The sequence below is a fragment of the Gemmatimonadaceae bacterium genome, assembly GCA_036504815.1.
GTDB lineage: Bacteria > Gemmatimonadota > Gemmatimonadetes > Gemmatimonadales > Gemmatimonadaceae > PNKL01.
Genome location: DASXUN010000012.1, coordinates 1 through 230686 on the forward strand (window position 1 = coordinate 1; position 230686 = coordinate 230686).

Genomic DNA, 230686 nt, shown 5'->3' on the forward strand with positions numbered 1-230686 from the left:
CCGACCGCGGGGCGGCGCGCCCCCCCGGGGCGCGCCGCCGCTCAGTGCATGGCCGCAGTGCGGACCTACTCGCCGCGCTTCACCTCGTCCCACATGGCGTCGAGCACGGAGAGCCCCGCGGTGCGCACGTCGATACCGCGCGCGGCCGCGAGCACCTCGATCGCCTCAAAACGGCGCTGGAACTTGGCATTGGCGCTGTCGAGCGCGAGGGCCGGGTGCACGCCGCATTTCCGGCACAGGTTCACCACGGCAAAGAGCAGGTCGCCCAGTTCGCCCTCGAGCGCCGCGTGCCGAGGGTCGCCGCTCGGCACGCCATGCGTCGGGAACTCGTGGCCCTCCCGCTCGATCAGTTCCGCCACCTCCTGCAGCTCCTCGCGCACCTTGTCCGACGGTCCCTTCGCATCAGGCCAGTCGAACCCGACGCCGGCCGCCCGCTCCTGCAGGCGATGCGCACGATGCAGGCTGGGCAGTCCCTGCGGCAGCCCCTCCGCCAGCGACTTGCGCCCCCGCGCCTTCATCTGCTCCCACGGTTCGCGCTTCGAGTCGTCCGCGAGGTCCCTGTTGTCTCTCTGTTGTCTCTCTGTTGTCTCTCTGTTGTCTCTCTGCCCGTACAGCCACGGATGCCGCTTCACCATCTTCGCCACTAAAGAGCCCGCGACGTCGCCCACGTCAAACGCGCCCCGCTCCTCGGCGATGATCGAGTGGAAGAGCACCTGCAGCAGCACGTCGCCCAGTTCGCTGCACGTCGCCGCGTCGTCGCCGGCCATCAGCGCGTCGTCGAGTTCGTGCATCTCCTCGTTGAGGTAAGGGCGCAGCGAGGCGTGCGTCTGCGCCCGGTCCCAGGCGTCGCGGGTGCGCAGGTCCCGCATGATGGCCAGCGCGTCGTCGAGCGTCTTCTTTTCTTGCATCGCCACCCTCACGGCCGCTAACTTTTCAGGTTCCAATGAACACGCAATCTACAGCGGCGGAAACGACGCGCGCCTGGGTCGACGTCGACCTCGGGGCGCTGGTGCGCAACGGGACCGCATTGCAGCGGCATGCCGGCGTCCCGCTCGTCCCCATGGTAAAAGCGGACGCCTACGGCCTCGGCGCCGTGGCCTGCGCCCGGGCCCTCGAGCGCCTCGACCCCCACGGGTTCGGCGTGGCGACCGTGCGCGAGGTCGAGGAGCTGCGCGACGCCGGGATTGACCGCCCGATCTACGTCTTCTCGCCCTTGCTGCCGTCGGACTTCGCGGCGGCGCGCGCCGCGCGGGCCACCGTCACGCTGGGTGATCCCGCGGCGATCTCCGCCTGGGTGGAGAGCGGCGGCGGGACGTGGCACCTGGCCATCGAGACCGGCATGCACCGCGCCGGCATTCGCTGGGACCAGGTGGGCCAGGTGACGGATCTCGTCCGGGCGCATCCGCCCGCCGGCGCCTTCACGCATTTCCATTCGGCCGAGCGGAATGACGGATCGTGGGAGCGCCAGGAGGCGCGATTCCGCGAGGCGCTCGCCGCGCTCCCGGCACCGCCAGCGCTGCTGCACGCACAGAACAGCGCCGGTATCGTGCGCCGCGGCACGTCACCCTGGTCGTTCGCGCGCCCGGGGGTCTTCCTGTACGGCGTCGGATCGGGTGACGGCGCGCCACTCTATCCCGAACCCGTGGCGCACGTGCGCGCCCGCGTCCTCGAGACGCACGACCTGCAGGATGGCGATACGGTGAGCTATCTCGCGACCTGGCGGTCCGTCGGACCTCGCCGCGTGGCGACGCTCGGCATCGGGTACGCCGACGGCTATCGGCGGGCGCTGGGGAACAAGGGACCGGCGCTCCTCAACGGCGCGCGCACCTGCATTGCCGGCGTCGTGACGATGGACATGACCATGATTGACGTCAGCGACATCGCGTGCCGAACCGGTGACATCGTCACGCTCGTCGGCCGGGACGGTGACGACGTCATCACGGTGGAGCAGGTGGCCGAGTTCGCCGATTTCATGTCGCCCTACGAGGTGCTGACCGGACTGCGGCAGCGCCTGCCGCGCCGCTATCACGAGCAGGTGCCGTGAGCCGCCGCGCCTGCATTCTCGTGCTGGACGGTGTCGGCATCGGCGAGGCGGCCGATGCCGATGAGTATGGAGACGAGGGATCGCATACCCTCGCCAACACCGCGCGCGCCGTGGGCGGGTTCGACCTGCCGAACCTCGAGCGCGCGGGGCTTGGCAACCTCGCCCCGATTGCCGGGCTGTCGGTCGTTGCCGCGCCCACTGCGGCGCACGGCGTTCTGTGCCCGATGTCCAAGGGCAAGGACAGCACCACCGGACACTGGGAGCTGGCGGGGGTGCATCTGGCCAGGCCGTTTCCCACGTACCCGCAAGGCTTCCCGCAGGACGTCATCGACGAGTTCTCGCGGCGCACCGGCCGCCCCTGCCTCGGAAATGTCGTGGGCAGCGGAACGGCCATGCTCGACCAGTTTGGCGCCGAACATGTGCGCACCGGGGCCTGGATCGTCTACACTTCCGCCGACTCCGTCTTCCAGGTGGCGGCGCACGAGCACATCGTGCCGCTCGCGGAGTTGCACGAGGCCTGTGCCCGCGCCCGGGCCATGCTGGTCCCGCCACATAACGTGTCGCGGGTGATCGCGCGCCCCTTTGTCGGCCGGGACGGCGCCTGGGAGCGCACCAGGAACCGGCGCGACTTCTCCGTGGAGTCGCCCGACCCCACGCTCCTCGATGCCCTGGCCGTCGCCGGCATTTCGCGCACCGGGGTCGGGAAGGTGGACGATCTCTTCGCCCGGCGGGGGCTGGAGGGGGGGCATACGGCCTCCAATGCCGAGGGCATCCGGCGGATTCTCGACTGGTTGGGCCATAGCGATGGGTTCTGCTTCGCCAACCTAGTAGATTTCGACCAGTCCTTCGGGCACCGAAACGACGCTCCGGGGTTCTATGGAGCGTTGCGGGAATTTGATGCCGCCTTGCCCGACTTGACGCACGCCCTTCGTGAGGATGACCTGCTGTTCATAACCGCTGACCATGGCAACGATCCGACGACTCCGTCGACCGACCATGCCCGGGAGAATGTTCCCGTGCTGGTGTTCGGTCCGCGGGTGCGTCCCGTCGCGCTCGGCTTGCGACCGACCTTCTCCGACCTCGGCGCGACGGTGGCCGACTGGATGGGTCTTGAATTCCGCGGGCGCGGCACGTCGTTCCTTCCGGTGATGCTCGGCTGATGCCAGACGCCCGCACGCTCGCCGCGCTGCGCGCGGCTGCCCTGGCCGCCATGGAGCAGGCGTACGCGCCGTACTCGAAGTTCCGGGTCGGGGCCGCGCTGCTCACGCCGGAGGGCGACATCATCGTCGGGTGCAACGTCGAGAACGCGTCGTACCCGGCCGGCACCTGCGCCGAGCGCGCGGCGATCGGCGCTGCGGTGGTGCGCGGGGTGCGCGCATTCACGCACGTCGTGGTGGCCACCGAGGCGAGCACGCCCACGCCGCCGTGCGGGATCTGCCGCCAGGTGTTGCATGAATTCGCGCCGACCTGCCAGGTCATCAGCGTGACCCGCGGCGGCGCCGAGGCCGAATGGCCCCTGGCGGATCTGCTGCCGTATGCCTTTGAGTCTTCGTCGCTGCGAGACGCATGATCAGACTTTCCCCCCGTCGCGCGTTCCTGACGCTCGCCGCCGTGCTGTTCGCGGCGACGGCCGGCGCGTGCTCTGAACAACTCGACGCCGGCAGCGCCTGTCCGTCGCTCTGTCCCGGATTGGCCGTGCCGCTCAAGGACACGGTGCTCTCGCCGGTGGTGGCGTACGACACGACGCTCGTCGGCTATCCCTCCGTCGGCTCCGAGGAAGGGATCCCGCTGGCGTGGCGCGGCGACACCCTCGATGTGCGCGGCGTCCTGCGCTTCGACACGCTGGCGCAGCGCTACACGCCGCCCAACGACACCTCGCGTCCGGTCACGCGCGTCGACACCGCGGTCCTGCGCATGCGGCTCAACCTGACGCAGAGCCGGTTGCCGTCCTGGGTGCGGTTCGAGGTGTACGACGTGGACGACACCACGGCCAGCGACAACGATACGCCGGCGCTGCTGGCGCTGTTCACGCCGGGCCGGCTGGTCACGTCGCGCACGCTGACGCGCGCCGAGATCACCGACTCGCTGCGCTTCCCGCTGTCGGGGGCCTGGCTGCTGCAGAAGATGCACAGCTTCTCCCGCGTGCGCTTCGGGCTGCGACTCGTGGCGTCGGGGCCGGTCTCGCTGCGCGTGCACACGGTCGAGACGGGACTCCCCGCCGAGATCCGCTACTACGTGTCGCCGGACACCGCCGTGCATCAGGTGGTGACCGCGCTGTATTCCAAGACGCCGCCCGAGCCGGCTTCACTGGCGTCGGACTATCGGGATTACAGCGTGGTGGCGCGCAACGCGCTGCCCGGCTGGGGGCCGCTGGCGCTTTCCACCGGTGGGGTGCCGGCGCGGCGCTCGTATCTGCGGTTCGTCATTCCCAAGTGGCTGCTCGATTCCACGACCATCGTGCGGGCGACGCTCGAGCTGACGCAGTCGCCGCAGCGGAACTTCGATCCGACCGACTCGGTGACGGTCTTCGGCCAGGCCGTGGCGGCCACCGGGCTCATCACCGACGTGCGTCGTTCTACGCAGATCCTGATTCCGGCGGGCATGTTCGTCACCGACTCGATTCGTGTCGCGCCGGCCGACAGCGGCGTGCGCACGCTGGAGATGAATGGGCTCCTGCGGGTCTGGAAGTCGGCGACGGACACGTCGCGGACGGCGCCCCAGCGCGCGATCGTGCTCCTGCAGCGCGAAGAAGGGCTGCACGGCGGCGAGGTGCGCTTCTTCAACTCCCGCGCGTCCGCGGCGGTGCGTCCGCGCCTGCGCGTCAGCTACATCCCCCGCGTCGACTTCGGAGTGCCATGATGCGCCGCCTCTTCCTGACGGCATTCCTGGCCGCCGCCTGCTCGACGCCATTGCTGGCGCAGGGCGCGCTCAGCCTGCAAGGCTTCGGCTATCCGACTGGTCAGCTCGGCACGCGCGCGGCCGGCATGGCGGGCGCCACTGCCGAAACCGATGCGACGTCGCCCATCAATCCAGGCGCCCTCCCCGGCGCCGGGCGCTCCAACTTCAGTTTCCAGATTGACCCCGAGTTCCGGCAGATCACGGTCGGCGGGCGGACGGTCAACACGAAGACGACGCGCTTCCCGGTGATCAGCATGGGGACGAAGGCCGGGACGCGCGGCTTCCTGGGCGTTTCGTTCTCGACGCTGCTGGATCGCACGTGGGACGCGTCGTATCGCGATACGGTGCTGGTGGCGGGCGATGCGGTGGGCTCGCGGGTGTCGACGACGGTGCGCGGCGCGATCAACGACGCCCGCGTCGCCTACGCCTGGCAGTTCAGCGAGCGGCTGCAGGCCGGCCTCGCGTTCAGCGCCTACACCGGCGCCAATCGCATGAGCCTCTCCCGCACGTTCGACGATACGTCGACCTTCGGCTCGCTCTCCCAGAACATGACGCTCTCGTACGGCGGATCGGCCGTCTCGGCCGGCCTGCTCTCGCGACCGGCCGCGCACGTCTACGTGGCGGCCTCGCTGCGCCTCGGCGGCGCGATGAAGACGCGCTCTGACGACTCGGTGGCGACGAAGGGGAACGCCCCCAACCGGTATGGCCTGTCCGTGACGTATGATGGCATTCCCGGCTCGCAGCTGGTGGCGCGCTTCAGTCACGAGGGGTGGTCGCGCATGCGGTCGCTGGGCAGTGCGGCGCTCGACGTCCGCGACGCCAACGACATCTCCTTCGGCGCCGAGGTGGCTGGGCCAAAGTGGCAGGGGATGCCCACGCAGGTGCGGCTCGGGGCGCGCACGCGCGGACTGCCCTTCGGATGGAACGGCCACGCCGTCTCGGAGCGCACCTTGGCGATCGGCGGCGGCGCGACGTTTGCCCGCGGCTGGGCGTCGCTCGACGTCAGCCTCCAGCGCAACGACCGGAAGGCCGGCGGAATGACCGAGAAGGGGACGATTCTCAGCGTCGGGCTCACCGTCCGTCCGTAACGCGATGCCGCCGGCCGGTGCGGAACTCCCCCCGCTCGTCCTCGTTGCCGACGATGTCGACGCCAACGTCGAACTGCTGGCCGACCAGCTGGCGGCCTTCGGGGTTCGCACGGTCGCCGCGCACGACGGACCGAGCGCGCTGGCGGCCTGCTTCGAGCAGTCGCCCGACCTGTGCATTCTCGACGTGTCGATGCCCGCCGGTGAACTCGGCGTGGACGATCGCGACACCGGCTTTGAAGTCTGCCGCCGCCTGAAGAAGGATCCGCGCACGGCGCGAATCCCGGTCATCTTCGTCACCGCGCTGAACGACACCGCCGATCGCGTGAAGGCCATTGAGGCCGGCGGGGACGATTTCCTGCTGAAGCCGCACAACCGACTCGTGCTCGGCGCGCGGGTGCGGTCCCTCCTCAAGCTCAAGAGCGCCACCGATGCGCTGGAGCAGAGCTATCGGACGCTGCGCGAGCTGGCCAAGGTGCGCGACGACCTGATGAAGATGATCGTGCACGACCTCAAGACGCCGCTCACGAGCGTGCTGGCCACCCTCGAGATGCTCCGTGAGGGCGACTACGGCCCGATGACCGAACGGCAGTACAAGGCCGTGTCGGAAGCCGAGGGCAAGGCTGAGGACCTACTGGGCCTCATCCAGGACCTGCTGGAAGTGTCACGCGTCGAGGAGACGCGCATTGCCGTGTCGCCGGAGCCCATCGCGCCGGCCGCCTTCCTGTCGGAACTGCTCATCGACTGGACGCCGCGCTTCACCGCCGAAGGGGCGACGATGGCCTACGAGGCGGCGGATGACGCGCCCGTCTTCAGTGCCGACAAGGCGCTGCTGCGCCGCGTCTTCGCCAACCTCGTGCAGAACGCGCTGTCGCACTCGGCCACGGCCGTGCACGTGGAGCTGGCCGCCGTGCGCGATCCGCAGGGGATTCTCTTCACCGTCACCGACAACGGCCCTGGCATCCCCGCCGAGTTCCAGGAAGTCATCTTCCGCAAGTTCGAGCAGGTGCGTGCGGCCAACGCGCCCAAGACCCGCAGCTCGGGACTCGGGCTCGCCTTCTGCCGCCTCGCCGTGGAGGCGCACGGCGGCCGCATCTGGGTGCGGTCGAAGGAGGCGGAGGGGAGCACGTTCTATATTCAGTTGCCGGTAGAGCCGAAGACGGCTGATTGAGGATTGGGCATCCGGATCCGGAACTCGGATCGCGACCGAGGACGGCGACCCGCGATAGAAACCGCCCGGCGTCGTTGCGCCACACCCGCTCCAATCGCCAATCGCTATCCTCCATCGCAGTCCACAATCCCGTTCCGAATTCCAAGTCCTAAGTCTCCCCTCCATGCCAAGCGTCTTCATCGAAACCTACGGCTGCCAGATGAACGTCAGCGATTCCGAGCTCATGCTCGGCAAGCTGGCGGCCGAAGGCTACGTGTCGGTGGCGGGTCCGGAGGGGGCGGATGTGGTGCTGCTGAACACCTGCGCCATCCGCGAGCATGCGGAGACGCGCGTCATCGGCCGGCTGACGGAACTGCGACGGTACCTCAAGCCCGATGCGGTGCTTGGCGTCACCGGATGCATGGCCCAGCGCCTCGGGCCGCGCCTGCTCGAGACCGATTCGCGGGTCTCGCTGGTGATCGGCCCCGACGGGTATCGCGCGCTCCCCGCGCTCATCGAGGGCGCGCGCAAGGGCGAGCGGATGATCGCCACCGACTTCGACCTCGAGGAACATTACGAGGACGTGCAGGCCAGCCGGTTCGACGGGGTGAAGGCGTGGATTCCGGTGCAGCGCGGCTGCGACTACCGCTGCACCTACTGCATCGTCCCGTACACGCGCGGCAGCGAGCGCAGCCGGCAGCTCGAGGACGTGGTGCGCGAAACGGAGGCGGTGGTGGCGCAGGGCCTCACCGAAGTGGTGCTGCTCGGGCAGACGGTGAACTCGTACCACGAGGACACCCGCGACTTCGCCGACCTGCTGCGCGCCGTGGGCGCCGTGCCGGGTCTCCGCCGCCTGCGCTTCACGAGCCCGCATCCCAACGACTTCAGCGATCGCGTGATCGCCGCGATGGCCGAGGTCGGCACGGTGTGCGAGCACGTGCACCTGCCCATGCAGAGCGGCTCGAGCCGCACGCTCAAGCGGATGTTGCGCCGCTATTCCCGCGAGGAGTACCTGGACTGCGTGGCGCGCCTGCGGGCGGCCATCCCCGGGCTCGGGCTCACGACCGACATCATTGTCGGGTTCCCCGGCGAGACCGACGAGGATTTCCACGACACGCTGAGCGCCGTCCGCGCCGTCGGCTTCGATGACGCGTTCATGTTCAAGTTCTCGGCGCGCGAGGGGACGCCGGCGACGCGGCTGCCGGCCGAGATGACCGTGCCGGACGAGGTGGTGGACGCGCGCTTCAACGAGCTGCTCACCACCGTGCGCGGCATCAGTCGCGACCGGAATTTCCGTCGCGTCGGCGAGCGGTGCGAAGTGCTCGTGGAGAAGGAAGCGCGCAAGGGCGAACTGCTGCAGGCGCGGTCGCGTGACTTCAAGACCGTGCTCATCCCGGGCGACCTGTCGATGATCGGCCAGTACTTCCACGTCGAGCTCACCGGCACCACCGGGTCGACGTTCACCGGTCAGGTCGTGCGCGAGCGCTCGCCGCTGCCGACGGCGGGGTAGGCGGCGCGGGACGCGCGGCGATGAACTGACCCCGCGCGCACTCCTTGGATGACGTGCCGCGAGGCATCCGGCACGATGGTGGACGCCACCCACCCGAAGGTGCCGCGTTCCCCTCATCGCCTGGTCGGCGGCGGCGTATGCCGCCGGACTCATTACCGGCCTCTCCACCGGTGCGATCGCCGCCGCGGCCATTCTCGGCGGGCTTCTCGCGTTCGTCGCCACGGCCGCGCTGCTCACACGCCGCGCGGCGGCGGGGGCGGTGCTGCTCATCGCGGCCATTGGCCTGGGCGTGGGCGGCAATGCGGCGCGTGCGGACCGTGAATGCATGGCGCGCGAACGGCAGCCCTTCCGGTGTCGCGCGCGTTACGAGCCACCGAGCGCGCTGGCCCCGTGGCGCGCGCGCGCCGGCGAGTCGATCGACCGGTACTTCACGCGCGACGCGGGTCTCGTGCGGGCGCTGCTCATCGCGGACACCAAGGACCTCGACCCGCAGGTGCGCGATCGGTACGCCGACGCGGGCATCGTCCACATGCTCTCGATCTCCGGCCTGCATGTCGCCATCGTCTCGGGCGCGATGCTCCTGATGCTTCAGGCGGCGCGCCTCCCTGCGGCCGCGGCGCGCTGGGCGGGGCTCTTCCTCGTCGGCCTCTATGTGTTGGTGATCGGCGCGCCGCCCCCCGCGGTGCGCAGCGCCGTGATGATCGGCGCCCAGGCGGTGTCCATGGCGCTGCAGCGCAACACCTCGCCGTGGGCCGCCCTCGCGTGGGGAGGCGGCGTGCCGCTCCTCTACCAGCCGCGCACCGCGGTGGACCTCGGCTGGCAATTGAGCGTCAGCGGCTTCGCCGCCCTCATCGCCGGGCGCGCGGTGGCCGAGCGGGTGCTCCCCGGCAGGCTCGAGGGCTGGCGTCGCAAGATCGCGAGTGAGCTCGTGGTCAGCGTGGTGGCGTCGTTCGCCACGGCGCCGCTCGTCGCCTGGCATTTCGGGCGGGTCAGCCTGGTGGCGCCGTTCGCGAACATCGCGGCGGGGCCGGTGATCGCGGTGCTGCAGCCGACGCTCTTTCTCGCGCTGGCGCTGGCGTGGTGGCCGGCGGCCGCGTCCCTGATCGCCGCCGCGTCGACGCCGATGATCCGTGCCTTTGATCTCGTGGCGTATGTCGGCGCCGCATTGCCGTGGGCCACGCTGCATGCGGCGCCATCGTTGCTCACCGCGGTTGCGCTTGGCGTGGCCTGCCTCGCCGTGCTGGCGGCCTGCGTCAGCCATTTCTGGGAGCGGTCAGCCATCGCCGCGCTGGCGGCCATCAGCGTCGCGGCCTTCGCGCCGGCGCCGACCACCGGCGCGCTCGAAGTGCACATGATCGACGTCGGACAGGGTGATGCGATCGCGGTGCGCACGCCGCGCGGACGATGGGTGCTGTTCGATGCGGGGCGCGGTGACGCCACGCGCGACGCCGGCCGGACCACCGTCGTTCCGTACCTGCGCGCGCGCGGCGGCGCGCTGGCCCTGTTGGTGGTCACGCACCCGGATGCCGACCACGCGGGCGGGGCGGCGTCGGTGCTTGCCTCGATGCGCCCGGCCGCGATGCTCGAGCCGGGCTTTCCCAGCGGCACCGACACGTACCGTCGGGCGCTCACCACCGCACGGACGATCGGCGTCGCGTGGCGCGTCCCCAGCGCCGGCGAGGTCATCGACATCGACGGCGTCACTTTCCGCGTGCTCGCCCCGGACTCCGCGTGGACCGCGGCGCAGCAGAATCCCAACACGGCCTGCGTCGTGGTGCGCGTGGAGTATGCCGGACGGACGATCCTCTTCACGGGGGACGCCGACGACGCGGAGGAGCATTGGATGCTGGCCCGCGCGCCCGATCTGCTGCGCGCCGACGTGCTCAAGGTCGCCCACCACGGGAGCCACACCGGCACCTCGGACGCGTTCCTCTCGGCGGTGCGCCCGCGACTGGCCATGGTTTCCGTGGCGGCCCGCAACGTGTACGGACACCCGGACCCGGCGGTGATGCGGCGGCTCACGGCGGCGGGGGCCACGGTGCTGCGCACCGATCAGCTCGGGCCGGTGGTGGCGCGGACCGACGGCGCCGGCTGGACCATCGAAGCCGCCGGGGTCCGCTGGCGCGTGCCGTGAGCGGGGGCGAGTTTACACCGTCACCTCTGCGGATGAGATCGTGATCCAGCATTCCGACACGTCGATCGTCACCATCGACCGCTTCATCATCGAACAGGAAGGGCGGTTCCCCGAGGCCACGGGCGAGCTGTCGGGCATCCTGTACGACCTCGCGGTCGCCGCCAAGATGATCAGCAGCAAGGTGCGCCGCGCCGGGCTCATCGACATCCTGGGCGCCGCCGGCTCCGACAACGTGCAGGGCGAGCACCAGCAGAAGCTGGACGTGATCGCGAACGCGATCATCAGCAAGGCCATGGACCACGGCGGCCGACTGTGCGCGATGGCGTCGGAGGAAGAGGAGGGGATCATCCCGATTCCCCCGCAGTTCAAGTGCGGCAAGTATGTACTGCTGTTCGACCCGCTCGACGGCTCGTCGAACATCGACGTGAACGTGCCGGTCGGGACCATCTTCTCCGTCATGCGCCGGGTGACGCCGGGCACCGGCCCGGGGACGACGGCCGATATGTTGCAGCCCGGCGTGCAGCAGGTGGCCGCCGGTTACGTGATCTACGGGTCGAGCACGATGATGGTGTACACCACGGGGCACGGGGCGCACGGTTTCACGCTCGATCCGTCCATCGGCGAGTTCCTGCTCTCGCATCCGAACATCCGGATTCCCGAGGTGGGCAAGTACCTGTCGGTCAACGACTCGTACGAGCGGTACTGGAGCGAGCCGGTGCGCGCGCTGATGCGGCGATATCGCGGTCTCGACACCCAGCGCGAGCCGATGAACGTCCGGTACGTCGGTTCGCTCGTCGCCGACTTCCATCGCAACCTGCTCGGCGGCGGCGTCTTCGCGTATCCGGCGAACACCAGGAGTCCCTCCGGCAAGCTGCGCCTGCTCTACGAGTGCAATCCGCTGGCGTTCATCTGCGAACAGGCCGGGGGCGCCGCCACGAACGGCCGCCAGCGGCTCATGGACGTTGTCCCCACGGAGCTGCACCAGCGCGCGCCGCTGTATATCGGGAGCAAGCGCGATGTCGATTGCGCGACGAAGCTCCTGGAGGCGGAGCAGTAGTGGCGGACGCCCACTCGCCGTCCGGCATACCGGTCGCGACCGTTTACGGCGCGGCGGACGTGCCCGCCGGCACCGCCGAGGCGCTCGGCGCTCCGGGGGAGTTCCCGTTCACGCGCGGCATCCAGCCGACGATGTACCGGGGTCGTCTGTGGACGATGCGGCAATATGCCGGCTTCGGAACCGCCGCCGAGACCAATCGACGGTTCAAGCTGCTGCTTGATGCCGGCCAGACCGGATTGTCGGTCGCCTTCGACTTGCCGACCCAGATGGGAATCGACAGCGACAGTCCGCGCGCGCTTGGCGAGGTCGGCCGCGTGGGCGTGGCCATCGACACCGTGGAGGACATGCACCTCCTGCTCGCGGACCTGCCGCTGGACAAGGTCAGCACGTCGATGACCATCAACGCCACGGCGTCGACGCTGCTGGCGATGTACATCGTGGTCGCGGAGGAGCGGGGGATCGCGCGCCATCAGCTCGGCGGGACCATCCAGAACGACATCCTCAAGGAGTATGTGGCGCGCGGCACGTACGTGTATCCGCCGGCGCCGTCGCTCGCGCTCATCGCCGAGACGTTCCGGTTCTGCGCGGCGGAAGTGCCGCAGTGGAACCCGATTTCCATCTCGGGCTACCACATGCGCGAGGCGGGAGCGACCGCGGTGCAGGAGATCGCCTTCACCTTCGCCAATGCCCTGGCCTACGTGCGCGCCGCATTGGACGCCGGCCTCGCGGTGGACCAGTTCGCGCCGCGCCTGTCGTTCTTCTTCGCCTGCCACAACGACCTGTTCGAGGAAGTGGCCAAGTTCCGCGCGGCGCGCCGGCTCTGGGCGCGCCTCATGCGGGAGCGGTACGCCGCGGATGACGCGAGTTGCCGCATGCGCTTCCACACCCAGACCGGCGGCGTGACGCTCACCGCGCAGCAGCCCCTGAACAACGTGGTCCGCGTGGCGGTGCAGACACTGGCGGCGACGCTTGGCGGCACGCAGTCGCTGCACACCAACGGCTACGACGAGGCGCTGGCGCTTCCCACGGCGGCGGCGGCCACGCTCGCGCTGCGCACGCAGCAGATCGTCGCCCACGAGAGCGGCGTCGCGCAGACCGTGGACCCGCTGGCGGGATCGTACTACGTGGAATCGCTGACGAACGAACTCGAGACGCGCGCCCTTGCGCTCCTCGACCAGGTCGAGTCGCTCGGCGGGGCGGCGAGCGCCATCGAGGCCGGCTTCATGCAGGACGAGATCGGCAAGAGCGCGTACGCCTTCCAGCTGGGCGTCGAATCGGGACAGACGGTGGTTGTCGGCGTGAACCGGTTCAGCGACGGCACCGCGCCTCCGGTGATTCCGGCCCCGGACTTCACGCAGCTGGCCGCGGAACAGACGGCGCGACTGGCGTCGGTGAAGCAGTCGCGGGACGGCGGCGCCGTGGCGCGGTGCCTGCAGTCCCTCGAGACCACCGTGCGCGCCGGCGAGCGGCGGCTGATGCCGCTGATCATCGATGCGGTGCGCGCCCGCGCCAGCGTCGGCGAGATCAGCGATGCACTGGAACGCGTGTGGGGGCGGTACAGGTAAGATTGAGGACCTGGATTCCGGATTTCGATCGAGGATCGAGAATTCGGAATCCGATCGGCGATGACTGCAACGGCGTGCTGGCGCCGGCGTGCTTATGCCGGCGGGCGTGCGCCGGTGGGCTTGCGCCGGCGCGCCTGCGCCTCAATCGCCATTCGCTGTCCTCAGTCGCAATCCTCGATCGCAGTCCGAATTCCAAATCCAAAATCGTCGTGTACTCAGCTTGCCTCTTCTGCCACGCCGATCTCGGTCGCAACGAAGTCGTGGAGCACTTTCCGGTCGGCCGCCGCCTCGCCTACGACCTGGCCAATGGTCGGCTCTGGGTGATCTGCGCGGCGTGCAAGCGCTGGAACCTCACGCCGGTCGAGGAACGCTGGGAGGCGATCGAGGAGTGCGAGCGGCTTTTCGAGGGGACGCGCCTGCGGATGAGCACCGACCACATCGGCCTGGCGCGCATCGCCGAAGGAACGGAGCTCGTGCGCGTCGGCGCGGCGCTGCGGCCCGAGATGGCGGCGTGGCGGTTCGGGGCGCAGCTGGCGGCGCGACGGCGGCAGTACCGGTGGCTGGTGGCCGGGAGCGTCGTCGCAATCGGGGGCGTCTACGCGGGCGCCGCCGCGGCAGGCCTCGGGGTGGGCGCGTTCCAGGGGCTGTGGCAGCTGGGCAAGCGGGCCTACGAGCGTGCCACGCGGCTGGTGCTGCCGCCGCCCGCTTCGAGCACCGAGAGTCCGGTCACCCCCGGCCGATGGCTGTCGAGGGGATCCGCCCGGCCACAGACCGCGGAGCAGATCGAGCGCGCGGTGCGTCACCCGCGCGTCGAGACGGCGCACGTGCGCAAGGCGAGGCTCTGGGTCGACCCGGAGAGCGATCTGCTTGAGGTGAGGGTGCCGGTGATCGGTCGCCGTATCGCGGTCTACGCCGGCCAGGGGACCGACTCGGTGCTCCCGAAAATCGTCGCAAAGTTCAACCGATTTGGCGGGCGGGTGACCGACGAGCGCATGGCGGTCGAACTGCTGAACACCGTGGCGGGTGAGGGGGTGCCGGATCTCGCCACGGGGCTGCTCCGGCGATACATCGGCCGCGGGCTCGAGACGAAGAAGTTGAGCGAGTATGGCGCCGCGACCGCCCTCGCCCTCGAAATGGCCCTTCAGGAGCGGCGCGAGCGCGAACTGCTGGCTGGCGAGTTGCTCGATCTCGAATTCGCCTGGCGCGAAGCCGAGGAGCTCGCTCGCATCGCCGACACGCTGACCAGTTCAGCCATCGACCAGGCCCTCGCGCGACTCAAGGGACGTTTGCAGGGCTGATCGAGCGCCCCAGTTCGCGCTGGACGGCGCGACGGCAATCGCAAGCGTCGAACGCCATCGCCGAGCGCCATCTCCGAGCTCCATTGTCGCCGTCATCCTGCGGCGCAATCACGAATCGTAGTCGCCAATCGCAATCATAAATCGCAATCCCAAATCCCAATCCGGATTCCAAATCCTCAATCGTAGTGCTAAACTAAATGTCTGTCGCATCTTAGCCCCCTCGAGCACCATGCCCACGTACGAGTATCGCTGCGCTAATGGCCACGACTTCGAGGATTTCGTCCTGAAGATCAGCGCCGCCAAGCCTGAACTGCCTTGTCCCACCTGTGGTGTGCCTGCCGAACGGCGCGTCTCGGCGGGTGGCGGCCTGCTGTTCAAGGGGTCGGGGTTCTACATCACCGATTACGGCAAGGACGGCAAGAAGGCAGCGAAGCCGGCGACGGCGGGGACGTCGAAGGAGGGCGGCGATGCGGCGTCTTCGGCGGGCGCGAAGTCTGACGCGCCGAAGCCGGACTCCGCGAAGGCCGACGCCAAGCCGGCCGCCGCGCCGGCCGCCACGCCCGCGAAGGGCGGCGAATGACGCCTGAACAGCTGCTGCGAGACGAGCTCACCCGTGCGGCGGTCGCCATTGGCGCGCCGGCCGGTGTGATGCCCGTGCTCGAGCGTCCGCGCGACCCGGCGCACGGCGATTGGGCCACCAATCTGGCGATGACGCTCGCCAAGCCGCTCGGCAAGAAGCCGCGCGACATCGCCGAATTGCTGGTCGCCAAGCTCGACCTTGCCGCGGCGGGCGTGTCAGCCACCGAGATCGCCGGCCCCGGCTTCATCAACTTCCGCCTCGGCGCCGGCGCCAACGCGCGCGGAATCGCCGATATCCTCGCGTTGGGGACGGCATTTGGCCGCAACGACACGGGGCAGGGACGGCCGGTCAACGTCGAATTCGTCTCGGCCAACCCGACGGGACCGCTGCACGTCGGTCACGGACGCCAGGCCGCGCTGGGTGACGCCATCTCCGCGCTGCTCGAAGGGGCAGGGTACCGGGTGACTCGTGAGTTCTACTACAACGACGCGGGCGTGCAGATCGAGAACCTCGCCAAGTCGCTGTGGGTGCGCGTAGCGCAGGCGGCGGGAATTGACGCCGCCATTCCCGAGGGCGGATACAACGGCGAGTACATCAGGGAAATTGCTGAACGGTACCTGTCCGAACACGAGGCACCCCCGCACCCCGTACTCCTCTCCGGCGCGCAAGCCATCCTGGGTGGCGCGCGCCCCGACGACGCGACGCTCTTCGACGCGATGCGCCGCTTCGCCGTGGCGGCGCTGCGCGCCGAGCAGGATCTCGACCTGAAGGCCTTTGGCGTGAAGTTCGACGTCTACTTCCTCGAGTCGTCGCTCTACACCGACGGACTCGTCGAGGAGACGGTCGGACTCCTGCAGCAGGGCGGGCACACGTTCGAGGACGACGGCGCGCTGTGGCTGCGCACCACCGACTTCGGCGATGACAAGGATCGCGTGATGCGCAAGCGCGACGGCACATACACCTATTTCGTGCCGGACGTTGCGTATCACGTCACGAAGTGGCGTCGCGGCTTCACGCGGGCGATCAACGTGCAGGGGTCTGACCACCACGGCACGACGGCGCGCGTGCGCGCCGGCCTGCAGGCGCTCGAGGTGGGGGTACCGAAGGGCTATCCCGAGTATGTGCTCCACCAGATGGTGACCGTGACGCGCGGCGGCGAGGAGGTGAAGATCTCCAAGCGGGCCGGCAGCTACGTGACCGTGCGCGACCTCATTGACGACGTGGGGCGCGACGCCGTGCGGTATTTTCTCCTCATGCGCAAGGGCGACAGCCAGCTGGTCTTCGACGTCGACCTCGCGCGGTCGCAGTCGGAGGAGAACCCGGTCTACTACATCCAGATGGCGCACGCGCGACTCAGCGGGATCTTCCGCGTCGGCGAAATCGATCCGGCGACGATCACCGCGGACGGCGTGCACTGGGAGGCGCTGAACGAGGATGCCGAGCGCGAGCTGGTGAAGTCGCTGCTCGACTACCCGCGACTCGTGGCTGGCGCCGCCGACGCGCTCGAGCCGCATCGCGTGGCCGCCTACCTGCTGGAGACGGCGCGTCAGGTCCACCTCTGGTATCACAAGCATCACGTGCTTGGGGAACCTGAGCAGATCCTGCGCGCGCGTCTCGTGCTGGCCAAGGCCGCGCGCCAGGTGCTGGCGAACGGCCTCGCGCTGCTGGGTATCACGGCCCCCGAGCGCATGTAGCGCTCTCGCCCCCGTTCCTGCACTCGTTCCCCGTCCCTTCGCCTCCATCTCCTCCCCGTTCCGATGTCACTCCTAGTCGTAGGCTCCGTCGCGCTGGACTCGGTCGAAACGCCGTTTGGCAAGGCCGACGAAGTGCTCGGCGGTTCCGCCACCTACTTCTCCGCCGCGGCCAGCCACCAGTGCCCCGTGCAGATGGTAGGCGTCGTCGGCGACGACTACCCGGTCGAGCGCCTCGAAGCGCTGCGCGAGCGGGGCATCGATCTCACGGGCCTCGAGCAGGCGGAGGGCGAGTCGTTCCGCTGGCGCGGACGCTACCGGCACGACCTCAACTCGGCCGAGACACTCGAGACGCGCCTCGGCGTCTTCTCGCATTTCCGCCCCAAGCTTCCCGAGCAGTTCAAGTCGGCGCAGTACGTCTTCCTCGCCAACATCGATCCGCGCCTGCAACTGCAGGTGCTCGAGCAGGTGGAGAAGCCCAAGTTCGTCGCCTGCGACACGATGAACTTCTGGATCGAGTCGCGGCGCGGCGACCTGCTCGACCTGCTCAAGCGCGTGGATCTCATCACGCTGAACGACGGCGAGGCGCGCCAGCTGACCGAGCAGGCGAATCTCGTGCAGGCGGCGCGGTGGATCCTCGCGCGTGGCCCCAAGACGGTGCTCATCAAGAAGGGCGAGCATGGCGCGTTCATGTTCACGCCCGAGTCCATCTTCTACGCGCCGGCGTTCCCGCTCGAGGCGGTCTTCGATCCCACGGGCGCGGGCGATTCGTTCGCCGGCGGCTTCATGGGCTACCTCGCGCGCACCAACGACCTCAGCGAGGCCAACCTGCGTCGCGCCGTCGTCATCGGCTCGGCCATGGGTTCGTTCGTGGTCGAGGCATTCTCGATCACCCGCCTGCTATCGGTCACGCGCAACGACATCGATCGCCGCGTCGCCGAGTTCCACCGCCTCGTCTCCTTCGACCAGGACATGCCGTCGTGAGTGACTCCGCGCTGACGTACGCCGGCGCCGGCGTCGACATCGCCGCCGCCGAGTCGTCCAAGCATCGCATCAAGGCGCTCGTCGAGAGCACCTTCACCGCCGGGGCGCGCGGCGCCTTTGGCGGATTTGGCGGGATGTTCCGCGTGCCGGCGGGGGCCAAGGCGCCCCTGCTCGTGTCGAGCGCCGACGGCGTGGGGACCAAGATCAAGGTCGCCATCGAGGCCGGCCGGCACGACACCATCGGCCACTGCCTTGTGAACCACTGCGTCAACGACATCCTGGTGCAGGGGGCGGAGCCGCTCTTCTTCCTGGACTATGTGGCGTTCGGCAAGCTCGTGCCGCAGGTGGTCGAGCAAGTCGTGGCCGGCGTCGCCGCCGGGTGCCGCGAGAACGGCTGTTCGCTCGTCGGTGGGGAGACCGCCGAGATGCCGGGTCTCTACACGCCGCCCGACTACGATCTGGCGGGGTTCATCGTCGGATGGGTCGAGGAGGAGCAGGTCATCACGCGCGACCGCGTGCGTGCAGGCGACGTGCTCGTCGCGCTGGCCTCGAGCGGGCTGCACACCAACGGCTATTCGCTGGCTCGGCGCATCGTGGACGAGCGGCTGAAGCTGAAAGCCGACGACGTTTTTCCTGGCGACACACGCTCGACGGCCGATGTGCTGCTCGCGGTGCATCGCTCGTACCTCAGGGCGCTCGCTCCCGTGCGCGGCGCCATCCACGCGATGGCGCACATCACGGGGGGCGGGCTGCCAGGGAATCTCGACCGTTCGCTGCCCCAAGATCTCGACGCGGAAGTCGACACGGCATCGTGGGAGGTGCCGAACGTCTTCCGGGTGCTCGGTGAGGCCGGCGGCGTGGCCCGCGACGAAATGTTCCGCGCCTTCAACATGGGCGTGGGGATGGTGGTCATTACCGACGAGGCGGGGGCGGCGACGGTGCGCGCGAGCGCGACGGCCGCCGGGGTAGACAATTGGATGCTGGGTCGCGTCATTCGCGGCACCGGCCGCGTCATTCTCAAGTGAGGACAATGGCAATGCGAATCCGGCATGCGATGCTCGTGGCAGGCGCGGCGATGGTTGTCGGTGTTTCGCCGGTGCAGGCGCAGTGCGCCTCGGGGAACACTCAGGACGCCTGCCAGAAGGCCGTCGACCTGTTCCACTTCCTCACGCCGCAGATTTCCACGGCGCTTGCCGGTGGCGCGGCGACGATCGGGCAGGGCGGGGTGCTGGGTGGGTTTCCGCACTGGGCGATCGCGCTGCGCGCCAGCGCCGTCAACGGCGCCTTCCCGAAGATGGACAATGTCGGATTCAAGACGACGGGACAATTCAAGTCGGACTTTGCGGTCGACAAGCAGTTCATTCCGATGGCCACCATCGACGGATCGGTTGGCATCTTCAAGGGCATTCCCGTTGGCGTGACGAGAGTCGGCGGCATCGACGCGATCCTCACGGCGACGTATATCCCGTCGGCGCCCGAGGGTGGCGACGTCACCGTGTCGCTGCCCGGAGGCTCGACCAAATTCGGCGGCGGCGTACGCGTGGGACTGCTGCAGGAATCGATCCTCGTGCCGGGCGTCGCGTTCTCCTACGTGCAACGCGCGCTGCCGACCATCAACGTGATGGCGCAGAGCACCGTGACCGAAAGCGGGACCACGGTGCCGGGGACCATCGCCATCGACGACCTGTCACTGAAGACGAAGGGATGGCGCCTGAGCGCGTCCAAGTCGTTCATGGCCTTTGGCCTGCAGGCCGGGGTGGGACAGGACAAGTACGACAACTCCGCGATCTACGCCGTCGCCGTGGGCGCCGTCCAGCCGGCCATGACCCCAACGACGCATGCGGTCAGCAACAGCATGACGCGCACGAACATCTACGCCGGCCTCAGTTTCAACTTCATCATCGGACGCCTGGTGGCCGAAGTGGGACAGGCCAGCGGCGGTTCGATGGGCGCGTTGTACAACACGTTTGGCGGAAGCGCCGACGCGGCAAAGAGCCGCAGCTACTTCTCGCTGGGCCTGCGCACGGGCTTCTGATGACCGGTCCGGCCGCGGCGTGGGGCAGCCGGGAGCGCGCGTGGATGCGGCGCGCGCTCGCGCTGGCGGCGCGCGGCTGGGGGCAGACGGCGCCGAACCCGATGGTTGGCGCCGTCATCGTCCGCGACGGCGCCATCGTTGGCGCCGGACATCACGCGCGCTTCGGCGAACGGCACGCCGAGGTCGTCGCGCTGGCGCAGGCCGGTGATCTTGCCCGCGGCGCCGATGTCTACTGCACGCTCGAGCCGTGCAATGCGCACGGCAAGCAGCCGCCGTGTAGCCAGGCCCTCATTGCCGCCGGTGTGCGGCGCGTGGTCTGCGCCGTCGCGGACCCGAATCCGGCCAAGGCCCACGGTGCCGACGCGCTGCGGGCCGCCGGCATTGCCGTCGAGTTTGGCCTCGAGGCCGACGCAGCGCGTGAACTCAGCGCGCCGTTTCTGCACTGGGCCAGCGGCGCGTCGCGTCCGTGGATCACGCTGAAGCTCGCGGTCTCGCTCGACGGCGCCATCGCGGCCGCCGATCGCCAGCGCGGCTGGCTCACGGGGGAAGCGGCGCGAAGGCAGGTGCACCGCCTGCGCGCGAGCGCCGATGCCATCGCGGTGGGGATCGGCACGGCCTTGGCCGATGACCCGGCCCTCACGGTGCGCGGCGTCAGGAAGCCGCGGGTGGCGCCATTGCGCGTCGTGTTCGATCGCCACGCCCGGTTGCCGCTCGACGGCCAATTGGCGCGCACGGCAAAGCGGCTCGCCACGGTCATCCTGACCGAGGAGCCGGCGGCGCCAGCGGCGGCCGCCCTGCAGCGCAAGGGCGTGGAACCAATCGAAGCACACGACCTGCCTTCGGCCCTCCACGCCCTGCACGCGCGCGGCGTACAACACCTGCTTGTCGAGGGTGGAGCCACCCTCGCTGGCGCGCTGTTGGCCAGCAATCTCGTCGACCGGATGGTTATCTTTCAGGCGCCGGTAGTGCTTGGCGCAGGTTCCCTGGGCGCCTTCTCGGCGGTCCCCGCCGTCGCGACGAGTGCGTTCGCCCGCTGGCGGGTTATCGAGCGAAGGCCGTTCGACGATGACCTTATGACCGTACTTGCCCCACCGTAGTCGAAGGCCGTATGACGATGATCTGATGATCCTCCTCGCCCCTCCGTTGTAGTCTGTTGTCTCTCTGTTGTTTCTCTGTTTTCTCTCTGTTGTCTCTCTATGTTCACCGGCATCATCTCCGACATCGGCACTATCGTCCGCGCCATTCCCACGCCCGCGGGCCGGGAGTTCGTCGTGCGCACGGCCTACGAGGGGATCACCGATGGCGAGAGCATTGCCTGTGACGGCGTCTGCCTCACGGTGCGCGAGGCGGCGGCGGGGACGTTCACCGTGGCGGCGGTCGTCACCACGCTCGAGCGCACGACGCTCGCCGGCTGGGCCGAGGGGCGCCGCATCAACACCGAGCGAGCGATGGCGCTGGGCGATCGCCTGGGCGGCCATCTCGTCTCCGGGCATGTGGACACCGTCGCGGATGTCGCCGGCGTCACCACCAGGGGTGATGCGTTGCTCGTCGACCTGGTGATCGAACCGGAGTGGATGCCGCTGATGGTTCCGCATGGATCCATCGCCGTGAACGGCACCAGCCTCACCGTCAACGAGCTGCTCCCCGACGGGGTGCAGATCTCGCTGATCGAGTACACCCTGCGACACACCGTGCTCGGCGCGCTCTCCCGCGGCGACCGTGTGAACGTCGAGGCGGACATGATCGGCAAGTTCGTCCAGCAACTCGCCGCCCCGCATCTGCCATCGGCCCTCCGCCATCTGCCATCCCTCTGATGCCCTTTGCAACCATAGACCAGGCGCTCCACGACCTCCGCACCGGCAAGTTCATCGTGGTTGCCGACGACGAGGATCGCGAGAACGAGGGCGATCTCATCCTGGCGGCCGAGTTCGTGACGCCGGAGAAGGTGAACTTCCTCATGCAGGCCAAGGGGATGATCTGCGTGGCGCTCAGCCACGAGCGGGTCGCCCAGCTCGAGCTGCCAATGATGGGGAGCGAGAACACCGACGCCCTGCGCACGGCGTACACCGTGACGGTCGACGCGGTGCCGCGCTACGGGGTCACGACCGGCATCAGTGCGCGCGACCAGGCCGCGACGATTCGCCGCCTCGCCGACCCGCTCGCGGTGCCGTCGGAGCTTCGGCGCCCCGGGCACGTGCATCCGTTGCGGGCGCGCGAAGGCGGAGTGCTGGAGCGCGTGGGACACACCGAGGCCGCCGTGGACCTGATGCGGCTGGCGGGGCTGCAGCCGGCCGGGGTCATCTGCGAGATTCTCAACGAGGACGGATCGACCGCCAAGCGTCCGCACCTGGAGGAGTTCTGCGACCGGCACGGCCTGACGTTCATCACCGTCGCGCAGCTCGTCGCGCATCGCCTGCAAACGGAGCGCCTGGTGCATCGCGTCGCCGAGGCGCGGCTCCCAACGGAGTTCGGCCAGTTCCGGGTCATCGGCTATCGCAATGACGTCGACGAGCATGAGCACGTGGCGCTCGTGATGGGGGAGGTGGAGGGTGGGGAGGATGTGCTGGTGCGCATGCACAGCAAGTGCCTCACCGGCGACACGTTCCACTCGCTCCGCTGCGACTGTCGCTGGCAGCTGCACGAGGCGATGCGCCTGGTCGCCGACGCGGGGCAAGGCGTCATCGTCTACCTCGACCAGGAAGGGCGGGGGATCGGCCTGCTGAACAAGCTCAAGGCGTACGAGTTGCAGGACATGGGGGCCGACACGGTCGAGGCGAACGAGCGGCTCGGCTTCGCCCCGGACCTGCGGAACTACGGCATCGGCGCGCAGATCCTCCTCGACCTGGGCCTGAAGTCGATTCGCCCGATCACCAACAACCCGAAGAAGCTCGTTGGCCTCGAAGGGTACGGGCTTCGCCTCGGCGAGCGCGTTCCCGTCATCTCGCCGGCGACCAGCGAGAACGCAGCGTACCTCGAAACCAAGGTGCGGAAGCTCGGGCACCTGCGGGCGCTCTGATGGCGGAGTTCGAAGGCACTCCCAATGGCGCCGGACGGCGGTTTGTCGTCGTCGGCAGCCGCTTCAATGAAATCATCACGCAGCCCCTGGTGGATGGCGCGCTCGACTGCCTGGTTCGCCACGGTGCGCGGGCCGATGACATCGACGTCGTCTGGGTGCCCGGCGCCTGGGAGCTGCCGGCGGCGGTTGCCCGCGTGCTGATGAGCGAACGGTACGATGCGGTCGTCGCGTGCGGCGCGGTCATTCGCGGCGAGACGCCGCATTTCGACTTCGTCGCGGGCGAGGCCTCGCGCGGGCTCTCGCTGTTGCAGGGCGAGTACGGCGTGCCCGTCGGCTTCGCCCTGCTCACCACCGATACGCTCGACCAGGCCAAGGCGCGCGCCGGCGGCGATCACGGCAACAAGGGCTGGGATGCGGCGCTCGCGGCGATGGCGATGGCCGACCTGTACAGCCAGCTGGATCTGGGCGAAGACGCTGAGGATGACGACTGATGGCGCGACTTGAGACGCGCGGCCGAGCGCGTGCGCTGCAGGCACTCTACGCCTGGGACCTGCGTGCCGGGCTGTCGCTGGACCGCGTGGCAACGCTGCTCTGGGACGATCTCCTCGTCGCCCCCGAGGAACGCGCTTTCGCCGACGCGCTCTTGCGCGTCATCCAGGCGCAGGGGGCCGAGTTGGATGCGGACCTGGGCGAGGTCACGACCAACTGGCGGCTCGATCGCCTCGGCGCCATCGAGCGCTGCGTGCTGCGCCTTGCGGCGGCGGAGCTGGTGCAGGGCGTCACGCCGCCGCGCGTCGTCCTGCAGGAAGCGGTGCGCCTCGCCGAGCGCTTCGGGAGCGCGCAGAGCGCGCGCTTCGTGAACGGGGTGCTCGACGCGCTTGCCCGGCGCCTGGGGCGTCTCTAGTGCGGCTCCTGGTGGTGAACTGGCAGGACCGTGAGAATCCGCTGGCGGGTGGGGCTGAAATCCACCTCCACGAGATCTTCGAGCGCCTGGCGGCCAAGGGGCACGAGGTCACGATGCTCTGCGGGGGCTGGCCCGGCTGTCCGCCGCGCGCGGTCCTCGGCGGCATCGAGGTGCATCGCACGGGCATTCGGCAGACCTTTGCGCTCAAGGCATGGGCCTACTATCGCCGGCACCTCGCCGGGCTCGGCTTCGATGTGCTGGTTGAGGACATCAACAAGATGCCCCTCTACACGCCGCTTTGGGGGGCGCGGCGCGTGGTCGCCTGCGTTCCGCACCTCTTTGGCGGCACGGCGTTTCAGGAGCTGTCGGTGCCGCTCGCCTCGGCGGTCTGGCTGTCGGAGCGCCCCATTCCCGCGATCTACCGGCACACGCCGTTCGAGGCCATCAGCGAGAGCACGGCCGACGACCTCGTGGCGCGCGGCATCGCGCGGTCGCAGGTGCGTGTCATCTATCCGGGCGCGTCCTGCGAGTACTACACGCCCGATCCGGCCCAGCGATCGCCATCGCCGGTCTTTGCCTACCTCGGCCGGCTCAAGAAGTACAAGGGTGTGGACCTGGTGATCCGGGCCTTCGCGCGCGTGGCCGATCAGCGCTCCGTGCTGGAGATCGCGGGTGAAGGCGACTTCCGGCCGGCGCTCGAACGCCTGGTGGCCTCGCTTGACCTGGGCGCTCGCGTGCGGTTTCTTGGCTTTGTGAGCGAAGTCGAGAAGCTAGCCCTGCTGCGCCGCTCGTGGGCGACCGCCTTTGCCTCGCCCAAGGAAGGGTGGGGGCTCACCAATATCGAGGCCTCGGCGTGCGGCACGCCGGTGGTTGCGTCGAACTCCCCGGGCATTCGCGAATCGGTGCGCGATGGTGAGACGGGCTTCCTGGTGCCCCACGGCGACATCCAGGCCATGGCGGACGCGATGCAGCGACTGTGCGAGTCGGCACCCCTCGTGACGCGGCTCGGGGAGAACGGTCGGCGGTTTGCCGAGTCTTTCACGTGGGAGCGCGCCGCCGATCAGACGGCGGTGCATCTTCAGCAGGTGATCCAGACCGGAGGATAGATCGTGCAACTGGTCTTCAAGCACAGTGGCGTCGCGCTGACGCAGTCCATGCTCAAGAAAGCCGAACGCGCCGTCCTGAAGGCGGCGGAGCGCATTCCCCGGGCGACCGGGGCCACCGTTCGCTTTGACGAGGACGGCCCCGAGCGCCGCGTCGAGATCACCTTCGTGGCGCCGCGCGCGATGCGCCTCGTCGCGAGCGCGGCCGGGCGGTACTGGGGACCGGCGCTGAACGCGGCGCTCGTGAAGCTGGTGCGGCAGGCGTCCAAGGAGCGTCGCACGCCGGAGCGGCGCGCCGGCGCGAAGGACTGAGCCGGCATGGCGCTGACTGTCCGCGGACTGGTGGAGCGCATGGGCGATGCCATGGCGCTCACCGTGCTGGGCAGCCCGGACGGGCTGTCGCGCGAGATCCCGACGTCGGATGCGTCGGGGCCCGGCCTCGTGCTGGCGGGTTACACCGGGCGGTTCGTGCACCGGCGCGTGCAGGTGCTCGGCGAGACCGAGATCACCTACCTCGCGTCGCTCGACGAGGACACCCGGCGGCGCAACCTGCGCACGTATTTCAGCTATCCGATTCCGTGCGTGATGGTCACCAAGGGGCAGTCGTTGCCCGACGGGATGGACGAGGAGGCGCGGCGCGCCGGCGTGGCGGTGCTCGTGTCCGGGCTCAACACCCGCGAGTTCTATCGCGTGATGACGCCCTTCCTCGAGAACGAGTTCTCCCCCTCCATCTCGCTGCACGGCTCGCTGGCCGACGTCTTCGGCGTCGGCCTGCTCTTCACCGGCGAGAGCGGCATCGGCAAGTCGGAGTGCGTGCTCGACCTGGTCGAACGCGGCCATCGCCTCGTCGCGGACGACCTGGTGCTCGCGCGGCGCAAGGGCGCGGACATCGTGATCGGCCGCGGGCACGAGCTGCAGCGCCATTTCATGGAGATCCGCGGCGTCGGGCTGATTGACGTCAGCGCGATCTTCGGCATCCACTCCGTGCGGCAGCAGAAGCGCATCGAGGTGGTCGTGGACCTGGTCGTCTGGGACAAGACGCTGCAGGTCGATCGCACCGGCCTCGACGGGCAGTCGGTGAACATCCTCGGGGTTGACCTGCCCAAGATCACGGTGCCGCTGAACCCCGGCAAGAACATCACCGTGATCTCGGAAGTGATTGCGATGAACCACCTGCTGCGATACACCGGCGTGGACGCGGCGCATCAGTTCAACGAGCGCCTGAAGGCGAAGATGGTCCAGCGCAGCGGGGACGTGCGCAAGTACCTGCTCGACGACGATGAGTGACGCGCCGCGCGCCATCGTCGCCGCGCACGGCGACCTCGCCGAAGGGCTGGTGAGCGCCGTCTCGCGCGTGGCCGGCGCCGCGGCCGCGGCGCGCCTGCTGCCGTTCAGCAACGCGACCCTTGGGGGCGCCGAAATCGCGGACGCCCTGCGGCAGGCCATCGCCTCGTCGGGCGCGCAGGTGGTCTTCACCGACCTTCCGGCCGGCAGCTGCACCATCGCCGCGCGGCGACTCGCGCGCGACGTCCCCGGATTGGCCGTCGTCTGCGGCGCCAACCTCCCGATGCTCCTGTCGTTCGTGATGGCGTCGTCGGCCGGCCCCGAGACGTGGCAGCTCGTCGCCGAGAAGGGCAAGGCCGGAATCGTCGTGGCTGAGGAGGGCGGGCGTGGCAATTGAGGTCTACCGCATCGACGACCGGCTCGTGCACGGGCAAGTCGTGGTGGGGTGGGGCCAGCCGCTGGCTCTCGGCTTCATCGTGCTCGTGGACGATCAGGTGGCCGAGAGCGACTGGGAGCAGGACCTGTATCGCATGGGCGTGCCGCCCGAGATGACCGTCCACTTCGAGTCGGTCGCGACGGCGCTGGCGCACCTTCCCGAGTATCGGGCGCTTCCCGAGCCCGGGCTCCTGCTCGCCGGCGGAACGGCGACGATGCGCGCCCTGGTCGAGGGCGATGCCGGCATTCGGCAGGTCAACGTGGGCGGGCTGCACCATCGGGCGGGGCGCTCACCGCGTTTGCGCTATGTCTTCCTCGACGAGTCCGAGGAGGCCGACCTGCGCGCCGTGGCGGCGCGCGGCGTCGAGGTTTCCGCGCAGGACGTCCCCGGCGCCGTGCCCGTTCCGCTCTCCGAATTGCTCGCGCGGAGCGGCGGATGATCGATCCCGGCACCCTCGTGCTGCTGACGATCGTCGGGGCCGTGGTCGGGCTCGACTTCGTGTCGTTCCCGCAGGCCATGCTCTCGCGACCGCTCGTCTCGGCCACGCTGGGCGGCTTCATCTGCGGCGACATTGCGAGCGGCCTCCTCGTCGGGGTGCTCCTGGAGTGCTTCGCCCTGGAGACGATGCCGTTTGGTGCGTCGCGCTACCCTGAGTGGGGGCCGGCGTCGGTGGCCGCGGGGGCGATGGCGGTCGTTCCCGGCAATCCCGAGCTGGCCGCCCGCACGCTGCCGCTCGCCGTGCTCGCCGGCCTGTGCGCGGCCATGCTCGGCGGCCAGACGCTGGTCTGGCTGCGCCGGTTCAACCTGTCCGTGGCCGGCCGGTACCGTGACGAGGTCGCCGCCGGTGACGCCACGGCCCTGATCGCCGTGCACTGGACGGGACTCGTCCTCGACTTCGGTCGCGCCGGGGCCGTCACGGCCATCTTCGTCACGGCGCTGATTCCCCTGCGCAACCAGTTGCAGGACGCGCTGCACACGGTCAGCGGCGTCGACTCGGTGGCCGTGTCCGCGGTGATCGCCGTCGGCGTGGCGGGAGCCGCGGTGTGGAAGGTGGTGCACGGCGCCAAGGACTACGCGCGCTACGTGGTGGCCGGGCTGCTGGTCGGCCTGCTGGCGGCGGTGATGCGATGAAAGCCGCGTCGTCGCTGCCGATGGTCACGTGGCTGCGCGTTTTCGTGCGGCTGTTTGCCGTGCAGGGGAGCTACAACTACGAGGCGATGATCGGCAACGGCATCGCCTTTGCGGCCGAGCCGGCCTTTCGGCTGCTGCCGGGAGGACGCGACGGCGACGCGTATCGCGCCGCAATGGCCCGCCACAGTCGCTACTTCAACGCGCACCCGTATCTCGCGGCCCTGGCGGTCGGCGCGCTCGTGCGCGCCGAGCTGGACGGGGAAGACCCGGATCGCGTCGAGCGCTTCCGCACGGCGTGCTGTGGGCCGCTGGGAGCCGCCGGCGACCGGCTGGTCTGGGCGGGGTGGCTGCCGTTCTGCTCCGCGCTCGCGCTGCTGGCGTATGGCCTCGGGGCCACCGCGGCTGGCGTGCTTCTCGTGTTTGTGGGAACTTACAACGTCGGTCACGTCTCCCTGCGGGCCTGGGGGTTGCGTGCGGGGTACCGAGAGGGGCTCAAGGTCGCTGCGGCGCTCGGGAGCCCCGTGTTGCGCAAGGGGCCTTTGTACGTGGCGCGGGCGCTGGCCGCCGTCGCCGGCGTGGCCCTGCCGCTCGTGCTCCTGCGGGCCCACCGCGTGCCGGTCCCGTCCTTCGGATTGGCGCTGGGTGTCGCGGCCCTGCTGGGCGTTGCCCTCGCCCGGTGGCAGGCTCGCATCGATGGATGGCGGGTCGGCGTGGCCCTCTTGCTGCTATTCTTCATCTACACGGTGGTGCGCTGATGGTTGAACGCTCGGTCGAGGTGCAGAACAGCCACGGCATCCACGCGCGCCCCGCGGCGGAGATCGTGAAGGTCGCCGCGCGCTTCCGCTCGTCGATCACGATCATCCGCGATGACCTCGAGGTGAACGGCAAGAGCATCATGGGCGTGATGATGCTGGCGGCGGAGTGCGGCGCGACGATCGTGATTCGCGCGATTGGCGATGATGAAGCAGCGGCCGCGGAGGCGCTGGTGGCGGTCGTCAACTCCAAGTTCGGTGAGGCCTGAGTGAGCATCACGCTCGTCGGCGTACCCGCGTCCCCGGGCATCATCATCGGTCCGGTGCACCTCCTCCGCTGGGAGGTACCCGAAGTGCCGGCGCGCACGGTGGAGCCGGCTAACGCCGAGCGGGAAGTGACCCGCCTGCACGAGGCCTGCGACCTCGCCATCGTGCGGCTGCGGAAGGTGCGTGACCGCGTCGAGCAGCACGCCGGCCCCGAGGAGGCGGCCATCTTCGACGTGCAGATCTCCATCTGCGACGATGCCGACCTGCGCGCGAGCGCCGAGACGCTCATTCGCCAGGGCTTCTCGGCGGAGAAGGCCTTCGACCTGGTGCTGCTCGAGTGGCGCGAGCACTTCGGGCGTTCCACCAACGCCCTCATGCGCGAGCGCGTGAGCGACCTGCTCGACGTGCAGATCCGGGTGCTCTCGCTCCTTCTCGACCTCCCCGACCGCGATCCGGTGGATCTCCCCAAGGGGAGCAACGCCATCCTCATCACGCACGACCTGACGCCGTCGCTCACCGTGCAGTTCGACCGCGAGGCGATCAGCGCGATCGCGACCGACGCCGGCACCGGCACGTCGCACGTCGCCATCCTCGCCCGCTCGCTCGGGCTGCCGGCCGTGGTCGGCCTGCGCGACGCGACCGCCAAGCTGACGTCCGGCATGACGGCGGTGGTGGATGGCACGCACGGCCTGCTCGTGCTCGATCCGACGCCGGAACGCATTGCCGACTACCGAGAGCGCGCCCGCATCGAGCAGGAAGAGACGCGCGAACTCCAGCAGTACGCCCGCGCCGAGGCAGTGACCGTCGATGGCGTGCGCATCACGCTGCGGGCCAACGTCGACATGCCCGACGAGGCGGCGGCGGGGGCGAACAGCGGCGCCGAGGGCGTGGGGCTGATGCGCACCGAGTTCCTCGTCGTCGGGCGCGCCGCGATGCCCGACGAGGACGAGCAGTACGAGGCGTACAGCCGCGTCCTGCGCGCCTTCGCGCCGCATCCGGTCGTCATCCGCACCTACGACATCGGCGGCGACAAGCTGCCGGTGGGCGGCTTCCCGCACGAGGCCAATCCGTTCCTCGGCTGGCGCGCCATCCGCATGTGCCTCGACGAGCCGGAGCTGTTCAAGGTGCAGTTGCGCGCGCTGCTGCGGGCGGCGGAGCACGGTGACCTGCGCATCATGCTGCCGCTCATCGTCTCGGTGGCCGAAGTGCGGCAGGCCCGCGTCCTGCTGGCCGAGGCCTCCGCCGAACTCGACGCGCGCGGCGTGCCGCATCGCAAGGACGTGCCCCTCGGCGTGATGATCGAGACGCCGGCCGCCGTCATCACGGCCGACGCCCTCGCCAGGGAAACCGCGTTCTTCTCGATCGGCACCAACGACCTGGTGCAGTACACCCTGGCGGTTGACCGCGGCAACATCCAGCTGGTCGATCGCTTCACGGCGCTGCATCCGGCGGTGCTGCGGCTCATCGCGCGCACGCAGTCCGAAGGGACGCGGGCCGGCATCGAGGTGTCGGTGTGCGGCGAGATGGCCTCGCAGCCGCTGATGGCCTTTGCGCTGCTCGGCCTCGGCATCCGCACGCTGAGTGTCGCGCCCCGGTCGGTCGCGGCGGTCAAGCACCTGGTCCGCTGCATTCGCGTCTCGGCGGCGGCCGAGGCGATGGCCGTGGCGGTCGACGCGGGCACGGCGCAGGCCGTCGAAGGGACGCTGCGTGAGCGCCTGCTGGCGGAACTCGCGTTGCGGGGTGATGCGGCCGACGGGTTGCTCGCCCTTGTCGACACCCATATTCTTACTGACAAAGCGGACATTCACTAGAGCGGCCGGCTTTCTGCCGGCCGCTCGTGCCTTCAACGGAACGATCCCGTGCTTCATCGCCATCTCTTCACTTCCGAATCCGTCACCGAAGGCCACCCCGACAAGGTGGCCGACCAGATCTCTGACGCGGTGCTTGATGCGCTGCTGGCGCACGACCCCAGGTCGCGGGTTGCGTGCGAGACGATGGTCACCACGGGCCTCGCGACGATCTTCGGCGAGGTGACCACGCACGCCTGGGTCGATCTGCGCGCCCTCGTGCGCGAGACCATCAAGGACATCGGCTACACCGAGGCCGGCATCGGGTTTGACGCCGACTCGTGCGCGGTGCTCAATGCGCTGGGCACGCAGTCGCACGATATCGCGCAGGGCGTGGACACCGGCGGCGCCGGCGACCAGGGGATGATGTTCGGCTACGCCTGCGATGAGACCGAGGAGCTGATGCCGCTCCCCATCCAGCTGGCGCACAAGCTCACGCATGCCCTGGCCGACCGCCGCAAGGATGGCACCCTCGCCTGGCTGCGTCCCGACGGCAAGTCGCAGGTGTCGGTGGTGTACGAGGACGGCCGCCCCGTCGAGGTGGACACGGTGGTCATCTCGACGCAGCACGCCGATACCGTGAAGAACAAGGCGATCCACGAGGCGGTGCGCCACGACATCATCGAAGCGGTCATTCCGCCGGAACTGCGCGCGCGTCGCATGAAGGTGCACATCAACCCGACCGGACGATTTGTCGTCGGCGGCCCGCAGGGCGACGCCGGCCTCACCGGCCGCAAGATCATCGTCGACACCTACGGTGGCATGGGCCGCCACGGCGGCGGCGCCTTCTCGGGCAAGGATCCGTCCAAGGTGGATCGCTCGGCCGCGTACGCCGCGCGCTGGGTGGCCAAGAACATCGTCGCCGCCAAGCTCGCCTCGAAGTGCGAGGTGCAGCTCGCCTACGCCATCGGCGTGGCCAAGCCGGTGTCGGTGATGGTCGACACGTTCGGCACGGCCGCGGTTCCCGAGACGGCGATCATGCGCGCGGTCGACGCGGTCTTCGACCTGACGCCGCGCGGCATCATCGAGGCGCTCGACCTGCGCAAGCCGATCTACGGCCCCACTGCCGCCTACGGGCATTTCGGTCGCACACCGGCCAAGGTGGAGCGCTTCGGCAAGAAGGTGTCGCTCTTCAACTGGGAGCGCACCGACAAGGTCGCTGAACTCCGGCGCGCCGCGCGCGCGCGCTAGCGCGCTCGGCGGGGAGGACCCGTGATCCCGGTGAAGGTGGCCAAGCTCGGCCTCGACAGCGTGTCCAACGCGTATGTCGTGGTGCTGCAGGAGGAGAATGGCGACCGGGTCCTCCCCATCTGGATCGGGCGGCCGGAGGCGGAGTCCATCGCGATGCAGATGAACGGCGTGAAGCGCGAGCGTCCCCTCACGCACGATCTCTGCCACGCCCTCATCAACGGGCTGGGCGCCACGCTGCGCCGCGTCCAGGTGACGCGCCTCGAGAACTCGACGTTCTTCGCGGAACTGCATCTCGCCCGTGGCGGCGCGCCGGTCATCGTCGATGCGCGGCCGAGCGATGCGATTGCCATCGCCCTCCGCCTCGACGCCCCGATCTACGTGGCCGAGGTCCTGTTCGCGGGTGACGGCGAATCCGAGTCCGCGCCGGCGGGGCGCGATGACGACGCCATGTCGGCCGAGGAGCTGCAGCGTCACCTCGAACACATGCGGCCCGAGGACTTCGGCCGCTTCTCGTTCTAGATGCGCCGTCGAGCGCCGGGCAGTCGCGATGACTCGGTAGTTCGCGGGTGCGCCCGGCGCGCGGCGGCGCTCGCGCTGTCGATCACCGCAATCGCGGCTGGCGGCACACCGTCCACCGCGCGCGCGCAGGGTGCCACATCGCAACCGCCGGTGCTCGGCCGGCCGCATGGAGTGACGAGCGGCGAGGCCCGGTCGGTGAACGGTCGCGTGGTCCTCGGCTCGCGGACCGCGATGAAGCCGCTCGTTGGGGCCTGGGTCGTGTTGCACCGCGTGGGGACTGATCGCGCCGCGCCGCTCGACTCGGTGCGAACCGACGGCGACGGACGATATACCTTCCGCTACCATACATCGGGTGAACCGAACGCCGTCTACTTCGTGTCGAACCTGTACGGTGGCGTCGCCTACTTCACGTCGCCGCTGACCGCGCGGGCCGTGAGCGGGGACGACGCGCGCTTGGTGGTGCACGACACCACGAGCGCGCCGATTCCCATTCTCGTGCGCGGCCGGCACATCGTCTTCGCGACGCCGGGCGAACACCAGCGGCGCACCGTGCTCGAGGTCTACGAACTGTCCAATGATTCCACGCTGACCCGCGTGGCGGGCGGCGCCGGGGGAATGGTCTGGCAGGCGCGGCTGCTCGACCGGGCGGACAGTGGGCGCGTGGCGCAGTCGGACTTTTCCGACGGGGCCGCGCGCTTCGAGGCGGGACGTGTGCGCCTGGCCGCGCCCTTCGCGCCGGGGCTCAAGCAGTTCTCCTTCTCGTACGACGTCCCCACGCAAACCGAGTATTCGCTGGTCGTCGAGGAGCCGGCTGACGTGCTCGAAGTCCTGGTGGAGGATGCGCTGGCGCGCGCCGAGGGCGGCGGCCTGGCGTCGATGGGCGCCACCACGACCGGCGGTCGGACGTTCGCCCGGTTCCTCGCGCAGGATGTGCCGACCGGCGCCGTGATTCGCGTCAGCGCGCCCGGAACCAGCGCCATGTCGGGTAATCAACTGCGCGTCCTGGCGCTGATGGCGGCGCTTGGCGCGGTCTTGCTGGTGGGCCTCGCCCGCGCGATGTATCGACGGCAGCGCGCGGGCGGTGGACACGCCGGCGACGCGAGCGCCGCGACGTGGCGCGCGCAGATCGCCGCGCTCGACGACGCGTTCGCGAAAATCGAGCGGCCCACCGAGGCGCAGCGCGCGGATCACTGGCAGGCGCGCGCGCACCTCGACAAGCAGCTCAGCGACGCGGTTGCGCGTGAACAGGGCCTGACATAGGTTCACCGACACAATCGATTCAACAACGGATGCGGGTCACGGAAGCCGGTGCAAGTCCGGCGCGGCCCCGCCACTGTAACGGGCGCAGTTCGCCCCGCTCGACAACCACTGGCCGGAAGGCTGGGAAGGGGAGCGGGGGCCCGGAGCCAGGAGACGCCCTGCGTCCGTGCCACATCAGATGCCTCGGGGGAGGCCGCGTGGCGACGGGCGCTTGAGTGCGTCCGCCGTTGTGGGCTCGCTCCCGGGGTGGAGCGAGCCCTTCGTGCATTCGGTCGATCGTCGTCCGCGTTTCCATCGCTTGGCGTGCCTCACCGCGCTGGTGGTGAGTGCCTGCGCCGCTCCGGCCGATCGGGCCGCGCCGGGACGCGCTGCCATCGCACCACTCGTGGATGACTTTGGCGACACGCTGCGGCTCGCCCGCGCCGCCACGCGCGTGGTCTCGCTCAATCCCGTCGTTTCCGAAGCGATCTTCGCTCTCGGGGCGCAGGCGCGGCTCGTGGGCCGCACGCGATGGGACGACTCGCCGCCCGGCATGCGGCAGGTCCCCGACCTGGGTGATGGCCTCCAGCCGAATGTCGAGGCGGTGATCGCGGCGCGCCCCGATCTCGTGGTGCTCTACGCGACGGATGCGAATCGCGCCGCCGCCAGCGCCTTCCGCCGCGCGGGGGTCGCCACGCTTGCGCTGCGCACCGACCGTATCGCCGACTTCGCGCGCATCGTGCGCGCCCTCGGCGTTGCGCTCGACGACTCGGTCGCGGCGCGCCAGGTGTCGGACTCGGTGGCGCGTTCCATCCAGTTGGTGGCCGCGCTGCCGGCGTTTCAGCCGCCTGTTTCGGTCTTCTGGCATGCGTGGGACGCGCCGCTCATCACGATTGGCGCCGGAAGTTACCTCGGCGAGCTCGTCACGATTGCCGGTGCGCGCAACGTATTCGCGGACCTGCCGCAACCGTCGCCGCAGGTGACGCTCGAAAGCGTCGCGGCGCGCCGGCCCGACTTCGTGCTCGCCGGCCCGCGCGCCGCCGAACGGCTGCGCGCGAATCCTCGTTGGCAGGCAGTCGAGGCGGTGCGCGCGGGGCGCGTGCTGGTGGTCGACACGGCGCTCATCGGGCGTCCGGGCGTGCGCATGGGCGAGGCGGCGCGATCATTGCGTGCGCTGCTCGACTCTGCACGGCGCGCGCAGCCATGACCCCCACGCGCTGGGTGCTGCTGTTCATCGCGCTCGCGGCGGCGTGTGCGGGCGGGCTTGCCATCGGACCGGTCCCGCTGACGCTCGTGGATGTGGCGCGTGCGGTCGCCGGACAGGGTGATCCGCAGTCTGTGGCGATCGTCCGCGACCTGCGCCTCGCGCGCGTCTGCCTCGCGATGATCGCCGGTGCCGGGCTCGGCATGAGCGGCGCCGCCCTGCAGGGGACGCTGCGCAACGCGCTCGCCGAGCCGTACCTGCTCGGCGTCTCCGGTGGCGCGGCCGTGGGCGCAGTGCTCGCCGTCGTCGCGGGATTGACCGCCGCCGTGACGCTGCCGGTCGCCGCCTTTGCGGGGGCGGCGGTCGCCGTCGCACTCGTGCTCCTAGTCGCGCGCGCCGCGAGTGGCCGCGCCGACCCGCGTGTCCTGCTGATGGCCGGCGTCGTGGTCGGCGCCTTCGCCAACGCTGCGATCATGATTCTCCTGGCGGGCGCCGGCGAAGGAGCGGTGCGCAACGCCCTCTGGTGGATGATGGGTTCCGTCGCGGGCGCCGAATGGTCGGCCGTGCGCTGGCTCGCGCTCTACGCCGCGATCGCGGGCGTGACGCTCGTCGCCGTCGCGCGCGACATCGACTTGCTCGCGCTGGGCGAGGACGCGGCGGCGGGGCTCGGCGTGCAGGTCGCTCGCGCGACGCGGCGCATCTTCCTGCTCGCGGCGCTGCTGGCCGCCATTACCGTGGCCGGCGCCGGTCTCATCGGGTTCGTGGGGCTCGTCGTGCCCGCGATGGCGCGCGCGCTCGGTATGCGACGCGCGCGCGAGGTGCTTCTTGCCTCCGCCGTGCTCGGCGCCACGCTGCTCGTCGCCGCCGACGTGGTCGCGCGCACGGTGCGGTCGCCGGCCGAACTTCCCCTCGGGGCGGTGACGGCCCTCGTTGGCGTGCCATTCTTCCTCGTGCGACTGCGGAGGGCCACATGATCCGCGTGCAGGACGCGGTCGTGCGCTATCCCGGCGCGCGGGTGAACGCGCTCGACGGCGCGACGTTCGAGGCGCCGCCCGGACGGGTGACGGCCGTGGTGGGTCCGAACGGCAGCGGCAAGAGCACCGTCGTGCGCGCGCTCATCGGGCAAGTTCCGTTGACGTCGGGCAGCTTGCAGGTCGGCCACCTCGACGCGGCGACCGCCGACCGGCGCGCCCTCGCTCGCCTGATGGCGGTGGTGACCCAGCGTGAAGAACCGGCCTTCCCGCTACCGGTGCGCGACTACGTGATGCTGGGACGTTATCCGCACCACGGCGCCTGGACGGCGCTCGGCCCCGGCGACGTCGCGGCGTCGGTAGCTGCGGCGGCCCGCGCGGGCGCCGCCGAGTTGATGAGTCGCCGCACCGACGAGTTGTCGGGCGGCGAGTGGCAGCGGGTGCGCCTCGCCCGCGCGCTCGCGCAGGGCGGGGAAGTGCTCGTCCTCGACGAACCCGGCACCTTCCTCGACGTCGGCCACGAGATGGGGGCCTTCGAATTGCTCGATGCACTCGCGCGCGAAGGGCGCACGGTCCTGCTCGTCAGCCACCAGCTGAACCTGGTCGCCCGATTCGCGGCGCACATCGTCGTGCTCCACCGCGGCCGGGTGGTCGCCGCCGGTACGCCGTCGGAGGTGATGCGCGGTGAGGTGCTCGAGCCCGTCTACGACTGGCCACTCGTCGTCGCGCGCGACCCCGCCGTCGGCGCCCCCGTGCTCATTCCCCTGCGCAAGCGCTGAAGCAGCCTCGTCCGCCATCCGCCATCCGCCATCCGCCATCACCCGTCGCCCACACCAATCCATCCCTCGCACAGCATGCGCCCACTCCTCCTGCTCGCGCTCCCCGTCGCTCTCGGCGCGCAAGGCTCCAATACATCGCTCGCTCCCGTCGTCGTCACCGCAACGCGCATCGAGACCAGTGTGCGCGCCCCGGCGACGGTCGCCGTGCTGAGCGGCGATTCACTCCGCGCCCGCGGCATCACCCATCTGCGCGACGCGCTCGGCCTCATCCCCGGCGTCACCGTCGTGCAGAGTTCGTCGTTCGGCTCGCAGGCGTCGCTTTTCGTGCGCGGCGGCCAGGGCAACTACGTGCGCGTGCTCCTCGATGGGGTCCCACTCAATGAGCCGGGAGGTGCCGTCGATCTGGGCGCGCTGACCCTCGACAACATCGAGCGCGTGGAGGTGGTGCGCGGTCCGGCCAGCGTGCTCTATGGCGCCGACGCGGTCACCGGGGTGATCCAGCTCGTGTCACGCACGGGAGCCGGTGGATCGCGCGCCGCGCTCGCGCTGGACGGCGGGTCATTCGGCCAGCGCGATGCCGCCCTCTCCGCCGCCCGGGCGCTCGGGCGCGCGTCGTTGAGCGCCAGCGTTGCCGACCGTTCCGCGCAGGGGATTCTGCCGTTCAACAACGATTATCGGAACCAGTCGGCCAATGCCACGCTGCGCTGGGCGCCCGACGTGCGCACCGAGGCGACGATCGCCGCGCGCTGGCTGGCGTCCGTGTATCACTATCCCAACGAGTCGGATGGCTCGATCGGCGATCGCAATGCGGAGAGCACGTCGCACCGGCTTGCCCTGGCGTTCTCGGGGCATCGCGCCGTGGGGTCGCGCGTCGTCACCGCGTGGACCCTCACCTCCAGCGAGTACGCGCCGCGCAACAACGACGGGCCCGATTCCGCCGCGGACACCCTTGGGTTCTACGGGTTCTACTCCCGCGGCACCGTGACGCGACGGTCGGCGGACGTGCGTGTCACGGCACGCGTCGGCGCCGCCCAATCGCTGACGGTTGGCGCCGAGGCGTCGCGCGATCACGAACGCTCGTCGTCGCTGTCGCTCAGCCAGTACGGCCGCGACACCGGCACCTTCGTGGCCGCGCGCAATGATCGGTCGCTGTATGTCCAGGCGATCGGCGCGCGCGGGCGCGCCAGCTATCAGCTGGGCGGTCGGCTCGACGATAACAGCGCCTTCGGCACCTTCCGCACGGCCCGTCTTGGCGCCGCCTGGCAGCTGGCGCGAGGGTGGCGCGTGCGCGCGGCGGCGGGTTCCGCCTTTCGCGCGCCGAGCTTCTTCGAGAACTTCGCCACGGGCTACGTGCGCGGGAATCCGGCGCTCGCGCCGGAGCGCACGCACAGTCGCGAAGTGGCGCTGGAAGGCGCCGTCGGCCGCGTCACGCTTGGCGTGACCGGGTATCAGCAGCGCTTCCGCGACCTGATTCAGTACAATGCGCGCACCCTGAGCCCGCTCGCCCCGAACTATGTGAACGTGGCCGGCGCCAACGCCGACGGCGTCGAGGGGGAAGCGGCGTTCGCGCTCGGCGCGGCCCTGCGGGCGCGGCTGACGTATGCCTACTCGCACACGCGGGTCACGAATGCGGGGTTTGATTCAGGCGCGGGGGCGACCTTCGTGCTGGGCCAGCCGCTGGTGCGGCGTCCCGCGCGGACGGCGCGCGTGGAGCTGTCGCGCCCGCTGGCGAGGCGCGGCGACGTCGCGCTGGGCGCGGCATACACCGGCGCAACGCCGGACCGCGACTTCTCCGGCTGGCCCGCCAAGCCGGTCATGCTCCCTGCGCGCACGCTGGTGGATCTGTCGGCCAACGTGCGGCTGTCAGGGGCGCGCGCGCCGGTCCCGGTCTTCGCGCGCCTGCGGGGCGACAACCTGACGGGCGTGGATTATCAGGCGATCTTCGGTTACCGCGCCCCGGGACGCTCGCTGCGCCTCGGCGTGACCGTCGGCCACCCGTAGCGCGCGGTATCTTAGGAGATGGAATGCGTGGCGGCAGCCGCCAGCTGCCGCCCGCCTTGGCGCCGCAATGATCGCGAATCGCCGTCGCGAATCGCAATCGAAAATCGCAATCCGAATTCCATATCCTCAATCTCCCGCGATGTCGCTCATAACGACACAAGCCATCGTCCTCCACGCCTTCGACTATCGCGAGACGTCGCGCATCGTGCGGCTGATCACGCGGGAGCTGGGGATCGTGTCGGCGATCGCGCGCGGGGCGCGGCGGCCGCGCAACAAGTACGGGGCGGCGCTCGATCTGTACGCCGGCGGGGAAGCGCAGCTGATGACGACCATGGGGCGTGACCTCCACACGCTGACCGCCTTCGAGGCGACGCAGTCGCGCCCGCTGCTGGCCGCTTCGCTCGACCGTTTCGCCGCCGCCGCGGCCATCGCCGAGTTGCTGCTGCGATTTGCGCCCGAGCAGGAAGACCCGGGGCTGCTCGACGCGATGACCGACGCACTCGACGCGCTCGAGGCGGCACCCCCCGGCGGCGCGGCGCCGGTGGCGCTCGGCGGGGCCTGGAGCCTGGTGGCGGAGCTGGGCTTTGCGCCGTCGCTCGATGAATGTGTGTCGTGCCATGCGCCAATCGATGCCGACGCGTCGGTGTCGTTCAATCACCGCGCGGGCGGCGCCGTCTGCGCCAACTGCACCCGGCACACGCCCGGGGCGCGCACGCTCCCGCCCGAGGCGCGCGCCGCCATTCGCTCGTGGCTGGGCCGCCTGCCGTCGCCGTCGCTCGACGAACCCAGCATTCGCGCCCATCAGCGCCTGCTGCGTGAGTTTCTCGAGGAGCATCTCACCGACGGCGGCCGTCCGCTGCGCGCGCTGCTCGCGTGGGAGCGTCACGAGGTGGACGCGTGATCCTCGGCACCGCGGGGCACATCGACCACGGCAAGACGGCGCTCGTGCACGCCCTGACCGGCGTGGACACCGACCGTCTCCCCGAGGAGAAGCGCCGTGGCATCACCATCGACCTCGGCTTCGCGCCCCTCGAACTCGAGGGGGTCGGCACGATTGGCGTCGTCGACGTGCCGGGCCATGAGGCGTTCGTGCGCACGATGCTCGCCGGGGCCGCGGGCATCGATCTCGCCCTGCTGGTCGTCGCGGCGGACGAGGGCGTCATGCCCCAGACGCGCGAACACCTCGCCATCCTCGGCGCGCTTGGCATTCGCGGAGGCGTGGTGGCGCTCACCAAGGCGGACCTCGTGGACGACGAAATGCGCGCACTCGCGGCGGACGACGTCACGGCCGCACTGCGGGGCTCGCCGCTCGAGGGCGCCGCGGTCATCACGGTTTCTGCGCGCACGGGCGAAGGACTCGACGCGCTGCGTCGTGCCCTGGTGCAGGCCGCGGCCGCGGTGCCGGCGCGCGACGCGGGCGACCTGTTCCGGATGCCGGTGGACCGCGCCTTCACGGTGAAGGGCACCGGCACCGTCGTCACCGGCACCGTCTGGAGCGGCCGCGTCGGGCGCGACGATGCGCTTCGCGCCTTTCCCGGTGGCGTCGCGCTGCGGGTGCGCGGCGTCGAGACGCACGGGCACGCGGTCGCGGCTGGCCAGGCGGGCCAGCGCGCGGCGCTCGCCCTCGCCGGCGCGGAGCGCGACGCGTTGGCCCGCGGTGGCGTACTGGTGGCTGCTGGCGACGCGTGGGTAGAACGCGATCGTCTCCGGGCGGACGTGGCGCTGTTCGACGACGCGGGAATTACGCTGACGGCGCGGACGCGCGTGCGCCTCCACCTGGGCACGACCGAAGTCGGCGCGCGGGTCGTGGCGCGTGGTGGCCCCGTGCAGCCGGGCGCGACGGTCGCCGTGCGCCTGGTGCTCGATCATCCGGTCGTGGCACGTGGCGGTGATCGATTCGTCCTGCGCGCCGCGTCGCCCGCGGCGACCATCGGTGGCGGGGTCATCACCGATCCGGCGCCGCCGTTCCGGCGAACGCCGCCCTTCGCCGGGGCGGGGGCCTCTCCCGCGCAGCGCTTGACGTGGATGCTGGACGAAGAGCGTCACCGCGGAATCGCCGCCAACTCGCTCCCCTTGCGCCTCGGACTGACCCGGCAGGAAAGCGATCGCCTCGTGGCCAGCCTGGCGGGCGACCTGGTTCGCGTCGGCGATCGGATCACGCGGCGCGCGGTGCTCGACGGCGCGCAGGCTGCGTTGCTCGAAGCCATTGACGCCGCACACGCGGCGCGGCCCCTTGATCGCGGCGCGCCGCTGCAGTCGCTGCGCGCCAAGCTCGCACTCGGGCCCGAACTGTGCGACGAGGTGGTGCGCGCGGCCGTGCAGCAGGGGCTCGTCGTGATCACCGAGGGGCTTGTCGCACGGGCGGGATGGCAGCCCAGGCTGTCCGCGGCGGACCGCGCCGCCATCGATGCCATCGAACAGGTGCTGGCGGCGGCCGGCCGTGAGCCGCCGACGATCGACGAGATCGGCAGCAAGGTTGGCGCACGCGCTCCGGCGCTGCTGCGATTGCTCGAGCGCGAGGGGCGGGTGGTGGCGGTCGGGGAGCAGCGCTTCCTCAGCCCGGCCGCCTGGCGCGCCGCGTTGCGCGATCTTCGCCACGGTACCCGCGAGGCCCGCGTCTACTCGGCCGGTGAGATTCGGGAAATCTTCGGTATCAGCCGCAAGTACTCCATCCCGCTGATCGAAGGGTGCGATCGTCTCGGCATCAGCTCTCGGGTCGAGGATGGACGGCGGTTCCACTGGGACCACCTGAACCCAGCCGTTGCCTCGTTCCTTGACAGTGCCGAAAACGGCCCCTAGTTTGGCTATTGGCCAATCACATCCACACTCATTCCTAGAGGAGACACACCAACCGAACCTGCATTGTCAGAAAAGGAGTTACGATGAGGTATCGTTGGGCAGCACTCCTAGCGGTGCTGACCCTCGCCCTCACGCCACAGCTTGGGACGGCTCAGACGGGATCGAGCCAGGCTAAGCGACCCGTAGTAACGCTGAAGCAGAACTACCCGAACCCGTTCAATCCGCAGACTTGGATTCCGTTCGAGATCGGCTGTGATGAGAATCCGAGTCATCAGTTCAAGGTGTCGGTCCGCGTCTACAACCTGCTCGCGCAGTTTGTCGCGGTGCCGGTGCTGCAGGGCGGAACGGGAAATGTGGCAGGGGGTCAACCGCTGGAGAACGTATTGCTGACGTGCGGCCAGTACACGGCGTACTGGAATGGCAACTACCGCAATACGAGCAACGAAGTGGCCTCGGGCATCTACATGTATGTCATCGAGGTGGACGGTCAGCGAACCGTCAAGAAGATGTTGATTACCAAGTAGCGAATACCGGCCGCGCTCGAGACCATCCACCTCGAGCGCGGTCTTTTTGCGCCCCTCCCACATTGCCGCGGCCCGGCGCGACCTGCACCTTCATCGCGACCTCTTCGCGCGGGGCTGATGCTTACGGACAGGGTGGTCTTCATCACGGGGGTCGGCTCGGGCATCGGCCGCGCGCTGTCGCTGGGCGCCGCTGCGCGCCGTGCTCGCGTCTGGGTGACCGACATCGACGGCGCGGCGGCGGAGGTTGTGGCAGAGGCGTGCCGCGCGGCGGGTGGACGCGCCCAGGCACGCACGCTGGATGTCACCGATGCGTCGGCGGTGGAGCGCGCGATCGCCGAGATGGTTGCCGCCGAGGGTCGCCTCGACGTCTGCTTCAACAACGCAGGCATCGGCTTCGCCGGCGAGTTTCGCGACTCCACCATCGAGCACTGGCACCGGGTGCTGGACGTGAATCTCTTTGGTGTCATCAACGTGGCGCACGCGGCCTACCGCCAGATGGTCGCGCAGCGCAGCGGTCACCTCGTCAACACGGCCTCGCTCGCTGGACTCATTCCGACGCCCGGATTGAGCGCCTACGGGGCGGGGAAGTGGGCCGTGGTCAGTCTCACGCACGCGCTGCGGCTCGAGGGGCGCGGGCTCGGCGTGAGGGTGAGCGCCATCTGTCCCGGATTCATCGAGAGCAACATCTACAGCCGCACACTGGTTGCCGGCCTGAAGGCCGATGCGATGCGCACGATGGCGCCGTTCCCCATCGTGCCGGTGGAGGGGCTCGTCGAGCGCGTCTTCGCCGGACTCGCGCGCAACGAGGCGCTGATCGTCTATCCGGGGTATGCCCGTCTGCTGTGGTGGCTCTGGCGCCTCGTGCCGTGGGCCACGACCTGGAAGGGCCTGGCCCAGGTGGAGAAAATTCGCGCCGAATTCCGTATTGTGAGGTAGGGGACTGCCGCCGCGGCGCACCCGTCGTGCGTTGCGGCCGGACGCGATGCCGGAACGGCGGAGAATACGCGGCACCGCGGTTGCACCACCGTGTCGCAGTCTCGTCCCCCGTTCCTGCACCCGTCCCCCGTCCCTTCGCCTCAATCCCCTCCTCGTTCCGACCGAAGCATGCTGAGCCCCGACCGCCTGACCGTAAAGAGTGCCGATGCCCTCAACGACGCGCTGTCCCTCGCGCGCCGCAACGGCAATCCGCTCGTCTACGACGCGCATCTCCTCGCCGCCCTGCTCGCGCAGGACGAGAGCATCGTCGTGCCGGTGCTGCAGAAGCTCGGGGTCAACGTGCCGACGCTGCAGGAAGCGCTCGAGCGCGAGATCGCCCGATATCCGAAGCAGAGCGCGGCCAAACCGTCGCTGGCCCGTGAACTCAGCGCCGTGCTCGACCGGGCCGAGAAGGATGCGAAGGCACTCGGCGACGAGTACGTCTCCACCGAGCACCTGCTTCTCGCCCTGAGCGACGTGAAGGGAACGGAAACGAAGACGGTTCTCGCCGCGGCCGGCGCCACGCGCGCCGCGCTGCTCGAGGCCATTGAGGCCATTCGCGGCGCGCACCGCGTCACCGACCAGAGTCCCGAGAATCAGTATCAGGCGCTGCAGAAGTTCACGCGCGACCTCACCGATGCCGCGCGCCAGGGGAAACTTGATCCGGTGATCGGCCGCGACGAGGAGATCCGCCGCGTCATGCAGGTGCTGTCGCGCCGCACCAAGAACAACCCCGTCCTCATCGGCGAACCCGGCGTCGGCAAGACGGCCATCGCCGAGGGCCTCGCCCAGCGCATCGTCAACGGTGACGTCCCTGAGTCGCTCAAGAACAAGCGCCTGGTCGCGCTCGACATGGGCGCGCTGATTGCCGGCGCCAAGTTCCGCGGCGAGTTCGAGGAGCGGCTCAAGGCCGTGCTCAAGGAGATCACCGCCAGCGAGGGGCAGTTCGTCGTCTTCATCGACGAGATGCACACCATCGTGGGCGCCGGCAAGGCCGAAGGGTCGATGGACGCCGGCAACATGCTCAAGCCGATGCTGGCGCGCGGCGAGCTGCGCGTCGTCGGCGCGACCACGCTCGACGAGTATCGCAAGCACGTGGAGAAGGATCCGGCCCTCGAGCGGCGCTTCCAGCCGGTGTACGTCGGCGAGCCGACGGTGGAGAGCACCATCGCCATTCTGCGCGGCCTCAAGGAACGCTACGAGAGCCATCACGGCGTGCGGATCACCGACGGCGCCATCGTCGCCGCCGCCACGCTGAGCCACCGCTACATCGGCGACCGTTTCCTGCCGGACAAGGCCATCGACCTTGTCGACGAGGCCGCGTCGCGCCTGCGCATCGAGATCGACTCGCTGCCGCAGGAGATTGACGAGGTGGAGCGCCGCATCGTGCAGCTGGAGATCGAGCGGCAGGCGCTCGCCAAGGAGAAGGACCCGGCGTCGGTGGAGCGCCGCACGGCGCTGGAGAAGACGCTTGCCGATCAGCGCGAGCAGAGCGGGTCGATGAAGGCGCAATGGCAGCAGGAGAAGGACGCGCTGGGCGGCGTCGGCAAGCTCAAGCAGCAGATCGAGGAGGCGCGTGGCGAGGCCGACCGCGCCACGCGCGCCGGCGACCTGGGCAAGGCCGCCGAGATCACGTACGGCCGCATCCCGCAGCTCGAGCAGCAGCTGAAGACCATCGAGGCGCAGATCGCCGATCAGAAGCAGGGCGGCGCGCGCTTCCTGCACGAGGAAGTCGCCGCCGACGACATCGCCGAAATCGTCGCCAAGTGGACCGGTATTCCGGTCACGCGGATGATGGAAAGCGAGAAGGAACGGCTCACCAAGCTCGACCAGGAGCTGGCGCGGCGCGTCGTCGGCCAGACGCAGGCAGTGCGCGCCGTCGCCGACGCCGTGCGTCGGTCGCGCGCCGGCCTCCAGGATCCCAACCGGCCCATCGGGTCGTTCATCTTCCTCGGCCCCACCGGTGTCGGCAAGACCGAGACCGCGCGCGCCCTCGCCGAGTTCCTGTTCGACGATGAAACCGCGATGGTGCGCATCGACATGTCGGAGTACATGGAGAAGCACGCCGTGGCGCGCCTGATCGGCGCGCCGCCGGGCTACGTGGGCTACGAGGAGGGCGGCCAGCTCACCGAGGCGGTGCGGCGCCGTCCGTATGCCGTGATCCTGTTCGACGAGATCGAGAAGGCGCACGCGGACGTCTTCAACGTGCTGCTCCAGATTCTCGATGACGGGCGGCTCACCGACTCACAGGGCCGCACGGTCGACTTCCGCAACACCGTCGTCATCATGACCTCGAACCTCGGCTCGCAGTGGATCCTCGAGCAGGGGACGGCCGACTGGGCGCTGGTGGAGACGCAGGTGACGCAGGCGCTGCGCGGCCATTTCAAGCCCGAGTTCCTGAACCGCGTGGACGACATCATCATCTTCCGCCCGCTCGGCCGCGGCGAGATCGGCCACATCGTGGACCTCCAGCTGAAGCGCTTCGACAAGCTGCTTGCCGAGAAGAAGCTGGCGCTCGACGTCACGCCGGCGGCGCGCGAGCTGATCGCGCACGAAGGGTACGATCCCGCCTTCGGCGCGCGTCCGCTCAAGCGCGCGCTGCAACGGCTGCTGCAGAATCCGCTCGCGCTCGCGCTGCTCCAGGGCGAGTACGCCGAGGGCGACACGGTGCGCGTGGACGCCCAGCATGACGCGCTGACCTTCGCCAAGGGGTAGCGCGGGTCCAGCCCGCCGGCAGGCCCAGCCGGCGACTTGAGCGTCAGGTGCCCGCCACCGAGATTTCAACCATGACGCAACCTGGTCCCGTGGTCTTCGCCTCACGCGAAGCGCAAGACGAGTACTGGATGGGCCTGGCCATCGCCGAAGCGCAGCGGGCGGCGGCGAACGGCGAGGTCCCGGTGGGCGCCATCCTGCTCGTGGCCGGCGCGATGGTGGCGCGCGGCGGCAATGCGATGGTCGCCACGGAGGACGCCACGCAGCACGCCGAGATGCGCGTGCTCAAGGCGGGCGCCTATGCCAGCGGCGAGTCGCGAATGCCCTCGGCCACGCTGTATGTGACGCTCGAGCCGTGCGCGATGTGCGCCGGAGCCATCGTGCTGTCACGTGTCGGGCGCGTGGTGTTCGGGGCGTGGGACGACAAGGCCGGGATGGCCGGATCGGTGCACGATCTGCTGCGGCACCCCAAGCTCAATCACCGCCCGGAGGTGCAGGGGGGCGTGCGGGAAGCGGAGTGCGCCGCGCTGCTGCGCGATTTCTTCGAGGGCAGACGGTAGCCGAAAGCCGGGAGACGGAAGACAAGAAGAGCCCGCGACTTTCGCGGGCTCTCCCGTTTCCCCAGAGGACTGAAGACTTCCGTCTTCCGGCTTCCGTCTCCCGTCTTCCGTCTGCCCTCTACTTATAAATCCAGAACTTCTTCGACTCCGTCAGGAATTTCTCGGACTCGGCCTGGAAGACCGGGAGCAGGGCTTCGATGCCGCCGTCCTTCTCCACCGCCTCACGCAGGCGCGCGCTGCCGGAGAGGCGGTCGATCGAACCCTTGCGCCACTCCCATTTGTCCTTGTGGCGCACGTAGATCTCGCGCAGCATGTGCGCGCCGACGTTCACCGGCACCACGGCATCGCGGTCCGTCACGGTGGCGCGGACCATCGGAATGGTCTGCCCGCCGAACTCGTAGCCCGCTTCCACCGGCTTCAGCACGGAGTCGAACCAGACGCCCGGGATCTTCTTGTCGTTCAACGCCTTCACGATTGCGCCGGCGTCGGTCAGCCAGCTCGCGCCGGCCTGGGCGAACGGATTGTCAGTACCGCGCCCTTCACTGACGTTGACACCCTCGAAGAAGACGGTGCCGGTGTAGAGGAGGTTCGCGTCGTTGTTGCGCAGGTTCGGCGACGGATTCACCCACGGCAGGCCCGTCTGCTCGTAGTACATCGCGCGCTTGTACCCCTGCATCGGCACCACCTTGACGTCCGCTTTCACGCGGCCGCTTCCCACAAGCCAGCGCCCGAGTTCGCCGGGCGTGAAGCCGTAGCGCAGCGCCACCGGGTGCAGCCCGACGAGCGACGAGAAGGCCGTGTCGAGCATCCCGCCGTCCACCTTGTCGCCCCGAATGGGATTCGGGCGGTCGAGGATGATGAAGGGGACGCCGGCCTTGCCGGCCGCCTCGAGCGCCAGCGCCATCGTCCACTGATAGGTATAGACGCGTGCGCCGACATCCTGGATGTCATAGAGGAGCACGTCAACCGTCTTCAGCATCTCGGGCGTTGGGGCGCGCACGTCGCCATAGAGCGAGTAGGCCGTAACGCCCGTCGCGGAATCGACCGCGGTGGCGATCTTCTCGCCGGCCTTGGCCACGCCGCGAATGCCGTGTTCGGGGCCGAACAGCGCCGTGAGCTTGACGCCCGGCGCCCGGAAGAGCGCGTCCACCGTGCTCGTGCCGTCCGGCAGGCGGCCGCTGTGGTTGGTGAGCAGCCCCACGCGCTTGCCGGCGATGAGGTGGAGCGAGTCCTTGAGGAGCACCTCGACGCCCGTCTTGACCTTGGGCTGGGCGAGGGCAGGCGTGGCCGCCACGGCGACCGTGGCGGCGGCGATGACGAATCGGCGAAGAGTAATCATGGCGAAAAAATGGCACCGGGTGGACGGCGCGGCAACAGATGCCGGGAAAGACGACTGAGGATTGGGAATTCGGAGCGGGATCACGGAATTTCGAATGTGGACGTCGACCGGCGACCCCTCGCCGGACCAGTATTCGTTGGTCGTTGTCCTGAATCGCGATCCTCTATTCCGTTCCGGATTCCCCATCCTCAATCGTCGTCCGGTCCAACTTTCCAGCACGAGCCCGTTGACCCACCGTCGTCGTTCGGATAATTTTCAAGACTCGTTTGGACAGGTGGCCGAGTGGTTGAAGGCACCGGTCTCGAAAACCGGCATACCGGCAACGGTATCGTGAGTTCGAATCTCACCCTGTCCGCTCCTGCGTGACGCCCAACGCGTCGGTGCCCGCACGCACCGGCGCGTTGTCGTTGGCGCTGCGGCGTCTGTTGTCTTTCTGTTGTTTCTCTGTTGTCTCTCTGTTGTTTTTCTGTTTCTCGGACAGGTGGCCGAGTGGTTTAAGGCGCACGCCTGGAAAGTGTGTGTACGTCAAAAGCGTACCGTGGGTTCGAATCCCACCCTGTCCGTTTCGCAGTTTCTCTACCTCCTCCTCGTCCCCTCCTCGTCCCCGCGTCGCCACCGACGCGGGGCTTCGTACTTTCCGGACCCATTGGCGGAAATCGGCGCGCCGAAGGAAATTGCGTGGCCGGTCCACGACCTCGCTCGCGACCGCGCGCTGTCCCACCCGTCCGGGAGATCCGCATGACCGCCGTCCGACGCGCCGCGAGGCTTCTGAGCAGCGTTCTCCTTGTCGGCCTGATGTCGCCCGTCGGCGCGGCGCGCGCGCAATCGCGGCCGGTCCCGACGCCAGAGTCCGCGCTTGGCTTCGCCGTCGGCGCCGACTTCAAGCTCGCCACGTACGACGAGTCCATCCGCTACTTCCGGCAGCTCGCGGCGGCCAGCGATCACATCAAGCTGCTGACCGTCGGCAAGACGTCGCAGGGCCGCGACTGGACGCTCGCGATCATCTCGTCGCCGGAGAACCTGGCCAATCTCGAGGCATTGCGTGCCATCGCCCAGAGGCTGGCGCATCCGGCCGGGCTCACCGATGCGCAGGCCCGCGCGCTGGCCAAGGACGGGAAGGCGTTCGTCGACATCAGCGGGGGGCTCCACGCCTCGGAGATCGCCGGCTCGCAGCACACCATCCAGCTGGCCTACGACCTGCTGTCGCGCAACGACGCGCGCACGAAGGCCATCCTCGACAACACCGTGCTGCTGCTCTGGCCGTCGCTCAACCCGGACGGGCAGGACATCGTCGTGAACTGGTACCGGCGGAATGTCGGCACGCCGTACGAGATCGCCCCGCTCGACGAGCTCTACCAGAAGTACATCGGCCACGACAACAACCGCGACGCGTACATGCTCAACGTCGTCGAGTCGCGCGTCGTGGCGCGCACGTGGCGTCACTGGGAGCCGCAGGTCATCTACGTGCAGCACCAGACCGCGCCGTTTCCCACGCGCATCTGGCTGCCGCCCTTCGCCGAGCCCATCGCGCCGCGCGTCGCGGGCCTGATGTCGCGCGAGGTGAACACCATCGGCATGACCATCGCGCAGGCGCTCGAAACCGAGGGCAAGGTGGGCGCCACGCACATGGGGCAGGGCTTCGACGCCTGGTATCCGGGCTACATCGACTACATGCCGATGCTCCAGAACATCGTCTCCTACTGGACGGAGACGGCGCTCTACAACTACGCGACGCCCAAGTTCTATACGGTCGACGACTTCCCGGCGGAGTATCGCGACCTGCGTCCGCAGTCGCTGTACGCGAGCCCGTGGCCGGGCGGCTGGTGGCGCCTGCGCGACGCCGTCGACTACATGGAAACCGCGTCCATCGCGACGCTCGACTACGCCGCCAAGTACCGCGAGGACCTCCTCTGGAATCGCTATCAGGCGGGCCGCAACGCCATCGCGCGCTACGCGAAGGAGCCGCCGTACGCGTACCTCGTGCCGCAGGCGCAGCGTGACCCGGCCGCCGCCGCCGCGCTGCTCCGGCGCCTCGCCTTCCTTGGCGTGCGCGTCGGTGAACTGACGCGCGACGCCGCGCACGCCGGCGTGCGCTATGCGAAGGGAACCTGGGTCATCGCCATGGACCAGGAGTACGCGGAACTGGTGCGGCAACTCTTCGACGTGCAGGTCTATCCCGACCTGCGCGAGAGCGAGGGCGGGGCTCCCGAGCCGCCATACGACGCCGCGGGATGGACGCTGCCATTCCTCACCGATGTGCGGGTCGCCGAGGCGCGCGTCCCGCTCTCCGCGGAGTTCCGCGCGGCCCTGCAGCCGGTGCAGGGCAAGGCGGCCGACGCCGCGCTGGCCGACGCGCCGTTCACCACCAACGCGATGGCGGCGGGCATCGTGCCGCCGCCTGCCCGGATTACGGGCACTGGCGCGGCGCTCGCGGTTGACCCCGCGCAGAACGATGCCTTCCGCCTCATCAATCGCGCGCTGGCCGATGGCGGCACCGTGCACGCGGAGGCGGGTCGCTACGTGATCGCCGGCGTAGCACCGGCGAAACTCGAATCGTGGGCCAACGAACTCTCGTTGCGCGCCGAGCGCCGCGCCGGTCCCACCGCGGCGGGCGCACCGGTGCGCGGCCGCATCGCGCTCTACAAGTCGCTCGCGCCAAGCATGGACGAAGGGTGGACGGAGTGGCTGCTCGACCAGTTCGAGTTCAAGTACACCATCATCGGCAACGCCGACGTCCAGGCCGGCGACCTCGGCCAGCGCTTCGACGTGATCCTCTTCGCGTCGGACCAGGGGCGGACGCTGCGCGATGGCTTCGGCAAGGGACGAGTGCCACCGAGCATCGAAGGCGGGCTCGGCGACCTGGGCGTCCGCGCGCTCGATGCCTTCGTGCGGGGCGGGGGCACCATGGTGGCCATCAACCAGAGCGCGCCGTTTGCCATCGACCAGCTGCACCTGCCCGTCAGGAACGTGGTGCAGGGCCTGTCATCCAAGGACTTCTTCGCGAGCGGCTCCATTCTCGAGGTCGTTGCCGACGCGGGTCAGCCCGTGATGGCGGGCATGCCCGAACGCGCCCGGATCTTCTTCGACCGGGGTCCTGCCTTTACGCCAACCGAAGGCTTCGACGGCGCGGTGCTCGCGCGCTACGCCAAGGAAGGATCGCCGCTGCTGTCCGGCTATCTGCTCGGCGCGAAGCACCTGTCGGGGGCGGCCGCCGCGCTCGATGTGAGGCATGAGCGCGGGCACGTGGTGCTGATCGGATTCCGGCCGCAGTGGCGTGGGCAGACCATCGGCACCTTCCGTGTGGTCTTCAACGCCGCGCTCTACGGGCGCGACGTGGCCGAGAGTGCCCGTCCGCCCAAGCGGCCCTAGCGCGACGCACCGTCGCTCCCGAGCGGCGTGACGCACGCCGCGTCGTCGTTGGCGACGGCGTTCACGTGCATGCTCACGCGGTGCGCGATCCACGCCGCGGGATCCCACGCCGCCATCAACGCGCTGACCCGCGCCGACGGCGTGTTGGGCGCGAGCCATTCGGCGTAGTCCTCGGCGCCGATGATCACCGGCATGCGCGAGTGGATGGTTCGCAGTAACTCGTTCGGCTCGGTGGTGAGAACAGCGCAGGTCTCGAGGGCGGAGTCTGAGCCCGCGCCCGTGCCCGTGCCCGTGCCTTTAGCCGGGATCCACCGCTCCCAGAGCCCGGCCAGCGCAAACACGCGCTCGTCGGCGCGCCGCACGAACCACGGCTGCTTGCGCGTGCTGCCGGCCACCACTTGCCACTCGTAGAAGCCGTCGGCGAGGATCAGGCAGCGCCGCTGCCGGACGGCGGCGCGAAATGCGGGCTTGTCGGCGACCGATTCGCTGCGCGCGTTGCTCAGCCGATTGCCGATGCTTGGATCCTTCGCCCAAAATGGCACAAGGCCCCAGCGCAGCATCGCGACCTCCGGACCGTTTCCGGCATCGCGCACCGCCGCAATCTCGCGTCCCGGCCCGAGGTTCCAGTGCGGCGGCAGCGCCGGCCCGCGGCGCACGCCGAACTGCGCCCAGTCAATGCGATCGCTCTTCGAGAGCGCGAAGCGGCCGCACATGGTTCAGGCCTGGCTGGCCGCGCCGGCCGCGCCGGCCGGATGGCAGATCGCGTCCAGCTGATCGATGAGCGCGCGCAGGTCGAGCGGCTTGAGCAGCACATCGTGCACGCCGAGCATGCGGAGGCGCGCCATTTCGTCCTCGCGCACGAAGCCGGTGCAGAGCAGCACCGGCAGGGCGGCGTCGCGGGCGCGCAGGCGCTCGAGGGTCTCGACGCCGCTCACGGTGCCGGGGAGCTGCACGTCCAGCAGCACCACGCACACCCGCGCGCGGTGCGTCTCGTACAGGTCGAGCGCCTGTGAGCCGTCGGCCGCCTCGACCACCGTGTAGCCGGAAAGGTCGAGCACGATGCGCAGCATCTCGCGCAGCGTCGTCTCATCGTCCACCAGCAGCACCGTCGGCCGGTCGCCGTTCGCCGCCGGCCGGCGCCGCGTCGCGTCGCGCGAGAAGTCGGTCGCCGCGAGAAACGGTCGCGGTGGCGTGACGGGACGACGGTCGCGCTCGGCAAGGGCGGGGAGGAGCAGCTGCACGCGCGTCCCTTCGCCGAGCTGGCTCTGCACCGAGATGGCGCCGCCGAGTTGGCGCACCAGGCCGTAGGCGATGGGCAATCCGAGCCCGGTCCCCTTGCCGGGCTCCTTCGTCGTGAAGAACGGCTCGAAGATCCGCGACTTCACGTCCTCGGTCATCCCCGTCCCGGTGTCGCTCACGACGAGTTCCACATACGTGCCGGCCGTCAGCACGCCGGCCTCGGACATCTCGCCGACACCGATCACGCGACGGCGCACCGCGATCTCCAGTGTTCCGCCGCTCGGCATCGCATCGCGCGCGTTGATGCACAGGTTGAGCAGGGCCTGTTCGATCTCGCCGGCATCGCCGAGCACCGGCGGCACGTCCGCGTCGGCCTTGACCTCGATCGCAATCTGTCGGTGGAAGGTGCGCGCGCAGATGGCCCGAACGGTCTCGGCGGCACGTCCGATCTCCACCGGCGCCACGCGCAACGGGTCGTGGCGGCTGAAGCTCAGCAGCTGCCGCGTGAGCTCGGCGGCGCGCGTGCCCGCGTGCTCGATGCCGTCGAGCGCCGCATGGGCGGGATGTCCGGCGGCGGTCAGTGCGCGCGCGGCGGTGATGCCGGTCAGCACGGCGCCCAACAGGTTGTTGAAGTCGTGCGCGATGCCGCCGGCCAGCAGTCCGACCGCCTCCATCTTCTGCGTGTGCGCGAGGGCCTCCCGTCCGGTGAGGTCGCGGTACGAGGCGAGCGTCCACGCGGCGCCGGGGAGCGCGATGTCTCGCAACGAGACGCTCCATGTTAGCGAGGCGCCGTCGGGGCGACGCCAGCGGACGACCTGCTGCCGGGCGCTCCCCGGCAGCAGGGCGGCGGGGAGCACGCGACCGAGCATCTCGGAAGCCGGCATTCCGGTGAGCATCGCCGTCGCCGGGTTGGCGTCGATCACCTGCAGCGTGTCCCGCGCGATGAGGAAGAGCGGATCGGGGTTCTGGTCGAAGACGTCGCGATACCGGCGCTGGAACTCCTCGAGCGCGCGCACGGTGTCGTTGAACGCGGCGCGCAGAACCTCCCACTCCTCGATGGGCAGGTCGAGGGAAAGTTCCTGCACCTGGCGGGAGTCGCGCATCGCCTCCACGTCGCGCACGGTCTGCGCCAACGGGTCGAGCAGCAGGCGACGCCCGTAGAACCAGACCGTCCACGACGTGAGCGCGCCGCCGGCCAGGACGAGCGCCAGCAGCACCAGGCCAAGCGTGAATCGGCGTTGCTCCGCCTGCCGGTCCACGGGCGCGCGCACGGTGGCCAGGGGTGCGCCCAGCACGTCCTGCAACGGGACGAAGATGACCATCGAGTCGCCCGCGAGCCGCCGCGCCGGCGTCGGCGATTGCGGCGGCTCAAGCGACATCCGCATCGGCAGCGCGATGCTCGACAGCAGTCGGGTCAGGTAGGCCGTGTCCGCCGGCGCGCCGACCACCGCGTAGCCGAGCGGGACGGCGCCCCGGCTGGCGCGGAGTTGCGCGCCGCCAAGGCGATAGATCCCGGATCCCCAGCGCAGATAGCCGCCGAACGACGCGGAGTCGTCCATCCGCTGGATCAGCGCTGGGGTCAACGTCGAGGGCGGCGGCGCCACACCGGCGCGCGTCCAGCGGAACACCTCGCGGCCCGACCGATCGTAGATCACCAACAGCGAGTAGTCTCGGCGCTCGACCACTGCCACGTGTTCCACGTCGAACCGTCGCCGCGCCTCGGCCTCCGTTGGCCTGAGCGCGAGGGCGATCGCGGCTTCACTGTACGCGCGCCCCTCAGCCGTCGACCGGGCATCGCGCGACCGCTCCGCGAACGTCGAGCGCACCCAGACCGCGACGCGCTCCGCCAGGCTTTCTTCCAGGCTGCGGAACGTGTCGCGCACGACGAGCGCCCCCGCCAGGACGCTGCCGGCCAGCAGCACGAAGGCGAGAATCGAGACGCGGTCCAGCAGCGTCTTCAGTGAGCGGGGACGGATGGAGAGCACGGGAGGGTCGGATGGTACCGGCGCGGTACCCGCACGTTACCGCCGCGTGACGCCGACGGCAAACCTTTTCCTCATGCTGAGTGTCAGAGAAAGTGACCCCCCTCCGGTGGCGACGTGCCGGCCGGACCGCCTGATGGAGGACCCCCCAGTGGAAGCCAGAATGCTGATGACAACCGGCGGTTCCTATCTCTGCCTGTGCGATGACCGGGGCACGATCATCGGGTGGATTCCGTTTCCGCTCCGTCGTGATGCCGTAGGGCCGGGGCGCGAGAAGGTCTATCTCGCCCGTCCGGAGTCCTCGCGCCTCCCGGCCTCCCCGCGTCGCGCCGCCTGACGCGCCGACCAGAGGCCGCCCCGCCCCCTGCAACTTGCGGGGGGTTTTTCGTTGGCGCCGGTTGTCCAACGCCCCGTCCCGGTCGCATATTACCGGGCGAATGGCCACCGCTCCCACGACCGTCCTCAACGCCCGTGCGCTCGAGCGCACCGTGGCGCGCATGGCGGACGAAATTGTCGAGCGGGCGGACGGCACCGATTCCCTGGTGCTGGTCGGCATCCAGCGCCGCGGCGTCCAGCTGGCGGACCGCGTGGCGCGGGTGATCGCGGAGCGCGAGGGGGCGAGCGTGCCGCGCGGCGCCCTCGACATCACGCTCTACCGCGATGACCTGCAGACGGTCGGGCCGCGCCCGATCGTCGGCAAGACGGAAATCCCGTGTGACATCGACGGCATGACGGTCTGCATCGTGGACGACGTGCTGTACACCGGGCGCACCATTCGCGCCGCGCTCGACGAGCTCGCCGACTTCGGCCGCCCCGCGCGCATCATGCTCGCCGTGCTCGTGGATCGTGGCGGGCGCGAGCTCCCCATCCACGCCGACGTGGTGGGCCGCGTCATCGACGTCCCCCGCGGCGGCCGGGTCGACGTCTGCGTCACGGAGCTCGACGGCCGCGACGAAGTCACCATGGTCATCGCCGGGGAGGGAACATGAGCACTCCGCTCGGCAAGGACCTGCTCGGGCTCGAGCATTTGTCCGCCGAGCAGATCACGCTCATTCTGGACACCGCCGAACCGCTTCGCGAAATCAGCGAGCGCGCCATCAAGAAGGTGCCGACGCTGCGCGGCGCCACGGTGGTGAACCTGTTCTTCGAGGCGTCCACCCGCACGCGCATCTCGTTCGAGTTCGCCGAGAAGCGCCTGTCGGCCGACACGGTGAATGTCGCCACCGCCGCCAGTTCGGTGACCAAGGGCGAGACGCTCGTGGACACCGCCAAGAACCTCGAGGCGATGAAGATCGACATGGTGGTCATTCGCCATGCGTCCTCGGGCGCGGCGCAGTTCCTGGCCGAGCGCATCGAGAGCAATGTCATCAACGCCGGCGACGGCATGCACGAGCACCCCACGCAGGGGCTGCTCGACCTGCTCACGCTCCGCCGTCGCTTCGGCTCGCTGAAGGGGCGGCGCGTCTGCATCGTGGGCGACGTGCTGCACTCGCGGGTCGCCCGCTCCAACATCTGGGGGCTCACGAAGCTCGGGGCGGAGGTCGCGGTCTGCGGCCCGCGCTCGCTGCTCCCCCCGGCGATCGGCGAGTTCGGCGTGCAGGTCTTCGATCGCGTCGAACAGGCCATCGAATGGGCCGACGCGCTCAACGTGCTGCGCCTTCAGCTCGAGCGGATGACGGCGGGCTACATTCCGTCGCTGCGCGAGTACAACCGCGTCTTCGGCATCTCGCGCGAACGGCTGGACCGCGCGCCGCGCGAAATCGTGATCATGCATCCGGGGCCGATCAACCGCGGCGTGGAGCTCGACAGCGAGGTGGCGGACGGTCCGCACTCCGTGATTCTCGACCAGGTAACCAACGGCGTGGCCGTGCGCATGGCCGTGCTCTATCTCCTTGCCGGCAACGCGCCGGCGCTAGCCGAGGCCGCCAAGGGCGGCGATCGCTGATGACCGAACTTCGTGACGTACTGCTCAGGGGCGGGCGACTCCTCGACCCGTCGTGCCAGCTGGATGGCGTCGGCGACCTCCTCATCCGTGACGGCAAGGTGGAGGTCTTCGGCGGCACCATCGGCGTCCCCGACGGCGCCGAGGTGATCGACTGCGCCGGGCAGGTGGTCTCGCCGGGCTTCATCGACGTGCACTGCCACCTGCGCGAGCCGGGGCGGGAAGACGTCGAGACCATTCTCACGGGGGCGCGCGCCGCCGCGGCCGGCGGCTTCACCGCCGTCTGCGCGATGCCGAACACCGATCCCGTGACCGACAACCAGGCGGCCGTCGGCTTCGTGCTCAAGCAGGGACGCGCGGCCGGCGCGGCGCGCGTCTACCCGATCGGCGCGATCTCCATCGGCCAGCAGGGCGAGCGCCTGGCCGAGTTCGGCGAGATGGTGCACGCCGGCGCCGTCGCCGTCAGCGATGACGGCAAGCCGGTGGTCAGCGCCCAGCTGATGCGCACGGCGCTCGAGTATGCGCGCACCTTCGGCATCCCGGTGGCCGATCACTGCGAAGAGCCGACGCTCGCTGCGGGCGGCGCGATGCACGAGGGCTTCGTCTCGGCCCGGCTCGGGCTCAAGGGAATTCCCGCGGAGGCCGAGGAGATCATGGCCATCCGCGACATCCTGCTGGCGCGGCTCACCGGCGGGCACGTGCACCTGTGCCACATGAGCACCAAGGGCTCGGTGGAGTTGATCCGCTGGGGCAAGGAGCGGGGGATCTCGGTGACCGCCGAGGCCTGCCCGCACCACCTGTCGCTCACCGACGCGATGGTGGAGAACTACAACACGAACGCCAAGATGAACCCGCCGCTGCGCACGGCCGCCGACGTGGAGGCGGTGCAGCAGGCGGTGAAGGACGGCACCATCGACGTCATCGCGACGGATCACGCGCCGCACCACAACGACGACAAGCAGCGCGAGTTCAGCGACGCCCCCAACGGCATCATCGGGCTCGAGACCGCGCTCGCCGTCAACGTGACGTGGCTCGTGAAGTCGAAGATCATCTCGCTGGCCACGCTCATCGAGCGCATGTCCTGCGCCCCGGCCCGGCTTTTCAACCTCCCCGGCGGGTCACTCCGCCGCGGCTCGGCCGCCGACATCACCGTCTTCGATCCCGACCAGGCCTGGACCGTTGATCCCGCCGCCTTCCTCACCAAGGGGCGCAACACCCCGTACGGCGGGCGGATCCTCCACGGCCGCGTCGGATGTACCCTCGTGGGCGGTCAAATCGTCCATAACAGGATGGGGTAGTCACCACGCACCGGACCGAGGAGGTCCGGCAGATGATTTGCACCGTCTGCCGCCGCCTCTACGAACGCGGACTCATCGCGGGCCAGGACGGGAATGTCTCCGTCCGGGTTGGCGATGATTCAGTGTTGGTGACGCCGGCGGGGCTCTCGAAAGTGGACCTTTGCCCGGAGGATCTCGTGGAACTCGGCCTGGACGGCACCGTGCGCCACGGCGCCCGGCGCCCGACTTCCGAGTTGGCCGTGCATCTGCGCGCCTACGCGCGGCGCGCCGACGTGCGCGCCGTCGTCCACGCCCATCCGCCCATGGCCACCGCCTTCACGCTGGCGGGCGAGTCCATCGACACGAGTTCGCTCGCCGAGGTTCGTTACGGGGTAGGGCCGGTGGCCCTCGTTCCCTACGGAACGCCGAGCACCGAGGCGGCCGCCGATGTCTTCGATCCGTTCTGGACGTCACACGACGCGTTCCTGATGGCGCATCACGGGGCGCTGACGGTGGCTCCCACATTGACGCAGGCGCACCAGCGCATGGAAAGCCTGGAAAATGGCGCCCGCATCCTGTGGGCCGCCCGCGCCCTCGGCCCGGTGCGGTCCCTGCCGGACGACGCGCTCGCCGCGCTCGATGCTTTGCGCATGGCGTCACGCCACGATATGAGGTAACCCGGATGAGCACCCCTGATCGCGACACGGTGGAGACGGTCACCAAGCTGCTGGCCGAGCGACGCAAGGTCACGGACTGGCTGTCCGCGCTGGTGGCGCGTCGTGACAGCACGCCGCCTGCCGTCTTCCAGAAGGTGCACGACGACTACACGGCCAAGCTCGACAAGGTGCAGGCCAAGCTGGTGGCCGCCTCCGACTCGGTACAGGCGGCGGCGGCGGACGTCGCCGCGCGTCTCACGGACAAGGAAGAAGTGCTCGCCCGCAAGCAGGACGAACGGGCCGAAGCCGAACTGCGCTTCTCGGTGGGCGAATACGGCGAGCGCGAGTGGGAAAAGCGGCGCGCGAGGCTGGACGATGACCTGAACGCCGCAACCGCGGAGCGTGACACCCTGCGCGACGAGTTGCACAAGTTGCGCGACGTCCTAGATGACGTGAGCGGCGTGCGCACGGCGGCGACCGCCATGGACGAGGAGCCCGCGTCCGCCGAACCGTCCGCGGAATTGACGGATGCGGCCGCCGCGCCGGAGTTCGAGCCGGACGCACCGATGTCGGCGCCGGGCGCGCAGTCGGGCGTCGAACCCGAGCTGCCAGCCGCGCCGTCCATCCCCATTCACGAGCAGGCGGTCACGGCACCCAGTGCGCCAGCGAGCATCGCGCCGGTCGAGCCGACGCAGCCACTCGCGCCCAGTTTCGACGAGTTGGCCTTCCTGAAGGCGGTGGTCGGGCGCCCGACGCCGGCGGGGGCACGTCACCCCGCCGAACCGGCGCTGGTGAGCAAGCGGCCGACGCCAGAGTCCAAGCGGCCGATCCCAGAACCCAAGCGGCCGACGCCCGCCCCGAAGCGTGACGAACCGGAACCATCGGCGCCGGCTGGTCGCGCGGCGGCGCCGACGCCCCCCGAGCCCAATCCTTACGCACTACCCGAACCGCCGACGCCATTTCCGGATCCCGTTCCGGAACCGCGGGTGAGCCAGGAGATGACGCCGCCGCGCGAGAGCTTCTTCGGTCGTCCGACGCCGCGAACCAGCGAGGCGGTCAAGTCGCTGCGCTGCCAGGAGTGCGGCACGCTCAACTATCCCACCGAGTGGTACTGCGAGCGGTGCGGGGGGGAGTTAGCGGCCTTCTGAGAGAAACAACAGAGAGACAACAGAGAGACAACAGAGAAACAACAGACAGACCTTCGTGGGATAGGGGAACGGCCGAGGGGGCGACAATTCGTCGCCCCCTCTGTTGTTTCTCTGTTGCTTCTCTGTTGTCTCTCTGTTGTCTCTCTGAAGAACGCTACGCTTTCTTCGCAATCTGACTCTTATGCCGCGCGGCCGCGTTCTTGTGCACGAGGCCCTTGCGGGCGGCGCGGTCGACGAGCTGGACGGCGGCCTTCTTCTCGGCGGGCGTGGCGGCGGCCGTCTTGGCCTTCTTCAGGGCAGTCCGCAGGGCGGCACGCTGCGCACGGTTGCGCACGGTAGCCGCGCGGGCCTTGCGCATGTTCTTCTTGGCGGACGCGATTCTTGGCACTCTTGGGACTCTCCGTAATGGTTCAGGGCGCGACATTTGCGCCAAGCATAGAAAAATGGACGCTCAGGAGTGCCAAGTCAAGGTGCAACAGGAAGTTGACAGCAAGTTAGGATGAAGAATCCGGAGTTGGAACGCGGACTGCGAGAGGGGACGACGACTCGCGATTCGCCCGGCCCGCACGATGCCATCGCGAATCGCGGTCCTGAATCGGAATCCTTAATCCAAATCCGGATTCCCTATCCTCAATCGTCTCCCGTCATCTACCGTCCCTCGCTCCGCCCCAATACTTTAGAGTCCGACTGCCCGCGATGGGCCTCTTCTTCCCCCCGGCGACGACCGCGTGACCCCCAAGGCCATTCAGCTCCTCCTCGGTGCGCCGGTGTTGCTCTTCGCGATGGTCGCGCATGAGTACGCGCATGGGTACGCCGCCCACAAGCAGGGGGACGACACCGCGAAGCTGCTGGGCCGCCTGAGCTGGAACCCGCTGCGGCACATCGATCCCTGGATGACGGTCATCCTTCCCGCGGTCATGTTCTACACCACCGGCATGGCGCTCGGCGGCGCCAAGCCCGTGCCGGTCGATCCGCGCAACTACCGCAACTATCGCAGCGGGGACATCATCGTCTCGCTGGCCGGCATCGTCACGAATCTCGCCATCGCGCTGCTGCTGGTGCCGGCCATCATCGGGCTCGGCCTGCTCGGGCGCGCCGTGCCGGTGGCGAGCGACACGCTGTCGCTCGTGCAGGTGATGTTCCGGCTGGGGATCTTCATCAACCTGCTGCTCGCCGTCTTCAACCTGATGCCGCTCCCGCCGCTCGACGGGTCGCATGTCGTCAAGCACTTCCTGCCGCTGCGCTGGGCGTGGCACTATCAGCGCGTGGCGCGTTTCGGTTTTCTCATCCTGATGCTGCTCCTGATGTTCGGCGGCCCGGTGCTGCGCGCCTGGATGGCGCCGGCCCTCTGGCTGGACCGGCTCGCCGTGGACGCGGTGACTCCTTACATCCTGCTGACCCCATGGACGACGTGACGTCCGATTCCTCCGCACTCCCGATGTCCGGCCCCGCGCACGCGCCGCCGGCCGCGAGCGAGACGGGCTTCGTCGTGGACCTCCCGCATTACAGCGGTCCGCTCGACCTCCTGCTCTCGCTCATTCGCGACGAGAAGGTGGACATCTACGACATTCCCGTGGCGCGCATCTGCCAGCAGTTCATCGTGCGCATGCATTCGCTGAAGCTCGACGAGGCGGCCGACTACCTCGAGATGGCGGCACGGCTGCTGCGCATCAAGGCGCAGATGCTGCTGCCGCGCCCCGACGGCGAGGAGGCGTGGGAGGATCCGCGCGCCGAGCTGGTGCGGCGCCTGCTCGAGTACCAGCAGATGCGGGAAGTGGTGGACGTGCTCGAGCGCCTCGGGGAGGACCGGCGGAACCGTTTTGCGCGATCGTACGTTCCCTCAACGCTCTCGCCCGTCGTGCAGGCCCCGCTGTCGCTCTCGCTGGGCGAGCTGCTCGCGGCGGTGGATCGGGTGCTGCGCCACGCGCAGCAGCCGGACGTGCACGATGTCATTTCGCGCCCCATCGATGTGGACGGCTTCATCGCCGTCGTCCGTGCGGTCATTGCGCTGCGGGCGGTTGCCCGCTTCCGCGACGTGGTGCCGCCGGGGGCCGAGCCGTGGGAGGTGCTCTCGGGCCTGCTGGCCCTGCTGGAGCTCGCCCGGCGCGGTGAACTGCGCCTGAACCAGCCCCGACCTTTTGCCTCCGTGGAGATCCGCCGTGAATTCGCTGGCGAAGCTGCTTGAGGCCGCGCTCTTCGCGAGCCCGCGCCCCATACCCACCGAAGAGTTGGCCGCGCTCGACGCCGAGGCGTCGCCGGCGGCCGTGCAGGCCGCGCTCGACGAACTGCGCGAGCACTACGACGTGGACGGGCATGCCGTGGAACTGGTGGACGCCGGCGGTGGCTGGCAGATCCTGACCCGGCCGGAATACACCGAGGCCATCGAGCGCGCGCAGATGGCCCTGCGTCCGCGGCGGCTCTCGCCGGCGGCGCTCGAGACGCTCGCCATCGTCGCCTACCGGCAGCCCATCGGTCGCGCCGAGATCGAGGAGATCCGCGGCGTCGACGTGGGGAGTGTGCTCAAGTCGCTGCACGAGCGCGGCCTCATCGATGTCGTCGGCCGTTCGGAGGCCCTGGGACGCCCGCTGATGTACGGCACCACCGACGCCTTCCTGGAACAGTTCGCGCTCCGTCACCTCGAGGAGCTGCCGCGCACCGACGAGCTGGCCGTCGCCCTGCGCGCGCGCGAGCCCGAGACGCTCGAACAGGTCATCCATCACCAAGAGGTCTCGTGACCGACGGCGCGATGCGCATTCATCGGGCGCTCGCCCGCGCCGGAATCGCGTCGCGCCGCAAGGCGGAAGAGCTCGTCGCGGCCGGCCGCGTGCGGGTGAACGGCGCGGTGGCCCGCACCGGACAGAGCGTCGACCCCGCACAGGATGTCATCACCGTCGACGGGAAGACGCTCGCCCGGCCCGAGCGTCCCACCTGGCTCGTGCTGCACAAGCCGGCCGGGGTGCTCACCTCGCGCCCCGATGGCACGGACCGCCGCACCGTCTTTGAATTGGTGCCGGACGTTCCGGGCCTCACCTACGTGGGCCGGCTCGATTACCTCACCGAGGGCGTGCTCCTCCTGACCACCGATGGCGAGGCGGCGCATCGCCTGACGCATCCGTCGAGCGAGATCGAGCGCACGTACCTGGTCACCGTGCGCGGCGACGTCGCCACGGCCGTGCGCGAGGCGCGCCGCGGCGTGACGCTCGACGACGGCTTCGTGCGCCCGGTGGCGGTCGAGGCCATGCAGGGTCCCGACGGCCAGTGGCAGATCGCGCTCACCATTCGCGAGGGGCGCAATCGCGAAGTGCGACGTCTCTGCGAAGCGCTCGCGCTCGAGGTGCGGCGCCTGGTGCGCACGCAGTTCGGTCCGGTCAAGCTGGGCTCGCTCCCGCCGGGGGCCTCGCGTGCGCTGACCGCCCGGGAACTCGGCGTCATCGCGACGCTGGGACAGACCCACGACGCGCCTGCGGGGTAATACGACGCTGGCCGCGCGCCGTCGCTGCGCGCCCCGCCATCTGCCATCCGCCCTCCGCCATCGCTCTCACCCCACTCTGAGCCTTCCGTGCCATCTTCTCTTGCCCGCGCCATTTCCACCGAAGTCGCCAAGCGCGTCGTCGGTCAGGACGCGATGATCGACCGGTTGCTCATCGCGATCCTCACCGGCGGACATGTCCTGCTCGAGGGCGTCCCCGGGCTCGCCAAGACGCTCACGGTGCGCACGCTGGCCGAAGCCATCAGCACGACGTTCAGCCGCATCCAGTTCACCCCCGACCTGCTCCCGGCCGATGTCGTCGGCACGCAGGTCTTCGACCAGGGCACCTCCACGTTCTCGGTGAAGCCGGGTCCGATCTTCGCCAACATCGTGCTCGCCGACGAGATCAACCGCGCCCCGGCCAAGGTGCAGGCGGCGCTGCTGGAGGCGATGCAGGAGAAGCAGGTGACCATCGGCGGGCAGTCGTTCCTGCTCGAGGAGCCGTTCCTCGTGCTCGCCACCCAGAACCCGATCGAGCAGGAAGGGACCTATCCGCTCCCCGAGGCGCAGGTGGACCGCTTCATGCTCAAGCTGCGCGTCGACTACCCCACGCGCGACGAGGAGAAGGAGATCATGCGGCGCATGGCGTCGGGCGACGCCATTCCGGTGAACGACGTGGCCACGCCGGCGCAGATCCTCGCCACCCGGCACGAGATCGCCAGCCTCCGCCTCGACGAACGGCTGGTGGACTACATCGTCGACCTCGTGCACGCCACGCGGGTGCCGGCCGACGCCGGCCTCGCGGCGCTGCAGCCGCTGATCGAATTCGGTGCCTCACCGCGCGCCACCATCGCGCTCGCGCAGGCGTCGCGCGCCCACGCCTACCTGCGCGGCCGCGACTACGTCTCGCCGGACGACGTGAAGGCGCTTGCCCCGGACGTGCTGCGGCACCGCGTGCTGCTCACGTACGAGGCCGAGGCGGAGAGCGTGGCCCCGGACGAGGTGATCGCCCGCATCCTCGACGCCGTTCCCGCGCCGTGACCGCCGCCGTGCCCGCCCGGGCGACCGCGCACGGGACGGACGACGGCACCCTGAGCGTCCCGCCCGAGATCCTGCGCCAGGTGAAGCGCATCGAGCTCCGCACGCGCGGGCTCGTGAACTCGCATTTCGCCGGCGAATACCACTCGGTGTTCAAGGGGCAGGGGATGGAGTTCGCCGAGGTGCGCGAGTACCAGACCGGCGACGAGGTGCGGACCATCGACTGGAATGTCTCGGCGCGCATGCGCCGCCTCTTCGTGAAGCGCTACGTCGAGGAACGCGAGCTCACCGTGCTGCTGCTCGTGGACTGTTCGGGCTCCGCGCGATTCGGCACGGCCGACCGTGACAAGCGCGCGCTCGCGGCGGAACTCGCGGCGGTGCTCGCGCTGACGGCCACCCGCAACAACGACCGCGTGGGGATGGTGCTCTTTTCCGATGGCATCGAGCATGTGGTGCCGCCGCGCAAGGGACGCCGCCACGCGCTGCGCCTCGTGCGCGACGTCCTCGCCTGGCCGGCGCGCCAGCGCACCACCGATCTGGCGGGCGCGCTCGACCACGCGGCGCGCCTGCTCTCGCACCACGCGATCGTCTTCGTGATCTCCGACTGGGTCGCGCCGAATCCCGAGCGCGCGCTGCGACGGCTGCGCCAGCGGCACGATGTGGTGGGCGTGGTGCTCGACGATCCGGGCGAGCGCACGCTGCCGTCGCTGGGCGTGGCGCGACTGGTTGATCCGGAAACGGGGGCGTACCTCGAGGTGGACACCAGCGACGCGGCCGTGCGGCGCGCCTACGCGGAGGCGCTCACGGTCGAGCAGGCCGAGCGGACGGGCCGCTTTCGCCGGCTCGCCATCGATGAGGTGCGCGTGCACACCGAGTCGGGCTACGTGGACGCGCTGATGCGCTTCTTCGCGACGCGCGAGACGCGGGCGCGCCGGCGGGCGCGCCGATGATCGCCGGGTTCGCCGTCGCGGTCGCGCTCGCGCTGCAGGGCGCGAGCCCGCGCCCGGTCATCGGCGTGGATGTGCGTCCCACCACCGTGGCGGTGGGCGAGCCGTTCACGGTGCGCATCCGGGTGCAGGCGCCGGCGGGCACGGTCATTCGCTTCCCCGACGTGCCCGACTCGGCGGGGGCGATCGAGGCGGTCGATCCGCGCGCCCTCGAGGATCACTCCACGAGCACCGTCTTCGATCGCACGGCGTCGTACCGCTTCATCGCGTGGGAATCGGGACGCCGGGTGGTGCCGCTCGGCGACGTGCGGTGGGAACTGACGCGCGGCGTGGAATCCGTGCCGGTCGGACCGGTCCACATCGAAGTCACGACGATGCTCCCCGCCGACACGGCCGCGCTGGTGCCGCGCGCGGCGCGCGCCCCGTTCGAGCCGCCGCCGCAGTGGTGGCGCTGGGGGCTCGGCGCCCTGGGCGCGCTCGCCATTGCCTGGATGCTGCGGCGTGCGCTGCGGCGCCGACGCGCGCCGGCGCCGCCCACCGATGCCTTCGTGGAGGCGCAGGCGGACTTCGCGGCCGTCGATGCGCAGGCGCTGCCGGACGCGGGCGAGCCGGGACGCGCCATCCTCGCGTACGCGGAGGTGACGCGGGCGTATCTCACGCGGCGCTTCCCGCAGGCGACCGAGGGATTGACGACGCCCGAGTACGTGCAGGCGCTCGCGGCCCATCACCTGCCGATCCTCCCCGAGGAGGTGGCGGCGGTGCTGCAGGCGGCGGACGGCGTGAAATTCGCGGGCGAGCCCGCCGACGCCGCGCGCGTGGCGCTGGTCGCGCGCGCGGCGCGCGGCGTGGTGCGCGACGTGCAGACCGCGTACGAAGCGCGCCTCGCCGCCGCCGACAAGGGGAAGGGGCCGCGCGGCCGTCGGAGGGGCGCATGATGGCGATGCTGCGCGGCTGGGAGCTGGCGTCGCCGTGGTGGCTGCTGCTCCTCCCGTTCCTGCTGCTCTGGCTGCGGTGGCGCCGCCGCCGGCGTCCCGACGCGATTCTCTTCTCGCGGGTGGATGTGCTGCAGGCGGGTCCCGGTCGCGGACGCTGGGCCGCGCGCGCCCTGCTCATCCTGCGGGTCACCGCGCTGGTCGCCGGCACGGTGGCCCTCGCGCGCCCGCGCACGGGGGCGCGCACGGAGCAGGTGACGGGTGAAGGCATCAGCATCATGCTGGTGGTCGACCTCTCGAGCTCGATGCTCGCCGAGGACTTCCAGCCGCAGAATCGCCTGGAGGTGGCCAAGGAGAAGATCAAGCAGTTCGTGCTCGCGCGTTCCTCCGACGCGATCGGGCTCGTGTCATTCTCCGGTGAGGCCCTCACGCAGGTCCCGCTCACCATCGACTATCCGGTGGTGCTCGCGGCCGTCGACAATCTGCAGTCGGGCCAGCTGGAAGACGGCACGGCCATCGGCACCGCCATCGCCACGGCGGCGAATCGGCTGCGCGACGCGCCGGGGCGCTCGAAGGTGATGATCCTGCTGACCGACGGCGTCAACAACCGCGGCGCCATCGATCCGCGCACGGCCGCGCAGGCGGCGGCCTCGCTCGGCATTCGCATTTACACCATCGGCGTCGGCAGCGAGGGCATGGCGCCGGTGCCGGTGGGACGCGGGGTCTTCGGCCTGCGCTATGAGAACCGCAAGGTCGAAATCGACGAACCGCTGCTGACCGACATCGCGCGGGGGACGTCGGGCCGCTACTTCCGGGCGCGCGACGGCGCCGCGCTGCAGCGCATCTACGAGCAGATCGACCAGCTGGAGCGCGTGCCGGTGCGCGCCTCGCGCTACGTGCGGTACAACGAACTGTACGTCTATCCGCTCGGGCTCGCGCTCGCCGCGCTCGTGCTCGAGTTGGCATTGCTCGCGTGGCGGGGTCCGCTGCCATGATCGCGTGGGAGCGCCCCGTCCTGCTCGCCTTCTCGCTACTCGTCGCCGTGCTGGGAGCGACAGCGGCCTGGCTGTGGCAGCGCCGGCGCGCCGAGCGGCTCGCAGCGCTCGGCAGCGACGCGGCGTTGCGACGGCTCGCCCCCTCGGCCCGGTCGGCCGCCGGGCTGCGCCGCGCCATCCGGCTGGGGACGGCCGCGGTGCTCACCTCCATTGCGTTCGCCGGCCCGCGATGGGGGACGTCGCGCGAAGTCATTCGCACGCGCGGGGGCGACGTGGTGCTCGCGATGGACGCCTCGCTCTCGATGCTCGCCGACGATGAGCGGCCGACGCGCCTCGAGCGCATGAAACAGGAAGTGCGCCGCTTCCGCGCCGCCTCGCCGGGCGACCGGGTGGCGCTCATCGCCTTCGCCGGCCGGGCGTATGTGCTGTCGCCGCTCACGGCCGATGACGGCGCGCTCGAACTCTTCCTCGACAACCTCGACCCGTCCATCGTGGGCCAGCCGGGGACGGCGCTCGCGCCGGCCATCACGGGCGGCCTCGACCTGCTGGCCGCGGCGCAGGGCGGTGCGGGGAAGGCCATCGTGCTCCTGACCGACGGCGAAGGGTTCGACGATCGCGCGGACGCGATTCGCGCGGCCCAGCGCGCGCGAAAGGAGAATGTGCGCCTCGTCACGGTCGGCTTCGGGACGGAGGGTGGCACGTCGATTCCGGTGCGCGGACCGAGCGGCGTGGAAGCGAAGCGCGACGAGCGTGGCGACATCGTCATCACGCGGTATGCACCCGAGACACTCGCCGAGGTGGCGCGCGTCGCCGACGGCGAGTTCATTCCCGCCGGCGTCAATGACAAGGGAACGCGCATCGCGCGCGCCCTGTCGTCACTCGAGGCGCGACGCCGCGCCTCGGAAGCAGGGCTCGCGATGCCCGCGCGGTACCAATGGCTGCTCGCCGTGGCCGTCCTCCTGCTGCTCTTCGATGCCTGGCATTCCGACGGCGGACGGCTCCCGGTGCGGTGGCTCCCGCTGCGCCTGCGCCGGCGGTTCGGCGCTGCGATGGTGGCTGGCGTCGCCGTCGCGGCGCCCGGTGCGGCGCGCGCGCAGGGGGCCGGCGATCGCGCGCTGCAGGAGTTCAGGGAAGGGCGCACCCTCGAGTCGGTGCGCAGCTATCGGGACGCGATCAATCGCGGCGACCGCACGCCGCGCACGCTCTACAACTTCGGCACGGTGCTGCTCGCCGCCGACTCGCTCGACGCGGCCATCGACGCGCTCGAACGGGCCAGCTTCGGTGCCGCTCCCGCGCTGCGCGACCGCGCGCTCTACAACCTGGGACTCGCCCAGTTGCTCCGCGCCCGGCGCGCGGAGGCGGAGGAACGCTCCGCGTCGGTCCGCGGCGCGCTGGCGGCCTTCCGCACGCTCCTGCTCGCGAGGCCGAAGGATGCGGATGCGCGCTGGAACTACGAGCTGGCACTGCGCCTGAGGAAGACGCCGCCGCTGCGGGCGGGGGGCGGCGGCGCGCGCGAGGACGAGCTGTCGTTGCCGCAGCAGCCGCGCGATCCCTCGGGAATGTCCGAACAGCAGGCGCAGCAGCTGCTCGACGCCGCCGCCCGCGACGAACGCGACACGCAGACGCGCCGCCGCCGTTCGCCGCAGCGCGACCGCCCCCCGGGAGGAAAGGACTGGTGAAAATCCTCCCCATCGCCCCGCACCACACCCTGCTCCCTGTACGCTGCACCGCGGGGCGGAGGGCGCTGGCGTGCCTGGTCTTGCTGTCGCTCGTGCCCGTGGCTGCGCCGGCCCAGTATCCCCCGGTCGTCACGCGCTCGCGCCTCGACCCGGCGCGCGACGTCAACTTCCACGCGATCCTCATTCCCGACACGGTGTACGTGGGGCAGCAGTCCACGTACCAGATCGGTGTCTTCCTCAACCAGACGGTGCGGCAGCGCCTGCGCCGCAATCCCGAGTTCGTTCCGCCCGAAACGCGATCGCTGCTCGTCTACGACCTCCCCGAAGCGAAGTCGCCGCTGGTTGGCACCGTGGACGGTCGGTCGTATGAAGTGCACGTCTTTCAGCGCGCCTTCTTCGCGCTGTCGCCCGGGCGCTACGACGTGCCGCCGGCGAAGCTGACCTACGCCTTGCCGCAGAGCGCGTCGTTCTTCAGCCGGGAAGAATCGCACGCCATGCGCAGCGAGGCGCTCTCGCTCGTCGTGCTGCCGGTTCCCACGGCGGGCCGGCCGGAGGACTGGGCGGGGGCCGTGGGGGAGTGGCGCGCGCGGCTGCGCGTCGATTCCTCCTCCGGGCGCGTGGGCAATCCAATCGTCGTGACCATGCGCATCGAGGGACGCGGCAACGTGACGCTGTTGCCTCGTCCGCGCCTCACCATCGCGTGGGCCTCGGTGGTCGCCGCTGACGAGCGCGTGGAGCTCGACTCCACGCCGACGACGCTGCGCGGCGCCAAGGAGTTCGACTGGCTCATCACCCCGCGCCAGCCGGGACGCCGGGTGATCCCGTCGCAGCGCTTCGCCTATTTCAATCCGACCGCGCGGCGCTTCGAGCTCGCCTTCAGTCCGGCCGTCACCGTGGCCGTCGGCGAAGGCGACACCGTCGCCGCCGATTCGACCACCAGCGCCGCCGCGCCGTTCACCTACGCACCGCCGGCGCCCACCGACCTCACGATACGTTCCGCGATGGGACCGGCCGCCGGTTTCTCCTGGTTGCGCTCGCCCTGGTTCGTGGCGCTCATGGCGCTCGCTCCGTGGCCCGCCGCGATCGGCGCGTTCCGTCACCGGCGGCGCCGGCCGCGCCCCGCGCCGAGCAAGGCGCGCCAGCTCAAGGACGCCGCCGGCACCGCATCCTCCGCACCGGACGTGCTGCGCCGCCTCACGCATGACGCCCTGCGCGAGCGGCTTGGTCTCGACGTGGGACTCGCGCTGGCCAACGGCACACTCGTCAATGATCTCCGCCACGAAGGAGTGACGGGTGACACCGCCGCCCGACTGGACCTCGCGCTTCGCCAGCTCGACATGTCGACGTTCGGCGCCGCCACGTCGATGCGCGCACCGAGCGCCTCGGCGCTGGTGGCCCTGGTCGCTGCGGTCGACGGTGAAGCACGGCGCGGACGCGGGCGCCGCGCCCAGTCGCGCGCGGCGCTCGGCGTGATCGCCCTGCTGGCCCTCGGCGCCGCGGCGCCGCTGCTGGCCCGCCAGGGTGACACCGTCGAGCGCAGTTGGGCCCAGGGGCAGACCGCGTACTCCGGACGCGACTTCGAACGGGCCGAACGGCACTTCCTCGATGTCGCGCGCCTGCGGGCCGACCATCCCGACGTCTGGGCCAACGTCGGCACCGCGGCGTGGATGGCCGCCGACACGGCGCGCGCGGTGCAGGGGTGGCAGCGCGCGCTGCGACGGTCGCCGCTCGACCTCGAGTTGCGCAACCGCCTCGCGCTGGTGCGCGCGGTGCAGGATCGCGGCGCGGCGCGCGTGCCGCCGGTCCCGGTGCAGTTGCCGCCGCTCCTCTTCGCGGTGCTGTGGGGCGTCGGCTGGTGGTTGCTCGCGCGGCGCGCGTGGTCCGGGCGTGCCATCGCGCGGCGCAGTCTCTGGCTGGTGGTCGTCAGCGTGGCGGTGCTCGCCGGCGCGGTCGTGCTCGACCAGGTGCAGCGCGCCGCCGATCTCGCCGTCGTCGTCCGGCCCGAGCCACTGCGCACGATTCCCGCGCTCGGCGCCGACCAGGGACCCGCACCGCTCACCGGCGAGGTCGCGGTGGTGGTGGAACGGCTTGGCGCGTGGGCGCACGTGCGTCTCGATGGCCGGCGGCAGGGATGGATCGCGTCCGAGCTCCTGCTGCCGCTTGGCGATGATTGACCCGCCCGCCGCACGCCCGGAGATTTCGTCGTGCCCTTGATTGCCGTCCTCCCCAGCACCGTCGCCGACCAGATCGCGGCGGGCGAAGTCGTCGAACGTCCCGCGTCCGTCGTGAAGGAGCTGGTGGAGAATGCGCTCGATGCGGGCGCCACCAGCATCGACCTCGCGGCGCAGGAAGGCGGACGCGCGCTCGTGCGCATCAGCGACGACGGCGTCGGCATGGTGCGCGACGACGCCGTGCTCGCCATCGAGCGCCACGCCACGTCGAAGATCCGCACCGCCGCCGATCTGGTGGGCGTCGCCTCGTTCGGGTTTCGCGGCGAGGCGCTCCCCGCCATCGGCTCGGTGGCGCGCCTCGAAATTGACACCGCCACGGACGACGGGGCGGGGACGCGCGTGCGGGTCGAGGGCGGCACGCTCGTGGCCGTGAGCGAGGTGGCCCGGCGGCGCGGGACCACCGTCACCGTCAGCGATCTCTTCTTCAACGTGCCGGCGCGACTCAAGTTCCTGCGCGGCGCACGCAGCGAGTGGCGCGCCATCATGGAGGTGCTCACCACGATGGCGCTGACGCGGCGTGACGTGCGCTTCTCCGTCACGCACGATGCCAAGGCGCTGCTTACGCTGCCGCCCGCCTCGGGGCTCCGCGACCGCGTCGCGGCCCTCTGGAGCGTGACGCTCGCCGACGCGCTCGTTGCCGTGGATGACGTGAGCGGGCCGTTTCGCGTCAGCGGACTCGTGGAGCGTCCCTCGGACGTCGGCACGGCGGCGCGCCGCGTCTTCGTCTCCGTCAACGGGCGCGCCGTGCGCGACGCGGGCATCGTGCGGGCGGCCGAGGCCGCGTATCGCTCCACCATCCCCGCCGGTGTGCGCCCGACGGTTCTGCTCGAGCTCGAGCTGCCCGGCGGCGACGTGGACGTCAACGTGCACCCGGCCAAGGCCGAGGTGCGATTCCGCGACCGCTGGCCGATCGAGCGCGCCGTGGAACGCGCCGTGCGCCGCGCCCTGGGCACGGAGGACGCCGCCGTCTGGTTCGGCGCCGCGCCCGCGGCGGGCGCGGCCATTCAGTACTTCCCGCGCGACGTCGACGTGGAGCTGCTGCGCGCCCCCACGCACGCGGCCGGGGACGTTCCGCTGTTCGTGGACCAGGACGCCGATGCGAATGCCGCATCGGCGTCAGGTGACGACGCGACTGCCGCGTCGACACCTGCTGCGGCGGACTTCGCCGTTCCGCGCACCGAGCACCCCACCGTGCCCGTGCCCCCGCACCCGGCGGAAGCCGCGGTGCCCCCGCTATTCCAGCTCCGCCGCACCTTCATCGCCTTCGAGCGCGCCGACGGCCTCGTGCTCATCGATCAGCACAGCGCGCACGAGCGCGTGCTGTACGAACGCTTCCTCGGCGCCATGGAGCGCGGCGATGCGCCCGCGCAGCGGCTCCTCTTTCCGCTCACGCTGCACCTGTCGCCGGCCGAAGCGGATGCCTTCGATGCCAACCGCGATCTGCTGGCGCGGTTGGGCTTCGAGGCCGAGGCGTTCGGCGGCGCGTCGGTGCTCGTCCAGGCCACGCCCAACCCGCACCCGCGTTTCGATGCCGAACGCTGCCTGCGCGAGACGCTGCAGGCGCTGACGGGCGACCGCACCGCCAGCACGCACGCGCGGCATGAGCACCTCGCCGCGACGGTGGCGTGCAAGGCCGCCATCAAGGCGGGCGACGTGCTGGCGGGTGGGGAAATGCGCGCGCTGTACCTGGCGCTGGTTGGCACGTCGCTTCCCGCGCACGACGTGCACGGGCGCGCCACCATCGTTCACCTGTCATGGGACGAGCTTGAGCGGCGCTTCGGACGACGCTGAGCTCCGCATCATCTGCGGACCCACGGGCGCGGGCAAGTCGGCGCTCGCCCTCGCGCTCGCGGAGCGCCTCGGCCTCACCATCCTCGCCGCCGATTCGCGGCAGGTGTATCGCGATTTCGACATCGGCACGGCCAAGCCGACCGCCGCCGAGCGGGCGCGGGTTCCGCACGAGGGCATCGATCTCGCCGAGCCCGCCGAGCGTTACAGTGCGGCCGCGTGGGCGGCGCACGCCGATGCCGTCTTGCGTCGCGTCGGTCCCGCGCGCGTTCTCGTGGTGGGCGGCACCGGACTCTACCTGCGCGCGCTCGCGACGCCGCTGTTCGAGGAGCCGCCGCTCGATCCCGAACGCCGCGCCGCGCTCGCCCGCGAACTCGACGGGCTCGACACGGCGACGCTGCGCCGCTGGGTGATGCACTGCGATCCGGCGCGCGCCGCCCTGGGTCGCACGCAGCTGTTGCGCGCGCTCGAAGTCGCGCTCCTCACCGGACGGCGCATTTCCGACTTGCACCGCGACGCCGCCCGTGCGCCGCGCTGGCGCGCGCGCTGGCTCGTGGTCGATCCCGGGGCCGCGCTGCAGTCGCAGCTCCAGCAGCGGCTCGGCGCGATGCTCGCGGCCGGCTGGCTCGACGAGGTGCGGGGCCTCACGACCCGCGTGCCGCCCGACGCGCCAGCGTGGAAGGCGTGCGGCTATCAGGCCCTCCGCGCATTCGCGAGCGGCAGCGGCACCCTCGACGAGGCGCGCGGGGCTATACTTGTGGCGACGCGGCAGTACGCCAAGCGGCAGCGCACCTGGTTCCGGCATCAGCTCGGCGACGCGGCCGTGACACACATTGATCCACGCAGCGCCGACGCGGCCGGGCAGTGCGCGCGCTGGTGGCACGAGGGACGTTCGGCGTGAAGATCGGCATCACCTGCTATCCCACGTATGGCGGTTCGGGCGCCGTCGCGACGGAACTGGGCATTGCGCTCGCCGCGCGCGGGCACGAAGTGCACTTCATCACCTACGCGCACCCGTTCCGGCTTCCCATCTTCTCCCCGCGCATCTACTACCACGAAGTCGCCATCGGGTCGTATCCGCTCTTTCAGTATCCGCCGTACGACCTGGCGCTGGCGGTGCGGATGCACGAGGTGGCCACCCAGCAGAAGCTCGACCTGCTGCACGTGCACTACGCCATCCCGCACGCCACGAGCGCCTGGCTCGCCAAGCAGATGCTGCGCGAAGTGGGACACGACCTTCCCGTCGTGACGACGCTGCACGGCACCGACATCACGATCGTCGGCCAGGACCACTCGTACCACGCCATCACCCGATTCTCCATCGACAAGTCGGATCGCGTGACGGCGGTCTCGCAGCACCTGAAGGACGAGACGGTGCGCGCCTTCGGCTGCGAGCAGCAGCGGGTCGAGGTCATTCCCAACTTCGTCGACCCGGCCGTCTTCAGGCGCACTGCGTCCGACGCCGCCCTCCGCCAGCAGCTCGGCGACGGGCGCAAGGTGCTGATGCACATCTCCAACATGCGTCCCGTGAAGCGCGTCACCGACGTGGTGCAGATCTTCGCCGCCGTCCGTCGCGAGATTCCGTCGGTGCTGGTGATGGTCGGCGACGGCCCCGACCGGCCGGCCGCGGAGGAGGAGGCGCGCCGCCTCGACGTCGAGGGCGACGTGCGGTTCCTGGGCAAGATCGACGGTGTCGCCCCGCTCATCGCGAGCGCCGACCTGTACCTGCTCACCACCGACAGCGAGAGCTTCGGCCTCTCCGCACTCGAGGCGCAGGCCTGTGGCGTGCCGGTGCTCGGGTACGCCGTCGGCGGTCTTCCCGAAGTCGTCGAGAGCGGAAGCACCGGCCACCTCGGCGCGGTGGGCGACATCGTCGGGATGTCGCGCGCCGCCCTCGACATCCTGGGCAGCGATGCCCACTGGCAGTCCATGAGCGCCGCCGCCGTGACCCGCGCCGTCGGCCGCTTCTCTACCGATCGGGTCCTCCCCCTGTACGAAGCACTCTATGCCGGCGCCGTGCGCTAGCGGCGCCTCACCCACGGAACGACGCGCATGCATGATCTGACCCTCTGGCAGGCGGCGGTGATGGGCACCCTCCAGGGCCTCGCCGAATTTCTCCCGATCAGCAGCTCGGCCCACCTGTCGCTCACGCCGTGGGCGTTCGGCTGGAACGAACCGGGGCTCGCCTTCGACGTGGCGCTCCACGTCGGGACGCTCGTCGCCCTGGTGGCCTACTTCTGGTCGGAGTGGATTGCGCTGGCGCGCGCCGGGGTGAACGTGGTCACCACCTGGAAGGTCGAGACGATCGCCGAGCATCGGGTCGTCTTCATCGTCGTCGCGACGATCCCTGCGGCCATCTTCGGGCTGCTGCTCGAGGATTATGCCGAGACGGTCTTTCGGGCGCCGACGCTTACGGCCACCATGCTCATCATCATGGGCGCGCTCCTGTGGTGGGCCGACCACAGCGCACCCGCCGAGCGAACGCTGGCCGCGATGACGTGGAAGCAGGCCCTGCTCATCGGCATTGCGCAGGTCTTTGCGCTCATTCCCGGGGTCTCCCGTTCCGGCTCGACGATGACGGCGGCGCGCGCGCTGAAGTTCGACCGTCAGTCGGCCGCCGTCTTCAGCTTCCTGATGTCGATGCCGGTCATTGCCGCGGCAGCCGTGCTGAAGGTGCCCAAGCTGCTCAGCGCCGGGGCGGACCTGACGGTGCTCGTCGGCATCGCCGCGGCGGCCGTCAGCAGCTGGCTGGCCATCGCCGTGCTGCTGCGCTTCATCCAGCGCAACGGGTTTGCCGTCTTCGCCATCTATCGATTCGTGCTCGGCGCGGCCATCTACGCCCTCGCCTACGCCCGTGGGTGATGCGGTCGTCGATGGACTGGACGGTCCGGCGCTCGCTGGGCGGTTCGGCCTTCCCGCCTGCGAGGTGCACGCGCGCGTCGAGTCCACGATGGACGTCGCGCACGCCGCCGCCGACCGCGGGGCACCGGCCGGCACGCTGATCATTGCCGACGAGCAGTCGACGGGGCGGGGACGCGGTGGACGACGCTGGTCGTCACGCCCCGGCGACGGCCTCTGGATGACGCTGATCGAGCGGCCGCGCTCGCCGCAGGGGCTCGAAGTGCTCTCGCTGCGCATCGGCCTGCATCTCGCCGAGGCGCTCGATTCCCTCGCCGGAGAGCCGGTGCGCCTGAAGTGGCCCAACGACCTGCACCTCGCGGGCGGCAAGCTGGCCGGCATCCTCATCGAGGCGCGTTGGCGCGACCAGCGCGTCGAGTGGGTGGCCATCGGGGTCGGACTGAATGTGCTGCCGGCGGCCGACGTGCCGCTCTCCGCCGGACTCGCGCCGGGGACAACGCGGCTGCAGGCGCTCGCCGCGGCCGTCCCCGCCATGCGCGCCGCCGCGGCCGTCGAGCATTCGCTGACCGCGGAGGAACTGGCGCGCTATCGCCGCCGCGACCTGGGTGTGGGGCGGCGGATCATTGAGCCCGCCGTTGGGGTTGTGGTGGGTGTCGGCGCGACGGGAGATTTGATCGTGGATACCGCGGCTGGGTCCGTCTCGTGCCGCGCCGGTTCGCTCGTCTTCGCGGAGGATCGCTGATGCTGCTCGTTTTCGACGTAGGCAATACCGAGACCACCATCGGACTTTGCGATGGCGAGGCCGTGGTGCGGCGTTGGCGCGTGACCACCGACACCAGCCGGACGCCCGACGAGGTCTACCTGCTGCTGCGATCGTTGCTGCAGTCGTCCGACATCCGCGAGGCGTCAGTCAGCGGGGCGGCGATTGGATCGGTGGTTCCCGCGGTGACGCAGCCGATGGCCGAGGCCTGCCTGCGACTGGTCGGGAAGCCCGCCGTGGTGGTGGATGCGCGGTCCCCGCTTCCCATCACGCTCGACGTGGACGAGCCCCTGACGGTCGGAGCCGACCGCATCATCAACACCCTCGCCGCGAGCCGCATTCACTGCTGCGACTGCATTGTGGTGGACCTCGGCACGGCCACGACGTTCGACTGCATCACCGGCGACGGGAAGTTCATCGGCGGAGTCATCTCGCCCGGCGTGCAGGTCTCGGCGGAATCGCTCTTCCGCAAGACGGCCAAGCTCACCGCGACCGAACTCGTTCCACCGGTGCACGTGATCGGCCGGCGGACGGAGGAGTGCATTCGCTCGGGCGTGGTGCTGGGCGCGGCCGATGCGATCGACGGCATCGTCCGTCGGATCAAGGCCGAGTGGCCCGGTGGGCAGGAACCGCTGGTGATCGCCACGGGCGGGTTGGCGGCGGCTTTCAAGCCGCTGTGCGAGGAACTCGACCTGCTCGAGCCGGACCTGACCTTGAAGGGGCTGGCCATGGCGCACGCACTGTTGCCGTAGGCCGGGTCGAAATGACAGCAGGCGAGGGCCGACGTGGCAGTCGGCCCTCTGCAATTATGGCATATCTAAACCGCTGTCATGCTTGAAGTTATGCGATTTAGCCTCTCCCGTGGCTCCCTTGCGTTGGCATGACTCTCGCATATACTTCATCCAGTTGTTAGCACTCACGTATGACGAGTGCCAACTGATGTGACATCACAAAACTTACCCCCTAGCACGAGGAGTCGTGAACATGGCAGCCAAGACCCCAGGGTCGAAGGTCGCGCCGCTCGCCGATCGCGTCGTCATCAAGGCGATCGAGGAAGCCGAGACGATGCGCGGTGGCCTGTACATCCCGGATACCGCCAAGGAGAAGCCGCAGCAGGGCGAGATCATCGCCGTGGGCCCGGGCCGGTACGAGGACGGCAAGCTCATCCCGATGGGCGTGAAGGTCGGCGACAAGGTCCTGTACGGGAAGTACAGCGGCACCGAGGTGACGGTCGATGGTGAGAACTACCTGATCCTGCGCGAGTCGGACGTCCTCGCGGTCATCAACTAAGCCCCCACATCCAGCACCACGGAGCAGATACCCATGGCAGCGAAGGAACTGCATTTCAACGTTGATGCGCGCGCGGCGCTCAAGCGCGGCGTCGACCAGCTGGCGGAAGCGGTGAAGGTCACGCTTGGCCCGAAGGGCCGGAACGTCGTGATCGAGAAGAAGTTCGGCGCCCCCACGGTCACCAAGGACGGCGTGACGGTGGCCAAGGAAGTCGAGCTCAGCGATCCGATCGAGAACCTCGGCGCCCAGATGGTGAAGGAAGTCGCCACCAAGACGTCGGACAACGCCGGCGACGGCACGACGACGGCGACGGTGCTCGCCCAGGCGATCTTCCGCGAAGGCCTCAAGAACGTGACGGCCGGCGCGAACCCGATGGCGATCAAGCGCGGCATCGACAAGGCCGTGACGGCCATCACCGAGGAGCTCAAGAAGATCTCGGTGCCGACGGCCGGCAAGAAGGAGATCGCGCAGGTCGGTTCGATCTCGGCCAACAACGACAAGGAAATCGGCGACCTCATCGCCGAGGCGATGGAGAAGGTGGGCAAGGACGGCGTGATCACGGTCGAGGAGGCCAAGGGCCTCGAGACCACGCTGGAGACGGTGGACGGCATGCAGTTCGACCGCGGCTACCTCTCGCCCTACTTCATCACCGATCCGGACAAGATGGAGGCCGCGCTCGAGGACGCCTACATCCTGATCCACGACAAGAAGATCTCGTCGATGAAGGACCTGCTTCCGGTGCTCGAGAAGGTCGCGCAGACCGGCAAGCCGCTCCTGATCATCGCCGAGGACATCGAGGGCGAGGCGCTGGCCACGCTCGTCGTGAACAAGCTGCGTGGCACGCTGAAGGTCGCCGCCGTCAAGGCGCCGGGCTTCGGTGACCGCCGCAAGGCGATGCTCGAGGACATCGCGGTCCTCACCAAGGGCAACGTCATCAGCGAGGAAGTCGGCTTCAAGCTCGAGAACGCCGTGCTGGCCGACATGGGCCGCGCCAAGCGCCTGGTGATCGACAAGGACAACACGACGATCATCGACGGCTACGGCGACGAGGACAAGATCAAGGGGCGCATCAAGGAGATCGAGGTCGCCATCGACAAGTCGACGAGCGACTACGACAAGGAGAAGCTCCAGGAGCGCAAGGCGAAGCTCGCCGGCGGCGTGGCGGTGATCAACGTCGGCGCCGCGACCGAGGCCGAGATGAAGGAGAAGAAGGCCCGCGTCGAGGACGCGCTGCACGCCACGCGCGCCGCGGTGGAGGAAGGCATCGTCCCGGGCGGCGGCGTCGCGCTCATCCGCTCGCAGGCCGCGCTCAAGGGCGTCAAGCTCGACGCGGACGAGCAGATTGGCGTCGACATCGTGCGCCGCGCCATCGAGGAGCCGCTCCGCATGATCGTCTACAATGCGGGTGGCGAAGGCTCGATCGTGGTGGAGAAGGTCCGCGCGTCGAAGGACAAGAACTTCGGCTACAACGCGCTGACCGACACGTACGAGGACCTCGTGGTCGCCGGCGTCATCGACCCGACCAAGGTGACGCGCACGGCGCTGCAGAACGCCGCGTCCATCGCCTCGCTCCTCCTCACCACGGAAGCGCTCATCGTGGAGAAGAAGGAAGACAAGCCCGCCATGCCGGCCGCGCCGGGTGGTGGAATGGGCGGGATGTACTAGGACTGAGGATTGGGAATTCGGATTGGGATTCAGGATTCCGATCAAGGATCACGATCAACGATGGGGCCGGGCGAGCAATCGCCCGGCCCCATTCGCTCGCGATGATCCCCGGGTTATTTCGGCCCCGAAATCCCCTTTTGAGGCACCGGGCGACGTAGATTGCAGGTAGCCAGTTTCTCCGGCTGATCGCGACGCCGATCAGTCCCCCCTGGAGCCGAATGACGGCTTCGTCGCCCTGGCGAGCATCGGGCCGCACGGCCGAGCTCCCCCCGTTCGCGCCAGCAGGCGGCCTCGTGATACTCGCTTCCCTCCGCGCCCCGTCCCCGGCGCCCCGCGTCCATTCCAACGCTCCGACGGCCGGCCACGTGCCGTACCCGCGGGCGCTCCAGCGCGTCGCCCTGCTGGGCAACCACCTGCCGCGGCAGTGCGGCATCGCCACCTTCACGACCGACCTCGCCGGCGCGATCGTCGGCGCCTTTCCGGCGCTCGACACGCTGGTCGTCGCGATGAACGACGGCGGTGTGCGGCATGCCTACCCGGCAGCCGTGCGCTTCGAGGTGGAGCAGGACGACGTCGCCTCGTATCGGCGCGCCGTGGATTTCCTGAATGTCTCCAACGTGGACGCCGTCTCGCTGCAGCACGAGTTCGGGATCTTCGGGGGCAAGGCGGGCGCGCTCCTCCTCCCGCTCCTCGCCGAGTTGCGCATGCCGATCGTCACCACGCTGCATACGATCCTCGCGCGCCCCGATGCCGCCCAGCGGCGCGTGATGGACGAAATCGTCCGGCACTCCGAACGGCTGGTCGTGATGAGCGGGCACGGCGCCACGCTGTTGCACGACGTCTACGGCGTGGATCCGGCGCGGGTGGACCAGATCCCGCACGGGATTCCCGAGGTGATGTTCGCGACCGGCGACAAGGACCGCCTGGGCGTGGCGGGGAAGCAGGTGATCCTCACGTTCGGCCTGCTCTCTCCCGACAAGGGGATCGAGCACGTCATCGACGCGCTGCCGGCGATCCTCGCGCGACATCCCGACGTCGTCTACATCGTGCTCGGTGCCACGCATCCGCACGTGCTGTCGCAGGCGGGCGAGTCGTACCGCCTCATGCTCGAGGCCCGCGCGCAGACGCTGGGCGTGGACGGCAGCATCATCTTCCACAACCGCTTCGTCAGCCAGGACGAGCTGGGGGAATTCCTCACCGCCGCCGACCTGTACGTCACGCCCTATCACAACCTCGAGCAGAGCACCTCCGGGACGCTGGCGTACGCGGTGGGGGCGGGGAAGGCGGTCATCTCGACGCCGTATCGCTACGCCACGGAACTGCTCGGCGAGGGACGCGGGCTGCTCGTGCCGCCGCGCGACGCCGCCTCCATCGCGCGGGCGGTCATCAGCCTGTTCGGTGACGACGTGCGCATGACCGCGCTGCGCGAGAATGCCGCGAACTACGGGCGCGCGATGTCGTGGCCCGCGGTGGCGCAGCGGCACGTGGCGTCGCTCGAGCACGCCGTGGCGAGCCACGCGCATCGCCGGCGCACGGTCTTCCGCGCGCGTACGCTCGCCGAGCGGCCGCCGTCGCTGCCGGCGCTCCAACTCGACCATCTCCAGTGCCTCACCGACGATACGGGAGTGCTGCAGCATGCCTCCTTCGTCGTCCCCCGCTACGCCGACGGCTACTGTCTCGACGACAACGCCCGGGCGCTGCTGCTGATGGTGCGGCTCGAGGAGACGGGGCAGGCCGACCGGAGCCTCGTGCGCGCCCTGGCGTCGCGATACCTCGCCTTCGTCGACAACGCGTTCGACCAGCCGTCCGGGCGGTTCCGCAATTTCATGTCGTACGCCCGCATCTGGGGCGAGCGCGTCGGGTCGGAGGACAGCCAGGGGCGCGGCCTCTGGGCCCTCGGCGCGGTTGTCGGGCGCGCGCCCGATCCGGGACGGCGCAGCCTGAGCGGTGACCTGTTCCATAAGGCGCTCCCGGCCATGGCCGGCCTCGCGAGCCCGCGGGCGTGGGCCTACGCCCTGCTCGGGATTGACGAGTACCTGCGTGCCTTCGGGGGCGACCGCGTCGTGCAGGCGATGCGCGCGCTCCTCGTGAATCGACTGGTCGACATCCGCGCGCGCGCCGGCTCGCAGGAGTGGCCCTGGTTCGAGGAGTCGCTGACGTACGCCAACGCCCGGCTGCCGCAGGCCCTCATGCTGTCGGGGGCCGCGATGGGCCGCGCCGACCTGGTCGCCACCGGCGTGCAGTCGTTGGAGTGGCTGGCGAAGCTGCAGCACACGCCCGATGGCTACTTCTCACCCATCGGCTCGAATGGCTTCTACGTGCGAGGCGCGGCGCGCGCGCGCTTCGACCAGCAGCCCGTGGAAGCGTGCGGCATGGTCTCGGCGTCGCTGGATGCGCTGCGCGTCACCGGCGACGTACGCTGGCTGAGCGAGGCGCACGCGGCCTTCGGCTGGTTCACTGGGCAGAATCATCTCCAGCTGGCCGTCCACGATGTCTCCAGCGGCGGCTGCCGCGACGGACTGCACGCCGAACGCCTGAACGAGAACCAGGGGGCCGAATCGACGCTCAGCTTCCTGAGCGCCCTCTGCGACATGCGCGCCGCGGCGCACGCGGAGCCGGTTTGACCACCCATCGCGAGGCGACGTCATGACGACGCGGCAGCACTACGAGGTGCTCTTTGACCGGCATCCGGCGAACCCGATTCTCACGGCGGCCGACTGGCCGTATCCGGCGCATACGGTCTTCAACGCGGGTGCCACGAAGCTGGCGGACGGCACGACGCTGCTCCTGTGCCGCGTGGAGGACCGCCGCGGCCACTCGCATCTCTGCGCGGCGCGCTCCGCGAACGGCGTGGACCGATGGGTGATCGACCAGACGCCGACGCTGCAGGCCGATCCCGAGCGCTATCCCGAGGAACTCTGGGGGATCGAGGATCCGCGGATCACCTTCGTACCGGAACTCGGCAAGTACGCGGTAGCGTACACCGCCTTCAGTAAGAGCGGTCCCGGCGTGGCCCTGGCGATGACGACCGACTTCACGTCGTTCGAGCGCTTCGGCCTCGTGATGCAGCCGGATGACAAGGATGCCGCGCTGCTGCCGCGCCGCGTGGACGGCAACTTCGCCATGCTGCATCGGCCGATGACCGATGTCGCGGCGCACGTCTGGATCTCGTACTCGCCGGACCTGACCAACTGGGGCGGGCACAAGCTGGTGCTGCAGGCACGGCGCGGGTCGTGGTGGGACGCCAACAAGGTGGGGCTCTCGCCGCCGCTCATCGAAACCTCGCGCGGCTGGCTGATGATCTACCACGGCGTGCGGCAGACCGCGTCCGGGGCGCTTTACCGTCTCGGGTTGGCCCTGCTCGACCTCGAGCACCCCGAGCAGGTGCTGCGACGCGGCGACATGTGGGTCTTCGGTCCCGAGGCGCCGTACGAGTGCAGCGGCGACGTGGGCAACGTCGCCTTCCCGTGCGGGACCACGCTCGGCGCCGACGGCGATACGGTCTACATGTACTACGGGGCGGCCGACACAAGCATCGCGCTGGCGACGGGGAGCATCGCGCAGATGCTGCGCTGGCTGGATGAGCATGGGAAGGAGACAGGTCGATGAGTCGAGACTGAGGACCTGGAATCCGGATTGGGATTCAGGATTCCGATCAAGGATTACGATCGACGATGGGGCCGGGCGAGCAATCGCCCGGCCCCATTCATTATCCCCCTTCCCCCGCACCACACCCCGCACCCCACCCCCCGCACCACACCCGGCTCCCTGCACCCTGCACCCCACCGTGTCCGTCCCCCTGCACCCCGTCTAAAGCCCGAGTTCGTACTGCGACTGCCCCCCTCCCGGCAGCGTCACCTCATCCTGTGCCGCGCACGCCAACGCGCCCCTGAACACGGTCTTCCTGAGCGCGTCTTTCGCCGCGCGCAGCGCCACCGCCGGCAGGTTGTTCTTCTGGCTGAGATGCGCGAGCAGCACCTGCCGCAGCCCCTTGTGCACCACGCGCTGGAGCAGGTCGCCCGTCTGCCGGTTGCTCAAGTGCCCCGTGTCACATGCAATCCGTTCCTGCAGGAACGGCGGATACGGCCCGTTGCGCAGCATCTCCTCGTCGTGATTGCTCTCGAAGACCAGGTAGTCGAGCCGCGCGAAGGCGACGGCGAGTTCATCCGGCACGTGGCCAAGGTCCGTCGCGACGCCGAGGCGTGCGCCCGAGCGCGTCGCCGTGATCACCACCGCCGCCGGCTGCGCCGCGTCGTGCGGCACGCGCACCAGTTCCACGGTGCAGTCGCCGACGGTCCTCGGCCTGCCGTACGCCAGGGCATGCAGCCGGTCCGGCGGCACGTCGCGAACGCCAGTGAGCGTCCCGCGCGTCGCGAAGACGGGCCAGCCCCACTTGGCCACGGCCTGCGCGATCCCCTTCACGTGGTCGATGTGTTCGTGGGTGACCACGATCGCGCTGACGGATTGCGGCGCGACGCCGGCGTCGGCGAGCCGCTTCGCAAGGATGCGAGGGCCGAGCCCGTTGTCCACGAGCAGTCGCGTCTCGCCCACTTCCACCAGCGTCGCGTTCGCCTTGCTCCCGCTGGCCAGCGTGCAGAATCTCAACGGTGGTTCCGCAGCGCGTCCGGCAGCGACTCGAGGAGCGGCTTGAGGTTGCGCGCCTTCTCCTCGGTGGTGACGAGCACCACGCCGTGGTGCTCCACGACGACGAGATCCTGCACGCCAAACAGCACGACGTCGGCGCCGGCGGCGTACACGACATTTCCCGACGATTCGCGCAGGTGGACGCGACCGTGCGCCACGTTGCCGTCGGCGTCCTGCCGGTGCACGCCGCGCAGCGCCGACCAGTTGCCCACGTCGTTCCACCCAAATCGTCCGGGCAGCACGAAGACTTTCGCGCTCCGCTCCAGCACGCCGATGTCCACCGCGATGGGATCCTTCACCCCGCCAAAGAAGGCGGACGCGTCGTCCCCCGCCGCGGCCAATGGCTGCGCCACGGGTGGACAGTGCGCGGCGAGTTCGTCGAGGAAGACCCCCACCGGCCACGCGAAGATGCCAGAGTTCCACAGCGCGCCCGCCTTCACCAGCGCTTCGGCGCGCGGCAGGCCGGGTTTCTCGGCGAAGCGCGCCACCCGGTGCGCCGCGCCGGCCGTGGGCTCGCCGACCTCGATGTACCCGAGCCCCGTGTCGGCGTGCGTCGGCACGATTCCCACCGTGACCAGTCCCTGCGTGCGCACCGCCTCGGCGGCGGCGAAGGTCAGCGTCTCGCGAAACCGCGGCACGTCGCCGATGGCCCAGTCGGCATGCACCGAGAGCATGACGGCGTCCGGGCCGGCCAGTTTCGCGATGCGCGATGCCGCCCACGCCAGCGCGGCCGCGGTGCCGGCGGGGCGGGGCTCCGCGAGCACGTGCGCCGCCGGCAATTCCGGCGCGATGGCGCGCACGCCGTCGGCCAGCTCGGCGTTGGTCAGCACCATGGTGCGCTCGGCGGGGGCCACGGGGGCCAGCCGGTCGAGCGTGTCGCGCAGCATCGGCCGGTCGGTGATGAGCGGGAGGAACTGCTTCGGCTGCTCGGATGTGCTGAGCGGCCAGAAACGCGATCCGACGCCACCGGCGAGAATCACCACCCACGTCGGCGCGCTCATGCGCCCACCGTCGGCGCGTCGGCGCCGTCATCCATGCCGGTCAATTCCATGACGCGGGCGTACAGCCGCTTTGGGCTGAACGGCTTGGTGATGAAGTCGGACGCGCCCAGGCGCATCGCCTCGTCATAGCGCTGGTCCTGCCCGGCGGCCGTGAGAATCACGCAGGGGAGGGCGGACCAGCGCGCGTCGCTGCGCATGCGCGCAAGAACTTCGAGCCCCGTGAGGTTGGGCATCATGAGGTCGAGCAGCACGAGGCGGATGTCGGGGTGCGCGGCCAGCGCGGCCAGCGCCTCGGTGCCGTCGAAGACGAGCGTCACCTGAAAGGGACCCTGCTCGAGCTTCGTCTTGACGATGCGGCCGATGTGCGGTTCGTCGTCGGCCACGAGCACGTGGCACGTCATGCGAGGGCGCCGGTCAGACGAGGGACGCGATGTTCGCGCGGTTGCGCCGCAGCTCGTAGAGCAACTGGGCGAGGTTCACCGTCGGGAGCGCCAGCACCAGGAGCACGGCATCCGGCGACAGGGCCGAGACGATGGCGACGCCGCGTTCGTACTCCAGGACGGCGGTCTGCAGGCCGCCCTGGGTGCTGGCGTGCCCCATTTCTTCGGCGGCGATCAGCACCGGGGGGACGTGGGCGGCCACATTCTCGGTGTCGACGGCGGGCACGCCCTGACCGTCGATCACGAGGCCGTCGCGGCCGAGCACGATGGCCGCCTGCACCCCCTCCCGCTCCCGAATCGCAGCCACGAGGTCGCGAATGGTCGGCATCGCCCGCTCCGGTGTAGAAAGGTTGCCGAAGTGTACGCGCCGTGGGGGCGAAGTCAAGCGGAATTCGCTTCCCCTGCCGTCGCCCGACCGCTACTTTCACCAGCAACCCATGCTCACCACGAAATTCGCACTTCGCCGCGGTCGCCGCGCGGTCCTTGGCTCGTTGCTCCTGATCGTGGCCGCGCTCGCGTCGGCGGCCTGCAGCGATCCGTTCAAGCTCAAGGCGTCCTACGCCAACGAACCGTTCACGTATTCCGTGTACGGGATGTCGGGTTCGGGGCCGTCCAACGCGCCAGCCGCGCTCGATCTCATCGGCCGGTCGCCGGTGAAGGTGGATGGCACGCTCGCCTTCGACATCGCCTTCGACTTCGACGGCACCGGGAAGATTCTCGTCATTCCGCAGAAGCTGGTCGGTACGCCGATGAACGGCGGACGCGCGGTCGCGTTGCAGCGCATCAGCGGCGCCTACGAATCCGTCCTGCTCGCGCCGCAGCACAACTGGGTCACCGATTCCATCGTGGCGCTGGCGCCGGGCGAGACGGTGGGCGTGCGGATGATCTCGGCGAGCTGCATCTATCAGATGTCCAGCGAGATGTACGCCAAGGTCGTCATCGATTCGGTGAAGGCGGGCGGGCTCATCTTTGGCCGCGGGGTCATCAATCCGAACTGCGGCTTCCGCTCCTTCGCGACCGGGATCCCGGACAAATAGGCCATGCACGACATCCGGATGGTGCGTGAGCAGGCGGCCGCGCTGCGCGACGGCATGCGCCGCCGCCTCATGCTCGACCAGCTCGAACCGGTGATTGCGCGCCTCGAGAGGCTCGACCGGGAGCGCCGCCAGGCGATCCAGCTGGTCGAGGAGAAGAAGGCCGCCCGCAACGCGGCGAGCCAGGACGTCGGGCGCAAGAAGAAGGCGGGCGAGGACACGGCCGAGTTGCAGGCGCAGACGCGCGCGCTCGGCGAGGAGATCGCGCGCCTGGAGGCCTCGCTCGCCGAGACGGAGGCCGCCATCCAGCAGGGGCTCTACGAGGTCCCGAACGTCACCCTTCCGGAAGTCCCCGCTGGGGATGAGACGCACAACACGGTGGTGCGCAGCTGGGGCACGCCCCGTGCGACCGACGGGGTGAAGCCGCATTGGGAGGTGGGCGAGGCGCTCAGGCTGCTCGACCTGCCGCGCGGCGCCAAGATCAGCGGCTCGGGCTTCATCGTCTTCCGCGGGGCGGGCGCGCGGCTCGTGCGCTCCCTGATGAGCTTCATGCTCGACCTGCACACGCGCGAGCACGGCTACGAGGAGCTGTGGGTGCCCGTGGTCGTGAACCGCGCGGCGATGACGGGGACGGGCCAGCTGCCGAAGTTCGAGGAGGACATGTACGCCCTCACCGGCGATCAGGGTTTCCTCATTCCCACCGCCGAGGTGCCGGTCACCAACCTCTATGGCGGGGAGATTCTCGACGCGTCGCAGCTTCCGATGGCGTTCACGGCGTACAGCCCGTGCTTCCGTCGCGAGGCGGGCGCGGCCGGCAAGGACACCCGCGGCCTCTTGCGCGTGCACGAGTTCGACAAGGTGGAACTCGTGCGCTACTGCCGCCCGGAGGATGGCGCCGCGCAGCTCGAACTGCTCACGGGGCACGCCGAGCAGGTGCTGCAGCGGCTCGGGCTCCCGTATCGCGTGGTGCTGCTCGCCGCGGGCGACACCGGCTTCAGCAGCGCCAAGACCTACGATCTCGAGGTTTTCGCGCCGGGCGTGGGCAAGTGGCTCGAGGTCTCGTCGTGCTCCGTCTTCACGGATTATCAGGCGCGCCGCGCGAATATCCGTTTCCGCGCCGCCCCGGGCGAGAAGCCGCAGCACGTCTACACCCTGAACGGCTCGGCGCTCGCCTTCCCGCGCGTCATCGCGGCGCTCCTCGAGCACTATCAGCAGCCGGACGGTTCGGTGCTCATCCCCGAGGCGCTGCGACCGTACGCCGGCGCCGACGTGCTGCGGTAGCGCATGCGACGCCGGGTGCCGGTGATCCTGGTCGCGCTCGGTCTCCTGGTGCTGCTGGGGTCGTACGTGTGGTACGCCCAGCGCGTGGTCGATGAACTGCGCGGCGAGTCCGAGCGGACCAGCCGCATGTTCGCGCGGGTGTACGGCGCGCTCGCCGACACGACCACCGGCGCCGAGACCGCGGCGCTCATGGGGCTGTCGCAGGAAATCCGCGAGCTTGGCGTGCCGGTCATCGTCACCGACGCGCAGGGCAGGCCGACGGCGTTCGTGAACATCCCCGGTTTGGGCAACGGGCTGGTCAGTCCTGCCGATCCGCGCTTCGCCACGCTGTCCGACCTGGTGCGAACGCTCGACCGGCAGAACCAGCCCGTGGTGGAGCCGGGGGTGGGACAGATCCACTTCGGCAACACGCCGCTGGTGCGCGGACTCCGCATCATCCCGCTGCTCCAGGTGGCGATGCTCAGCCTCCTGATCGTCGCCGGCATCCTGGCGCTGGGCGTGCGGGCGCGGGCGGAGCGGGAGCGCGTGTGGGCGGGGATGGCGCGCGAGGCGGCACACCAGTTGGGCACGCCGCTCTCGTCGCTGCAAGGCTGGCTCGAGCTGCTGGCCGAGCGGGGCGACGGCGACCCGGCCGCCGAGTCGGCGCGGCAGCATATGCAGGGCGACGTCGACCGGCTGGAGCGCGTGGCGCACCGCTTCGAGCGCATCGGGCGGCCGCCGAAGCTCGTCCCGACAGACGTGGGCGAGGCGACCGAGGCCGTCGTGAACTATTTCCGGGCGCGCGTCCCGACGCTGGCCAACACCGTCGTCGTCCAGTTCGAGCGTGGCGAGGGACCGCTGGTGGTGCCCGTGGATCGCGTGCTGCTCGAATGGGCGGTGGAGTCGCTCGTCAAGAACGCGGTCGATGCGCTGGCGGGGCGGGGCGGCACGATCTCGGTGCGCGTGGATCGCGCGGCGGGCGGCGGCGCGCGGGTGCGCGTGGCCGATGACGGACCGGGGATCCCGCCCAAGCTTCGGCGCAAGATCTTCGCCGCCGGTTTCACCACCAAGGAGCGCGGCTGGGGCATCGGTCTGCCGCTGGCGCGCCGCATCGTCGAGGAGTCGCACGACGGCCGGCTGGTGCTCGTCCCGTCTGATCGCGGGGCGGTGTTCGACCTCGTCTTCCCCGGATGACGCCGTCGCCCCCGCTGGGTGATGTCACCCTGAACGCGGCGCAGCGCGCCGCCGTCGAGCACGGCACTGGGCCGCTGCTCGTGCTCGCGGGCGCCGGTTCGGGCAAGACGCGCGTCCTCACCGCGCGGGTGGCGCGCATCGTCGAGGAGCTGGGCGTCGCGCCGCATCGCGTGCTCGCCGTCACCTTCACCAACAAGGCGGCCGGCGAGATGCGCGAGCGCATCGGCCGCCTGCTCGGCGCCGAACCGCGCGGCATGTGGATCGGCACCTTTCACGGCATCGGTGCGCGGCTGCTGCGGCTGCACGCCGACCAGGTGGGGCGCACGCCCGAGTACACCATCTACGACGAGGACGACACGCTCACCGTCGTGCGCCGCCTGATGGATCGCGAGAAGGTCTCCGCGAAGGACTTCGCCCCCAAGGCGGTGGTCGCGGCGATCAGCGACGCCAAGAATGCGCTCGTCTCCTCCGACGAATACGCGCGGCTCGCGCTGACACCGCTCGCCAAGGCCGTGGCCCCCGTCTACGCCGCGCTGGAACCCACGCTGCGCGCGCAGAACGCGGTGAGCTTCGATGACCTCCTGGTGCTCCCCGTGCAGATCCTGCGCGCGAATGCCGAATTGCACGCGCACTACGCCGCGCGCTTCGAGCACGTGCTCGTGGACGAGTATCAGGACACCAACCACGCGCAGTACGAATTCGTGCGGCTCCTTTCGGGGCCGGAGGGGAATGTCGCCGTCGTTGGCGACGATGATCAATCCATCTACGGATGGCGCGGCGCCGATGTGCGGAACATCCTCGACTTCGAGCGCGACTATCCCGGCGCGCGCGTCGTGCGGCTCGAGGAGAACTACCGCTCCACGCCGGGCATCCTCGCCATGGCGAACGTGGTGATCGCGCAGAACGCCGAGCGGCGCGGGAAGACGCTGCGCGCGACGCGCCCCGGCGGCGAGCCGGTGACCGTGCTCAAGGCGCTCGACGACCGCGACGAGGCCGACGCCATCGCCGATGCCATCGAGCATCGCCGGCTGAACCTGCGCGAGCGCCCCTCCGAGGTGGCGGTGCTGTACCGCACCAACGCGCAGAGCCGCGCCATCGAGGAGTCGCTCCGCCGGCGCAGCATCCCGTATCGGCTCGTGGGCGCGGTCCGCTTCTACGACCGGCGCGAGGTGCGTGACCTGCTCGCCTGGCTGCGGCTCGCCGCCAACCCGGCGGACGACGAGGCGTTCCGCCGGGCGATCACCGCGCCGCGGCGCGGCATCGGCGACGCCACCGTCGAGCTGCTGGCCGCCACGGCGCGCGCGCAAGGCGCGACGCTGCTCGACATGGCGCGTCGCTCCGGCGAACTCGACGGCGTGCGCCCGGCCACGCGCGCCGCACTCGGCGAGATCACGCAGCTCGCCGATCGCTTCCGCGCGAGCGCCGCCGACGCCAGCGTCGACCAGCTGATCCTCGAGATCCTCCAGGCCACCGGCTACGACGAGGCGTTGCGCGCCGAAGGGCCGGAGGGGCTCGACCGGCTCGACAATGTGCGCGCGATGGTGGAAGGGGCGGCGGAAACCGTGGTCGACGACGGCGGCGAGCTGGGGCTGCGCCCCCTCGATCACTTCCTGCAGAAGGCCATGCTCGTGACCGCGGCGGACCAGCTCGGCGCGGATGCGGAGGCGGTGACGCTCATGACCGTGCACACCGCCAAGGGGCTCGAATTTCCGGTCGTCTTCATCGCGGGCCTCGAGGACGGGCTCTTCCCGCTGGCCCGCGCCTTCGACGATCCGGCGATGCTCGAGGAGGAACGCCGCCTCCTGTACGTCGGCATCACGCGCGCCGAACGGAAGCTGACACTCACCTACGCAATGTCGCGGCGCCGCAACGGCGAACTGATGCCCGGCATCCTGTCATCGTTCCTGTCGCCCGTGCCGCGCGAGCTGTACGACGCCCAGATGACGGCGAAGCTGCGCGGCAGTGCGAACGCGTTTGCCTATGGGTCGCCGGCGCTGCGCCGTCCGGGAGTGCCGATGTCCCGTCCGGCGGCGTGGGAAGCGCCTTCCGAGGAGGAGTCGCAGGTGGCGCCGCGCTACATCAAGGGGGCGCGGGTGCGGCACAAGGCGTTCGGCAGCGGGACGATCGTCGAGCTCGGCGGGGCAGGGCGCGATACGAAGGTCACCATCGAGTTCGATGACGAAGCCGTGGGGCGCAAGCGCCTCGTCGTCGCCTTCGCCGGGCTGGAGCGCGAAGACGACTAGCTCACCTCTCCCCGCGCGGGCACGTACAGCGGCTCCGCGAGCCGGCTCGTGAAGCCCAGCGACGTGGCCGGGAGACCGAAATGCCGCAGCGCCGCCTCGCGCGCCGTGTCGCCGTCGCCGCGCCGCAGTGCCGTGCGCCGCACCGCCTTGGCGGCGCGCAGCGGTTCTTCCCCCGACGGATCGTGCGCATACGGCTCGCTGCCGTCCGCGCGCCGCAGGAAGTCCACCACGTAGTCGAACGAACGCGTCAGGTACGCGCCGACCTCGCGCTCCTCGAGATCCCAGCGGCTGCGCTCGGCCATCAGGTTGAAGACCCGCTGCCAGCTGTCCGCGTCCGTCACCCGCACCATGCCGCGGAAGATCCGGCGGTTGGTGTGGGTGCTGAAGATCGTCGGGCTCAGGATGCGATCGAGATGGTCGTCGGCGCGGCCGTGGTCGAGCAGGATGATCTCGTGCGCACGCCGGCTGTGGCGCGCGCCCAGGTGCCACTCGAAGCGGCTCTCCCAGTACGAGTGCCCGATGGCGCTCGTGCTCGAGGTGGCCGCGAGCTGATGCGGGACGAACCAGTTGTGGGCCACGACATCGGCGGCGAGATGCGCCAGGTAGCCATACGCAAAGGCCTGCAGCGTCTCGTCGCGCGCGCGGTCGAGGATCTCGAGGCCCACGTACCAGTGATGGCAGTGGCGTCCGAAGCGCGCGTACTTCTTGGCCAGGCTCGTGTCGGCGGCGATCGATCCGTACAGAAAGTCGTACGGGAAGGCGAGCAGCAGGTCGGCCAGTTTCGGCGGGAGCAGGAAGGCCGAGCGCAGCACCGCCTCGCCCAGCAGGATGTGCGTGCCCGGGGTCCAGGCGTGGGCGACGGCCGGGGTCAGCACCAGCAACACGACGATCAACGCGAAGCCGCGCCCAACCGTCGCGAGTCCCCGATGGGAGCGCGCGAATCGTGCCAGGGTCACGGGCCTACGGCGCGGGAGCGTCGCCGGCTGCAGGTCCGGGCGCGCCGCCACCCCCGCGGCGACGGCGATTCCGGCGCCGGCGCGAACGCGGGCGCTCCGTCGACGCCTCATCCGCATAGGGGGACTCCTGCCCCTCGCCGTCGTCCGCCAGGTGCCTCGGTTCATCCAGCTCCGCCGCATGAACCTCGCGTGGCTCCTCGAACAGGTCGGGCGCCGGCTGGGTGTCGAGGCGGCGGGGCGCGTCGTCCCGTCCGGCCGCCCGCTCGTGGCGTCGCGGTGCCGGCTCGCCGCGGCGGTGCGGTGGCGCCGCCTGCGGCCGGAAGAGCTGGCGCCCCGCCTTGAAGGTGCTCACCGCCGCTTCTGCAATGTCGGCGACGGCCTCGGCCTTGCTCGTCACGCGTCCCAGCAGCTCACCGAAGTCATCGATGCGATCCGCAATCCCGCTCACCGAATCGCGCACGCGTTCGGTCGCGTTGGAGAGCGCCTCGGCGGCGGCCATGGCGTCCTGCTTCACGGCGTCCGTCAGGTCACGGACGTTCTCCGCGGCGGCGGTCGCACTCGCCACCATCGGGTCGATCTTCGACGCCAGCCGGCTCAGCTGCTCCTGCATCGCCTGCTGCGCCTTCCACATGCGGAAGAAGATCACCAGCAGCAGGATGAGCGCGACAAGCGTGACGATCTGCGCGAGTCCCGCGGCAACGAACACGACCTGTTCGAACCCGCCGCGATCGGGCGGAACCTGGCGCACCAGCAGCGTGTCGGCGGCAGCCTGAAGGAGAGAGTGCATATCCGTAGCTTCCGCCGTTGCGGTGGCAAACGCAAGGGCGGGCGGTCCGCGCCTCCAATTCCCGAACCCGTCTCGCAGGCGTAAGTTTTTGTCCATGAAATTTCTCGTCGAAGGCGGCCGGCCGCTCAGCGGCACCATCCGTCCCTCCGGTAACAAGAACGCAGCCCTGCCCATCGTGGCCGCCACGCTCCTCACCGAGCAGCCGGTCACGCTGCAGAACGTGCCGCGCATCAAGGACATCGAGATCCTGGTCGAGCTCCTGGCCACGACCGGCGCCGAGGCGAGATGGAGCGGACCCAACACGCTGAGCGTCCACGCCAAGTCCGTGTCGGCGCGCGCCCTCGACCTCGAGAGGTGCAAGCGCATTCGCGGCTCCATCCTGCTGGCCGCGCCGCTCCTGGCGCGCTGCGGCGAGGTGACGCTCTCGCCGCCCGGCGGTGACGTCATCGGCCGCCGCCGGCTCGACACGCATTTCCTCGCGCTGCAGCAACTCGGCGCCGACCACGTGCTCTCCGACCAGATCCGCTTCACGACGAAGGGCCTGGTGGGGGCGGATGTCTTCCTCGACGAGCCCAGTGTCACGGGCACCGAGAATGCGGTGATGGCGGCGGTGGCGGCGCGCGGCACGACCATCCTGCGCAACGCCGCCAGCGAGCCGCACGTGCAGGACCTCTGCGAATTCCTCGTCGCGCTCGGCGCGCGCATCGAGGGGATCGGCACCAACACCCTCACGGTGTACGGCGGCGCGACGCTGGGCGGCGCCACGCATGCGATCGGTCCCGACCACATCGAGGTCGGCTCCTTCATCGGGCTCGCGGCGGTCACGCGCAGCGAACTGCGCATCGCCGGGGCCGGCGTGCGCCACCTGCGCTCGATCCTCATGGGCTTCGAGCGGCTCGGCATCACCGGCCGCACCGAGGGCGATGACCTCATCATTCCCGCCAAGCAGTCGATGGTCATCCAGAACGACCTGGGCGGGCACGTGCCCAAGCTCGAGGATCAGCCGTGGCCGGCGTTCCCGGCGGACGTGATGTCCATCGCCATCGTCACGGCGACGCAGTGCCACGGGCTCATCCTGATGTTCGAGAAGATGTTCGAGTCGCGCATGTTCTTCGTCGACAAGCTCGTGTCGATGGGCGCGCGCATCGTGCTCTGCGATCCGCACCGGGCGCTCGTGGCGGGCCCGTCCGAACTGCGCGCCGGGACGGTCGAGAGTCCCGACATCCGCGCCGGCATGGCGATGCTCCTCGCGGCGCTCTGCGCCAAGGGGACGAGCACCATCAAGAACGTCGGACAGATCGATCGCGGGTACGAGCGGATCGACGAGCGGCTCAACGCCCTCGGCGCGAAGATCACGCGGGTGCCGGAGGACCGGTGAGCGGCGCGCTCCCGCCGCGGGAGCGCGTCCCTTCGTTCGCCGTGCTCGGACTGACCGCCTTCACGACCACGCGTGAGGCCGGGACGTACGGCTTCACGGATGACGCGCCCGTGCAGGCGGTGAGCGACCGTTGGTTCGCGCTGATGCGCGGCACCGGCGGCCGCCTGGCGTCGGCGCATCAGGTGCACGGCGCCAAGGTGATCACGCACCGCCCCGGCTGGGACGGCTGGCTGCGGGTGGACTCGGCCGACGGTCACGCCACCGCGCACCACGACACGGCGCTGGTCGTGACGATCGCCGACTGCGTCCCCGTCTTCATCGGACATCCGAACGGCGCGTCGGCGCTGCTGCACGCCGGGTGGCGCGGCGTCGCCGGCGGCATTCTCGACGCCGGGCTTCGCGCCCTGCAGGCGATGGGGTGCCACCATCGCGACCTCGTGGTGCATCTCGGTCCGGCCATCTGCGGGGCGTGCTACGAAGTGGGCCCCGACGTCTACGCGCAGCTGATGCGGCGGTCCGCGGAGCGCGCGGCGCCAGTGGACTTGCGCGCGCTGCTCGCCGACCAGGCGCGCCTTGCCGGCGTGAAGCAGGTGGAAACGAGCGCGTGCTGCACGCGCTGCCACCGCGATCGTTTCTTCTCGCACCGCGGTGGCGACACGGGCCGGCAGGTGGCCGTGATCGCGCCGGCATCTTAGACTTTTCCCGCAACGGACGCGATGGCGCGCGGAATTCGGCAGCGGTGGTCCCCCTCGCTGCATTCAACTAGCAGGCTAGGGCCGACGAAGGTCTGGAGAGGGATGTGACGGGACTGTACGGCGACAACACGGAATCGGGACCCCGGTGGACGGGCGCGGGGCAGGGCGATCGTATCGCGCCAATGAGGTCCGAGGCCGATTCGTCGGCGCAGTTCAAGTCGGCCGCGCTCCTCGCGTCACGCGAACGGCTCATCACGTTCACCGGTCGGGTCTTCGCCTTCGTCTGGGGTCCGGCGCTCGTGGTCGGCGCGCTGCAGTATCTCGCCGTCGACCAGGCGCGCGCCGTCTCCGGTTTTGTGCAGGCCGGTTCCGCGTTCGTTGGCGCCGCGCTGCTCTGGCGGCCCTGGAAGCGCCGACTCGCGCAGCAGGCGATGGTGGGCATCGCGCTGCTGGTCCTGGGCGTCGCGATCGGCGTCTTCGCGGCCGGACTGACCGCGGGCAACGTGTCGGCATCGGCGCTCGCCGTGGTCTGGGCAACGCTCTTCTTCGGCGAGCGCGGACTGTGGAGCGTTTCGGGCGCCCTGCTGGTGCTCTACGTCGCGGCGGCGACGACGTTCATCGGCAACGACGCGTCCGCGCAGCTGATGATTCAGCCCAACGAGTGGGGCTACTGGCTGCGCTACACGCTCGTCGCGCTCATCGGCGCGGTGCTGTCGGGATTCGTGGTCCTCGCCGCGCGGCGGGCGTACGAGTCGATGCGCGTGCGCGAGTTCGACGCGCTGCAGGCGCGAAGCGCCGCGGAAACCGCGCGCATCGCCGCGGAGGCGCAGGCCGACACGCTGCAGCGCCGTCAGTTGGTCATCTCGCTCGTGACCGGCCTCGCCAAGGACATGCACGCGTTGCTCTCGCAGGACTTCGCCCGGATGCGATTGCTGCGCGACACCGCAACGGGGCGGGAGGAACGGCAGGCGGCGATCACGCTGCTCGCGAATGCCGAGCGGGCGCATCAGATGATGGCGGACCTGCTGACGCTCGGCCAGCAGACGCCGGACGGCGTCGAGGGATTCGATGGGGCGGGCGTCGTGAAGCGGATGTCGCTGCTACTGCGCGGCGCGATGCCGTCGCGGGTGGTCCTCACCGTGTCCAGCGAACGCTCGTGTCCGCTGTCGGGCGACGAACTGAAGTTCGAGCACGTCGTCACCGCGCTCGCGCTCTCCGCACGCACGGCGCTGTCGTCGGGCGGGGAGGTGCGCGTGCGTCTCTCGCGCGGCGCGGCCTCGATGGGACGCCTCGACGTGCGCCATTGCCCCAGCGGCGGCAACCCGGAATCCCCCGCGACCGACTGGACGACACTCAGGGCGGATGGCGAGCCGGTGACGCGCGAGTCGGAACTCGACACGGCGGTGCGCATCGTGGGCGAGGCGGGTGGGCGCGTGGAGGTGGGCCTGCACGACGACGGCGGCAAGACGGTGAGCGTCTTCTGGCCGTGGCAGGGCGCAGCGAGATACGTCGTGTCTTGACGCTGACTGGCCGGGCATCTATAATACTCAGGCTGGGCGGGTTCCATCCGCCCTGGAGATGTGGGGTAGCCCCCCACATCTTTTTTTCTCTTTTTCGGATTGAAATCAAGTGAAGCAGGCGCTGGAACCCATTGTTATTGCTGCACTTGACTCACTAGGGTTCGACCTCGTCGAGTTACGGATCGGTGGCACTCGCCAGCGTCCGTTGCTCGACGTGCGCATCGATCGCCGGGACCTGCAAAAAGTCACGGTGGACGATTGCGCCGGGGCGTCACGGGCCATCGAGGCGCGGCTGGATGCAGATCCGTCGCTCTTCGGGGATCGTTACGTGCTCGAGGTGTCGTCACCGGGAATGGAACGGCCGGTGCGCACGGAGGGCGACTGGCGTCGCTTCACCGGGCGCCGGGCGAGTGTCAAGAGTGCGGCCCTCGGCGGACGCCTCGAGGTGGAGATCGTGGGCGTGACGGAGGACGCCGGCGCGCCGCGCCTGCACCTGCGCGACGCCAAGGGAGTTGAGCACGTGCTCGGGCTGGCCGACGTCGAAGAGGCCCGCCTGGTGTTTCACTGGAAACCGTAACGAGGTCGTGGATGTCTGGATCGGCTGAAATCCTTGCTGCCTTCCGAGAGCTGTCGAACTCCAAGCAGATCGACCGCGCGGAGCTGCACGCGCTGCTGCAGGACGGCATTCATGCCGCCCTGGCCAAGAAGCACGGGCCCAACGTTCAGGCCGACATCACGATCGACGAGGGGCGCGGCGAGATTCGCATCGTCCTGCTGAAGACGGTGGTGGCGTCGGTCGAGGACCCGAGCCGCGAGATCAGCCTCGAGGAAGCGCAGTTCGAGGATCCCGAGTTCGCGGTGGGCGACATCATGGAAGAGCCCGTCGAGTTCGCCGAGTTCGGGCGCTCCGCGGTGCAGGCGGCGAAGCAGCGCATCATCCAGCGGGTGCGCGAGGGTGAGCGCACCAAGATCCGCGACGAGTTCTCCGGGCGCGTCGGCGACCTGCTCTCGGGCGAGATCCAGCAGATCGAGCGCGGCAAGATCGTCGTGATGCTCAACAAGTTCCGCGAGGCGGAAGCGATCATTCCATACCGCGAGCAGAATCACCGCGAGGATTACAAGCAGGGCGAGCCCATCCGCTCGGTGCTCAAGAAGATCGAGGAGACGCCCAAGGGGCCGCGCCTCGTCCTCTCGCGCGCCGATCCGATGTTCGTGCAGGCGCTCTTCAAGCTCGAGGTGCCCGAGATCCAGCAGGGGATCGTCGAGATCAAGGCGGCATCGCGCGAGTGCGGCAGCCGCACGAAGATCGCCGTGGTGTCCAAGGACGATGCCATCGATCCGGTGGGCGCGTGCGTGGGCCTCAAGGGCGCGCGCGTGCAGGCCGTCGTGCAGGAACTCGGCGGCGAGCGCATCGACATCGTGCCGTGGTCGCCCGATCCCGAGCGGTTCGCCAAGCTCGCGCTGGCGCCGGCCAAGGTGGCGCGCGTCTTCAGCGACGCGGCGACCAAGACCATCCAGGCCGTCGTGGACGAGGACCAGCTTTCGCTGGCGATCGGCCGCAACGGGCAGAACGTGCGCCTCGCCTCGGAGATCACGGGGTGGAAGATCGACCTGTACTCGAGCCGCGAGTGGCTCGAGCGCGGGGGCGACATGCCGCTCTTCCAGCCGCTGCCGGACGACGACACCGCTGCCGACGTGCATCTGTCGTCCATCGAGGGTCTGCCGCCGGCGACGGTCGCGGTGCTCGAGGCGGGCGGCTATCGCACGCTGAACGACATTCTCGATCTCGAGCGCGACGACTTCCTCCGCCTGCCGGGCATCGCGCCCGAGGAAGCGGATCGGATCATCGCGCTGATCAACGAGCTGACCACCGACGATGCGGGCGGCGAATCCGCGGGCGGCGATGCGGACGCTCCGGAGCCGGTGTGAGCAGGGGCAGATGATGGACGCCGCGCTGCGCCGACGACTGCTGGGGCTTGCCGGCCTGGGGGTGCGCGCGCGCAACGCGGTGGTGGGCGTCGATCAGGTGCGGGCCGCGGCCCAGAGTGGCGAGCTGCGGGTGGCGTTGGTGGCGGAGGACGTGTCGCGGCACAGCCGCGACAAGGTGGTGCCGCTGCTGGCGGCGAAGGGTATTGCAGTGCTGGACGGGTTCACGGCGGCCGAGTTGGGCGCCGTGGCCGGGCGGGACGCGACGGCGGTGATCGGCATTGTCGACGCACAGTTGGCGAAAGGAATTCGCGGGGCGCTCCGCCCCGCGGGCGAGTAGCAGCACGAGGGAGGCGGTTTGACGAAGCTTCGGGTGAGTGACCTGGCGGCCGAATTCGGCATCTCGAGCGACGAAGTGTTGTCCATGCTTCGCGCGATGGATGTCGTTGTGCGCAGCCACCTGACGCCCTTGACGGATGATCAGATTTCGCGCGCGCGGGCCCGCTGGGAACGCGAGAAGCGCGTGCGTGCGCACAAGTCGGTCGAGACGCCGACGGGATCGGCGAAGAGCCGCAAGCGCGGCAGCGCGGCCGCCGAAGCCACCGCCGCGCCGGCGGCGAAGAAACCGTCCGCCAAGGCGAAGGCCCCCAAGAAGGCCGAGGAGCCGGCGCCCGAGCGCGAACCGGCCGATGCCCACAAGGTTCGCCGCCGTCGCGCGGCCCCGCCGGCGCCCGCTGTGCCCGAGCCGGCTCCCGCTCCCGAGGTCATCGAGACTCCGGTCGTGGAGCCGCCCGTCATCGCGCGGGCTGCCGAAGCCGCCGTCACGCCCCCGACGCCCGAACCGGTTCCAGCGCTCGAAGCACCGGCGCCTGCTCCCGTCGCACCGGCGCCGCCGGCTGCCGAGGCGGTAGCGCCGTCCGCTCCGTCCGCGCCGCCTGCTCCGTCCGCGCCTCGGGTGCCTTCCGCCCCCGCCGCACCGCGTCCGGCGCGGCCGCTGTCGCCCCCGACGCCTCCCTCGGTGCCGTCGTCCGCGCAGTCGGCGGCCGATCGTCCGCGTCCACGTCCGGTGGTGCCGGGCGCCCCGCGCGGCCGCCCGGCGCAAGCCGGCGGTCGCATGTCGAACGCGCCGCGTCCCATCGCCTCCGCCGCCCCGGGCGGCGGACTGAGCGGGGGCCGGCGCGAGGATCGCGGCCGCCCGGCCATGGGCGGTGGCAGTGCCGCGCCGCAGACGCCGTCCAGCGGCCCGCGCCGCAAGAAGGGAAAGCGCGGCCAGGTCGACCAGGAAGCGGTGTCGTCGAACATCTCGCGCACGATGCGCGAGATGCGCGGCGCGCCGGGCAAGCGCCGCCGCGACGATTCCGGCCGCGAGGAGCTGGAGGCAATGCGCGCCGCCGTCGCCGAGCAGGAGAAGAAGACGGTGCACGTCAACGAGTTCATCACGGTCAACGAACTCGCCGACATCCTCAAGATCCCGGCCACGCAGATCGTCTCGTTCGCGTTCAAGCACCTCGGGCTGATGGTCACCATCAACCAGCGCCTGGACTTCGACCAGATCGAGCTCATCGCCGGCGAGTTCGGCTTCATCGCGGTGAAGGAGGCCGAGTACGCGGCCGCCCCCACCGAGGCGAAGGTGGAGGATACGCCGGAGCAGCTGTCGTTCCGTCCGCCCGTCGTCACCATCATGGGCCACGTCGATCACGGCAAGACGTCGCTCCTCGACTACATCCGCAAGGCCAACGTCGTGGCCGGCGAAGCCGGCGGCATCACGCAGCACATCGGCGCCTACCACGTCACGCTGGCCAACGGCAAGCACATCACCTTCCTCGACACCCCGGGTCACCAGGCGTTCACCGCCATGCGCGCCCGCGGCGCGCAGGTGACGGACATCGTCGTGCTCGTCGTGGCCGCGGATGACTCGGTGATGCCGCAGACCATCGAGGCGATTTCGCACGCCCGGAACGCCGGCGTCCCGATCATCGTCGCCATCAACAAGATCGACCTCCCGGCGGCCAATGCGCTGAAGGTCAAGCAGGAACTGCTCAACCACAGCGTCGTGCTCGAGGAGTTCGGCGGCCAGACGCTGCACACCGAGGTGTCGGCCAAGAAGGGGACCGGCGTCCAGGCCCTGCTGGAGCAGCTGCTCCTCCAGGCGGAGATCCTCGACCTCAAGGCCAACCCGAACCGCAAGGCGACGGGCACCGTGGTCGAGGCGCAGCTCGACGCGGGCAAGGGGCCGGTGGCCACCGTGCTCGTGCAGAACGGCACGCTGCGCGTGGGCGACGATTTCATCTGCGGGCTCTACTCGGGCCGCGTCCGCGCCCTGCTCGACGAGCGCGGCAAGGCCGTCAAGGAAGCCGGCCCGGCCATCCCGGTGCAGGTGCTGGGCCTCACCGGCGTCCCGATGGCGGGCGACCAGTTCATCGCCGTGGCCGATGCGTCCGAGGCGCGCGAGATCGCGCAGCGGCGCGAGCGGCTCGACCGCGAAGCCAAGAGCCGCCGCACCGCCAAGGGCGCCGTCTCGCTCGAGGACTTCATGTCGCAGTCCGGGGCGGGCGAGAAGCGCTCGCTCAAGCTCCTCATCAAGGCCGACCAGGGCGGTCCGGCGGAAGCGCTCGCCGACGCCCTGCAGCAGCTCTCCAACGAGGAAGTGCAGGTGGAGGTCGTGCAGCGCAGTGTCGGCGCCATCACGGAGAGCGACATCCTGCTCGCCAAGGCGTCGGGGGCCATCATCATCGGCTTCCACGTGCGCCCGGACAACAAGGCGCGCCAGATGGCCGAGCGCGAGGGCGTGGACATCAAGTTGTACAAGATCATTTACGAGGCGGTGGCCGACGTGAAGCTGGCCCTTGAGGGCCTGCTGCGTCCCGAGGAAAAGGAAACGGTCCTCGGCGAGGCGGAAGTGCGCGAGGTCTTCAAGGTGTCGAAGGTCGGCGTCATTGCCGGCTGCTCGGTGCGCCATGGCGTCATCAATCGCCAGGGCAAGGTGCGCGTCGTCCGCAACGGCGTGGAGGTCTACAGCGGCAACATCGGCTCGCTGCGCCGCTTCAAGGACGACGTGAAGGAAGTGAAGGAAGGGTTCGAGTGCGGCATCGGCGTCGAGAGCTTCAACGACATCAAGGTCGGCGACGTGCTCGAGTGCTTCCGGATGGACAGCGTGGCGCGCACGCTGCAGCCGGCGCACGCCGGCTGAGCGCGCACGGGGAGGTGCACTGATGCCGCCGCGTGACACGCGCCGCCCCGACCGGGTGGCCGAGGGCATTCGGATGGAGGTCGCCACGTTCCTCGCCGGCGACGTCAAGGATCCGCGCGTCCGCGGCGCGCTCGTGACCGTCACCGCCGTCGAGGTGACGCGCGATCTCGGGCACGCCACGGTCTTCGTCTCCATCATGGGCAGCGACGCCGAGCGGGACTCCGCGCTGGAGGGGCTCGCGAGCACCACCACGCACCTGCGCGCCCGCGTCGGGCGCGCGCTGCGCTTGCGCGTCGCGCCCGAGATCACCTTCCGGTACGACGAGAGCGTGGCGCGCGCGGCGCGCATCGAGACGCTGCTGGCTTCCGTCCGCCCGACGGACGCACCCGGCGATGGCTCCCCGTCCGGCGCCTGACGGCCTGCTGCTGGTGGACAAGCCGGCGGACGTCACCTCGCACGACGTCGTGAATGCCGCGCGCCGTGCCCTGGGCGAGAAGCGCGTGGGGCACGGCGGCACGCTCGATCCCTTCGCGACGGGACTGCTGGTGCTGCTCGTCGGGCGCGCGACGCGCCTGCTGCAGTGGCTGCACGCCGAGCCCAAGGTCTATGAAGCGACGGTGCGCTTCGGTGCGGAGACCGACACCGAGGACCTCGGCGGCGCGGTGACGCGCGAAGCGCCGCTCCCGACGCGTGCCGCGCTCGAGGCAGCCGTGCCATCGCTGCTCGGCGAGATCGATCAGGTGCCGCCGGCCTATTCCGCCAAGCGCGTGGATGGGCGCCGCGCCTATGAACTCGCGCGCGCCGGGCGTGACGTGGAGCTGGCGCCGTCGCGCGTGCGCATTGACGACATCCTTCTCGGGAGCTTCGAGGGGAGTGACGACGCGGTGTCGGCGTGCCGCATGCGCGTCACCTGCGGGGGCGGCACGTATGTGCGCTCGCTCGCGCGCGACCTGGCGCGCGCCGCGGGCTCGGCGGCGCACCTCACCGCGCTGCGGCGGGAGCGCGCCGGCGTCTTCTCGCTGGCGCGCGCCATTCCGCTCGAACTCCTGCGCTCCGGCGCGCCGGTCAATCTCGCTCCGGCCATTGATGCGCTCGAGGGCTACCCCTTCCAGGTCCTGTCGGAGGAGGAAGTGGGGCAGGTGGTGCGGGGAATAGATGTCGAGGCGAGGGTAGAAGGCGCCTACGCTGCCCTAATCAGCGGGCGCGCCTCATCCGATGCAGCCGTCCCTGCCGCCCTCGGTCGTCCTCTGTCGAATTCTGTCGGAGTCTGCCTCATTGCCTTCGCCGAGCGCCGGCCCTCGGAGCGCGGCGAACGCTGGCAGCCGCGCGTGGTGATGCGCGATGCCTGAGCGCATGGACTGGCATGTCGAATCGGGGCTCCCGCCCGATGTGGAAGGGACGGTGGTCACCGTGGGCACCTTCGACGGCGTGCACGCCGGTCATCGCCTCGTCCTCCAGCGGCTCGCGGCCCGCGCCGCCGAGACGGGACTGCGCAGCGTGCTCGTCACGTTCGAGCCGCACCCGCTCGAGGTGGTGAACCCCGCCAACGCGCCGCACCTGCTCACGGTCGGGGATGAGAAGCTCGAAGTGCTCGCCGAAAGCGAGCTCGACTACCTCGCGGTGCTGCCGTTTACCCCGGCGCTCGCGCAGTACGACGCGCCCACCTTCGTGGACGCCGTCCTGCGCGAGCGCTTCGGCATGCGCGAACTGCTCATCGGCTACGACCACGGCTTCGGGCGCGGACGCTCGGGCGACGCCACGGTGCTGCAGCAACTGGGAGCGGCGCGCGGCTTCGGGGTCGAAGTCGTGCCTCCGGTCATCGCGCCGGATGGCCGTCCGGTCTCTTCGACGTCGATTCGGCGGGCGATCGCCGGTGGCGATCTCGAGCGCGCCGAAGGGGGGCTCGGCCGCCACTACGGCATCTCCGGCGTCGTCATCGAGGGCGTGGGGCGGGGGAGGACCCTTGGCTTCCGCACGATCAATCTGTCGTTCCCCCCGCCACGCAAGCTGCTGCCGCCCGACGGCGTCTATGCAGTGCGCGTCTGCACCCCGCTCGGGTCGTTCGGCGGGATGATGAACCTCGGCGGTCGCCCGACGTTCGGAGATCCGGCCCGCACCATCGAGACCCACCTCTTCGACACCGCACCGGAATTGTACGGCCGCCGCGTGCGCGTCGACCTCGTGCGGCGGTTGCGGGAAACCCGTGCGTTCGAGAGTGCGGCCTCACTGGTGGAGCAGTTGGCGCGCGACGAACAGGCCGCGCGGACCGCCCTGGCGCAGGATTGAGGCAACTCGTTGTCAGTACGCAAGATGATTGACTAGACCGCGTCCCAACACTACTCTTCAAGGTTTCGCATAAACCCTTTGCCAGTCCGGGCAATGACCAACCTGAAGTACCGGCTGATTACCATCGCGCTGCTTATCCTCGCCTCGGTGTGGGCGCTGTACCCCCGCACGGTGGTTGAGCGCGTCAAGCGCAACGGCCAATTCGTCTTCGATACTGTCCAGCGAGTGCCGCTCAAACTCGGCCTCGACCTGCAGGGCGGCATGCACCTGACGCTCGAGGTCGATGAGTCCAAGGGGACCATCACCAACAAGGCGGAAGCCCTGGATCGGGCCCTCACGGTCGTGCGCACCCGCATCGACGAGTTCGGCGTTGCCGAACCGGTCGTCCAGAAGATCGGGAACGACCGCATCGCGGTGGAACTCCCGGGCATCGACGATCCGCAGCGCGCCACGGAAGTGGTGCAGAAATCGGCGTACCTCCAGTTCCAGATCACCGACAAGACGCAGGCGTTCGAGAAGAGCGTGGCGCGTTTGGATGCGATCCTGAAGGAGAAGGGGATCGTCGCCAAGACGTCGGGGGCGGCGGCCGCGGCTGGCGCCTCGAAGTCGGCGCTGCCGAACCTCTTCGCCGCGGGCGACAGTGCGAAGAATCTGGCCAAGGACAGCACCAAGGCCGACAGCGCCAAGTCGTCGGACGGTCCGTTCGCGACCAAGGTGGCCAAGGCGCCGGGCGGTGATCCGGGGATGTACATGGTGGCCGAGTCGGATCGCGAAGAGATCGACTCGTACCTCCAGCATCCCGACATCAAGGCCGCGCTCCCGCCGGGCAAGCAGCTCAAGTGGGGCGCCGACACGATCGTCGCCGGGCAGAAGGCGTATCGCGGGCTGTACGTGCTGGATGCGCGCCCGATCATCACCGGCGAGTACCTCACCGACGCCAAGCCCAACACGGTGCCGGTGGAAGGGACGATCGTCGAGTTCCAGCTGAATAACGAGGGCGGCCGTCGCTTCAAGAGCGAGACCGGCAAGCATGTGCGCGACTACATGGCCATCGTGCTCGACGATCGCGTGATGTCGGCGCCCATCATCCAGAGCGCCATCGGCACGCGCGGCCAGATCACGATGGGCGGGTCGGGGCTGCAGGCGGCGCAGGACCTCGCGCTCGTGCTTCGCGCCGGCGCGCTGCCGGTGCCGCTGAAGGTGGCCGACACGCGCACCATCGGCGCCTCGCTCGGCCAGGACTCCATCAACAAGGGGATGCTGGCGGGCCTCGTGGCCATCGCGCTCGTCTGCGTGATCATGGTGGTCTACTACCGCTTCTCCGGGCTGATGGCGCTGGGCGGCCTCGTGCTCTACGTGCTGTACACGCTGGCCGCGCTGGCCGGCTTCCACGCTACGCTGACGCTGCCCGGACTGGCCGGCTTCGTGCTCGGCATCGGCATCGCGGTCGACGCCAACGTGCTGATCTTCGAGCGCATCCGGGAGGAGCTCGATCACGGCAAGAGCGTGCGCACCGCCATCGAGGAGGGCTTCAAGCACGCGATGACGGCCATCATCGACACCAACGTGTCGACGGCGCTGACGGCGCTGGTGCTGTACCAGTACGGCACCGGCCCGGTGAAGGGCTTCGCGGTGACCCTCATCGCGGGCCTCGTCTCCACGCTCGTGGCGTGCGTCTTCTCGGTTCGCACGTTCTATCTCGTTTGGCTCAACCGTAACCGCGGCGTCGAGTCGCTGAGCATCTGATGCTGCGCATCCTACACGGCACCTCGATCGACTTCATCAAGTACTGGCGCACCGCCGCCGTACTGACCATCGCCTTCATCCTGCTGGGCGTGGGCTCCGCCCTCTTCAAGGGGGGCTTCCCGTACTCCATCGAGTTCACGGGCGGCACCCTGATGCAGGTCGAGTTCACGGCGCCGCCCGATGTGGCGAAGATCCGGTCCTCGCTCGACGCCGCCGGCATCACCGGCGCGGAGATCACCTCGTTCGGCTCGAACCGCGAGTACACCATCCGTGCGCAGGAAGCGGCGCAGGTGGAAGAGCAGGCGGCCGGCGCCGAGAAGGTCGCCAACAAGATCGAGGCGACGCTGCGGCAGGCCTTCGGCGACAACTCGTTCAAGGTGGGCCGCGTCGAGTCGGTCGGCCCGCGCGTCGGCGGCGAACTGCGCCGCGGCGCGGTTCTCGCCATCCTGATCTCGTTCCTCGTGACCCTCGCCTACCTGGCGTGGCGATTCGAGTGGCGCTTTGGCCTGGCCGCGGTGCTCGCCACCGCGCACGACATCCTGACGACGATCGCGTTCATCAAGCTGCTGCACCTCGAGATCTCGCTGACGGTCATCGCGGCGATCCTGACGGTGATCGGCTACTCGCTGAACGACACGATCATCATCTTCGACCGCGTGCGCGAGAACCTGCACAAGAACCGCAAGATGCCGTTCTACGACCTGCTCAACATCTCGGTCAACGAGACGCTGCCGCGGTCCATCCTGACGCACGCCACGACGCTGGCCGCGACGCTGTCGCTGCTCGTGCTGGCGGGTGAGGTCATCCGCCCGTTCGCCTGGGTGATGTCGTTCGGCATCTTCACCGGCACGTTCAGCTCCATCTACGTGGCGTCGCCGATCCTGATGTGGGTGGAGAACAAGTACCCGCGCAAGAACGAGGCGCGCTCGGGAACGCGCGCCGTGGCGGCACGGCCGTAAGATCCCGCGGTTGAAACGAGAGGGCGCCTCGCGGTTGGGGCGCCCTCTTTGCTGTAGGTCACACCCTGACGTCGTGTACGGGCGCAGGCCGTGGGCTTGTGGACGGTCCGTCCCCTAGATTCATCCCGATGCCGGCCTTCATCGATTCGCACTGTCATCTGGCGGATCCGGCGTTCGACGCCGACCGCGACGACGCGATCGCCCGCGCCCGCGCGGCGGGGGCGACGGCGCTGGTCTGCATTGGCGAATCACCCGAGATGGCGCGGCGCGCGCGCGCGGTCGCGGCGCAGCATCCGGGGTTCATCGTGCACACGGCGGGCGTGCATCCGCACGACGCGGCCTCGTTTGACCCGGTGCGCGACCTCGCGGCCCTGCGCGACGAATTGGCGCACGGCGCCGTGGCGCTCGGCGAATGCGGCCTCGACTACCACTACGACCACTCGCCGCGCGACCAGCAGCGCCGGGCCTTTGCCGCGCAGCTGGCGCTGGCCTCGGAGCTCCGCCTCCCGGTGGTGGTGCACTCCCGCGAGGCGGCCGATGACACCGCCGCGATGGTGCAGGAAGCAGGCGAAGCGGGGGTGGTGGGCATCATGCACTGCTTTGCCGGGCCGGGCGCGCTCGCCGAGGTGGCGGTTGCCGCCGGGTGGTACATCTCGTTTGCCGGCATCATCACCTTCAAGAAGTGGGCGGATGAGGCGCTCGTGCGCCTTCCCCCCGCCGACCGGCTGCTGGTCGAGTCGGATGCCCCGTACCTCGCGCCCGTTCCCCATCGCGGCCAGCGCAACGAGCCCGCGTTCGTGCTCCAGACCGTCACGCGCCTCGCCGAGGTGCGCGGCCTCAGCGTCGAACGCATGGGCGCCGTAGTCACGGAGAACGCGCGAAGATGCTTCGGCCTCGCCGCGCCGTCATAGAAGCAGTGTTGTCCTCCGCCATCCGCCCTCTGCCATCCGCCATCCCTGTCCGCCCACTCCTTTCTCCGCTTTCGTAAACCATGCCCCACGATCCGCATATCGTCGTCCCCACGGACATTGAGATTGCCCAGCGCGCGAAGCTGCGCCCCATCGTTGAAGTTGCCGCCGACCTGGGCCTCGGCGAAGACGACCTCGACCTGTACGGCAAGTACAAGGCGAAGATTTCCCTCGAAGTGACACAGCGTCCGCCCAAGGGGCGGCTGGTGCTCGTCACCGCCATCAATCCGACGGCGGCGGGGGAAGGGAAGACGACGACCTCCGTCGGGCTGGCGCAGGCGCTGCGCCGCCTCGGCACCAACGCCGTGCTCGCCATTCGCGAACCGTCGCTGGGACCGGTCTTTGGCGTGAAGGGCGGCGCGGCCGGCGGCGGCTACTCGCAGGTGCTGCCGATGGACGACATCAACCTGCACTTCACCGGCGACTTCCACGCGATCAGCAGCGCGCACGGCCTGCTGAGCGCGATGCTCGACAATCACCTGCAGCAGGGCAACCTGCTGGGCATCGACCACCGCCGCATCACCTGGCCGCGCACGATCGACATGAACGACCGGGCGCTGCGGAAGTGCATCATCGGCCTGGGCGGCCCGATGGATGGCGTGCCGCGCGAAGAGCGCTTCGTGATCATTCCGGCGAGCGAGATCATGGCGATCGTCGCGCTGGCCACCAGCCCCGCCGACCTCGAGCGGCGCCTCGGCGACATCGTCGTCGGCAGCACCGCGGGCCCGCTGCGTCATCCGGTGCGCGCCCGCGAACTCAAGGCGGCCGGCGCGATGGCGCTGCTGCTGAAGGACGCCATCCGTCCGAACCTCGTGCAGACGCTCGAGGGCGGCCCCGCCTTCGTGCACGCCGGCCCCTTCGGCAACATCGCCCACGGCTGCAATTCCATCCTCGCCACGCGCGCGGCACTGGCGCTCGGCGACGTGGTGGTGACGGAGGCCGGCTTCGGCTCGGATCTCGGCGCCGAGAAGTTCCTCGACATCAAGTGCCGCTTCGGCGGGCTGAATCCCGAGGTCGCGGTCGTCGTGGCCACCATTCGCGCGCTCAAGATGAACGGCGGCGCGAACAAGAAGGACTTGTCGAAGGAAGACCTGAAGGCGCTCGAGAAGGGGCTGCCGAACCTGGAGCACCACATCGCCAACATGCAGCAGTACGGACTCCCGGTGGTGGTGGCGATGAACCGGTTCGCCACCGACACCGACGCCGAGCTGCAGATGGTCATGGAGTGCGCGAAGCGCGCCAAGGTGCGCGTCGCCATGAACGAGGTCTTCGCCCGCGGCGGCGCCGGGGGCGAGGAGCTGGCGAAGGAAGTGCTCGAGGTGCTGGCGGAAGGGAAGTCGAAGTTTGCCCCCATCTACGACGCCGACAAGCCGATCAAGCACAAGATCCACGAGATCGTGACCAAGGTGTACGGCGCCGACGGCGCCGACTACTCGCCCAAGGCCGACAAGGCCATCGAGTACCTCGAGGCGAACGGCCTGGGTCGCACGCCGATGTGCATGGCCAAGACGCAGTACTCGCTCACCGACGACGCGAGCAAGCTCGGCCGTCCGACGGGGTTCCGCATGACGATCAACGAGGTGTACCCGGCGGCCGGCGCCGGCTTCGTGGTCGCGCAGTGCGGCGACATCATGACGATGCCCGGCCTGCCCAAGGAGCCGGCGGCGGAGCGCATGAGCGTCGCGGCGGATGGGACGATTGCTGGTCTGTTCTAGGACTGCAGAGTACGACAGAGTACGACAGAGTACGACGGAGTAAGACAGAGTACGACAGGGCACGGCAGGGCGGGCGGTGGTGCGAGGCACTATCGTCTGCCCGTTGCCGCGCGATACAATCCAAGTCGCAATCCTGTTTCGTGATCCTTGATCCAATTCCGGATTCCATATCCTCAATCGTTGGTATCATGACCAAGATTCATCACACCGAGCTTGCCCCCGCCGCCATTGGCCCGTACTCGCAGGCGATTGCCGCGGGCGGCTTCCTTTTCTGCGCCGGCCAGACGCCGCTCGACCCGAAGACGATGGCGCTCGTCGAGGGCGATGTCGGCGTGCAGGCTGCGCAGGTGCTCAAGAACCTCCACGCCGTGCTGCAATCGGCCGGCTGCACGTGGAAGGACGTCGTGAAGACCACGATCTTCCTGCGCAGCATGGGCGATTTCGCGAAGGTCAACGAGGTCTACGCGGCCACGCTGGGCGAGAGCCGCCCCGCGCGCTCCACGGTCGCGGTGGCCGGCCTGCCGAAGGATGCGCAGGTCGAAATCGAGCTGATCGCCAAGCTCCCGTAAGCCGGCAACCAATCGTCAACCGTATCGCCGATCGAGTGCCGTAGTCCCAATCCGAGTCCCCCATCCCGAAACCGTCATGACGCGCGACCAGATCTTCCGCCTGACCCAGTTCGCCCGCTGCGCCGGTTGAGCGTCGAAGATGGGTCCGGCGGACCTATCCGAAGCGCTCGCGCCGCTCGCGCGACACGTGGATCCGCGGCTGCTCGTCGGTCCTGACACCTTCGACGACGCTGCGGTCTTCCGGCTGCGCGACGACCTCGCGCTCGTGCAGACGGTGGACTTCTTCGCGCCCATCGTCGACGATGCGTACGACTTCGGGCGTATCGCGGCGGCGAACGCGCTGTCCGACGTCTACGCGATGGGCGGGACGCCGTTGACGGCGCTTGCGCTCGCGGCATTCCCCGAGAACAAGCTGCCGCTCACGCTGCTCAGCGAGATCCTGCGCGGCGGCGAGGACGTGGTGCGCGCGGCCGGCGCCATCGTGGTCGGCGGACACACGATCAGTGATGAAGAGGTCAAGTACGGGCTGGCCGTCACTGGCACCGTGCACCCGGACCAGGTGATGTCGAATGCCGGCGCCCGCGCCGGCGATGTGCTGGTGCTCACCAAGCCGCTCGGCACCGGCGTGCTCGCGACGGAGATGAAGGCCGGCGCGCTGACGACCGAGCGTGCGCACGCGCTCATCGCCTCCATGTCGCGCCTGAACGACGTCGCCTCGCACGCCGCCGTGCAGCTGGGCGTGCGCTGCGCCACGGATATCTCGGGCTTCGGCCTGATGGGGCACGCGTCGCACGTGGCCAAGGCGAGCGGCGTGACGCTGCGCTTCGAGGCGGCGTCCATTCCCGCGCTCCCCGGCGCCGAGGAGGCGCTGCGGCTCGGCATCACCACGGGGGGCGCCAAGCGCAACGAACGCTTCGTCCTGTCGCAGATCTACTGCGCGCCGTCGGTGTCGGCCGTCGTCAGCGCGCTCGTCGTGGATCCGCAGACCTCCGGCGGACTGCTGCTCGCAGTCCCGCCCGATCGCATCGACGAGTATCTTGCGCTGGTCGCCGATGCCGTCCGCATCGGGGACGTGCTGCCGCGAGGCGAACACGCGCTCATGCTGGTCTGATCGCGCTGCGCCGCGGGGGTGGAGGGGGCCTGGTGGTCCTCCTGGTCTTCAAAACCAGTGCGGCCTGACTTGGTCAGGCTGGGTGGGTTCGACTCCTACACACTCCCGCCAGCGCGCGGGCGCCTCGAAGCGGCGTGGCACCGCCGCACGCGGTGCGCCCTGGGGCGCGGTGTTATCTTTGCCCCGCGGCACTCGCGCCGCGACACAGGGTATAGTCTCGATACGTGATGCGTCCCCTCCTCTCGTTCGTGCTGCTCATCGCCGCTCTCGCGATTCCGTCGCGCGAGCGGCTCGCCGCGCAGGGGGGAGGAGCGCCGGTCGCTACCCCGGGCAGCGCGCCGCGCGCCGAACGGCCGGCGGGGGCGGCGCGCAACCCGCGGGCCGCCGGCACACCAACCCTCGACGTGGACTCGCTGCGCCTGAAGCCGCCGGTGACGCCACGGCGCGCGTTCCTCTACTCGCTCGCAATTCCCGGCGCGGGACAGGCCGCGCTCGAGCGGCACTTCTGGGGCGGCGCCTTCTTCCTCGCCGAGGGCCTCTCGCTGGCGTTGGTCTATCGCAGCGCCGAGGACCTGCGGCTCGCCCGGCACTTTCGCGCCGACTCGGTCCCCGAGACGTATCAGGTGGACGCCAGCGGCCTGCCCATCGTCGGCGGTGACGGACGCCCCGCCGTGGCCACGTGGACCGTCAGCCGCTACTCGGCGGCGCGGGTGCGCGCCCGCCGGACGCACTACGAAGACTGGCTCGCGGTGCTGGTCTTCAACCACCTGATCGCCGGCGCCGACGCGTACGTCGCGGCGCAGTTGTGGGACCTGCCGGCGCGCGTCGGGGTGCGCACGGCGCCCGACGGCCAGCCCGCCGTGGTCGCGTCACTCAGGTTTCGCTAACGCGCGCTGCGGTCGAGCTCCACCTCGGCGCATTCACGCGTCCCGTCCCAGCGGCCCAGCGAGACGCGCTCGGGCGTGAACTTCAGGAAGGTCGGCTCGTTGAGCCACGCCCCGGGGTTCGCGTAGAGCCCCGCTTCGCGCGAGTGGTGTTCGAGCATCGCGATATGCGTATGGCCGTAAATGACGACGTCGAGCGACGCGTCGCCCGCCAGCGTCTGGTGCGCGACGGCGCGCAGTCCTTCGCCGCCGTCGCGCGGCCGGACGTTGCGGCTGGTGTGCGACGTCGCGCGCGCGATCGCCGCGCCCCAGTCGGGGTGCAGCAGGCGGAAGGCGCGCACCGCCCACCGGTGCCGGATCACCGCGCGCAGGGCGCGATATCCCTTGTCGAGTTCCGGCCGCAGTCCGTCGCCGTGCGCAACATGCGCTCGCCAGCCGGCCAACGTCCCCGTCCACGGCCCGTCGAGATACGCGGCGCCGCTCTCCCGGCGCAGCACGTCGCCGCCCCAACAGTCGTGGTTGCCGATGATCCAGAGCACGGGCAGCGCCTGCTCGGCGAACTGCGCGCACTCGGCCAGCAGGCGCACCCCCACGTGCGGGACGACGTGGCCCCACTCGAACCAGAACTCGAACATGTCGCCGTTCATCACCAGCGACCCGCGTTCCCGGCGCACGTGCGCGAGGAAGCTCCACAGCAGGCGCTCCTGCTCGGGCAACGCCACGCCGAGATGGGCGTCGGCGAGGACGTAGACGGGGGTGGGGAGGGAATCCGGGACGGCTGCAGGCATCGCCAGATTCTATCGCGCGGACGCGGCCTTTACAAACGTCGCGCGGGCCGGGAGACTTCCTTGGACACACGGCACACAGCTGGAGCGCGATGAACGCGATGCTACGGGAGACGGTTTCGGAACTGCGCGTACGGTACGCCGAGACCGACCAGATGGGCGTGGTGTACCACGGCAACTACCTGGTCTGGTGCGAGGTCGGTCGCACGGACTTCATCCGGCAGTGCGGCATGTCGTATGCGGACATGGAGCGCGAAGGGGTGCGGCTGGCCGTCGTCGAGGCGACGCTGCGCCTGCACGCCTCGGCGCGCTACGAGGAGATCGTGCACGTCACGACGCGCCTGGCCGGACTCCGCTCGCGGGCCGTCGAGTTTGCGTATGAGATCACGCGGGCGGCCGACGGGGCGCGCATCGCGTCGGCCACCACCACCCTGATGTCGGTCTCGGCCGACGGGCGCACCGTGTCGCTGCGACCCGACATTCGCGCGTTGCTGGAACGCGGGCCAGTCGTCGATTAACAAATGTCCCAGTCACTCCCCTTGCGCCGGCTGACCGTCGCCCTCGCGGCGGCCGCGTCGGCGTGCGCCTACGGGCTGAGCGGCGGCGGACTGCCCTCGCACGTGCGCACCGTGGCGGTGATCCCGTTCTCCAACGAGACGGCGTCGCCGGAGATCACGCGCGAGGTGACGGACGCGCTGCGCGAGGGGCTGTCCAAGCGCCTCGGCCTGCGCGACGCGAGCGAGGAGAAGGCCAGTGCGATTGCGCGCGGCGCCATCGTGCGCTACGAGATTGACGTTCCGGTGGCGTACAGCGCGGACCGCCAGCAGGCCAGCGCGACGCGCCGGAAGCTGCAGATTGTGGTGGACGTCGAGCTCTTTGACCAGGTGACCGGACGCACGATCTGGCAGAAAAAGGGGATCATCGGCGAAGGCGAGTATTCGGAGCGCTTCGAGGCCGAGGGACGCAAGCAGGCGATCAATCGAATTGTGAACGAGGTCATCGAGGGGGCACAGTCACAATGGTGACGCGCGCGCGGCGGGGCTCCGGGCGGGCAGGATGCCTGGTGATGCTCTTGGTGGTGGCGGCGGTGGGGTACTTCGGCCTCGGCGTCGGGAACGTGTACTGGAACTACTACCAGTATCGCGACCGCATGCTGCAGGAGGCGCGGTTCGCCGGCAGCCGCACCGACGGCGTGATCAAGCGGCGCATCTCGATGTTCGCCGACTCGCTCGGCCTGCCGGAAGGGGCCAAGCAGGTGCGCATCCGCCGCGCCCAGAAGCGCATCCACATCTGGGCGGAGTACTACGAGTTGATCGAACTCCCGTTCCTCTCGCGGGAACTCCTGCTGTCGCCGCGCGTCGAGTGGACGTACTGAGTCCCCGGGCGCCCGCCGACAAGATCCTCACGTGGGAGGCGGCCGCCGCGTGGCGGCGCACCCTGCGCGGGACGCTGGTCTTCACCAATGGCGTCTTCGACCTGCTGCATCCCGGGCACGTGGACGTGCTCACCGGTGCGCGCGCGCAGGGGACGCACCTCGTGGTCGGCCTCAACAGCGATGACTCGGTGCGCCGGCTCAAGGGGCCGGAGCGGCCGGTGCGCGGCGAGGCGGAGCGCGCCTACGTGCTCGCCGCGCTCGAGTGCGTCGACGCGGTGGTGATCTTCGCCGAGGACACGCCGCGCGACCTCGTGCGGCACCTCGCGCCCGACGTCATCGTGAAGGGCGGCGACTACGCGCCGGAGACGGTGGTGGGCGCCAGCGACGTGATGGCGCGCGGCGGGCGCGTGGTGATCATTCCGCTCACGCCGGGCCAGTCGACGTCCGGCATCATCGAGAAACTGCGAGGCACGGGTGGCTGAGACTCGACCGGATGGGCGCGCGCCGTCGGCGCTGCGCCCCGTGACACTGCAGCGCGAGGCCGTCGCCTACGCGGAGGGGAGCTGCCTGAGCGTCTTCGGCAACACGCGCGTGCTGTGCGCGGCGTCGGTGGAGCAGGGCGTGCCCTCGTGGAAGAAGGGGCGCGGCGAGGGGTGGCTGACGGCCGAGTACGCGATGCTGCCGCGCGCCACGCACACGCGCACGTCGCGCGAGCGCGGCCAGGTGGGCGGGCGCACGCAGGAAATCCAGCGCCTGATCGGACGCTCGGTGCGCGCCATGCTCGACGGCTTCGCCTGGGGCGAGTGGACCATCAAGGTGGACTGCGACGTGCTGCAGGCCGACGGCGGGACGCGCACCGCGGCCATCACCGGCGCCTGCGTGGCGGTGGTGGACGCCTTCGACTGGATGGTCCTGCACGGACATCTCGCGGCGACGCCGGTGCAGCGGCGCGTGGCGGCGGTGAGCGTGGGCGTGATCGACGGCCGGCCGTGCACCGACCTGTGCTACGCGGAAGACGTGCGCGCCGAGGTGGACATGAATGTCGTGATGGCGAGCAACGGCCAGTTCGTGGAAGTGCAGGGGACCGGCGAGCACGGCACGTTCGACCGCGCGCAGCTCGACGCGCTGCTGGCGCTGGCGACGGCGTCGATCACGGAACTGGACGCGCACCAGCGGCGCGCGCTGGGACTCGTGTGAGCGAACCAGGAGGGCATCACGGCGGCGCGGGGTGCGGTCGCGTGCTGCTGGCGACGCGCAGTGCGGGGAAGCGGCGCGAACTCGAGGCGATGCTGCGCGCGCACGGCTGGGACGTGATCGATCTCGAGCGTGCTGGCGTGGCGCTGGAAGCGTTGGCGGAAGACGCGCTGGAGACGGCGGCGACGTTCGAGGAGAATGCCCTGGCGAAGGCGCGGTATTTCTTTGCGCGCAGCGGCCTCCCGACGATCGCCGATGACAGCGGGTTGGCGTGCGACGCGCTGGGCGGCGCGCCGGGCGTGCACAGCAAGCGGTGGAGTGCGCGTCCCGACTTGCACGGAGTGGCGCTCGACGACGAGAACAACGCGCGGCTGTTGCGAGAGCTGGCGGCCGCGGCGCGCGCGGGGGTGACGACGCGCGTCGCGCGCTATGTGTGCGCGGCGGCGTATGTGGATGCGGCGCGCGCGCTCGTCGCGCGCGGCGAGACGGCGGGGCGCATTCTCGAGCGCGCGGAGGGGACGGAGGGGTTCGGGTACGATCCGTTGTTCTTCAGCGATGACCTCGGCGCCCCCTTTGGGCGGGTGTCGGCGGCGGCGAAGGCGACGGTGAGCCATCGGGCGCGTGCGGTGGCGCTTTTGCTCGAGAAAGTGCAGCAAGGGAGTTGATCTTGTGGTGACGTCCGGATATTTTGCGAGTCTTCGCGGGGCGTAGCGTAGCCCGGTATCGCGCCTGCTTTGGGAGCAGGAGGTCGCCGGTTCGAATCCGGCCGCCCCGATGGTGTGCTCCAAGTGGAATGCGAGACGGCGGGGGAAGCATGCCGGGTGCGGTGAAGGGGAGGAGCTCAGCGCCAGTAGCTCAGGTGGATAGAGCAACAGCCTTCTAAGCTGTGGGTCGGGGGTTCGACTCCCTCCTGGCGCGCTTCGCGGAAGTGGTGATGGCGGTTGTTGTTGTCTGTTTTTTCTCTGTTGTCTTTCTGTTGTTTGTCTGTAGTTTTCTGTAGTATCCGCACCCATAGCTCAACTGGCAGAGCAACAGACTCTTAATCTGCAGGTTGTAGGTTCGACTCCTACTGGGTGCACTGAGGCCGTCGCGGATGGTTGCGACGGCCTTTGTTTTTGGGGTTGGCGGGGTGGGGCGGCGTGGCGGATGAAAATCGGTATCAGAGTTCCGCAATTGATTCGTATGACGGGGCTTGCGCGGCCGACTCTAGTATGCTACTATACCCCTCCTCACGAGAACGGCGTTCTTGTGGAGGGTGGTGCCGCGGGCCCGCGAGGGCCCGTTCGTGTCGGCGGGAAGAAGTGGCGCGGAAGTTACGCGACAACAGTTGACACGGGGCACACATCGCAGTATAGTTAAAGGCTGTCGCGGAAAGCGCGACGATGAGCTGATTGATAATCGAGATGAGATCACTGTAGGGTGTGCGAGGCGATCGCTTTGATCCGGGCCCGTTCGGGGACCCGGGGAGCGATCAACCCGAACCTAAATACAAGTGATTCCGAACACGCTGTCACGCGACAGCGTGACAGCGTTTCGGAAGAGAGCTGACAAACACTCATTGGAGAGTTTGATCCTGGCTCAGGACGAACGCTGGCGGCGTGCCTAACACATGCAAGTCACGGGGGCCCGCAAGGGCAACCGGCGAACGGGTGCGTAACACGTGAGCAATCTGCCGATTTCTGGGGGATAGCCGGTCCAACGACCGGGTAATACCGCATACGCTCATTGGGGGACATCCCCTGATGAGGAAACCTCCGGGGGAAATCGAGGAGCTCGCGGCCTATCAGCTAGTTGGTGCGGTAACGGCGCACCAAGGCGACGACGGGTAGCTGGTCTGAGAGGATGGCCAGCCACATTGGGACTGCGACACGGCCCAGACTCCTACGGGAGGCAGCAGTGGGGAATATTGCGCAATGGACGAAAGTCTGACGCAGCGACGCCGCGTGTGGGATGAAGCTCTTCGGGGTGTAAACCACTGTTGCCCGGGACGAACCTCCCCTTTCGAGGGGACTGACGGTACCGGGTGAGGAAGCACCGGCTAACTCTGTGCCAGCAGCCGCGGTAATACAGAGGGTGCGAGCGTTGTCCGGAATCACTGGGCGTAAAGGGCGCGTAGGTGGCTTGGTAAGCGTGTGGTGAAAGCTCGGGGCTCAACCCCGAGTCGGCCATGCGAACTGCCGAGCTCGAGCATGGTAGAGGCAGGTGGAATTCCGGGTGTAGCGGTGGAATGCGTAGATATCCGGAAGAACACCGGTGGCGAAGGCGGCCTGCTGGGCCATTGCTGACACTGAGGCGCGACAGCGTGGGGAGCAAACAGGATTAGATACCCTGGTAGTCCACGCCGTAAACGATGGGCACTAGGTGCTTGGGGGAGCGACCCCCTGAGTGCCGGCGCTAACGCATGAAGTGCCCCGCCTGGGGAGTACGGCCGCAAGGCTGAAACTCAAAGGAATTGACGGGGGCCCGCACAAGCGGTGGAGCATGTGGTTCAATTCGACGCAACGCGAAGAACCTTACCTGGGTTTGACATGCAGGAGAAAGCTCGCAGAAACGTGAGCCCCTCTTCGGAGTTCCTGCACAGATGCTGCATGGCTGTCGTCAGCTCGTGTCGTGAGATGTTGGGTTAAGTCCCGCAACGAGCGCAACCCTCATCTCCAGTTACCAGCGGGTAATGCCGGGGACTCTGGAGGGACTGCCGGTGCCAAACCGGAGGAAGGTGGGGATGACGTCAAGTCATCATGGCTCTTACATCCAGGGCTACACACGTGCTACAATGGCCGAGACAGAGGGCTGCGAACTCGCGAGAGGGAGCCAATCCCCAAACTCGGCCTCAGTTCGGATTGTAGTCTGCAACTCGACTACATGAAGCTGGAATCGCTAGTAATCGTGGATCAGCTACGCCACGGTGAATACGTTCCCGGGCCTTGTACACACCGCCCGTCACGCCATGGAAGCTGTGAGTGCCCGAAGTCGGTGCCGGAACCCGCAAGGGGCCAAGCCGCCGAAGGCAAGCGCAGTGACTGGGGCGAAGTCGTAACAAGGTAGCCGTAGGGGAACCTGCGGCTGGATCACCTCCTTAACGGAGCAGCGAGTAGGCCGGGTCTTCGGACCGCGGGCACGAAAGCTCTTCCTGGAAGTCGCCGCCTCGCATCACCCTGATCTCATCTCGATTTTCATATTGTGGGTTGGCGCCGCCCCTCGGGGCGGCGCGCAGCACCCCCGCTGTTTGACAATGGAACGAGAAGTGTTCGTGGGAAAATGAATCTCACTGAAGTGAATCGCTGAAGCGCCTCGCAAGAGGCAAAGCAGTATTCACTCGTTGTAGATCGCGCGTGCTCTGCTTGACAGATATGTGGTCAAGCGAGTGAATGCAGATGGAGGATGCCTGGGCACACGAAGGCGATGAAGGACGCGGTAAGCTGCGATAAGCTTGGGGGAGCGGCACACACGCATCGATCCCAAGATCTCCGAATGGGGCAACCCAGCTGGTGGCAACACCGGTTACGGCGCAAGCCGAGCAAACCAAGGGAACTGAAACATCTAAGTACCTTGAGGAAGAGAAATCAAACGAGATGCCCTCAGTAGTGGCGAGCGAACGGGGCAGAGCCCAAACCGGGGTCCGCAAGGGCGCCGGGGTTGTAGGACCCACGCACGCAGCAGGCGAAGTCAGCCGAAGTCCCCTGGAACGGGGCGCCAGAGACGGTGACAGCCCGGTACGCAAAGACGATGCACTTGCTGTAGTGGAGTTCCTGAGTAACGCCCGACCCGAGTAATCGGGCGTGAAACCGGGGGGACCACCCTCCAAGGCTAAAGACTCTCGTGTGACCGATAGTGAACGAGTACCGTGAGGGAAAGGTGAAAAGCACCCCTGTGCGGGGAGTGAAAGAGATCCTGAAACCATCTGCATACAAGCGGTAGGAGGGCGGTGCAGTCTTCGGATTGTACGCGCCTGACTGCGTGCCTTTTGCATTATGAACCGGCGAGTTACTCCTCAGATGCGAGGCTAAGCCGTTTAGCGGCGGAGCCATAGCGAAAGCGAGTCCTGTAACGAGGGCGATACAGTATCTGGGGGTAGACCCGAAGCCAGGGCGATCTACCCATGAGCAGGGTGAAGCTGAGGTAACACTTAGTGGAGGCCCGAACCGGTGTGGGTTGAAAACCGCTCGGATGACTTGTGGGTAGGGGTGAAAGGTCAATCAAGCCTGGAGATAGCTGGTTCTCCCCGAAATCTATTGAGGTAGAGCCTCGAGGCGTGTTAGCAGGGGGTAGAGCGACTGGATGGGCGCGGGCTGGCGTAGCCGGTACCAACCCCAACCAAACTCCGAATACCTGACTAATGGACCTCGGGAGGCAGTCGCCGAGCGATAATGTCCGGCGGCGAGAGGGAAAGAACCCAGAACCACAGCTAAGGCCCCAAAGTGGCCGCTGAGTATAGCGAAGGATGTGTTCGTGCCGTGACAACTGGGAGGTTGGCTTAGAAGCAGCCATTCCTTTAAAGAGTGCGTAATAGCTCACCAGTCCAGCGTGAATGCGCCGAGAATGGTCGGGATTAAGCGGCCCGCCGAAGCTTGGTCTTGCAACTTAGTTGCAGGGGTAGGGGAGCGTTCTGTATGCCGTGAAGCCGGGGTGGAAACCACCGGTGGAGCGTACAGAAGTGAGGATGCCGGTTTGAGTACGCGCAAATGCGGGTGAAAACCCCGCACACCGTAAGCCCAAGGATTCCTGCGCCATGGCAATCAGCGCAGGGTGAGGCGGACCCTAAGGCGAGGCCCCAGAGGCGTAGCCGATGGACAGCCGGTTAAAATTCCGGCCCCGTCTGTAGTGTGTTGATCTTCGGAGGGACCCTGAAACGAAGCGCGGGCGGTTTTGTGGATGACCGTTCAAGGGTGTAGAGGGCGTAAGCCATCGAGACCTGAGTACGAGAGGGCGGGGCAACCCAACCTCGAGTCGCGTAGAGTCGGCAGGCAAGAAAAGCTCCGGAGGGAATGCTGCAGATGTCCGTACCGCAAACCGACACAGGTGGGCAAGGCGAGTAGCCTAAGGTGAACGAGTGAAACTGGGTCAAGGAACTCGGCATAATGATCCCGTAACTTCGGAAGAAGGGATGCCCGTTCTGGTTGTCGGCTTCGCGCCGGCTGCTGGTACGGGTCGCAGAGAATCGGGCCAAGCGACTGTTTAGCAAAAACACAGGTGTGTGCCAAGCCGCACAAGGCGCCGTATACACACTGACGCCTGCCCGGTGCCGGAAGGTTAAGGGGAGATGTTAGGGGCAACCCGAAGCATTGAGCCGAAGCCCCGGTAAACGGCGGCCGTAACTATAACGGTCCTAAGGTAGCGAAATTCCTTGTCGGGTAAGTTCCGACCTGCACGAATGGCGTAACGACTTGGTCACTGTCTCGACCCAGTGCTCGGCGAAATAGCAGTATCGGTGAGGATTCCGATTACCCGCAGCAGGACAAAAAGACCCCATGCACCTTTACTGTAGCTTGCCATTGGACGTCGCACGTGACTGTGTAGCATAGGTGGGAGACTTTGAGGCCCAGGCGCTAGCTTGGGCGGAGTCATCAGTGAAATACCACCCTGGCTCGTGTAACGTCCTCACCACGCTCTAGCAAACCTAGGCTGGGACCGTGGCAGGTGGGCAGTTTGACTGGGGCGGTCGCCTCCGAAAGAGTAACGGAGGCGCGCGCAAGGTCCCCTCAGCGCGGTCGGTACTCGCGCTTTTGAGTGTAACGGCATAAGGGGGCCTGACGGTGAGACCGACGGGTCGAGCCGCCACGAAAGTGGGCCGTAGTGATCCGGTAGACCGGTGTGGATCGGCTATCGCGCAACGGATAAAAGGTACGCTGGGGATAACAGGCTTATCGCGCCCGAGAGTTCACATCGACGGCGCGGTTTGGCACCTCGATGTCGGCTTATCACATCCTGGGGCTGGAGAAGGTCCCAAGGGTCCGGCTGTTCGCCGGTTAAAGTGGTACATGAGCTGGGTTCAGAACGTCGTGAGACAGTTCGGTCTGTATCCGCTGTGGGCGTTGGAGAGTTGAGGGGCGCGGACTCTAGTACGAGAGGACCGAGTCGGACGATCCGCTCGTGTCCCGGCTGTGACGCCAGTTGCAACGCCGGGTAGCGATGATCGGTACAGATAACCGCTGAAAGCATCTAAGTGGGAAGCTGTCCCCAAGATGAACTCTCCCTGGTGCCTTGAGCACCCTGAAGGGCCGTCGGAGACTACGACGTCGATAGGTCGCCCGTGGAAGCGCAGCAATGCGTTCCGAGCGTAGCGATCCTAATCGCCCGTGAGGCTTGACTACTCCCAATCGCCCTCGAAAGAGGGCCTTCGCAGAGCATTCGCGACACAACGCGTAAACAGTCAGATTCACCACACACGAACACTTCTCCTCCATTGTCTCCAATTCGCTGGCGATTAGAGCGTCAGGGCCACACCCGTTCCCATTCCGAACACGGTCGTTAAGCCTGACAGCGCCGATGGTACTCCGCCCGAGAGGGCGCGGGAGAGTAGGCCGTCGCCGGCACCCCTTTGAACCCCCCAGTCGATTCGCTCGGCTGGGGGGTTCAATCTTTTCCACCCCGTCCGTTTCTCCCCTTCTCCCCGGATCGTCTGTCAGAGATGACCACACACGCCGGAATCGTCACCGTGGCGGGGAAGCCCAACGCCGGCAAGAGCACGCTGCTCAACCGCCTGGTCGGGCAGCACCTGGCCATCACCAGCCCCAAGCCGCAGTCGACGCGCGACCGGATCGTGGGACTGCGCACCGAGCAGGGCGTGCAGATGGTCATTCTCGACACCCCGGGACTCCTCGCGCCCAAGCATCACCTGCACCGGTCGATGCTCGGCGCCGCCCTGGCGGCGCTGCGCGAGGCCGATGTGATCGTGCACGTGGTGGACGCCACCAGCGATCCCGTGGAGCCGCTGGCGACGGTGGCCGGGCTCGACGCGGCGCCGAAGGCGCCGGTGGTCGTCGCCCTCAACAAGTGCGACCTGGTGAACCAGGTCGTGCGGCGCGACCTCGCGCGTGCGCATCCGGGCGCGATCGTGATGTCGGCGCGCACGGGCGACGGGATGCCCGAACTGCTCGCGGCGATCGCCGCGCACCTGCCGGAGAGCCCGTTCCTGTATCCGGAGGACGATCTCTCGACGCAGCACCTGCGGTTCTTCGCGCGCGAGGCCGTGCGGGAGGCGGCCCTCGAGCAGCTCGACGAGGAGGTGCCGCACGCGGTGGCCTGCGAGATCGAGGAGTTTCGTGAGGGGAGTGCGCCGGTGTACATTCGTGCCGTGCTCCACGTGGAGCGCGACAGCCAGAAGCGCATCCTGATCGGCAGCGGCGGCCAGCGCATCAAGAGCATCGGCCAGTCCGCGCGCCAACGCATTGAGGCGCTCGTCGGCGGTGCGGTGTATCTGGACTTGTGGGTGAAGGTGCTTCCCAACTGGCGGCGGAATCCGGCGGCGCTCGCGCGGCTCGGATACACGCTGCCCCCGGACGACTCGAAATGACGATCTCTCCGCAACTGCTGGCGATCCTGGTCTGCCCCAAGTGCAAGGGGGCCCTCGCCTATCGCGAGGCCGAGCAGGCCCTCGACTGCCCCGCGTGCAAACTGCGGTACCCCGTGCGCGACGACATCCCCGTCATGCTCGTCGATGAGGCGTTGCCGCTCTAATCCGTTCGGCGCGCTTGTCGCGGCGCTCGGTGCGTCGCTGGCCCTTGCGGCCGGCGCCGGTCCGTTGCGCGCCCAGGGCGGGCTCTCGACCGAAGGCTCGCTGGTGCTGCTCGTTCCCGTGGGCGCACGGGCCGTCGGCGTCGGCCAGACGGGGGTGACCGCGGAGGCCGGCTCGGCTTCCCTCTGGAGCAATCCCGCCGGCATCGCGCGCGCCACGACGCGGGAAGTGGCGTTGCACTACTCGAAGTCCGTGGTGGCCAACGGATCCGCCCTCGGCGTCGTGTATCCCGCGGGGCGGGCGGGGGTCATCGGCGTCGGGGCGCAGCTCTATGACTACGGCGAGCAGGAGCTGACGGACGATGTCGGCAACTCGGTGGGGCAGCTGCTGACGCGCGAAGTCGTGGCCATGTTCACCTATGCGGCGACTCTCGGCCCATCGCTGCGGGCCGGCGTGACCTACAAGCTCCTGCAGCGCCGCAACGACTGCACGGGACCGTGTTCGACCAACATGTCCTACGTGGCCACGACGAGCGGTTTCGACGGCGGCTTCCAGTGGCAGCGTGCGCACGCCGACAGCCTGGTCGTTGGTTTTGCGGTGCGGCAGATGGGCCTCAGGCTCCAGGTGAATGACGCGTACCAGTCCGACGCGCTGCCCACCCGCCTGCATCTGGGCATCGGCGCGCGCGTGCCGCGCGTGGAGAAGGCGCTGCCCGGGGCCGAACTGCGGTGGGCCGTCGAAATCGTGAACCGGACGTCCCTCGATGATCCCGCCTTCCGGCTCGGGGGCGAACTCGGATTTCAGAAGCAACTGTACCTGCGCGCGGGCTATGCCTCAGGCGTCGGCGATGCCACGGGGCCGGCCATGGGATTCGGCTTCGTGCGCGGCGCGATGCGCATCGACTTTGCGCGCGTCTTCGGCGGCCTGTCCTCCGACGCCGGCGTGCCGCCGACGTTCCTCACGCTGCGGGTGAGCTGGTGAGCGTGCGGTTCGCCCTGCAGGGCGCGATGGCGCTCGCCTGCCTGGCCGTGAACGTGCGCCCGGCGACCGCACAGTGGGCGGCGCCGTGGCGCACGGGGGCCGTGCGCGACGTCGCCGACATTGCGCCGGCGTCCGGGGCGGCACTCCGCGGCCTGGGCGCGCACGACGCAGCGCACGCGCTCGCGCGACGTGCGGGCGGCCTCGGACGGGATGACGCGGAGCGCCGCCGCTGGGCCCCGGTGGCGTCGCTGATCGTTCCGGGAGCGGGCCAGGCGCTGCTGCACCAGGATCGGTTTGTGGCGTACCTCGCCGTGGAGGCGTGGGCCGTGGTCGAGTTCGCGAACCAGCGGACCGAGGCTCGCCGGCAGCAGAATCGGTACCGGGGCCTGGCGCGCGATGTCGCCCGCTCGTTGTACGGGCCGACGTTCCCGGTGGGCACCGGCGAGTACTACGAGTGGATGGAGAAGTTCCTGGAGAGCGGTGTCTTCGACCGGCTCCCGGGCGGCGAGGTGGACCCGGACATCAATTCGGGTACGTACAACGGGGCAATCTGGCTGCTCGCGCGCACCACGTACTGGAACGACCCGAACGTGTCGCCGTCGACCGGCAGCCCCGAGTATCGCCGCGCGATGAATTTCTATCTGGATCGCGCGATCCGCCCGGAATTCCGGTGGTCATGGCGCAGCGCGCAGCTCGAGCAGGATCTCTTCATTCGGACGATTCGCCGCAGCAACACGTCGTTCCGCGAGGCGCGCTCAGCGCTGGGCATCGTGCTCGCGAACCACCTGCTGTCGTCGGTGGACGCATTTGTGACGCTGAGGGTTGAAGGGCTCGCAGGGAGCGCCGGTCGCGGGTTCGCCGTGCGAGGTTCGCTTCCCATCCGCTGAACAAGGGTTGTACAGCGACCACGACATGGCGGTGCGCAAGTCGTGTCCTTGCTTGTGTTTGACACCCTCGTTCACAGCGGGTACGTTACGACTTCCAGAGAGGAGTTGAGCGGGCCGCGTGACGCACACGACTGCAATAGTCTTCGCGCCAGACGGGCAAGCCGTGCCGGATTCCATCCGTGCCTGGCTTGACAAGCATCGTCTGCCGACGGCGCGCGTCGCGACGGCTGACGATTTGATGTCGGCGGCGCTGCGGTCGCGTCCGCGTCTGGCGATCATCGACGCGCGCACGCATCCGGTGGCGGGACTCAAGGGATGTCAACGCCTGAAGGCCGACTCCTTCACCGGCATCGTGCCGGCGCTCGTGCTCGTGCGCAACGATCCCACGTCGTTCGCGGCCGCCTTCGACGTGCTGGCCGATGAGGTGATTCGCGAGGGCACCGATGTCGCCGAAGTCGCGCTGCGCGCGGAGGCGCTGCTGCGGCGTTCGGACCGCGACACGTACGTGCACCCCTCGACGCGCCTGCCCGGCGGCATCGAAATCGAGACGGAGATCCTGCGGCGCCTCGAGGCCGACGAGTTGTTCGCGGCGTGCTACGCCGACCTGGATCACTTCAAGGAATACAACGATCGCTACAGCTACTACGACGGCGATCGCGTGATCCGCATCCTGTCGAAGATCCTGCACGACGTCGTGAAGGGCACGGTGGCCGAACGCGGCTTCGTCGGGCACATCGGGGGCGACGACTTCCTGTTCGTCATCCCGGTGGAGGCGGTGTCGGAAGTCTGCACCGAGGTGGTGTCGGTGTTCGACGCGATCGTGCCGTACCAGTATTCGGAGCAGGACCGACGCGCGGGGTATTACTTTGGAAAGGACCGGCGCGGCCAGTTGCACAAGGTGCCGCTGATGACGGTTTCCATCGGCGTCGTGACCAACGAGCGCCGGAAGTTCTCGCACCCGTCGCAGGTCAGCGAACTGGCGACGGAAATGAAGAGTTACGCCAAGAGCCTGCCGGGCTCTGTGTTCACGATCGACCGCCGCGGCGACGTCGCTGCGGATGAGGGCGCGCCGCGGTCGTCGACGGCGGACGCTGCTTCCGGGGTGGAGGAGAAGTGAACGTATCGTGTCCTGAATGCCGGTCCGTCTTCCGTGTCGACCCGTCGAAGGTGCCGACGGTGGGCGTGCGCGCGCGCTGTTCGGTGTGCGGCGGCGTGATCACGATCGCCCCGCCCGGTGCCGTCGCCGCCGGTGGATCGCCGGCGGCCGGGCGCGCGCCGGCGCCCGCGATGCCGCGATCGGCGGAGCCGGTGGTAGAGCCCGCGACTCAGCCCCGCGTGTCGGGGCGCGTGTCGCGCGCGGCAGTGATGTCCGAGGCCGAGGCCGCGCCGAGTCCCGCGTTCGAGATGCCGGCGCCGCCGCCGGTGACCGCGATTCCGCGCCCCACCATGCCGCCATTGCCACCGCCGATGCCGGCGGGCGCCACGCCGCCGCCACCGCGCCCCGGTGCGCCGGGGCCGTTTACGCCACCACGCACGGCCACACCGGCCGCGACGGGTGGCGGGCCGCCGTCGCCGTTTGCGACACCCATGACGCCGGCGGCTCCGGCACGTCGTCCGTCGTCGGCGGTGCCGCCGACGTCGACACCGATGGTTGGCGTGCCCGGTCTGCGCCCCACGATGGTCACGCCGCCGATCACGCCGTCGATGCCGAGCGTACCGCCGCCGGCAGCGCCGCCTCCAGCGCCGCCTCCAGCGCCGCCTCCAGCGCCGCCGCCAGCGCCGCCGCCAATCGTGACGCCACCGCGCGGCGGTTTCATGCCGCCGATGCCGCCCATGGGCGCCCCGCGCGCCGCGGCGCCAACGCCCATGATGCCGCTGGCCCCGGCGGTGCCACCGTCGCCGGCGCCACGCACGACGATGCCGCGGATGATGCCGCCGATGACGGCCGCACCGGCGGCCCCGCCGACACCGGTGCGCGTCGACGATCCTGGCCGGACGCAGCCGATTCCCACCGTGCCGCGTTCCACCCTGCCGCCGATCACGCGGCCCATCACGCCGCCCGTTGCCGCACCGCCGCCCGCGCCGAGGCCGGCGCCGCCAGTGCCGGCGCCAGTGCCGGCGCCAGTGCCGGCAGCTCCCGCGGCAGCGTCCCCCGCCGCGCTCGGGGCGACGCCCACGTCGCAGCGGCGCGTGATCAATCCGTTCCTCAACAATGATCCGAACCAAAAGGCGAAGCGCCTGGCGCGCGCCCTCGTGTCGGACATGGTGGCCTACCTCCCGCAGAAGCGCGAGGAAGGGCTGAAGAACGGGACGCTCAAGGAACTCTTCCGCGAAGAGATCAAGAAGAGCTACGAGGAGTACTGCGACCAGATCGGCAAGGAATTCGCCGAGACGACCACGCACTTCCAGGAAGCGCTGAACGACATTCTGGCGAGCGGGAAGAAGATTTTCTAGAGAGAAACAACAGAGAGACAACAGACAAACAACAGAGAGACAACAGACGGCCGCCGCGACGGGGCGCTGTTGTCTCTCTGTTTTCTCTCTGTTGTCTCTCTGTTGTTTGTCTGCTGCGCTATTAGCTTTCCATAGACCGGCACTCCCTGAGCATTCCCAAACACACTTCGAGCAGATGGCCGAAAGCGAGCGCAGCAAGTCCCTGCGGCAGGATGAGGAACGGCTCATCGAGCTGCGGAGGTTCCTTTGACCTAGAGAGCAAGCGCGCCCGGCTGGCGGCCCTGGAGACCGAGATGGCCGCCCCGGGGTTCTGGGACGCCCAGGAGCGCGCGCAGGGGCTCGTGCAGGAAATGAAGCTGCTAAAGGGGTGGACGGACCCGTTCGAGAAGCTCTGGGGGCGGGTGCAGTCGGCGCTGGAGCTCGACCAGATGCTGGAGAGCGAACCCGACCCCGAGATGATCGCCGAGGTCGAGCGCGAATCGACCGCGCTGGGCGAGGAGGTGGAGGCGTTCAAGCTGCGGTCGCTGCTGCAGGGGCGCGACGATTACCGCGACGCGCAGGTCGAGATCAGCGCCGGCGCCGGCGGCACCGAGGCGCAGGATTGGGCCCAGATGCTGATGCGCATGTACACGCGCTGGGCCGAGCGCCGGGGCTACAGTGTGGAGATTCTCGACCTGAGCGAGGGGGAAGAGGCCGGCATCAAGGGCGCGGTGCTCGAAATCAAGGGCATGTACGCGTACGGCTTCCTCCGCCCGGAGGCCGGCGTGCACCGGCTGGTGCGCATCTCGCCGTTCGATTCGCAGGCGCGGCGGCACACGAGCTTCGCGTCGATTTTCATCTATCCGGTGGTCGACACCGAGATCAACATCGAGATTCGGGAAGAAGACATCAAGATGGACGTCTACCGGGCGAGCGGCGCCGGCGGCCAGCACGTGAACAAGACGAGCTCGGCGGTGCGGCTGACGCACATCCCGTCGGGCATCATCGTGGCCTGCCAGCAGGAGCGCAGCCAGGGCAAGAACAAGGCGCAGGCGATGAAGCAGCTGAAGAACAAGCTCTACCAGCTGGAGCTCGACAAGCAGGCCGCCGTGAAGGCCAAGCTGGACGCGAACAAGCAGGACGTCACCTTCGGCAGCCAGATTCGCAGTTATGTGTTCCAGCCGTACACGATGGTCAACGATCACCGGACCGAACTGAAGATTCCCGACGTGCAGAAGATCATGGACGGCGCCATCGACCCGTTCATCGAGGCCTACCTCAAGATGGCCGGCAACGCCGGAGCGGCGCGATGAGCGATGAACTGAACTACGTGCTGCAGGCACGCCACGAGAAGCTGGCGGCGCTGGAAGCCATGGGGGTCGCGCCGTTCGCCTACGGCTTCGACCGGCGGCACCAGGCGGCGCAGTGCCCCGCGCTGCTCGGCGATGCGGAAGAGGGGCCGGAGGTGCAGCTCGCCGGGCGCGTGGTGGCGCTGCGCACGCACGGCAAGACGACCTTTGCGCACCTGGGCGACCCCTCGGGCCGCGTGCAGTTGTACTTCAAGAAGGATGTGGTGGGCGAGGCCGCGTACGCGGTGTGCGACCTGCTCGACCTGGGCGACGTGATCGGCGTGCGCGGGCCGCTCTTCCGCACGCGCACGGGTGAAGTGACGGTGAAGGTGCTGCACCTCGAACTGCTCGCCAAGTCACTGCGTCCGCTCCCATTCGGCAAGGAAGAGGTGGTGGATGGCAAGGTGGTGCGGCACTCGGCGTTCGCCGACGGCGAACAGCGGTCGCGCCAACGCTACGCCGACCTCGCGGTGCATCCCGAGGTGCGGGCGCTGTTCACGGCGCGCTCGCGGATGACCGCCGCGGTGCGCGGGTTCATGGACGGTCTCGGCTATCTCGAGGTGGAGACGCCGGTGCTGCAGCCGCTGTACGGCGGCGCGGCGGCCAAGCCGTTCGTGACGCACCACAACGCGCTCGACATGCCGCTCTACCTGCGCATCGCCGACGAGCTGTACCTGAAGCGCCTCGTCATCGGCGGCTTCGACCGCGTATACGAGATCGGGCACGACTTCCGCAACGAGGGCATCGACCGGACGCACAATCCGGAGTTCACGATGCTCGAGTTCTACGAGGCGTATGCCGACTACACGGTGATGATGGGGCGGGTGGAGGCGCTGATCATCGCCGCGGCGACGGCGGTGCGCGACACGCTGACCGCGGCGGGGCTGGCGACCGATGCGCCGGCGTTCGATGCCGCGGTGCTGCAGGGGCCGTTCCCGCGCATCGACTGGCTCCCGGCGCTGTCGTCCGCGCTGCACGTCGACGACGTGACGCAGATGACGGACGCGGCCCTTCGCACGGCGGCGGAACAGGCCGGCGTGCACGGCGTCGCGTCGCTGTCGCGTCCCAAGCTGATGGATGAACTCTTCCAGCACCACGTGGAGAGCAAGATCGACCGCCCGACCTTCGTCGTCGACTATCCCAAGGAGCTCTCGCCGCTTGCCAAGCCGAAGCGGGGGAATCCGGCGCTGACCGAGCGATTCGAGTTGTTCGCCCGCGGCCGGGAACTCGCCAATGCGTTCTCCGAGCTGAACGATCCCATCGACCAGCGTCAGCGGTTCGAGGCGCAGGCGCGGCTGAAGGCCGCGGGCGACGAGGAGGCCTCGGGGGTGGACGAGGATTACCTGCGCGCCATGGAATACGGCATGCCGCCGATGGGCGGCGTCGGCGTGGGGATCGACCGGCTCTTCATGTACCTGACGGGGACGGCGCACATTCGGGATGTGATCCTGTTCCCGACGATGCGTCCGGAATAGCGCGGGTGAAAGGCACGGTACACGGTGTGGTGCAGGGGAACGGTGCGGGGTGGGGTGCGGAAGGATGGGGTTACTCGCGGGGTGCCGATGGTGAACCGGCTGGAACTTGAGATCGCCTGGCGCTACCTCCGCTCGCGCGGCCGCACGCGCTGGCTCTCCTTCATCTCGCTCATCGCCATCGGCGGCATCGTGGTGGGCGTCAGCGCGCTGATCCTCATCATCGGCGTGATGAACGGCCTGCAGACCGACCTGCGCGAGAAGATCCTCGTCGGCAGTCCCGACTTTCGCGTCCTCGCGTTCGGTGACGACCTGAAGATCACGGCGTGGCGCGCGCTGCAGGCGAAGGTGGCCAAGGTGGATGGCGTGGTGGCCGTCGCGCCCTTCGTGCTCACGCAGGCGCTGGTCAATGCCGGGCACGATTACACCGAGGGGGCCTCGGTCTCGGGCATCGAACCGGCCGGCGCGACCCGGCGCGGCGTGACGACCATTCGCGACCACGCCATCATGGGCGACTTCTCGTTCAAGACGGCGGACGGCCAGCGGCGCGGCGCGGTGGTGGGCAAGCTGCTCGCGGAGCGTTTGGCCGCCTATCCCGGTAATCCGGGGACACGCCTCACGATGGTCTCCGCCGCTGGGCTCAAGCCCGACGCGGTGCTGGGGGCGCTCATTCCGCGCGTGGCGGAGTTCGAGGTGACGGGCGTCTTCGAAACGGGGATGTACGAATACGACAACGCCTTCGTCTTCGTGGACCTGCAGGCCGCGCAGGAGTTTGCCGGGCTCGACAGCGCGGTGACCGGGCTCGAGGTCGCCACGGCGGACCGCTGGTCGGCCCCCGTCGTGGCGGAGCGCACGATGACCGCGCTCGGCTTCCCGTACCACACCGTGGACTGGCAGGAGCAGAACAGCTCGCTCTTCAAGGCGCTGAAGCTCGAGAAGATGGGAATGGGCGTGATACTGCTGCTGATCATCGTCGTCGCCGCATTCAACATCGTGAGCACGCTCACGATGGTCGTGCGCGACAAGACGCGGGAGATCGGCATCCTCAAGGCGATGGGCGCCACCGAGGCATCCATTCGCCGGATCTTCCTGATCCAGGGGACGGTGATCGGGTGCGTGGGGACGCTCGCCGGCACGCTGCTGGGCGCGGTGCTCGGCGTCATCGTCGATCGCTACCGCCTGATCACACTCGACCCGACCGTCTATTTCATCGATCACCTGCCGGTGAAGCTCGAGGTCGGCGACACCCTCCTGATGGCATTGCTCGGCTTTGCCGTCGCGGCGCTGGCGACGCTCTATCCGGCGCGTCAGGCGTCGCGCCTCTTCCCGATCGAGGCCATCCGCGACGAATGACACCCATCCTCCAAGCGCGGGGCGTGCGGAAGGTCTTCACCGGCGGCGACGGCGGCGCGATTGTCGTGCTCGACGGCGTGGACCTGCAGGTGGCACGGGGGGAGATGGTGGCGATCGTCGGCGCCAGCGGCGCCGGCAAGAGCACGCTGCTGCAGGTCCTGGGCGCGCTGGAGCGTCCCACCGGCGGCGACGTCGAGCTGGCGGGGACGGCGGTGAGCCAGGTGGCCGACGCCCAGCTGGCCGCGCTTCGCAACACGTCGGTGGGCTTCGTCTTCCAGTTCCATCATCTGCTCAAGGAATTCACGGCGCTCGAGAACGTGATGATGCCCCTTCGAATTGGGGGCAAGTCCTCGGGCGAGGCGCGGGCACGGGCGCGGGAGCTACTCGAGCGGGTAGGGCTGGGGGCGCGCATGCAGCACCGCCCGGCCGAGCTCTCCGGGGGCGAGCAGCAGCGGACGGCGGTGGCGCGGGCGCTGGCGGCGTCGCCGCCGCTCATCCTCGCCGACGAACCCTCCGGCAACCTCGATCATGCGAACGCCGAGTCGCTGCACGCGCTGTTCGCCACCTTGGCGTCGGAGATGGGCGTGGGACTCGTGGTCGTGACGCACAACCGATCGCTCGCGTCGCGCGCGCAGCGCATCCTGCTGCTCGAGGATGGCGTGCTGCACGCCTCGCACGGCGAGGGGCTGGTCTGATGCTCTGCGACCAGTGCAAGGAGCGCGACGCGGTGGTGCACCTCACGCAGATCGTGAACGCGGAGGTGACGCAGCTCCACCTGTGCGAGAAATGCGCCGCCGCGAAGGGCATCGAGACGACGGTCGCGATGCCGAAGCATCCGCTGGGCGACTTTCTGCACGCGGTGCAGCAGCAGTCGGCGCCGTCCGTCGGGGACCAGGCCCGCTGCGCCTACTGCCAGACGTCGCTGCGCGACTTCCGGGCGTCGGGCCGGCTGGGCTGCGCCCAGTGCTACACGGCATTCGAGGGGGCCTTGCGGGAGCTCCTGCGCCGGGTGCACGGGGCGGCGCGCCATCGCGGGCGCGAGTACGACGCCCCGGTGGCCGCGGGCATCGTCGGCTCGGAGCTCGACTCGCTGCGCGAACGGCTCCAGCGGGCCGTCGCCGCCGAGGAGTTCGAGCTCGCGGCCGCGCTGCGCGACCAGATCCGGGCCCTCGAGTGACACTCGACCTGTCCCTCCTCCCCGACGGCGGGATGCCGTGGATCACGGCCTCGGGGCCGCACGCGGACATCGTGCTGTCCTCGCGGGTCCGCCTGGCGCGGAACGTCGCCGGGTTCCCGTTCAGTCCCCGGGCCGGCGACAGCGACCGGCTGCGCGTGCTGCAGCAGGTGCGCGATGCCGCGTCGCATTCGGCGCTGCTGGCACAGTCCGTCCTGGTTCGGGTGGACGAGATGACGGCCAACGAACGCCGCTTGCTGCACGAGCGGCATCTGGTGAGCCGCGAGCTCGCGGAGCTCGATGCGGCGACGGCGCGGCTCGGGGCGGCGGTGCTGGTGGGGGACGAGGCGGCGCTGATGGTGAACGAGGAAGACCATTTGCGACTGCAGGTCTTCCGGTCGGGGTTCGACATCAGCGGGGCGTGGGAACGGGCCGCCCGGCTGGAACGTGAACTGGGCGAGCGGCTGCCGCTGGCCTTCCACCATGAGTTCGGCTTCCTGACGTCGTGCCCGACGAACGTGGGGACGGGACTTCGCGCCTCGGTCCTGGTGCACCTGCCCGGCCTGGTGTTGACGCAGGAGATCGGCAAGGTCCTCACCGGCCTCCAGCAGATGGGACTGACCTACCGCGGGCTGTACGGCGAGGGGAGCGAGGTCGTGGGGAACTTCTTCCAGATCTCCAACCAGACGACCCTGGGACGGACCGAGGACGAGCTCTGTGACCACCTGTCGCGGGTGGTGGCCCACGTGATTTCGCGCGAGTCGGAGGCCCGCCGTGTCCTGACTCGGGACGCCGGTTATATTATCGAAGACAAGCTGTGGCGGGCCTACGGGACGCTGCGGTACGCGCGCAGCCTGGGCGCCGACGAGGCGATGAACCTCCTCAGCGGTGTTCGGCTGGCCGTCGGCATGTTCCTGCTGGGCGGACTGAGTGTGTACACGCTGAACAAGCTGCTGGTGTTCAGCCAGACGGCGCACCTCTCGCTGGCGGAGGGGCGGCCGCTGACGGAAATCGAGGCCAATCTCGCCCGGGCACGCTACGTGCGCGGCGTGCTGGCCGCGGAAGCGGGCGGGGCATGACGCCAGCGCCCGGGACGACGGGGACACGATGAACGGCTACAACTTCACCGAACGCGTGCGCAAGGTGCTGGCGATGGCTCGGGAGGAGGCGGCCCGCCTCCACCACGAGTACGTCGGCACGGAGCACATCCTGCTCGGGCTTATCCGCGAGGGCGAAGGGGTGGCGGCCGCCGTGCTGCAGCACCTCAACGTCGAACTCGATGAGATCCAGCAGAAGATCGAGGAAACGGTGAAGAAGGGGAAGGCGGCGCAGGCCACCGGTCCCGACTTGCCGTACACGTCGCGCGCCAAGAAGGTGCTGGAGCTCGCCATGGGCGAGGCCCGCGAGCTGGGGCACTCCTATGTGGGGACCGAGCACCTGCTGCTGGGCTTGCTCCGGGAAGAGAAGGGGATCGCCGCGCAGGTCCTGGCCGACGCCAACGTGTCGCTCGAGGCCGCCCGCGCCGAGACGCTGCGCCTGCTCGGCGGCAGCGAGACTCCGCAGGGCGGCGCCCAGCCGGCCCCGGGCGTGGCGCCGCAGCCCGCGCCGGGGGCACCGGGCGGAAAGGGCGAGAAGAAGTCCAAGACGCCCGCGCTGGACCATTTCTGCCGCGACCTGACGACGCTCGCGGCGGAGGGTCAGCTCGATCCGACCATCGGGCGCTTCAAGGAAATCGAGCGCGTCATGGAAGTCCTCACGCGCCGCAAGAAGAACAACCCGGTGCTCATCGGCGAGCCGGGCGTCGGCAAGACGGCCATCGTCGAGGGGCTCGCGCAGCTCATCGCGAACGGCGAATCCCCGGACTCGCTGCGCGAGCACCGCGTGCTCTCGCTCGACATGGCGGCGGTGATCGCCGGAACCAAGTATCGCGGCCAGTTCGAGGAGCGGCTGAAGGCGGTGATGAACGAGATCGCCCTGAACAAGCAGGTGATCCTCTTCATCGACGAGCTGCACACGCTGGTTGGCGCGGGCGCCGCGGAAGGCGCGATCGACGCCAGCAACATGCTCAAGCCCGCGCTGGCGCGCGGCGAGCTGCAGTGCGTCGGCGCCTCGACGCTCAACGAATACCGCAAGTACATCGAGAAGGACGGCGCGCTCGAGCGTCGCTTCCAGACCGTGGTGGTCGAGCCGCCTTCCATCGAGGAGACGGTCGAGATTCTCAAGGGACTGCGGAAGCGCTACGAGGATCACCACCGCGTGACGATCCCCGACGAGACGCTCGTGGTGGCGGCCAAGCTGAGCGAACGGTACATCACCGACCGCTTCCTCCCCGACAAGGCGATCGACGTGATCGACGAGGCGGGGGCGCGGGCGCGCCTCGCGGCGCAGGTGCCGCCGCCGGAGGTGGCGGAGCTCAAGGGCAAGCTGGAGCAGGTGAACACCGAGAAGGACGCAGCGGTGCGCGACCAGAACTTCGAGCGCGCCGCGGCGCTGCGCGACAGCGAGCGCGAACTGCAGGGCGAGATCCGCACGCGGCAGGAGGCGTGGGAGCAGCGCCGGCAGTCGTTCCGGCCGGTGCTCGGCGAGGAGGAGATCGCCTTCATCGTCAGCCGGTGGACGGGGATCCCCGTCACGCGCCTGCAAGAGGCCGAGACGGCGCGCCTGCTGCGCATGGAGGAGGAGCTGCACCAGAGCGTGGTGGCGCAGGAGGACGCGATCAAGGCGATCGCGCGGTCCATCCGCCGCAGCCGCGCGGGGCTCAAGGACCCGAAGCGCCCGATCGGCTCGTTCATCTTCTGCGGCCCGACCGGGGTGGGCAAGACGGAGCTGGCCCGGGCGCTCGCGAAGTTCCTGTTCGCCGACGTGTCGGCGCTGATTCGCGTGGACATGTCGGAGTACATGGAGAAGTTCTCGGTGTCGCGGCTGATCGGCGCACCGCCGGGCTACGTGGGCTACGAGGATTCGGGGGCGCTCACCAAGGCCGTGCGGCGGAAGCCGTATAGCGTGGTGCTGCTCGACGAGATCGAGAAGGCGCACCCGGACGTGTTCAACATCCTCCTGCAGGTCCTCGATGAGGGGCACCTGACGGACAACTACGGGCGCGTGATCGACTTCAAGAACACGGTCGTCATCATGACGTCGAACGTCGGGGCCAAGGACATCACCAAGAGCCGGACGGTGGGCTTCGGCAGCGCCGACGGGCCGTCCCGTTTCGAGAAGATGGCGGAGAAGGTGCGCGAGGAGCTGCAGAACACCTTCAACCCCGAGTTCCTGAACCGGCTGGACGACACCATCGTCTTCCACCCGCTGCAGCGGGAGCACATCGCCCAGATCGTCGGCATCCTGCTGCGGGACGTGCAGAAGCGCCTGTCCGAGGAGGAGCTGGTGATGAAGCTCTCGGACGCCGCGCTCGACTTCCTGGTCAAGCACGGCTACGACGAGGCGTACGGCGCCCGTCCGCTCAAGCGGGCCATCCAGCGTTATATCGAGGACCCCCTGTCGGAGAAGATCCTGCTGGCCGAGTTCTCGCGAGGCGACGAAATCGAGGTGGACGTGGCCGTGGATGGCACGCGACTCGAGTTTCGGGTCCCCGCAAGCACCCCGAAGGCGTAGCGGGAACCTGAGGAGGCTGGGCGGGTTGCAACTGCAATCCACCCGGCCTCTTAGTGTATATTTCCCTACTTATGCTCCGATCGATGTATTCCGCCCTGGCGCTGGTGGTCCTGGCGGGCCCCCTCGCGCTGGCCGCCCAGCAACCCGATGATGCCCGGTGCCAGACACCGGACACGATTGCCGTCTCCGGCAACAAACGTGTCCCGGCGTCGACCATCCTGTCCGACGCGGGCCTGAAGGCCAAGACGGCGCTGAACTACCCTTCGCTGCAGCGGGCGATTCGCGGCGTTTTCGAGAGCGGGCAGTTCGATGACGTCCAGTTGGCGTGCCTCCTGTCACCCGACGGCCAGCAGGCGACGCTCGTCATCAAGGTGGTCGAGCGTCCCGTGCTCTCGGACGTGGACGTGACGGGACCCGAGGTGGTCTCGCTCCGCACGGTCCGTGACCGGGTGGACCTCCTGGTCGGGCGCCCGGTGGACCCGGCGCAGGTGGCGCTGGCCATCACCCGCATTGATTCGCTCTACCAGGCCAACGGCTTCTACCTGGCGCAGATCAAGCCGGAAACGACGGTGGTCGGCGATCGCGTCAAGCTGCTCTTCCGCGTGGACGAGGGGCGCCGGCTCGCGATCTCGGGCGTGAACGTCATCGGCAACTCGCTCGTTCCGTCCAAGTCGATCGTGAAGGCGATGAAGACGCGCCCGGAGAGTTTTCTCTGGTGGAAGAAGGGCACGTTCGACGAGGACAAGTACGCCGGCGACCTCGGGGAGCGCATTCCGACGCTGTTCGCCAAGCAGGGGTTCGTCGACTTCCAGTTCCTGAAGGACACGCTCCTGATCGACCGCGCCCGCGGGAAGGGGCTGATCGAACTGACGGTCAATGAGGGGCGCCGGTACAACGTCGGCGCCTTCGCGGTGGACGGCAACAAGCACTTCTCCACCGAGGACATCCAGCGCGCGTATCCCTTCACCACCACGGCCGCGTCGCTGCCGCAGCGCGTGGTGGCGCTGGCGCGCCGCAAGAAGGTGGCGTCGAACCTGTTCGACCGGACGCAGTGGGACGACGCGACGCAGAAGGTGCGGACGATGTATTCCAACGAGGGGTACATCTACGCGCAGGTCCGTCCGGTCGCGGAGCCGGCGGCAACGGGCGCCGATTCGGTGCCGAAGGTGAACCTGCGCTGGGAGATCAACGAGGGACAGCCCGCGATCATCAATCGCGTGGACATCCTTGGCAACGACTACACCAACGAGTCGTGCATCCGCGAACAGCTGTTCGTGATTCCGGGCGACGTCTTCAACCAGGACCGGTTGATCCGCTCGTACCAGAGCCTGGGCAACATGGGCTTCTTCGAGACGCCCATCGCGCCGCCCGACACGCGCCCGGCGAACGAGGCCGGTGACGTGGACGTGATCTTCCGCGTGAAGGAGAAGCGCACCGGCAACATCAACTTCGGCGCGTCCATGGGGCAGGGCACGGGGATCGGCGGCTTCATCGGCCTCGAGCAGCCCAACCTGTGGGGCAACTGCAAGCGCGGGTCGGTGCAGTGGCAGTACGGCCGCTACATCAACGACTTCAACCTGAGCTACACCGACCCGGCAATTCGCAAGAGCCGCATTTCGGGGACGGTCACCGCGTACAACTCGCAGGCGCGCTACCAGATTGCCGACCTCGGCCGTTCGATCCGCACCGGCGCGAGCCTCCAGGTCGGTTTCCCGCTGCCGAACTCGCGGTTCACGCGCCTCTTCGTGTCGTACGGCGCCGAAGGCGTGAAATTCGGCAGCGGCGGCCTGCTGGGCTCGGTGGCCTCGACGACCGCCTGCACGCGCTGCTTCCGGTCCAACATGGGCCTCACGCTGCAGCGCGACACGCGCGTCGACCTGCCCTTTGCGACGCAGGGGAGCATGCAGAGCGTCAAGGCCGACTTCAACGGCGGCATCCTCGGCGGCACGTCCAACTTCCAGCGTTACTACACCGAAATGCGCGCGCACGCGCTGCTCGCGGAGATCGGCGGCAAGAAGATGGGGGCGAACCCGCTGAAGCTGACCGTCGGACTGACGACCAAGACGGGCGCCGTCTTCGGCGACCCGGGGGCGTTCTTCTACTCCCAGTCCTTCTCGCTGGGCGGCGTGCAGTTCGGCGAGATGCTGCGCGGCTATCCGGAGTTCTCGGTGACCCCCCGCGGCTTCTCGGGGTCGACGGGGACGTACAACGCGCAGCGCTCGTCGTTCGGCAACGCCTTCTTCACGACGACGGCGGAAGTCGGCCTGCGCGTGAGCCAGCAGCTCTACATCAACCTGTTCTACGACGCGGGCAACATCTGGAATCATCCCCGCGAAATCGACCCGTCCCGCCTGTACCGGGGCGCGGGTCTCGGCGCCTCCGTCGTGACGCCGCTCGGGCCTCTCGGCCTGGACTGGGCCTACGGCTTCGACCGCACCGACATCTTCGGGCGGCCGGATCCCAAGTTCCAGCTGCACTTCCGCCTCGGCCAGTTCTTCTAACACCTGGAGTTTGCAATGCACGTCCGTGTACGCGCGCTGCTCAGCGCCATCGTTCCCCTCCTCCTCCTCCCCGCGGTGGCCATGTCGCAGGGGACCGCCGTGAAGGTCGCCTACGTCGACACGCGAGAACTGCTCGACAAGGCGCCCGGCCGGACCGAAGCCGACGCGCAGTGGAAGAAGGAGGCGCAGGCCATGCAGGATCAGGTCACGCGCATGCAGGATTCGCTGCAGGCGATGATCGCCGCCTATCAGAAGGCGGAGGCGGGGCTGAGCCCGGCGGCGCGTGAGACGCGCCAGAAGGGCATTGGCGAGAAGGAGCAGGAGTACCAGACGCGCACGCAGGCGCTCGACCTCCAGGCGCAGCAGCGCCAGGCGCAGCTGCTGCAGCCGATCATCGAGCAGATCAAGGTCGCGCTCGAGGACATTCGCAAGGATGAAGGGCTGACCATGATCCTCGATGTCGGCAGCCAGGCCAACCCGATCGTCGCCATCGACAAGAACCTCAACATCACCGACAAGGTGCTGGTGAAGCTCCGGTCGATGCCGGTGCCGCAGGTGAGCGCCCCGACGACGACGCCGAAGCCGGCGACCCCGGCCGCGGCGCCCGCAACCAAGCCGCCCACGGCGGCACCGGCGGGTCCGGTGTCGGCGCCGGCCGGCGCGGCCAAGCCGAAGGTTCCGCCGGTCAACTGACGCGATCGGAATCCCCACCCCGGAACGCCGCATGACGCAGGAGCAATCCCCACTGACGATGACCGCCGCCCAGCTCGCTGAGGCGACGGGCGGCCGGCTCGTCGGTGATGCGGCGGCGACGGTGCGCTCCATCGCGCCGCTCGATCGTGCCGGGCCCGAGGATCTGAGCTTTCTCGCCTTCCTCAAGTACGCGCCGATGCTGGCCACGAGCGGCGCCGGCGTGGTGCTGGTGGCGCCCGACCTGCAGGACACTCCGGGGACGCCGCGCGCCCGCGTGATCGTGGCCCAGCCGCACGAGGCGATGCTCCGGCTGATTCCGCGCTTCTACCGGGCGGCGGTGCGAACCCCGGGCATTCATCCGTCGGCGCATGTGGGGCGCGGCGCCGCGCTCGGCCGGGATGTCTGCATCGATGCCGGCGCCGTGGTCGAGGACGGCGCCCGCATCGGCGATCGCACCTGGATCGGCGCGCACTCGGTGGTGGGCGCCGGCGCGACGCTCGGGGATGATTGCCAGCTCCACCCGCAGGTCACCGTCTATCCGAACAGCCAGATCGGGCACCGGGTGATCCTCCACTCGGGCGCGCGGATCGGCAGCGACGGCTTCGGCTACGTCTCGCACACGGTGGACGGGCAGTTCACGCACCAGAAGATCCCGCACATCGGACGCGCGATCATCGGGGATGACGTGGAGATCGGCGCCAACAGCGCAGTCGACCGCGGCAGCGTGGACGACACCGTGGTCGGGGCCGGCACCAAGATCGACAACCTCGTGCACATTGGACACAATGCCCGCGTCGGGCGGCTCTGCCTGCTCATTGCGCAGTGCGGCGTCAGCGGGAGCGCGCGCATCGAGGACGGCGTGGTGCTCGCCGGCCAGGTCGGCGTGAGCGGGCATCTCACGATCGGCGCCGGCGCGAAGGTTGGCGCGCAGGGCGGCGTGATCAGCGACATTCCGCCGGGTGAGTCGTGGTCGGGGTATCCGGCGCGTCCGCACCGGGAGTCGCTGCGCGCGACGGCCGCGCTCTTCAAGCTGGCCGGCATGATCAAGCGCCTCGAACGGCTGCTCGAACGGGACGGGCAGTGAGCGGTCGGCGCACGATTGCGCGCGCCGTGTCGGTGTCCGGCGTCGGCCTGCATCTCGGAAAGCCATGCCGTCTCTCGTTCGAGCCTGCCAAGGCCGGCGTGGGGATCCGGTTTCGCCGCGTCGACCTTGCCGGCGCCCCCGAAACGCAGGCCCACGCGGACACGGCGGAACTCGCCGAACGGCGCACCCAACTCGGCACGGGCGATTCGGCGTTGCACACCGTGGAGCACGTGCTGGCCGCAGTCGCGGGCGCGGGCGTCGACGACGTGCTGATCGCCATGGATGCGCCCGAGCCGCCCATCCTCGATGGCAGTTCGCGGCCGTTTCTCGAGGCGCTGCAGCATGCGGGTTTCGTCGAGCAGGCCGGCACGGTCGAGTACCTGAAAGTCAGCCGCCCGGTGCGCGTGGTGGACGGCCAGTCCGTGTACGAGGCGCACCCCGCCGACGGGCTGACGCTGGACGTGGAGATCGAGTTTCCGCATCCTCTCGTGGGCACGCAGCGGGGGACGTGGGTCGTGACCCCGGCGACCTTCCAGCATGAACTGGCGGGCGCCCGCACCTTCGGCTTCCTGCGGGAAGTGGAAGCGTTGCGGGCCAAGGGGCTCATCCAGGGTGCGACGGTCGAGAATGCCGTCGTGCTGGACGAGACGGGCGTGGTGGGAACGACGCTGCGGTGGCCGGATGAGTTCGTCCGGCACAAGGCGATGGATTTCGTGGGTGATCTGGCGCTGGCCGGCAAGCGGGTGCAGGCACGCATCACGGCGACCAGGCCCAGCCATCGCGGAACAGTCTTGCTGGTGCGGGCGCTACTGGCGCAGGCCCGGCGGGAGGCACAGGTGCTCGGAATTGAAGAGATCATGAAGGTGCTGCCGCATCGCTATCCCTTCCTGCTCGTGGACCGCGTCCTCGAGCTGGATGAGAAACGCATTGTCGGCCTCAAGAACGTCACCATCAACGAACCCTTCTTCCAGGGGCATTTCCCCGGCCACCCCATCATGCCCGGCGTGTTGATCGTCGAGGCGATGGCGCAGGTCGGCGGCATGCTGCTGATGGGCACCGTGGAGGATCCGGACAAGAAGGTCGTGTACTTCATGTCGCTCGACAACGTGAAATTCCGCAAGCCGGTGAAGCCCGGCGACCAGCTCCGCTTCGAATTGGAGATGAAGCAGGTGCGCGGGATGATCTGCCGCATGCAGGGTGTGGCAAAAGTTGACGGCGAAGTCGTTTGCGAGGCCGAGATGGCCGCCATGGTGAGGGATCGATGAGCAATCGCATACATCCGTCCGCCGTCATCGACGCGGACGCGCAGATCGGCGACAACGTGACCATCGGCGCGGGCGTGATCATTGGCCCGCACTGCACCGTAGGCGACGGCTGCGTGATCAGCACCCGGGCGGTGCTCGAGGAGTACGTCAAGCTCGGGACCGAGGTGAAGATCGGCGTCGGCAGCGTGCTCGGCGGCCTGCCCCAGGACCTCAAGTTCAAGGGTGAGGAGACGTGGGTGGAGGTGGGCGACCGAACGACGATTCGCGAATACACGACGATCAACCGCGGCACCTCGCAGTCGTTCCGGACGACGGTCGGCAGCGACTGCTTCCTGATGACGTACGTGCATCTCGCGCACGACTGCCACGTCGGCAACGGCGTGATCATCTCCAACGGGACGCAGCTGGCCGGGCACGTGACGATCGAGGACAAGGCGATCGTCTCGGGACTCTGCGCCATCCACCAGTTCGGGAAGATCGGCCGCTACTGCTTCGTGGGCGGGATGTCGCGCGTCAACAAGGACGTGCCGCCGTACGTGAAGGCGGTGGGCAACCCGATCAAGCTGTACGGCCTCAACAGCATCGGGCTGCAGCGCAACGGGTTCACGCCCGAGACGATTGCCGAGCTGAAGAAGGCGTACCGGCTCTTCTTCCGGAGCGAACTGAACATTGCGCAGGCGCTCGAGACGGCGCGCCGCGAGCTGTCGATGAGCGCCGAGGTGAAGGCGTTCGTGGACTTCGTGGACGAGAGCCAGCGGGGCATCGTGGTATGACCAGGCCGCTGCGGGTGGGAGTCGTGGGCACGGGCGCGCTGGGCTATCACCACCTGCGGCACCTGCGCACGCTCGACGCGGTGAACGTGCCCGGGTTCTTCGAGGCGGACGCCGCGCGCGCCGCCAAGGTTGGCGAAGAGCTCGGCGTGGCGGCGGCCGCGTCGCTGGACGCGCTGCTCGACGGCGTGGACGCGGTGTCCATCGCCGTGCCGACCCCGGCGCACTTCGCGGTGGCCAAGGCGGCGCTGGCGCGCGGCAAGCACGTGCTGATCGAGAAGCCGATCACCACGACGCTGGCCGAGGCGGATGAGCTGCTGGCGCTGGCCCGGGCCAAGGGCGCGCTCGTGCAGATCGGGCACATCGAGCGATTCAATCGCGCGATTCGCGCGGCCTGGCAGTACGTGGACCAGCCGCTGTTCATCGAGAGTGAGCGGCTGGCGCCGTTCAATCCCCGCGGGTCGGACGTGGCCGTCGTGCTCGACCTGATGATCCACGACATCGACCTCGTGCTCACGCTGACGCGCGCGAAGGTGGCCGAAGTACGCGCGGCCGGCGTCGGCATCCTGACGCCGAGCGTGGACATCGCGGATGCGCGCGTCGCGTTCGCCAACGGCGCCATCGCCAACATCACGGCGAGCCGGATCTCGCGGGACCGGACGCGCAAGCTGCGCCTGTTCCAGCGCAACGCGTACCTCACGCTCGACCTGGGGGCGGGGAACGGGGAGCTTTTCCGCCTGCGGAGCGACGTGAACCTGGCGGCGCTGGCGATGCAGGCGCAACCGGACGTGGCGGCGTTCGTCGAGCGCATTCCGCTCGAGGCGCCGGAAGGCGACGCGCTGCGGCTGGAACTCGAGTCGTTCGTCGCGGCGGCGCGCGGCGAGGCCGACGTGCCGGTCACGGGCGAGGACGGGCGTGATGCGCTAGCGGTGGCGTTGCAGATCGTGGCGGACATCGAGCGCGCCCGGGGAGTGATGGACGCGGCGCGCACTTCGGGTGCGCGCGCCTCCGGTGCGTGAAATCCTGATCATCGCCGGTGAGGCGTCGGGCGACCTGCATGGCGCCGGCGTCGCCGAGCGACTGCGCGTCGTGCGCCCCGACGTTCCGCTGGTGGGCATGGGGGGCGATCGCATGGCGGCGGCGGGCGTCACCCTCTTCGAGCGGGCCGAGGGCGTCGTGGGTTTCGTCGAGGTGCTCAGGCACCTCCCCGCGCACCTGCGCCTGCTGCGCACCGTCAAGGCGCACCTGCGCAGCGGGCGCGTCGGGCTCGTCATCCTGATCGACTATCCGGGCTTCAACCTGCGCGTGGCACGCGCGGCGCGCGCGGCCGGCGTGCCGGTGCTGTACTACATCACGCCGCAGGTCTGGGCGTGGAAGCCGGGGCGCGTGAAGATGATGGCCGAAGTCATCACCAAGGCGGCGGTGATCCTCCCGTTCGAGGAGCCGCTGCTGCGTGGCGCGGGGATCGACACGACCTTCGTGGGGCACCCGCTGCTCGATCGCGCGCAGGCGCTCCCCGACCAGGCGGAGGCCCGGCGGCGCCTGGGGCTCCCGCTCGACCGCGAAGTGCTCGCGCTCTTCCCCGGCAGCCGGGCGCAGGAGATCGAGCGGCACGTGCGCGCCTTCGAGGCGGTGGCGCGCGAACTCCAGCGGCGGCGTCCGGGGCTCGAAGTCGTGGTGAGCGTTGCGCCGACCATCCAGATGGACGCCTCGCACCTGCCGTACCCGATGGTGCGCGCGCAATCGTTCGACGTGTTGCGCGCGGCGGACGTCGCGCTGTGCAAGAGCGGGACGACGACGCTCGAGGCGGCGGTCGCCGGTTGTCCGTGCGCCGTCGTGTACAAGACGAGCCGCATCACCTACGAGATTGCGCGCCGCCTGGTGAAGATTCCTCACATCGGCCTGCTGAACGTGGTGGCGGGCCGCGAGGTGGCGCCGGAGTTCGTGCAGGAGACCTTCACGACGCCGGCGGTTGCCGACGCGCTCGAGCCGCTGTTCGGTGACGCCAGTCCGGCGCGCCGGCGCATGCTCGAGGGCATGGCGGAGATCCGGCGCATGCTCGGGGCGCCCGGGGCGGCCGCGCGCGTGGCGGAGTTGGCGAGCACGATGCTGCGCGAGGGGGACGGGTGACCGGACCCGCGTCGCCGGCGGACGTCGCGAACGACGCCATGGCGGCGAAGCGCGCACGCAAGGTGCGCTGGGCCGCACGCGCCGGCTATTGGGCCGTCCAACTGCTCGCCCGCACGTGGCGCATCGAGCTCCGCGGCGAGGCGAACTGGCCCATGCGGAATGGCGTGCGGCTTCCCGTGGTGGTCGCCGTCTGGCACGGACTGATGCTCACGCCCATCTGGACCCAGCGGCATCGCGGCATCATGGCGCTCGCCAGCGAGCACGGCGACGGTGAGATCATCGCGCGCATCCTCGAACGGCTCGGCTACGCGCCGCCGGCGCGCGGTTCGTCGTCGCGCGGCGGGGTGCGCGGCCTCCTGACGCTGGTGGCGGCGTTGCGCGAGGGCCGGTCGGTGGCCTTCACCCCCGACGGCCCGCGCGGCCCGGCGCGCGTGCCGCAGGCCGGACTGTTCGTCGCCGCGCACCGCGCGGGCACGGTGATCGTGCCGATGTCCATGCATCCCGCGCGGGCGTGGCACCTGAGAAGCTGGGACCGGTACGCGATTCCCAAGCCGTTCGCCCGCGTGGTGGTCACCATTGGCGAACCCTTCACGCCGCGCTTCGACGGTGACATGCTCGCCGCGGGCGAGATCGAGCGATTCGTGGCGGCGATGGATGCCACGGAGGCGATGGCCCGTGCGTGACGCGTTCATTCGCCTGGTGTGGTACGGCGACGGCTTCGCGGCGCTGCTCGCTCGCGCCGTGCTGACGCCCGTGGAGTGGCTCTACGGCGCGGCGAGCCTGCTGGTGGGTGCGCAGCGCGCGCGTCAGGCCGTGCGCACCGGCGTCCCCACGGTGTCCATTGGCAACCTCACCGTCGGTGGTACCGGCAAGACGCCGATCGCGGCGTGGGTGGCCGCGCAACTGGCGCGGCGCGGACGCGTCCCCGCGCTGCTGCTGCGCGGCTACGGGGCGGACGAACAGATCGTGCACGAGCAGCTGAATCCCCGCGTGCCAGTGCTCGCGCATCCCGTGCGACGCGCATCGGCCACGCGGGCCGTCACGCAGGGTGCCACCGCGCTCGTGCTGGACGACGCCTTCCAGCATCGCCAGTTGGCGCGTGACGCGGACGTGGTGCTGGTCAGCGCCGACCTGTGGCACGACCTGCCGGTGCGCCTGCTCCCAGTTGGCCCATTCCGGGAGCCGCTCTTTGCGCTGCGCCGTGCCTCGCTCCTCATTGTCACGCGCAAGGCGGCGTCGCCCGAACGCGCCGAGCAGCTGGCCACCCTCCTGCGCGCGGCCGCCCCGGCGCTCCCCGTCGCGATCGCGCATCTTGCGCCCGGCCAGTTGCGTCGGTGGGGGGGCGAAGCGGAAGAGCCGTCCGCGGCCGTCCACGGGCAGCACATCCTGGCGGTGTCGGGCATCGGTGCCCCGGGCGCATTCGAGGCGCAGCTGCGCGCCCTCGGCGCCGACGTCGAGGCCGTCTCGTTCGGCGACCACCACGCGTACACCCCGGCGGATGCGAGCGCGCTCGCGGCACGGGCGATGCGGTGTCACCGCGTCGTCTGCACGCTCAAGGATGCCGTGAAGCTTGGTCCCATCTGGCCCGCCGACGCGCCGGGGCTGTGGTATCTTTCCCAGTCAGTGGTCTTCGAGCGGGGTGCGTCGGACGTGCACGCGCTGCTCGATCGGCTGGCCGCCCGCTAGCTCCTCCCAACGCCGGGCTCGGCGTTCACTCTCGATTGCCATGGCCGATCTTCGACTTCCCACGAACGCCATCGTCCATCCGGACAAGGATCGCTTTCTCGGCCTGGGCGAGGTGAATCCCTTCGAGGCGATGATGGCGCGCTTCGATCGGGCCGCCGAGCTGCTCGATCTCGAGCCGGGGTTGTACAAGGTGCTGCGGAATCCCGAGAAGACGATCATCGTCTCGATTCCCGTGCTGATGGACAGCGGCGACGTCGAGGTGTTCACCGGCATCCGCTGCATCTACAACACGTCGCGCGGCCCCGCCAAGGGGGGCATTCGCTTCGACGAGAACGTGACGGTGGACGAGATGAAGGCCCTCGCCGCCTGGATGACGTGGAAGTGCGCGGTGGTCAACATCCCGTTCGGCGGCTCCAAGGGCGGCGTGATCTGCGACCCGCTCAAGCTGAGCATCGGCGAACTCGAGCGGGTCACGCGCCGCTACACGGCGGGGATCATCGCCACGCTCGGCCCCGACTCCGATGTCCCGGCGCCGGAGGTGAACACCAACGAGAGGGTGATGGCGTGGCTGATGGACACCTACAGCATGCACGTCGGCCACACGGTGAACGCCGTCACGACGGGCAAGCCGGTGGCGATGGGTGGCTCGCTGGGCCGTCGCGAGGCGACCGGACGCGGCTGCATGATCGCCACGCGGGAGGCGCTGACGCACCTCGGGATGTCCATGAAGGGGGCGCGCGTCGTGGTGCAGGGGTTCGGCAATGTGGGCTCCGTCGCCGCGGAGCTGCTGCACGCCGAAGGGGCCAAAGTCGTCGCGATCAGCGATCGCACCGGCGGCTGGTTCAGCAGGAAGGGCCTCGACGTGAAGCATGCCATCGCGTTCGTACAGGCGCACGGCACGCTCGAGGGCTACGGCGTCGGCGAGCGCGTGACGAACGAGGAACTGCTTGAACTCGACTGCGATGTGCTGCTGCCGGCGGCGCTGGAGAACGTGATCACGACGAAGAATGCCGCGAACATCAAGGCCAAGGTCATTTGCGAGGGCGCCAACGGGCCGACGACGGCCGGCGCCGACGCGATCCTCGAGGACAAGGGAATCTTCGTGATTCCGGACATCCTGGCCAACGCCGGCGGCGTGACGGTCTCGTACTTCGAGTGGGTGCAGAACCGGAGCGGCTACTACTGGACCGCGCCGGTGGTGAACGAGCGCCTGCGCGAGATCATGGTGAGTGCCTTCCACGAGGTGCTGCAGCTGTCGCGGCAGCACAAGGTGAACATGCGGACGGCCTCGTACATGCTGTCCATCAATCGCGTAGCCACGGTGCACAAGCTGCGCGGCATCTATCCCTAGCGGGCGCGCCCAGTGAAGGTCCTGGTGGTCTCGGTTGGCAAGCCACGCAACGCGGGTCTCGCGGCTGCCATCGGCGAATACGAGGCACGCGCCGCGCGCTACTGGCCGCTGGGGCACGTAGAGGTGCGCGAGGAGCCGGCGAAGTCGGCGGGCGCCGACCTCGTGCGCGAGCGGGAGGGGGAGCGATTGACCGCCAAGCTCCCGCCGGCGGCGGTGGTGGCCTGCTGTGATCCCGGCGGCAAGCGACTAGATTCGGCCGCCTTTGCCGCGTGGCTGCAGGGGCATCGCGAGGGAGGGCGAGACGTGGCCTTCGTGATCGGCGGGGCCTTTGGCCTCGCGCCGGCGCTGCTGAAGCGTGCGGCCCTGCGGCTGGAACTCGCGCCGTGGACCCTGCCGCACGAGCTCGCGCGCCTGGTGCTGGCGGAGCAGCTGTACCGGGCGGGGACCATCGTGCGCCGCGAGCCCTACCACAAGTGACCGTGCCGCATTCCGCGCCCCCGTGTTCAGCGGTTAGGTTATGACGCGGCGCGGTCGGCACGCGCCGCGGACCCCGGAGGCAGGGAGCGCAATGGACTGTAGTCGGCGTCAAAGGCAGGGGCAGGTCGGCGGAGGCGTCGCGTGACGCCGCCGCGTGTCGTTGCCGAACCCGTGGGCGGCGGCCCGTTGGCACGCGCCGCCGTCGAAGGGCGCACGCCGTCGGGCTGGTATGCGCCGCGTCCCAAGGGGGCGACTGCCTGGCGCGAGCACGCCGAGCGCGTTCGCGATGAGTTCAACACCGACTGGTTTGCCTCGCTTGCCCCGGCTTTCAACGCCAGTGGTGCGGCGGCGCGCCGCCTCGAATCCGTCGCGCAGGGTCGCGGTGTCGTGGTCACGACCGGCCAGCAGCCGGGATTGTTCGGCGGCCCCGGATACACGTGGCTGAAGGCGCTCAGCGCACGCGCGCTGGCCGACAAGATCGAGCAGGAGACGGGCATCCCGGCCGCCCCCGTCTTCTGGGCCGCCACCGATGACGCTGATTTCGTCGAAGCGAGCTGGACGGCGGTCGCGTTTGACGACGAAGTCCGCCGCCTACGCATCGAACGGTTGGGCTTCGATGGGCAGGTCATGGCGGCGCAGCCGCTGGGTGACGTGAGCCGGCAGTTCGACGACCTCGCGGCGTCGGCGGGCTCGGCGCCGCACCTCGACCTGCTCGAGCATGCCCGGCGCGCCTACCATCCGGAGGCGACGGTCGGCGGCGCGTACGTGGCGCTGCTGCGCGCGCTCTTCGAGCCAATGGGGATTGCCGTGCTCGACGCCTGGCACCCGGCCGTGCGCGACGCGGCCCGCCCGACGCTGGTGGAAGCGCTGCGGCGGGCGGCCGTGGTGGACGAGTCGGTCTCGCTGCGCAGCGTGGCCATTGAACGCGCCGGTTTCCGTGCGCAGGTGGCGCGCGTGCCCAAGCTGTCGCTCGTCTTCCGCGTCTCTTCGAATGGCGTCAAGGAACGCATCCCGATGGCGCAGGCGGGCGACGTAGCGCTGCAGCCGCAGCTGGTGCTCTCGGCCAACGTGCTGCTGCGCCCAGTGGTCGAGCGCGCCATCCTGCCGACCATCGGCTACTTCGGCGGTCCGGGGGAGGTGGCCTACTTCGCGCAGGTTGGCGCCGTGGCCGAGGCGCTGGGTACGTCGGTGCCGCTCGTGCTGCCGCGGTGGTCCGCCACGATCGTCGAACCGGTGATCGATCGCATGCTGGGCCGGCTCGGCATGACCTTCGACGACATCAAGCCGCCGCATCAGGCGGAACGGCGCCTGGGCGACCGTGCCATGCCCGCCTTCCTGCGCGATACACTCGAGGCGCTGCGCCACGACGTCGACGCGCGACTGAATGCCCTGCGCGATAACGCCGAAGGCGCGGCGATGGTGCATGCGCAAGCCATCGAAGGGGCGCGGCATCAGCTGAAGTTCCGCGTGGACCGGCTGGAGCGGCGGTATCGCGCGGCGGTGCTCAAGGCGGAGACGGCGGCCATGCGCGACCTCGGCAGCGTGCGCGCGGCGCTCATGCCCGAAGGACTGCGGCAGGAGCGGGTGCTCAATCCACTCCCGGTGGTCGCGCGGCACGGCGACACGCTGATGGAGCAGCTGCGCGCGGGCGCGGCCCTGCACGCCACGCAGCTGCTCGGCGGCGCGTGACCGCCCGCGCCGCGGCGCATCAGCTGGACGGGACTGGCGCGTGACCGAGGCGCCCGTCCGGAACGCGGAATCGCGCACTGCGAGGGGCGCCGCCTTCGTCGCGGCGGGCATCCTGCTGAGCCGCCTCTTCGGCCTCGTTCGCAACCGGCTGCTCGGCCACTTCCTCGGCACGAGCGACGCCGGCGACGCGTTCAACGCCGCCATTCGCATCCCGAACATCCTGCAGAATCTCTTTGGCGAAGGCGTGCTCTCGGCGTCCTTCGTGCCGACGTATAGTCGACTGCTCGCGGAGGGCAACGAAGAGGAGGCCGGGCGCGTCGCGGGGGCGGTGGGCACGCTGCTGGCGCTTACGAGCACGGTGCTCGTGCTCCTCGGCATCGTGCTGACTCCGTTCGCCGTGGCGCTGATTGCGCCGGGGTTCGAGGGCGAGAAGCGCGAGCTGACCATCCGGCTGGTGCAGGTGATCTTCCCCGGGGTCGGCATCCTCGTGCTCTCGGCCTGGTCGCTCGGCGTGCTCAACTCGCACCGGCGATTTTTCCTGCCGTATGCGTCGCCGGTCGCGATGAACGTGGTGATGATCGGCGCGCTGCTGGGATACGGGCCGTCGCTGGCCGGTGACGCGGCGGGACAGGCGCGACTGGCCGGCGTGCTCGCGTGGGCGTCGGTCGTCGGCAGTCTGGCGCAGCTGATGGTGCAGGTGCCGACGGTGCTGCGGGTCGACCGGCGCCTGCGCGCGCGCGTTGACACATCGAACGGCAACGTGCGGACCGTGCTCGCGCAGTTCGCGCCGGTCTTCGTCGGGCGCGGCGTGGTGCAGCTCAGCGCCTACGTGGACAACGTGCTGGCCTCGCTCGTGGGCGCGGGAGCGGTCGCCGTGCTCTCGTACGCGCAGGTGATCACGATGCTTCCCGTCTCGCTCTTCGGCATGGCGGTGTCCGCCGCGGAGCTCCCGGCGATGTCGGGAACGGTGGGGACGGACGACGAGATTGCGCGCATCCTGCGTCGCCGGCTGTCGGACGGCCTGCATCGCATCGCGTTCTACGTGATTCCGTCGTCGATGGCGTTTCTCGCGGTGGGCGACATCGTCGGCGCGACGCTGTACCAGTCGGGACGGTTCGGGCGCGCCGACGTCGTCTGGATGTGGGGGGTGCTGGCCGGTTCCGCCGTGGGACTGCTGGCGGGGACGCTCGGGCGGCTCTACGCGTCCACGTGGTATGCGCTGCGCAACGCCCGCACGCCGCTGCGATTCGCCCTGTTGCGGGTGGTGCTCACGCTCGCCCTCGGGTGGGGCGCGGCCCTGTGGTTGCCGGGCGCGATTGGCATCGACGCCCGGTGGGGCGTGGCGGGGCTGACCGTGTCGGCCGGTGTTGCCGCGTGGGTGGAATGCCTGCTCCTGCGCCGCTCGCTCGTGCCGCGCCTTGGCGACGTCGGCGTGGACCGCCCGTACCAGGTGAAGCTCTGGGGGGCCGCGCTGGCGGCGGCCGTGGTGGCCTGGGGTGTGAAGCTCGTGCTTGGCGTCGAGCACCCGCTCGTGCTCGGCTTCGTGGCGCTCCCGCTGTACGGGCTGACGTACCTGGCGGCGACGGCGTCGCTGGCTATTCCCGAGGCATCGGCCATGGCCGGCCGCGTACGGCGGCTCGTGAGCGGGCGCTGACCAGCCGCTAGATTGCGGGCGAGGCCCCATGCGCATCGTCCCTGACGCCATCAGCCAGAAGCTGCCGCACCTCCCCGACACGCCCGGCGTGTACCTGTGGAAGGCGGCCGATGGCACCGTGCTGTACGTCGGCAAGGCCAACCGCCTCCGTCAGCGCGTCCGCAGCTACGTCGCCACCGACCACCCCGCGTGGTCCAAGACGCGGGTGCTGATGGAGCACGTGGCCGACCTCGAGACGATTGTCGTGCCCAGCGAGGAGCACGCGCTGATCCTCGAGCACAATCTCATCAAGGAGCATCACCCGCGGTTCAACGTGATGCTGCGCGACGACAAGACCTATCCGTACGTGAAGGTCACCGTGCAGGAGCCGTATCCGCGCGTGCTCGTGACGCGGCGGGTCCTCGACGACGGCGCCAGGTACTACGGGCCGTTCACCGACGTCGGGGCGATGCGCCACGCGCTCAACGTCGTGAAGCGCGTCTTCACCGTGCGGTCGTGCCGCTGGAACATGCCGGCCGAGATGCCGGAGCGCGCCTGTCTCGACTTCCACATCCGGCGCTGCCAGGGGCCGTGCATTGGGGCGCAGTCGCACGCCGAATATCGGGCGATGATCGACGAGGTGATCGCCTTCCTCGACGGCAAGCCCGACGAGGTGATGCGGCGCGTGCGCGCCCGCATGGAGGCGGCGTCGGCGAACCTCGACTTCGAGCGCGCCGCCGAACTGCGCGACGCCCTGCGGCACCTCGAGCACTTCGAGGAGCCGACAATCATCGTGGATGTCGAGGGCAACGACCGCGACGTCGTCGGCTTTGCGCGCGATGGCGACGATGCCTGTGTCACGCTGCTCAAGGTGCGCGGCGGCAAGCTGCTCGCGCGCGACCAGCGGTTTCTCGAACAGGCCGAGGGAGAGAGCGACGCCGCGGTGCTCGCCGCGTACCTCGCCGGATGCTACCGCGTCGCCGACCGGCCGGCCGAGGTGCTGCTGCCGTTCGCGCCGGACGATCTCGACGTGCTCGAGCCGGCGCTTCGTCCCACACGGGTGCTGATCCCGCAGCGGGGGCTCAAGCGCGAATTGCTCGACCTGGCGGAGAAGAACGCCCGCCACCTGCTGGAGGAGTTCAAGCTGGCCGAGGACGAGACCGAGGAGCGGGCGGGCGATCCCGTCTACGAACTCGGCCGGGCGCTGGGGCTGGCGAAGATCCCTCGGTCGCTGGTCTGCTTCGACAATTCCACCGCGCAGGGCAAGGACAATGTCGGGGCGATCGTCTGGTTCGAGAACGGGCGGCCGCGCCGTTCCGAGTACCGCAGCATGCGCGTGAAGTCGGTGGACGAGGCGCACGGCCCCGACGACTTTGCGTCGATGCGCGAGGTGGTGGAGCGCTACTTCCGCCGCCGCGTGGACGAAGGGAAGCCGCTCCCCGACCTGGTGGTCATCGATGGCGGCAAGGGGCAGCTGGCCGCGGCGCATGAGGCGCTCGCGTCGCTGACGCTGAGCGCGCTGCCACTCGTGTCGCTGGCCAAGCGCGAGGAGGAAGTGTTCATCTTCGGGCGGACGGAATCGCTGCACCTTTCGCGCCGGTCGCCGGCGCTGCGGCTGTTGCAGCAGGCGCGCGACGAGGCGCATCGCACGGCAGTCGGATACAACCGCAAACGCCGCACGATGCGGACGATCACGTCGGCGCTGCTCGACATCCCCGGCGTGGGGCCGACGAAGCGTCGCGAGCTGCTGCGCGCGTTCGGCAGCGTGGACGGCGTGCGCGCGGCGTCGGTGGAGCAGGTGGCCGCCCTGAAGGGATTCTCGGCCAAGTCCGCGGCCGCGCTGCTGGAGGCGCTCAAGTCATCGGCCCCAAACCGGCCGGCCGAGCGCATGCCGTCCGTGAGTGGTGCGGACGAGGCCGCGGACGGCCCCGATCTTCGAGCGAACGAGCCGCCCAATCCGTAGCTTTGATGCGTCGCGCGATGCGTCGCGCGATGCGACACACGATGCGGCGCCACGGCGACCGTTCGCGTGGCGCACGAGGTCTTGTCCTTACTGTCTTCCGTCTTCCATCTCCCGTCTCCCGTCTGCCCTCATATGTCCTGGACCCTGCATTGCACCACCGGCTGCGGCTATACAGCCCCCGGAAACAAGTTGGCTTCGCTCTGTCCGCAGTGTGCGCAACCCTTGTCCGTCCGCTACGACGTCGCGCCGAAGCGCGCGGACATCGGCGCGGAATGGTCGCTCTGGCGCTATGCCGCCGCGCTGCCGATCGCGGCCGGCGAGGCGCGCGTGGATCGCGGCGAGGGGATGACGCCGCTGGTCGAGCTCCCGGCACTGGCGCGCGAAATCGGGGTGCGACGGTTGTGGGTGAAGGACGAGGGGCAGAACCCCACGGCCAGTTTCAAGGCGCGCGGGCTCATGATGGCCGTGACGCGCGCCAAGGCGCTGGGGCTGCCCGGCGTGTGCGTCCCGACGGCGGGCAATGCGGGGATTGCGCTCGCCGGGTATGCGGCGGCCGCCGGACTCCCGGCGCGCATCTACGCCCCGCGCACCACGCCGCCGCCCATTCTCGGGAGCATTCGCGCCTTCGGCGTGGAACTCGAGCTCGTGGACGGACACATCGGCGACGCGGGGAAGGCCACGACGCAGTTTGCGAAGGAGAGCGGTTTCTTCAACGTCGCCACGGTGCGCGAACCGTATCGCGTGGAAGGCATGAAGACCATGGGGTACGAGGTCGCCGAGCAACTCGGCTGGGAGCTTCCCGACGTCATCATCTACCCGACGGGCGGCGGCGAGGGGACCATCGGCATCTGGAAGGCGATCGGCGAGATGGTCGAGTGGGGTTGGTTGCCCACGGAGATCGTGAAGTCGCGAATGATCATCGCACAGGCGTCGGGGTGCGCGCCGCTCGTGCGCGCGTTCCACGCCGGCGAGGACAGGGCCGTTCCGTGGGAGAATCCGGAGACGCACGCGAGCGGTCTGCGCGTTCCCGGCCCGTTCGGTGACCGCTGGACCCTGCGCACGCTGCGCGAGAGCCACGGCGACGCCGAAGCGGTGGACGAAGATGCGATTCGAGCGGGCACGTTCACGCTCGCGTCGCGCGGCGGCATCGATGCCGCGCCCGAGGGCGGCTGCGCGCTGGCGGCCGCGGCCCAGTTGGTGAAGACCGGCCGGCTCTCGCCCGACGCGAGCGTGGTCGTGTTCAACACGGGGTCGGGGGCGAGTTACCGCTGGTGAACTGCGATTGAGGATCAGGAATCCGGATTTCGATAGAGGATTGCGAATCCGGAATACGATGCACGATTGTTCCAATCGCCAGTCGCAGTCCGCTTTCGTATTCCTCAGTCGCGATCCGAATTCCAAATCCTCGGTCCGTCGTCGATCATGCGCATCGCCATCCTTGACCCCGCCCACGGCATCGCCGGCGACATGACGCTGGGCGCGCTCGTCGCGCTCGGCGTCGACCGGGAGTGGCTGCGCGCCCTGCCGACGGCGCTGGGGCTCGATGGGGTGACGGTGCGCGTCACCGACGTGACGCGCGGCGAGATCGCCTGCACGAAGGTCGACTTCGACATTCCGCCGCAGCCGCACGGCCGGCACCTCGCGCACATCGCCGCGATCGTGAACGGCTCGAGCGCGCCCGACGCCGTGAAGAAGGTGGCGATGGACGCGTTCACCCAGCTGACCGACGTCGAGGCGTCGATTCACGGGACGACGCGCGAGAAGGTGCACCTGCACGAGGTGGGTGCGGTGGACGCCATCCTCGACGTCCTCGGTTCGATCTGGGGCCTGCAGCAACTGGGCGTCGAGGCGGTGTACAACACGCCGGTCACGCTGGGGGACGGGTTTGTGGACGCCGCCCACGGGCGTATGGCGGTCCCGGCGCCGGCGACCATTCGCCTGCTGGAAGGGATCTCGGTGCGGCCGGGGCCCGAAGGGAGCGGGGAACTGGCTACGCCAACGGGGGCGGTGCTCGTGCGCGTCCTGTCGAAGGGTGCGCCTCCGCCGGCGTACACCCCGGTGAAGGTCGGGTACGGCGCGGGCACCAAGGATCCGCCGGGGCGCGCGAACGCGCTGCGCATTGTGCTGGCTGACGTCGACGACGGCAGGGCGGGCGCCGAAACGCTGGCGATGTTGGCCTGCGATATCGACGACCTGGGCGGCGAGTTTGTCGCCGGGGCCGCCGACGCGATGCGGGCAGCCGGCGCGCTCGACGTGACGCTCGTGCAGACGCTGATGAAGAAAGGACGGCCGGGGGTGCGCGTCGAGGTGCTGTGCGCGCTGGCCGATGCCGATCGCCTGGAAGGACTGCTGCTGACGGAGAGCTCCTCCATCGGCGTCCGGCGCCTGCTGGTGAGCCGACTTGCCCTGCCGCGGCGCGAGCTCCGCGTGTCGGTGGACGGGCAGGTGATCCGGCTCAAGGCGGTCACGCTTCCGGACGGGTCCACGCGCGTGAAGCCCGAGTGGGACGATGTGCAGTCGGCGGCGCGCGCCCTCGGGCGTTCGGCGCAAGAGGTGGCCGACCGCGCCCGTCGCGAGGCCGAAACGGCCCGGCTGTAGGCGGTGTAGAAAGGCCTTAGATTCCCCGCGTCGGCTGCCGACGCGACAGCCCCGTACCGAGGATTCCCCTGATGACCCGACGTCGCATTGCGCTCGCCGCCGTGGCCGCGGCTCTCACCGCCGCGCCGCTCCTGGCGCAGGGCACCTGCGAGATCGAGACGCGCAAGCCGTTCCAGCTCACCAGCGCCGTGCTGTACATCCAGAAGCACGACCAGCAGGTGAACGACGAGGACCGGGCGAAGCTGCTGAAGCAGGCGATCAAGGTGTTGACCGACAACCCCGAGCGCATCAAGAACGAGGTCGGGCGCAACTACCTGCTCGGCGGCGCCTACGTGCGCTGGTTCCAGGACCAGGGGGCGCGGCCGGTCGTGCGCGCCAAGCGCGGCGACGTCGGTTTCGCCGACAACGCCGAGGGTGAGTTCTTCCTCCCCACCGCGATGGATGAGGCAATGAGCGCGGTGGAACGCGAGATGCCCGCCTGCGCCGACAGCACGCTGCGGTATCGCAACGCCATCTTCGCCAAGGTGCTCAATACCGCCATCGCGTACTACAACGCCAAGCAGTACGACCCGGCCATCGAGTACGCCAACTACGCCCTGCAGCTGAGCCCACGCTCACCGCAGGTTGGCGCGGCGTATCAGGTGCTCGCCAACTCCTCGCAGGCCAAGGGAGACCTGCCCGGCGCGATCGCGAGCTGGGAGCGGGCCATCGCCAAGATGGGGACCGACGCGGCCGCCACGCCGGCCCGCGCCCAGGCGAACTTCAACCTGGCGGTGCTCACCCACCAGCAGGCCAGCCTCCTGCAGGGCGCCGCCCGCTCCGCGGGACTGCGGCGCGCCGCCGAGTTGTTCAAGACGGCGGCCGAGCTAGCTCCGGACGGCCCGAACGCTGCAACGGCGCGCGCCGCCTACGCGCGCGCCCTGCAGGAATCGGGCGACAGCGTGACCGTGGCGGGGATCTACGCCGATATGGTCGCCAATCCGGCCAAGTACACCGCCCTCCAGCTCTTCGAGGCCGGCGTCGTGATGGCCACCGCCAGGAAGTTCGACGACGCGGCGGCGCTGTACGAGGCGGGGCTCGCGATGAACCCATACTATCGCGACGCGCTGTTCAATGCGGCAAACGTCTACTTCGCCCAGCACAAGCCCGAGAAGATGGCATCGGTCGTCGAACGACTGCGCGCCATTGACCCAATGAACCCGGATGTGCTCAAGTTGGCGGGCGCGGTGTGGCAGGAGCGCGGCAAGCAGGCTTTCGACCCGAAGGCGAAGAAGCTGGCGCAGGACTCGACCATTGCGTACGTGGAGAAGGCGGGCAAGCTGCCGGTGCGCGTCGTCGTAAATCAGTTCACGGTGGGACGTGGCGGCAACGCGACGCTGAGCGGCTCCGTCGAGAACCTCGGCGCCACGACGGCCAGCTTCACGGTTATTTTCGAGTTGGTGGACAAGACAGGGAACGGCGTGGGCACGACCACGGTCGTCGCTGACGCCGTCGCGCCGAAATCGTCCAAGGACTTCTCGGTGCCCGTTGTCGGCGCGTCGCCGGTGGCGTGGCGTTATACGATGCGATGATCAACGCGTGGAAGTCCTTAGCTAATATTGACTTCGGACCTCTCGCCTGCTAACTTGGTTTAGGCGTTCTGAAGGACGCTGTTTCGACGGGGAAAGGGGGATCACGACCCTCTTTCCCCGTCCGCTTCCGAGGATCGCATGGTTCGAGTCGCGCGCGTTAAACCCGACAGCATCGCACAGGAACTCGGCATCGTGCCCGGGACGGAGTTGCTCACCGTCAACGGGCGCGAGCTGGGCGATTTCCTCGACTGGGAATTCCTGACCGCCGAGGACCTGCTCGAGGTCGAGGCGCGGCTCCCGAACGGTGATGAAGTCGTCTACGACATCGAGCGGCTCGAAGGCATCCCGCTGGGCGTGGAGCTCGAGCCGCCCACGGTGCGACGGTGCGCCAACCGCTGCGAGTTCTGCTTCATCGAGGGACTTCCCAAGGGGCTGCGGAAGAACCTCTACATCCGCGACGACGACTACCGCCTCTCGTTCGCGTACGGCAACTTCGCGACGCTCTCGAACCTGAAGGAAAAGGACGAGCAGCGGATCATCGAGTACCGCCTGTCGCCGCTCTACGTGTCGGTGCATGCCACCCCATGGGAGGCGCGGCGGGTGCTGTTGAACAACCCGCGTGTTCCCGACATCAAGGAGCAGCTCTGGCGCCTGGTCGAGGGGGGCATCCAGTTCCACGGCCAGATGGTCGTGGTGCCGGGGCTGAACGATGGCGAAGTGCTGGAGCAGTCGCTGAGCGACCTATGGGACTTCGGCGACGCCTGCCTCTCCGTGGCTCTCGTCCCGGTTGGGCTGACGCAGTTCTCGCACCTGTACACGGGGCGCTCCATGGATGTCGAAGCGGCGCGCTCGCTGGTGGAGGTCACCAGCCGCTGGGCGGAGCGCGCGCAGCAGGAACGCGGCTTCCCGTGGGTCCATGGCTCCGACGAGCTTTACCTGCTCGCCGAGTGTGACCTGCCGCCGTTCGAGCACTACGGCGATTTCTCCCAGATCGAGAATGGCGTGGGAGCGCTGCCAATGCTGCGCCACCGTCTGGAATCTGGGCTCGAGCGCCTGCCGCGGCTCGACGGCAAGCGCATTGCCGTCGTCACCGGCGTCTCGATGGCACCGCACATGCCGGCGCTTCTTGAGCAGCTGACGAACGCGACGGGCGCCACCTTCGACCTGCGGCCGACCACCAACTCCCTCTTCGGCCCGACCGTCACGACCGCCGGGCTGCTTGTGGGAACCGACATTGAGCGCGCGCTCGCCGACGTCAACGGCGCGGATTTCGCGCTCATTCCCGCCGAGAGCATCAACGAGGATGGCATCTTCCTCGACGACGTGGTGTTCGAGGAACTCCGGGCGCGCCTCCCGATGCCTGCCTTTCCTTCGTACGACTTCATCGACGTGCTAACGCTTCAGGGTGAGCCGGCGCCGTCCCTTGCCGGAGATCTCCCGTGAACATTCCCGTCATCGCATTTGTCGGCCGCCCCAACGTGGGCAAGTCGAAGCTCTTCAACCGCATCATCGGGCACGATCAGGCGATCGTGAGCGAGGAGGCGGGGACCACGCGCGACCGCCATTTCGCGCTGGCCGAATGGGCGGGGCGGAAGTTCTGGTTGGTGGACACCGGCGGCCTGCGCGAGGATTCGAAGCTGCCGATGGACCTCGAGATCCGCCGGCAGGTGGAGCAGGCCATCGAGGAAGCCGACTTGCTGCTCATGGTCGCCGACGCGCAGGTGGGGGTTCATCCGAGCGACGCGCGCATCGTGGAACTGCTGCGCAAGTCCGGCAAGCCGTTCATGGTCGTCGCCAACAAGGTGGACGATCCGCGCGAGACCGACTGGTTCGAGTTCTATCGGCTGGCCGCGGGGGAACCGTTCCCGGTATCCGCGGCCAACGGCAAGAACTCGGGCGACCTGCTCGACGCGATCGTGGCGCGCATTCCGGACTCCACGGGCGACGAGAGCGCGGACGCGCTGCGCGTGGCCGTGGTGGGCCGCCCGAACACCGGCAAGTCGTCGTTCATCAACCGCCTGCTGGGCGAGGACCGGCTGGTGGTGTCGGACATTGCGGGGACGACCCGCGACTCCATCGACACGCCGTTCACGTACCACGGCACCGACATCATCTTCGTCGACACGGCGGGGTTGCGCCGGCAGTCGAAGATGGACGACGGCATCGAGTTCTACTCGGCGCTGCGCACGCGCCGCGCCATCGACCGATCGGATATCTGCCTGCTCGTCATCGACGCGATGGAGGGACTGCACAACCAGGACCTCAAGATCGCCAACATGGCCTGGGAGCAGGGGCGCGCGCTCATCGTCATCGTGAACAAGTGGGACCTGAAGGAAAAGGACGACAAGACGTCGGCGAAGTTCGAGAAGGAAGCGGGGGAGAAGGCGCCCTTCCTCAAGTACGTGCCGTTCATCTTCACCTCGGCGCTCACCGGCCAGCGCGTGACCAAGGTGCTCGACCTCATCCTCGAGGTGAATGCCGAGCGCCACAAGCGCATCAGCACGTCGCAGGTGAACGAGGCGCTGCAGGCCATCGTCGGACGCCGCCAGCCGCCGCAGGCGGCCGGCTTCGAGATCAAGCTCAATTACGGCACGCAGGTGGAGACCGCCCCGCCGACCATCCTGATCTTCGGCAACAACCCGGATCTCCTGCAGGAGCATTACGTGCGCTACCTGCACAACTGCTTCCGCGAAGTCTGGGGATTCACCGGGAACCCGTTGCGCCTGACGTTCAAGCGCAAGAGCGGAGTCCGCAAGGAATGATCGCCGCCGCGGCGCTCGCGCTCGCGTACGCCTCGGGCTCCATCCCGTCGGCGTACCTCGCCGGCAAGGCGAAGGGGATCGATCTGCGCACGGTGGGCTCGGGCAACCTCGGCGCGACGAACGTGTACCGCACGCTGGGGGCGAAGATGGCGGCGGTCGTCTTCCTTGTCGACGTGCTCAAGGGGGCGTTGCCGGTCATTATCCTGCCGGGACTGGTTTTTCCGGGCGACGCGGCGGCTTCGACGACCCCGCAGTGGTTTGCCATTGCCTGCGGCGTGGCCGCGATCGTCGGCCACGCCAGGCCGGTCTTTCTGCTGTGGAAGGGCGGCGGCAAGGGAGTGGCGACCGCGGCCGGCATCTTCGCCGCCATCGCGCCTGTTCCTTTGGTCCTTGCGCTGATCGCGTTTGCGCTCGTGCTCTGGCGCACCGGGTATGTGTCCGCCGGATCGCTGACGGCGGCCGTCGTGCTGGTCGCTGGCGTGATCGTGTTCGACCGCGGACAGTCCCCGGCGACGATCGCCGCGGTGGCCGTCTGTCTCTTCGTCTTCTGGTCGCATCGGGCCAACATCGAGCGCTTGCGCGCGGGCACCGAACATCGATTCAGCCGGGCGAAGTCTGGGGAGGGCGAATGAGGTGCGCAGTCTTGGGCGCCGGCGCCTGGGGGACGGCGCTTGCGAGCCTGCTGGCCGACAACGGCCACGAAACCACGGTGTGGTGCCTCGAGCCCGACGTCGCCGAAGCAATCACGCACTCCGCCGCGAATCCGCGGTTCCTGCCCGGCATCCAGCTGAGCGCCAGGCTGCGCGGCACGACGGACAAGGCGGCCGCGCTCGACGGCGCGGAGCTGGTGCTGCTGGCCTCACCGTCGCACGTGCTCCGCGAGGTTGTCTCGCATGCGCGCGCCTGGGTGGCCCCCGGCGCGACGGCCGTGGTGGCCACGAAGGGCATCGAGCGCCATTCGTTCGCCCTCATGACGGACGTCGTCGAGCAGGAGCTGCACGGCCATGCGGTGGTCGCCCTCTCCGGCCCGAGTTTTGCCGCCGAAGTCGCGACCAGGCATCCGACGGCCGTCGTCGCCGCCTCGGCCGATGCCGCCGCCGCGATGCGGGTGCAGCAGTCGTTCAGTGCGCCGTTCTTCCGCGTGTATTCCAGCGACGACGTCAAGGGCGTGGAGCTTGGCGGGGCACTCAAGAATGTCATGGCGGTGGCCGCGGGAATGAGCGACGGCCTCGGCCTCGGGTTCAACACGCGGGCGGCGCTGATCACGCGCGGCCTCGCCGAGATGATGCGCCTGGGCGTCGCGATGGGCGCGCATCCGCAGACCTTCGCCGGACTCGCCGGCATGGGCGATCTCGTGCTGACGTGCACGGGTTCGCTGAGCCGCAATCGGCAGGTCGGGCTCGAGATCGGGAAGGGCGCGACGCTCCCCGAGGTGCTCGCGGGACGTGAGACCGTGGCCGAGGGCGTGGTGACCACCGAGAGCGCGCGCGAACTGGCGATTGCGCGCGGGGTGGAGATGCCGATCGTGAACGCCGTGCATCGCGTGCTCTTCGAGCACCAGCCGGCGCGGCAGGCGATGGTGGAGCTGATGTCGCGTGAACTGCGCGGGGAGCGTGACTGATGGCAGCCAGTCCAGCGGAACCGGTGAAGGAGTTCTTCAGCATTGGCGATGTGTGCGAGCTGACGGAGCTGAAGCCGCACGTGCTGCGCTACTGGGAGAGCCAGTTCAAGGGCCTGAGCCCGGTGAAGAACCGCTCGGGCAACCGCGTCTACTCGCGGCGCGAGGTCGAACTGGTGATGCTCGTGAAACACCTGCTGTACACCGAGAAATACACGATCGACGGCGCCCGGCAGAAGCTCGATGAATACCGCAAGACCGGGGCGCTGCGTCCGACGGCCCGCACCGGGCTCGATCTCCAGACCATTCTCGCGCTCGAGGCGGAGCTGCAGGCGCTGCTCGTCTCGCTGCGCGACCCATCCAACCGCTGATGCGACTGCTGCTGAGCAACGACGACGGTATCCTGGCGCGCGGTCTCGCGGCGCTTGAACGCGCGGCCTCGCCGCTGGGCCACGTCTATGTGGTGGCCCCGGATCGCGAGCAGAGCGCGACCAGCCATTCGCTGACGATGCACCATCCGCTGCGCCCGGTGCAGATCGCGGAGAACCGCTGGCAGGTGGACGGCACGCCGACCGACTGCGTGATGCTGGCGCTCGAGGCGCTGCTCCCCGAGCGCCCGGACTACGTGCTCAGCGGCGTCAACCACGGCCCCAACATGGGCGAGGACGTGCTCTACTCGGGCACGGTGGCCGCGGCCATGGAGGGACTCGCCCTGGGCGTGCCGGCCATCGCCTTCTCGTTTGCCGGGAGCGTCCTGCGCGCCGACGCGCTGCTCGACGACCACATCGGGACGATGGAGCGCATCCTGCGGCACCTCACCTCACTGCCGGTCTTCCCCGAGAACACGCTCTTCAACGTGAACATCCCGCCCATCGCGGCGGACCAGGTGAAGGGGTTCCGGTTGACGCGCCTGGGGCGGCGCGCCTACTCCGATTCGCTGATGCCGATGAAGGATCCATGGGGGCGGCCCATCTACTGGATTGGCGGCGGGTCGGTGGACTGGAAGGACTCCGCTTCCGACTCCGACTTCCAGGCGATCAGCGAGGGGTTCGTGTCCATCACGCCGCTGCACCTCGACCTCACGCATCGCGACATTCTCGACCGCCGGGAGCAGTGGTGGCGTCCCCTGTAACGCCGCAGTTCACCGGGGCGCGCCGGCGGCTGCTCGACGAGCTGCGCGCCAAGGGCATCAACGACCTCGCCGTGCTGCGCGCCCTCGACCTGACACCGCGGCACCAGTTTGTCCCGTCGGGCGTGCGGCATCGGGCGTACGAGGACTCGCCGCTCCCCATCGGCAGCGGCCAGACCATCAGCCAGCCGTTCGTGCACGCGATGTACCTGCAGACGCTGAAGCTGCAGGGACACGAGAAGGTGCTCGAGATCGGCACGGGCTCGGGCTACCAGACCGTGCTGCTCGCCTACTTGTGCCAGCACGTCTACTCCGTGGAACGCGTGCGGCCGCTGCTCGAGACGGCGCGCGACGCGATCACCGCGTGCGGCGTGACGAACGTGGCGCTGCTATGCGGCGATGGCACATACGGCTGGCCGGAGTTTGCGCCGTATGACGCGATCCTGGTGGGAGCCGGCGCGCCGACCATTCCGCAGCCCCTTGTGGACCAGCTCGCCATCGGCGGACGCCTGATTGTTCCCGTTGGCGGACGTGAGGACCAGCGCCTGGTGGAGATCACGCGCACGAGTGCCGGATTCGAACGGCGCGACCTCTCCGACGTGCGCTTCGTGCCGCTGGTGGGCAAGCACGGGTGGGAGTCGGCGTGAGCGGCGAGACCCGGGGCGTGTTCGTGCGCATCAGCGGACGCGTGCAGCACGTCGGGTTCCGCTGGTTCGTCGAGCGCCGGGCGAGCGAGCTCGGGCTCGGCGGCTGGGTGCGCAACGCCGCCGATGGTTCGGTGGAGGTGGCCGCGTTCGGGGCGAGCGCGCAGGTGGAACGGCTGCTGGAGGCGCTGCGGCGGGGGCCGCCGCAGGCCAGGGTGCAGTCCGTGGAGATTGAGGAACGGCCCGCGCCGCCGATCGGCGCACCGAACGGCAATTTCGAGATCGAGCCATGATTACCAGGCCACGGCCCGAAGGGCGTGACGAACTGTCGCGTGCGGCGCGCGCGACGATACGCGACGTGCCGGACTTTCCCAAGCCGGGCATCGTGTTCAAGGACATTACCCCCGTGCTCGCCGACGCGTCGCTCTTCGCGCGCGTGACGGAGAGCATGGCGGCGGGGGCGGCCGCGCTGAACATCACGCACGTGGTCGCCATCGAGAGCCGCGGCTTCCTCTTCGCCGCGCCCGTCGCGCAGCAGCTGGGCGTGTCGCTCATCCCCGTGCGCAAGCCGGGCAAGCTGCCCTTCCGCCGCGTGCGCGAGGAGTATGCCCTGGAGTACGGCACCGACGCGCTGGAAATGCATGAGGACGCGCTCGGCGCCGGCGCCCGCGTGCTCGTCGTGGACGACGTGCTCGCCACCGGCGGCACGGCCGCGGCCACGCGGCGCCTGGTGGAGCGCGCTGGTGGCACGGTCGTGGCGTTCTCGTTCGTGATCGACCTGACGTTCCTCAACGGGCGTCAGCAGCTCGTCGGGTCGTCGGTGGACGCGATCGTGGAGTACTGAGCTACTTCCGCGGCAGCATGTCCGGCAGATCTGCCACGATGTAGGCCATCACGGCGAAGGCGGCCACGCACTTCTGCATGTCGGCGGGGCTGAGCTTGTCCGGCGTGTCGGCCGGCGTGTGGTGGTATACGAAGTACTTGCTCCCCTCCACATCGAGCCCCATCCCCGGCACGCCGGTGCTCATCAGCGGGCCGATGTCGGCGCCGCCGCCGCTTGCGCCGATCCTGCCGGCGCCGATGCGGTCGAGCAGCGAGCCGATCTGTTTCACGATCACGCGCGCGGAGTCGCTGCCGGTGAAGCCGAATCCGAGCGGGGCAAAGACGCCCGCGTCCGATTCGATCAACAGGGAATGCGCCTCGGTGGCGTGCGCGTCGCGATACGCGGAGCCGCCGCGCCCGCCGTTCTCCTCGTTCACCCAGCCCACCACGCGGATGCTGCGGCGTGGCGTGAGGCCCAGCTTCTTGAGCAGCCGCACGGCTTCCCATGCCACGACGATGCCGCCCGCGTCGTCCATCGCGCCCACGCCGACGTCCCACGAATCGATGTGGCCCCCGATGGCGACGATCTCATTCGGCTTCTCGCGGCCCGTCAGTTCACCCATCGGGTTGCGCGAGGGCGAGTCCGGCAGCGTCTGCGCCTCCATTTGGATGGTGAGCACGACCTTGGTGCCCCGGTTCTGCATCCGGTGCAGCATCGTGGCGTCTTCCAGCGGAATGGCCGCGGCCGGAATGCGCGTCACCGTGGAGTCGTACCGCATCGCGCCGGTGTGCGGCGTACGCAGTCCCCACGGGCCCACCGCGCGAATGAGCGACGCCACCGCGCCCAGCCTTGCCGCGGCAATCGCGCCGTTGCTGCGGTACTGCACCGTCTCCCCGTAGTTGGTGAACGGCACGTCGAAGAGCACGATCTTCCCGTTGGCCTCGCCGGCCCGCTTCGACAGTTCGTCGAAGCTCGACACCACGAGCACTTCGGCGGTGATGCCGCCGGCGGGTGTGCCGATCGAGCCGCCGAGCCCCAGCATCGGCACGTCCGCCACGCGCGGGGCCTGCATGGTGATCGACTCGCGGCCTCGCACCCAGCGCGGCACCATCGCCGGCTCGCCGCGCACGCTGGCGAGGCCGTCTTCCTTCATCCGCGCCAGCACCCAGTCGATGCCGCGCTCGAGGTTGGCGCTCCCGGCGAGCCGGGGACCGCTGTAGTCGGTGAACTCGGCGAGGCGGTTCCACGCGCCGGTCGAGTCGGCCAGCGCGGCGGCGATGATCCGGTTGGCGACATCACGGTACCGATCGGCCACCGGCTGCTGGGCGGCGAGCGGCACGGCAAGGAACAGGGCAGGGAGGAGACGGAGGCGCATGGGCGTGAGGGAGACGGGGAAGAACGAACGCTATGCGATGTGACGGCGTGGCGCCATTGCTGCTAACTTCCGGCCAGTCCGTTCTGTCGGAGAGACGCCGTATGCGTGCTGGACCCTTGTGCCGGACCCTCGCGGGCCTTGGCGTGATCGCGACCGCGGTGAGTGGACAAGCCACGCCCACGGCGCCCGCGGCCCCGCCGGCCCGAACCATTCTCGCCATCGGGGCGCACGCCGGCGACATGGAGCTCACCGCCGGTGCGGTGCTGCTTGGCGCGCACCAGCGCGGCGATCGGGTCGTAGTGCTGCATCTCACGCTGGGGGAAGGCGGGAACCCGAAGCTCAGCCCGGTGGAGTACGGCGCGCAGAAGAAACGGGAGGCCGAGGCGGTGGCCGCCGACCTTGGCGCCGAGGTGATCTTCGGGCCGTACAAGGACGGTGAGATCCCGAACGATGACTCCGCGCGGCGATACGTGGCCGACGTGATGCGCCAGGTGAAGCCCACCATGATCATCACGCATTGGAAGGAGAGCCTGCACAAGGATCACGCGATCACCAGCGCCATTGTGCAGGAGGCCGTGCTGCTCGCCGCGTTGCCGGGGGTGCAGTTGGCGCATCCGGCGCATCGCGGCATACGGTCGGTCTGGTATGCAGATAACTGGGAGGACGCCACCAACTTCACGCCGTACGTGTACGTGAAAGTGTCCGACCAGCTCGACGCGTGGCGCGCCGCGGTGTCGAAGTACGAGTTCGCGCGCGGGGCGATCGCCAACTTTCCGTACGTCGACTACTACACCGCGCTCGCCACGGTGCGCGGTGCCGTGGTGTACAAGGGGAAGGCCGTCGCCTTCGCCGTGGAGCCGGAGGCGCGCCGCCGCGTCCTCGACGCGCTGCCGTAGCGCGACGGCGAACGCCGGCCATGGACCGGGTCACGGGCTCGGCATCCGGCGGGACCCGTGCGCTACTTGATCACTTCCCAGGCGATGGACGCGATCTCCCCCAGCGCCTGGCCAGCGAAGGTCGCCGGATCCGGCACGTTTGCCGCGAAGTTGTTCACGTAGATCGCGAATGCGATCCGTCGCCCGCTTCTGGACGTGAAGTAGCCGGCGAGTCCCTTCGCATGCACGATGGACCGCTTGTTCAGCGGATCGTACGAGGAGAACGTCCCGGTCTTCGCATGCACGCGGCCCGCGGCCGGCGCGGTGGTCTGGATGGCGGCCAGCGTCCCGTCCGTGCCAAGCACCGGCAGCGCATCGTGGAACGACTGCGCCCACGGCTGCGTGGCGATGTACTCGAGGTAGCGTGTCATGAACGCGGGCGAGAAGAAGGCATCGCCTCCCGCGCCGTCACCCTGCACGGCGCCGTCGGTATTCAGTCCCGCGCCCTGCAGCCACTCCCTGGCCACGTCAAAGCCGTTCTTGCCCGCATCGCGCGCGGCGGGCTGAGCGCCGAGCAGCATCGGCAGGCTGCTCGCATGCAGGTTCTGGCTGGTCTTGAGAATGACGCGCGCCGCCGCCTCGAACGGGAGCGACACGTGCTCGGCCACCACCAGCGAGTCGGCGTAGCCGCGCGACAACTGCGCGGCATCCACAGTCCGCGAGCCGAGCCGCGGAATGACGTGAATGCCCGCTTCGTTGAACACCTCCGACAGGACGATCTCGCCGAAGCGACTCGGCGCCGCCACGGCCCACCGCACATTCACGGCTGGTCCAACCGGCATGCGCCCGGTGCCCACCAGGACGCGATGGTCCTTGTCGGTGCTGTCCTCCACCGTGCGAACCTGGGCCGGCGTGCCGCTGTCGGCCGTCGTGAGGTTCGCCTGCACCGTGAGGTAGGAGGTCTTGGGTGAGACGCTGACCTGCACGGCATCGCCGGCGCGAACCCCCGGTGTCACCACGATGTCGATGACATTGTCGTTGAGGATCAGCGGCGAGATGACGATGCGCGTGCCCAGTTCGCGAGTGCCTTCACGGAAGAGCGAAGCGTCAACGATCACCTGGCCGGTCGCGCCGTGGATGCCGCGTTCCACCACTTGCCGCGCCATGTCTCGGAGCGCGGCAAGCGGATCACCCGGAAGCGGCGGCCCGCCGTAGGAATGATCCTGGTCCACGAAGGCGTACTGGCCGTTCGGATGCTCCCAGTGCGTCAGGTTCGGGTCGCCGCTGGCCACGAGCACCAGGTCGCCCTGTACGATCCCGTTGCGCACGGGCCCCGTGCGAAAGATGCGGGTGCGGAACCGGTAATCGGCGCCGAGCGTGGCGAAGGCCGTGCCGGTGGTGACGAGCTTGGTGGTCGAGCCGGGGACGAAGAGGCGGTCGCGGTTCACCGCGTAGACCGTCTTCTTGGTCTGCAGGTCGTAGAACTCCATGCCCCACGTCGCATGGGCGAACTCCGGGCGCGCCATCACCTCCTGAATGCGCTTGGGCGGCGCCGGCTGGGCGGTGAGTTCGACGGCGACAGCGAGGGCAGGGAGCAGCCGAAGCAGGCGGGGCGACATGGCAGGCGGGGTCGAAGTGGGCACGCGGCGTACCGCGATAACATGGATCGCGTGGCATCCGCGGCGCCAGCCACGTAACTTTCGCTGACCGCCCCCGTAGCTCAGGTGGATAGAGCAAGCGTTTCCTAAACGCTAGGTCGCCTGTTCGAATCAGGCCGGGGGCATTGGCGGTGCTGGCGCGCGGCGTTCGTGTTGACGCTCGTTCGTCCGCGCGCTAAGGTGCGATTGGTACCGGGTCTGTGTCGGCGAGGACGCCGAACGCCTTCATGGTCACGCGAGCGTTTCGCTCCCTCGATCGGCCGGCCTCCTTGTCCATCACACTACGCGCGGCCATGGTGCTTGCGGTCTGGGCGGTTGCCGGCTGCGGCAGCCATGATCGGACGCCGACCGTCCCGGAATACCGGGTCACGTCCGACACGGCCGCGTTGAACGTTCCGGTGGGACCGATCGCGCTCCCGCTGAGCACGTACGATGGATCGGGTGAGACGGTGCATCCCGACTTCGCCGCGCCGCGGTCGCCGTGGAAGCATCGGCTCTTCTACCTCGCCCTGACGCCGTACCCCGCTGGCGCGACGTACTACGAGAATCCGTCCCTGTACGCCAGCCTTGATGGCGTGCGATGGAGCGGAGCGCCGCGGGCGCCGATGCCGCTGGTGAAGCCGAGAAACGGTCATCTCTCCGACCCGGATCTCGTGCATGCGTCCGTGCGCGGCGAGCTGTTCCTCTACTACCGGCAGGTGAGTGATTCGGACCGGGTCTTCCTGATGCGTTCCGCGGACGGCGCGCAGTGGTCCAGGTCCCGGCAACTCTTCGCCACCAAGCGGTATGCGTCGCTCTCGCCGGCGGTCGTGCGGCGGGCCAAGGACGACTGGTGGATGTGGAGCGTCGACGCGCGTTCGGGATGCAATGACCGGACGGCGCAGGTCACCCTCCGGCGGTCGACGGATGGCATTGCGTGGTCCGATCCCGCGCCCGCCGAGCTGGGAGCGCCATCGCTGCTCTATCCGTGGCATCTCGACGTCCAATGGATTCCCGAACGCGGCGAGTTCTGGGCGCTTTATCCAGTGAAGGCACCGGAGACCTGTGCCACCACGGCCCTCTTCCTGGCGACGAGCCGGAACGGCGTCACGTGGCGCACCCTCCCCACGCCGGTGCTGATCGCGGGCACCATTCGCGAACTCTCGCACATCGTGTACCGGTCGACCTTCTCCTACGACGCCCGCACCGACATGGTGGCCCTCTGGCTGTCGGGAGCGCGATTGGAGGGAGAGGGGCGTTTCCGCTGGCGGACCGTCGCGTTCCGGCGCCCGCGGCTGGCGTTGTTCGCCGATCTCGCGGCCGCGCAACACCGGCCCGTGCCCATCGCCCCACGGCGCGTCCGCACCGCGTTCACGCCGCCGTGATCAACCGGGCAACGATGCCGTCGCCTTCCCCGCGGAGGCGCTGATGGCGCTGGCCATCGGTCCGTGCATGTTCGTCGCGCCGCTCGTCTTCGTGCTGGCGCTGCTGCTCATCCCGCTGTGGCCCGTAGCCATGGTGCTGGCTGCCGCGCTGTGGCTCGTCGTGTGGCCGGTGGATCAGCTGTTCCTCCTTGTTGGCGTGCGGGGGGCGGGCGGAGCGTCGCGTCGTGTCTCACGCTGGCTGCGCGTCGTGGTCACGCCCTGGGTGCTCCTCGAGCTGCCCAAGCGTCCGCCCACCCCGCGCGCTCCGCCGGACGTGGGTCCGGCCGACTCCGAAACGGAAGACTAGCCGCGACGGCGGCGGATCATTCCGCCGTCTTGTGGAATTGCTTCGTGGCAAACCACAGCACGCTGACGCCGAGTCCGGCCAGCCACACCAGCTGCGGCCAGATCACGCTCCAGCCCGCCCCGCGCAGGAAGATGCCGCGCACCGCGATCAGGTAGTGCCGAATGGGGTCCAGGTACGACAGCCACTGCACCCACGGCGGCATGTTGTCCACGGGGAAGAGCAGGCCGCCGAGCATGATCGCCGGCAGGAAGAACATGAACATCGACATGAACGCTTCCTGCTGCGTCTTGCTGATGGTCGAGATCAGCAGGCCGATGCCCAGCCCGGTCAGCACGAAGAGCAGGCTCGCCACCCCGAGCACGACGAAGCTGCCGGCGAACGGAATGCGGAACCAGAGCAGCGAGACCGCGGTCACGAGCACGACGTCGAACATCGCCACCAGCGCCGAAGGCACGGTCTTGCCGAGCATCAGTTCGATCGGGCGGAGCGGGCTCACCATCAGCTGCTCGAGCGTGCCGAGTTCGCGCTCCCGCACCACGGCGAGGCTGGTCAGCATCAGCGCCATCAGCATCACGACGTTGCCCATCACCGCCGGCACGTTGTACGAACGGCTCTCGAGATTCGGGTTGTACCACACCCGCGCCTCGAAGCGAACCCCGCCGGTGGGGGCGGGCACGCCGGCCCGCGCGGCGATCTCCACGCCGCGCTGCAGGCCGTAGCTCCCGATGATCTGCGTCGCATAGCCGAGCGCGACATTGGCGGTGTTCGCGTTGGAGCCGTCGACGAGCAGTTGCACCGTGGTCGGGCGCCCCTGCGCGACGTCGGCGGCAAAGCCCCGCGGGATGTGCACGCCAATCAGCACATCGCCCGCGTCGAGGGCGCGCGTGAGCTCGGCCGGCCGTTCGCCGCGGTGTGTGATGTCGAAGTACCCGCCCGCCGTCAGCGCCGTCGCCAGGGCGCGCGACTCCGACGTGGCGTCGGCGTCCACCAGGTAGGTCTGCGCGTGACGCACGTCCGTGGTGACCGCGTACCCGAAGACCAGCAGTTGCAGAATGGGCGCGATGATCAGCATGCGCCGCGAACGCGGGTCGCGGAGCAGCTGCACCAGCTCCTTGCGCAGGAGCTGCTGGACGCGAACGCGCGACGGCAGCGTCATTCGATCTCCTTGCGGAACACGCGCACCGCCAGCCCCAGGCCAACGATGGAGTACGCCACCATCGCCAGGCCCTGGCTCCAGAGCACCGAAACGCCGACGTCCTTCAGGAAGATGCCGCGCATCACCGTCACGAAATAGCGGGCCGGGATCAGCGCCGAAATCGCGTGCAGCACCGGGGGCATCATGTTGAGGTCGAACAGCAGCCCCGACAGCAGCAGCGCCGGCAGGAACGTGGCGACCATCGCCACCTGCGTCGCCAGCAGCTGCGACCGCAGCACGGCGCTGATGAAGAGGCCCAGTCCCAGCGAACCGATGAGGAACATCGTCGCCATGATCGCCAGCAGCGCCGGGTTGCCGCGGAACGGCACGTCAAACACGAGCATGCCGATGAGGATCGCGGCGAGCACGTCCACCAACCCGATGACGAGGTACGGCAGCAGCTTGCCGACGATGACCTCGACGCGGTGCACGGGCGTCGCGGCGAGCTGCTCCATGGTGCCGCGCTCCCACTCGCGCGCCACGGTCAGCGCCGTCAGCATTGCGGCGATCATCATCATGATCACGGCAATCAGTCCCGGGACGATCATCGGCGGGCTTTCCAGCGTCTCGTTGTACCAGACGCGCGCCTCGGCGGTGATGGGGGTCGGCAGGCGGGTGGCCTTGAGCACGACCGCCGCCGAGTACGCCGAGACGATCGCCGTCGCGTAATTGAGCGCGATGCCGGCCGTGTTGGCGTCGGCGCCGTCCATGATCGCCTGCACGGGCGCCACCTGCCCGGTGGACAGGCGGCGCGCGAACCCCGGCGGGATCACCAGCGCCAGGCGAACGGCGCCGCGATCCAGCATCGGCGCCACCTCCGCCGCCGCGCCAAGGTTCGCCGTCACGCGGAAACGCCCCGCGGCGACGAAGCTGGCCACCAGTTCCCGGCTCTGCCGGGAGTGATCCTGGTCGAGCACCGCCATCTTGATGTCGCGAATGTCGAAGCTGATGATGTATCCGAAGAAGACGATCAGCGCCGCCGGCATCAGGAAGGCCATGATCAGGCTGCGCACGTCGCGGCGCAGCTGCAGCACTTCCTTGCGCGCGACCGCGAGAAGACGTCCGAGGCGGATGGAGGTCATGCTCACCCCAGCACCGCGCCGCCCTCGCGGCGCACCAGCGAGACGAACACGTCCTCGAGCGACGGGCGCACCGGCCGCATGGCACCGGTGGTGACGCCGCGCGCGGCGAGGAATGCCGGCACGAAGGCGCGCGCCGCCGCCACGTCCTGTACCACGAGGTGCAGGGCGCGACCGAACATCGCCGCCTCGATGATCCCGGGCTGGTGCTGCAGGGCCTGCGCCGCGGCGGAGGCGTCGCTCGTCTCGACCTCGAGGATCGGGTCGGCCATCTGGCCGCGCAGGTCGGCCGGCTTGTCCAGCGCAATGATGCGACCGCGGTTCATCAGCGCCAGCCGGTCGCAGTACTCGGCCTCTTCCATATAGTGCGTGCTGACGAAGACCGTCGTCCCCTTCGCCGTCAGCTGGTAGATCAACTCCCAGAAGGCGCGCCGCGACACCGGGTCCACCCCCGAGGTGGGCTCGTCGAGGAAAAGGATCGGCGGCTCGTGCAGCACGGCGCACCCGAGGGCGAGCCGCTGCTTCCACCCCAGCGGCAGGCTCGATGTGAGCTGGTCGCGGTGCTCGGTGAGCCCCGCCATCTCCAGCACCCAGTCGCGTCGCTGGGCGTAGCGCGCGCCGGTGACCTCATACAGGCCCGCGAAGAAGGCGATGTTCTCCTCCGCCGTCAGGTCGCCGTAGAGCGAAAAGAGCTGCGACATGTAGCCGATGTTGCGCTTGATATCCTCGGAGGCCGTGCGCACGTCGAAGCCGGCAACCAGGCCATCGCCCGACGTCGGCGCGAGCAGGCCGGTGAGCATCTTGATGGTCGTGGTCTTGCCGGCGCCGTTGGGGCCAAGAAAACCGAACACCTCGCCCTCGGCGACGTCGAAGGTCACGCGATCCACCGCCACGAAGTCGCCGAACGCGCGCGACAGCGCGCGCACCGACACCGCCAGCGGCGGAGTGCCCCCGGGCGCCCGCGTCGCGAGCGACCCGCCAGCGGTGGAACGCGGTGCGCCCGTCATGCGCCGGCTCCGGCCGGTGCGGTGTCCGTCGTCACGCGCTCGATGAAGACGTCCTCGAGCGACGCCTCGATCTCGTGCAGCTCGGCGATCTCCACGCCCGCGTCGGAGAGCAGCGCCTCGATGGTCGCGCGGGAGCGCCCGTCCTCCCCGACGATCACGTGAATCGTGTCACCGAACAGGGTGGCCCGCCGCACCACCGGGGCCGCGCGCAGCACGTCCAGCGCGCGTCGCGCCTGGCTGGTTCGCATCGCGATCACCTGGCCCGCCATTGACGCCTGAAGCGCGGACGGGGTGTCGAGCGCGACGATCCGGCCATGGTCGAGCAGCGCCACATGGTCGCATCGCTCGGCCTCGTCCATGTACGCGGTTGACACCAGCACGGTCACGCCCTGCGACACCATCTCCTCGAGAATTAGCCACAGGTCGCGACGGGAGATCGGGTCCACGCCGAACGTCGGTTCGTCCAGCAGCAGGATGCGCGGCTGGTGAATGAGCGCGCAGCATAGCCCCAGCTTCTGCTTCATGCCGCCCGAAAGCTGGCCGGCGAGGCGATGCTCGAACGGCTCGAGGTTGGAGAATTCGTACAGTCGCGCCAGGCGCGCGGCGCGCTCGCGCGGCGGCACCTCGTACAGGTCGGCGTAGAAGTCGATGTTCTCGCGCACCGTGAGGTCCGTGTACAGGCCGAATCGCTGCGACATGTACGCGATATGGCGCTTGACGTCCTCGGGATTGCGGACCACGCTCACGCCGTCCACCAGCGCGTCGCCGCTGGTGGGGCGCAACACTCCCGCCAACATGCGCAGTGTGGTGGTCTTGCCGGCGCCGTCCGGGCCCACCAGCCCGAACAGCTCGCCGGGCGCGACTTCGAACGTCACGCCGTCGACGGCGGTCACGGCACCGAAGCGGCGCGTGAGATCGCGCGTCGCGATGGCGGCGGGCGCGTTGGCGGCGCGGGCGTGGCGGGTCATGGTCGTCCGGGAGCGAAGGGCAGGGAACTAGCGCGCGAGCGTCAACGTGACGTCGGCGGGCATGCCGGGCTTCAGCGCCATCGCGCTGTCACCGGCAATGCGCACCTTCACCGCGTAGACCAGCTTCACGCGCTCTTCCGTGGTCTGGACGTTGCGCGGGGTGAACTCGGCCACGCTGGCGATGAACGTCACCGTGCCAGGATACGTGCGATCGCGGTAGGTGTCGGTGGTGATCGTCGCCGCTTGCCCCACGGTTACGGCGCCGAGGCGCGCCTCGGAGACGTAGATCCGCACCCAGCGGTCGCCGAAGTTCGAGATCGTCACCACCGGCGCGCCCGGCGCGACGATCTCGCCCGGCTGTCGCTGGCGCACCGTCACGATGCCGTCGAACGGCGCCACGACCACGGCGTTGTCCACCATCGCGTTCACCTGCTTCAACTGCGACTGCGCCGCCGCCACCGTCGCGCGCTGCGCGGCAATGCGCTCGGCGCGCGGTCCTGCCTGCACCAGCTGCAACTGCTGCGCGGCCTGGGCGCGCTGGCTGCGCGCGACGTCCGCCGCGAGCCGCGCCTTGTCGAAGGCCTCCTGCGACGCGGCGCCGCCGCTGAAGAGCTGCTGGGCGCGGGCCAGGTCGCGCTGGGCGTCAGCCAAACGCACGGCGGCCGTGCTGTCGGCCTCGCGCGCCTGGGCCAGTTCCTCGCGCCGCGCGCCCCGTTCGAGTTCGCTGAGCGTCGCCGCGGCCGCGTTCATTTGGGCGCGCGCCTGCGCCTGCCGCGCCTCGAGTTCCGTGCGGTCGAGGATCGCGATCGTGTCACCGCGATGCACGCGATCTCCCTCGTTCACGCGTATCGCCGCGATGCGCCCGGCGGTCTGGAATCCGAGGGCCGCTTCCGTCGCCTCCACGGTGCCAGAGGCGGCGAGCGAGTCGCTGGCGCCGCGCGAACGAAACAACAGGAAGGCGCCGACGGCGACCACGAGTACGACGACGGCTATTGGGGCACGCTTCATGGCTCTGACTCCAGCGAAGAGGCAATCCAGGAACGGTTCAGTTCGCCGAGCACGCGGGCGAGTTCGACGCGCGCGGCGATCACGGCATGGCGCGCCTGCACGAGGCCGCTGCGCGCGCGATAAAGGGCCGATTCGGCCAGCAGATAATCAGTCTGCGTGCCATCGCCCACGTCGCGCGCCAGGGCGGTGATACGGGCCACTTCGGTGGCCTGCTGCACGGCCGCGTCGAGCGCGGCGGCGCGGGCGCGGGCGGCGTCGAACGCGGCGCGCGCGTCGTCCACCTGCTGCTCCGCCGATAGGCGGGTGATGCGCAGTTGCTCCTGCGCGGCGCGGGAAGAGGCCTCGGCACGGTCAATGGCGCTCGTCCGGGCGCCGCCCGTGTAGAGCGGCCAGGAGAAGCCGACGCCGACCTGCCACTCCGAGATCCAGCGACCCGTGATGTTGCTGCGGTCCACGATCGCCGTTGACGCTTGGAACTGCGGCAGCCGCCCCGCCCTGGCCGCGCCCACCGACGCTGCCGCCGCGTCGGCCCGCCGGGCCGCCGACTGCACGTCGGTGTTCGCGGTGCCGGCGCGCGCGACGAGCGCCGCGCGGTCATCGGCGGCGGCGTCCGTGGCGCGGGCAAGCCTTACGATGTCCAACGAGGCGCCATGGACCGCGGAAAATGAGGCGCCCATCAGCCGGGCGAGATCATGCTCGGCGACATCCACGCTCGCAGTGCTGTTCACACGGTCCGCCTCGGCGCTCGCCAGCTCGACCGCGGCGCGCAGCGTGTCGAGGCGGGCCGCCTTGCCGGCGGCGAGCCGCTGGCGCGCGCGTGTGGCCTCGCCGCGCAGGGCGGTCACGCGCTGGTCGTCGGCGGCCAGCACCCCGCGCGCCGTCAGCACGCGAAGGTACGACGCCACGGTGCGCGCGATCAGTTGCTGTTCGGTGGCGCCGAGCACGGCGTCCGCCGCCCCGCGCTGCGCCTCGGCCGCTCGCACCTTCGAGGAGCGGGCGCCGAAGTCGAAGAGCGTGTATGCGGCGCCGAGTGACGCCTGCGAGGTCTGCGTGTCGAAGAACGGCGGGTTGCGCAGGTCGAGGCCGTGCAGCGGCCAGACGATCATCGGTTTCTCGAACCTGTTGACCGATCCATCGAACGAGACCGCAGGGAAGCGGGCGGCGCGCGCCTGGCCCACGTCGGCGGTGGCGACATCCACACCGGCGCGGGCCGCGCCGACCGCCGGATGCGAGGCGAGCGCCCGATCGATGGCCGTCGTCACGGACAATCGCGTGGTGTCCTGTGGCGGCGCGGCGAGCGCGGCGGCGAGGAGCAGGATCTGAATCATGACCGTTGCTCGGGGGAGGAGGCGAGACTGCGGGTGATGGTGGTGACGACGTGCTTCACGAGCTTGCGCTGCGTCTTCGGGTCGTTGGGATTCACGCCGGCGATCTCCTGGGGGATCTTGCCGGCGATGCGCATCATGAACGGCTGCGCCATCACGCTCATGGCGAGCAGGGCCGGTTCACCCTTCCTGATGGAGCCGTCGGCCTGTCCCTCGCGAATCAGTCCGAGGACGATGCCGAGGTTGCGCTGCATCATCTGCACGATCGGCGCGGAGAGCGGGCGATCGGTGGTGAGTTCGCGCAGCAGGAGCGGGGCAGGGAGGTCCTTCTCGGTGAGCACCATGCCGACGATACGGCCGATGCGCTCGAGCGGCGAGCCCGCCTCCGCGGCGATGCTCACGAAGCGGTCGGCGAGGCGCGCCCCGACGCGGTCCACGACCGCATGGAAGAGCGCTTCCTTGGAGCCGAAGTGGTAGGTGATCGCGCCCAGGTTGGCCCGGGCGCGGCTCGTGATCGTGCGCACGGAGACGGCGTCGAAGCCCTCGCGCGCAAAGAGGTCGGCAGCGACGGCCAGGAGGCGTTCAGGAACTGGTTGATGGGAGTTCATACGTATGTATGAATATCGGATACTGGGCGGCAAGTCAAGGGGGGCGGTCGCCGGCTGTTCTTGACACCCACAATTGGCGCCGCGCATACTCACTTTGGCGAATCGATTCGCCGCGCGTGCCCCCCGCGCCGCACTCTTCCGGGCACGTCATGACCACCAATCGAAGCGTCGGTCCGGCGCGATGGCTGACCATCGCGGCCTTCCTTGTTCCATTCGTCGGGTTGCCGTCGCACAGCGCGGCCCAGCGGACGCCGGCGATCGCGCGAGCGCCCGAGGCCTTGCCAGGACCGGGAACGACCTGGTCGTTGGCCGCGGTGGGCGACGCGATCATCACCCGCCGCGTGGCCCCATTCGACAACACGGCCGACCCGCGCTTCCAGCAGATGGTCAAGGTCATCCGCGGCGCCGACGCGGCCATGGTGAACCTGGAGCTCTCGACCTTCCGGTTCAGCGAATTCCGGGGCTGGCCGGAGGTGGAGAACGGCGGGAACTGGGAGGTTGCGCCGCCGGAGGTGGCCGAAGACCTGAAGCTGCTTGGCTTCGACCTCTTTAACCGCGCCAACAATCACACCACCGATTACGGCGTCGAAGGCATGCGCCTGACCAACCGTCTGCTCGACCGGCTCGGCGTCGTGCACGCGGGGTCGGGCGAGAACCTGGGTGCGGCCAGCCGTCCGGGGTATCTCGAGACGCCGAAGGGGCGCATCGCGTTCATCGGGCTTGCGACCTCGTTCACGCCGATGTCGCGCGCCGGTGATGCGCGACCGGACATGGTCGGGCGGCCCGGCCTGAACGCGCTCCGGGTCGAGCGCGCCTACGAGGCGGATCCCGCAACCTTCGAACAACTGCGCGCCGCCGCGGCGGGCCTCGCGGGGAGCGCCGCGCCCACCGGCGAGGCGGCGCAGGTGCGCCTGCTGACCCAGACGGTGCGCAAGGGCGCGCAGACCCGCACCATCACGACCGTCAACCAGATCGATGAAGCGCGGATCCTGCGCGAGATCCGCAACGCGAGCTCGCTGGCCGATTATGTCGTCGTCACCAGTCATTCGCACGAGTCGACCGTCGTGCCGCCCGCGTGGCTCACCGAATGGGCCCGGAAGTGCCTCGATGCCGGCGCGACGACCTACATCATTCAGGGGCCACACCTGTTGCGCGGCATCGAGATCTACAAGGGCAAGCCGATCTTCTACAGCCTGGCCAACTTCGTCTTCCAGAACGAAACCATCGACCCCATGCCCGAGGACCACTACGAGGTCTTCGGCCTGGCCGACACGGCGCTCGCGTCGAACCTGTACGACGCGCGCTTCCGGAACGGCACGACGGGCTTTCCGTCGAATGCCGAGTACTATGAAAGCGTCGTCGCCCTGCCGACGTTCCGGGGCAGCTCGCTGGTCGAGCTGCGGCTCTATCCCATCGAGCTGAGCCATCGCGCGCCGCGCTCCCAGCGTGGCACCCCTCGGCTAGCCGACGAGACGACCGGTCGCAAGATCATCGAGCGACTGGCGCAGATGTCGGCGCCGCTGGGCACGACGATCGTCTACCAGGACGGGGTGGGCGTCTGGCGGCCGAATCCATAACGGGCAAACCTGGCCGGGACGGTGGGGCAGGGGGTGCCTCATTGGTGCACGTGCTGGTAGATTTGATGATTGCGCGTCACCGTGATGCGCGACCAAACCCAAGCCTTGATCTTGTCCGATGACGAAGACTGGTGGGGCGGCCCGTCCGTCCATCACAGCCGATCCTGATTCGCTGCTCGACACCTTCCAGCTCTACAGGAAGCAGCTGACGATTGCGGCCGTGGTCGTGGCCGTCGTGGTGGGCGGCGCGTTTGTCTGGAGGGCCAATTCGGCACGCCGCGAGACGCAGGCGGAGAAGGCGTTCTTTGACGCCATGAATCTCGTCAGCCAGCGTGACGCGAAGGCGCCCGATGCGCTCATCAAGGTGGCCCAGCGCTACGGCAACACGGCGGGTGGCATCCAGGCGGCGCTGCTCTATGCCCAGTCCAAGTTCGACGAGGGCAGGTACGCCGACGGCCAGAAAGTGCTCGATGGGATCTCCGCGCCCAAGGCCTTCGCGGCCGGCGTCGAGTCGCTCAAGGCGGCCGGGTACGAGGGCGAGCAGAAGTTCGACCTGGCGGCCGAGCACTACCTGAAGGCCGTGGACAAGGCCGAGCTTCAGGGCGAGAAGGACTTCCTGAAGGGGGAAGCCGCCCGGGCTCTCGCCGCATCGGGCAAGCGTGCCGAGGCGGCCAAGCTGTGGGGCGAGCTGGCTGCGCGCCCGGACTCGCCCATGGCGAGCGAAGCCAAGATCCGCGTCGGCGAACTGACGGCGACGGCGGCGAAGCCGTAGCTCCCCAGGTTTACATCGCGGCCCGGACCGGGCAGCTCAGAAGTTACTTGAAGCGGGCGTTGGCCAGATCTGGCCGACGCCCGCTTGGCTATTCGGGGTCGGGGGAGTGCGGTCGAGTACCATGCTTCTGAAGCGCCTCGCGGTAATCCGATAGCCCAGTAAGGCCTGAAATAGTACCGATAATATGTATTATGTAAACTAACTGAAGTGGATAACCCCGGAACGGGTGGACAAGACCACGCCCAGTCCCTGCAACAACTTGGACGGTTTGTGTTGCCGTGGTGTCGCTATTCTTCCGGGCGTGAAGAACGGGCGGACGACTCCTGTCGCCCGCCCGTCATCAATTCAGAGACCGAAGGCCGCTAGAGCTCGGCGGTTCGCCCCTGATAGACCACCCGGGCCTCGCCGCTCAAGGACGGCCAGACATGGCCGTCGTCCTTGCTGCGCAGCGTCACGGTCAGCGTCCGGTCAGACTTGGTGCGCAGCCGGACGACCTTCCCCGCCAGCCCCCAGGCGTTCAGGAGCGTCGCGCTGGCCACGGCGCCGGTCCCGCAGGCCAAGGTCTCACCCTCGACGCCGCGCTCGTAGGTCCTGATGGAGAACTCGTCCGGGATGCCCGCTACGGGCGCCACGAAGTTCACGTTGGCCCCGTGCTTGAGCCTCTTGTCGAGCCGCAATGGCCGGCCTCGACCCACCACATCCAGCTTGGTGGTATCGTCAACGAGGACCACGAGGTGCGGCACGCCGGTATTGGCAAACCCGATCCGCTTCTCACCGGCCTGACGCTCGAACTCGGTGTCCAGCCGCAGTTCGTGTACCATCTGAAGGTCGATCTCGGGCCTGCCGTCACGAAAATGGCCAGTCATGGCCCCGGCATCGGTCTCGAAATGGCAGGTCCCGTCGCCAATGATGCCCAACTCCCGCGCCAGGCGCACGCTGCACAGCGATGCGTTGCCGCAAAGCTCACCGAGGCTACCATCTCGGTTGAAGTAACGTATCCTAAAGGATTGATACGTATCGCTTTGCAGAAACACAACTCCGTCTGCCCCAATCCCGGTGCCCGTCGCGCAGAGATTCCGGACATGCTCGGGATCGTTGAGTGCGTGCGCCAAACCGGTGTCGGAACGCGCATCGAAGAAGATGAAGTCATTCCCCGACCCCGACATCTTGTAGAACGGGTGCCCGCTTGGAATGCTCATAGTTGCCCCGTGAGGTGCCACCACCGAAGCCGCCAGACCATGAAGATGGCCTCGCGCACGATGTGGCCGCTCATCTTGCTGTCCCCGACCGTGCGATCGGTGAAGACGATCGGGATCTCCTGGCCGCGAAATCCCTTGTGGAAGGCGCGGAATGACATCTCGATCTGGAACGCGTAGCCGTTCGACCTCACCTTGTCGAGGTCGATGCCCGCCAGCACCCGCCGGTGGAAACACTTGAAGCCGCCCGTCCCGTCCCAGAGCTGGAGCCCGGTGACGATGCGCGCGTAGATGTTGGCGAAGTAGCTGAGCATCAGTCGCTTCATCGGCCAGTTCACCACCGTCACGCGCCCGTTCAAGTAGCGCGAGCCGAGCACGAAATCGGCCTGCTGCGCCGCGGCGAGGAATTCGGGCAGGTGGCGCGGATCGTGCGAGAAGTCCGCGTCCATCTCGAAGATGTACTCGTAGTCCCGCGCCAGGGCCCACCGGAAACCGTCGCGGTAGGCCGTGCCGAGTCCCATCTTGCCGGGGCGCCGCAGCAGGTGAATGCGCGGCTCGGCGCGGCCGAGTTCCTCCACCAGGTCGCCCGTCTTGTCCGGCGAGTTGTCGTCCACCACCAGCACCTCGATGCGCGGATCCTTCTCGAGCACCTGGGCAATGAGCGTCGGAATGTTTTCGCGCTCGTTGTAGGTAGGAACGATGATCAGTGCCTTATCAGGCATTGGCTCCCCGCGAGGTTCGGCGGTCCATGGCGAATCCGGCAATGGCCAGCAACAGGCTGAGCAGGACGGCGGCGTAGGTGATGCTCCGCCCCTTGCTGTACGTGGCGTTCTGGAACGAAAACTCCACCGTGGTCGCCCCGGCCGGCAGCGCGACACCCATCAGGACATAGTTGGTACGGTACACCGTGGCGGGCTTTCCATCCACCGTCGCCGACCATCCGGGATAGTAGTTTTCCGATGCCACGAGCGCCGATCCCGCCGGCGCAGGTGCGCTCAGCTTGACGGTGAAGCGTCCGGGACGATAGTCCGCGGTGCTCGTCGTGATCGGCAACGGCGCGGGCAGCGACGTCAGCGGCTGCGTCTGCATCGCCGCCGAGGTGTCGACGATTGCCACCTGATAGGTGGCGAACGTGGGTTGCGATGCGGCCTGCAGCACGACGTCGTCCGGGTACTTCGCGATCGCCGGCGCCACCCAGGCAAAGGGATGCTCGCCCGCGAGCTTGTACAGCGAGACCTTCGTTCCCGCGGCGTTGGTCAGCGGACCGGCGACGCGCTGGGCGCCTTCAATGGGGAGCGTGTCGGTGTTGGTCAGCATGTAGTTGACGTTCATCAACTGCCAGAACGAGGGGTTCAGGCGCGCGCTGTATCCCTCATCCTTCTTGCCGAGCAATTGGTACCGACCGAGTTCGTTGCCGTGGTAGCCGGTGACGGAGCGAATGCCGTGCACCATCAGGCCGTCGCCCATCAGTTCGGGGTCGTGCGGCGCGACGGGGTTGCCGTCGGGGACGGCGATGACCGCCACGCGCGTCGGCTCCTTGAGCTTCGTCAGGTAATCGATGGCGGCGTCGCTGGCGTACAGCTTCGATGCCGGCGGCGAGAACATCCAGTACTGCTTCTCGATGCTCCACAGGTCGGCGGCGAGCAGGATTGGCAACGCCATCGCCACCTGTCGCGGCGTGGCGAGCCCGCGCGCCAGGGTGATGATCATTCCCGCGGCGAGCGCGACGAAGAAGAAAGACCGCCACGCGCCGAGCGAGACCGCGCTCGCGTTGGCCAGCACGACGTCAATGAGGCTGGGATCCACCACCAGTCCCTTCGCGAGACCGGTGAAGAACCCCGCCATCGCCAGCAGGCCGACGGCGGCGGCGCCGACGATCCAACCGTATGCATATTTCGCCGTCACCTTCCCGGCCAGCAGTCGCTCGGTGCCGAGCGCCGCGAGCATGGCCACGGCGAACGCGAAGACGAACATCATCGTGCTCGGCGCGCGGAAGAACTTGGTGCCGGGCACCAGGGCATAGACGATCTGGAAGAACGGCGTCGAGCCGCCGAGCGCCCAAAGCAGGGAGACGATGCCGACGCCCAGCCAGAAGCGGCGGAAACCGCGGCGCGCTTCCCCGCCCGCCCCGAACGCGAGCGGAGCGAGCATCAGCACCGTCGCTCCCAGGTACTCGCTGTGCAGGTGGATGCCGTTGCGTCCCCAGTACCGCTCGAGAATGCCCGAGAACTGCGGCAGGTAGACGTTGAGAAGCTCTTCCACGGGCCACGAGTACGACGACGCGTACGCATAGTCGCGTCCGCCGGCGCGCGGTGACCACGGCGTGTACTCGGCGAGCGGCAGATATTGGATGGATCCGATGGCCGCGCCGAGCAGCACCGCGCCCAACGCGAATCCCAGCCGCTTGAACGCGGTGGCGCGATCGAGTTCCGGCGTGCCAAAGGCGAGCATCAGCGCCCAGGCGCCGGCGGCGAGCAGGTGATACTGCAACAGCTGCGGATGCGGCGAGAGCACCGCGAGGCCGATGACGATGGCCAGCACGCCCCACGCCCAATGGCGCGCATCACGGATGCCCTTGGTCAGCAGCAACAGCGTGAACGGCAGTAGTGCGCTGACGAACAGCTTGCCGTCGTGCCCCGGCGAGGCATACGCGGCAATCGGTCCGCCGAGCTGGTAGGCCAGCGCGCCGACGAGCGACGGCGCGAAACCGAGACCGTAGCTGCGAAGGAACAGGAACGTCCCGAAGCCAGCGAGCCAGAGGTGGCTGATGAAGCCCCACGTCATACCCGCGTCCGTGCCCAGCAGCAGGCGCAGCCAGAAGGTCGGGTAGAAGATGTCGCCGTGCATCGCCGCGACAAATGGCATGCCGCCAAAGAGGTACGGATTCCATAGAGGAATGGCCCCGGTGACGTGCCACTGCTGCACGGCGAAGTCGCGGAACGCGAAGCCCGCGATGTACTGATCGCTCATCGGGTTCACGAGGAACTGGCCGCCGAGCGCGGGATAGCCGAGCGCGAGCGCGGCGAGCGCGCACACGAGCGCTGCCCACAGCGCGCCATGGCGCGGGGCGAGTTCCGTGGAACCGGTGTTCGAGGAAGTCATCAACCTATCGGGATGGAGTATCGGTGCGAGCCGGCGGCCGCAGCATCAGCAGCAGCACGCCGGGAATGATCTCGAGAATGGTAAGCCAGACACGCGACGCGACCACGAGGAGCGCCGCCAGCGCGCCCACGGCGAGCCCCGAGCGCTGCAACGCCTCGGCCATCGCCACTTCGCGCATGCCGATGCCGCCGGGGGCGAATACCGCGATGAAACCTATCAGGTATGGGCCCACGAAGAGGGCTGTCCAGTCGCCCAGCGAGCCGGCGACCGTGCCGGCCGACATGCCCACCGCAAAGAACTCGAAGGCGACGCCGTAGAGCACCCAGGCCAGCGTCGTGCCGGCGGCGGCCCACCAGATGGCGCGCGGCGGGAGATGCGGCACCGCCAACTGACGGCCGCTTACGCTATTCACCAAGGCCACCGCGCGCGGCAGGAGCGTCGGCGCCAGCACGAGCGCCAGGGCCAGTGCCAACACGCCCGCCGCCGCGGCGGCCGGAACGTCGACCGCATTGGCACCGGCAACGAGGAAGACGGCAAAGCCCGTGACCAGGTTGACGAGCTGCACCACGACGGAGGAGCCCATCGCGGCCGTGGGCGAGATGCCCTGTTCCTGCGCCAGCGTACCCATGGCGGCGATCGCCCAGACCTTGCCCGGGATGTACTTGCCGAGGTTGCTGATGAACCAGATGCGCGCGGCGCTCGAGAAGCTGAGCCGTTCGCCCCACGCCTCGACCGTCTGGCGCCAGGTCTGGATCAGCGCGACGTACGCGACGCCCACGAAGAAACACGAAGCCAGCAATGGGCCCCAATGCGGCCGCGCCTGTCGGAAGACCTGTTCGTAGTCGCCCCAATTGACGTAGAGGTACCCGCCCAGGAAGAGCAGCAGCGCAAGCTGCATTACCGTGCGGATGATGCGGCGCCAGGCGATCATCGGCGCCCCAGGGCCGCGTCGTACGCTTCGCGATAGCGCGCGCCAACGGCTTCGGGCGAGAAGTTGGCCAGTGCGCGCACGCGCGCGGTGACACCGGCGGCGCGCGCCTTCGTGGGGCGGTCCACGACGCCGTCCACGGCATGCGCTAGCGCGTCGATGTCGCCGCCGGGAACGAGCCAGCCGGTCACGCCATCGTGCACGACGTCAGTCAGGCCGCCGCTCGCATACGCGACCGTCGGCGTCTCGCAAAGCGCCGCCTCGATGCCGACGAGGCCCAGTCCTTCATCGGTCGACGGAATCACGAGTGCGGCGCTGCGCGCGTACAACGGTGCAAGGTCTGCCTGTGGGAGATGACCGAGCCACGTGACGCGCTCACCGACGCCGAGCTCCCGCGCGCGGGCCTGCAGCGCCTCGCGGTCGGGCCCGTCCCCCACGACGTCGAGCGTCCAGGGCCGGCGGGCGCGCGCCATCGCCTGCAACAGGTGGTCGAGTCCCTTCTGCGCGTTGAGCCGCCCGACGAACAGCATGAGGTCCTTCTGGTGCGCGTCATTGGCGGGCGCGGTGAAGAGCGCGGTGGCGGCCGGCATCGGCGCGGTGCCGACGGGACGGCTGCCCAGGGCTTCGCGCGCCTGTCGGGCGAGCCAGCCCGACACGGCGAAGAGCGCGGCCGATTGCGCCGCGACGCGCTGGAAAAGCGTGCGCGACGACGCCGAGCGCATCAGCCGCACGTCGGAGCCGTGCATCGTGAGAATCATCGGCGCGCCGTGGCCGCCGGCCTGCATCCCCGACGGGAACCACCAGTGCGCGTGCACCAGGTCCGGGCGCCAGCCGCGAATGGCGGCGCGTGCCGCGCGCCGTCCGCGCCACAGCAGCAGTGCCAGTGCGGTCTTGCCGCGCAACGAGGCGCTCACCTGCTCCGCCATCGTTCCGGTATAAGCGAGCGTCTCCCACGACCGCGGCGCGTAGCGATAGCGCTGCACCTGGACGCCGTCGATGGTGTCCACGGCGGCAAGTCCGGGTGCGGACGGAGCGAGCACGCGCACCTCGCACCCCTGTGCCTGGACGGCGCGCGCCAGCGCGAGGACAAACGCTCCCGCCGCATCGCCCGCATGACGGGGAAATGCGTGCGTGACGAAGAGAACCCGCAGCGGCGGCTTGCTCACGCCGACGGCGGCTGGGTGGTCTCGTCGATGCGGCGCCGCAGTTCACGCAGTTCCGCGCGCTGCACCGCGATCTGTTCGCCCAACAGGCCCGTGGCGAAGAAGATGCCGCCGAGGATCAGGCAGGTCTGGATGACCGTCCACACCGCGCGCACGCCGACGTTCTCGGTGAACAGCATGTAGAGGGCGACGAGTCCCGCGACGAATCCCGCGGCGAAGAGCAGCGCGCCGAGCATGCCAAAGGCGAGCAGCGGCTTCTGTCCGAAGCGCAGCTCGAACCAGACCGAGAGCATGTCGAGCACGCCGATGGGGATGCGCCCGATCCCGAACTTGGACTTCCCCGCGTGCCGTGGATACAGGGGCACCGGAATCTCGCTGACCGTGAACCCCTGCTGCGCGGCGAGCACGATCATGTAGCGGTGCCAGTCGGGGCGCGACGGTTGCGCGTCCATGATCTCGCGGCGGTACGCCTTGACGTTGTTGAGGTCCTTCACGCGCACGTCGAAGAGCGCGCGGCTCAGGCCGTTGTAGATGCGCGAGACGAAGGCCTTCTCGTACTTGCCCTGCTTGAAGCCCGTCACCATGTCGCTTTCGCCGGCGAGGATGGGCGCGACGAGCCGCGGAATGTCCTCGGGCTTGAACTGGAGGTCGGCGGGATAGAAGACCAGCACGTCCGCGCGCGCGTTCAGGTAGCCGGTGCGCAACGCATCGGCGATGCCGCGCCGCGCGCGGTGCCGCACGGCACGCAAAAAGGGATACGTGGCGCGGAGCGTCTCGAGCAGCGCCCAGGTGCGGTCGGCGGAACCGTCGTCCACGACGATCACCTCGTAGCGTTCAGCGCGCCCGGCGAAGGTCTGGGCACACAGCTCGAGAAAGAGCGGGAGGTTCTCCGCCTCGTCCTTGGCGGGCACCAGGACCGAGACGTCTACTGTGGTGGGAACGGGCACGGGCACAGTGTGGGCACGGAAAGGGTCACGGGCGGGCCGGCAGCGGCCGGCGGCGAAGAAGCACGGAGCATGTCGTCACGGCTAGACCCGCTTGCGCATGCGCGCCGGGAGGACATGCAGCTGATCCCGGTACTTGGCGACGGTGCGCCGGGCGATGCGGATGCCCTCGCGCTCGAGGATCTCCACAATTGCCTGGTCGGTGAGCGGATCCTTCGGGTCCTCGTCCTTCACGAGCTTCTCGATCTTGTCCTTGATGCCGCGCGCCGACACGTCCTCGCCGTCGGTGGTGGCGATGCCGGACGAGAAGAAGAACTTCAGGGGCAGCACGCCACGCGGCGTCTGCACGTACTTGTCGCTCGTCACGCGGCTGACCGTGGACTCGTGCATCCCGATCACGTCGGCCACCTCGCGCAGCGTCAGCGGCTTGAGGTGCTGCACGCCCTTCTCGAAGAAGTCGCGCTGCCGGTCGACGATGAAGTGCATCACCTTGAGCATCGTGTGGCGCCGCTGCTCGATGGCCTGGATCAGCCACTGCGCGGCGTTGAGCTTGCTGGCGATGAATTCCTTGTGCTCGGTCGTGAACTTCTTGCGGTCCCGCGCCATCTCCTGGTACACGCGGCTCAGGCGCAGGCGCGGGATGTTGGTGTCGTTGAGGAAGACGAGGTACTGGCCGTCCACCTTCTCCACGACGAGGTCGGGGATCACGTAGCCGTCGGGCGTTGAGCTCTTGTTGAAGCCGGGCTTCGGGTTGAGCTTCGCGATCTGGTCGGCGGCATGCTGCACCTCCAGCGGCGTGGTTCCGACGCGACGCGCGATCTCCACCCAGCGGTGCGACGTCAGTTCGTCGAAGTGCTCGCTGAGGATGCGCCGGGCCAGCGCCACGTCGTCCGTCGATTCGCGCAGCTGGAGCAGCAGGCATTCGCGCAGGTCGCGCGCCCCCACCCCCGGCGGATCGAGCGCCTGGATGATGGCGAGCATCTCCTCGGCCTCGGCCATCGTGAAGAACGGCAGGTCGGCGCCGTCCCGTCCGGTGGCGTCGGCGCTGCGCTCGATCTCGGCATTGATGCCGCGGAGGATCTCCTCGAGGTCGCAGGCGAGGTATCCGTCGTCATTGATGTCGCCAATGAACTCCTCGGCCAGCACCTGCTGGCGCGGGGTGAGCTGGATGAGCGCGAGCTGCTCGCGCAGGTCGTCCTCCAGCCCGCCGCGGGCGACGCTCACCGGCTCGGTGTACTCGCGCGCCTCGTAGCTCTCGCGGGCCCCGGAAACATCGAAGCCGTCGAGGAGGATGTCCTCCCAGTCGGTTTCCTGCTGCCGAGGATCGGTTTCGGGCGTCGGGGCGGACGATTCCAGCGGCACCTCGAACGCGTCGCCCGCGGTGCTGGAGCCTTCCTCATTCTCGTCGGCGTCACCAGTCTCGTCGTCGCCATCCTCTTCAATGAGTTCGAGGAACGGATTGACGAGCAGCTCCTGCTTCAGGTGCTGCTGCAGGTCCAGCAGGGGCATCGTGAGCATGTCCATCGCCTGGTACAGGCGCGGATTGATCTTCAGCTCCTGCCCCAGCCGGACCGACTGGCTCAGCCCCGTCTTCATGGAGACGAGGCCTCGCTACTCGCCTCGGGCGGCACCTCAAGCTCGCCGGCGGCGGGCGCGTCAGACACGGGCGCGTTGGACGCGGGCGCGTCGGCCACGAGCGCGTCGGTCTCGTCGGGGCCGTGCTCGCGACGGAATCGCTCGCGAAGGCGCGCGGTGAGCGTCGGGCCGAGGTAGACGCGGGAGACGGTGTCATCGAAGACCAGCTCGCGCACCGTGCCGGAGACCTTCACCTGCCCGTCGAACATGATGTACGCGCGATCGACGATGTCGAGCGTCTGCTCGACGTTGTGATCCGAGATCAGCACGCCGATCCCCCGGTGCCGCAGGCTGGCCACGATCACCTGGATGTCGTGCACGGCGATGGGGTCCACGCCCGCGAACGGTTCGTCGAGCATCATGAACTTGGGCTGGGTCACCAGCGCGCGGGTGATCTCGAGCCGGCGGCGCTCGCCGCCGGAGAGCTGATACGCCTTGCTCTGCCGGAGGTGCTTGAGGCCCAGTTCGTCGAGGAGCGCCTCCAGGCGCGCGGCGCGCTCTGCCTTGCTCAGGTCGAGCTCCTCGAGGATCGCGAGGATGTTCTCCTCGACGGTCAGCTTGCGGAAGATGGACGGTTCCTGCGAGAGGTATCCGATCCCGAGGCGCGCCCGCTTGTACATCGGCATCTGCGTGATGTCGGTGCCGTCGAGGTAGATGCGGCCCGCCGCCGGCGGAATGAGACCGGTGATCATGTAGAAGCTGGTCGTCTTTCCTGCGCCGTTGGGACCGAGCAGGCCGACAATCTCCCCCTGTCGCAACTCGAGCGCGACGTCATTGACGACATTGCGGCGGCGGTACGTCTTGACCAGTCCTTCGGCGCGCAGCACGCTGCGTCCGTCCACGCGCGGCATCGTGGCCGCCGAAACGCGCGGGGCGGCATGTTCGCCCGTCACGCGCAGGGCATCCGCAAAGGCATCGCGCCCCGTGCGCACCGACGCCCACAAGGCCGGCGTCATCGCCACGCGGCAGTCGGGATCGTCGAGGTCGCCCACGGCAATGGAACCGTTGTCCACGAGGCGCGGCAGCGCGACGTTGGCGAGGTGCGTCCGCACCTCGTCGAGGCTCAGGCGTCCCGCCTCGCGCTCGACGTCACGCCCTTCGGCCTGAAGGGCGGCGAGGTGATCATTGCGATAGTGGACGGCCAGGTCATTGAACGTCGCGCCGCCCTTGTCGTCCGCCGTTCCGATGAGGGCAATCAGCGCCAGCGCCACCGAGCGATCGCCGCCCGCGAGGCGCTCGGCCACGGCCCGCACGGCCGCCTCGCTGTCCGGCGTCGCGGAGGCGGCGTTCGATGGCGCCTCGGCCTCGGGTGCCGACGGCACGTCGTTCGGTTCGGTGGGTGGCGTGGTCACGGCTTCTTCACGGGTGTGGGAGTTGGCGCGGTCGTTCCGCGACGCGGTGGCGTTCGGGCGGGAGCGGTGGTCGTCTTCCCCGGCGCGCCGGCGGCCTTCCCCGATCGCACGGTGGAATCGGCCTTCGTGGAATCCGCCTTCGCGGAGTCCGACGGCAGGCGCTCGAGGTAGACGCCGGAGGCCTTCTCGCGCACGGTCACGGTGCTCACGGCGCGATCGGCGCCAAACTGCACCGTGATCGCCTTGCCCTTGACGTAGTTCAGGTTCGGCGCCGCCTTGGCGCCTTCCGACGATGCCACCTGGTAGAACGACGATGCGTCGCCGGAGGCGAGAATGGAACGGATCACGGGCTTGGTGGTGGAATCGCCCGCTGCGCGCGCGCTGTCGAACGCGGCAACGATCGTGTCGCCGCGCAGCCAATCGTCTTCGGTGGAGACGAACTGCGTCGAGTCGGTGCGGCTCTTGGCGAAGGCGCCGCGCAGGGCGCGCAACTCGCGCAGCACCTGGCCCGGCATGTCCACGTCGATGGAGTCGGCCAGGATGTCGCGATCGGTGGCGTGCGCCTTGGCGCGCGACCGGCCCCAGGCATAGGCGCGCGAGAGTTTCTGCGCGCTGAGTCGAAGGTCGATGGTATCGGAGGCGAGCGTCACGTCCTCGCTCACGGCCTTGGCGCTGTCGGCCGAGAGCACGCGTTCGAGCTTGCGCTCGCGCGACCAGAGGTCGATCTGCCGCCCGACCAACGTGAACTTCGACTCCCCCTTCCCTTCGATTCGGGGTCGGCCGGTCAGGCGCGACCACTCGCGGCCGCTGTCCATGGTCGCGCTGTCCGACGTGGCGACGAGGTCGGGGCGCGTGATGATGACGGACCCGCCCGCATACATCAGCGAGTCGGCAACGTCGAGCATCTGGTCGGCGATCACTTCGACGGTGTCGGTGGCGCCCTCTCCCGCGTCGGCCGGGCTGAGCCGCGTCACCGGGCGGCCGGTCGCGAGCAGGCGCGCCTCAGCGCGAATGCCGGGCATCGCGCGGAAATACTCGGCGCGCGGCCCGCGCATGGTCGTCCCCCTGTCGGTCACCGCGACGACGTTGCCCTCGGCCAGCACCCGCTCCTCGCTCTGCACGTACGTGATGCGATCGGCATCGAGGCGCACGCGCTTTTCGTCGTAGTGGGCGCGGCCGATCAGGATATGGGTCTTCACGTCGCCCATCGACTCCAGCGAGTCGCCCGAGAGGCGCTGGTCGGAATTGGTGCAGCGCCCGCGCACGCCGCGGCCGTAGTAGCTGTTGTATTGTCCGCTGGGGAGCTTGATGGCGAGCGTGGTCGTCGAGTCGAAGTTATACAGCTCGAGGTTGCACGTGCGCCGCCGCGCCGGTTGCTGGGAGGCCAGCACCGCCGGGACGAAGAGCGCGCCGGCAACCCAGAGTCGTCGCATCACTTGCCCGGCATCTTGACGTCGCGCGCCTTCGCGCGTGAGGCGCGGAGGATGCGCAGGTTGTTCATGTCGGGGTCGGAGACGAAGCCAATGCCGCTGGCCTCGCGCCCCTCTTCCGTGAGCACGAAGGCGCTGTCCGACGAGATCTGGTTGACGCGGGAGTCGAACTTGATCTGCTCGGTCACCAGCCGGCGCCCGTCCACCGTGATGATGACGACGTTGCCGCGCGCCTCGAGCACGTTGTCGCGCGTCAGGTAGCGGCCGGTGCGCGACGTCAGCACCGCGTCCTTGGCCCCCGTGGCGTTGTAGAAGATCGAACGCACCACACGCATGTCCATCCGCGTGTTGTCGTCGTAGAAGAGCGCGGTGTCGCTGAAGACTTCGGCGCGGCGCAGGCCGTTCTCCGTCACCAGGGTGCGCGAGCCAAAGACCACCTGGTCGGCGTTGGGATCGATGCCCGACGCCACGGAGCCGGTCTTGGGCTTCTGCGTGTCGCTGCAGGCGGCGAGCACCGCCGCGCCGAGCAGCGCCACGCAGACGCCGCGGCCGCGCGCACGCATCCCGCGACGCCGGCGCTCTCCCGTCTCCCGTCTCCCGTCTCCCGTCTGCCGTTCGCTCACGCCGCCCCCGCCCGCATCAGATCGTGGAGATGCACGACGCCGACGATCGCGCCGTCCGTCGCCAGCACGGGCATCGCCATGATGCCGTGCTGTTCCATCCGGAACACCACGGCGCTGCCGAGTTCGTCGGCCGCCGCGGTCTTGGGTGTCTTCACCATCACGGTGTCGACGCGCACCGGGAAGACGTCGTGCACCCGCTCCATCAGCCGGGTCAGGTCGCCCGTGGTCAGCAGTCCCAGCAGGCGCCCCGTGTCATCGGCGACCAGCACGATGCCGCGCCGCTCGGCAAGGAGCACCACGGCCTCGCGCATCGTGGCGGTTGGCGGGACGATCGGCAGCCTCTCGGTGAGCATCACGTCAGACACCTTGGTGAGCAGCTTGCGTCCCAGCGCGCCGCCGGGATGCAGCCGCGCAAAATCCTCGCGACGGAAGCCCTTGACCTCGAGCAGGGCCACCGCGAGCGCATCGCCGAGCGCCAACGTGACCGTGGTGCTGGTGGTCGGCGCCAGATCGTGGGGGCATGCCTCTTCCTCCACCGACGCGTCGAGCGCCACGTCCGCCGCGCGCGACAGCGTGGAATCGATCTCACCGGTGATGGCGATGACCCCTACCCCGAGCCGCTTGAGCTGTTCCAGCAGGGGGAGCAACTCCTCCGTCTCGCCGCTCTTCGAGATGAGGATGGCGACGTCGTCCTGGCCGACGATCCCGAGGTCGCCGTGCACGCTCTCGGTCGGATGGAGGAAGGTCGCCGGCGTGCCCGTGGAGGTGAGCGTGGCAGCGATCTTGCGGCCAATCAGCCCGCTCTTGCCGATGCCGGCCACGATGGTGCGGCCCTTGGCCGTGGCGATGAGATCCACCGCGGCGGCGAAACTGGGGCCCACGCGCGCGCCCGTGCGCGCGAGCGCCGCCTGTTCGAGGGCGATGACGCGCTGTCCGCGCGCGATGACTTCGGCGGCCGTGGTCACTTGGCTGCTCCCTCCGATCGACTCTGGACATAGCGCTCGACGAGCGTGTCCCACTCGCCGCGGGCGCGCAGCAGCAGTTCACAGAACTCCCGCACCGCCCCCGCCCCGCCGTTGCGCGTGAGCTGCACGCGCGCGCACTGCGCCGCGTCGGCGGTGGCGTTCGCCACCACCACGGGGAGGCCGACCTCGCGCAGGACGCCAACGTCAGGAAGATCGTCGCCCACGAATGCCACTTCATTGAGGCCGATGCCGTGCCGCTGGCAGAGCTTCTTGAGCGACGGGAGCTTGCGCGCGTGCTCGTCCTGGATGAGATCGTCCACCTTCAGCTCGGCCGCCCGCAGCGCGACGCTCTCCGACACGCGGCCGGTGATGATGCCGACGCGCACGCCGGCCCACCGGAGAAGCAGGATGCCGAGGCCGTCCTGGATGTCGTACTTCTTGAACTCGAGCCGGCGGCCGTCCACGTCGCCCAGGTAGACCCCGCCATCGGTCATCACGCCGTCCACGTCGAAGACGACAAACTTGACCCGGCGGGCCGCCTCGGTCTCGATCACGTTGGCGACGGTCATCGCCGGCCCCGCGCCGCGCTCCACACGTCCACCGCGCGCCTGATCAGCTCGTCGAGTTGATGCAGCGGCATCATGTTGGGCCCATCGCTGGGCGCGTGGTCGGGATCCGGGTGCGTCTCCATGAACAGCCCGTCGGCGCCCGCGGCGCACGCCGCCAGCGTGAGGTGCGGGATCATCGCGCGCACGCCCCCCGACGCCCCGCCCTGCCCCTTGCCCGGCTGCTGCACTGAATGCGTGGCGTCGAAGATCACCGGGCAGTCGCACGCGTCGCGCATGCGCGGGATTGCGCGCATGTCCACCACGAGGTCGCCGTACCCGAAGAAGGAGCCGCGCTCCGTGACCGCGACTTCAATCTCGCCCGGGCCGCGCGCCCCGGCGGGGTCGGATTCGCGAACCTTGGCGACGGCGCCCTTCATGCCCTCCGGATGCAGGAACTGCCCCTTCTTGACGTTCACCGGCTTGCCCGCGCGCCCCGCCGCCTCGAGCAGGTCCGTCTGGCGGCAGAGGAACGCGGGGATCTGGAGCGCATCGGCCACCAGCGCGACCGTGGCGCACTGCTCGGGCAGATGAACATCGGTGATGACGGGCAGTCCCGTCGCCTCGCGCACGCGATCGAGCGCGGCCAGCCCTTCCTCCATGCCCGGGCCGCGATGCGCGCCCGCGTTGGAGCGGTTGGCCTTGTCGAAACTCGCCTTGTAGATGATGCCGCCGGGCACGCGCTCGGCGAGGCGCGCGAGATGCTCACCCACGCGCAGCATGATGTCGTCGGACTCGACGACGCACGGGCCGGCGATCAGGAAGAGTTGGTCACGCGGGAACGAAGCGGGCATGGCTTACTTGGCCTTGGCCAGCGAGGGAGCGGACGGCGCGTCCGCGCGCGCGTTGCGCCGGTTCACGGCCGCGCCGATGAACGCCGCAAAGAGTGGATGCGGGCGCGTTGGCCGCGACTTCAGTTCCGGATGGAACTGGCAGGCCACGAAATACGGATGGTCGGGGAGCTCGATCATCTCCACCAGCGACCCGTCGGGTGAGAGCCCCGCCAGGCGCATCCCCTTCTCGACGAAGAGTTCGCGGAAGCCGTTCCCCACCTCGTACCGATGCCGGTGGCGCTCGCTGATCTCCGGCACGCCATAGATCTCCGCGGCGCGCGATCCGCGCGCCAGCCGGCAGGCATACGCGCCCAGTCGCATGGTGCCGCCCATGTCCTTCACGCCGTGCTGGCTCTCCATGAGCGCGATCACCGGGTGCGCGCATTCCGGTGCGAACTCGCTCGAGTTGGAATCGTCCAGGCCGCACACGTTGCGGGCGAACTCGATGATGGCCACCTGCATGCCGAGGCAGATGCCGAAGAACGGCGTGCCGGTCTCACGCGCGCCGGCGATTGCCTCCACCATCCCCTCGACGCCGCGCACCCCGAAACCGCCGGGGACGAGCAGGCCGTCGTACGAGGCCAGCAGGCGCTTTGCCGTGTCGTTGTCAGTGAACAGGTCCGACGACGTCCACGCCACGTCCACGCCGACATCGTTGGCGATGCCGCCGTGGATCAGCGCCTCCTGGATGCTCTTGTAGCTGTCCGCATAGTCGGTGTACTTGCCCACCACGGCGATGCGCACCTTCGACTTGGGCTCCACGACCTTCTGCACGATCGTGCGCCACGCCGAGAGCTCGGCCGGCTTGGTCTCGAGTCCCAGCTTGCGGCAGACGAGCTGGTCGAGCCCCTGCTCCGCGAACGCCAGCGGAATCTGGTAGATGGTCGGCACGTCGCGGCTCTCGATCACCGCGCCAAACTCGACGTTGCAGAAGAGCGCGATCTTGCGCTTGGTGTCCTCGGTCAGCGGGCGTTCGGTGCGGCAGATCAGGATGTCGGGCTGGATGCCGAGTTCCATCAGTTCGCGCACCGAATGCTGCGTCGGCTTCGTCTTCACCTCGCCCGCCGCGGCGATGAACGGCACCAGCGTGAGATGAATGAACAGCGCATTGTCGCGGCCGATGTCGTGCCGGAACTGGCGGATCGCCTCGAGGAACGGCTGCGATTCGATGTCGCCCACCGTGCCGCCAATCTCGACGAGCACCACGTCGTTCTCGGGTGCCATGCGGCGCACCGCCGCCTTGATCTCGTCGGTGATGTGCGGAATCACCTGCACCGTGGAGCCGAGGTACTCGCCGCGGCGCTCCTTGGTGATCACGTTCAGGTAGATGCGCCCCGTCGTGACGTTGTTGGCCTGGCTGAGCGGCCGGTCGATGAAGCGCTCGTAGTGACCGAGGTCGAGGTCCGTCTCGGCGCCGTCATCCGTCACGAAGACCTCGCCGTGCTGGAAGGGCGACATCGTCCCCGGATCGACGTTCAGGTACGGGTCGAACTTCATCATCGTGACCCGCAGGCCGCGCTCGACGAGCAGTCGTCCCAGCGAGGCGGCGGCAATCCCCTTGCCCAGCGACGAGACCACGCCGCCGGTGACGAAGATGTATTTCGTGCTCGATGCAGTGGGCGTCATCTGGCGGTTCCGGCGGTGAGTTGTTCCCAGTGGGCGTTGGCGCGCACGAGGTCGTCCTCGGTGTTGACTTCGCCCCACGACGGGGCGTCCACGATGGCCACGCCCATCGCCAGTCCGGCGGCGAGGGCGCGGAGTTGTTCCAGCTTCTCCACCAGCTCCAGCGGATGCGGCGGAAGGGCGACCCACGTCTCCAGCGCGTCGCGGCGCGCCGCGTAGATGCCCATGTGCTGCAGCACGAGCCCGTCGCGCTGCGCGCGCTCGGATTCGTCGCGCAGGAACGGAATCGGGGCGCGCGAGAAATAGAGCGCGCGCCCGTCGTCCGCCCGGACGACCTTCACGCAGTGCGGGTCGCCCATGATGTCGGCGGCTCGTCGTCCGGCGGCGGTGCCGAGGTCGAACCCGTGGTCGCGCACCATGGCGATGGCCCCGGCCATCGCATCGCCCCGCATGAACGGCTCGTCGCCCTGCACGTTCACGACAATATCGTAGGCCGCGTATTCGGCTTGCCGGGCGACCTCGGCCACGCGGTCGGTCCCGGACGGGTGCTGATCGGACGTCAGGACGCCCTCGGCCCCGTGCGCCTCGAGGACCGCCAGCACCTCGGGCGACTCGGTGGCGGCGACGACGCGGTCAGCCAGGCCGAGACTCCTCACCCGCTCCCAGACGCGGACCACCAAGGGGACGCCACCGAGGTGGCGCAGGGGCTTTCGGGGGAGCCTGGTGGCGCCCAAGCGGGCGGGAATCACGGCCAGGATGCTCAGGTGGCACCCCCCGGAGGCGAGGATGGCGATGCAAAAATCACGCCACCCAATATACGGTTGGGGACGCGGATGGTCAAAAACGCCCGCTCGGGCGGCGGCCCGGACGGCGGGTCGCCCCCACGGGCCACCCGCCGCGAGTCCCCCCAGGCGTCCTCGGATGCCCGGCGGATGCTGGCCGCCCAATGCCCCTGCGCCGGGAGCCGGCTGGAGGTACCTTCTCCTGCATCCGCCAACCCCGACTTCCCGCAATGCAGCTGCGACGTGCGCTTCTCGTCCCGCTCTCCGTGGTCCTGGCGGCCTGTGGTCACGCCGAGCCGAAAGAACTGCGCGTGGCCGTGCTCGCCCCTGGCGGCGACTTCTGGGCGGTCGCCGCCGGACTCCCTTCCCTTCAGGGTGCGCGCATGGCCGCCGACGAGGTCAACGGCGGTGACGGGGTTCTGATTGGCGGCGACCGGTACCGCCTGGTCGTGGTGGAAAAGTCGTATCTGGCGGGCGCGTCCACGGCGGTTGCGGCGGCGCGCGAGGCCATCGAGCGCGACCGGGTGCACTTCATCGTCGGTCCCGGCATCAGCGACCACGCGCTCGCCGTGGCCGCGGTGGCGGAATCGGCCGGCGTGCCGATGCTCTCCCCGATGTCGTCCAGCCCCTTGCTCACGGCCCACCGACGCTTCGTGTCGCGCCTTGCGCTGCTCGACGACGCGCAAGGGATGATCCTGGCGCGATTCGCGCACAGCGAGCTGAAGCTGCAGCGCGCGGCGATCCTGCAGGACTCGTCCATCTCGTCAGCGCGCTCGATCGCCGACTTCTTTCTGCGGACCTTCGTCGCCAGCGGTGGCGAGGTGACGGGCATCGAGTCGTACGCCACCGCGGATTCGGGCGATTTCCGGCCGAAACTGAAGCGACTGCTGGCCACGAACCCGCAGGCGCTGCTGCTTCCGAACTACATCAGCGCTGATTCCGTGCAGCTGCGCGTGGCGCGTTCCCTCGGCTTCCGGGGTGCGTTCCTGGGAAGCGACATGTGGGATGCGCGCACGCTGCGGAGGGTGCCCGATGCGGTGGGCGCGTATCTGGTGCATCAGTGGAATCCGGCCAGCCCTGCGCCCATGGCGCAGCGCTTCGTGCGCGCCTATATGCAGCAACACGGATCGGAGCCACGCACCACGGCCGCGGCGACCTACGATGCCATCCGGCTCGTCGCCGAAGCGGCGCGACGCGCTGGTTCGCTGGACGGTGGCCTGCTTACGGACACCCTTCGCACGTTCGGTCGGTTCGCGGGCGCCATGGCCACATATCGGTTCACCGGCAGCGGCGATCCGAAGCGCGGCGGCGTGCTCGTGCGGCTCGGCGTCCAGCGGGACTCGGTCTTTGCGTTCATGGACGTGCCATAGACTCTCCAGCGGGCGGCCTTCGCGTGGCACGATTAAACCGGGCCAAGTCGACAATCATCGCGGTACACTCCTGCCATGTTTTGCACTTCCGACCTTCGATCGTCAGGCGTGACATTCCCGTCGCCGTTCCGGCGCGGGCTGGTGCTGGCGATGCTCGCGGTGAGCGCCTGCGCGCGATCGGACCCGCGAGAGTTCCGCATCGCGGTGCTGGCCGCCAAGGGCGCGGAGTTCCGCCAGGCGTCAGGCGGGCCGTCCATGGAAGGGGCCGAGATGGCGGTGGCGGAGATCAACAATGCCGGTGGAGTGCGCATCGGTCGGCACGTCTATCGCATCAATCTGGTGGAGCGGTCGTACGAACCGGATCCTGCGGGGGCCATCGCCGAAGCGAAGCGGCTGATCACGGTGGACCGCGTGCATGCCATCGTCGGTCCCCAGCTGAGCGAACATGCGCTCGCCGTTGCGCCGGTCGCCGAGCAGGCCGGCATCCCGATGCTCTCACCGATGGCGTCCAACGTGTTGCTCACCGCACACCGCCGGTACATCTCCCGGCTGGCGCTCCTCGACGAGGCGCAGGGAACGGTGCTGGCACACTTCGCGCGGCGCGACCTGAAGGTTGAGCGGGCGGCGGTCCTGTACGACGCCACGCGTTCCAGCGCCAAGCTTCTCTCGGACCTGTTTCTTCGCACGTTCGTGAGTCTCGGCGGCGAAGTCACGGATATCGAGGACTTCCAGCCGGAGGAGCGCGACTTTCGCTCGACGCTGCAGCGGATGCTCGCGAAGCACCCCGAGGTGCTGCTCCTGCCGAATTACACCGTCGTTGACACGGTGCAGATCCGTCAGGCGCGGGCGCTTGGCTTTCGCGGACAGTTTCTGGGGGGCGACACGTGGGACCTCCAGGCGATGGATCGCACGCCGGCGGTGGTCGGCGCGGTCATCGTCCATCAGTGGAATTCCGGCAGCCCCGACTCCGCATCGGTGGCGTTCGTGCGCCGGTTTCGCCAGCGCGTGGGACACGAGCCGCGCGTGACGGCGGCGGCGACGTATGATGCCGTGCACGTGCTCGCGAAGGCGGCAGTACGCGCCGGAACGCTGCGGGGCGACCTGCTCTCCGACAGCCTGCGGACCCTTCCCAGGTATGTGGGCGCCGCAGCGACATACCATTTTGTGGGAACAGGCGATCCCCGGCGTGGCGGGGTCCTCGTGCGAATCGGCGCGGAGCGCGACTCGGTCGTCGCCGTCGTCGACGTACCTTAGGGGGTCTGAGCGCCGGCGGGGAGGTTGGCGAGCAGGAACCGCCTGGTGTTCTCCCCCATCACGGCGCGAATCTCCGCCTCGGTGAATTCGGCCTGCAGGAGCGCCTCGGTGACCTGCGCCACCCCGTCGGCCCCAAAGGCCACCGTCGTCGCGCCATCCCAGTCGGAGCCGAGCGCCACGTGGTCGAGGCCGGCCACGGTGACGGCGTGCCGGATGGCCCTGGCGATGGCGCGCGGCGACGCGTCGCACACCGCGCCGTCCCAGAAGCCGATCCCAATGAGCGCGCCGCGCGCGGCCAACGCGCGCAGTTGATCGTCCGACAGGTTCCGCGGACCGGCGCAGGTTGCCTGCACCCCGGTGTGCGAGACGACGACGGGACGCGTGGTCAGCGCCAGGACATCGTCGAACGCCTTGGGCGCAACGTGCGCGAGATCCACAATGAAGCCCAGCGCCTGCATGCGCTCGACGACGCGACGTCCGAGCTCGGTGAGGCCGCCCTTCGCTTCCCCGTGGGCGGATCCGGCGACGTCGTTGTCGAAGAAGTGCGTGAGACCCGCCATCCGGAACCCGTGCGCGAAGAGGGTGTCCACATTCGCGAGCTCGCCGTCGATGGCCTGCAGCCCTTCCGTGTTCAGGATGCCGATGACGGGGCGGAGGCCGGGCGTGGAGGCGCGAAAGTCGAGCGCCTTCTGCAGCTCCGCGGCGCTGTGCACGAGCACCAGCCGCCCTTCGGAAATCGCCGCCGCGTGCTCGAGTTTGCCGGCCTGGTAGAGCGCCCGCTGCAGGCGGCTGTGCCAGGTGGCGCGTGGCCACCGGGAGCCGATGGCGAGCAGCGTGATCTGGTCGGTCGACGCGCTGTTCCGCGTGTAGTTCTGCCCCTTCGGGGTCTTGGTGACGGTCGAGAAGACCTCGATCGCCACGTTGCCTTCGACGAGGCGCTCGACGTCGGTGTGCCCCCACCATCCCATGGTGACGGGGTCGCGGTCCCAGAGCAGCAGGTCGTTGTGCAGGTCGGCAACCAGCAGTGTCTGGTGCAGCGCGGCCGCGCGCGGCGAGACGGCAATCGCCTTGCGCTCGTCCACACGATTCATGCGGGCGCCGACGACGCGGGCCACCACCAGGAAGAAGACGAGCGCGGCCACCGGAATACCGATGGCCAGCACGGTCATGATGCGTCGCAGGATGCTCACGCGGCGGCCCCCGCGCGCGCCAGCCGAAGGAAATTGGCCAGCAGCAGCTTGCCGTCCTGCGTCAGGATGGACTCGGGGTGGAACTGCACGCCCCACACGGGATGCGTGCGGTGGCGGAGGGCGTGGATCTCCGTTGGGTCATCGGCGGCGTGCGCCGTGACTTCGAGGCAGGCGGGAAGCGTGCCGTGCTCGACGACCAGGGAGTGGTAGCGCATCACCTGGAGCGGAGACGGCAGTCCATCGAACAGGTCGGTGCCGTTGTGCAGGACCTTGGACGTCTTGCCATGCATCACGCCGCGCGGCGCGCGTATCACGCATCCGCCGTACGCCTCGCCGATGGCCTGATGTCCCAGGCAGACGCCGAGCATCGGCACCTGGGCGCCGTACCGACGGATCAGGGAGACGGTGATCCCGGCCTCGGCGGGCGTTCCCGGCCCCGGCGAGAGCACGATGGCGGTCGGCGCGAGCGCGCCGACGTCCTCCACGGTGAGCGCATCATTGCGCGCGACGCGCAACGCCTCGCCCAGCTCGCCCAGATACTGGACGAGGTTGTACGTGAAGGAGTCGTAGTTATCGATGACGAGAATCACGCTAGTAAGCTATCCCCGAAGCGGAGTTCCCTGTACCCTGCACCGCTCATCCGCGCGGATGGAACTGCCGGTGCACGGAGCGCAGGTACTCGCGGTCGACGTGCGTGTACACCTGCGTCGTGCTGATGTCCGCATGGCCGAGCATCTCCTGCACCGACCGCAGGTCGGCGCCGCCCTCGAGCAGATGCGTGGCGAAGGAGTGCCGGAGGGTGTGGGGCGTCACGGGCTTGGTGATGCCAGCCAGCACGACATACTTGCGGAGGATCTTCCAGGCGCCCATCCGCGTGAGTGGCGTGCCGCGTGCGTTCAGGAAGAGCACGCCGGAACCCCTGCCCCGCTCGAGCCGCGGCCGCAGCTCGCGCAGGTAAATGGCCACGGCGCCGGTGGCCTTCCCGCCAACCGGCACGAGGCGTTCCTTGCTCCCCTTGCCGAAGACGCGCACGACTCCCTCATCCAGCATCAGGTCGTTCACCTTCAGCGTGATCCACTCCCCGACGCGCAAGCCGGCGCCGTACGCCAGTTCGAGCATCGCCCGGTCGCGAAACGCCAGCGGCTCCTCGATGGGAATGGCGCCGAGCAGCTGCTCGATCTCCGCGGGGGTCAGGACCTCGGGCAGCGTCCGCCACTTCTTGGGCGTCTCGAGCCGTTCACTCGGATCGACCTTCACGACGCCTTCGGCCAGCAGGAAGCGGTACCACGTTCGAATGGCGGAGATGCCGCGCCGGATGGAGGCGGGCGAGAGGCCGAGGTCCTTGAGATAGTAGACGAACTCCCGCAGGTGCGCGGCCGTCAGGGCCTCCGGCGACAGGGCGCCGTGCGCGACGGCCCACTCGGCCATCCGGTACAGGTCGCGGCCGTAGCTTTCGTCGGTGCGGGCGGAGCTTCCTTGCTCGAGCGTCAGGAACTCGGTGAAACGCTCGAGGAGAAATGGGCGAAGCCGGTCGGCGCCGGTCACTCCGGCGGGGGCTGCCGCAGGTGCGGGTGCTTGGCCCGATGCCGGCGCCACAGTTCCCACCCGAGCACGGTGAGCAACACGATGACCACGAGCGCGCCGACGCCGACACGGCGTCCAACGACGCGCATGGAATCCTGCACCTGCTCCCAGTCGGTGCCCACCCGGAACGCAAGCCAGATGATGATGCCGTACCAGATGGTGCTGGCCACCGCGATCACCGCCGTGTAGCGGAGCACCTTCACGCGCAGCGCGCCCGCCATCGGCGACACCACGGCGCGGAGCCCCGGGACGAACCGGCTGACGAAGAGCGCGGCGAGGCCGTAGTGGGCGTACAGGCCTTCCAGGCGCTCTTCGGCATTCAGGAGGTGCAGCCGCTTGAGGCGGGCGTGCATCCAGTCGGCGCCGAAGCGGCGGGCCACGAAGTAGACGACCAGCGAGCCGAGGACCGATCCGATGACGATGGCCGCCACGACCGGCAGGAGTTCGGCGTCGCGTCGCGCCGCGTAGAACGCGCCGAAGGCGACCACCACGTCGGCGGGCGCCGGCGGAAAGATGCTCTCGATGAACGCCACCACGCCCAGCAGCACGTACAGCGTATTGACGTCGAGCGCGTTCACCCAGTCCAGCAAGGCAGTCACCGGCGCTCCCCGTCGAACGAGTTGAGCGTCGCCACTGCGATGGCCGCGATGCCCTCGCCGCGCCCGATCCACCCCATGCCCTCGTTGCTCTTGCCCTTGACCATCACGTCGGCGACGCTGAGTCCGAGGGCATGCGCCAGGCGCTCCCGCATCGCGTTGCGATACGGTCCGATGCGCGGGGCCTCCGCGATGACGGTCACGTCCACCTGGGTCGGGGACCAGCCCGCGTGGCGCGCGCGCTCCACGGCGAGGTGCAGCATCTCGATCGAATCGCGCCCCTTGTTGGCGGCGTCGGTGTCCGCGAACATCTCGCCGATGTCGCCCACGCCGGCGCCCCCGAGAATCGCGTCGGTCACCGCATGGGCCACCGCATCGCCGTCGCTGTGTCCCACCAGCCGCTGGTCCGACGGAATCATGACGCCGCCGAGAATGATGCCGGCGCCCGGCCCGAACCGGTGCGAGTCGTAGCCAATGCCGGTGCGCGTGCGCGCCACGGCGCGCGCGCCGGCCGCCGGCGGTGCGTCCGCCGCCACTTCGAGCGGCAGCTGGTCCAGCCGTTCCGCCGTGATGCCGGCTTCGAGGAGCACGCGCCCCGCACCGCTGAAGGGGCTGTGCCCCATCGCGCGCATGATGTCGCCCTCGGTCACCACCCCGCCGCCGCGTCGTCCGGCCTCTTCGCCGGCGGCCCGCAGGATCGCCTCCGCGGCGTCCTCGCTCTCGGCCATCGCCGCGGCTCCCGCGCCCGAGAGGCGCGACTCGACGGCACGGACCAGCAGGTCGACCGGCATCCCCAGCATGGCCAGCATCTGGCTGGCCGTGCCGCGCGGCGCGCGCAGCATGCCGAGCAGGAGGTGCAGCGAATTCGGCAGGTCGAGACCGAGACGCTCCGCCTCGACCATCGCGGCGTCGATCGCCTTGCGTGCCCCGCTTCCGAACCGCACACCCATGGGAGAACCGACTCCTACGCCGCGGCGGACGCGGCGATCAGCTGATAGTCCTGCCGGCGACGGCGCGGCGTGAATCCCGCGTCCGTGATCAGTCGCTCAATCTCCTCGGTGGTCGTGTGGTAGGTGGTGTTCGCCGCCGACACGACATTCTCCTCGATCATGAGCGAGCCGAAATCGTTGCACCCGTACGACAGCGCGATCTGTCCAACCTTCATGCCCATCGTCACCCAACTTGCCTGTATGTTGGGGATGTTGTCGAGGACCAGCCGCGAGAACGCCACCGTGCGCAGGTACTCGACGGCGTCCGTCTTGGGCTGCTGGCTGAGGCGCGGCGTGTTCTCGGGCTGCAGCGGCCAGGTGATGAACGCCGTGAACCCGTGGGTGCGCGACTGCACGTCGCGCAGGCGCACCAGGTGCTCCATCCGCTCCTCGAGCGTCTCGCCGATGCCGAACATCATCGTGCACGAGGTCTTGAGCCCTTCCTCGTGCGCGATCTCCATGATCTCCAGCCAGCGGTCGGCCCCCGCCTTCTTGGGGGCGACGATGTCGCGCACGCGCTGCACCAGGATCTCGCCGCCGCCGCCGGGGATGCTGTCGAGTCCGGCAGCGATGAGCTGCCGGATGACCTCGCGCGCCTCCATGCGGTACAGCTGCGCCCAGAAATCCACCTCGCTTGGCGAGAAGCCGTGCACGTGAATGGGGTGGTTGCGCTTGATGTACTTGATGAGCTCGAGGTACCACTCGAACGGGATGTACGGATTGTGCCCGCCCTGGATGAGGATCTGCACCCCGCCCAGCGCCTTCGTCTCCTCGATCTTCGCGCCGATCTCCTCGTACGAGAGCGTGTAGCCTTCGCCGTGCTTCGGGCGCCGGTAGAAGGCGCAGAAGCCGCAGTCGGCGACGCAGACGTTCGTGTAGTTGATGTTGCGGTCGACGATGTACGTCACCACCCGCTCGGGGTGGAGCTCGCGCCGACGGGCGTCGGCCAGCGCGCCCAGCTCGAGGAGCGGCGCGTGCTGGTACAGGTCGAGGAGGTTGGAGAGTTCAGACATGGGTGAGGCGGAGTAAAGGGGGCGGAACGGACGATCGATCAGGCAGCCGGCAGGAAGACGAGCCGGCCCTGGGGAACCTTGCCGGCCAGCTCCAGCCGCCGGAAGAACTCCGAGAGACCCTCGAGGTATTCAAGCCCGAGGCGGTAGTCGAGACCGGCGAGATACTCGTGAATGACGGCCGACGGCAGGCGGCAGACGGCCGATGCCTCGTCCGAAATCCGCGAGAGGTTGGCGAGTCCCCAGTTGCGGCTCTCCATCAGTGCGCCGTGCACCTGCAGGGCGTCCCGCACGTTCACTTCGCGGCGCGCCACCCAGACTGCAAATACGAAGGGCAGCCCCGTCCACCGCTTCCACTCGAGCCCGAGGTCGTAGACGAACGGATACTCGCGCCCATGGGCCACGGCCACCGGGTGCTCCTTATGCCGCAGCATCAGCGCCGCATCGCCGATGACGAGGCGCGCCGCCACCGGCGACTGATCCTGCCGCAGGTCGTCCGCCTCGGCATCGCCGGGGACAAACGTCGGCCGCACTTTCCAGACGTGCTCGAACAGCAGGTCGAGCAGCGCTACCGACGTCATCGAACTGCGGCTCACGAGCACCTGCGTGCCGCCCAGTTCGGTGGCCGGGCGCGTCGAGAACAGCATCACGCTCCGCACCTCGCCGTGGCACGAGATGGCGAGGTCGGGCAGCAACAGGTACTTGCCGGCGTCTCGCGCGTATTCCACGGCCGAGACCACGGAGACGTCAATGGTCCCCTCGGCAACTCCGCGGTTCAGGGCCGACGGAATGCCGGTGATCAGGTCGGCGTCGAGCGTGACGAGGCCGCGATCCACTGCCCCGTACACGGGCGCGCAGTTGAGGTACGGGATGCGGCCGACGCGCATCAGGCCACTCCGGCCGGCGCTGGCGTCGGCTCGAATTCGGTGCGCAGGATCCGGTAGAACGAGTCGCGCTCGGCCGGCGTCTTCCCCGCTCCCCGGATGATCTTGAGGATCTCGTCCAGGCTCATCGCCTGCGGCGTGTGCGCCCCGACCGCGTGGTAGATCTTCTCGCGCACCACGGTCCCTTCGAGGTCGTTCACGCCGTAGTGCAGCGCCACCTGCGAGAGGTGCGGCGTGACCATGATCCAGTGCGACTTGATGTGCTGGAAGTTGTCGAGGAAGAGCCGCCCCACCGCCAGCATCTTCAGGTCGTCCCAGCCCGTCGTCGCCGTCCCCTGACGACCCAGCTCCCGGCCGAGCTCGTTGTCGTCGGGATGATACGCCAGGGGGACGTACGCCAGGAACCCGCCCGTCTCGTCCTGCAGGTCGCGCAGCATCTGCAGGTGCTCCAGCCGGTCCTCGATGGTCTCGATGTGGCCGTACAGCATGGTGCAGTTGGTGCGGATCCCGAGCTCGTGCGCGGTGCGATGCACCCCGATGTACTCGGCGCCCGCCAGTTTCTTGTCCGAGATGCGCTCACGCACCGCCGCGCTGAACGTCTCCGCGCCGCCGCCCGGCATCGTGTCGAGGCCCGCCGCCTTGAGCGCAATCAGCACGTCGCGCCACGGCATCTTCTCGATGCGCGCGATGTGCGCGATCTCCACCGCGGTCAGTGCCTTGATGTGCACGTGCGGGAAGTTCGCCTTCAGCGTGCGGAACATCTCCTCGTAGTAGGCGAGGCCCGCCTTCATGTCGAGGCCGCCGACGATGTGGAACTCGCGCGTCATCCCGTCGGCGGCGTGCGCCGCCTCGGCGAGCACCTGCTCCATCGTGTAGCGGTAGGCGCCCTCTTCCTTGGGCAGGCGCGCGTAGCCGCAGAAGACGCAGGTCTTCCGCAGGATGCAGACGTTCGTGGGGTTGATGTGCTGATTGGACGCGAACGTCACCACGTCGCCGTTCCGGGCGCGGTTGGCGGCGTCGGCGATCAGCCCCAGCCCGGTGAGATCGCCGGTGCGATAGAGCGCCGCGGCGTCGGCCGTGTCGAGCCGCTCGCCCGCCGCGACGCGCTCGCCGATGCGGCGCAGCACCGGGTCGCTGATCCGGTCAACCGGAACCTGCGGCGCGGGGGCCATATCAGCCCCGCAGCCGGACGAGCGCGAGCGAAGTGTTGTGCCCGCCGAATCCGGACGAGTTGTTGAGCGCGGCGGCGACCGGCCGCCGGACCGGCACATTGGCCGTGCAGTCGAGATCGCACTCGGGATCCGGCGACTGCAGGTTGATGGTCGGCGGCACCACGCCATGATGGATCGCCAGCGTCGTGAAGATCGTCTCCACGGCGCCGGCCGCGCCGAGCATGTGCCCGGTGACCGACTTGGTGGAACTCACGTTCGCGCCCGAGGCGTGCGAACCCAGCACCGCCTTGATGGCGCGGATCTCGTTGGCGTCGTTCATCGGCGTCGACGTGCCGTGCGCGTTCACGTAGTGGATCTCGGCGGTGGTGAGGCCACCGTCCTCGATCGCCCGCCGCATCGCCCGCTGCAGCCCCTCGTGATTCTCGGGCTGGCCGGTGAGATGGTAGGCATCGCCGGTCATGCCGAACCCGGCCACTTCACCGTAGATGCGCGCCCCGCGCGCCTTGGCGTGCTCCAGTTCCTCGAGCACCACGACGCCGCTTCCCTCGCCCAGCACGAAGCCGTCGCGCGTGGCATCAAACGGGCGCGACGCCCGCGCCGGGTCGTCGTTTCGGGTGGAGAGCGCCTGCATGTTCGCGAAGCCGGCCATCGCCATCGCGGTCACCGAGGCTTCGGCGCCGCCCGCGATCATCACGTCCGCATCGCCGTACTGGATGGCGCGGAACGAGATGCCGATGCCGTGCCCCGAGCTGGCGCAGGCCGACACCGTGGTGAAGTTGGGTCCCTTGGCGCCGAAGCGCATCGAGACCACACCCGAGGCAATGTCGCTGATGAACATCGGGATGAAGAAGGCCGACACCCGCCCCGGCCCGGACTTCATCAGGACCTCGTGCTGCTCCTCGAACGTGTTGATGCCGCCAATGCCGCTCGCGATGACCACGCCAGTGCGGAGCGGGTCATACCCCTGCCCGTCGCCGAATCCGGCATCGGTCATGGCCTGCACCGCCGCGGCCATGGCGTACTGCGTGTAGAGGTCGGTCCGCTTGGCTTCCTTGCGGTCCATGTACAGCGCCGGGTCGAAGCCCTTCACTTCGCACGCGAACCGCACCTTGTGGTTCGACGCGTCGAACCGCGTGATTGGCGCGCCCCCCGACTTGCCGTCGAGCAGCGCCTGCCACGAACTCCCCACGTCGTTGCCCACGGGGGTCACGCATCCGAGACCCGTAATGACGACCCGGCGCCTCATCGCGTCAGCCGATCTTCTGGTTCAGGTAGGCGATGGCGTCACCGACCGTGCGGAGCTTCTCGGCATCCTCATCCGGGATGTCGATGTTGAACTCCTTCTCGAACTCCATCACGAGCTCGACGATGTCGAGGCTGTCCGCGCCGAGGTCCTCGATGAAGCTGGCTTCATTCGTCAGCTTCTCACGCTCGACACCCAGTTCCTTCTCGATGATGTCCTTCACCTTGTTGCCATGGTCGGCCATACCGCGGATCCTCTCAAACGTTGAAGTGGAGGGAAGACTTAATATAGTTGATGTCGCGTTCCGCTACATCACCATCCCGCCGTCCACCACCAGGACCTGCCCGGTGATGTAGGACGCCAGGTCCGAGGCCAGGAAGGCCACCGCATTGGCGATGTCCTTGGGCTCGCCCAGCCGGGCCAGCGGGATCTGCGCCGCCAGCGCCGCCTTGGCCTCGTCCGGGAGCTTGTCGGTCATCGCCGTCTGGATGAACCCGGGGGCGATGGCATTCACGAGAATGTTGCGGGAGGCGAGTTCCTTGGCCGACGACTTGGTCAGGCCGATGAGCCCCGCCTTGGATGCGGAGTAGTTGGCCTGCCCCTTGTTCCCCATGATGCCGACCACGCTGGCAATGTTGATGATGCGTCCCCAGCGCCGCTTCATCATGCCGCGCTGGACGGCGCGCGTGGCGACGAACGCCGAGCGCAGGTTGACGGCCATCACCGCGTCCCAGTCTTCGTCCTTCATGCGGGCCATCAGGTTGTCGCGCGTGATGCCGGCATTGTTGACCAGGATGTCGAGCGAGCCGAAGGCGTCCTCGACGGTCTGGATGAGCATGGTCACGGCGGCGGGATCGCCGACGTCGCAGGCGAAGCCCCGGGCCTCGCCAATCTCGCCGGCCGTCTTCTCGGCGGACGCGAGATCGAGGTCCGCAATGGCGACGCGCGCCCCGCAGGCCACCAGGGTCTCGGCAATCGACCGGCCGATGCCGCGCGCGGCGCCGGTGACGAGAGCGGTTCTTCCTTTGAGCGTGATCATTGGGGGGAGACGGAAGAGGGTGGACGGGAGACGGTAGTCACCACGGACAGGCGCTACCCTAGAGGTCGCTGAGCAGGGCTTCGACTTCGGTCACGGTACCGCAGGTCCGGGCGGTGTGATTGGGCGCGAGCCGCTTCAGGAGCCCCGTCAGCACGTTCCCTGGACCCATCTCCACGAAGGTCGCGCCGGGATGCGCCGCGGCCATCGCCTGGATCACCGCGACCCAGCGCACGGGCGAGGTCAACTGGCGCAGCAGGAGATTCCGCGCGACCTCGGCTTCGGACACCGGTGCCGCGGTGACATTCGAGTAGACCGTCCACGCCGGGTTGGTCCACGAGGCGGCCCCGAGCGCGTCGGCAAGCCCGGCCTGCGCCGGTTCCATGAGCGGCGAATGGAACGCGCCGCTCACCTGCAATCGCACCGTGCGCTTGGCTCCCGCGGCCTTGGCCAGCTCCATGCCGCGCTCGACGCCCGCCACTTCGCCGGAGATCACCACCTGCTCGAGCGCGTTATAGTTGGCCGGGACCACGACACCGGCCGCGCTCGCTTCTGCGCAAATCTCATCGATGGGGCGCTGCAGTTCGCCGAGGATCGCGGCCATCGCGCCGGGGCGCTGCACGCCCGTCTCGTACATCAGTTCCCCACGGCGGCGCACCAGCCGCACGGCGTCGGCCAGCGACAGCGCCCCCGCGGCGTGATACGCCGAGAATTCGCCGAGCGAGTGCCCCGCCGCCGCGGCAACGTGCGACGCCGCACGCTGCTTGACCACCGCCCAGACCGCCGCGCCATGGGCCAGCAACGCCGGCTGCGCGTTGTGGGTGCGCGTCAACTCGTCGGCCGGTCCCTCGAAGCAGAGCGTCGAGAGCGGCGCGCCGAGGGCCGCATCGGCCGCGTCAAAGACGGCGCGCGCCGCGGGATACTGCTCGGCGAGGTCCTTCGCCATGCCGGGCTTCTGCGAGCCCTGCCCGGGAAACAGGAGAAGTAGTTGCATGGCCGGCGACCTAGAACCTCACCACCAGGCTTCCCCACGTGAAGCCCGCGCCGAATCCGACGAACATCACCGTCATGCCTTCCTTGATGCGCCCAGCGCGGAGCGCCTCGTCGAGCGCGATGGGAATGGAGGCCGCGGAGGTGTTGCCGTAGCGGTCCACGTTCACGTAGACCTTCTCCATCGGCATGTTGGCGTGCTTGGCCGTGGCTTCGATGATGCGGATGTTCGCCTGGTGCGGGATCAGCAGGTCGATGTCGCTCGACGCGAGCTTGGCCCCGTCGAGCGCGCGGTCACACGCTTCCGCCATAGAGCGCACCGCATTCTTGAAGACCTCGCGTCCCGCCATCGTGATGCAATTGCTCCCCTCGGCCAGCACCTCGGGCGTCACCGGGCGCAGGGAGCCGCCGGCGGGACGCTGCAGCAGGTCGGCGAGCGAGCCGTCGCTCCGCAGGTACGCCGAGAGGATGCCGCGTCCCTTGGTGGACCGCTTGAGCACCGTGGCCCCCGCCCCGTCGCCGAACAGCACGCACGTATTGCGGTCCTTCCAGTTGACGATGCGCGACAGCGTCTCGGCGCCGATCACCAGCACCGTCTCGGCGTCGCCCATCGCCATCAGCCCCTCGCCGATCTTGACGCCGTAGACCCAGCCCGTGCAGGCCGCGTCGATGTCAAAGGCCGCCGCGCGCGACGCGCCGATGGCCGCCTGCACCTCGACCGCCGTCGAGGGGAGCAACCGGTCGGGGGAGGCCGTGGCGAGGATGATCACGTCGAGTTCGGGCGCGGTGACACCCGCCGCCTTCATCGCGGCCCGCGCTGCCTCGGAGGAGAGCGACGTCAGCGACTCTCCCTCGCCCGCGATGTAGCGCTGCTTGATCCCCGTGCGATCGGTGATCCACTCGTCGTTGGTGTCGATGCCGAGCGCGGCGAAGTCGTGGTTGGTGAGGATCTTCTTCGGCACGGCGTGTCCCGTGCCGGCGATCATGGCGAGGGGGCGCTTCATACGGTGGCTCCGGCAGTAGAGGCGAGGCGCTGGCCAATATGGTCGCTCATGCGCGACACCGACGCGCGCAGCCCCACGAGGATTCCGTTCTTGATGGCTTCCGGCGACGACTTGCCGTGGCAGATGATCGAGACGCCCTTCACGCCGAGCAGCGGGGCGCCGCCATGCGCCGCGTAGTCGAGGTTCCGGAGGGCGAGCGCCAGCTGGTCCTGGGGGACCCCGCTCCTGGCGAGCAGCCCGAAGATGAGCTTCGGCACGCTCTCGTAGAACTTGAGCAGGACGTTGCCGACGAAGCCGTCGCAGACGACGACGTCCACCCGACCGCGGTCGCAGGCGCCCATCGGCACGTCACGCCCCTCGACGTTGCCGATGAAGTTGATGCCGCCGGCCGACGCGAGCGACTTGTGCGCCTCCTTCACCGCGGCGTTGCCCTTCTCGGCTTCTTCACCCACGGAGAGCAGCGCCACCGCGGGATTCGCCCGGCCGAGGATGTCCTCGGCGTAAACGGCGCCGAGGCGCGCGAACTGGACGAGCTCGTCGGCCGAACAGTCCACATTGGCGCCGCTGTCGAGCACGACCACCGGATCGCCGGCGCTCGGAAAGAGCGTGGCGATCGCGGGACGATTGAGCCCGCTGTGCAGGCGCAGGATGAACGCGGAGGCGGCCATCTGCGCCCCGGTGTTGCCGGCGCTGACGAACGCGTCGGAACCGCCCTCAGCCTGCAGGCGCAGGCCGACGGCCATCGAGCTGTTGGGCTTGCCGCGGATCGCGACCGACGGCTTGTCGGTCATCTCGATCACCTCGCCGGCCTCGACGATGGACAGGCGATGCGCCGCCTCGCGCACGGCAGGCGTCGCCGCGGCCAGCTGCGCGTCAAGTTCCGCGCGGATGACCTCGGGACGGCCAACCAGCTGGATGCCGTGTTCCGGGGCGAGTTCCTGGAGGGCGAGAAGCGCGCCCGCAATCGTCGCCTTGGGCGCGTGATCGCCGCCCATGGCGTCCAACGCGATGCGCGCCAACGTCAGCTGCCCTTCTTGGTAACCCGCTGCTCGCCGGCGTAGAAGCCGCACTCCGGGCAGACGCGATGCGGCTGCTTCTGGGCGCCGCACTTCGGGCAGGCCTGGATGTTGATTGCCGGAGCCTTCTTGTGCGTGTTCCGGGCCCGCTTCTTCCGCTTCGAAGTTTTTCTCTTCGGGACGGCCATGGTCGTCTCGTGACAGGGTCAGGTCAGTTGGGAGCGCCGCGGGTCTTCCGCAACGCCTCCCATCGGGGATCGATCTCCGGCGCGCAACCGCACGCGCCGGCATTCAGGTCGGCGCCGCACTTGGGGCACAGTCCCTTGCAGTCGGGACGGCACTCCAGGAACGGCGGAACCTCCAACAGCCACTGCTCTCGCACCGCGAGGCGCAGGTCAATCACGTCGCCCTGCGTGCCACCCAGCGGGTAGACGTCGGGATCGTCGTCGTCTTCGCCTCCCGCCTCGGCGTACAGCACGTGCACGTCCATGGCGACCGGCGCTTCCACCGGGGTGAGGCAACGCCGGCACTCCTGCTGCGTCACACCCGACAGGTGGCCGCTGAAGTAGTACCGCCCCGTTCCCGCCGCGGAGATGCGTCCGGTGACCCGGACTCCCTCGCGCAAGGGACGGAGAATGTCCTCTTCCATCCAGATGCCATCATCCGGAGGCAGCACGGCATCGACCGTGGCCCCTCCGTGCTCTAGCGAACGGACGTCAAACGACAGCATAGCCATGTAAACTACTCGCGTTTCACCGTGGGGTCAAGTTCTGGAAATACCGATACTTAGCTGAGTTTCGGGTCCCCAGGCCGGCCTTCAAAGTCCTCCCCCGCGCCCGAACACGCCAAATCCGCTCGGGTGGCCCTTTGGGCTCCGTCAGATCAGCGCGGCCGCGCCAAAGAAGAACATCCCCTCGTGCTTCGCATTCTCGTCCGAATCCGAGCCGTGGACGGCGTTCCGCCCCTTCGATTCGGCGTAGAGCTTGCGCACCGTGCCCTCGGCTGCCTCGGCCGGGTCGGTGGCGCCAATCGCCGCGCGGTAGGCGGCGACGGCGTCCGCCTTCTCGAGCACCATCGACATGCACGGGCCAGAGCTCATGAACTCCACCAGCTCGCCGTAGAATGGGCGTCCCTTGTGCACTTCATAGAAGGCGCCGGCTTCGGCCTTCGTCATATGAAGCACCCGCGCGCAGATGAGCCTGAAGCCCTGCGCTTCGAGGTGCGCGATGATCTTGCCAGCCTTGCCCGCGCCAAAGGCGTCGGGCTTGATGATTGCGAGCGTGCGATTGCCAGCCATGGTCGTCGTTGCTTGAGGTTCGGAGGAATGTGCCTGTACAAAGATAGAAGGGCGCGAAGGGCGGCGAAGGGGGCCGACAGGCGACCTGACCTTCGCGTTCCTTCGCGTCCTTCGGGTATCTCCAGCCGGTGCTGCCTACTTCAGGCCGGCCTTGATCTGCTCCACGAAGTCCATCGGGCGCACGGCGATGCCGATGCCCGCGGCCTTGAAGGCCTCGACCTTCTCGGCCGCCGTGCCCGCCGAACCGGAGATGATCGCGCCCGCGTGACCCATGCGGCGTCCCGGGGGCGCCGTCTGCCCCGCGATGAAGCCCACGACCGGCTTGGTCATGTGCTCCTTCACGAACTTGGCGGCTTCCTGCTCGTCCGTGCCGCCGATCTCGCCCATCATCGCGACCGCCTTGGTGGCCGGATCCTTCTCGAACGCCTCGAGGCAATCGATGAAGTTCGTGCCGTTGATCGGGTCGCCGCCGATGCCGACGCAGGTCGTCTGGCCGATCCCGGCGCGCGTGAGCTGATAGACCACTTCATACGTCAGCGTGCCCGAGCGGCTGACCACGCCCACCGGCCCCGGAATGCAGATGCGCCCCGGGATGATGCCGACCTTCGCCTGCCCCGGCGAGATGACGCCCGGGCAGTTGGGGCCGACCAGGCGGACGCCGCGCTCCTTCACGAAGGGATAGACCTTCGTCATGTCGAGCACCGGCACGCCTTCGGTGATGCAGACGACGGTCTGCACGCCCGCGTCGACCGCTTCCATGATCGCGTCGGCCGCGCCCATGGGCGGCACGTAGATGACGCTGGTGTTCGCACCGGTCGCCTGCACCGCGTCGTACACGGTGTTGAAGATCGGGATCGAGTCCTCAAACTTGAGGCCGCCCTTTCCGGGGGTGACGCCGGCCACGACCTTCGTGCCGTACTCAATGGCCTGCTTGGTGTGGAACGAGCCGTCGCGGCCCGTGATCCCCTGCACCACCAGCCTGGTGTCGTTGTTGATGAAGATACTCACGCGGCCTTTCCTCCCTTCGCCAGCTCGACGGCCTTGATGACGGCTTCGTCCATGTCGGCCGACGCCGAGAAACCGTTCTCGGTGAGGATCTTCATGGCGATTTCTTCGTTGGTGCCGGTGAGGCGAATCACGATCGGCACCTTCAGCGGGTTCGCCTTGGTGGCCGTGACGATGCCGTTGGCCACGTCATCGGTGCGCGTGATGCCGCCGAAAATGTTGAACAGGATGCACTTCACGTTCGGGTCGGCGGTGATGATGCGGAGCGCGTTCACCACCTTCTCCGGGTTCGACGAGCCGCCGATGTCGAGGAAGTTCGCGGGCTCGCCGCCGTAGTACTTCACGAGGTCCATCGTGGCCATCGCCAGGCCGGCGCCGTTGACGACGCAGCCCACGTTGCCGTCGAGCTTGATGAACGTGAGGTTGCAGTTGCGCGCGTCCACTTCCGACGGCGCCTCCGACGACACGTCGCGCAGCGCCTCGATCTCGGCATGGCGGTCGAGTTCGTTGTCGTCGATCACCATCTTGCCGTCCACGGCGATGAGCTCGCCGGCGGGGGTGGCGACCAGCGGGTTGATCTCGGCCAGCGAGCAGCCGCTCGCCATGAAGGCGCGGTAGAGCTGCTGCATGATCTTGGCCGCCTGCTTGGCGAGCTTCACGTCATTGTAGAGGAAGAAGCCCATCCGCATCGCCTCGTAGCCGCGGAGGCCGTAGCGCGTGTCGACCGGGAGATAGAGGATCTTCTCGGGCGTCTGCGCGGCCACCTGCTCGATGTCGATGCCGCCGGCCGCGGACACCATGAACACCGGCTTCTTGCGCTGGCGGTCCACGATGATGCCGACGTACGCTTCGCTGCCGATGTCGGCGGCGACGGTGACGAGCACCTTCTCGACCGTCAGCCCCTTGATCTGCATGCCGAGGATCGCCGTGGCCTTTTCCCTGGCCTCGGCCGGCGTCTTGCAGAACTTCACGCCGCCCGCCTTGCCGCGGCCGCCGGCATGCACCTGGGCCTTCACCATCACCGGCACGCCGTACTCCTTCGCGATTGCTTCAGCTTCCACAGGCGTGGTGGCGACCTTGCCGTTCGGAATCGGCACGCCGAATCCGTGCAGGATCTCCTTCGCCTGGTATTCGTGGATATTCACGGGAACTCCGAGGGAGATGTTCGCGGCGCCCTGTCGGCGCCAGTCGAAGTATGCGGGCGGAATTTACCGCGCGGCGCGGGCGGATGGGAGCCGGAGAGTGCCGCTGAACGCTCAGGGATCACCCGATGTCGCTGTCGGCATCTTCCCCGTGGCACGCCACTCGCTCGCGGCCGCAAGCGGTGGCAGTCGGTCGCGCGAACGTCCGCCCCAACGGTCGCGAACGCTCGCTAGCGGTCGCTCGAAAGCCGTCGGAGCTCGGCCATGGCACGGCCGAACGCGGTCCAGTCGCCGTGGCGCAACGCTTCCTGCATCGCCGCGTGTATGCGCGCGATCCGCAGGCGCAGTCGCGCGTCGGCGACCGGCTCGTGCGTTGGCGCGCCAAAGGAGGCGGCGAGCGTCGCCGCCGTCTGGCCCATGCCGCCAAGGATCGCGGCGATCCCGGTGAGCCTGGGCGAGCGCTCGGGCACCCATTCATAGAACGATTGGAGTACGAGAAGCCCGCCGACGGTTGGCACCACCTGCACGCGGCCACGCCGCGGATGACGGCGCGCCTGACTGATGCGCGCGGAGTCGGCCATCCGCTGCAGGCGATCGAGCAGCGACGACCAGCGCAGGGAGTCTGGCTGTTCGACGAGCGCGGTGCGCGGTGAGGCTCCCCCGATAGCAACCAGGACGCCGCGCACGCGGTCGAGGCCGTCCACCGCCGGGACGCCCCAGGCAAGCGGACTCCCATGCGCCGCGCTGACGAACGGCATGGGAGCGCCGGGCAGGAGCTCGACGTCCGCATCGTCGGCCTGGAACAGCGGACGCACGGCGAGCGTGTCCGCGCGGAAGCCGGTGCGCGCCAGCGCGGTGCCCTGCACCACGGCCCGGTCGACGGGCGCCGGGAGGGCCGCCAGCAGATCCGCGTCAAGCCCGTCACGGGTCACGAACAGGTTGGGCAGGTGATCCCGCCACCACGCCGTCATGCGATTGGGGCGACGCGCCACCAGCACGTGCACCCGGCCGCTGTGCGCGTTGATGAGCGCCAACCCGGCCGGCATGGCGAGGCGCTGCACTCCGCCGGCCACCACGATGGGCTCGCTGAGCGGATAATCGGCGCTCGTGTGAAAGAGCTCGACGGCCCACCAGAGCGAATCGTGCGCGACGAACGCCTGCGCGGTGGGCCCGGCGGTGAAGAACGGGAGGAGCGTGCGCACCCGGTCGTGCACGTCGCGGCGCATGAGGAGACGCGTGTGTCTCGCATCCGTATTGGCAAAGGCGAGTCGCAGGCGCCGCACGCCCCACGCCAGCGCGAGACTGCGCCACCCGGTGCCGAACGCCGGCGCCGCCACGTGGGCGAGCGTGTCGGCGATCAGGCGTGTGGACTCGACGCCGACGCCCACCGCGAGCGGGGCCAGCGTGGCGTACGCCGTGGCACCCGACGGCCACGGGTCGCCGCGCTCATCGGCATCGCCGGGCTCGACTTCCTGCACCGCGAGCCGTGCGAGGGGCGCGCTGTCGTCGGTGCCACCGTACGGGATCACGGCACGCAGGGAGTCGCCGCCGGCGACGCGCCACGACATCGCCCCCCGCGTCGGCGCCACCCCCGGTTCCTGCCCCGCGGCGAGCGCGAGGGCGGCGGGATCCCACCCGCTCACCCGGTGCGCGATGGAGGAATCGGCGAGTCGCACGCTGTCGGCGCGCGCTCCGCGGAGGATGTCGTCCACCGCGAAGGCGCGGCGCGTGAAGAGCGTGCGCGCCGCCTGGTACGGACGCTCCATCACGATCCGCTCGCGCTCGTTGACGGCGCGGCGATCGATGAGCGGCAGGCCCACGCGGCCGACCGGGCCGGCAAACAGGACGATGAGCAGCGCGCCGAGCATCACGCGCTGGTTGCCAATCCATCCCGCCCACGCCACGAGGATGCCCACGCCGGCCGTCCCGATGCTCAGCGCGATCGAGTACGGATAGAGCACCTGATGGTCAAACGAGGTGAACGCTTCGCGCGCACCGCTGCCGCGCAGCAGCAGGTCAAAGGCATCCAGGCGATATCCCCACGCGATGAGCAGCAGCAGGACCGCGGAGTATATGGCGAAATGCCGCCGCACCCAGGTGCTGACGTGCAACCGCCCGTGTTCCAGGTGCACCGACGGCGTGAGGGCATATAGCATGATCACCGTCACGCCGACCACCGCTGCGAGCAGCACCGTCCACTCGTGCAGGGCGCGTTCCAGCGGCAGCCACGCCGTCCAGAACGCGATGTCGCGTCCCAGGTAGGGATCGATCTCGCCCAGCGGCGAGGCCCACTGCACGCGCAGCAGGTCGAGCCAGTCATCCTGCGGCAGTGCCATGACCGCGGCAATCAGGGCACTGATGCCGGCCGCCGTCGCCGTGAGCGCGCGGCCGGGGACGACTTCGCCGATGTGCAGGTTCGCCACCTGCCGCGGCAGGACGAGCGACACGATGGACCGTCGCATCGCGAACAGGTTGATGAAGGCAAACGCGAACGCGACGGCGAACAGCCCCGCGCGCAGCGTGGTGAGCGCAACCACCTGGGCGCGCCAGAGGGCGCCAGCGTCGAGTGCGTCGAACCACGCCCACTCCGCATACGCGCCAGCCAGCAGGCGGCCCGCCACCAGCGCGACGGCGAGCGCCGCGCCACCCAGCGCGAGAGCCCGCCGCATCGTCATGCTAGACGCCCACGCCCTGCGACTTGAGCCACCCTTCCACCTCGCCGCGAATCTCGGCGAGGCGCGCCTCGGTCAGCGCCTCGAAGCGGCAGACGAGGATGGGCTGTGTGTTGGAGGCGCGAATCAGCCCCCAGCCATCGCCGAAGAGAACGCGCGCGCCATCCACCGCGATGACCTCGCGCGTCCTGGCAAAATGCTCCTGCGCGGCCTTCACAATGACGAACTTCCGGTCGTCCGGGCAGTCCACGCGCAACTCCGGCGTGCTGACGAAGCGCGGCACGTCGGCCAGCAGCTCATCCACCCGCTTGCCGCTGTCGCCGAGGATGCGGAGCAGGCGCGCCGCGGCGTAGATGGCGTCGTCGTGCCCGTAGAATCCTTCGGTGAAGAACATGTGCCCCGACATCTCGCCCGCGATCGGCGCGTGCAGCTCCTTCATCTTCTCCTTGATGAGCGAGTGGCCGGTCTTCCACATCAACGGCTCGCCCCCCGCCTGGCGAATGGCGTCGGGCAGCGCCTGCGAGCACTTCACGTCGAAGATGATCGACTGCCCCTTCCCCGTGCGCACCAGCACATCGCGTGCGTACAGGAGGAGCAGGTAGTCCCCCCAGATGATGGTGCCCTCGCCATCCACGATGCCGATGCGATCCGCGTCGCCGTCGAACCCGATCCCCAGTTCAGCCCCGGTGCGCCGTACCGCCGCGATGAGGTCTTGAAGGTTCTCGACGACGGTCGGGTCGGGATGGTGGTTGGGGAAGTTGCCATCGCTTTCGGCAAAGAGCAGTTCCGCGTCCACGCCGATTGCGCGGCAGACCTGCGGCGCCGTCAGCGCGCCCACGCCGTTGCCGCAATCCACCACGACCTTGATGGGGCGCTTGATCCGGCCAATCCGCTGCGCGATGTCGGCCACATAGTCGTCGATCATCGCGACCGTGCGCACCGTCCCCGGCTTCGCCGCGTGCTTGCTCCCGGCGATCAGCTGGTACAGCCGCTGGATGCCGTCGCCATGCAGCGACGTGGCGCCGACGCTCAGCTTGAAACCGTTGAACTCGGGGGGATTGTGCGACCCCGTCACCTGGATGCCGCCGATGACGCCGCAATGGTGCAGGCTCCAGTACAGCACCGGCGTCGGGGCGATGCCGATGTCCACCACGTCCACGCCGCAGTCGGTCAGCCCCTTGACCAGGGCATCGCGCAGCGACGCGCCGCTGTGCCGGTTGTCTCGTCCCACCGCCACCGCGCCGGTGATGCCGCGTTCGGCGAGGATGGCGGCGTACCCGCGGCCGATCCCCTCGGCGGCCTCGAGGGTGAGGTCGTCGCCGACCACACCGCGGATGTCGTATTGGCGAAAGATGCCAGCGTTGATCATGAGTCCAGTGGAAACGGGTGATCCGAAAGTTACTGCGCCCGAGACGTCAACGCCTCGCGCGGGGCGAGGCGTTGAGGACCGTTCACTTGGGCAGGTCCGCGGAGGCGGCCTGCTGGACGGTTGGCGCTCGCGGTATGCTGTCACGGCTCCAGTTGATCATCCGGCCGGGGACCAGCCCCAGCGCCAGAATCGCGACCGCCGTGGCGAGCACCACGCCGCGCGTCCACGGACCCGCCTGCGCCGGCGTCTCGGCGCCCTCCGGACGCTGCTTCATGAACATCACGCGCACCACGTTCAGATAGTAGCCCGCGGAGACGACCGAGGTGAGCACCAGCACCACGGCCAGCGTGACCAGGGGTCGCGGCGCCTCGATGGCCGCCATCAGGAGATACCACTTGCCGAAGAAGCCCACGCCGCCGAAGACCGGGAAGCCCATCAGCGAGAGCATGAAAACGCTCATCGCGACGGCCAGCCACGGTCGCACGTGCCAGAGCCCCTCGAAGTCCACGAGCTCATTGTGCGTGTCGCCTTCCTTCCCGACCGTGATCACCACGGCAAACGCGCCAAATGAGGCCAGCGTGTACGCCACGATGTAGAAGAGGAAAGCCGCCGAGCCGGCCAACGTGCCGGTGGCCACCGCGACCAGCAGGTAGCCGGAGTGCGCGATGGAGGAGTAGGCGAGCAGTCGCTTGAGGTTGCGCTGCGAGAGCGCCACGGTGTTGCCGACGAACATCGCGACCGCTGCCAGCCACCAGATGGGCTTGAACCAGGCATCACCCATGCCGGGCAGCGCCTCGAGCCAGACGCGCACGAACGTCGTGAACGCCGCCGCCTTGACCGCCGTGGCCATATAGGCCGTGATGGGCGTCGGCGCGCCCTCGTAGACATCGGGGGCCCACATATGGAACGGCGCCGCCGCGACCTTGAACCCGAAGCCGACGAGCAGCAGCCCGGTGCCGACCAGCGCCATCGGATGCGCGACGTAGTTCCCCGCCACGATCCGCTGTCCGATCTCGCTCAGGTTCGTCGAGCCGGTGGCGCCGTAGATCAGGGCGATGCCGTACAGCAGGAAGGCGCTGGCGAAGGCGCCGAGCAGGAAGTACTTGATGGATCCCTCGGCCGACTTGGCGCTGCGCCGGTTGAGCCCGGCGAGCACGTAGACCGCCACCGACATCAGCTCGATGCCGAGGAAGACGATCATCAGGTCGCGCGCCGAGGCCAGCACCATCATGCCGGCCGTCGCGAAGAGCACGAGCACGTGCGATTCGGCCGGGAGAATGCGTTCGCGGGGATTGTATTCCATCCCGAGCGCGATCGCCCCGAAGGCGCCCACAAGGCAGACGATGTCGGCCGCCCAGCGGAAGTTGTCCACGGCTATGACGCCGATGCCCGACGACATCCCCTGGGACGCGTACCACAGGGTGAAGCCGATCGTCGCGAGGATCAGGACGAGCGAGGCCATGCCGATGGTGCGCTGATGCTCGTTGGACTCAGGCCGCCACGCGGCCCAGAGCATCAAGACCATGGCACCGGCCATGAGCAGCAGGTCGGGCCCGAGGGCCTGCAGGAGCTGCGACGGATTCGCGAGGTCGAAGATCATTTATCGCGCCGTGTTGTTAGCGGTCACCGGCACTCTTCCCGCCGCGGCCTCGACATACGTCACGAGGCGGCGCGCGGCCGGTTCGGTCTTTTCGAGCAGGGGCTTGGGATAGACGCCAATCCAGAGGATGCCGATCAGGAGCGGGACCAGCAGGCCGATCTCGCGCCAGTTGAGGTCCTTGATCCCCTCGTTCTCCGGCTTGGACAGCTTGTTGTAGATGATGCGCTGCAGCGCCCACAGCAGGTACGCCGCGGCGAAGATGACGGCGGTCGCCGAGATCACCGTGGCGAGCGGCTGCGTCTTGTACGCGCCGACCAGCACCAGGAACTCGCCGATGAAGCCGTTCGTCCCCGGCACGCCGATGCTGCTGAGCGAGACGATCGTGAGGATGGTCGCGAAGATCGGGACGACCTTGGCGATGCCGCCGTAGTCCTCGATCATGCGCGTGTGCCGCCGTTCGTAGATCATGCCCACCAGGAGGAACAGTGCGCCCGTCGAGATGCCGTGGTTCACGTTCACCAGCAGCGCGCCCTGCATCGATTCCGTGGTGAGCGCGAAGATGCCGAGCATCACGAAGCCAAGGTGGCTGACCGACGAGTAGGCGACCAGCTTCTTGAAGTCCGGCTGCACCATCGCCACCAGGGCGCCGTAGACGATGCCGATGACCGCCAGGGCGATGATGAAGCTCCGCACCGCAGGATTCATCGCCGCCGCCGGGAAGAGCGGGAGCGCGAACCGGATGAAGCCGAACGTGCCCATCTTCAGCATGATGGCGGCCAGGATCACCGAACCGGCCGTGGGCGCCTCGACGTGCGCGTCGGGCAGCCACGTGTGGAACGGGAACATCGGCACCTTCACCGCGAACGCGAGCGCGAACGCCCCGAACAGCCACAGCGTGGTCGTCGGGTCGAGGTGCACGTTGTTCAGGATGAAGTCGTAGCTGAAGTTCGGCGCGCCGCCCACCCGCGACGCCTCGGAGCCGAGGTACAGGATGGCGACCAGCATCAGCAGCGAGCCGATCATCGTGTACACGAAGAACTTGATCGCCGCGTACAGCCGCCGCTCGCCGCCCCAGACGCCGATGATCAGGTACATCGGGACGAGCATGATCTCCCACATCACGTAGAAGAGCACCAGGTCGAGCGACATGAACACGCCGAGCATGCCGACGGTCAGGATCAGCAGGTTCGCGTAGTACGCGTGCGCCTTGGTGCGGATGCTCGTCCAGCTGCCGAGCACCGCGAGCGGCATCATCAGCGTGGTCAGCAGCACCAGCACCATGGCGATGCCGTCGAGGCCGACGGTGAACCGGACGCCCCACTGCGGAATCCAGGGGAGGTCCACCACGCCCTGCCAGCCGGCGGCCGCGGGATCGATGGACCACCAGAGTCCGAGGGAAAGGATGGCCTCCACCACGAAGAAGGCGAAGGCGAGGATTCGCACTTCACGCCAGCGCTTGTCGGCCGGATCCTTGGCGGACAGCAGCGCATGCGCCCACAGCCCGACCGCGCCGATTGCCGGCAGCAGCAGCAGGACCGGAACGATCCAGGCGTTGTAATTGATCGACGACAGGAACGCGGTCATGGGTTACCGAAAGGTGAAGGCGCCGAGAAGGGTGATGACGCCGATCAGCAGGACCCAGGCATAGGTGCCCACCTGGCCCGTCTGCAGCTGAGACCCGATCCAGCCGAAGGCCTTCGCCAGCAGCGCGCTGCCGTTGACGAAGAGGCCGTCAATGATCCCCGCATCGAAGCCCTTCCACAGGACCGCGCGCGACACATTGACCGTCGGCTGCACGAAGGCGGCGTCGTAGCCCTCGTCCACGAACCACTTGTTCTCGAGTACCCGGTCGATGCCGGTAGCCTCGGGCGAATCCTTCTTCGGCACGAGCGCCGCCGGCTTCAGCCGCCACACCGCGAAGGTGATGCCCACCACCGCGATCAGGATGGCCGTACCGACCAGCACGAACTCGGTGCTGTGCGTCATGTGCGGCGCCTGCCCGAGCGTGGTGCGCAGGGCGTTCTCGCCGACCACCGGTTCCAGCCAGTGCTCGAGGCCGCCCACCGGGCCAATGGCCCCCAGCAGCGCCGGCACGTTGAGCCAGCCGCCGAACGCCGCGAGCAATGCCAGCACCACCAGCGGACCGGTCATGATCCACGGCGCCTCCGTCAGGTGCGGCCGCTCGGCCTCGCCGGTCCGGTTGGGCCCGTGGAACGTGTACAGCATCATCCGGGTCATGTAGATCGCCGTCAGCAGCGCCGACGCGAGCCCCAGCCCGTAGATGATCAGCAGCACCGTGCTGCCGGGGATGCCGAGGAGCGACACTTCCGCGAGCGTCGAGTGATGCACCCGCGCGAAGACCGACGACAGGATCTCGTCCTTCGAGAAGAAGCCCGAGAAGAGCGGGATGCCGGCGATGGCCAGCGTCGCGGTCCACATCAGGTAGAACGTGACGGGCATGTACCGCTTCATGCCGCCCATGTTGCGCATGTCCTGCGCGTCGTCGTGGTTGTGCGTCGCGTGGTACGCCGCGTGCATGACGTAGATCACCGAGCCCGACCCGAGGAACAGGAGCGCCTTGAAGAAGGCGTGCGTCACCAGGTGGAAGACACCGGCCACGTAGGCGCCCACACCCACGCCGATGAACATGTAGCCCAGCTGCGAGACCGTGGAGTACGCCAGCACCTTCTTGATGTCCCACTGCTTGAGGCCGATGGTCGCCGCGAAGAACGCGGTGAGCGCGCCGATCCCCGCCACGGTGAGCTGGGCCACTGGCGCCATGGAGAAGATCCCCGAGGCGCGCGCCACGAGATACACGCCGGCGGTCACCATCGTCGCCGCGTGGATCAGCGCGGAGACCGGCGTCGGGCCGGCCATCGCGTCGGGAAGCCAGACGTAGAGCGGAATCTGCGCGCTCTTGCCGGTGCAGCCGAGGAACAGGAACAGGGCGATCGCCGTGGCGATCACGCCGCCCATCGGCAGCGCCGACGCCTTCTCCGCCACGCCGAGGATGTCGAGCGTGCCGAGGTTGGCGAACATCAGGAACATCGCGACCAGGAAGCCGAAGTCGCCGATTCGGTTGACGATGAACGCCTTCTTGCCGGCGTCGGCGTTGGCCTTCTCCGAGAACCAGAAGCCGATGAGCAGGTACGAGCAGAGCCCGACGCCCTCCCAGCCCACGAACAGCAGCGGATAGCTGCCGCCGAGCACCAGGATGAGCATGAAGAAGACGAACAGGTTGAGGTACGCGAAGTAGCGCGGGTACCCCGGATCGTCCTGCATGTAGCCGACGCTGAAGATGTGGATCAGCATGCCGACGCCGGTGATGACCATCACCATGACCATCGACAGCGGATCGAGGAGGATCGTCGCGTTGAGGTTCAGGTCGCCGACGGGCATCCACGAGAACAGCGTCAGCACGTAGGGATGCTGCATCTCGACGCCCTTCATGGCGAAGAAGATGGCCGTCGCGAGCAGGAAGGCCGCGACGAGCACACCCGGGCCGATGAGGCTCACGATCGCGGCGAACTTGTGCCGCGGCGGATGCCCGTGGTCGTCGTGTCCGTGTCCGTGCGCGGCGTCGTGCCCGTGCGAGGCGTCATGCCCGTGCCCGTGTCCGTCGCCCGCGGAAGGATCCGCGGGGCCAATCTTCGCCACGCCGAGCATCGCCAGGGTTCCGTTGATCAGGAACCCGAGGAACGGCAGCAGCGGGAGCAGCCACACCAGGCGCGCGACGGTTGCCGCGAGCGGGTGCGCCCCCTCGGGAGTCAAGGCCGGGTTCATCATCCCTTGAGGAGGTTGATGTTCTGGAGGTTGACCGTCTTCACGTGGCGGAAGATGGCGATGATGATCGCCAGTCCCACCGCGGCCTCAGCCGCTGCGACGGTCATTGTAAAGACCACGAACACCTGGCCGGCCGCGCCGTACAGCTTGCTCAGCGCCACGAAGGACAGGTTCACGGCATTGAGCATCAGCTCGACGCACATGAAGATGATGATCGCATTGCGCCGGGTGAGCACCCCGACGACGCCGATCGAGAACAGGAGGGCCGACAGGGCCAGGGCTTCAACGAGCATCGGTCCTCCGCTTGCCGAGCACCACCGCGCCCACGATCGCCGCGAGCAGCAGCACGCTCGTCAGCTCGAAGGCCAGCAGGTACTCCTTGAAGAGCGGCGCCGCCACGGGGCCGATGACGCCGCCCGCAACCGGATGCGCCGCCGCCGCGGCCGCCTGGGCGGCCAGGTCCGGCGGAATCATGCGATCGATCGTGTTGGACCGGTTGAGCGCCATCACCTCGGCGAGCAGCGCCAGTCCCACGACGAGCGCGAAGATCCGGCCCCACTTGCCCCGGGCGTCCATCAGCTCCGACGGATGCCCGAGGTTGAGGAGCATGATCACGAACAGGAAGACCACCATGATGGCGCCGGTGTACACCAGGATCTGCATGGCGCCGATGAACTGCGCGTCGAGCATCACGTACAGCCCGGCGAGGCAGAACATCACGTTCACCAGCCACATTGCCGCCGCCACCGGGCTCCTGCGCGTCACGAACGCCACCGCGCTCGCGAGCGCCGTCAGCCCGAAGAAGTAGAAGGCGAACTGGTACGCGAGGGGAAGGTACTGATTGGGTTGCATCATTCCCCCTTCGGGTCGGCCGGATCCCACATCTCGCAGACGGGATGCGTCTGCGACGTCAGCCGCTTGAGGTCGTAGATGAAATCCTTGCGCTCGTACTCGGCATTTTCGTAATGCCGGCCGAGGTGGATGGCCTCTTCGGGGCAGACTTCCTGGCAGTAGCCGCAGAAGATGCAGCGGAACTCGTCGATGTCGAAGACGACCGGGTACCGGTTCCCCTGCTCGTCCACGCCCGGCACCAGCTTGATGCAGTTGGCCGGGCAGACCGTCGGGCAGAGGCCGCATGCCACGCACTTGGCCTTGCCGTCCTCGGTGGTGAGCATGCGGTGCGTGCCGCGCCAGCGCGGCCCGATGTCCCACTTCTCCTCGGGATACTGCACCGTGACCTTGTGCGGGTCGACGAGGTGCTTGAACGTGAGCGCGAGCCCCTGGAACGTCGCGCGCACGTAACTCATGCTGTCCGTGGGCCGATCAACGACCCGGGTGGTGATCGCCATTAGGCCCCCTTCCCGTCAAGGAGATCGCTGCGCGTCGCGCCCGCCCGCATCCGGGCGACGTGGGCCCGATCCAGCCGCGAGTACGCCGGGCTCACGATCCGCCCGCGGTCCAGCACCCAGAACACGAGGATGACGAACACCACGTTCATCCCGAGGAAGGCGCCGCGATAACCGTAGCTGGTGCGTCCGAGTCCGGCCGCGTCGAGCGCGAGCACGAGACTGGCCACCGCCGCGATGTACACCAGCGCCATCGGCAGCAGGATCTTCCACCCCAGCGACATCAGCTGGTCGTAACGGAAGCGCGGCACCGTCCAGCGGATCCAGATGAACGCGAAGACGAAGAAGAACACCTTCGCGAAGTACATGCCCAGCGTGAGCAGCGTTTTCAGCCCCGACCACGGCGCGACGTTGTCCCAGTGCGTGAACGGGATGTCCCAGCCGCCGAAGAACAGCGTCACCATCAACCCGCTCGAGGTGATGATGTTGGCGTACTCCGCCAGCGGGAACATCGAGTACCGCATCGAGCTGTACTCGGCGTGGTAGCCGGCGACCAGTTCCGATTCCGACTCGGGCAGGTCGAACGGCACGCGGTTGGTCTCGGCGAGCGCGGCCACCGCGAAGATGAAGAAGGCCAGCGTGAGCATCAGCACGTTCCACGTCTGGCCCTGCTGCTGCGCGACGATCTCGTTCAGGTTCACGTTGCCGGCGAGCAGCAGCACGCAGACCGTGCTCATCCCCATGGCGATCTCGTACGAGATCATCTGCGCGGAGGCGCGCAGGCCGCCGAGGAGCGCGTACTTGTTGTTGGACGACCAGCCGGCGATGGTGAGCCCGTACACGCCCAGCGAACTGATGGCGAGGATGAACAGGAAACCGACCGGCAGGTCCGCCACGGCCATGCTGATCAGGCCGACGCCCGGAATGGGAAGCGGCGCGCCGAAGGGCAGCACCGCCCAGGTGATCATCGCGGGAATGAAGGCGAGGGCCGGTGCGAGGATGAACAGCGCCGTGTTGGCGCCCCCGGGCAGCGCTTCTTCCTTCATGAAGTTCTTCACGCCGTCGGCAATCGGCTGCAGCAGGCCCTGCGGGCCCACGCGGTTCGGGCCAATGCGGTCCTGAATCCAGCCGGCGACCCGGCGCTCGAGCAGCGTGGTGTAGGCCACGCACAGCATATAGAGGCCGAACGCCACGCCGGCCTTGATCAACCCGAAGAGGATGAACATCCCCGTCGATGGCGGTAGCTGCGGGTCAGCGACCTGCAGCAGGAGTGACAGCGAATGGGTCATGCGTTCACCCTCGCACCGGGCGCCACCTGCCCCTTGAGTCCGACCGAGTCATAGCTCATTCCGCTGAAGGCGCCCTCAGCCTTGGCCATCGCGGCAAACACCGCCTCGGCCGAGTCGTACGCGCCAGTCTTGCCGGCAGCGGCGGCGAGGCCCGCCAACGCCATCCAGCTGGCGCGGGCATAGCCCGGCGCCGGACGCGCCTGCAGGTACCGCTGCACGCGGCCACGGAGGTTCGTGAAGGTCCCCTCCTCTTCCGCGAAGTTCGCGATGGGGAGGAGCGTCGCGCTGGCCGGCAGCCCCTTGGGCGCCACCGTGCCGAGGAAGATGACCGTCTTGGCGCTGGCGAGGGCCGCGGTGTCGAGTCCCTCGCAATCGTCGCCGGCGATGACGACCACCGCGCCGGCGCCGGCGAGCGGCTGGTCGGCGCGGCTGAAGCCGAGCAGTTCGGCGCCGGTGGCGTTGGGCGCGCGATCGGCGCGCAACGCGAGATCGGCGACCCCTGGCAGCGGCGCTTCCGCGCCCGTGGCCACCCGGAACTTGCCGGTGCCCACTGCCTGTTTCAGGAGCCAGAGCGCTTCGTTGGAAAGCGACGCGCTGGCGACCACGGAGGCCGCCCCGCCCTTCAGCGCACTGCCGGCCTGTGCCAGCGCAGCTTCCCACGAAGCCGGCTGGCCCGCCACCACCGGTGTCTCCAGCCGGTCGTCGCGGTTCACCCAGTTGTAGTCCAGCCGCCCTTCATCGCACAGATAGAAGTGATTGACGTCGCTGTTCGAGCGCGGCTTCATCCGCACGAGCGCCTGGTCGCGCGTCTCGAGCGTGATGTTGCACCCCTGCGCGCAGTTGGGGCAGATGGACGCCGTGCGGTCCAGCTCCCAGGCGCGCGCCTTGTTGGCGAAGTCCTTGCTGATGAGCGCGCCCACCGGGCACAGGTCGATGACGTTGGCTGCCCACGGATGGGACAGGTCGTGATCGGGGGCGATGCCGATGTGCGCGCGGTCGCCGCGCTCTTCCACGCACAGCGCGCGGTCGCCGGCCACGTCGCCCATGAAGCGGACGCAGCGCGTGCACAGGATGCAGCGGTTGGTGACGTACAGGACGTCGCCGCCGAAGTCCTCGGCCGGGTTGAAGCGCTTCGGCTCGCGATACCGCGAGTCGGCGCGCCCTTCCTGGAAGGTGTAGTCCTGCAGCTCGCACTCGCCGGCCTGGTCGCAGATCGGGCAGTCGAGCGGATGGTTGATGAGCAGGAGCTCCAGCACGCCCTTGCGGGCGTCGAGCGCCTTCTGGCTGTAGACGCTCACCACCTGCCCCTCGGCCACGGTCGTCGCGCAGGACGGCGCCAGCTTGGGCATCTTCTCCACTTCGACGAGGCACATGCGGCAGACGCCCGCGATCTTGAGCCCCGGGTGGTAGCAATAGTGCGGGATGAGCACCCCGGCGGTCTTGGCCGCCTCGAGGATGGTCATCCCCTCGGGGACGCTGACCTGGCGTCCCTCGATGGTCAGGTTGACGAGTTTCTGGTCGGCCATCAGCCCACCGCCACGGTGGAGGATCGCTTGCCGGTGATGAGCGCCTCGAACTCGCCGCGGAAGCGCGTGATCCCGCTGGTCACGGGGGCGCCGCACGAGTCGCTGAGCACGCAGATCGTCTTGCCGGTCATGTTCTCGGTCAGCTCGAAGATCGTGTCGAGGTCCTCGAAGGTCCCCTGCCCGGCCACGATGCGCTCGAGAATCTTGGTCATCCACGCGGTGCCTTCGCGGCACTGCGTGCACTGGGCGCAGCTCTCGTGGGCGTAGAACCGCGCGAGGCGGGCCAGCTGCTTGGGCATCGACTGCGCGTCGTCGAAGATGATGACGCCGCCGGAGCCCAGCATTGTGCCGAACTCCATGAAGCCCTCGTAGTCCATCTTCACCTGCTCGGCTTCCTCGATGGTGATCACCGGCACCGACGAACCGCCGGGGATGATCGCCTTGAACTTCCGTCCGGGCAGCGGGCCGCCGCACAGGTCGTAGAGGAATTCCTTGAACGGGAAGCCCATCGGCACTTCGTAGTTGCCGGGGCGCGCGACGTTGCCGCAGACTGAGAAGAGCTTGCTGCCGCAGCTCTTGGGGCTGCTCAGGCACATCGCCTTGTACCACTCGGGGCCGTTGTTCAGGATGTGCGGCACCGCGGCGAGCGTCTCGACGTTGTTGATCGTCGTGGGCATGCCGAAGAGGCCGGCCACCGCCGGGAAGGGCGGCTTGATGCGCGGGTTGCCGCGGCGCCCCTCGATGGAGTTCATCAGGGCCGTCTCTTCGCCGCAGATGTACGCGCCCGCGCCGCGATGGACCCAGATGTTGACCGTCTTGCCCGAGCCGCAGGCGTTTGGGCCGATCACGCCGGCCTTCCGCGCCTCCGCCAGCGCCGCTTCCATCACGGCGATGGGCTCCGTGAACTCGCCGCGGATGTAGATGTAGCACGTCTCCGCGCCGATCGCGTGAGCGGCGATCGCGCACCCTTCGATGAGGGCGTGCGGCGTCCACCGCATGATCTCGCGGTCCTTGAACGTGCCGGGCTCCGATTCGTCGGCGTTGCAGCACAGGTAGTGCGGCTTGCCGTCGCCGAGCTTCATGAACGACCACTTGAGGCCGGTCGGGAAGCCGGCGCCGCCGCGACCGCGGAGCCCCGATTCCTTGACGACGTTCTGGATCGCCACCGGGTCGGTGGCCAGCGCCTGCGACAGCGCCTTATAGCCCCCGCGCGCCTTCCAGCCTTCGAGCGTGCGCGCCTCGGGATCGCCGAAGTACTTGCTCAGGATCGGCGTTTCGCGCGGGTGGGATTTGTGGGGATAGCCCATGGATTCAGACGGTAGACGGTAGACGGCAGACGGCAGACGGCAGACCGGCCCAACGAAGTACTGTTGTCTCTCTGTTGTTTCTCTGTTGTCTCTCTGTTGTTTCTCTTACGCATATCGCTGGAGAATCTCGGGCACTTTCTCCACACTCACACTGTCGATGAAGTCGTCGTTGACCATGATTGGCGTTGCAAACCCGCACGCCCCCAGGCACTCGACTTCAATCACGGTGTACTTGCCGTCGGCCGAGGTGAGGCCCAGCTCGCCGCAGCCGGTCTTCTCGAGGAAGGCCTTCACCACGTCCTCGGCGCCCATGCAGTTGCAGCAGGACGTCGTGCAGACCTGGATGAAGAACTTTCCCACCGGATGCTGGTGGTACATGGTGTAGAACGTCACCACGCCCTTCACGTAGGCGGCGCTCAGGCCAAGCACGTCGCCCACTTCCTTCATGGCGTGCTCGCTGATCCAGCCCCGCTCGTCCTGCACGATCCAGAGCGCGGGCAGGAGGCCGGCCTGCCGGGTGGGATAGCGCGACAGGATGTCGTCGAGCTTGGCACGCGGCGCGGAGCCGGCGGTGAAGACCGGCACGTAGGGCTCGTCGTGGTGACCGTGCGGGGGCTGCACAACCGCCCCGCCGGACGCGG

At 69.1% G+C, this 230686-nt stretch carries 211 protein-coding genes, 7 tRNA genes, 3 rRNA genes and 1 riboswitch (1 of these 222 cut by a window edge); of the genes, 153 read left to right on the plus strand and 68 right to left on the minus strand.

Annotated elements, in window-relative coordinates; genetic code table 11:
* Positions 1 to 65: 65 nt before the first annotated feature.
* Positions 66 to 908: a nucleoside triphosphate pyrophosphohydrolase gene (mazG, locus tag VGJ96_05065; protein ID HEY3286479.1), complete on the minus strand. Its 843-nt coding sequence runs from the start codon at positions 906 to 908 to the stop codon at positions 66 to 68.
* Between the two features lie 35 nt (positions 909 to 943).
* Between mazG and alr the strand changes: the two genes are divergently transcribed.
* The 43 genes from alr (at position 944) to tadA (ending at position 46245) form a co-directional block, all read left to right on the plus strand.
* Positions 944 to 2044 carry an alanine racemase gene (alr, locus tag VGJ96_05070; GenBank protein HEY3286480.1) on the plus strand — a complete coding sequence of 367 codons (1101 nt, stop codon included), beginning with the start codon at positions 944 to 946 and terminating at the stop codon, positions 2042 to 2044.
* On the plus strand, positions 2041 to 3204 hold the full coding sequence (locus tag VGJ96_05075; GenBank protein ID HEY3286481.1) for a phosphopentomutase: 1164 nt from the start codon (positions 2041 to 2043) through the stop codon (positions 3202 to 3204). Before alr ends, VGJ96_05075 begins: the two co-directional genes overlap by 4 nt.
* Positions 3204 to 3614 (plus strand): cytidine deaminase, encoded by a 411-nt coding sequence (locus VGJ96_05080; GenBank protein ID HEY3286482.1) that lies wholly within the window; start codon positions 3204 to 3206, stop codon positions 3612 to 3614. The genes VGJ96_05075 and VGJ96_05080 overlap by 1 nt, the downstream gene beginning before the upstream one ends.
* A complete protein-coding gene (locus VGJ96_05085; protein ID HEY3286483.1) occupies positions 3611 to 4903 on the plus strand; it encodes a hypothetical protein in 1293 nt (430 codons plus the stop codon). The genes VGJ96_05080 and VGJ96_05085 overlap by 4 nt, the downstream gene beginning before the upstream one ends.
* Positions 4903 to 6030, plus strand: a complete 1128-nt coding sequence (locus VGJ96_05090; protein HEY3286484.1) for a hypothetical protein — start codon at positions 4903 to 4905, stop codon at positions 6028 to 6030. The genes VGJ96_05085 and VGJ96_05090 overlap by 1 nt, the downstream gene beginning before the upstream one ends.
* A 4-nt stretch (positions 6031 to 6034) precedes the next feature.
* Positions 6035 to 7198 (plus strand): ATP-binding protein, encoded by a 1164-nt coding sequence (locus VGJ96_05095; protein ID HEY3286485.1) that lies wholly within the window; start codon positions 6035 to 6037, stop codon positions 7196 to 7198.
* A 163-nt stretch (positions 7199 to 7361) separates the two neighbouring features.
* Positions 7362 to 8687 (plus strand): tRNA (N6-isopentenyl adenosine(37)-C2)-methylthiotransferase MiaB, encoded by a 1326-nt coding sequence (miaB, locus tag VGJ96_05100; GenBank protein ID HEY3286486.1) that lies wholly within the window; start codon positions 7362 to 7364, stop codon positions 8685 to 8687.
* 259 nt (positions 8688 to 8946) lie between these two features.
* A complete protein-coding gene (locus tag VGJ96_05105) occupies positions 8947 to 10821 on the plus strand; it encodes a DNA internalization-related competence protein ComEC/Rec2 (protein HEY3286487.1) in 1875 nt (624 codons plus the stop codon).
* 40 nt (positions 10822 to 10861) lie between these two features.
* Positions 10862 to 11878 (plus strand): class 1 fructose-bisphosphatase, encoded by a 1017-nt coding sequence (fbp, locus tag VGJ96_05110; protein HEY3286488.1) that lies wholly within the window; start codon positions 10862 to 10864, stop codon positions 11876 to 11878.
* Positions 11878 to 13443 (plus strand): methylmalonyl-CoA mutase family protein, encoded by a 1566-nt coding sequence (locus VGJ96_05115; protein ID HEY3286489.1) that lies wholly within the window; start codon positions 11878 to 11880, stop codon positions 13441 to 13443. Before fbp ends, VGJ96_05115 begins: the two co-directional genes overlap by 1 nt.
* Positions 13444 to 13652: 209 nt before the next feature.
* The gene (locus VGJ96_05120; protein ID HEY3286490.1) at positions 13653 to 14741 is read left to right on the plus strand and encodes a hypothetical protein; all 1089 of its coding nucleotides are present in this window, start codon (positions 13653 to 13655) and stop codon (positions 14739 to 14741) included.
* A 229-nt stretch (positions 14742 to 14970) separates the two neighbouring features.
* Positions 14971 to 15321, plus strand: coding sequence for an FmdB family zinc ribbon protein (locus VGJ96_05125; GenBank protein ID HEY3286491.1), 351 nt, complete (start codon positions 14971 to 14973; stop codon positions 15319 to 15321).
* Positions 15318 to 17015 (plus strand): arginine--tRNA ligase, encoded by a 1698-nt coding sequence (gene argS, locus VGJ96_05130; GenBank protein ID HEY3286492.1) that lies wholly within the window; start codon positions 15318 to 15320, stop codon positions 17013 to 17015. Before VGJ96_05125 ends, argS begins: the two co-directional genes overlap by 4 nt.
* A 63-nt stretch (positions 17016 to 17078) precedes the next feature.
* Complete coding sequence (locus VGJ96_05135) at positions 17079 to 17996, plus strand: PfkB family carbohydrate kinase (GenBank protein ID HEY3286493.1); 918 nt, start codon at positions 17079 to 17081, stop codon at positions 17994 to 17996.
* Positions 17993 to 19021, plus strand: a complete 1029-nt coding sequence (gene purM, locus VGJ96_05140; protein ID HEY3286494.1) for a phosphoribosylformylglycinamidine cyclo-ligase — start codon at positions 17993 to 17995, stop codon at positions 19019 to 19021. Before VGJ96_05135 ends, purM begins: the two co-directional genes overlap by 4 nt.
* Before the next feature lie 11 nt (positions 19022 to 19032).
* A complete protein-coding gene (locus VGJ96_05145) occupies positions 19033 to 20031 on the plus strand; it encodes a hypothetical protein (protein HEY3286495.1) in 999 nt (332 codons plus the stop codon).
* Positions 20031 to 21128 carry a bifunctional diaminohydroxyphosphoribosylaminopyrimidine deaminase/5-amino-6-(5-phosphoribosylamino)uracil reductase RibD gene (gene ribD, locus VGJ96_05150; protein HEY3286496.1) on the plus strand — a complete coding sequence of 366 codons (1098 nt, stop codon included), beginning with the start codon at positions 20031 to 20033 and terminating at the stop codon, positions 21126 to 21128. The genes VGJ96_05145 and ribD overlap by 1 nt, the downstream gene beginning before the upstream one ends.
* 99 nt (positions 21129 to 21227) lie before the next feature.
* Positions 21228 to 21845, plus strand: a complete 618-nt coding sequence (locus tag VGJ96_05155; GenBank protein HEY3286497.1) for a riboflavin synthase — start codon at positions 21228 to 21230, stop codon at positions 21843 to 21845.
* Positions 21845 to 23047, plus strand: a complete 1203-nt coding sequence (locus VGJ96_05160; protein ID HEY3286498.1) for a bifunctional 3,4-dihydroxy-2-butanone-4-phosphate synthase/GTP cyclohydrolase II — start codon at positions 21845 to 21847, stop codon at positions 23045 to 23047. The genes VGJ96_05155 and VGJ96_05160 overlap by 1 nt, the downstream gene beginning before the upstream one ends.
* The gene (gene ribH, locus VGJ96_05165; protein HEY3286499.1) at positions 23047 to 23538 is read left to right on the plus strand and encodes a 6,7-dimethyl-8-ribityllumazine synthase; all 492 of its coding nucleotides are present in this window, start codon (positions 23047 to 23049) and stop codon (positions 23536 to 23538) included. The genes VGJ96_05160 and ribH overlap by 1 nt, the downstream gene beginning before the upstream one ends.
* Positions 23538 to 23951 carry a transcription antitermination factor NusB gene (gene nusB / locus VGJ96_05170; GenBank protein ID HEY3286500.1) on the plus strand — a complete coding sequence of 138 codons (414 nt, stop codon included), beginning with the start codon at positions 23538 to 23540 and terminating at the stop codon, positions 23949 to 23951. Before ribH ends, nusB begins: the two co-directional genes overlap by 1 nt.
* Positions 23951 to 25057 carry a glycosyltransferase family 4 protein gene (locus tag VGJ96_05175; protein ID HEY3286501.1) on the plus strand — a complete coding sequence of 369 codons (1107 nt, stop codon included), beginning with the start codon at positions 23951 to 23953 and terminating at the stop codon, positions 25055 to 25057. The genes nusB and VGJ96_05175 overlap by 1 nt, the downstream gene beginning before the upstream one ends.
* Positions 25058 to 25060: 3 nt before the next feature.
* Positions 25061 to 25366: a hypothetical protein gene (locus tag VGJ96_05180; protein HEY3286502.1), complete on the plus strand. Its 306-nt coding sequence runs from the start codon at positions 25061 to 25063 to the stop codon at positions 25364 to 25366.
* A 6-nt stretch (positions 25367 to 25372) separates the two neighbouring features.
* Positions 25373 to 26341, plus strand: a complete 969-nt coding sequence (hprK, locus tag VGJ96_05185) for an HPr(Ser) kinase/phosphatase (protein ID HEY3286503.1) — start codon at positions 25373 to 25375, stop codon at positions 26339 to 26341.
* Positions 26334 to 26735, plus strand: a complete 402-nt coding sequence (locus tag VGJ96_05190; protein HEY3286504.1) for a hypothetical protein — start codon at positions 26334 to 26336, stop codon at positions 26733 to 26735. The genes hprK and VGJ96_05190 overlap by 8 nt, the downstream gene beginning before the upstream one ends.
* A complete protein-coding gene (locus VGJ96_05195; GenBank protein ID HEY3286505.1) occupies positions 26725 to 27213 on the plus strand; it encodes a PTS sugar transporter subunit IIB in 489 nt (162 codons plus the stop codon). The genes VGJ96_05190 and VGJ96_05195 overlap by 11 nt, the downstream gene beginning before the upstream one ends.
* A complete protein-coding gene (locus tag VGJ96_05200; protein HEY3286506.1) occupies positions 27210 to 27905 on the plus strand; it encodes a PTS sugar transporter subunit IIC in 696 nt (231 codons plus the stop codon). The genes VGJ96_05195 and VGJ96_05200 overlap by 4 nt, the downstream gene beginning before the upstream one ends.
* Positions 27902 to 28660 carry a PTS system mannose/fructose/sorbose family transporter subunit IID gene (locus VGJ96_05205; protein ID HEY3286507.1) on the plus strand — a complete coding sequence of 253 codons (759 nt, stop codon included), beginning with the start codon at positions 27902 to 27904 and terminating at the stop codon, positions 28658 to 28660. The genes VGJ96_05200 and VGJ96_05205 overlap by 4 nt, the downstream gene beginning before the upstream one ends.
* Positions 28660 to 28926, plus strand: a complete 267-nt coding sequence (locus tag VGJ96_05210; protein HEY3286508.1) for an HPr family phosphocarrier protein — start codon at positions 28660 to 28662, stop codon at positions 28924 to 28926. Before VGJ96_05205 ends, VGJ96_05210 begins: the two co-directional genes overlap by 1 nt.
* Complete coding sequence (gene ptsP / locus VGJ96_05215; GenBank protein HEY3286509.1) at positions 28927 to 30735, plus strand: phosphoenolpyruvate--protein phosphotransferase; 1809 nt, start codon at positions 28927 to 28929, stop codon at positions 30733 to 30735.
* 48 nt (positions 30736 to 30783) lie between these two features.
* Entirely contained in the window at positions 30784 to 31962 is a 1179-nt protein-coding gene (metK, locus tag VGJ96_05220; GenBank protein HEY3286510.1) for a methionine adenosyltransferase, read from the plus strand.
* Between the two features lie 21 nt (positions 31963 to 31983).
* Complete coding sequence (locus VGJ96_05225) at positions 31984 to 32481, plus strand: bifunctional nuclease family protein (GenBank protein HEY3286511.1); 498 nt, start codon at positions 31984 to 31986, stop codon at positions 32479 to 32481.
* Positions 32482 to 33741, plus strand: a complete 1260-nt coding sequence (locus tag VGJ96_05230) for a hypothetical protein (protein HEY3286512.1) — start codon at positions 32482 to 32484, stop codon at positions 33739 to 33741.
* A riboswitch (cobalamin riboswitch) is annotated at positions 33723 to 33917 on the plus strand. (Overlaps the previous gene by 19 nt.)
* A gap of 86 nt (positions 33918 to 34003) precedes the next feature.
* Positions 34004 to 34927 (plus strand): helical backbone metal receptor, encoded by a 924-nt coding sequence (locus VGJ96_05235; protein ID HEY3286513.1) that lies wholly within the window; start codon positions 34004 to 34006, stop codon positions 34925 to 34927.
* A complete protein-coding gene (locus tag VGJ96_05240) occupies positions 34924 to 35898 on the plus strand; it encodes an iron ABC transporter permease (protein HEY3286514.1) in 975 nt (324 codons plus the stop codon). Before VGJ96_05235 ends, VGJ96_05240 begins: the two co-directional genes overlap by 4 nt.
* The gene (locus tag VGJ96_05245) at positions 35895 to 36674 is read left to right on the plus strand and encodes an ABC transporter ATP-binding protein (protein ID HEY3286515.1); all 780 of its coding nucleotides are present in this window, start codon (positions 35895 to 35897) and stop codon (positions 36672 to 36674) included. Before VGJ96_05240 ends, VGJ96_05245 begins: the two co-directional genes overlap by 4 nt.
* A gap of 75 nt (positions 36675 to 36749) precedes the next feature.
* Entirely contained in the window at positions 36750 to 38675 is a 1926-nt protein-coding gene (locus VGJ96_05250) for a TonB-dependent receptor (protein HEY3286516.1), read from the plus strand.
* A 139-nt stretch (positions 38676 to 38814) separates the two neighbouring features.
* Entirely contained in the window at positions 38815 to 39576 is a 762-nt protein-coding gene (recO, locus tag VGJ96_05255) for a DNA repair protein RecO (protein HEY3286517.1), read from the plus strand.
* Entirely contained in the window at positions 39573 to 41474 is a 1902-nt protein-coding gene (selB, locus tag VGJ96_05260) for a selenocysteine-specific translation elongation factor (GenBank protein ID HEY3286518.1), read from the plus strand. The genes recO and selB overlap by 4 nt, the downstream gene beginning before the upstream one ends.
* 113 nt (positions 41475 to 41587) lie before the next feature.
* Positions 41588 to 41998 carry a hypothetical protein gene (locus VGJ96_05265; protein HEY3286519.1) on the plus strand — a complete coding sequence of 137 codons (411 nt, stop codon included), beginning with the start codon at positions 41588 to 41590 and terminating at the stop codon, positions 41996 to 41998.
* A gap of 117 nt (positions 41999 to 42115) precedes the next feature.
* Positions 42116 to 42934, plus strand: a complete 819-nt coding sequence (locus VGJ96_05270) for an SDR family oxidoreductase (protein HEY3286520.1) — start codon at positions 42116 to 42118, stop codon at positions 42932 to 42934.
* Between the two features lie 168 nt (positions 42935 to 43102).
* On the plus strand, positions 43103 to 45688 hold the full coding sequence (clpB, locus tag VGJ96_05275) for an ATP-dependent chaperone ClpB (protein HEY3286521.1): 2586 nt from the start codon (positions 43103 to 43105) through the stop codon (positions 45686 to 45688).
* Positions 45689 to 45759: 71 nt separating this feature from the next.
* Positions 45760 to 46245: a tRNA adenosine(34) deaminase TadA gene (gene tadA, locus VGJ96_05280; GenBank protein HEY3286522.1), complete on the plus strand. Its 486-nt coding sequence runs from the start codon at positions 45760 to 45762 to the stop codon at positions 46243 to 46245.
* A gap of 118 nt (positions 46246 to 46363) precedes the next feature.
* Here tadA and VGJ96_05285 read toward each other — a convergent pair whose 3' ends face one another.
* On the minus strand, positions 46364 to 47584 hold the full coding sequence (locus VGJ96_05285; GenBank protein HEY3286523.1) for a DUF1343 domain-containing protein: 1221 nt from the start codon (positions 47582 to 47584) through the stop codon (positions 46364 to 46366).
* Between the two features lie 268 nt (positions 47585 to 47852).
* Here VGJ96_05285 and VGJ96_05290 point away from each other — a divergent pair.
* The 3 genes from VGJ96_05290 (at position 47853) to VGJ96_05300 (ending at position 50953) form a co-directional block, all read left to right on the plus strand.
* Positions 47853 to 47939, plus strand: a tRNA-Ser gene (locus tag VGJ96_05290).
* A gap of 120 nt (positions 47940 to 48059) precedes the next feature.
* Positions 48060 to 48147: transfer RNA gene (locus VGJ96_05295), tRNA-Ser, on the plus strand.
* A gap of 175 nt (positions 48148 to 48322) precedes the next feature.
* Positions 48323 to 50953: a M14 metallopeptidase family protein gene (locus VGJ96_05300; GenBank protein HEY3286524.1), complete on the plus strand. Its 2631-nt coding sequence runs from the start codon at positions 48323 to 48325 to the stop codon at positions 50951 to 50953.
* On the opposite strand, the gene VGJ96_05305 is transcribed toward VGJ96_05300, so the two are convergent.
* Positions 50950 to 51666, minus strand: a complete 717-nt coding sequence (locus VGJ96_05305) for an SOS response-associated peptidase (protein ID HEY3286525.1) — start codon at positions 51664 to 51666, stop codon at positions 50950 to 50952. The two genes, VGJ96_05300 and VGJ96_05305, sit on opposite strands and share 4 nt — an antisense overlap.
* A 3-nt stretch (positions 51667 to 51669) precedes the next feature.
* Positions 51670 to 54177: a response regulator gene (locus VGJ96_05310; GenBank protein ID HEY3286526.1), complete on the minus strand. Its 2508-nt coding sequence runs from the start codon at positions 54175 to 54177 to the stop codon at positions 51670 to 51672.
* Between the two features lie 160 nt (positions 54178 to 54337).
* On the opposite strand from VGJ96_05310, the gene VGJ96_05315 reads away from it, so the two are divergent.
* The 6 genes from VGJ96_05315 (at position 54338) to VGJ96_05340 (ending at position 59197) form a co-directional block, all read left to right on the plus strand.
* Positions 54338 to 54511, plus strand: coding sequence for a hypothetical protein (locus VGJ96_05315; GenBank protein HEY3286527.1), 174 nt, complete (start codon positions 54338 to 54340; stop codon positions 54509 to 54511).
* Between the two features lie 100 nt (positions 54512 to 54611).
* On the plus strand, positions 54612 to 55163 hold the full coding sequence (gene pyrR, locus VGJ96_05320; protein ID HEY3286528.1) for a bifunctional pyr operon transcriptional regulator/uracil phosphoribosyltransferase PyrR: 552 nt from the start codon (positions 54612 to 54614) through the stop codon (positions 55161 to 55163).
* The gene (locus tag VGJ96_05325) at positions 55160 to 56119 is read left to right on the plus strand and encodes an aspartate carbamoyltransferase catalytic subunit (protein ID HEY3286529.1); all 960 of its coding nucleotides are present in this window, start codon (positions 55160 to 55162) and stop codon (positions 56117 to 56119) included. Before pyrR ends, VGJ96_05325 begins: the two co-directional genes overlap by 4 nt.
* Complete coding sequence (locus VGJ96_05330; protein HEY3286530.1) at positions 56119 to 57414, plus strand: dihydroorotase; 1296 nt, start codon at positions 56119 to 56121, stop codon at positions 57412 to 57414. Before VGJ96_05325 ends, VGJ96_05330 begins: the two co-directional genes overlap by 1 nt.
* Positions 57415 to 57446: 32 nt before the next feature.
* Positions 57447 to 58070: a class II aldolase/adducin family protein gene (locus VGJ96_05335; GenBank protein ID HEY3286531.1), complete on the plus strand. Its 624-nt coding sequence runs from the start codon at positions 57447 to 57449 to the stop codon at positions 58068 to 58070.
* Between the two features lie 5 nt (positions 58071 to 58075).
* Positions 58076 to 59197 (plus strand): hypothetical protein, encoded by a 1122-nt coding sequence (locus VGJ96_05340; protein HEY3286532.1) that lies wholly within the window; start codon positions 58076 to 58078, stop codon positions 59195 to 59197.
* Between the two features lie 154 nt (positions 59198 to 59351).
* Here the strand turns inward: VGJ96_05340 and rpsT are convergent, their stop codons facing one another.
* On the minus strand, positions 59352 to 59585 hold the full coding sequence (gene rpsT, locus VGJ96_05345) for a 30S ribosomal protein S20 (protein HEY3286533.1): 234 nt from the start codon (positions 59583 to 59585) through the stop codon (positions 59352 to 59354).
* A gap of 340 nt (positions 59586 to 59925) precedes the next feature.
* Between rpsT and VGJ96_05350 the strand changes: the two genes are divergently transcribed.
* The 20 genes from VGJ96_05350 to VGJ96_05445 all read left to right on the plus strand — a co-directional run bounded on the left by VGJ96_05350 (position 59926) and on the right by VGJ96_05445 (position 82459).
* Positions 59926 to 60612, plus strand: coding sequence for a site-2 protease family protein (locus tag VGJ96_05350; GenBank protein ID HEY3286534.1), 687 nt, complete (start codon positions 59926 to 59928; stop codon positions 60610 to 60612).
* On the plus strand, positions 60600 to 61382 hold the full coding sequence (locus VGJ96_05355; protein ID HEY3286535.1) for a segregation/condensation protein A: 783 nt from the start codon (positions 60600 to 60602) through the stop codon (positions 61380 to 61382). The genes VGJ96_05350 and VGJ96_05355 overlap by 13 nt, the downstream gene beginning before the upstream one ends.
* Positions 61357 to 61932: an SMC-Scp complex subunit ScpB gene (scpB, locus tag VGJ96_05360; GenBank protein ID HEY3286536.1), complete on the plus strand. Its 576-nt coding sequence runs from the start codon at positions 61357 to 61359 to the stop codon at positions 61930 to 61932. Before VGJ96_05355 ends, scpB begins: the two co-directional genes overlap by 26 nt.
* Positions 61929 to 62669 (plus strand): pseudouridine synthase, encoded by a 741-nt coding sequence (locus tag VGJ96_05365; GenBank protein HEY3286537.1) that lies wholly within the window; start codon positions 61929 to 61931, stop codon positions 62667 to 62669. Before scpB ends, VGJ96_05365 begins: the two co-directional genes overlap by 4 nt.
* A gap of 87 nt (positions 62670 to 62756) precedes the next feature.
* On the plus strand, positions 62757 to 63707 hold the full coding sequence (locus VGJ96_05370; protein ID HEY3286538.1) for a MoxR family ATPase: 951 nt from the start codon (positions 62757 to 62759) through the stop codon (positions 63705 to 63707).
* On the plus strand, positions 63704 to 64654 hold the full coding sequence (locus VGJ96_05375; protein ID HEY3286539.1) for a DUF58 domain-containing protein: 951 nt from the start codon (positions 63704 to 63706) through the stop codon (positions 64652 to 64654). The genes VGJ96_05370 and VGJ96_05375 overlap by 4 nt, the downstream gene beginning before the upstream one ends.
* Complete coding sequence (locus VGJ96_05380; protein ID HEY3286540.1) at positions 64651 to 65586, plus strand: hypothetical protein; 936 nt, start codon at positions 64651 to 64653, stop codon at positions 65584 to 65586. The genes VGJ96_05375 and VGJ96_05380 overlap by 4 nt, the downstream gene beginning before the upstream one ends.
* The gene (locus VGJ96_05385; GenBank protein ID HEY3286541.1) at positions 65586 to 66578 is read left to right on the plus strand and encodes a VWA domain-containing protein; all 993 of its coding nucleotides are present in this window, start codon (positions 65586 to 65588) and stop codon (positions 66576 to 66578) included. The genes VGJ96_05380 and VGJ96_05385 overlap by 1 nt, the downstream gene beginning before the upstream one ends.
* The gene (locus tag VGJ96_05390) at positions 66557 to 68257 is read left to right on the plus strand and encodes a VWA domain-containing protein (protein HEY3286542.1); all 1701 of its coding nucleotides are present in this window, start codon (positions 66557 to 66559) and stop codon (positions 68255 to 68257) included. The genes VGJ96_05385 and VGJ96_05390 overlap by 22 nt, the downstream gene beginning before the upstream one ends.
* A complete protein-coding gene (locus VGJ96_05395) occupies positions 68254 to 70431 on the plus strand; it encodes a hypothetical protein (protein ID HEY3286543.1) in 2178 nt (725 codons plus the stop codon). The genes VGJ96_05390 and VGJ96_05395 overlap by 4 nt, the downstream gene beginning before the upstream one ends.
* A 30-nt stretch (positions 70432 to 70461) precedes the next feature.
* Positions 70462 to 72279 carry a DNA mismatch repair endonuclease MutL gene (gene mutL / locus VGJ96_05400; GenBank protein ID HEY3286544.1) on the plus strand — a complete coding sequence of 606 codons (1818 nt, stop codon included), beginning with the start codon at positions 70462 to 70464 and terminating at the stop codon, positions 72277 to 72279.
* On the plus strand, positions 72254 to 73177 hold the full coding sequence (gene miaA, locus VGJ96_05405; GenBank protein ID HEY3286545.1) for a tRNA (adenosine(37)-N6)-dimethylallyltransferase MiaA: 924 nt from the start codon (positions 72254 to 72256) through the stop codon (positions 73175 to 73177). The genes mutL and miaA overlap by 26 nt, the downstream gene beginning before the upstream one ends.
* Complete coding sequence (gene bshA / locus VGJ96_05410; protein ID HEY3286546.1) at positions 73174 to 74301, plus strand: N-acetyl-alpha-D-glucosaminyl L-malate synthase BshA; 1128 nt, start codon at positions 73174 to 73176, stop codon at positions 74299 to 74301. The genes miaA and bshA overlap by 4 nt, the downstream gene beginning before the upstream one ends.
* Positions 74302 to 74328: 27 nt before the next feature.
* Entirely contained in the window at positions 74329 to 75138 is an 810-nt protein-coding gene (locus VGJ96_05415; protein ID HEY3286547.1) for an undecaprenyl-diphosphate phosphatase, read from the plus strand.
* On the plus strand, positions 75131 to 75877 hold the full coding sequence (locus tag VGJ96_05420) for a biotin--[acetyl-CoA-carboxylase] ligase (protein ID HEY3286548.1): 747 nt from the start codon (positions 75131 to 75133) through the stop codon (positions 75875 to 75877). Before VGJ96_05415 ends, VGJ96_05420 begins: the two co-directional genes overlap by 8 nt.
* Complete coding sequence (locus VGJ96_05425; GenBank protein HEY3286549.1) at positions 75877 to 76647, plus strand: type III pantothenate kinase; 771 nt, start codon at positions 75877 to 75879, stop codon at positions 76645 to 76647. Before VGJ96_05420 ends, VGJ96_05425 begins: the two co-directional genes overlap by 1 nt.
* Positions 76648 to 76879: 232 nt before the next feature.
* Positions 76880 to 77185, plus strand: a complete 306-nt coding sequence (gene groES, locus VGJ96_05430; protein ID HEY3286550.1) for a co-chaperone GroES — start codon at positions 76880 to 76882, stop codon at positions 77183 to 77185.
* 33 nt (positions 77186 to 77218) lie between these two features.
* Positions 77219 to 78850 carry a chaperonin GroEL gene (gene groL, locus VGJ96_05435; protein HEY3286551.1) on the plus strand — a complete coding sequence of 544 codons (1632 nt, stop codon included), beginning with the start codon at positions 77219 to 77221 and terminating at the stop codon, positions 78848 to 78850.
* 365 nt (positions 78851 to 79215) lie between these two features.
* On the plus strand, positions 79216 to 81474 hold the full coding sequence (locus tag VGJ96_05440; GenBank protein ID HEY3286552.1) for a glycosyltransferase family 4 protein: 2259 nt from the start codon (positions 79216 to 79218) through the stop codon (positions 81472 to 81474).
* A gap of 22 nt (positions 81475 to 81496) precedes the next feature.
* On the plus strand, positions 81497 to 82459 hold the full coding sequence (locus tag VGJ96_05445) for a hypothetical protein (protein ID HEY3286553.1): 963 nt from the start codon (positions 81497 to 81499) through the stop codon (positions 82457 to 82459).
* A 201-nt stretch (positions 82460 to 82660) separates the two neighbouring features.
* Here VGJ96_05445 and VGJ96_05450 read toward each other — a convergent pair whose 3' ends face one another.
* From VGJ96_05450 to VGJ96_05465, 4 genes are read right to left on the minus strand one after another with little or no spacing between them, the layout of a single operon-like run.
* Complete coding sequence (locus VGJ96_05450; GenBank protein HEY3286554.1) at positions 82661 to 83455, minus strand: MBL fold metallo-hydrolase; 795 nt, start codon at positions 83453 to 83455, stop codon at positions 82661 to 82663.
* Positions 83452 to 84495: a sugar phosphate nucleotidyltransferase gene (locus tag VGJ96_05455; protein ID HEY3286555.1), complete on the minus strand. Its 1044-nt coding sequence runs from the start codon at positions 84493 to 84495 to the stop codon at positions 83452 to 83454. The genes VGJ96_05450 and VGJ96_05455 overlap by 4 nt, the downstream gene beginning before the upstream one ends.
* Positions 84492 to 84896, minus strand: a complete 405-nt coding sequence (locus VGJ96_05460) for a response regulator (protein HEY3286556.1) — start codon at positions 84894 to 84896, stop codon at positions 84492 to 84494. The genes VGJ96_05455 and VGJ96_05460 overlap by 4 nt, the downstream gene beginning before the upstream one ends.
* A 13-nt stretch (positions 84897 to 84909) precedes the next feature.
* Entirely contained in the window at positions 84910 to 85263 is a 354-nt protein-coding gene (locus tag VGJ96_05465; GenBank protein HEY3286557.1) for a roadblock/LC7 domain-containing protein, read from the minus strand.
* 109 nt (positions 85264 to 85372) lie between these two features.
* Here VGJ96_05465 and VGJ96_05470 point away from each other — a divergent pair, with 109 nt between their 5' ends.
* From VGJ96_05470 to VGJ96_05485, 4 genes are read left to right on the plus strand one after another with little or no spacing between them, the layout of a single operon-like run.
* Positions 85373 to 85972 (plus strand): hypothetical protein, encoded by a 600-nt coding sequence (locus tag VGJ96_05470; GenBank protein ID HEY3286558.1) that lies wholly within the window; start codon positions 85373 to 85375, stop codon positions 85970 to 85972.
* A gap of 3 nt (positions 85973 to 85975) precedes the next feature.
* On the plus strand, positions 85976 to 87250 hold the full coding sequence (gene serS, locus VGJ96_05475) for a serine--tRNA ligase (GenBank protein ID HEY3286559.1): 1275 nt from the start codon (positions 85976 to 85978) through the stop codon (positions 87248 to 87250).
* A gap of 3 nt (positions 87251 to 87253) precedes the next feature.
* Positions 87254 to 88423, plus strand: a complete 1170-nt coding sequence (locus tag VGJ96_05480; protein ID HEY3286560.1) for a HAMP domain-containing sensor histidine kinase — start codon at positions 87254 to 87256, stop codon at positions 88421 to 88423.
* Positions 88420 to 90666 carry a UvrD-helicase domain-containing protein gene (locus tag VGJ96_05485; GenBank protein ID HEY3286561.1) on the plus strand — a complete coding sequence of 749 codons (2247 nt, stop codon included), beginning with the start codon at positions 88420 to 88422 and terminating at the stop codon, positions 90664 to 90666. Before VGJ96_05480 ends, VGJ96_05485 begins: the two co-directional genes overlap by 4 nt.
* On the opposite strand, the gene VGJ96_05490 is transcribed toward VGJ96_05485, so the two are convergent.
* Positions 90663 to 91622 (minus strand): zinc dependent phospholipase C family protein, encoded by a 960-nt coding sequence (locus tag VGJ96_05490; GenBank protein ID HEY3286562.1) that lies wholly within the window; start codon positions 91620 to 91622, stop codon positions 90663 to 90665. The two genes, VGJ96_05485 and VGJ96_05490, sit on opposite strands and share 4 nt — an antisense overlap.
* Positions 91623 to 91626: 4 nt before the next feature.
* Positions 91627 to 92409 (minus strand): hypothetical protein, encoded by a 783-nt coding sequence (locus VGJ96_05495; GenBank protein HEY3286563.1) that lies wholly within the window; start codon positions 92407 to 92409, stop codon positions 91627 to 91629.
* Between the two features lie 94 nt (positions 92410 to 92503).
* Here VGJ96_05495 and murA point away from each other — a divergent pair, with 94 nt between their 5' ends.
* The 18 genes from murA to VGJ96_05585 all read left to right on the plus strand — a co-directional run bounded on the left by murA (position 92504) and on the right by VGJ96_05585 (position 111359).
* Positions 92504 to 93787 carry a UDP-N-acetylglucosamine 1-carboxyvinyltransferase gene (murA, locus tag VGJ96_05500; protein HEY3286564.1) on the plus strand — a complete coding sequence of 428 codons (1284 nt, stop codon included), beginning with the start codon at positions 92504 to 92506 and terminating at the stop codon, positions 93785 to 93787.
* A complete protein-coding gene (locus tag VGJ96_05505) occupies positions 93784 to 94482 on the plus strand; it encodes a polyphenol oxidase family protein (protein HEY3286565.1) in 699 nt (232 codons plus the stop codon). Before murA ends, VGJ96_05505 begins: the two co-directional genes overlap by 4 nt.
* Before the next feature lie 182 nt (positions 94483 to 94664).
* Positions 94665 to 96002 carry a hypothetical protein gene (locus VGJ96_05510; GenBank protein ID HEY3286566.1) on the plus strand — a complete coding sequence of 446 codons (1338 nt, stop codon included), beginning with the start codon at positions 94665 to 94667 and terminating at the stop codon, positions 96000 to 96002.
* Between the two features lie 109 nt (positions 96003 to 96111).
* Positions 96112 to 96579, plus strand: coding sequence for a hypothetical protein (locus VGJ96_05515; GenBank protein ID HEY3286567.1), 468 nt, complete (start codon positions 96112 to 96114; stop codon positions 96577 to 96579).
* An 11-nt stretch (positions 96580 to 96590) separates the two neighbouring features.
* Entirely contained in the window at positions 96591 to 97931 is a 1341-nt protein-coding gene (nusA, locus tag VGJ96_05520; protein ID HEY3286568.1) for a transcription termination factor NusA, read from the plus strand.
* Positions 97906 to 98268, plus strand: coding sequence for a ribosomal L7Ae/L30e/S12e/Gadd45 family protein (locus VGJ96_05525; GenBank protein HEY3286569.1), 363 nt, complete (start codon positions 97906 to 97908; stop codon positions 98266 to 98268). Before nusA ends, VGJ96_05525 begins: the two co-directional genes overlap by 26 nt.
* A gap of 18 nt (positions 98269 to 98286) precedes the next feature.
* Positions 98287 to 101118, plus strand: coding sequence for a translation initiation factor IF-2 (infB, locus tag VGJ96_05530; GenBank protein ID HEY3286570.1), 2832 nt, complete (start codon positions 98287 to 98289; stop codon positions 101116 to 101118).
* Positions 101119 to 101140: 22 nt separating this feature from the next.
* Positions 101141 to 101533, plus strand: coding sequence for a 30S ribosome-binding factor RbfA (gene rbfA / locus VGJ96_05535; protein HEY3286571.1), 393 nt, complete (start codon positions 101141 to 101143; stop codon positions 101531 to 101533).
* On the plus strand, positions 101511 to 102467 hold the full coding sequence (gene truB / locus VGJ96_05540; protein HEY3286572.1) for a tRNA pseudouridine(55) synthase TruB: 957 nt from the start codon (positions 101511 to 101513) through the stop codon (positions 102465 to 102467). Before rbfA ends, truB begins: the two co-directional genes overlap by 23 nt.
* Positions 102460 to 103404, plus strand: coding sequence for a bifunctional riboflavin kinase/FAD synthetase (locus tag VGJ96_05545; protein ID HEY3286573.1), 945 nt, complete (start codon positions 102460 to 102462; stop codon positions 103402 to 103404). The genes truB and VGJ96_05545 overlap by 8 nt, the downstream gene beginning before the upstream one ends.
* 93 nt (positions 103405 to 103497) lie before the next feature.
* On the plus strand, positions 103498 to 105150 hold the full coding sequence (gene secD, locus VGJ96_05550; protein HEY3286574.1) for a protein translocase subunit SecD: 1653 nt from the start codon (positions 103498 to 103500) through the stop codon (positions 105148 to 105150).
* Positions 105150 to 106109: a protein translocase subunit SecF gene (gene secF / locus VGJ96_05555; GenBank protein HEY3286575.1), complete on the plus strand. Its 960-nt coding sequence runs from the start codon at positions 105150 to 105152 to the stop codon at positions 106107 to 106109. Before secD ends, secF begins: the two co-directional genes overlap by 1 nt.
* Before the next feature lie 128 nt (positions 106110 to 106237).
* Positions 106238 to 107020 carry a TatD family hydrolase gene (locus VGJ96_05560; protein ID HEY3286576.1) on the plus strand — a complete coding sequence of 261 codons (783 nt, stop codon included), beginning with the start codon at positions 106238 to 106240 and terminating at the stop codon, positions 107018 to 107020.
* A gap of 80 nt (positions 107021 to 107100) precedes the next feature.
* Positions 107101 to 108792, plus strand: coding sequence for a formate--tetrahydrofolate ligase (locus VGJ96_05565; GenBank protein HEY3286577.1), 1692 nt, complete (start codon positions 107101 to 107103; stop codon positions 108790 to 108792).
* A gap of 188 nt (positions 108793 to 108980) precedes the next feature.
* Complete coding sequence (locus VGJ96_05570) at positions 108981 to 109361, plus strand: RidA family protein (GenBank protein ID HEY3286578.1); 381 nt, start codon at positions 108981 to 108983, stop codon at positions 109359 to 109361.
* A gap of 139 nt (positions 109362 to 109500) precedes the next feature.
* On the plus strand, positions 109501 to 110472 hold the full coding sequence (gene selD / locus VGJ96_05575) for a selenide, water dikinase SelD (protein HEY3286579.1): 972 nt from the start codon (positions 109501 to 109503) through the stop codon (positions 110470 to 110472).
* 14 nt (positions 110473 to 110486) lie between these two features.
* Positions 110487 to 110583 (plus strand) — tRNA-Sec (locus VGJ96_05580).
* Between the two features lie 116 nt (positions 110584 to 110699).
* Positions 110700 to 111359: a hypothetical protein gene (locus VGJ96_05585; GenBank protein ID HEY3286580.1), complete on the plus strand. Its 660-nt coding sequence runs from the start codon at positions 110700 to 110702 to the stop codon at positions 111357 to 111359.
* Here the strand turns inward: VGJ96_05585 and VGJ96_05590 are convergent.
* Positions 111356 to 112144, minus strand: a complete 789-nt coding sequence (locus tag VGJ96_05590; GenBank protein HEY3286581.1) for a UDP-2,3-diacylglucosamine diphosphatase — start codon at positions 112142 to 112144, stop codon at positions 111356 to 111358. The two genes, VGJ96_05585 and VGJ96_05590, sit on opposite strands and share 4 nt — an antisense overlap.
* Before the next feature lie 89 nt (positions 112145 to 112233).
* Between VGJ96_05590 and VGJ96_05595 the strand changes: the two genes are divergently transcribed.
* The 17 genes from VGJ96_05595 (at position 112234) to VGJ96_05675 (ending at position 125370) form a co-directional block, all read left to right on the plus strand.
* Complete coding sequence (locus VGJ96_05595) at positions 112234 to 112659, plus strand: thioesterase family protein (GenBank protein ID HEY3286582.1); 426 nt, start codon at positions 112234 to 112236, stop codon at positions 112657 to 112659.
* Between the two features lie 3 nt (positions 112660 to 112662).
* Positions 112663 to 113166 carry an LPS assembly lipoprotein LptE gene (gene lptE / locus VGJ96_05600; protein ID HEY3286583.1) on the plus strand — a complete coding sequence of 168 codons (504 nt, stop codon included), beginning with the start codon at positions 112663 to 112665 and terminating at the stop codon, positions 113164 to 113166.
* Positions 113167 to 113204: 38 nt separating this feature from the next.
* Positions 113205 to 113516 (plus strand): hypothetical protein, encoded by a 312-nt coding sequence (locus VGJ96_05605; protein ID HEY3286584.1) that lies wholly within the window; start codon positions 113205 to 113207, stop codon positions 113514 to 113516.
* A complete protein-coding gene (gene rfaE2 / locus VGJ96_05610) occupies positions 113504 to 113998 on the plus strand; it encodes a D-glycero-beta-D-manno-heptose 1-phosphate adenylyltransferase (protein HEY3286585.1) in 495 nt (164 codons plus the stop codon). Before VGJ96_05605 ends, rfaE2 begins: the two co-directional genes overlap by 13 nt.
* Entirely contained in the window at positions 113991 to 114713 is a 723-nt protein-coding gene (gene rph / locus VGJ96_05615) for a ribonuclease PH (protein HEY3286586.1), read from the plus strand. The genes rfaE2 and rph overlap by 8 nt, the downstream gene beginning before the upstream one ends.
* Positions 114710 to 115375, plus strand: a complete 666-nt coding sequence (locus tag VGJ96_05620) for a non-canonical purine NTP pyrophosphatase (GenBank protein HEY3286587.1) — start codon at positions 114710 to 114712, stop codon at positions 115373 to 115375. Before rph ends, VGJ96_05620 begins: the two co-directional genes overlap by 4 nt.
* Before the next feature lie 36 nt (positions 115376 to 115411).
* A tRNA-Pro gene (locus VGJ96_05625) sits at positions 115412 to 115485 on the plus strand.
* Positions 115486 to 115554: 69 nt separating this feature from the next.
* Positions 115555 to 115628: transfer RNA gene (locus VGJ96_05630), tRNA-Arg, on the plus strand.
* Between the two features lie 87 nt (positions 115629 to 115715).
* Positions 115716 to 115788, plus strand: a tRNA-Lys gene (locus VGJ96_05635).
* A gap of 477 nt (positions 115789 to 116265) precedes the next feature.
* Positions 116266 to 117789: ribosomal RNA gene (locus VGJ96_05640) — 16S ribosomal RNA — on the plus strand.
* A gap of 275 nt (positions 117790 to 118064) precedes the next feature.
* A 23S ribosomal RNA gene (locus tag VGJ96_05645) occupies positions 118065 to 121021 on the plus strand.
* A gap of 105 nt (positions 121022 to 121126) precedes the next feature.
* Positions 121127 to 121243, plus strand: a 5S ribosomal RNA gene (gene rrf, locus VGJ96_05650).
* The 16S, 23S and 5S rRNA genes sit together here with 3 tRNA genes alongside, the layout of an rRNA operon.
* A gap of 95 nt (positions 121244 to 121338) precedes the next feature.
* Entirely contained in the window at positions 121339 to 122223 is an 885-nt protein-coding gene (gene era / locus VGJ96_05655) for a GTPase Era (protein HEY3286588.1), read from the plus strand.
* Complete coding sequence (locus tag VGJ96_05660) at positions 122220 to 122387, plus strand: Trm112 family protein (GenBank protein ID HEY3286589.1); 168 nt, start codon at positions 122220 to 122222, stop codon at positions 122385 to 122387. The genes era and VGJ96_05660 overlap by 4 nt, the downstream gene beginning before the upstream one ends.
* Positions 122368 to 123366 (plus strand): PorV/PorQ family protein, encoded by a 999-nt coding sequence (locus tag VGJ96_05665; protein ID HEY3286590.1) that lies wholly within the window; start codon positions 122368 to 122370, stop codon positions 123364 to 123366. The genes VGJ96_05660 and VGJ96_05665 overlap by 20 nt, the downstream gene beginning before the upstream one ends.
* On the plus strand, positions 123363 to 124253 hold the full coding sequence (locus tag VGJ96_05670) for a hypothetical protein (protein HEY3286591.1): 891 nt from the start codon (positions 123363 to 123365) through the stop codon (positions 124251 to 124253). The genes VGJ96_05665 and VGJ96_05670 overlap by 4 nt, the downstream gene beginning before the upstream one ends.
* Before the next feature lie 163 nt (positions 124254 to 124416).
* A complete protein-coding gene (locus VGJ96_05675; protein HEY3286592.1) occupies positions 124417 to 125370 on the plus strand; it encodes a diguanylate cyclase in 954 nt (317 codons plus the stop codon).
* Between the two features lie 208 nt (positions 125371 to 125578).
* On the opposite strand, the gene VGJ96_05680 is transcribed toward VGJ96_05675, so the two are convergent.
* Entirely contained in the window at positions 125579 to 126451 is an 873-nt protein-coding gene (locus tag VGJ96_05680; GenBank protein ID HEY3286593.1) for a hypothetical protein, read from the minus strand.
* On the opposite strand from VGJ96_05680, the gene VGJ96_05685 reads away from it, so the two are divergent.
* The 34 genes from VGJ96_05685 (at position 126444) to VGJ96_05850 (ending at position 164054) form a co-directional block, all read left to right on the plus strand.
* Positions 126444 to 126707 (plus strand): hypothetical protein, encoded by a 264-nt coding sequence (locus VGJ96_05685; GenBank protein HEY3286594.1) that lies wholly within the window; start codon positions 126444 to 126446, stop codon positions 126705 to 126707. The genes VGJ96_05680 and VGJ96_05685 overlap by 8 nt on opposite strands.
* A gap of 175 nt (positions 126708 to 126882) precedes the next feature.
* Positions 126883 to 127999 (plus strand): peptide chain release factor 2 gene (prfB, locus tag VGJ96_05690; GenBank protein ID HEY3286595.1). Its coding sequence is split into 2 segments (ribosomal slippage): positions 126883 to 126954 and positions 126956 to 127999, totalling 1116 coding nucleotides; the frame shifts between segments, so codons are not numbered across the junction.
* Positions 127996 to 129510 carry a lysine--tRNA ligase gene (gene lysS, locus VGJ96_05695; protein HEY3286596.1) on the plus strand — a complete coding sequence of 505 codons (1515 nt, stop codon included), beginning with the start codon at positions 127996 to 127998 and terminating at the stop codon, positions 129508 to 129510. Before prfB ends, lysS begins: the two co-directional genes overlap by 4 nt.
* Positions 129511 to 129600: 90 nt before the next feature.
* On the plus strand, positions 129601 to 130860 hold the full coding sequence (locus VGJ96_05700; GenBank protein ID HEY3286597.1) for an FtsX-like permease family protein: 1260 nt from the start codon (positions 129601 to 129603) through the stop codon (positions 130858 to 130860).
* Complete coding sequence (locus VGJ96_05705) at positions 130857 to 131555, plus strand: ABC transporter ATP-binding protein (protein HEY3286598.1); 699 nt, start codon at positions 130857 to 130859, stop codon at positions 131553 to 131555. The genes VGJ96_05700 and VGJ96_05705 overlap by 4 nt, the downstream gene beginning before the upstream one ends.
* Positions 131555 to 132037, plus strand: coding sequence for a UvrB/UvrC motif-containing protein (locus VGJ96_05710; GenBank protein ID HEY3286599.1), 483 nt, complete (start codon positions 131555 to 131557; stop codon positions 132035 to 132037). Before VGJ96_05705 ends, VGJ96_05710 begins: the two co-directional genes overlap by 1 nt.
* On the plus strand, positions 132034 to 133113 hold the full coding sequence (locus VGJ96_05715) for a protein arginine kinase (GenBank protein ID HEY3286600.1): 1080 nt from the start codon (positions 132034 to 132036) through the stop codon (positions 133111 to 133113). The genes VGJ96_05710 and VGJ96_05715 overlap by 4 nt, the downstream gene beginning before the upstream one ends.
* 28 nt (positions 133114 to 133141) lie before the next feature.
* Complete coding sequence (locus VGJ96_05720; protein ID HEY3286601.1) at positions 133142 to 135646, plus strand: ATP-dependent Clp protease ATP-binding subunit; 2505 nt, start codon at positions 133142 to 133144, stop codon at positions 135644 to 135646.
* Between the two features lie 83 nt (positions 135647 to 135729).
* A complete protein-coding gene (gene bamA, locus VGJ96_05725) occupies positions 135730 to 138147 on the plus strand; it encodes an outer membrane protein assembly factor BamA (GenBank protein ID HEY3286602.1) in 2418 nt (805 codons plus the stop codon).
* A 15-nt stretch (positions 138148 to 138162) separates the two neighbouring features.
* Entirely contained in the window at positions 138163 to 138840 is a 678-nt protein-coding gene (locus VGJ96_05730) for an OmpH family outer membrane protein (GenBank protein HEY3286603.1), read from the plus strand.
* 31 nt (positions 138841 to 138871) lie between these two features.
* Positions 138872 to 139924 (plus strand): UDP-3-O-(3-hydroxymyristoyl)glucosamine N-acyltransferase, encoded by a 1053-nt coding sequence (gene lpxD, locus VGJ96_05735; protein ID HEY3286604.1) that lies wholly within the window; start codon positions 138872 to 138874, stop codon positions 139922 to 139924.
* Positions 139921 to 141189 carry a UDP-3-O-acyl-N-acetylglucosamine deacetylase gene (gene lpxC / locus VGJ96_05740; GenBank protein ID HEY3286605.1) on the plus strand — a complete coding sequence of 423 codons (1269 nt, stop codon included), beginning with the start codon at positions 139921 to 139923 and terminating at the stop codon, positions 141187 to 141189. The genes lpxD and lpxC overlap by 4 nt, the downstream gene beginning before the upstream one ends.
* Positions 141186 to 141962, plus strand: a complete 777-nt coding sequence (gene lpxA, locus VGJ96_05745) for an acyl-ACP--UDP-N-acetylglucosamine O-acyltransferase (protein HEY3286606.1) — start codon at positions 141186 to 141188, stop codon at positions 141960 to 141962. Before lpxC ends, lpxA begins: the two co-directional genes overlap by 4 nt.
* Positions 141959 to 142978, plus strand: coding sequence for a Gfo/Idh/MocA family oxidoreductase (locus tag VGJ96_05750; protein ID HEY3286607.1), 1020 nt, complete (start codon positions 141959 to 141961; stop codon positions 142976 to 142978). The genes lpxA and VGJ96_05750 overlap by 4 nt, the downstream gene beginning before the upstream one ends.
* Positions 142971 to 144089 (plus strand): lipid-A-disaccharide synthase, encoded by a 1119-nt coding sequence (gene lpxB, locus VGJ96_05755; protein ID HEY3286608.1) that lies wholly within the window; start codon positions 142971 to 142973, stop codon positions 144087 to 144089. The genes VGJ96_05750 and lpxB overlap by 8 nt, the downstream gene beginning before the upstream one ends.
* Positions 144086 to 144772 carry a lysophospholipid acyltransferase family protein gene (locus tag VGJ96_05760; protein ID HEY3286609.1) on the plus strand — a complete coding sequence of 229 codons (687 nt, stop codon included), beginning with the start codon at positions 144086 to 144088 and terminating at the stop codon, positions 144770 to 144772. Before lpxB ends, VGJ96_05760 begins: the two co-directional genes overlap by 4 nt.
* Positions 144765 to 145775, plus strand: a complete 1011-nt coding sequence (locus tag VGJ96_05765) for a tetraacyldisaccharide 4'-kinase (GenBank protein ID HEY3286610.1) — start codon at positions 144765 to 144767, stop codon at positions 145773 to 145775. The genes VGJ96_05760 and VGJ96_05765 overlap by 8 nt, the downstream gene beginning before the upstream one ends.
* A 40-nt stretch (positions 145776 to 145815) precedes the next feature.
* The gene (locus tag VGJ96_05770; GenBank protein ID HEY3286611.1) at positions 145816 to 147126 is read left to right on the plus strand and encodes a Glu/Leu/Phe/Val dehydrogenase; all 1311 of its coding nucleotides are present in this window, start codon (positions 145816 to 145818) and stop codon (positions 147124 to 147126) included.
* A 12-nt stretch (positions 147127 to 147138) separates the two neighbouring features.
* Positions 147139 to 147603: a 23S rRNA (pseudouridine(1915)-N(3))-methyltransferase RlmH gene (locus VGJ96_05775; GenBank protein ID HEY3286612.1), complete on the plus strand. Its 465-nt coding sequence runs from the start codon at positions 147139 to 147141 to the stop codon at positions 147601 to 147603.
* 141 nt (positions 147604 to 147744) lie between these two features.
* Positions 147745 to 149292, plus strand: a complete 1548-nt coding sequence (gene bshC / locus VGJ96_05780; protein ID HEY3286613.1) for a bacillithiol biosynthesis BshC — start codon at positions 147745 to 147747, stop codon at positions 149290 to 149292.
* A 40-nt stretch (positions 149293 to 149332) separates the two neighbouring features.
* Positions 149333 to 150946, plus strand: a complete 1614-nt coding sequence (gene murJ, locus VGJ96_05785; protein HEY3286614.1) for a murein biosynthesis integral membrane protein MurJ — start codon at positions 149333 to 149335, stop codon at positions 150944 to 150946.
* Positions 150947 to 150974: 28 nt separating this feature from the next.
* Positions 150975 to 152888 carry an excinuclease ABC subunit UvrC gene (uvrC, locus tag VGJ96_05790; GenBank protein HEY3286615.1) on the plus strand — a complete coding sequence of 638 codons (1914 nt, stop codon included), beginning with the start codon at positions 150975 to 150977 and terminating at the stop codon, positions 152886 to 152888.
* A gap of 132 nt (positions 152889 to 153020) precedes the next feature.
* Positions 153021 to 154163, plus strand: coding sequence for a threonine synthase (locus VGJ96_05795; protein HEY3286616.1), 1143 nt, complete (start codon positions 153021 to 153023; stop codon positions 154161 to 154163).
* Between the two features lie 147 nt (positions 154164 to 154310).
* Entirely contained in the window at positions 154311 to 155486 is a 1176-nt protein-coding gene (gene larC, locus VGJ96_05800) for a nickel pincer cofactor biosynthesis protein LarC (GenBank protein HEY3286617.1), read from the plus strand.
* Positions 155487 to 155557: 71 nt separating this feature from the next.
* Positions 155558 to 157057 carry a tetratricopeptide repeat protein gene (locus VGJ96_05805; protein ID HEY3286618.1) on the plus strand — a complete coding sequence of 500 codons (1500 nt, stop codon included), beginning with the start codon at positions 155558 to 155560 and terminating at the stop codon, positions 157055 to 157057.
* 138 nt (positions 157058 to 157195) lie between these two features.
* Positions 157196 to 158500 (plus strand): DUF512 domain-containing protein, encoded by a 1305-nt coding sequence (locus VGJ96_05810; protein HEY3286619.1) that lies wholly within the window; start codon positions 157196 to 157198, stop codon positions 158498 to 158500.
* A complete protein-coding gene (gene der / locus VGJ96_05815) occupies positions 158497 to 159819 on the plus strand; it encodes a ribosome biogenesis GTPase Der (GenBank protein HEY3286620.1) in 1323 nt (440 codons plus the stop codon). Before VGJ96_05810 ends, der begins: the two co-directional genes overlap by 4 nt.
* Complete coding sequence (gene plsY / locus VGJ96_05820; GenBank protein HEY3286621.1) at positions 159816 to 160451, plus strand: glycerol-3-phosphate 1-O-acyltransferase PlsY; 636 nt, start codon at positions 159816 to 159818, stop codon at positions 160449 to 160451. The genes der and plsY overlap by 4 nt, the downstream gene beginning before the upstream one ends.
* On the plus strand, positions 160448 to 161440 hold the full coding sequence (locus tag VGJ96_05825; GenBank protein HEY3286622.1) for an NAD(P)H-dependent glycerol-3-phosphate dehydrogenase: 993 nt from the start codon (positions 160448 to 160450) through the stop codon (positions 161438 to 161440). The genes plsY and VGJ96_05825 overlap by 4 nt, the downstream gene beginning before the upstream one ends.
* Positions 161440 to 161808 carry a MerR family transcriptional regulator gene (locus tag VGJ96_05830; protein HEY3286623.1) on the plus strand — a complete coding sequence of 123 codons (369 nt, stop codon included), beginning with the start codon at positions 161440 to 161442 and terminating at the stop codon, positions 161806 to 161808. Before VGJ96_05825 ends, VGJ96_05830 begins: the two co-directional genes overlap by 1 nt.
* The gene (gene surE, locus VGJ96_05835; protein ID HEY3286624.1) at positions 161808 to 162569 is read left to right on the plus strand and encodes a 5'/3'-nucleotidase SurE; all 762 of its coding nucleotides are present in this window, start codon (positions 161808 to 161810) and stop codon (positions 162567 to 162569) included. The genes VGJ96_05830 and surE overlap by 1 nt, the downstream gene beginning before the upstream one ends.
* The gene (locus VGJ96_05840; protein ID HEY3286625.1) at positions 162554 to 163213 is read left to right on the plus strand and encodes a protein-L-isoaspartate(D-aspartate) O-methyltransferase; all 660 of its coding nucleotides are present in this window, start codon (positions 162554 to 162556) and stop codon (positions 163211 to 163213) included. The genes surE and VGJ96_05840 overlap by 16 nt, the downstream gene beginning before the upstream one ends.
* The gene (locus tag VGJ96_05845; protein HEY3286626.1) at positions 163210 to 163503 is read left to right on the plus strand and encodes an acylphosphatase; all 294 of its coding nucleotides are present in this window, start codon (positions 163210 to 163212) and stop codon (positions 163501 to 163503) included. Before VGJ96_05840 ends, VGJ96_05845 begins: the two co-directional genes overlap by 4 nt.
* Entirely contained in the window at positions 163500 to 164054 is a 555-nt protein-coding gene (locus VGJ96_05850) for an adenine phosphoribosyltransferase (GenBank protein ID HEY3286627.1), read from the plus strand. Before VGJ96_05845 ends, VGJ96_05850 begins: the two co-directional genes overlap by 4 nt.
* A 1-nt stretch (position 164055) precedes the next feature.
* Here the strand turns inward: VGJ96_05850 and VGJ96_05855 are convergent, their stop codons facing one another.
* Entirely contained in the window at positions 164056 to 165408 is a 1353-nt protein-coding gene (locus VGJ96_05855; protein HEY3286628.1) for a M28 family metallopeptidase, read from the minus strand.
* A 101-nt stretch (positions 165409 to 165509) separates the two neighbouring features.
* Between VGJ96_05855 and VGJ96_05860 the strand changes: the two genes are divergently transcribed.
* Positions 165510 to 166304, plus strand: coding sequence for a PIG-L family deacetylase (locus tag VGJ96_05860; GenBank protein ID HEY3286629.1), 795 nt, complete (start codon positions 165510 to 165512; stop codon positions 166302 to 166304).
* Between the two features lie 62 nt (positions 166305 to 166366).
* Here the strand turns inward: VGJ96_05860 and dacB are convergent, their stop codons facing one another.
* Positions 166367 to 167902, minus strand: a complete 1536-nt coding sequence (dacB, locus tag VGJ96_05865; protein ID HEY3286630.1) for a D-alanyl-D-alanine carboxypeptidase/D-alanyl-D-alanine-endopeptidase — start codon at positions 167900 to 167902, stop codon at positions 166367 to 166369.
* A 90-nt stretch (positions 167903 to 167992) separates the two neighbouring features.
* Between dacB and VGJ96_05870 the strand changes: the two genes are divergently transcribed.
* The 3 genes from VGJ96_05870 to VGJ96_05880 all read left to right on the plus strand — a co-directional run bounded on the left by VGJ96_05870 (position 167993) and on the right by VGJ96_05880 (position 169651).
* Positions 167993 to 168066 (plus strand) — tRNA-Arg (locus tag VGJ96_05870).
* Between the two features lie 144 nt (positions 168067 to 168210).
* On the plus strand, positions 168211 to 169305 hold the full coding sequence (locus VGJ96_05875) for a hypothetical protein (protein HEY3286631.1): 1095 nt from the start codon (positions 168211 to 168213) through the stop codon (positions 169303 to 169305).
* A gap of 43 nt (positions 169306 to 169348) precedes the next feature.
* A complete protein-coding gene (locus tag VGJ96_05880) occupies positions 169349 to 169651 on the plus strand; it encodes a hypothetical protein (GenBank protein ID HEY3286632.1) in 303 nt (100 codons plus the stop codon).
* Positions 169652 to 169667: 16 nt separating this feature from the next.
* On the opposite strand, the gene VGJ96_05885 is transcribed toward VGJ96_05880, so the two are convergent.
* The 7 genes from VGJ96_05885 to VGJ96_05915 are packed head-to-tail and all read right to left on the minus strand — an operon-like array spanning position 169668 to position 176841.
* On the minus strand, positions 169668 to 170807 hold the full coding sequence (locus VGJ96_05885; GenBank protein ID HEY3286633.1) for an ABC transporter permease: 1140 nt from the start codon (positions 170805 to 170807) through the stop codon (positions 169668 to 169670).
* Positions 170804 to 171928, minus strand: coding sequence for an ABC transporter permease (locus VGJ96_05890; protein HEY3286634.1), 1125 nt, complete (start codon positions 171926 to 171928; stop codon positions 170804 to 170806). Before VGJ96_05890 ends, VGJ96_05885 begins: the two co-directional genes overlap by 4 nt.
* A 2-nt stretch (positions 171929 to 171930) precedes the next feature.
* Positions 171931 to 172932, minus strand: a complete 1002-nt coding sequence (locus VGJ96_05895) for an ABC transporter ATP-binding protein (GenBank protein HEY3286635.1) — start codon at positions 172930 to 172932, stop codon at positions 171931 to 171933.
* Positions 172929 to 173900 carry an ABC transporter ATP-binding protein gene (locus VGJ96_05900; GenBank protein ID HEY3286636.1) on the minus strand — a complete coding sequence of 324 codons (972 nt, stop codon included), beginning with the start codon at positions 173898 to 173900 and terminating at the stop codon, positions 172929 to 172931. Before VGJ96_05900 ends, VGJ96_05895 begins: the two co-directional genes overlap by 4 nt.
* 27 nt (positions 173901 to 173927) lie before the next feature.
* On the minus strand, positions 173928 to 174908 hold the full coding sequence (locus VGJ96_05905; GenBank protein ID HEY3286637.1) for an HlyD family efflux transporter periplasmic adaptor subunit: 981 nt from the start codon (positions 174906 to 174908) through the stop codon (positions 173928 to 173930).
* Positions 174905 to 176236: a TolC family protein gene (locus tag VGJ96_05910; protein ID HEY3286638.1), complete on the minus strand. Its 1332-nt coding sequence runs from the start codon at positions 176234 to 176236 to the stop codon at positions 174905 to 174907. Before VGJ96_05910 ends, VGJ96_05905 begins: the two co-directional genes overlap by 4 nt.
* Positions 176233 to 176841 carry a TetR/AcrR family transcriptional regulator gene (locus tag VGJ96_05915; GenBank protein ID HEY3286639.1) on the minus strand — a complete coding sequence of 203 codons (609 nt, stop codon included), beginning with the start codon at positions 176839 to 176841 and terminating at the stop codon, positions 176233 to 176235. Before VGJ96_05915 ends, VGJ96_05910 begins: the two co-directional genes overlap by 4 nt.
* Positions 176842 to 176990: 149 nt before the next feature.
* Between VGJ96_05915 and VGJ96_05920 the strand changes: the two genes are divergently transcribed.
* Both VGJ96_05920 and VGJ96_05925 read left to right on the plus strand, forming a co-directional pair.
* Positions 176991 to 178418 (plus strand): CapA family protein, encoded by a 1428-nt coding sequence (locus VGJ96_05920; protein HEY3286640.1) that lies wholly within the window; start codon positions 176991 to 176993, stop codon positions 178416 to 178418.
* 118 nt (positions 178419 to 178536) lie between these two features.
* The gene (locus VGJ96_05925; protein ID HEY3286641.1) at positions 178537 to 179190 is read left to right on the plus strand and encodes a tetratricopeptide repeat protein; all 654 of its coding nucleotides are present in this window, start codon (positions 178537 to 178539) and stop codon (positions 179188 to 179190) included.
* A gap of 362 nt (positions 179191 to 179552) precedes the next feature.
* Here the strand turns inward: VGJ96_05925 and dapF are convergent, their stop codons facing one another.
* The 15 genes from dapF to kdsB all read right to left on the minus strand — a co-directional run bounded on the left by dapF (position 179553) and on the right by kdsB (position 196338).
* Positions 179553 to 180389, minus strand: coding sequence for a diaminopimelate epimerase (dapF, locus tag VGJ96_05930; protein ID HEY3286642.1), 837 nt, complete (start codon positions 180387 to 180389; stop codon positions 179553 to 179555).
* Positions 180386 to 181108 carry a polyprenol monophosphomannose synthase gene (locus VGJ96_05935; protein ID HEY3286643.1) on the minus strand — a complete coding sequence of 241 codons (723 nt, stop codon included), beginning with the start codon at positions 181106 to 181108 and terminating at the stop codon, positions 180386 to 180388. The genes dapF and VGJ96_05935 overlap by 4 nt, the downstream gene beginning before the upstream one ends.
* Positions 181101 to 183488, minus strand: coding sequence for a YfhO family protein (locus VGJ96_05940; GenBank protein HEY3286644.1), 2388 nt, complete (start codon positions 183486 to 183488; stop codon positions 181101 to 181103). Before VGJ96_05940 ends, VGJ96_05935 begins: the two co-directional genes overlap by 8 nt.
* Before the next feature lie 4 nt (positions 183489 to 183492).
* A complete protein-coding gene (locus tag VGJ96_05945) occupies positions 183493 to 184419 on the minus strand; it encodes a lysylphosphatidylglycerol synthase domain-containing protein (GenBank protein HEY3286645.1) in 927 nt (308 codons plus the stop codon).
* A complete protein-coding gene (locus tag VGJ96_05950) occupies positions 184416 to 185582 on the minus strand; it encodes a glycosyltransferase (protein HEY3286646.1) in 1167 nt (388 codons plus the stop codon). The genes VGJ96_05945 and VGJ96_05950 overlap by 4 nt, the downstream gene beginning before the upstream one ends.
* On the minus strand, positions 185579 to 186526 hold the full coding sequence (locus VGJ96_05955; GenBank protein ID HEY3286647.1) for a glycosyltransferase family 2 protein: 948 nt from the start codon (positions 186524 to 186526) through the stop codon (positions 185579 to 185581). The genes VGJ96_05950 and VGJ96_05955 overlap by 4 nt, the downstream gene beginning before the upstream one ends.
* Before the next feature lie 81 nt (positions 186527 to 186607).
* Positions 186608 to 188119 (minus strand): RNA polymerase factor sigma-54, encoded by a 1512-nt coding sequence (gene rpoN, locus VGJ96_05960; GenBank protein HEY3286648.1) that lies wholly within the window; start codon positions 188117 to 188119, stop codon positions 186608 to 186610.
* Positions 188116 to 189510 carry an LPS export ABC transporter ATP-binding protein gene (lptB, locus tag VGJ96_05965; GenBank protein HEY3286649.1) on the minus strand — a complete coding sequence of 465 codons (1395 nt, stop codon included), beginning with the start codon at positions 189508 to 189510 and terminating at the stop codon, positions 188116 to 188118. The genes rpoN and lptB overlap by 4 nt, the downstream gene beginning before the upstream one ends.
* On the minus strand, positions 189507 to 190943 hold the full coding sequence (locus VGJ96_05970; protein HEY3286650.1) for a hypothetical protein: 1437 nt from the start codon (positions 190941 to 190943) through the stop codon (positions 189507 to 189509). Before VGJ96_05970 ends, lptB begins: the two co-directional genes overlap by 4 nt.
* Entirely contained in the window at positions 190943 to 191503 is a 561-nt protein-coding gene (gene lptC / locus VGJ96_05975) for an LPS export ABC transporter periplasmic protein LptC (protein HEY3286651.1), read from the minus strand. Before lptC ends, VGJ96_05970 begins: the two co-directional genes overlap by 1 nt.
* A 56-nt stretch (positions 191504 to 191559) precedes the next feature.
* Complete coding sequence (locus tag VGJ96_05980; GenBank protein ID HEY3286652.1) at positions 191560 to 192528, minus strand: KpsF/GutQ family sugar-phosphate isomerase; 969 nt, start codon at positions 192526 to 192528, stop codon at positions 191560 to 191562.
* Positions 192525 to 193097: an HAD hydrolase family protein gene (locus VGJ96_05985; GenBank protein ID HEY3286653.1), complete on the minus strand. Its 573-nt coding sequence runs from the start codon at positions 193095 to 193097 to the stop codon at positions 192525 to 192527. Before VGJ96_05985 ends, VGJ96_05980 begins: the two co-directional genes overlap by 4 nt.
* Positions 193094 to 193927 carry a 3-deoxy-8-phosphooctulonate synthase gene (kdsA, locus tag VGJ96_05990; GenBank protein HEY3286654.1) on the minus strand — a complete coding sequence of 278 codons (834 nt, stop codon included), beginning with the start codon at positions 193925 to 193927 and terminating at the stop codon, positions 193094 to 193096. The genes VGJ96_05985 and kdsA overlap by 4 nt, the downstream gene beginning before the upstream one ends.
* 3 nt (positions 193928 to 193930) lie before the next feature.
* Positions 193931 to 195592, minus strand: a complete 1662-nt coding sequence (locus tag VGJ96_05995) for a CTP synthase (GenBank protein HEY3286655.1) — start codon at positions 195590 to 195592, stop codon at positions 193931 to 193933.
* Complete coding sequence (gene kdsB / locus VGJ96_06000) at positions 195589 to 196338, minus strand: 3-deoxy-manno-octulosonate cytidylyltransferase (GenBank protein HEY3286656.1); 750 nt, start codon at positions 196336 to 196338, stop codon at positions 195589 to 195591. Before kdsB ends, VGJ96_05995 begins: the two co-directional genes overlap by 4 nt.
* A gap of 263 nt (positions 196339 to 196601) precedes the next feature.
* On the opposite strand from kdsB, the gene VGJ96_06005 reads away from it, so the two are divergent.
* Positions 196602 to 197741: an ABC transporter substrate-binding protein gene (locus VGJ96_06005; GenBank protein HEY3286657.1), complete on the plus strand. Its 1140-nt coding sequence runs from the start codon at positions 196602 to 196604 to the stop codon at positions 197739 to 197741.
* Positions 197742 to 197849: 108 nt separating this feature from the next.
* On the plus strand, positions 197850 to 198995 hold the full coding sequence (locus tag VGJ96_06010) for an ABC transporter substrate-binding protein (GenBank protein HEY3286658.1): 1146 nt from the start codon (positions 197850 to 197852) through the stop codon (positions 198993 to 198995).
* On the opposite strand, the gene VGJ96_06015 is transcribed toward VGJ96_06010, so the two are convergent.
* The 31 genes from VGJ96_06015 to VGJ96_06165 form a co-directional block, all read right to left on the minus strand.
* The gene (locus VGJ96_06015; protein ID HEY3286659.1) at positions 198992 to 200185 is read right to left on the minus strand and encodes a dipeptidase; all 1194 of its coding nucleotides are present in this window, start codon (positions 200183 to 200185) and stop codon (positions 198992 to 198994) included. The genes VGJ96_06010 and VGJ96_06015 overlap by 4 nt on opposite strands.
* Positions 200182 to 200775: an aminodeoxychorismate/anthranilate synthase component II gene (locus VGJ96_06020; GenBank protein HEY3286660.1), complete on the minus strand. Its 594-nt coding sequence runs from the start codon at positions 200773 to 200775 to the stop codon at positions 200182 to 200184. The genes VGJ96_06015 and VGJ96_06020 overlap by 4 nt, the downstream gene beginning before the upstream one ends.
* A 46-nt stretch (positions 200776 to 200821) precedes the next feature.
* Positions 200822 to 201730: a site-specific tyrosine recombinase XerD gene (gene xerD, locus VGJ96_06025; GenBank protein ID HEY3286661.1), complete on the minus strand. Its 909-nt coding sequence runs from the start codon at positions 201728 to 201730 to the stop codon at positions 200822 to 200824.
* The gene (locus tag VGJ96_06030) at positions 201727 to 202368 is read right to left on the minus strand and encodes a DedA family protein (protein HEY3286662.1); all 642 of its coding nucleotides are present in this window, start codon (positions 202366 to 202368) and stop codon (positions 201727 to 201729) included. The genes xerD and VGJ96_06030 overlap by 4 nt, the downstream gene beginning before the upstream one ends.
* Positions 202365 to 203315 carry a 2-C-methyl-D-erythritol 2,4-cyclodiphosphate synthase gene (gene ispF, locus VGJ96_06035; protein HEY3286663.1) on the minus strand — a complete coding sequence of 317 codons (951 nt, stop codon included), beginning with the start codon at positions 203313 to 203315 and terminating at the stop codon, positions 202365 to 202367. Before ispF ends, VGJ96_06030 begins: the two co-directional genes overlap by 4 nt.
* A gap of 14 nt (positions 203316 to 203329) precedes the next feature.
* Positions 203330 to 204367, minus strand: coding sequence for a cyclic dehypoxanthinyl futalosine synthase (gene mqnC, locus VGJ96_06040; GenBank protein HEY3286664.1), 1038 nt, complete (start codon positions 204365 to 204367; stop codon positions 203330 to 203332).
* A 38-nt stretch (positions 204368 to 204405) separates the two neighbouring features.
* Complete coding sequence (locus VGJ96_06045; protein ID HEY3286665.1) at positions 204406 to 205251, minus strand: menaquinone biosynthesis protein; 846 nt, start codon at positions 205249 to 205251, stop codon at positions 204406 to 204408.
* On the minus strand, positions 205251 to 206420 hold the full coding sequence (mqnE, locus tag VGJ96_06050; protein ID HEY3286666.1) for an aminofutalosine synthase MqnE: 1170 nt from the start codon (positions 206418 to 206420) through the stop codon (positions 205251 to 205253). The genes VGJ96_06045 and mqnE overlap by 1 nt, the downstream gene beginning before the upstream one ends.
* Position 206421: 1 nt before the next feature.
* Positions 206422 to 207666, minus strand: a complete 1245-nt coding sequence (fabF, locus tag VGJ96_06055; GenBank protein ID HEY3286667.1) for a beta-ketoacyl-ACP synthase II — start codon at positions 207664 to 207666, stop codon at positions 206422 to 206424.
* Between the two features lie 4 nt (positions 207667 to 207670).
* A complete protein-coding gene (locus VGJ96_06060; protein HEY3286668.1) occupies positions 207671 to 207907 on the minus strand; it encodes an acyl carrier protein in 237 nt (78 codons plus the stop codon).
* Positions 207908 to 207970: 63 nt separating this feature from the next.
* Positions 207971 to 208702 carry a 3-oxoacyl-[acyl-carrier-protein] reductase gene (gene fabG / locus VGJ96_06065; protein ID HEY3286669.1) on the minus strand — a complete coding sequence of 244 codons (732 nt, stop codon included), beginning with the start codon at positions 208700 to 208702 and terminating at the stop codon, positions 207971 to 207973.
* A gap of 58 nt (positions 208703 to 208760) precedes the next feature.
* Positions 208761 to 209693, minus strand: coding sequence for an ACP S-malonyltransferase (gene fabD, locus VGJ96_06070; protein HEY3286670.1), 933 nt, complete (start codon positions 209691 to 209693; stop codon positions 208761 to 208763).
* 10 nt (positions 209694 to 209703) lie between these two features.
* Complete coding sequence (locus tag VGJ96_06075; GenBank protein HEY3286671.1) at positions 209704 to 210693, minus strand: beta-ketoacyl-ACP synthase III; 990 nt, start codon at positions 210691 to 210693, stop codon at positions 209704 to 209706.
* Complete coding sequence (gene plsX / locus VGJ96_06080; GenBank protein ID HEY3286672.1) at positions 210690 to 211712, minus strand: phosphate acyltransferase PlsX; 1023 nt, start codon at positions 211710 to 211712, stop codon at positions 210690 to 210692. Before plsX ends, VGJ96_06075 begins: the two co-directional genes overlap by 4 nt.
* Positions 211713 to 211714: 2 nt before the next feature.
* Positions 211715 to 211897 carry a 50S ribosomal protein L32 gene (gene rpmF / locus VGJ96_06085; GenBank protein ID HEY3286673.1) on the minus strand — a complete coding sequence of 61 codons (183 nt, stop codon included), beginning with the start codon at positions 211895 to 211897 and terminating at the stop codon, positions 211715 to 211717.
* Between the two features lie 23 nt (positions 211898 to 211920).
* On the minus strand, positions 211921 to 212445 hold the full coding sequence (locus VGJ96_06090; protein ID HEY3286674.1) for a DUF177 domain-containing protein: 525 nt from the start codon (positions 212443 to 212445) through the stop codon (positions 211921 to 211923).
* 141 nt (positions 212446 to 212586) lie between these two features.
* A complete protein-coding gene (ndk, locus tag VGJ96_06095) occupies positions 212587 to 213006 on the minus strand; it encodes a nucleoside-diphosphate kinase (protein ID HEY3286675.1) in 420 nt (139 codons plus the stop codon).
* 135 nt (positions 213007 to 213141) lie between these two features.
* Positions 213142 to 214014: a succinate--CoA ligase subunit alpha gene (sucD, locus tag VGJ96_06100; protein HEY3286676.1), complete on the minus strand. Its 873-nt coding sequence runs from the start codon at positions 214012 to 214014 to the stop codon at positions 213142 to 213144.
* A complete protein-coding gene (gene sucC / locus VGJ96_06105; protein ID HEY3286677.1) occupies positions 214011 to 215156 on the minus strand; it encodes an ADP-forming succinate--CoA ligase subunit beta in 1146 nt (381 codons plus the stop codon). The genes sucD and sucC overlap by 4 nt, the downstream gene beginning before the upstream one ends.
* 227 nt (positions 215157 to 215383) lie before the next feature.
* Positions 215384 to 217828: a UPF0182 family protein gene (locus tag VGJ96_06110; protein HEY3286678.1), complete on the minus strand. Its 2445-nt coding sequence runs from the start codon at positions 217826 to 217828 to the stop codon at positions 215384 to 215386.
* Position 217829: 1 nt separating this feature from the next.
* Positions 217830 to 219194 (minus strand): phosphomannomutase/phosphoglucomutase, encoded by a 1365-nt coding sequence (locus tag VGJ96_06115; GenBank protein ID HEY3286679.1) that lies wholly within the window; start codon positions 219192 to 219194, stop codon positions 217830 to 217832.
* Positions 219195 to 219276: 82 nt separating this feature from the next.
* On the minus strand, positions 219277 to 220794 hold the full coding sequence (locus tag VGJ96_06120; GenBank protein ID HEY3286680.1) for an NADH-quinone oxidoreductase subunit N: 1518 nt from the start codon (positions 220792 to 220794) through the stop codon (positions 219277 to 219279).
* Positions 220795 to 222378 carry an NADH-quinone oxidoreductase subunit M gene (locus VGJ96_06125; protein HEY3286681.1) on the minus strand — a complete coding sequence of 528 codons (1584 nt, stop codon included), beginning with the start codon at positions 222376 to 222378 and terminating at the stop codon, positions 220795 to 220797. It abuts the gene before it with no gap.
* Positions 222379 to 222381: 3 nt separating this feature from the next.
* Positions 222382 to 224577, minus strand: coding sequence for an NADH-quinone oxidoreductase subunit L (gene nuoL, locus VGJ96_06130; GenBank protein ID HEY3286682.1), 2196 nt, complete (start codon positions 224575 to 224577; stop codon positions 222382 to 222384).
* Entirely contained in the window at positions 224577 to 224870 is a 294-nt protein-coding gene (nuoK, locus tag VGJ96_06135) for an NADH-quinone oxidoreductase subunit NuoK (GenBank protein ID HEY3286683.1), read from the minus strand. Before nuoK ends, nuoL begins: the two co-directional genes overlap by 1 nt.
* Positions 224860 to 225432, minus strand: coding sequence for an NADH-quinone oxidoreductase subunit J (locus VGJ96_06140; protein ID HEY3286684.1), 573 nt, complete (start codon positions 225430 to 225432; stop codon positions 224860 to 224862). Before VGJ96_06140 ends, nuoK begins: the two co-directional genes overlap by 11 nt.
* A complete protein-coding gene (locus tag VGJ96_06145; protein HEY3286685.1) occupies positions 225429 to 225926 on the minus strand; it encodes an NADH-quinone oxidoreductase subunit I in 498 nt (165 codons plus the stop codon). Before VGJ96_06145 ends, VGJ96_06140 begins: the two co-directional genes overlap by 4 nt.
* On the minus strand, positions 225926 to 227212 hold the full coding sequence (gene nuoH, locus VGJ96_06150) for an NADH-quinone oxidoreductase subunit NuoH (GenBank protein HEY3286686.1): 1287 nt from the start codon (positions 227210 to 227212) through the stop codon (positions 225926 to 225928). The genes VGJ96_06145 and nuoH overlap by 1 nt, the downstream gene beginning before the upstream one ends.
* Entirely contained in the window at positions 227209 to 228738 is a 1530-nt protein-coding gene (locus VGJ96_06155; protein ID HEY3286687.1) for a 2Fe-2S iron-sulfur cluster-binding protein, read from the minus strand. Before VGJ96_06155 ends, nuoH begins: the two co-directional genes overlap by 4 nt.
* Positions 228738 to 230045, minus strand: a complete 1308-nt coding sequence (gene nuoF, locus VGJ96_06160; GenBank protein ID HEY3286688.1) for an NADH-quinone oxidoreductase subunit NuoF — start codon at positions 230043 to 230045, stop codon at positions 228738 to 228740. Before nuoF ends, VGJ96_06155 begins: the two co-directional genes overlap by 1 nt.
* Positions 230046 to 230150: 105 nt before the next feature.
* Positions 230151 to 230686, minus strand: the 3' portion of a protein-coding gene (locus VGJ96_06165; protein HEY3286689.1) for an NAD(P)H-dependent oxidoreductase subunit E. It continues 16 nt past the right edge of the window; only the last 536 of its 552 coding nucleotides appear in the window; its start codon lies off the right edge, out of view; it ends in the stop codon at positions 230151 to 230153.

Excerpts from the sequence above, each read along its gene's own strand:
- VGJ96_05905 (HEY3286637.1), bottom strand. The coding sequence starts at position 174,908 with ATGAAGCGTGCCCCAATAGCCGTCGTCGTACTCGTGGTCGCCGTCGGC.
- mazG (HEY3286479.1), bottom strand. The coding sequence starts at position 908 with ATGCAAGAAAAGAAGACGCTCGACGACGCGCTGGCCATCATGCGGGAC.
- VGJ96_05250 (HEY3286516.1), top strand. The coding sequence starts at position 36,750 with ATGCGCCCACTCCTCCTGCTCGCGCTCCCCGTCGCTCTCGGCGCGCAA.
- VGJ96_06140 (HEY3286684.1), bottom strand. The coding sequence starts at position 225,432 with ATGATGCAACCCAATCAGTACCTTCCCCTCGCGTACCAGTTCGCCTTC.
- secD (HEY3286574.1), top strand. The coding sequence starts at position 103,498 with ATGACCAACCTGAAGTACCGGCTGATTACCATCGCGCTGCTTATCCTC.
- ispF (HEY3286663.1), bottom strand. The coding sequence starts at position 203,315 with ATGGGTGTGCGGTTCGGAAGCGGGGCACGCAAGGCGATCGACGCCGCG.
- VGJ96_05705 (HEY3286598.1), top strand. The coding sequence starts at position 130,857 with ATGACACCCATCCTCCAAGCGCGGGGCGTGCGGAAGGTCTTCACCGGC.
- VGJ96_05770 (HEY3286611.1), top strand. The coding sequence starts at position 145,816 with ATGGCCGATCTTCGACTTCCCACGAACGCCATCGTCCATCCGGACAAG.
- VGJ96_05270 (HEY3286520.1), top strand. The coding sequence starts at position 42,116 with ATGCTTACGGACAGGGTGGTCTTCATCACGGGGGTCGGCTCGGGCATC.
- VGJ96_05200 (HEY3286506.1), top strand. The coding sequence starts at position 27,210 with ATGATCGATCCCGGCACCCTCGTGCTGCTGACGATCGTCGGGGCCGTG.
- VGJ96_05335 (HEY3286531.1), top strand. The coding sequence starts at position 57,447 with ATGATTTGCACCGTCTGCCGCCGCCTCTACGAACGCGGACTCATCGCG.
- clpB (HEY3286521.1), top strand. The coding sequence starts at position 43,103 with ATGCTGAGCCCCGACCGCCTGACCGTAAAGAGTGCCGATGCCCTCAAC.
- groL (HEY3286551.1), top strand. The coding sequence starts at position 77,219 with ATGGCAGCGAAGGAACTGCATTTCAACGTTGATGCGCGCGCGGCGCTC.
- ribD (HEY3286496.1), top strand. The coding sequence starts at position 20,031 with ATGACCGGTCCGGCCGCGGCGTGGGGCAGCCGGGAGCGCGCGTGGATG.
- nuoF (HEY3286688.1), bottom strand. The coding sequence starts at position 230,045 with ATGGGCTATCCCCACAAATCCCACCCGCGCGAAACGCCGATCCTGAGC.
- larC (HEY3286617.1), top strand. The coding sequence starts at position 154,311 with ATGCGCATCGCCATCCTTGACCCCGCCCACGGCATCGCCGGCGACATG.
- VGJ96_06090 (HEY3286674.1), bottom strand. The coding sequence starts at position 212,445 with ATGGCTATGCTGTCGTTTGACGTCCGTTCGCTAGAGCACGGAGGGGCC.
- miaB (HEY3286486.1), top strand. The coding sequence starts at position 7,362 with ATGCCAAGCGTCTTCATCGAAACCTACGGCTGCCAGATGAACGTCAGC.
- VGJ96_05915 (HEY3286639.1), bottom strand. The coding sequence starts at position 176,841 with ATGAACTCCCATCAACCAGTTCCTGAACGCCTCCTGGCCGTCGCTGCC.
- VGJ96_06155 (HEY3286687.1), bottom strand. The coding sequence starts at position 228,738 with ATGGCCGACCAGAAACTCGTCAACCTGACCATCGAGGGACGCCAGGTC.
- alr (HEY3286480.1), top strand. The coding sequence starts at position 944 with ATGAACACGCAATCTACAGCGGCGGAAACGACGCGCGCCTGGGTCGAC.
- VGJ96_05315 (HEY3286527.1), top strand. The coding sequence starts at position 54,338 with ATGCTGATGACAACCGGCGGTTCCTATCTCTGCCTGTGCGATGACCGG.
- VGJ96_05985 (HEY3286653.1), bottom strand. The coding sequence starts at position 193,097 with ATGACCGTCGCCAACGTGATCGAGACCGAGGCGGCCCGCCGGGTCAAG.
- VGJ96_05585 (HEY3286580.1), top strand. The coding sequence starts at position 110,700 with ATGCGTCCCCTCCTCTCGTTCGTGCTGCTCATCGCCGCTCTCGCGATT.
- VGJ96_05495 (HEY3286563.1), bottom strand. The coding sequence starts at position 92,409 with ATGCACTCTCTCCTTCAGGCTGCCGCCGACACGCTGCTGGTGCGCCAG.
- fabG (HEY3286669.1), bottom strand. The coding sequence starts at position 208,702 with ATGATCACGCTCAAAGGAAGAACCGCTCTCGTCACCGGCGCCGCGCGC.
- fabF (HEY3286667.1), bottom strand. The coding sequence starts at position 207,666 with ATGAGGCGCCGGGTCGTCATTACGGGTCTCGGATGCGTGACCCCCGTG.
- VGJ96_05665 (HEY3286590.1), top strand. The coding sequence starts at position 122,368 with ATGAGGCGTTGCCGCTCTAATCCGTTCGGCGCGCTTGTCGCGGCGCTC.
- VGJ96_05155 (HEY3286497.1), top strand. The coding sequence starts at position 21,228 with ATGTTCACCGGCATCATCTCCGACATCGGCACTATCGTCCGCGCCATT.
- VGJ96_06045 (HEY3286665.1), bottom strand. The coding sequence starts at position 205,251 with ATGCGCGTCGGCCGCATCCCGTACCTCAACTGCGCGCCCGTGTACGGG.
- serS (HEY3286559.1), top strand. The coding sequence starts at position 85,976 with ATGCACGACATCCGGATGGTGCGTGAGCAGGCGGCCGCGCTGCGCGAC.
- VGJ96_05090 (HEY3286484.1), top strand. The coding sequence starts at position 4,903 with ATGCGCCGCCTCTTCCTGACGGCATTCCTGGCCGCCGCCTGCTCGACG.
- VGJ96_05470 (HEY3286558.1), top strand. The coding sequence starts at position 85,373 with ATGCTCACCACGAAATTCGCACTTCGCCGCGGTCGCCGCGCGGTCCTT.
- lptC (HEY3286651.1), bottom strand. The coding sequence starts at position 191,503 with ATGCGTGCGCGCGGCCGCGGCGTCTGCGTGGCGCTGCTCGGCGCGGCG.
- VGJ96_05750 (HEY3286607.1), top strand. The coding sequence starts at position 141,959 with ATGACCAGGCCGCTGCGGGTGGGAGTCGTGGGCACGGGCGCGCTGGGC.
- nusB (HEY3286500.1), top strand. The coding sequence starts at position 23,538 with ATGGCGCGACTTGAGACGCGCGGCCGAGCGCGTGCGCTGCAGGCACTC.
- VGJ96_05970 (HEY3286650.1), bottom strand. The coding sequence starts at position 190,943 with ATGCGACGACTCTGGGTTGCCGGCGCGCTCTTCGTCCCGGCGGTGCTG.
- nuoL (HEY3286682.1), bottom strand. The coding sequence starts at position 224,577 with ATGAACCCGGCCTTGACTCCCGAGGGGGCGCACCCGCTCGCGGCAACC.
- VGJ96_05545 (HEY3286573.1), top strand. The coding sequence starts at position 102,460 with ATGCCTGAGCGCATGGACTGGCATGTCGAATCGGGGCTCCCGCCCGAT.
- mqnC (HEY3286664.1), bottom strand. The coding sequence starts at position 204,367 with ATGTCTGAACTCTCCAACCTCCTCGACCTGTACCAGCACGCGCCGCTC.
- VGJ96_05230 (HEY3286512.1), top strand. The coding sequence starts at position 32,482 with ATGCGCCGTCGAGCGCCGGGCAGTCGCGATGACTCGGTAGTTCGCGGG.
- VGJ96_05510 (HEY3286566.1), top strand. The coding sequence starts at position 94,665 with ATGAGGTCCGAGGCCGATTCGTCGGCGCAGTTCAAGTCGGCCGCGCTC.
- lysS (HEY3286596.1), top strand. The coding sequence starts at position 127,996 with ATGAGCGATGAACTGAACTACGTGCTGCAGGCACGCCACGAGAAGCTG.
- VGJ96_06115 (HEY3286679.1), bottom strand. The coding sequence starts at position 219,194 with ATGATCAACGCTGGCATCTTTCGCCAATACGACATCCGCGGTGTGGTC.
- fabD (HEY3286670.1), bottom strand. The coding sequence starts at position 209,693 with ATGCAACTACTTCTCCTGTTTCCCGGGCAGGGCTCGCAGAAGCCCGGC.
- VGJ96_05445 (HEY3286553.1), top strand. The coding sequence starts at position 81,497 with ATGACGACGCGGCAGCACTACGAGGTGCTCTTTGACCGGCATCCGGCG.
- plsY (HEY3286621.1), top strand. The coding sequence starts at position 159,816 with ATGATCGCCGCCGCGGCGCTCGCGCTCGCGTACGCCTCGGGCTCCATC.
- ribH (HEY3286499.1), top strand. The coding sequence starts at position 23,047 with ATGGCGGAGTTCGAAGGCACTCCCAATGGCGCCGGACGGCGGTTTGTC.
- VGJ96_05880 (HEY3286632.1), top strand. The coding sequence starts at position 169,349 with ATGGCGCTGGCCATCGGTCCGTGCATGTTCGTCGCGCCGCTCGTCTTC.
- VGJ96_05945 (HEY3286645.1), bottom strand. The coding sequence starts at position 184,419 with ATGATCGCCTGGCGCCGCATCATCCGCACGGTAATGCAGCTTGCGCTG.
- VGJ96_05135 (HEY3286493.1), top strand. The coding sequence starts at position 17,079 with ATGTCACTCCTAGTCGTAGGCTCCGTCGCGCTGGACTCGGTCGAAACG.
- VGJ96_05465 (HEY3286557.1), bottom strand. The coding sequence starts at position 85,263 with ATGCCGACCATTCGCGACCTCGTGGCTGCGATTCGGGAGCGGGAGGGG.
- VGJ96_05080 (HEY3286482.1), top strand. The coding sequence starts at position 3,204 with ATGCCAGACGCCCGCACGCTCGCCGCGCTGCGCGCGGCTGCCCTGGCC.
- VGJ96_05830 (HEY3286623.1), top strand. The coding sequence starts at position 161,440 with ATGGCAGCCAGTCCAGCGGAACCGGTGAAGGAGTTCTTCAGCATTGGC.
- VGJ96_05825 (HEY3286622.1), top strand. The coding sequence starts at position 160,448 with ATGAGGTGCGCAGTCTTGGGCGCCGGCGCCTGGGGGACGGCGCTTGCG.
- lpxD (HEY3286604.1), top strand. The coding sequence starts at position 138,872 with ATGACGCAGGAGCAATCCCCACTGACGATGACCGCCGCCCAGCTCGCT.
- truB (HEY3286572.1), top strand. The coding sequence starts at position 101,511 with ATGGCTCCCCGTCCGGCGCCTGACGGCCTGCTGCTGGTGGACAAGCCG.
- VGJ96_06005 (HEY3286657.1), top strand. The coding sequence starts at position 196,602 with ATGCAGCTGCGACGTGCGCTTCTCGTCCCGCTCTCCGTGGTCCTGGCG.
- VGJ96_05890 (HEY3286634.1), bottom strand. The coding sequence starts at position 171,928 with ATGACCTCCATCCGCCTCGGACGTCTTCTCGCGGTCGCGCGCAAGGAA.
- VGJ96_05455 (HEY3286555.1), bottom strand. The coding sequence starts at position 84,495 with ATGAGCGCGCCGACGTGGGTGGTGATTCTCGCCGGTGGCGTCGGATCG.
- VGJ96_05095 (HEY3286485.1), top strand. The coding sequence starts at position 6,035 with ATGCCGCCGGCCGGTGCGGAACTCCCCCCGCTCGTCCTCGTTGCCGAC.
- nuoH (HEY3286686.1), bottom strand. The coding sequence starts at position 227,212 with ATGACCCATTCGCTGTCACTCCTGCTGCAGGTCGCTGACCCGCAGCTA.
- VGJ96_05810 (HEY3286619.1), top strand. The coding sequence starts at position 157,196 with ATGGTTCGAGTCGCGCGCGTTAAACCCGACAGCATCGCACAGGAACTC.
- VGJ96_05720 (HEY3286601.1), top strand. The coding sequence starts at position 133,142 with ATGAACGGCTACAACTTCACCGAACGCGTGCGCAAGGTGCTGGCGATG.
- VGJ96_05325 (HEY3286529.1), top strand. The coding sequence starts at position 55,160 with ATGAGCACTCCGCTCGGCAAGGACCTGCTCGGGCTCGAGCATTTGTCC.
- VGJ96_05920 (HEY3286640.1), top strand. The coding sequence starts at position 176,991 with ATGACCACCAATCGAAGCGTCGGTCCGGCGCGATGGCTGACCATCGCG.
- VGJ96_05525 (HEY3286569.1), top strand. The coding sequence starts at position 97,906 with ATGCGGACGCTCCGGAGCCGGTGTGAGCAGGGGCAGATGATGGACGCC.
- lpxA (HEY3286606.1), top strand. The coding sequence starts at position 141,186 with ATGAGCAATCGCATACATCCGTCCGCCGTCATCGACGCGGACGCGCAG.
- VGJ96_05995 (HEY3286655.1), bottom strand. The coding sequence starts at position 195,592 with ATGACGCCCACTGCATCGAGCACGAAATACATCTTCGTCACCGGCGGC.
- murA (HEY3286564.1), top strand. The coding sequence starts at position 92,504 with ATGAAATTTCTCGTCGAAGGCGGCCGGCCGCTCAGCGGCACCATCCGT.
- VGJ96_05145 (HEY3286495.1), top strand. The coding sequence starts at position 19,033 with ATGCGAATCCGGCATGCGATGCTCGTGGCAGGCGCGGCGATGGTTGTC.
- argS (HEY3286492.1), top strand. The coding sequence starts at position 15,318 with ATGACGCCTGAACAGCTGCTGCGAGACGAGCTCACCCGTGCGGCGGTC.
- VGJ96_05205 (HEY3286507.1), top strand. The coding sequence starts at position 27,902 with ATGAAAGCCGCGTCGTCGCTGCCGATGGTCACGTGGCTGCGCGTTTTC.
- hprK (HEY3286503.1), top strand. The coding sequence starts at position 25,373 with ATGGCGCTGACTGTCCGCGGACTGGTGGAGCGCATGGGCGATGCCATG.
- uvrC (HEY3286615.1), top strand. The coding sequence starts at position 150,975 with ATGCGCATCGTCCCTGACGCCATCAGCCAGAAGCTGCCGCACCTCCCC.
- VGJ96_05460 (HEY3286556.1), bottom strand. The coding sequence starts at position 84,896 with ATGACGTGCCACGTGCTCGTGGCCGACGACGAACCGCACATCGGCCGC.
- VGJ96_05885 (HEY3286633.1), bottom strand. The coding sequence starts at position 170,807 with ATGACGCTGCCGTCGCGCGTTCGCGTCCAGCAGCTCCTGCGCAAGGAG.
- VGJ96_05415 (HEY3286547.1), top strand. The coding sequence starts at position 74,329 with ATGCATGATCTGACCCTCTGGCAGGCGGCGGTGATGGGCACCCTCCAG.
- rpmF (HEY3286673.1), bottom strand. The coding sequence starts at position 211,897 with ATGGCCGTCCCGAAGAGAAAAACTTCGAAGCGGAAGAAGCGGGCCCGG.
- VGJ96_05340 (HEY3286532.1), top strand. The coding sequence starts at position 58,076 with ATGAGCACCCCTGATCGCGACACGGTGGAGACGGTCACCAAGCTGCTG.
- bamA (HEY3286602.1), top strand. The coding sequence starts at position 135,730 with ATGTATTCCGCCCTGGCGCTGGTGGTCCTGGCGGGCCCCCTCGCGCTG.
- VGJ96_05730 (HEY3286603.1), top strand. The coding sequence starts at position 138,163 with ATGCACGTCCGTGTACGCGCGCTGCTCAGCGCCATCGTTCCCCTCCTC.
- nuoK (HEY3286683.1), bottom strand. The coding sequence starts at position 224,870 with ATGCTCGTTGAAGCCCTGGCCCTGTCGGCCCTCCTGTTCTCGATCGGC.
- VGJ96_05560 (HEY3286576.1), top strand. The coding sequence starts at position 106,238 with ATGCCGGCCTTCATCGATTCGCACTGTCATCTGGCGGATCCGGCGTTC.
- groES (HEY3286550.1), top strand. The coding sequence starts at position 76,880 with ATGGCAGCCAAGACCCCAGGGTCGAAGGTCGCGCCGCTCGCCGATCGC.
- VGJ96_05125 (HEY3286491.1), top strand. The coding sequence starts at position 14,971 with ATGCCCACGTACGAGTATCGCTGCGCTAATGGCCACGACTTCGAGGAT.
- VGJ96_05240 (HEY3286514.1), top strand. The coding sequence starts at position 34,924 with ATGACCCCCACGCGCTGGGTGCTGCTGTTCATCGCGCTCGCGGCGGCG.
- selD (HEY3286579.1), top strand. The coding sequence starts at position 109,501 with ATGGGTCCGGCGGACCTATCCGAAGCGCTCGCGCCGCTCGCGCGACAC.
- mqnE (HEY3286666.1), bottom strand. The coding sequence starts at position 206,420 with ATGGCCCCCGCGCCGCAGGTTCCGGTTGACCGGATCAGCGACCCGGTG.
- VGJ96_06125 (HEY3286681.1), bottom strand. The coding sequence starts at position 222,378 with ATGACCGCGTTCCTGTCGTCGATCAATTACAACGCCTGGATCGTTCCG.
- nusA (HEY3286568.1), top strand. The coding sequence starts at position 96,591 with ATGTCTGGATCGGCTGAAATCCTTGCTGCCTTCCGAGAGCTGTCGAAC.
- VGJ96_05940 (HEY3286644.1), bottom strand. The coding sequence starts at position 183,488 with ATGACTTCCTCGAACACCGGTTCCACGGAACTCGCCCCGCGCCATGGC.
- recO (HEY3286517.1), top strand. The coding sequence starts at position 38,815 with ATGTCGCTCATAACGACACAAGCCATCGTCCTCCACGCCTTCGACTAT.
- rpoN (HEY3286648.1), bottom strand. The coding sequence starts at position 188,119 with ATGAAGACGGGGCTGAGCCAGTCGGTCCGGCTGGGGCAGGAGCTGAAG.
- VGJ96_05485 (HEY3286561.1), top strand. The coding sequence starts at position 88,420 with ATGACGCCGTCGCCCCCGCTGGGTGATGTCACCCTGAACGCGGCGCAG.
- VGJ96_05805 (HEY3286618.1), top strand. The coding sequence starts at position 155,558 with ATGACCCGACGTCGCATTGCGCTCGCCGCCGTGGCCGCGGCTCTCACC.
- dacB (HEY3286630.1), bottom strand. The coding sequence starts at position 167,902 with ATGTCGCCCCGCCTGCTTCGGCTGCTCCCTGCCCTCGCTGTCGCCGTC.
- era (HEY3286588.1), top strand. The coding sequence starts at position 121,339 with ATGACCACACACGCCGGAATCGTCACCGTGGCGGGGAAGCCCAACGCC.
- VGJ96_05160 (HEY3286498.1), top strand. The coding sequence starts at position 21,845 with ATGCCCTTTGCAACCATAGACCAGGCGCTCCACGACCTCCGCACCGGC.
- VGJ96_05210 (HEY3286508.1), top strand. The coding sequence starts at position 28,660 with ATGGTTGAACGCTCGGTCGAGGTGCAGAACAGCCACGGCATCCACGCG.
- pyrR (HEY3286528.1), top strand. The coding sequence starts at position 54,612 with ATGGCCACCGCTCCCACGACCGTCCTCAACGCCCGTGCGCTCGAGCGC.
- VGJ96_05910 (HEY3286638.1), bottom strand. The coding sequence starts at position 176,236 with ATGATTCAGATCCTGCTCCTCGCCGCCGCGCTCGCCGCGCCGCCACAG.
- VGJ96_05300 (HEY3286524.1), top strand. The coding sequence starts at position 48,323 with ATGACCGCCGTCCGACGCGCCGCGAGGCTTCTGAGCAGCGTTCTCCTT.
- VGJ96_05425 (HEY3286549.1), top strand. The coding sequence starts at position 75,877 with ATGCTGCTCGTTTTCGACGTAGGCAATACCGAGACCACCATCGGACTT.
- VGJ96_05850 (HEY3286627.1), top strand. The coding sequence starts at position 163,500 with ATGATTACCAGGCCACGGCCCGAAGGGCGTGACGAACTGTCGCGTGCG.
- VGJ96_05895 (HEY3286635.1), bottom strand. The coding sequence starts at position 172,932 with ATGACGGGCGCACCGCGTTCCACCGCTGGCGGGTCGCTCGCGACGCGG.
- dapF (HEY3286642.1), bottom strand. The coding sequence starts at position 180,389 with ATGAGCATTCCAAGCGGGCACCCGTTCTACAAGATGTCGGGGTCGGGG.
- VGJ96_05480 (HEY3286560.1), top strand. The coding sequence starts at position 87,254 with ATGCGACGCCGGGTGCCGGTGATCCTGGTCGCGCTCGGTCTCCTGGTG.
- VGJ96_05385 (HEY3286541.1), top strand. The coding sequence starts at position 65,586 with ATGGCGATGCTGCGCGGCTGGGAGCTGGCGTCGCCGTGGTGGCTGCTG.
- VGJ96_05245 (HEY3286515.1), top strand. The coding sequence starts at position 35,895 with ATGATCCGCGTGCAGGACGCGGTCGTGCGCTATCCCGGCGCGCGGGTG.
- VGJ96_06075 (HEY3286671.1), bottom strand. The coding sequence starts at position 210,693 with ATGAAGCGCCCCCTCGCCATGATCGCCGGCACGGGACACGCCGTGCCG.
- VGJ96_05900 (HEY3286636.1), bottom strand. The coding sequence starts at position 173,900 with ATGACCCGCCACGCCCGCGCCGCCAACGCGCCCGCCGCCATCGCGACG.
- VGJ96_05925 (HEY3286641.1), top strand. The coding sequence starts at position 178,537 with ATGACGAAGACTGGTGGGGCGGCCCGTCCGTCCATCACAGCCGATCCT.
- VGJ96_05190 (HEY3286504.1), top strand. The coding sequence starts at position 26,334 with ATGAGTGACGCGCCGCGCGCCATCGTCGCCGCGCACGGCGACCTCGCC.
- surE (HEY3286624.1), top strand. The coding sequence starts at position 161,808 with ATGCGACTGCTGCTGAGCAACGACGACGGTATCCTGGCGCGCGGTCTC.
- VGJ96_05285 (HEY3286523.1), bottom strand. The coding sequence starts at position 47,584 with ATGATTACTCTTCGCCGATTCGTCATCGCCGCCGCCACGGTCGCCGTG.
- VGJ96_05380 (HEY3286540.1), top strand. The coding sequence starts at position 64,651 with ATGATCGCCGGGTTCGCCGTCGCGGTCGCGCTCGCGCTGCAGGGCGCG.
- lptE (HEY3286583.1), top strand. The coding sequence starts at position 112,663 with ATGTCCCAGTCACTCCCCTTGCGCCGGCTGACCGTCGCCCTCGCGGCG.
- VGJ96_05565 (HEY3286577.1), top strand. The coding sequence starts at position 107,101 with ATGCCCCACGATCCGCATATCGTCGTCCCCACGGACATTGAGATTGCC.
- VGJ96_05590 (HEY3286581.1), bottom strand. The coding sequence starts at position 112,144 with ATGCCTGCAGCCGTCCCGGATTCCCTCCCCACCCCCGTCTACGTCCTC.
- VGJ96_05860 (HEY3286629.1), top strand. The coding sequence starts at position 165,510 with ATGCGTGCTGGACCCTTGTGCCGGACCCTCGCGGGCCTTGGCGTGATC.
- VGJ96_06060 (HEY3286668.1), bottom strand. The coding sequence starts at position 207,907 with ATGGCCGACCATGGCAACAAGGTGAAGGACATCATCGAGAAGGAACTG.
- VGJ96_05570 (HEY3286578.1), top strand. The coding sequence starts at position 108,981 with ATGACCAAGATTCATCACACCGAGCTTGCCCCCGCCGCCATTGGCCCG.
- VGJ96_05330 (HEY3286530.1), top strand. The coding sequence starts at position 56,119 with ATGACCGAACTTCGTGACGTACTGCTCAGGGGCGGGCGACTCCTCGAC.
- ndk (HEY3286675.1), bottom strand. The coding sequence starts at position 213,006 with ATGGCTGGCAATCGCACGCTCGCAATCATCAAGCCCGACGCCTTTGGC.
- VGJ96_06120 (HEY3286680.1), bottom strand. The coding sequence starts at position 220,794 with ATGATCTTCGACCTCGCGAATCCGTCGCAGCTCCTGCAGGCCCTCGGG.
- secF (HEY3286575.1), top strand. The coding sequence starts at position 105,150 with ATGCTGCGCATCCTACACGGCACCTCGATCGACTTCATCAAGTACTGG.
- VGJ96_05355 (HEY3286535.1), top strand. The coding sequence starts at position 60,600 with ATGGACGACGTGACGTCCGATTCCTCCGCACTCCCGATGTCCGGCCCC.
- VGJ96_05660 (HEY3286589.1), top strand. The coding sequence starts at position 122,220 with ATGACGATCTCTCCGCAACTGCTGGCGATCCTGGTCTGCCCCAAGTGC.
- VGJ96_05855 (HEY3286628.1), bottom strand. The coding sequence starts at position 165,408 with ATGCGCCTCCGTCTCCTCCCTGCCCTGTTCCTTGCCGTGCCGCTCGCC.
- VGJ96_05795 (HEY3286616.1), top strand. The coding sequence starts at position 153,021 with ATGTCCTGGACCCTGCATTGCACCACCGGCTGCGGCTATACAGCCCCC.
- VGJ96_05935 (HEY3286643.1), bottom strand. The coding sequence starts at position 181,108 with ATGCCTGATAAGGCACTGATCATCGTTCCTACCTACAACGAGCGCGAA.
- VGJ96_05595 (HEY3286582.1), top strand. The coding sequence starts at position 112,234 with ATGAACGCGATGCTACGGGAGACGGTTTCGGAACTGCGCGTACGGTAC.
- rbfA (HEY3286571.1), top strand. The coding sequence starts at position 101,141 with ATGCCGCCGCGTGACACGCGCCGCCCCGACCGGGTGGCCGAGGGCATT.
- kdsA (HEY3286654.1), bottom strand. The coding sequence starts at position 193,927 with ATGCCCGCTTCGTTCCCGCGTGACCAACTCTTCCTGATCGCCGGCCCG.
- tadA (HEY3286522.1), top strand. The coding sequence starts at position 45,760 with ATGACGCAACCTGGTCCCGTGGTCTTCGCCTCACGCGAAGCGCAAGAC.
- VGJ96_05710 (HEY3286599.1), top strand. The coding sequence starts at position 131,555 with ATGCTCTGCGACCAGTGCAAGGAGCGCGACGCGGTGGTGCACCTCACG.
- VGJ96_06145 (HEY3286685.1), bottom strand. The coding sequence starts at position 225,926 with ATGGCGATCACCACCCGGGTCGTTGATCGGCCCACGGACAGCATGAGT.
- VGJ96_05305 (HEY3286525.1), bottom strand. The coding sequence starts at position 51,666 with ATGTGCGGCCGCTTCGCGCTCTCGAAGAGCGATCGCATTGACTGGGCG.
- VGJ96_06110 (HEY3286678.1), bottom strand. The coding sequence starts at position 217,828 with ATGACGATGCGGCGGGCTCTCGCGCTGGGTGGCGCGGCGCTCGCCGTC.
- VGJ96_05085 (HEY3286483.1), top strand. The coding sequence starts at position 3,611 with ATGATCAGACTTTCCCCCCGTCGCGCGTTCCTGACGCTCGCCGCCGTG.